This window comes from Nonlabens ponticola (assembly GCF_003966335.1).
GTDB lineage: Bacteria > Bacteroidota > Bacteroidia > Flavobacteriales > Flavobacteriaceae > Nonlabens > Nonlabens ponticola.
In genome coordinates, this window is sequence record NZ_CP034549.1 from 92501 (window position 1) to 323186 (window position 230686).

Sequence of the window (230686 nt, forward strand, 5' to 3'; positions counted from 1 at the left end):
ACCGGGTTTGCATCCTTGCGGATAATATGTCTTCAACATATTGGGTTGCCCCATTCGGAAATCTGCGGATCACATCGTATGTGCCAATCCCCGCAGCTTATCGCAGCTTATCACGTCCTTCATCGCCTCTGAGAGCCTAGGCATCCCCCATACGCCCTTAATTTGCTTATGGTATTCATGTCTCTTCGGCAACGATACCAAAGAGACGCCTTGCTCTTAATTATTTACTATTATATAACAAATACATTTTTACAAATGTACCTATCTGTTTCTCGTTTAATCTTTTCAATATGTCAATGAACGTTTAAGTGATGAAATCACTATAGTGGAGAATATCGGAGTCGAACCGATGACCTCCTGCGTGCAAGGCAGGCGCTCTAGCCAGCTGAGCTAATCCCCCATTTGAAACTCTGAATTAATGAATTCGGAATTACGAATTTAGAATTCTCTCACCTCTAGAATTTCCTTTAATAAATCATGTAATGAACCGCTTGCGATTTTTGCTTTCGCGAAAGCATAATACTAATACTCGTAAAAGTAGTCTCGGGCAGACTCGAACTGCCGACCTCTACATTATCAGTGTAGCGCTCTAACCAGCTGAGCTACGAGACTTGATGGTACATCCATACCGATCTCAAGCCTTCCGACTATATATAAATAAGATTGACAACTATAAAAACATAAATAAACACGCCAACTAAATGGATCCCATATCGAACTAAGGTCTCCCTTGCTTTGGTTCCATTATTTCAGGAACTCCAGAAAGGAGGTGTTCCAGCCGCACCTTCCGGTACGGCTACCTTGTTACGACTTAGCCCCAGTTACCGGTTTTACCCTAGGCAGCTCCTTGCGGTCACCGACTTCAGGTACCCCCAGCTTCCATGGCTTGACGGGCGGTGTGTACAAGGCCCGGGAACGTATTCACCGCATCATGGCTGATATGCGATTACTAGCGATTCCAGCTTCACGTAGTCGAGTTGCAGACTACGATCCGAACTGTGATAGGGTTTATAGATTCGCTCCCTCTCACGAGGTGGCTGCTCTCTGTCCCTACCATTGTAGCACGTGTGTGGCCCAGGACGTAAGGGCCGTGATGATTTGACGTCATCCCCACCTTCCTCACGGTTTGCACCGGCAGTCTCACTAGAGTCCCCGGCATTATCCGCTGGCAACTAGCAATAGGGGTTGCGCTCGTTATAGGACTTAACCTGACACCTCACGGCACGAGCTGACGACAACCATGCAGCACCTTGCAAACTGTCCGAAGAAAAGCCTGTTTCCAAGCCTGTCAGTCTGCATTTAAGCCCTGGTAAGGTTCCTCGCGTATCATCGAATTAAACCACATGCTCCACCGCTTGTGCGGGCCCCCGTCAATTCCTTTGAGTTTCATTCTTGCGAACGTACTCCCCAGGTGGGTTACTTATCACTTTCGCTTGGCCACCCAGTACTCAATCGTACCGGACAGCTAGTAACCATCGTTTACGGCGTGGACTACCAGGGTATCTAATCCTGTTCGCTACCCACGCTTTCGTCCCTCAGCGTCAATATATTGTTAGTGACCTGCCTTCGCAATCGGTATTCTATGTAATATCTAAGCATTTCACCGCTACACTACATATTCTAGCCACTTCACAATAATTCAAGACATCCAGTATCAATGGCAGTGCCGGAGTTGAGCCCCTGCATTTCACCACTGACTTAGATGCCCGCCTACGGACCCTTTAAACCCAATGATTCCGGATAACGCTTGCACCCTCCGTATTACCGCGGCTGCTGGCACGGAGTTAGCCGGTGCTTATTCTTACGGTACCGTCAACTATCCACACGTGGATAGATTTCTTCCCGTACAAAAGCAGTTTACAACCCATAGGGCCGTCTTCCTGCACGCGGCATGGCTGGATCAGGCTCCCGCCCATTGTCCAATATTCCTCACTGCTGCCTCCCGTAGGAGTCTGGTCCGTGTCTCAGTACCAGTGTGGGGGATCTCCCTCTCAGGACCCCTACCTATCGTAGCCATGGTGAGCCGTTACCTCGCCATCTAGCTAATAGGACGCATACTCATCCATTACCGTAACCTTTAACCATTATGCCATGCGACATTATGGTACCATGAGGTCTTAATCCAAATTTCTTCGGGCTATCCCTCAGTAATGGGCAGATTGTATACGCGTTACGCACCCGTGCGCCGGTCGTCAGCAAGTAGCAAGCTACCCCTGTTACCCCTCGACTTGCATGTGTTAGGCCTGCCGCTAGCGTTCATCCTGAGCCAGGATCAAACTCTTCATCGTAGAATCTCTTAAAAAAGATCTCTTGTTGGGAGACCTCGTCCAAAACGAGAACCACTCAATTGGCGTACATGTTTATTTACATCTTAATTATAATCTTACCAGAAAAACAATAAAATTGCTTTCCTAAATCTTTGTGCTGTCAATCAATATCTCAATGAACTACTCCAAAATTAATGACCGGAATCAAACCATATACCCTCAAGGCTATTCGTATGATATTCCAACCCTTTTGAAGAACTTTCGCCCTACTTCAGAACCAACGTCCCTTGCAAAGCGGGTGCAAATATACACAGCCTTTTTCTTTCCAACCAAACTTTTTTACAAATAAAATTGAAAAAAATTACACCACCCTATCAAACCCTTGAAAACCAAACACAAACAAGATGAAAAAAATTGAAAATCTATTGAAAGATGAATCAAAAATTCATTGGGACCTCGATAAATAAAATTCGTGCGCTATGTTTTGTGCTGTATTTAAATCCATTTACGTTGCTTATACCGATAGCATCTCTTTTACCCAAGCTGTTTTCGGCGATGACAGCATCTCCTGATATCACCATAGTATAAACCCCATTTTCTTCTGATTTGAGTTGATAGGTAAATGCTCCTGATTGATTGTCGATATCCGTTATATATAGATATGCATCCTGATGTATCCATGTACCTGCATCATCAGGAGATGGTGATACCAACTGTTGCAACCTATTCTTGCTCTCACCGTCTTTAAGAACTACCTCATCATAACGAGGCTCAACATTCTTAGCGTTTGGAAAAATCCAAATCTGAAATAATTTTAACTCTTCAGTATCGCTAGCATTATACTCAGAATGTGTGACACCTGTACCTGCACTCATAACTTGTACCTCGCCGGTCTTAATCTGAGCAACGTTGCCCATGCTATCCTTGTGTTCTAAAGTACCTGATAATGGAATCGTAATGATTTCCATGTTATCATGAGGATGAGTTGGAAAGCCCGCTCCTGGAGCTATGCGATCGTCGTTGAGAACCCTTAGTGCGCCAAATTGTATGCGCTCTGGATTGAACCAGCTTGCAAAGCTGAAGCTATGATTGGCTTCTAACCATCCATGATTTGCATGCCCTCTAGTGTTCGCTTTGTGAATTATTGTTTTCATAGAATTAAATATAATTGTGTAATATCTATTGCTTGGAAACTTCTCTGTGCTTTACCTGATAAGGATGTCGTGAGTAAGCTTTCGCGAAAGCGTAACCCTGAGCATACCTCATTCTATAAACCAATATTGCCGCAAATCCGCAAACCGCACACACTGCCACCGTCGCTAATAAAGGTATCAAATCATCTACAAGCAATTCTGCCATGAGCCAACTTGCAGCCGAGCCAAATATCATGCTCACAGAACCAACAAGTGCACTTGCACTACCAGCTTGCAGATTAAATGGCTGCAGACTAAGCGCCGTCACATTTGGATTTTGAAAACCAATAAAGAACAACATGATAAACAATCCTGGATACACGACCCAAAAATGAGCCTCGAAGAATATAGAGTAACCGAGGATTCCTGTGGTCAAAATAGCCATCAAAGCGCCAATGGCATATGTGATCTGAAAAGTAGTGTACCTGCGCAGGAACAGTCGATTGATCTGACTGCCTAATATGAGACCTGCCGCATTACCGCCAAATATGTAACCAAACATATCTTCTTCCATTCCATAAAATTCTATGAAAATGAAAGGAGCACTAGCAACATATGCAAGCAACGCTCCTATAGCAAAACCTCTAGCAGTCGAGAACAAAAAGAAGTCCTTATTCCTATAAATACTGGCATATTCTTTAAATACTTTGGTGGGTTTCAAACTAGTATCGGGATCAGGTTGTGCGCTTTCGGGTAAAATGTAAAATACACTTACTAACATAATCGTGGCAAACGCCGCCAGCGAATAAAACACAACTTCCCAGTGAAATGAATTGATCAACCAACTACCAACGGTAGGAGCAATAATCGGTGCTACACCCATGATTAGCATTAATGTGCTCAACACATCTGCGACTTTATCTTTATCAAAATAGTCTCTTACAACAGCCTTACTGGCTACCATTCCCGCACAACCGCCTAAAGCCATGAAAAATCTGAAAAAGGCGAGCGAATTCAAATCCCAGGCCAATCCGCAAAGAACACTGGTAACGATATAGAGTGTAAGTCCAGCGATCAATGGTCTGCGCCTACCGTATCTATCCATGAGCGGCCCATAGGCGAGCTGCCCTAAACCAATACCGATAAAATAGGTTGTTAGTGTTATCCCTATCGCGCTGGTGTCAACCTTAAAATCACTTGCTATTTGCTTGAAAGCTGGCAAGTAGGTATCTATTGAAAAAGGACCAATGGCAATCAAGGTCCCTAACAACAGTATAATCACATTTTTCCTGCCTTTGCTGACTTCTTTTTCTACTTTTATCTTCTGCACGTTGCAAAATTAATTCTACTACACTTTCTGGGCTTGGGAGTTCACAAAGGTTTACGATATTATAATTACCTACTCACTACCTTTACCGCTTTAATCAACCACTATGAAACACTTTTGCATACTCATTTTAGCCATAGCAATAATCTCCTGCAAAAACGAGAAAGAAACTGAAACCTCAACAGAATCTGAAAAGGAGACAAGCCTGGCACAGCAAATAGCCAATGATTCTGGCATTGACCAATGGAACGAGGTCAAGCAGATCAATTTTACTTTCAATGTAGATCGACAAGGCAATCAGGTGGCAAGTAGGGCTTGGCAATGGAATCCACAATCAGATGAAGTTACCTTGATGGCCAAAAACGATACTATTTCTTACAAAAGAACTGCCATTGACAGCACTGCGATCAATACAGACCGAGCATTTGTCAACGACGTCTATTGGCTTTTACCACAGTTCAAACTGGTATGGGATCAAGGAACCGAAATCAGCAATTTTGAAACGAAAAAAGGTACTGGCATCACTTTACAGTACACAGGAAATGGCGGTTATACACCAGGCGATCGTTATGACATGATCATAGCAGATAAAGAAATCCAAGAATGGAGTTATTACCCAGCTGGCAGTACTGAGCCTGCAATGACGACGAGCTTTGAGGATTACCAAAATTACAATGGCATCAAGATCGCAACAGACCATAAGACTCCTGATGGCGCTACCAGAATCTATTTCACAGACGTTTCCGTCACAAAATAATCCTTATGCAATTTGATTCATTAAAAGAGACTGCTATTGCGCTGGATAAGGCAGATGATTTGTCCCGCTTTCGCAAAAGCTTTACCATACCCAAGCATACTGACAATACAGAAAGTGTTTATTTATGCGGCAACTCATTAGGATTGAGGCCAAACAAGGCAGTCACTTATGTCAATGAAGAATTAGAAGACTGGGCGCGACTAGGTGTCAAAGGTCATTTTGATAAAGAATTTGCCTGGACCAGATATCATGAGTTCCTGACAGAATCGATGGCTACCATCGTTGGTGCAAAGCATGAAGAGGTAGTGGTGATGAATACACTCACGCCCAATCTTCATTTTATGATGGTGAGCTTTTATCAACCAGAAGGCAAGAGACGTAAGATTGTCATGGAAGCAGATGCTTTCCCTAGTGATACCTATGCCGTGGCTTCCCAAATTAAATTTCACGGTGGCAATCCCGATGAAGATATTATAAGATGGCAACCTAGGCCTGGAGAGAATACCTTAAATATTGAAGATCTACAGCAGATCTTATCGCAACACGGCGATGAAATAGCACTGATCATGATAGGTGCCGTCAATTATTACACAGGACAGTATTTTGACCTGAAAAAAATTACAGAGATAGGCCATTCACATGGCTGCATGGTAGGATTTGATTGCGCGCATGCGGCTGGTAATGTTCCGCTTAATTTGCACGATACGGGTGCAGATTTTGCCGTATGGTGTACCTATAAATATTTAAACTCTGGACCTGGTAGTATCGCAGGATGTTTTGTACACGAGCGTCATGCGCACAATGAGCGACTTCCTCGTTTTGCAGGTTGGTGGGGCCACGATAAGGAAGAACGCTTTTTGATGAAAGATCAGTTCAAACCTATTCCTGGTGCCGAGGGCTGGCAACAGTCCAACGCTCCTATACTATCCATGGCACCAATAAGAGCAAGTCTTGAATTATTCATGGAAGCTGGGTTTGAAAACCTGCGAGCAAAATCAGAGCATCTTACTTCATACTTAGAATATTTACTGAATGATTTGCCGGGCGATCGCATCAAGATCATCACACCTAGCACGGTAAAAGATCGAGGTTGCCAGTTATCACTGGCTGTTAAAAATGCGGATAAATCCCTATTCGAGCGCATCAGCGATAAAGGCGTGATCGCAGACTGGCGTGAGCCAGATGTGATCAGAGTCGCGCCTGCACCTATCTACAATTCTTACATGGATTGTTGGAATTTTACCCAGATTCTCAAATCATCCCTGTAAATCCTGTTGTATGAAAATTGATAATCAGGATACTTCCATTCTCATTACTGGTGCTGGTTTGTGCGGTGCTCTACTAGGATTGCGACTGGCACAGCGCGGTTATGATGTAAACATTTTAGAAAAAAGACCAGACATGCGTTCCAAGGTAGTGGACGCAGGTCGATCTATAAATCTAGCTCTATCAGATCGTGGTCTGCGAGCGTTGGAATTGGTAGGTTTAGGCGATAAAGTCAAGGAGTTTTGCATACCTATGTATGCTCGCATGATCCACCCAAAAGGTGGTGCATCTTTCTCTTCAAATTACAGCGGTCGCGAGGATGATTTTATCAATTCCATCTCGCGTGAAGACCTCAACAAGCTATTGTTAGATAAGGCCGATGAGTTTGAAAAAGTACAGATCGATTTTAGGAAAGAGATAACCTCTGTTGACTTGAGACAAGGTAGTGTTGATTACAAAGACCTCAAGACCAACCAGCTCAATCATTGGAATCCAGATATTTTACTAGGAACTGATGGAGCTGGATCAAGAGTGCGCGCTGCGATGGCCAGGCAAAGAGATTTTTTCTTCTCTTACACTACAGACTGGTTGCCACACGCCTATAAAGAATTGCGCATGCCACCAGCAGATGATGGCAGCTATCGCATAGAAAAAAATGCCCTACACATCTGGCCGCGCGGTGGTTTTATGCTCATCGCCCTGCCTAATCTGGATGGCAGCTTTACCATGACCTTGTTCATGCAACGCAAGGATGCCAAAATCAGTTTTGAAAACATCGCTACAGCTGATCAGGTGACTCACTTTTTCAAAGAAGAGTTTCCTGATGTTTATGACCACATCCCAGATTTGCTGGAGCAGTATGCAGAAAATCCAGTGCCACCGCTGGGTACCGTAAAATGCTCGCCATGGACGGCACACGGCAAGACGCTCATGATGGGCGACGCCTGCCACGCCATCGTTCCTTTTTACGGTCAGGGCATGAATGCTGGTTTTGAAGACGTTTCTGTTTTTGACCAGATTTTGGACGAATCAGATTCTTGGGCAACTGCCATGGAGCGATTCTCGGTAGAGCGCAAACCAGACACAGATGCTATTGCAGATCTCGCCCTGGATAATTTTATCGAGATGAGAGACAGCGTTTCACATCCCGATTTCCAGATGAAACGTGCTATTGAGATGAAGTTGGAGTCCGCTTTCGCGAAAGCAAAATACGCATCAAAATACTCACTGGTAACATTCCCACCAAAAGGTACGGACTATGAGGAAGCCATGATCAAAGGCCGAGCACAAGATAAAGCTATTATTTGGCTCATAAATAACGCCAATTTACATGTGGACATGCCCGCCGAAGAATTACTAGAAGCCATCAACAAAAAAACCGAAGAGGTTATCTGGCATAGGAGTTAAAATCACTTCAATTATTTGAAACATCGTTAAAAAAACACTCGCTAATAGATGGAAGTTCAGTGCTTGGTAATGACGACATAAATTTTCACTTATTTATTTGATCTAATGAACGAGAAAAAGCAAAGAAAATTGAATAAGTGGCAGAATCATTTAGATATAACCACAGAGTTTATTGACTATTCCCAGAAGCGGATGGACATTTTGATTATTAGCCTTGGTTCGGGAACTTTATATGTGATATTCGAAACTCTTAAAGGATTAAAAGAAATAGAAACTAATTCTGAAAGTATCGAATTCCCAAACATATTATTGAGCTCGGGAATATTTATAGGTCTGAGTATTATTTCCAATTTTATTTCTCAATACACTTCTTTAATCGCGAACAAAAACGAAAAGATCTATGTAGAATGTACAATCTGTGAAATTGAAGACGGATGTTTAGATCAAGATGATGTCAATAGACAAAAAATCGCGGATAAAAAATCAAAGGCTTATAATAAAGCCACTACAATTTTTAACCTTGCTTCAATTATAACGTTATGTGTAGGAATAGCTCTTTTGGGAGTTTTTTACTTCCTTACTTTTTAGGTCTGCCATTAGTGTTGAAACCTTTTTGCCTTTCTGCACCAATATCTTTAGCAGGTACTTTATTAATTTCGCTTCCTAAACCAACGTGCGATTTTCGGCTTGGTGGTATCGAATTTCCTCCTTTTACAATTGTGGTGTCAACTTTTTTAGGAATTGAGGCGTTTGGCCTTTTGCTATTCCCTTTTTGATTTTCTTTATCACTCATAACCTTTTGTTTTCTACAAAGTTAATTAGGAAATTCTTTATTTAATTTCAAAATAAGTTTGAATATTACGAATGTTTTTTACTTACTAAATTAATTGTCAATAACATCTTCTTTCATCTACTTTTTTAAAAGAATTTATTTTAATCAGCATCCATCATTAAAGCAAAAATGCTCAATTGTACGTCTAATTTTGAATATGGAAAGTAATAACCCAAACATTCTCATCATCGGCGGTGGCGCGGCAGGATTCTTTACCGCAATCAATCTTGCTGAGCAGCGTCCAGATCTGTCCATCACGATTTTGGAACGTGGGAAAGATGTATTACAAAAGGTGCGTATTTCTGGCGGTGGCCGTTGCAATGTAACGCATGCAGAATTTGATCCGCGACCGCTGACGACCAATTATCCGCGTGGTGAGAAAGAATTACTAGGACCATTCCATAAATTCATGACAGGCGACACCATTGCCTGGTTTGCAGATCGTGGCGTGGAACTCAAGATTGAAGACGATGGTCGTATGTTTCCAACAACCGATTCCTCACAAACCATCATCGATTGTTTTCTAGGTCTTGCGGATCGATTGAATATCAAAGTCCTGACCAGTCAGAATGTGATCGCGATCAAAAAGGAAGAATCGTGGAACATTGCTACCAAAACTTCAGAATTTACCTGCGATCAACTTGTTGTTACCGCAGGCAGCAGTCCCAAAATCTGGGAAATGATGAAATCTCTGGATCATACCATTGTTGATGCCGTGCCATCTTTATTCACATTTAATCTTGCCGATAAAGCCATCACAGACCTCGCAGGCATTGCCCTTGAAGCTAGAGTAGAAATACCCAGTCTCAAATTAGAATCCCAAGGACCTTTGCTCATCACGCATTGGGGTTTTTCTGGACCTGCCATTTTGAAAATGAGCGCTTGGGGCGCTGTTCAATTGCATGGATCGCAATATAAATTTGACGTGGTAATCAATTGGCTCAATTATCTGAGTTATGAGGATTGTTATGAACTCCTGCTAAAACAACGCGAACAAAGCAAAAAACAACTGAGCAATGACAAGCCGTTTGACTTGCCTAAGCGGCTTTGGTCATATCTCATTGAAAGTCTCGACCTCAGCGATAAAACTTGGGCAGATTGCTCTAATGCCAAACTGCAACAACTTGCCAAAACGCTCACGGCGAGCGTCTTTAAAATTGACGGCAAGAGTACGTTTAAAGAAGAATTCGTTACCGCTGGCGGCATCGATTTGAAAGAAGTAGATTTTAGAACTTTTGGTTCTAAAAAGCAGGACAACCTTTACTTTGCTGGAGAAATTCTTAATATAGATGCCATCACTGGCGGCTTCAATTTCCAAAACGCCTGGACAGGTGGCTGGACTGTAGCGCAAGCAATTGCGATAAAATGATCGGACTTCAGCCATCCTTAAACTTTTAGTTCATGTTTAGAAATCAATTCCAACTACTGTTACTTTTTTCATTACCAAAAAAGTAACCAAAAAGGCTAGGCTGTGGCACACCTATCTAAAAATATCGCTCTCTTCACTAAAGAAAATTAAAACGCTTTCGGTAGGTCAAAGATCACAACCCTAAAAAGTATTGAGCTAGTAACTTTATTAGAAATGGCCGACGAATTTTCTTCTTTACGTTACGGTCGCTTCATTTTTCATGACAGACTTGCCAATGCCGTTTCTAACTCGTATCAAGTTTTACAACTCATGAGTTGAAAATGCCTTAATCTTAAGCCTATTTTATCACTAGGAATTAAGCCAATCATTACCTTTATAGGCTAAAAACCAATCAAGTGAACAAGAAAACCATGCTTATGATCCTCGATGGTTGGGGAATCACGCAGGATCCTAAAGTGAGTGCCATCGCACAGGCAAACACTCCATATATAGATAGCCTTTACGAGAAATATCCTAACGCCACGCTGCGCACTGATGGTGAGCATGTAGGCTTGCCAGATGGGCAAATGGGTAACAGTGAGGTTGGTCACATGAACCTGGGAGCTGGACGTATTGTTTACCAGGATCTCGCCAAGATCAACAAAGCCATTAAGGAAGACACGCTTGAAAATGAGCAGGCAGTGGTTGACGCATTTGCTTTCGCGAAAGCAAAAAACAGAAAAGTACATTTTGCAGGATTACTATCTGATGGTGGTGTCCATGCACACATAGATCACCTGAAAGCTTTGCTGGATGCTGCCTTAAACTACGGCCTGGAAGATTTATACGTACATGCTTTTACCGATGGTCGTGATGTCGATCCCAAATCTGGAGCAGGCTTTTTAAAAGAATTAGAAGATCATATAGCAGGAACGCCAGCACAAATAGCCAGCGTGATAGGTCGTTATTACGCCATGGATCGTGACCAGCGTTGGGAACGTGTGGCAAAGGCTTACCAATTACTCAAGCAAGGAATGGGCGCGCCGTCACATGATGTAGTGGCCAGCGTTGAGCAATCTTATAAAAATGATATTACTGACGAGTTCATCGATCCCATCGTTGCGATGAATGGTCAGGAACCAGTCGCTACAGTTGAAGACGGCGATGTGCTCATATTTTTCAATTACCGTACAGATCGCGGTCGTGAGTTGACTGACATGCTATGCCAGCGTGATTTTCATGAGCAAAATTGCCACAAGCTGGACTTGTATTACGTCACGATGACTAAGTATGATGACAACTTCAAGAACATACATGTCATTTTTGAAAAGCCTAATCTCAAAAACACACTAGGCGAAGTCTTATCCGCAGCTGGCAAAAAACAAATACGTATCGCCGAAACAGAGAAATATCCACATGTGACATTTTTCTTTAATGGTGGTCAGGAAATAGCTTTTGCCGGTGAACAGCGTATCATGTGTAATTCGCCCAAGGTAGCTACCTATGATCTGCAACCAGAAATGTCTATCGACTGTGTGACTAGCAAGATTGTTCCTGAAATCAATAATCAATCAGCAGATTTTATTTGCTTGAATTTTGCCAATCCAGACATGGTAGGCCATACAGGAAGTATGGAAGCAGCAGTCGCAGCCTGCGAGGCGGTAGATAAAGCTGCGGCTCAAGTAATAGATGCAGCTGTGGCAAATGATTATACCGTTTTGGTCATTGCAGATCACGGTAACTGTGAGGTCATGCTCAATGAAGACGGCAGCGTTAATACGGCACACACGACAAATCCAGTACCACTCATTTTAGTAGATAAGGATTTGAAAGAAATTAAATCAGGTGTTCTGGGCGACATCGCTCCTACCATTTTAAAATTAATAGGTGTCGAGCAACCTCCAGAAATGACTCAAGAATCATTAATATAATTATCATGAAAAAAATATTACTAGCCGCAGCAACGGCAACAATCTTAAGCTCTTGCGGCACTCAAAAAGAAGCAGCACAATCTACAGAAGAAGCAACTACGGTTGCCGTAGTCGAGATGGAGACTGAGATGGGTGAGGAAATAGAGGAAGAAACCGAAATCGAGCCTGTAATTTCTACAGTTATTGATGGACATCTAAGAGGACTACATAATAAGGATGCGTTTATGGAGGCACCTTATTCCACTTGGTTTGTACCAGAATATGAAAGCTACACACCTGACGCAACAGTAGTCAATGATCTCAAGACAGCCATGAACGGCGTTGAAGTGCGGGCTTTTATGGGTACGTGGTGTGGTGACAGTAAGAGAGAAACACCTAAGTTCTTTAAGCTCATGGATCAAGTAGGTTTTGATGCTGATAACATCAATCTGATTGCGGTAGATCGCAGTAAGCAAGAGCCAGTTGCGCTAGTAGATGGATTTGATGTCAAACGCGTGCCTACCTTTATCTTTTACCGCGATGGTGAGGAGTTGGGTCGATTTGTGGAATATCCACGTGAGACGCTAGAGAAAGATATTTTTAAAATTGTGAGCGGCGCAGACTACAAACACTCTTATGAGGATTAATTACTTGATAGGCGATTGATTACTAATGAGAAATCTGACAGCGTTACAAAATTGCCACCACCTGTAGTTCCACTACCGTTATTATATGCTACTTTTATTTTGGCACCGTTCTGCTTAAAAGTTGCTAGTTGAAACAATAATATAGTTTCGCTAATCCTATTCAATCGAGCACCGCGTAATAGACGTATGGTTTTTTGAAATATGATAATGGGATTATTTGGATCATTACTAATATCAATAGCTAGAATTAAATAGGCGTTATTTTGCTGCGGTATCGCGTTAAATTGTAAACGCAACATAATAGAGTCACCAGTTTCTATAGCCTTAATTTTGCTAGTGGTACTATCAAAAAAATCTTGACCAGTGAGACCAGTTGGTGCATTAATGTCAATAATATTATCAGCAGCATCATCTTCAAAATTAATTGGTATATCCGCAAAATTGGATGGATCTGTAGCAGCAAGATCACTTATTGCACCTACCGTTCCTGCTAGGTTGGCATCTGTTAGCGATACCCAACCTGTTCTTTTAACACCGCCATTTTTGCTGGGCAACCATGATGTACCTGTCCAGTAATAAAATCCTGGCGCAACATTCAATCCAACGCCGGCTACAGTTGTCGTGGCCGTATTAAAAACCATGAGTCCCGTATGGTCAGTAGTTAAGCTTGGTATAGTAGTGATATCATCAAGACCTGTGAGAGCAACACGATTAATCAGTACTCCTGAATCATTACCATCGATCTGTAATGAGGTGCCATCCATGGGCAAGGCGGTATTGATACCAACCTGCGCTGGCAGCAAATTACAGGTTGCTAGTAAAATCAATAACTTAGTGCAGATTATATAATTTCTCATTTATTCAGGATCTAGAGGGTAAGGATTATTAAATCTAGCTTATTTTACACAATAGTTAATTAAAACAAGGTGTTCGCAGCGCGTGTAATCGACGAAATACATATAATTATCTCAAATGGACAAAATCAACATTAGCAATAAGTTCAAAATGTTTGAAGAAACTTGGACTCCAAAGATCATCACAGAGCTCAACGGCCAACAGGTGAAGCTTGCTAAGCTCAAAGGAGAGTTTGTGTGGCACAACCATGAACATGAGGACGAGTTGTTTTATGTGGTTAAGGGTGAGTTGATATTACGCTTTCGCGAAAGCGGTACAAATGAACAGACTGAGGTTATACTGAAACCTGGCGAGATGATCGTCGTGCCAGCTGGCGTAGATCACAAACCTATCGCGCATGAGGAATGTCACGTCATGCTTATAGAACCTGCAGGTATCAAACACACAGGCGATGTGCAGCATGAGCTTACTAAAGATAAGCTGGACTGGATATAGTTTTATGTTTTGGATAATGGCTAATTAGTTAATCCTATTTTTGCATTTTCTATACAAGCAAATGATAGTTACTAAAACCAAAGAAGAATTAGAAATCATGCGCCGTGCCGCGCTTATGGTAAGTAAGACCCTAGGAATGATCGCAGCAGAGATCAAACCTGGAGTTACTACACTACGACTGGACGAGCTAGCAGAAACGTATATAAGAGACAACGGTGCGATTCCAGGATTTAAAGGGTTGTATGACTGTCCTAGCACACTGCTTATCAGTCCTAATGAAGAGGTGGTTCACGGTATTCCCAAGGATGTACCTATCAAGGAAGGCGATATATTATCAGTAGACTGCGGTGCTATTGTCGATGGATTTTATGGTGATCATGCCTACACCTTTGCCGTTGGTGAGATTCCTAAGGAGACTCAACTACTTCTAGAGCGCACAAAAAATAGCTTATACATAGGTATCGATAAATTTAGACTAGGAAACCGTGTGGGCGATGTAGGTCATGCGATACAGGAATATTGTGAAGGATTTGGTTACGGCGTGGTACGTGAGCTGGTAGGTCATGGCATTGGAGCCGTTATGCATGAGGATCCACAAATGCCTAATTATGGCAAGCGTGGTCGCGGCAAGAAATTTATAGAAGGAATGACCGTCGCTATAGAACCTATGATCAATATGGGTACTAAAAGTATCCAGCATTATCCAGATGGATGGACGATCAAAACCAAAGACAAAAAGCCGAGTGCCCATTTTGAACACGATGTAGCTCTAGTAGATGGTGAACCTAGATTACTGAGCACATTTGATTACATCTATGAAGTGTTAGGAATAACATCTAACGAAGAAGATCCTTATCGCTGGAAAGAGTAAAGCGTCCAATTCAAGACAAAAAATAATCCCAACAAGCCAGCGACCTGTTGGGATTTTCACTTTAAAGCTATTAATTATTACAAATCTCCTCTAAAGATCAAGTCGATACCAAAAAACAATGAGCTGTCAAACTCGCTGTTCAATCTGTTTCTATCATCTCCATTTACCTGGAATGTGAGTACTTGAACACCTATCGTGTCACCCGTATTGTACAAACCATAATCTGTAGTATCAAATCCTACCTTACCTCGTACGATCAGTGTGTTGTCTAGGAAACCATAAGCACCAAATAGTCCAAAACGAATAGACTCTTCTTGCACATATTGATCTGCATTATCCTGAGTCAGGTTATACGCCTTTACCGATGTCAATATGTTAGCACCAACGCTCAATTTATCAGTCAACGAGTAGTTGATATCAGTACGTATAGGTAATGTCGCATTGATGTAGAACTTATCATTGTCACTCTTATACCACAATCCAACTAATGGCGTCAAGGTAGTACCAAACTCCTCTGAAGATACGTAGGTACCAAATTTCAAACTATAGCTGCTAGAATAACGCTTCTCTAACAGGGCTAGACCACCTATCTGAAAATCACGATCACCTAGATTCTCAGCAAAGTCAGAGGCAAATTTAGGCAGCACTACATACGTACCACTCCATCGATTGCCATGTTCTTGCTTTATACCAAAGTTGAGTCGTGTCATGATCAAATTTGTGCGGTCATCATCATTAAACTGCAATCCCAATCGTGTGTTCTCATAGGTGAAACCTCCTATAATGGTGGTAGTACCTGATACTGGAAACGGGAAATAGGCCTCGATGTTGGTATTGCTTACATCAGTCTCATCCTCATTTGCCTCATCAATGTTGCCTAGTGTGGCCTTATTATAGGAATACTTGAGGATATCCAGATAATCTTGACCCTGTGCCACGCTTATCGCGAGAAAGAATACAAAAACAGTAATTACATTTTTCATAAAGTTGGTTTTAAAACGGCAACAAACTACGGCAATAATTCATTATTCAATAATTGTTTTTATTCTTTTTTATCAATACCACACTCAAACATTAGTGAAGCAATGATATTCAAAAAGTTGATTGACGTCTATCAACCTATGTTTTCTCTTATTAGATTCTATCAATATCAAGCTAGTCCTTGTATTTTTGACATTGCTCGACAAGAGTAGCTTATCATATCACCACGTGAAAAAAATCTTCAAGTTTTTCCTTAATAAGATTCCGCGGCCGTTGCTCATTAAGGCCAGCTATGCGGTACGACCGGCCATAGCTTTGTATTATCGCGGTGATTGTTATGAGGATCCTATTGATGGCAGGACTTTTCGCAGTTTTCTTCCTTACGGATATGTCAACGTGCGAGAAAATGTCCTGTCGCCATCTACCTTGTCATTAGAACGTCATCGATTATTATGGCTATACCTGCAAAGAGAACTCAAAATCTTTGACAAGAAAATAGATCTACTTCACTTTGCACCAGAGCAGTGTTTTTATGACCGCTTTCGCGAAAGCGCAAACATCAACTATCTCACAACTGACCTAAATTCACCACTGGCCGATGTTCATGCAGATATCTGTAACCTGCCTTTTGAGGGCGATAGTTATGATTTGATTTTGTGTAATCACGTTCTTGAACATATTCCTGATGACGAGACTGCGATGCGTGAAATCTACAGAGTGCTTAAACCTGGTGGCACAGCAATATTGCAAATACCGCTAGACATGAGCCGCGAGGTCACTTATGAAGATGATAGCATCACAGACCGTGATGAGCGCGAACGTATATTTGGTCAGTACGATCACGTGCGCGTGTATGGCATGGATTACTTTGAGCGCCTGGACTCAATTGGTTTTAAAGTAGATGCGGTTGATTATACAAAAACACTAACCGCAGATCAAATCGATCGTTATAGGCTGGCACCAGGCGAGCTTATTCCTGTGGTCCGCAAACCTATAACTGAGGCTTAAGATTGAATCCTGGTGTGGATTCTAATTGCAGCTCGTCGTTCTCATCCAGATACATGATCAACACGTCAATTTCTGGCAAATTGGGTAATAACTCGCGAGACTTTTCTAACGGCATCGCCATGAAAGCGGTGGCATAACCATCGGCAATCGTACAGTTTTCTGCAATCACGTTCACACCTACTACCTTGCTAGGTCGCGCCAGCCCAGTCAGCGGATTTATCGTGTGCACAAACTGCTCACCATCTTCTGTAATTCTATATTTTCTATAGTTACCGCTACCTGCCATGGCTTTATTCTCAAGGCTTACCGTACCTACAAGCCTGCGATTTTGCAAGTTTTGGGTTGGGTCGTCTATTCCCACTACCCAAGCGTCGTCGCGATTCAGACTTTTGCCTTTGGCGGTGACTTCACCACCTACTTCAATGAGGTAATTGTCCACGCCACGATCTTCTAGCAGTTGTGCCAGATAATCCACCAGCGTTCCTTTACCTATCGCATTAAATTCCAGATACATTCCAGGCTGGCTAGAAATCAAGTTCATGGAATCTTGAGCAGCACTTGCAACAAGATCTAGCTTATGAAAACCGACAAATTGCTTTAAGCTATCGACTTGCTCTTGCGTTGGGATTTTGGTTTGCTCGCCATTTGCACCAAAGCCGTAAGCATTCACCAGATTACCTACTGTTGGATCAAAGTAGCCGTCTGTTTTTCTATAAATATCCTGTGCGGTTTTAAATACCGTTTGAAAGGCTTTACCTACCATCACGCTATCCTGACCATTGTTGAACTTATTGATCTGAGAATCTGCTACCCAAGTGCTCATGGACTCATTGAACATCTTGACGATGCTGTCGATGGGTTGTTCCAGCTCCAGCTCGGTATCGTTGTAATATTTGATGGCATATGTGGTCCCTATGGCGTTACCAGCCACTACATATTCAGGAACGGTATCGCTGCCCAATTGATCACAGCCAACGAACAACAAACTAAAAATGATGAGATAACGCATGGTAATAGATTTTAAGCAAAGGTATTGTGTAGATGTTTGATAAATTAAGAAAGCGACAAGTACGGTCTAACTTTTATTTAAGCACATGGCATTGCAAGAATCACTTTCTTTAAAGAAAAAATGGATTTACAATTATCAGGTAAGACCGCTCTGGTCACTGGATCAACTAAAGGAATAGGAAAAGCCATTGCCAAACAACTACTCAAGGAAGGTGCTAAAGTCATTATTCATGGAAGCTCTCAAAAATCAGTTGATAAAGCAATGTCAGATTTAGGGAGTTTTCCTGGCGCGACCGGCATGCCGTGCGATGTAGGCAATGAAAATGAGATCAATGACTTTATCAAGGACCTACCTGAGATTGATATTCTCGTCAACAATCTTGGAATCTTTGAACAGAAAGACTTTGCAGAGATTAAGGATGATGAATGGATCAAATTTTTTGAAATCAATGTCTTGAGCGGCATCCGCTTCAGTCGCGCGTTGTTCCCTAAAATGTTAGAAAAGAACAACCATGGTCGTGTCATATTTATAAGTAGCGAGAGCGCTTTGAACATTCCAGAAGATATGATTCAATACGGCATGACCAAAACGGCTCAACTAGCCATCTCTCGTGGACTAGCAAACTTGACCAAGGGAACTACCGTTACCGTAAATTCTGTTCTACCAGGTCCAACCTATTCTGATGGGATTGAAGATTTTCTAGACAGTATGAATGGTGGCGATCATGATCGAGATGAGATTCAAAGTGAATTTTTCAATAATGCCAGACCGTCAAGCCTGCTGCAACGATTTATTGAACCTGAAGAGATCGCAAATCTAGTGGCGTTTGTAGCTAGCCCTTTGTCAATTGCAACTAATGGTGCTTCCCTGCGTGCAGAAGGTGGTATCGTAAACTCTATTTAATCTCGATCAAGCCTGCATAATTGACCACATAGTCATCCTCATGGTGTACCGGCATCTCATAATCACGATTATTGGCGATGCCTACACCAGCATAAAATGTACGCGCCTTATACTTGACGGCATGATCGCGCACAGTGGTCATCAATTTTTCATCATAAACCACAGGGTTTTCAGGATATCGCACGGCTCTCACCACCACAAAATGAAGTTTCCCCTTTTTGAGCGCCACATATTGTGGATCCTTTTTAGGTTTTGAATTTATCGCCAAAAACTCAAATCCTTGATCTTCCATTTCCTTGCCCACAATATTCATCGCCAGCTGGTGTAATTCCTGTTCACTTAGTGGTGTCATAGTACAAAGATAGCACCTGTGTGGCTCTTGTAGTGCTGATAATGGATGGGTATTACGCTTTCGCGAAAGCGTAATGCCCAAAAACCAATACCTTATATTTAAAATCTCAATTTCTATTATTCCTATGAACAGACTTCTGTCACTTTTTGTACTCCTATTAATAGTGTCCTGCGATGATCAAGTGGCAGAACCTGAGCCTGCCGTGACGACACGACCTGTAACCGAGTATGTGAATCCATTTATAGGAACTGGTGGTCATGGCCACACATATCCTGGTGCGACCTTGCCGTTTGCCATGATGCAGTTGAGTCCAGACACGCGACTTGATGGTTGGGATGGATGCAGCGGTTATCACTACAGCGACGATAAAATCTACGGATTCTCTCACACGCATTTAAGCGGTACAGGAGTTTCTGATTATGGCGATATTTTACTAATGCCTACAAACACAGCCATACTTAACAACGGTGCCGATGGTGAGCCTAGCTATCGCTCGAGTTTCTCGCATGATAAAGAAAATGCATCGCCAGGATTTTATGAAGTACATCTAGATGATACTAATATTGACGTGGCGTTGACCGTTTCTAGACGCAGCGGTATGCATCGCTACCAGTTTCCTGATTCTACAAATCAATTTGTGATCTTGGATCTAGAACATAGAGATCAATTGCTGGAACACGATGTTCAATTTAACAATGCTAGAGAGCTATCTGGTAAACGATTTTCTAAAGCTTGGGCGTCAAGGCAGATGTTATTCTTCTACATCGAGACCTCGCACGATATTAAAAACTGGGATACCATGTATGAAACTGCGCCCAGCAAACTGGCTCTTGAATTTGACAATCCCAAAAATGAACCAGTCTACATCAAGATAGGAATCAGTCCTGTGGATGCTACTGGAGCAAAACAGAATCTCCATGAAGAAATAGCTGAGAAAACGTTTGAAGAGGTTCAAGAAGAGGCAAACAAAATCTGGCGTGGCGAGCTTGAAAAAATCATTGTTGAAGACGACGATGAGGATAAACTTGCCATTTTTTATACCTCACTCTATCACAGCATGCTTGCTCCTAACATTTATCAAGATGTCGATGGCCGCTATCGCGGTATGGATCTAGAGATCCACGAGACTCAGGATTTTGATTATTATACGGTGTTTTCTTTATGGGATACCTATCGCGCCGCGCATCCACTCTACACCATCATTGACCAGAAACGTACCAACGATTTCATCAACACCTTCAACGCAAAATATGATGAAGGTGGTATCCTACCTATCTGGGATTTGAGTGGTAACTACACAGGTTGCATGATAGGTTATCACGCCGTACCTGTAATCGCAGATGCTTATTTAAAAGGCATACGCGATTATGACACAGACAAGGCGCTGGAAGCCATGCTACATTCTGCCACGCGAGATAAATTAGGGCTTAAGAGTTATAAGGAATATGGATTTATTCCAGTAGAAGAAGAAAGTGAGTCCGTTTCTAAAACACTGGAATATGCATACGACGACTGGACGATTGCGCAAATGGCTACCGCCATGGGTAGAGACTCCATTGCTGGCAATTATTATAAACGCGCGCAGAATTATAAGAACCTATACAATCCGCTTTCAGGATTTTTTCAAGGGCGTTTCCGCAATACTTGGTTTGCACCTTTTGATCCTTACGAGGTGAACTTTAATTATACTGAAGCAAATGCATGGCAATACTCGATGTACGCACCACAAGATATTGCCGGTCATATCAAACTTATGGGCGGTAAGACCAGTTATGAAAACCACCTAGATCATTTATTTGAAGGAAAAACACAAACGTCAGGTCGCGATCAAGCAGACATTACAGGATTGATCGGGCAATACGCACATGGTAATGAACCAAGCCACCACATGGCTTATTTGTATAATTATGTAGGCAAACCTCACAAAACGCAAGAGCGAGTGCATGAAATTCTCACCACTTTATATCAAAATAGTCCTGATGGTATTTCAGGCAATGAGGATTGTGGTCAAATGAGCGCTTGGTACGTGCTTAGTTCGTTAGGATTTTATCCAGTGACGCCTGGTAGTAATGACTATGTAGTAGGTACACCATTATTTAAAAAGGCGACCATACATCTTGAGAATGGCAACCAGCTCACGATAGAGCGTGAAGGTAGCGGCAAATACATTTCAGGCATGTCTATAAGCCGTGATCGTGAAACTTACGGTCGCACTAGAGCAAACAATTATTCCTATATCACCCATGATGATATCATGAAAGGTGGTCACTGGGTTTTTGAAATGCAAGAGGAGCCATCAAAATGGGGTAGCGCGGTTCAATATCGTCCGATGACATCTATTGATGAATCTCTAATAGTAACTGCACCCGTAATAAGTAATGGTGATATATCCTTTGCTAGGTCCACCACAGTTGAGCTGGATAACATCACGGATAATTCTACAATTTATTACGGTATTGATGAGGCGCCTTTTAAACTATACAAGGAAGCTTTTGAGTTGAACAAATCATCTGAGCTAAGAACTTATGCTGTGAAAAAGGGAATTTCAAGCGATACCATTACTACCTCGTTTTACAAGTATGACGATAGTCGCAAGATCAATCTAGATTATACCTATGCAAATGAGTATAGTGCTGGCGGCGATGATGCGCTCATCGATGGTATGCGTGGCTCTACTGATTTTAGATCTGGTTCCTGGCAAGGTATTAAAAACCAAGACCTGAACGCTACAATAGATTTGGGAGCGATGAAAAACGTGAATTCTGTTTCTATCAATTTCTTGAAAGATCAACGCAGCTGGATATTTTATCCCAAAGAACTGAACGTTGACATACTGGACTCAAATCGCAATCTAATCGATAGCGTGACGGTTCAACTACCAGAAACAGGTCACGAAGAAACAAGCGAGATTCATACAGAGACAGTCAATTTTACCAATGCAAAGACTAGATATATTAAAGTGGTAGCTACCAACTATGGCGCACTACCCGATTGGCATCTAGGCTATCCCATGAATGGTACGGCTTGGATATTTGTAGATGAAATAACCATTAATTAGTGGATAGAAGAAACTTCATAAAGAAAAGTTCTTACGGCGGCGTGGCATTAAGCTTAGGGTTACATCTAGCAGCATGTAGATCCATCAATGCTGTTTCGGGAAAAATTAATCCTATATCCATTTGTACATGGGGTTTTGTAGATGCCAATGCGGCGGCTGGTCGTGCCTTAGAAAATGGTAATAATGCACTTGATGCGGCTATTAAAGGTGTCAACGTTGAGGAAAAAGATCTTAAAAACACTACCGTAGGTAATGGCGCCGCTCCAGATCGAGAAGGCAATGTGACATTAGATGCCAGCGTGATGGATCATCAAGGAAATTGTGGCAGTGTAGTCTATGTGCAGGATATTCAAAATGTTGCATCGCTCGCTAGAGAAGTCATGGATCATTCACCACACGTGATGCTAGCAGGCGATGGCGCTTATCAGTTTGCCATCAATCGAGGTTTCAAAAAACAAAATCTACTCACTGACAATTCAAAAAATCAATATCGAGAATGGCTTAAAACCAGCAAATACAAACCTGTCATCAACATTGAAAACCATGATACTATAGGAGTGATTTGTAGGGATATTAACGGCAACTTATCAGGAGCATGCTCCACATCTGGGCTTGCTTACAAGATGCCTGGTCGTGTAGGCGATAGTCCGATTATTGGTGCTGGATTATATGTCGATAATGAGATTGGTGCCGCGGCAGCTACTGGATTGGGTGAGGAAATCATGAAAACCGTAGGCAGCTTCTTGATAGTAGAACTCATGCGCAACGGCAAGTCGCCGCAAGAAGCTTGTGAAGAGGCCGTCAAGCGCACCGCCAAAAGAGCAGCAAACCCTGAAGACTTTCAAGTGGCATATATCGCGATGAATAAAGCTGGTGAGACTGGCTACTACAGTTTACAACAAGGATTTGCCATGATGGAATATTCTAATGGCACAAATCGTCGCAAAGAGTCTGCTTACTATTTAAAAACATAATTTATTGATTAAAAGTGGTTAGCTTAGTCACGCTTTCGCGAAAGCGTAACAATCATCACAACTTTACTGCATAGACACCTAACTGAGATTCATGACAACCAACAAAACCAATTACACCGTACCATTTATCATCATTACCACGCTCTTCTTTTTATGGGGATTTATAACCGTGCTGGTTGATAGTCTCGTTCCTCGATTGAGAGAGGTTTTTGAATTGAGTTATTTCCAGGCAGGATTGGTTCAGTTTGCGTTTTTCCTCGCCTACTTTGTGTTTTCCATTCCAGCTGGATTGTTGCTTTCTAAAGTAGGCTACAAAAAAGGAATCGTGATAGGCCTTTCAACGATGGCATTGGGTTGCTTACTCTTCTACCCAGCATCGTCAGAACGTATTTTTAGCGTATTTCTACTCGCCTACTTCACGCTTGCGGCAGGAATCACCATACTGCAGGTAGCAGCAAATCCATATGTAGCGGTTCTGGGATCAGAACAAGGTGCTGGTAGCCGCTTGAACCTGGCGCAGGCGTTTAACTCGCTGGGAACTGCGATCGCACCTATCGCTGGTGCAGCTTTCTTACTGAGTGACAAGATCCTCAACTCCCAAGAAATAGATATGCTAACGACGGTAGATCGCGAGAATTATTACATCAGCGAGGCCGCTGCAGTGCAGACTCCGTTTTTGTTTTTTGCTGGACTGATTGCTGCATTAGCAGTAGCTTTTATATTTATCAAATTGCCACAGTTACAGGAAACTGCCAAGGGTGGTTACAGCGCACTACTCAAGAAAACATCTGTATGGATGGGCGCAGCAGGAATATTTGTTTATGTAGGTGCCGAGGTTGCGATAGGAAGTTATCTGGTCAACTATTTTATCAATCTAAATCTAGATCAAACCATTGTTGAGAATGAAACAATGAGTGGTATCGCTTCCTTCTTTTTGAACGCAGACTTGAGTGCCATTGACTCAAAAGCCATCGTTGGCGCTTTCTTATTCTTCTATTGGACGGGCGCTATGGTAGGTCGATTTATAGGTAGTGCGTTGATGCGATTTATACCATCGCACAAGGTTCTTATCAGTTTTACGGCGCTGGCAATCGCCATGATCTTTATCAGTATCTCTACAGATGGATTTGTAGCCATGTGGTCCATATTGGCAGTTGGTTTGTTCAACTCCATTATGTTTCCAACCATTTTTACCTTAACGCTTAATGGATTGGGCGAATTAAAACCACAAGCGTCTGGTGTGTTGTGTATGGCGATTGTAGGTGGTGCGATCGTGCCTATCAGTTTTGGAGCCCTAGCCGACTCGCTAGGATTTGCACTTGCATTCCTTCTGCCTATGGCATGTTATGCCTATATCATGTTCTTTGCTTTTTATAAGGGTAGGAAGATTGTGGTGGGATGATGAGGCGGCTAATTGTTTTTATAGCGCTGATCGCCTTTCTTATAAGTTGTAAAGAAACTTCAACAACTCCAGAAAATACGGTGGAAGAAACAAGTACCGTACAAAATTTTAGACCTGTTGAGCAAAACTTTCTGTACCGAGAGTTTCAATTAGATTCTCTGAATCAAAAAAGTCTTGAAAGTTTGTATGATATGAATTTATCAAATAATGTGGTGGCTGAGAATGATCCATATTTAAAACAGAACAGGAAATTCAGTTCCTCAGTGGAATTATTTTATTACCCCTATGACTCTTTACCCAGATATGAATCGATAATCTATTATTTGAAAGGAGAATACGTCAGGTCGTTTGATCTCGTTAATTATAATTATGACGGTGAAATAATTAGCCATTATGAGTTGATAGATTCATATGGAGATGGTGGTTTTTACGTTTATTCAGAATTAGAGACCAAAGACACAGATCGTTATAAGAAGACGATTTACGAAGGAAAGCTTTTAATATACGATAGTATAAATGATCAGTCTTCGTTTTATCATAACGATACAACTCAAGTAATAATTGATTTGAAGAAAAACGGTATTATCAATGCTGACACGATAGTTGCCATGAATAAGAAGTCACTATGATCTTTGATAAAAAACTAAGTTTTGTAAATAAAACTTTCTTCTCTCTTTTACTTTTTCTGTGCACGCTCACGACGCAAGCTCAAGTAGAAAAAGTTCCAGTGAGCGTTTTTTTTGTCAACTGCTATGATAATGAACTATCACTTTATTTTGATAATATAGAAATGATTTCTAAGGAAACAGGTATTGCCGAATCCATTGTCTCCGATTATGGTACATTTAAATTCTCTGCTATTCCTGGAAATTATGTTTTTAAATACAAGAACATTTTCGATCAAGTGATGGAAACTGAGGCTATCATAAGCCAGGAAATGAATACTCAGATTAAACTGTGTGTCGATCATTTGACAAGTAATAATGTCCAGACCTTAGCCTCAAAATTTGATCACGGTGACAAGTTCATTATTGATATAAACTCATCAGGTTGTTTTCATAACGAAAGAGTGACATTCAAGTTTTTCTTTTTAGCAAATGAGATTGTAGGCGAGGTATGGAACGGTGAAAAATTGAAAAAGAGAAAACACTTAGGTACTGATATTAAAGAAATCGTTGACTTCGAGAAAAAGGTGCGCTTGATATCAAGACAAGATGGTGGATGCACTACAACAGATCGTTACACAATCAAATTAAATGATCAAGAGTACAAAGCCATTGACGGCAGTTGCTCATGGAACGGAATGGACGCTCTTTATAAACAATTATTTCTCTAATCATCTTCCATATAAAAAATCCCGATCTAAATAGATCGGGATTTTTTATGAGTAACACTTTCGCGCCTGCCTGCCGATCAGGCAGGAAAGCGGAATAAATAATTATCTATCCACCAAAGTCATCAAAACGTATGTTTTCTGGTGGTACACCAAAGTCCTCGGCCATTTTACCAACGGCGTTGTTCATCAACGGTGGTCCACAGAAGTACACTTCTATATCTTCTGGTGCTTCATGCTTAGTCAAGTACTGATCAATCACTACTTGGTGAATGAAGCCTACAAATCCATCTCCTGACTCGTCATGGATATCTTCTTTCACTTTCCAGTTATCTTCTTCTAGCGGCTCTGAAAGAGCTAGGTAGAATTTGAAGTTAGGGAACTCACGCTCCAGTGAACGGAAGTGCTCAATGTAGAACAACTCACGCTTGCTACGACCACCGTACCAGTAAGTTACCTTGCGGTCGGTTTTCAAGGTCTTAAACAATTCATATAAGTGAGATCTCATAGGTGCCATTCCTGCACCACCACCTACATAAAGCATCTCTGCATCACTGTGATTGATAAAGAATTCACCGTAAGGTCCTGAAATGATTACCTTATCGCCTGGCTTTTGATTAAAGATGTATGAACTAGCAATACCAGGATTTACATCCATCCAATTATTCTTAGCTCTATCCCATGGCGGCGTTGCGATACGAACGTTTAGCATGATCTCACGACCTTCTGCTGGGAAAGACGCCATGGAGTATGCACGTTCTACTGTTTCAGGGTTTTTCATCACCAGTGGCCACAAGTTGAACTTGTCCCATTCTGCTTGAAACTTATCTGCTGTATCGTGCTCTTCAGGGTGCGCTGTGATGTCCATATCTTGGTACTTCACTTCACACTTAGGAATCTCAATCTGGATATAACCACCAGCTTCATAATCCATATCTTCAGGAAGACGTACTACGAACTCTTTAATAAATGAAGCTACATTGTAGTTACGCACAACTTCTGCTTCCCATTTCTTGATACCGAATACCTCTTCTGGTATCTCGATCTTCATGTCCTGCTTCACCTTCACCTGGCAGCCTAGTCTCCATCCTGCAGCAATCTCTTTACGGGTAAAGTGAGGCACCTCGGTTGGTAATATAGAACCACCACCATCAGTTACAACACACTTACATTGCACACAAGTACCACCACCACCACATGCAGATGGCAGGAATAATTTGTTGTCACCTAGAGTCCCTAGAAGCGTACCACCAGATCCTGTAGTAATGTCCTTCTCGCCGTTAACGTTGATCGTAACCGGACCAGAAGGCAATAATTTTGATTTTGCCGTAAGCAACAACGTCACTAGTAGCAATATAAGCACTAGGAATATTGCCGCACTGGCTAATATGGTAATTACGTTAGAATCCATAGCTTGTTCTTTCTTATGATTAAATTTCTATTCCCATAAAACTCATGAAGCCTAAGGCCATAAGTCCTGTGATGATAAATGTGATACCTAGACCTCTTAATGGTGCAGGCACATTTGAATAAGTGATTTTCTCACGAATTGCCGCAATGGCTAGAATGGCTAGGAAAAATCCAAAACCAGAACCTATTCCATAAACAGCTGCCTCGTCAATACCAGAGAAATCCTTTTGCTGCATAAATAATGATCCACCTAGAATCGCACAGTTTACTGCGATAAGTGGTAGGAAAATACCTAGCGCTCCATATAATGCTGGTGCAAATCGTTCCACGATCATTTCTACCAGCTGTACCATGCTCGCGATCACCGCGATAAACATGATAAAACTCAAGAAACTAAGGTCGATACTAGCATACTCTTCACCCAACCATAGGCTCAATGCGCCAGGCTTTAATAAATAAGTGTCCAGCAACCAGTTGATAGGAACCGTGATTCCCAATACAAATACTACAGCGGCACCTAGACCTACAGCGGTCTTAACAGACTTTGAGACGGCCAGATAAGAACACATACCCAAGAAATAGGCAAAGACCATGTTCTCGATAAAAATACTTCTTACAGCGAGATTGATTAAATCCATTTTCTAATTCTTAAGTTGTTTAGTTTTCTTCAATTAATGTACGGTTGCGACTGCGCTGCACCCAGATGATAATACCTACAGTAATAAGAGCCATAGGTGACAAAAGCATCAAACCGTTATCCACATATCCAAAGTCATAAACTGCCTCTGGTATAATTTCAATTCCCAATAATTTTCCTGCACCTAGCAACTCTCTAAAAAATGCTACTAAGATCAAGATGAAAGCGTATCCAGCTGCGTTACCTATACCATCAAGGAATGATTTATAAATACCGTGTCCTAGAGCAAATGCCTCAAGACGACCCATAACGATACAGTTGGTAATAATCAACCCTACAAAAACCGAGAGTTGTTTAGAAACGTCGTATGCATACGCTCTCAAAACCTGGTCAACCAAGATTACAAGAGCTGCAACAACAACTAACTGCACGATAATTCTAATACGCGACGGTATCAAATTACGTAATGCAGATACAATCATGTTACTAAAAGCCATTACAGCCATCACGGCAAGGCTCATCACGATAGCTGGTTTCAATTGAACTGTAATCGCAAGAGCTGAACATATTCCTAGTACCTGAACTGTAATTGGATTGTTGTCTGTCAATGGATCAGATAGAAGCTTGCGATTCTTCTTACCTAGCAAGCCTTCTCTCTCGTCTGTATCAGATAGGAAAAGGATAAGACCTTGCTTTTTTGATTCTTTATTTTGCGCCATAGAGCTTTTATTTATTCCGCTTTCGCGAAAGCGTAATCACATTACCAGCATTACTGCATGGCAACCTTTACGTCAGTTTTTGATTTAAAGTATGGTAGATAATTCTTGAGTCTTTCAGAAATCATGTCGGTCACGCCATCACCGGTGATTGTAGCACCTGCGATAGCATCTACGGCATTGTCATCCTTGTTCTCACCGCCTTGGTAACCCTTTGCAACAGATACCCCTATAAAGTTCCCAGACTCATCCATGATTTTTTCATCATCAAAACGCTTCTTGAACCATCCTTGGGTAATTTCTGCACCTAGACCTGGCGTTTCTCCTTTATGATCAAACACTGCACCCTTGATCGTGTTCACGTCATCCTTTAAAGCTACATAACCCCATATAGCATCCCAAAGACCTTTACCTCTTAATGGCACAATATAGTATTGAGTGCCTTCAACATCAGCTACGTATAGAGGAAATGCCTGCTCTTCAACTGGCTTTTTAAGTTCCTTCTTGAGATCCACAGTAAATGCATCCACATCTGTGCGTACATCGCCGTTGTTATCCAATGCTAGTTGTTCAACGATATATTTATTAAAAAGAGTTGCAGCGCTATCTCTAGTAGTCTCGATACCAACAGTACCCAAGATGTTTTGCATCTTTTCTTCCTTTACATTCTTTGCTTGCGCTGGTTGCAAATTAGTTGCTGCAAAAGCTAACGTACATGCTACCACTGCCACCATTAAAAAGGCAAACAAAAATGTATATGAGTTTGAATTTCTATCCATGATTAAGCTGTTTGAAGTTGTGCTTGAGCTTTTTTCAAGCGTTTTTTGCGCTTACCCACGTTTGCTTGAACAACATAATGATCAATCGTAGGTGCAAATACATTCATTAATAGAATAGCGAGCATGATTCCTTCAGGATATGCTGGATTGAATATGCGTATCATGATACCAAAGAAACCAATCAAGATACCATAGATCCATTTTCCCTTAAAGGTTTGTGCAGCACTCACTGGATCAGTAGCCATAAAGACCACACCAAACAAGATACTACCTACAACCATATGCTGCCAGAATGGGAAGTTGATTAACTGATTTGTTCCTAATTCCATAAGTGTTGCGTCCCATCCAGATAATCCTAGACCTGCAACGGCACCAGCATCATTGTAAACCTGATCCAATGTGATAGCACCACTTTCTACAAGATTGGTGATAAAATCGTTACCCAAATTACCAAAGAAGTTAAATATCGCGCCCATGGCAAGACCACCTATGATACCACCTAAAATGATTCTCCAGCTACCTACTTTGGTCGCTATTAATATAATGGCACCTAGAATAACTAGTAATGCAGAAGTTTCTGCCACGGATCCTGGAATCGTACCATAAAACATATCATCAAAACTAATATTTGAGAGCACTGATGCCTCTTCTACCGGTGCAGCAAATGCTACCGAGTTTGCAGCAGATCCCATCACGCTACCGTCGTATTGACCACTAGCCAATGATCCTAAAATCGTCTCACCTGAAATGGCGTCCGTGCTACCTTCATGTACCCATATCGCATTACCTGACATGTAAAGAGGATATGCAAAGAATGCAAATGCTCTTGCCGTCAATGCTGGGTTCAAAATATTCATTCCCGTACCTCCAAAAGCTTCTTTACCAATGAGTACGGCAAATGCTACAGACAACGCTAGCATCCATAATGGAATATCTACTGGGAAAATCATTGGGATCAACAATCCAGTTACCAGGTAACCTTCATTCACTTCATGACCACGATAAATCGCAAAGATGAATTCAATCGTAAGACCTACAACGTAGGAAACGATGATCAATGGCATTACCAAAATAGCGCCTTCAATAAAAGCGTCCCAAAACGGCACATCCATAACACTAGCAAGACCTCTTTCTTGATATAGGTATTGCGCACCTGTGTTCCACATACCAAATAGTAGCGCTGGAATCAAAGCCAACACCACAGTAATCATGGTGCGCTTCAAGTCCACAACGTCACGTATGTGAGCACCTTTTTTGGTTGTGTGGTTAGGTGTGAAAAGAAATGTATCGAACGCATTGATTGCTGGAGCAAACTTTTCATATTTCTCTCCAGGTTCGAAAGGCTTTCTAGCCTGATCTAATTTAGCTCTTACCCAATTCATAGTTTTATCCTACTTCGGTTATCATTAAGTCTAGACCTAGACGTATAATTTCTTGCGCCTCGATCTTTGATGTGTTCACATAATCTATTAATGCAAAATCTTCTGGTGCCACCTCATAGATACCTAAGTTCTCCATACTCTCGATGTCTCCAGCCATGCAGGCCTTAATCAATTGCATAGGATAAATATTCATAGGCATCACCTCTTCCATCTCGCCAGTCACTACCAGCGCTCTTTCCTCACCATTAAGATTTGTATTCACTTTACTCTTACCACCAGTTAACCATGACAATGAGGTTCCAGAAATTGACGGTACATCATTTCGGGTAAATGGCAACCATCCTAGAAAAGCATATTCATTACCTTCTGGAATGAGTGTTACCGTGTTGTGGTAATAGTTAAGATACTGGTCGTTATTAATCTGGTCGCCTGTCAAAACATCACCAGAAATTATTCTAGTTTCCTGAGTATTTACTTCACCAACCAGATCAGAAACTTTTGCGCCAATTTTGGTCGTATAATAATGTCTCTTTTCCTCAGCAACCTCAGTTCCTGCAAGAGCTACCGTGCGCACTGCATCAAACTTACCTGTTAAGAATAAATTACCGATGGTTGCAACATCTTCTGCGCCAACAGCCCAAACTTTCTCACCAAAATTGATAGGATCCAGTTTGTGGATTTGAACACCTACGTTTCCTGCTGGATGCGGCCCTTTCACTTTATGAACCTCAACATTCTTAATATCGCTAAGGTTTGATTTTTTACCTATACACAAATGAACTTTACCTTCTGTCAATCTAGACAGTGCATTCACACCTGCTTGAAAGGCTTCTTTTCTATCCTTGAGAATAAAATCAACATCACCAGCAAGTGGTGCGCTGGTATAGGCCGAAATAAATATTGCTTTAGGAGTATCTTCTGGACCAGCGACAATATCGTACGGTCTTTGGATGATAAACGGCCAGCAACCGCTTTCTAATAATCTTGTGCGTACTGCAGTAGGATCAGCTTGCAATGGATCCATGGATCCATGCTCGTAAAAAGTGTCACTCGCATCAGCTTGAATACGCACTTCCATTACGCGACGTTTTGCACCTCGCACGATCTCACTAATAGTACCGCTTACTGGTGCTGCAAATTTTACAGCCTCATCATACTTTGAATAGAAGATAATTTCGCCAGCTTTTACAGCTGCTCCTTCTTTCAAAATCAACTTAGGTACAACAGCATGAAAATCGGGTGGTTTCACAGCATAAACACTGGAACGCGGTGCGGTGACAAGCTTATGGCCTGCCTCACCTTTTAGCTTGAGATCAAGCCCTTTTCTTATTCGAATGTCTTTTGACATAGGATCTTTGGATTTAGTCCATTTTGGGACTGCAAATCTAGGTAATTATTGAACGCAAAATTATGAGGTAAAATTATTTAGAACTTATCTAAATAAAGGTTTAAGGTCGCTTTGGCATTGCTTTCGCTTTAAGCTAAACCTATCTAAATTTAAGCTTTAAAACCTACTTTTGCTTCTATGAAGTATTTAATCTTTACTGTTATTTTCTTTTTGACAGTTCCGCCTATTTCTGCACAGGAAATGGATGAATTGGTCAATGATCCCGAATTCATAAAAACCGTTACACTCAATCGCCCTGCGGAAAATATGTTCCCGATCTACAAATTAGGTGAGCGCATAAATCTGTCATTTGATGACATTACAGCGCAGGAAGATGATTACTACTATCAGATTGAGCATTATGATTATAATTGGGAGCCCAGTGCGCTTTACAAGAACGAATTTATGACAGGTGTTGACGATCAGCGCATTATAAATTACCGCAATTCGTTTACCACACTGCAAGCCTACAGTCATTATGAGTTAAGCATTCCCAATCGATGGACTGAGGCATTGACACGATCAGGAAATTACATGATCCACATCTATAATGATGATCGTGAACTATTGTTCTCACGCAAATTTATGATTGTTGAACCTAGAGCCACCGTAGGTGTACAAATACGTAGAGCGCGTGACCTAGAATACGTCAACACACAACAGCGCGTTCAGTTTTTTGTAGACTCAAAAGAGATCAACTTTATCAATCCTGCACAAAATCTTAAGGTTGCTATCATACAAAATCTTGATCTAGAATCGGCGGTTTACGGTCTAGAGCCTCAATTCAATCTAGGTAATAGGCAGGAATACAATTATGATGGACCAGCATCTTTTTGGGCTGGTAATGAGTATTTGAATTTTGAAAGTAGGGATTTTAGGGCGCCTAACAACAATATTGATTTTGTCAAACTAGGCGAGCTTTACAACACCCATCTTTACATCGACCGATCAAGATTTTTGGATGAATACACATACAATCCAGATATCAACGGTGGTTTTCTAGTGAGTACAGTTACTAATGAGGACAACGACATCCAGGCAGAATATACTAAGGTTCATTTTACCATGGATCCAGGCATCGTCCTGCCTGAAGGTACAAGCGTTTTTGTTTCTGGAAACTATAATGGCTATCAATTACAGGAAGAAAATCTCATGGTGCATGATGAAGTAAGAAATCTATACACCACGACAATGCTCATGAAGCAAGGTTTTTACAACTACATTTATAGAGCCTATGATGCAAATGGCGAGGAAATACCAGGATTGATTTCTGGCAATAAATGGCCTACCGAAAATCTTTACACAGTACTCGCCTACTATCGCGAGCCAGGTGGCCGTTATGATCGACTTATAGGAATAGGTGCTGGAAATAGCGCAAACATTACCAATTAATTATATTTGATCGACCCAACCATCGATCATGAAGCATCCAGTAAGATCCTTGCCGCAATACCGCAGCACGCACTGTCTTAATTGCGAGACACCGCTGGAAGATGTGGACAAATATTGCCACCAGTGTGGACAGCTTAATAGTAAGAAGCGACTGGCACTAAGTGATTTTTTCAGTGAATTGTTCGCCAACTTTATCAGCTACGACAACAGGATATGGCGCACGATAAGCGGTATCCTTTTCAAACCAGGTAAGGTCACGCAGGAATACTGCGCAGGCAAGCGCGTTCATTATGCTAATCCATTCCGTTTCTTTTTATCAGTGACGATCGTCTTTTTCTTATTAGGTCAATTGTTTCTTAATTGGGACGATGATTTTACAGAGTTTGTAGAAGGAATGAATGAAGGCATCGAGAAAGGCATGGAACAAGCCCAAAGCGATGCAAATTTATTGGAATTGGTAAGGCGCCGTGATTCGCTAGAGTCTCAAGGCAATCGTATTGCCGCTGGCGTATTGACTGAGGTCATTGACGATATAGAGCTACAACCAGACAGCACTCAAGCGATACCTAAATACGCAACCCAACAGCAGTTAGATGAGAAAAACTATCTCTATAAATACCTCGCTCAAACAGACGATTATAAAACGCATGCAGAACGTAATCCTGCCATGAACATCAATCAGGCACTCATAAGCCTTGATCATGAAGTCACTGATCTTAATCGATCGCGATACAGGAAAGCTCGTCGTTTTAATGCGCTAGAAAAGCAACCCTATCAATTAGTAGAAATGGTGGTACCCAAAATACCATTGTTCCTATTCTTTTTTGCACCAGCCATTAGCCTCTTTTTATGGTTGGTATATATTAGGAGAGACTATAATTATATGGAACACATGGTTTTCACCTTTCACGTGTTTACTTTCTTTTTCCTGAGTCTTTTTATATTGTTAGGTATGGTTAGTCTATCCTTCGGTTGGATCTCTTGGGAATGGATGAGCCTAATCATCTTAGGCGTTCTAGGGCCTTTTTACCTCTACAAAGCCATGCGCAATTTTTACAAACAAGGCAGATTTAAGACCATTGTCAAGTTTGCATTTTTAAATTTTGTATTTTTAGTGCTATTCACAGTAAGCGCCAGCCTATTTGTCGTGGGCAGCGTGTTTATAGGAGTCTGACATGTTACAACAGGTTACCAGAGGCATCAAGATATCGGTGCAAACGAGTTTTCAGGGTACATTTTATAAGAATTATAAGATGCACTTTGCCTTTGGGTACCAGATTACTATTGAGAACCAAAGCAAGGACAGCGTGCAGCTCAACTCACGCCAGTGGAAGATTCAAGACAGTTTGAACAACACACAGGTCGTCACCGGTGAAGGCGTGATAGGCAAGAAACCAGTCCTTAAACCAGGTGAGTCTCACAGTTATGAGAGCGGTTGTTTACTAGCGTCATCCTTTGGCAACATGAGCGGCTTTTACAATATGGTTAACCTCACTTCTACACGGCAATTCACTGTTTTTGTCCCTAGCTTTAAGCTTAGTGCACCGTTTGCGCTTAATTAGACATAGCTTGTAGCGGTCGCACGATAGCTCACATTATAATACCTCACTTTACTTTTAATTTTATTTTTTCTCGGTTCCGCTTTCGCGAAAGCTTATAAGCCCAAAGTCAATCATCAAGCAAAGAACATGGTGGTACTATCTCTCCTGTTGCACGATAGCTTTACTGCTTACCTACCATGATGAAGAAATCAAAATCTTGTGCAACTCCTATCCTAATTGCCAGAGAACTCTAGATAAAGCAGAAGAAACTTATAATTTCTAAATACTTGGAGTAAAAAATCATCAGCCCACTTGCAAGCAGTTGTAAAACGACCGTGATCTCCTTATTATGATGATGTGGTTGAGAATTATGCTTTCGCGAAAGCGTTATTATTCTATTAAAACTATGCGCTCATACGCTTTACCAATAGACAGCTGTAGGCATTGCGTGTATGATTTTGTACTTTCACAGCTGAATAAAATAAGACACATTATCATGGGAAAAGGATTTTTCAATGTACCCGTAGCGGTCAATGAACCTATATTATCATATGCGCCAGGCACTCACGAGCGAGAAGAAGTATTGCGCGCTTATCAAGAATTTTATGCCACACAAACCGCGGTGCCTTTGTACATAGGCGACGAGGAAATCACCACCAAGGACACTGGCGAGATACGACCACCGCACGATCACCAAAACGTTGTTGGAACCTACAGCCGTGCAGGTAAAAAAGAAGTGAAAAAAGCGATTAAGGTTGCGCTGGAAGCTCGTAAGGAATGGTCAAAATTACCATGGGAACAGCGCGCAGGAATCTTCCTAAAAGCTGCAGAACTCATCGCTGGACCTTACCGTGCTCGCATTAATGCCGCAACCATGGTCAACCAGTCAAAAACCGTTTTTCAAGCAGAAATCGACGCGGCCTGTGAGCTGATCGACTTCTTGAGATTTAATGTGGAGTACATGACCGAGATCTATGCAGAGCAGCCAGAATCTACAAGCGGTGCGTGGAACAGACTAGAATACAGACCGCTGGAAGGATTTATCTACTGTATAAGTCCCTTCAACTTTACGGCTATTGCTGGAAACTTGCCAGCGAGTGCAGCTTTGATGGGTAATGTGACCGTATGGAAACCTAGTGACCACCAGATGCTGAGCGCTAATGTGATCATGGAAGTATTTAAAGAAGCTGGCGTGCCAGATGGCGTGATCAATATGGTGAATGCAGATCCAGTGATGATGACCAAAGAAGTTTTGGGTCATGAGGATTTTGCTGGAGTTCACTTTACAGGTTCTACAACTGTTTTTAAAGGTTTGTGGGAACAAATAGGTAAGAATATTCATAAGTACAAAACCTATCCGCGTATTGTAGGTGAGACTGGTGGTAAAGACTTTATCGTAGCGCACAAAACTGCCATACCACAACAAGTTGCCACGGCAATTACACGCGGTGCCTTTGAATTCCAAGGTCAAAAATGTAGTGCCGCATCACGTGCTTATATATCTGAAAGTATATGGGCTGACGTGAAAGAAGCGCTAGGAAAAGATCTAGAAAGCATCACGATGGGATCGCCAGGTGACATGAGCAACTTCATGACTGCCGTGATTCATGAAGGATCGTTTGACAAGCTGGCCAAGTATATCGATGCTGCCAAAAAAAGTAAAAAAGCTGAAGTGATTTTTGGAGGTGGTTATGACAAGAGTGAAGGCTACTTTATAGAGCCTACCGTCATCGTGACTACAGATCCTAATTATGAAACCATGGAGACAGAGCTTTTTGGTCCTGTAATTACCATCTATGTTTATAAAGATAAAAATTGGGAAGAGACGTTAAAGCTAGTCGATGAGACCAGTATCTATGCCTTGACAGGTGCGGTGCTATCACAAGATCGTTATGCGCTATCGCAAGCAACTGATGCCTTGCAAAATTGTGCTGGTAACTTCTACCTTAACGATAAGCCTACTGGTGCCGTGGTAGGACAGCAGCCTTTTGGTGGTGCGAGAGCCTCTGGAACTAACGACAAAGCAGGTTCTAAACTTAATCTTCTACGCTGGGTAAGCCCACGTATGATCAAAGAAACTTTCGTCACACCTACGGATTATAGGTATCCGTTTTTGGGTGAGTAGGTTTTAAGATTAATGCAATAAAAAATGCCTTTCCTGATTGGAAAGGCATTTTTGTTTATTTTAATTATCAATTCATTTACGCAGTATATTTGCCGCAACATAAACATGAGGCTCATTTATCACCTCTCTAAAGAATTGAAATGAAAAAATTATTGCTCCTAGCATTTATTGCGATTACCGCTCAAACCTATGCTCAAGAATCCGTTTTACTGCGTACTAATTATAACGAAGGTGATGTTTATACTGCCAGTGTCGTTCAAAAGCAAATAATAGGAATGGATGGTAGTACCGATATGACGATACTCATGGAAATGGAGGTTACTGATGTTGCTCAAGACACTATAAAAACAGCATCCAAAATCACCTCTATTGATATGAAAATGAATCAAGGTGGAATGGTCATGAATTATAACTCTGACATGGATGAAGAAGACCTTGATCAAACAGGCAAAATGATGAAAACGCAATTTGACCCAATGATGGAAGCGGTCATTTATAGTTCACTTGACAGGTACGGCAACACGTTAAGCACAAAAGCAGATCCTGCACTACCTGGAATGGATCAATTTACCTCTGGACAGAGTTCTATTGATTTCCCTAAAGAAGAAGTAAGCGTAGGTTCTAGCTGGACAACAGAAAACACTAATCAGGGAATGAACGTCAAAACTACCTATACCGTCACCAAAATTGAAGACGGAAAGGTCTATGTTGACTTAAACGGTGTGGTATCTGGCGCAGGAACTGGTGAACTTAAAGGCACAGCCGATATTGACATCGCTACTGGTGCTACAAATAATGATTCTGAAATTGTTGTTACCGCTCAAGGAATGCAGGTAACGGTCATCTCAACAATGGAGATGAGCAAGCAGTAGTTCAAAGAATTTGTTGAAATATGAAAAATGCCTTTCTTGTCTGGAAAGGCATTTTTGGTTAAATGTGGTCATATTAAAGTTTACTTTTCAGATTTTTCTCTGTAAATAAATTCCCGTTTATTTAAAATGAATTTAGTTGTAGAAGGAACCATTTTAAATAATCTTACTTCAGGATATATTTGACGGACAATACTCATTATCTTATCAAAATGTTCGTCACTAACCTTACATCCGAAGTACAGCGCTTTTAAAGATCCTTTGGGATATCGGTATTTCTGATTATTATTATGATGTAAAAGCCTTAATTCTTCTTCATGAGACCATTCAATGGATTTATGGGTAGCAAGTTTCATCAAGGATTGCAAATCACTTTCTTTTGAAAAGAACAAATCAGATATAATATTTGGAATTTCAGATCGATAAGTGACTTCAATTGTTTTTGAAAATGGCAGCACAGTAGAGTCGAATTCTAGACATATACCTTTATGTCCATCGGCATAATACGACCACATTAAAAGATTATCAGAATTCTTAGAAAAACAAGATATTCCCATTTTAGAGAATTTATTGACTCTAATCTCATTCAGAACATTTACAATTACCCCAGTAAGGTGAATCTTCAATTCGTTTAACAAATCAAACACTTCTTCGGAAAATAGTTCTTTACTATTTCCTCCAATCATCGACAAATAATTTAAATAGGCTTTTTTGCTTCGATACTTGACTAGTTTATGTTCACTATCAAATTGAAATATGTAATCTATATGATCCACACAAAATGAATAATACCTATCAAGCGAAATTGATTTGTTCATTATTTCCATCAAATCTCCTTGATCGAAACGTCCTTTCCATAATTTAGTAACTAGCTCTACAAATATCTTATCGCTTAATCGTTCAACTGACGCTGGGTGAAAAGTATCGAACGGATCATTAAAGAAACTAGGTGAGCTAAAGTAAATCTGCTCGTTAGAGAGATTTTCTAATGTGTATTTATTTATAGAACAATATTTAAACATCAGAATACAACCATCAAATTTCTAGTATAGCTTCTCAACAGAACTCAATTATTTTTTTCTCAAAATCAATAGGAATTGCACCTCCAGAACAACCACCAATTTCTTCGTGGTAAATTTCCTTAGGATTGTCTGTGATGATCCAAGTTCCTGAGTGATGTTTGTAAATGAAACTATCTAAAATGGAATCAGGACCGCTAAGACTAGTTTCTTCAGTTTTCATGATTGTTATATGATTTCCATCAATATGAATCTTAACTGGTGTGTTTGGCATTCGGCCATTCCATTCGGCGAAGTACAGGTCATAAATAAAAGTACCTTGAGGAATTGAATCGTTTTGTTTATGAGTATTTCCGATCTCATTCTCAGTCAAAATAGCTGCTTCTTGATCACCGTAATCGTCTGGTGTTGAGCCCATAATATTTACAGCAAACACCAGTGCCACGATTGCTATTGTAGAAAAGATGGCAACTAAAAATAAAATGATTTTAACGCTTGCTTTCATTGCTTACAACGGCAAGTGCACTACTTTTTTAGTCTCAAAGAAAGGATCTTCAAATACTTGGTCTAGATCATAGACATCAGCATATTTGAATGGCTTGAGTTCTTCTCGTAGGTCGCCGCCTTTAAGATACAAGATTCCGTTTTCTATCTCGTGGTAGCTGTCCTTGCGCACCTTATTGCGAGTCCAGCTTACAAAATCGGTCATGTTGGTTACCGCTCTTGAGACGATAAAGTCAAATCTGCCGCGTACTTTTTCGGCTCGACCATGTTCTGTTGTGACGTTTTCAAGGCCTAGTGCTTCTACTATGGCATCCACTACTTTTAGTTTTTTAGCAATGGAATCGACTAGGTGAAATTTTGTTTTTGGAAACATGATCGCCAACGGTATTCCTGGGAAGCCACCACCAGTTCCAACATCTAGTACTCTTGTACCGCCTGGTGTATTGGGTAAGCTTTCGCGAAAGCGGACTACACTTACAATTCCCAGCGAGTGTAAAACATGCCTGGTATATAATTGATCGATGTCTTTTCTAGATATCACATTGATCTGGGCATTCCACTCTTTATAAAGATCACCCAGTTGTGCAAACTGGCGCTCTTGCTTTGCGGTGATATGCGGGAAATGTTTTTTGATGATTTGTGACACGTGTCGATAGTTTGTGCAAAAATACTTGAATATATAGACCTGTTGTGCGTGCTGGACCACAGGCTTATGATATTTTTGTTACAAAGCGCCACATTATGAACCAGCACCTTTCTGACCGCATCAATAATTTACCTACCAGCGCCACGCTTGCCATGGCTGCCAAAGCACGTGAGTTGCGCGAGCAAGGAAAGGACATCATAGGCTTGAGCCTGGGCGAGCCAGATTTCAATACGCCAGATTTTGTCAAGGAGGCTGCTATCCAAGCTATTAAAGATAATTACAACAGCTACACGCCTGTAGATGGTTATGTGGAACTTAAAGATGCGATCATCACAAAATTCAAGCGTGATAATAACTTGACCTATGATCGCAGCCAGATTGTGGTATCGACTGGTGCCAAACAATCCATTGCCAATGTTGCGATGGTGCTGGTTAATAAAGGTGATGAATGTATCCTGCCAGCACCTTACTGGGTAAGTTACAGCGCCATCGTGGAGCTAGCCGAAGGTGTTCCTGTAGAAGTGCGTGCTGGCGTAGAGCAGAATTTTAAAATGACTGCCCAACAATTGCGTGACGCCATCACGCCTAAAACCAAAATGATCCTATTCTCATCGCCCAACAATCCTAGTGGTGCAGTTTTCTCTAGAGAAGAACTAGAATCATTTGCAGAGGTATTGAATGATCATCCAGATATTATTGTGGTGAGTGACGAGATCTATGAGCATATTAATTATCGTGGTGGCCATGCGAGTATGGCAAGCATCGACGGCATGTATGATCGCACGGTAACGATCAATGGTGTGAGCAAGGCTTTTGCCATGACGGGCTGGCGTGTTGGTTACATAGGCGCACCTACCTGGATCGCCAGAGCTTGCAACAAGATGCAAGGACAAATTACTAGTGGTACCAACTGTATCGCACAGCGTGCGGTGATCACAGCGTTAGAAGCACCAGTTTCTAAAATTCAATACATGATAGACGCCTTTACTGAGCGTCGTAGTCTGATCTTAGGATTACTCAACGATATCGGTGGCTTTGTAACCGATGAACCTGACGGTGCTTTCTATGTATTTCCTGACGTGTCAGCGTTTTTTGGACGTGAGATTAAAGGACACAAAATCTACAATGCCACGGACTTCTCTATGTTGTTACTAGAAGAAGCCCTGGTAGCTACTGTCTCTGGAGATGCGTTTGGCGCTCCTAACTGTATACGTATTTCCTATGCTGCGAGTACAGAGCAGATCAAAGAGGCTTTGAAGAGGATTAAGGAGGTACTGAGTTGATCTAATTAATTGAAATTCTACCTGTTTCTCCAGAAGAATGGTGTCAACAATATCAAAACGGTGAATAGTTCAAGTCGCCCTATGAGCATTAAGAATGAACACCACCATTTTCCTATCCATGGTAAGCCAGCAAAATTATCTACTGGTGATAGCTCACCAAAAGCTGGACCTACATTACCTAGACTACTTAGCGCACCACCAATGGCGCTGTCAAAATCAAGTCCCAACGCGGCAAGACCTACTGCTCCAACAATAAAGGACAACATATAAAGAATAAAGAATCCTAGAATATTAAATACTACACCAGACTGTAATGCCTTTTTATTAAATCGTACTGGCAATATTGCATTAGGATGCAACGTACGCTTAAATTCTAGGATACCATTGCGTATCAATATAATATGACGCATCACCTTGATACCACCAGAAGTGGATCCAGAGCTACCACCTAAAAAGAATAAGCCAAAAAACATGATGGTCAAAAATGGCGTCCACATAGTATAATCTGCCGTAACAAATCCAGTTGTAGTGATAATAGCTAGCACTTGAAAGAAAGAATGTCGCACGGCACTCTCAAACTCACCCAGAACCATAGGATGAGCTATGGATGATGAGGTAACATCTGCCTGAAAATATATGAGTCCAGCTGCAATGATTGAAAAACCAAATACAAAACTAGCATACCATTTGAACTCAGTATCCTGAATAATTTTCTTGACTTTGCCCTTGATCGCAAAGTAGCTCAGTACAAAATTCATCCCAGCAATGAACATGAACACAATGATGATCCACTGAATAGCAGGATTATCGTTCCAATAAGCAATACTGGCATTCTTAGTAGAAAAACCACCGGTTGACAGCGTACTCAACGCATGGTTAACTGCATCAAACCAGCCCATACCGGCAATCTTTAGAAGCACCGCTTCAATAGCTGTGAAACCCACATATATCTGCCATAATCTTGTTGCAGTATCTGTGATTCTAGGGTGTAGTTTGTCAGTGTTAGGACCTGGAGATTCTGCAGCAAATAGTTGCATTCCACCTATTCCCAGAAGTGGCAGAATGGCAACAGCAAGAACAATGATTCCCATGCCGCCAATCCAGTGAGTCAAACTGCGCCAGAATAATATTCCTTTAGGCATTGACTCAATGTCATTCATGATACTAGCACCAGTAGTAGTGAAACCACTCATCGTTTCAAAAAAGGCATCGGTATAATTATCGATCGCACCTGTAAACATGTAGGGCATAGTTCCAGCAAAAGCCATGATTAACCAACCCATCGTCACAATTAGATATCCTTCTTTCTTAGAAAGTTCTTTTAAGTGCCTTCTATTGACAAACATCAAAGCACCACCTATACCTGCTGCGGTAAGTGCTGCCAGAAAAATCTCAATCGCCTCTGGCTCTGCATAGATTGCGCTAACGATCGCACTTATCAACATGAAACCACCATTGCACATGAGTAAAACTCCCATGATATAAACGATGATCTTAAAATTGAGTTTAGGCATTATTGGAAGATTTTCTCCACTTTACTGATAGATCTAGGCAGGCAACAAACTACAATGCGGTCACCAGCTTGTATCTGGAAATCTCCTAAGACAATATTTCCTTCTCCATCACGAATAACGCCACCAATGATCGCACTGCGTGGCACGCCGATATTCATAATTTTCTCACCGCACAGCTTGCTATCTTCCTTGACAATAAATTCAAGCAACTCGGCATTCATATTATTAAGTTTAGTCATGGCGACTACCTCACCTTTTCTAATGTATCTAAAGATGTTATTGGCGGCAAGAAGTTTTTTATTGATCAAGGTATCTATTCCAATAGAATGTGATAGTTGGAAGTAATCCATGTTTTCAACCAGTGCAATAGTTTTATTGACACTCTTGCTTTTGGCCATGAGGCACGAGATGATATTAGTCTCGCTATTACCAGTCACGGCTATAAACGCATCCATCTCGTGTATACTTTCCTCTTGTAGCAACTCTACATTGCGACCATCACCACTTAACACGAGTACATCTGGTAGCTTTTCGGCTAGATCAAAAGCCTTTTCAGCATTCACCTCGATAAGTTTCACATTAATTCCTGCGGCAGATAACTTACTCGCACTTTGCTCACCTATGTGGCTACCGCCTAGGATCATGACGTTGCGTATGTTTCGCTTTGTTTTACCAGTAAGTTTGTAAAGTTCGTCCACACCACCTTGAGTGGTTATGAAATATACCTGATCACCTTCTTTAAATTGAGTATCACCGCGCGGTATGAGCGTGTATTGGGTTCCAAATCGTTGTATAGCGATGGGCATAAAATGCACTTCAGGAAAAATCTCACCAGCTTCCTGTACTGATTTTCCTACAAATTGCGCCGTGCGCTGTAAATTCACACCTACCATAGTAAGTGCACCTTCTTCAAATTGATAACTATCGTTAAAGGCGCTTTGATCCAGCAGTAGTTCAATCTCTTTACTAGCAAGCGATTCAGGAGAGATTAGTTCATCGATTCCAAGTTCTGGAAAGTGGATCGTCTCATTTTCCTCGATAAACTCTGTATTAGATATCCTAGCAACGGTGCGTTTTGCGCCCAATTGTTTAGCTAGTACACAAATAGTGATGTTGGTCGTCTCACTGCTCGTCACGGCGATAACGAGATCAGCCTCTTTTACACGCGCATCTCGCAACATGGATATGGAGGTCGCATCACCTCTTAACGTCCTGATGTCAAGATGGTTATCAGCGTACTGTATATTCTCCTTTTCTGGATCAATAAGCACGATATCCTGTGACTCGTAAGAAAGCAGTTTGGCAAGGTGAAATCCCACTTCGCCAGCACCTGCGATAATGATTTTCATAAAATCGTCTCTGTAGAATTCAAATATACAGCTACGGTAATGAATACCTTTAACGCTAGTCGTATTTTATAATGAGGGTTAAAATTTTGCTTTCGCGAAAGCGTAATAACTCAAACATCGCCACTGCATTGTATCTTTGAGAACTAATCCTATAACGTGCCACAAGAAGTTAAACCGTACAACGACGAATCCACTGGAAAGAAGGAACAGGTCACTAAAATGTTTGATACCATAAGCGGTGAATACGACGGCCTAAATCGTCTTATTTCCCTAGGATTAGATCAAAAATGGCGTGATAATGTGGTCAAACTTGTTGCTGCACATAAGCCTGAATCCATCATGGATATCGCCACAGGAACTGGTGATCTTGTAATCAAAATGGCTCAAGAAACCAATGCTAAACTATTGGTAGGTCTTGATATTTCTAGCGGTATGCTGGATGTAGGCAAAGACAAGGTTCTTGATCAAAAGCTAGATGGTCGGGTTGAGATGGTGCTGGGTGACTCTGAAAACCTACAGTTTGAAGACGCAACATTTGACGCTATCACCGTATCATATGGTGTGCGCAATTTTGAGAATTTAGAGAAAGGGCTTTCAGAGATTTTAAGGGTACTTAAATCTGGCGGAATTCTAGTGATCCTCGAGACGAGTGTACCTAAAAAGTTCCCTTTCAAACAAGGTTATTATGTGTACAGTAATTTAGTAGTACCTACTCTAGGTAAATTATTTTCTAAAGACCGTACGGCATATGGTTATCTTTCAAAAAGTGCTTCAAAATTCCCTTATGGCGAGGAATTCAACAATATTTTGAAGAAAGTAGGGTTTAAAGAAGTAGAAAATCAGTTACAATTTCATGGCGCATCAACCATCTACAAAGCAGTCAAGGCTTAACTTTTCATTTCCATTTATTGTTGGCTGTTTGTTGATATCCAGCACGTGCAGTGCTCAGCTTTTTTCTAAAGAACGCATTGCCAATCTTGAAAACTTCGACAACCAATTTTTGACGTGGGGCTTTACACTAGGACTTAATTTGTATGATTACAAATTTGACTATACGGAGATCACACCAGAGGTTGCCGTAGCCAAAAATGTTGGGTTCCATGTAGGACTGATAGGTGACATGCGCATCAACGATTACTTCAATTTGAGGTTTGAACCTAGTGCAGTTTTTACCAGACGTGATTTATTCTTTCAAGATCCTAGCTTCACCACACCAGAACAGCGATTACGTGAGGTAAATTCAACCTACGTGCACTTGCCTTTACTTCTTAAGGTTTCTACCAAGCGCAAAAACAATTGGAAACCTTTTATTGTAGGTGGTGTTTCTTACTCTAGAAACTTGTCCAGCAATGAAGAAAATCCAGATGATAATCTGGCTGGGCAGTTCCGTCAGGCGACTGATGTTTTCAATTATGAACTAGGATTAGGTGTTGATTTGTACCTATTCTTTTTCAAGTTTACACCATCTATACGCGGTGTTTTTGCGATGAGTGATGAGTTGGTGCAAGACAATGATCCCAACAGTCCTTATACTAGCAACATTTCTAGCATGCAGTCAAGAGGTGTGTTTCTCAATTTTTCTTTCCAGTAGTAGATCGTTTCCATTCTGCTAATGTTATAGCCGCTGCGCTGGATACATTTAGGCTTTCAGTAGCGCTGGATGCTGCGCCGTACTGTGGTATGCTTATCGATGTTCCTGTAGCAAATAGTTTTTCTCTTACTCCATGCGACTCGCTGCCCATCACGATAATGGCTTTTTCAGGCAAAGAAGTATTATAAATAGAGTCGCCATTCATTGCCGTTAAAAATACTGGCTGTGATGCCTGCTCTAGAAAGTCCTCTAGATCAACAGATATAACGTTCACTCTAGCGAGCGATCCCATTGAGGCCTGCACGCATTTGGGATTATATAAATCTACCGTATTATGGTCGCAAACTATCGCATCAATGTTAAACCAATCAGCAAGACGGATGATGGTTCCCAGGTTTCCTGGATCCTGTAATTGATCAAGTGCTAGAATGAGTTGCGCTTCTTGAATATCTGGTTCTTCTTTAAATTTAACAACAGCTAGATATCCTGGTGGCGTATTGAGATTAGAGATGCGTTTCATATCCGCAGCTGCAATAACTACAGGATCTAGGTCGTTGAGATAAACAGCATCTTGAGTGGTGAACAAATCGATAATAAAAGCACCTGCATCCTTAAATTCTCTTATTGATTTATAACCTTCTACCACAAACAATTGATGCTGGTCGCGACCCTTTTTACGAGCTAGGCTTTTGATGAGTTTTATCTTGCTTTTGGTGATCATATAATTGTATTTTTGAGCCTCTACCTATGATACACAGACGTCTCCTTGCAAAAATAGGCTTAATTGTCACTCTAGTTTCTATTTGCATAGGTTGCAGCACGATCAAACGTGTTCCTAATGGTCAAAAGCTCCTTATTGAAAACGTCATTAAGGTAGATAGCATGAAGCCTAACGACGATCGTGTAGCCACGCTACCTGTTCAAAAAGCAAATTCAAAATTACTAGGCTATCCATTGAGATTGCATATTTACAATCTTGCTCGACCACATCGTGATTCCATCTACCTCAAGTGGATGCAAAACAACCCCAAAGCACTTAAACGCCGCAACGCCATTTTATCAGAAAAGCAGACAATGCAACTAGGAGAAGGTCTTGTAGCATTCAATCAATGGCTGAAACGTACTGGTGAAGCACCAACTCTAGTTGATGCAGAGCTTGCAGAACGATCTGCAGAGCGATTGCGACAATATTACTGGAATCAAGGATGGTTTAACACAGAGGTGGATCACAAAATTGTTGATGCAAAACGTAAAAAGCGAGCACGTGTCAAATACTTTGTAGAACGTCACCAGCCATACATAGTGGACAGCCTTACTAGAGAAATCGCATCGCCATCGCTAGATTCAGTTTATATGGCAAATAAACGGATGACCTTGCTTGAAGAAGGTGTTCAATACAGGACGGCAGACATCAATGCAGAGCGTAATAGGCTCTATCGACTATTTAGAAACAATGGTGCCTTTTTTATGGAAAAGGAAAATATCAAGTTTGAAGGCGATACCGTAGGAACAGATCAAAAGGCCAATATCAGACTACTAATTGGTGATCAAGAGATAAAAGTTGCAGACTCGATTGTTTCAAAACCGTTTAAGTTACATACCATAAGTAAAGTAAACATCATCCCTGATTATGAAACTAATTTTGAAGATGTAGTTCCAGATACGACCGTGTATAAGAATTACAATATTATACGATATCAACCTAAAAAATATAAAAACAGACCGCTGGCTGACGCCATCTTTTTTGAGCCTGGCAATCTATATCGTGACATAGATCGCGATCGTACCTACAAACGCATAACGGAACTCAACAGCTTTCTCTATCCTGCAATTACTTATGAAATAGATCCTGATGACCCAACAGGTGAGGACCTGATTGCTAACGTCCTTTTGACATCAAAGAAAAAGTATAACCTAGTTTTCGGTACCGAAGGATCACACAGTAACATACAGACTTTTGGTATAGGGCTTAATACATCCTTGCTTATTAGAAATATCTTCCGTGGCAGTGAATTGCTGGATATAAGCTTTAGAGGAAACATAGGAGCCAGTTCTAATAATGCCACTGGCGATTCTAGGTTTTTTGACTTACAAGAGATAGGTGCTGATGCACGATTGATATTCCCTAGATTTTTCTTCCCTCTAGAAACTGATGGCGTGATCCCAAAATTCATGTCACCTAGTACAGAATTGTCTCTAGGTTTCTTTAAGCAAACCAATATTGGACTCGATAGACAAAGTGTCAATGGCGCGCTAAGTTATAGGTGGCAACAAACTCCCATAAAAAGTACACGATTTGATCTAATTAATGCTCAATACGTGCGCAACCTTGATCCGCAAGACTTCTTCAACGTTTATAGAAGTAGTTATAGCAGCCTTAATGATATTGCCAATGATCTTGATCTTATGGATGCAAGATATGTGAACGAGGAAAATGACTTGACGGTACCACTAGGAACTAACAACTTCATTAACGATGCAATCAGCGGCAACCTAGATGTAGATAACAACCAACAGGAAACCATAAGAAACATTAGAGAGCGACGCGATCGATTAGTTCAAAACAACCTCATCATCGCTAGTAGTTATAATTGGATACGCAATAATCGTCAGGGAATTTATGACGAGGATTTCTCACGAATTAGCTTAAGATTAGAGAGTGCTGGTAATCTAATTGCAGGCGTTTCTAGTTTGATAGGTATTGATGAAAATGCTGATGGTCAGCGTCGCGTTTTTGGTGTAGAATTCTCTCAGTATCTCAAACCAGAAGTTGAGTACATAAAACACTGGCAATATACCAATGGACATGTTTTTGCGATCAAAGCTTTTGGTGGCGTGGCGATCCCTTATGGAAATTCTGACAACATACCGTTCATACGCAGCTTTTTTGCTGGTGGACCTAATGATAATCGAGCATGGCAAGCTTATGAATTAGGTCCTGGAAGTACTGGTGGTCTCAATGACTTTAATGTTGCTAACATGAAATTAGCCTTTAATGCCGAATACAGATTCCCATTAGCCGGCGCATTCAAGGGTGCTGTATTTACTGATATAGGGAACATATGGAATGTCCTAGACAGTGAAGAAGATCCAGATGCAGTCTTTAATGAATTTACAGATCTACAATATATCGCGATAGGAACTGGTCTGGGAATACGATACGATTTTGGTTTTTTTGTGCTGCGATTTGATGTAGGATTTAAAACCTACAATCCAGCTCTCGAGCCAGGCAATCGATGGTTCCGTGAGGTTAATTTCTCTGATTCTGTGTTCAATGTGGGTATCAACTATCCGTTTTAATCTGCCGTTCCCGCAATTGTATTTTCCTTACTTTTGTTAGTCCAACATTAGAAAAATATGAGTCACAATATCAAACCAGGTGTTGCCACAGGCGACCAAGTTCAAGAAATATTTAACCATGCCAAAGCCAATGGCTACGCGCTACCGGCAGTTAACGTCGTGGGATCTAATACGATTAATGCGGTATTGGAAACAGCGGCAGAACTTAACTCACCTGTTATAATCCAATTCTCAAATGGCGGCTCACAGTTCAATGCTGGAAAAGGCTTAAGCAATGAGGATCAAAAAGCAGCCATATTAGGCGGCGTTGCTGGTGCAAAACACGTTCATCAACTAGCCGTAGCTTATGGTGCTACCGTGATACTACATACCGATCACTGTGCAAAACCACTACTGCCGTGGATTGATGGTTTATTAGATGCAAGTGAAGCACGCTTTCGCGAAAGCGGAAAACCACTCTATTCTTCACACATGATTGACTTGAGTGAAGAACCGCTAGAAGAGAACATCGAGATATGCAAGAAGTACCTAGAGCGTATGTCCAAAATGGATATGACCCTAGAAATAGAGCTAGGCATCACTGGTGGTGAAGAAGATGGAGTCGATAATAGCGATGTTGATGAGTCAAAATTATATACGCAGCCAGAAGAAGTAGCTTATGCTTATGAAGAGTTAAGCAAGGTGAGTGATAAATTCACGATCGCCGCAGCCTTTGGTAATGTACACGGTGTTTACAAACCAGGTAATGTGAAGTTGACGCCTAAAATCTTGAAAAACTCACAAGAATACGTGACTAAAAAATATGGTGTTGAAGAAAATCATATTGATTTTGTCTTTCACGGTGGTTCCGGTTCTACCCTAGAAGAGATACGTGAAGCCATAGGATACGGTGTCATCAAAATGAACATCGATACAGATCTACAGTGGGCTTTTGCCACCGGTATTAAAGGCTATATGGACAAGAATGATGATTTCCTGCAGTCACAAATAGGAAACAGCACAGGTCCAGATTCACCTAACAAAAAGTATTATGACCCACGCAAGTGGTTGCGTGTAGGAGAAGAATCATTCAAGGCGCGCTTGAAGCAGGCTTTTGAAGATTTGAATAATGTAAATACACTTTAATAATTCTGAATTCCAGATTCAGAATTTTCACAACTCATAACTTACAATATGTCTTGGTTCAAAAGAGAAAAGAAGGGAATAACAACGCCTACAGAGGCAAAGAAAGATACACCTAAAGGACTTTGGTACAAATCTCCAACTGGTAAGATTGTAGATGCAGAGCAGCTCAAGAACAACTTTTATGTGAGCCCAGAAGATGGTTATCATGTACGTATAGGTAGTAAGGAATACTTTGAAATCCTTTTTGATGACAACAAATTGAAGGAGCTCAATCCCAATTTGACATCCAAGGATCCATTAAAATTTGAGGATTCAAAAAAGTATGTGGATCGCCTAGAAGAAGCGCAGAAAAAAACAGGACTTAAAGATGCTGTGCGTACTGCCGTAGGTAAATCAAATGGTAATGACCTCGTTGTTGCCTGTATGGATTTTGCCTTTATCGGTGGTTCTATGGGTAGCGTTGTAGGCGAGAAAATAGCACGTGCTGCAGATTATTCCTTGAAACACAAGATTCCATTCATGATTATCTCAAAATCTGGTGGTGCTCGTATGATGGAAGCAGCCCTATCCCTAATGCAATTAGCAAAAACTAGTGCAAAGCTTGCACAGTTATCAGATGCTGGAATTCCATATATCTCACTTTGTACAGATCCTACAACTGGTGGTACAACCGCATCTTTTGCGATGTTAGGTGACATTAATATCGGTGAGCCAGGCGCTTTGATCGCCTTTGCAGGACCGCGCGTGGTGCGCGACACAACAGGTAAGGAATTACCAGAAGGTTTCCAGACGGCAGAATTCCTTCTTGAAAAAGGATTTTTGGACTTTATCGTTCCTAGACCACAATTGAAGCAAAGAGTCAATCAATATCTTGATTTAATTCTCAATAGAAAAATTGAGGTAGTCGTGTAATGACTTCCAATGCCTGTTCGAGCGTAGTCGAGAATTATTTACGAGCATTGAACATAGAGTATTGAGCATAGTAAATCAGGCGTTTACCATGCCTGTTCGAGCGTAGTCGAGAACTGCATCTTAGACACATAATTGACTGTTTTTTCTCAATTCACAAAATTTTGAAGCAACTATCGTTACATAATGTCGTCTGTTAATAAACAAGTATGAACAAAGTTGTTTACTTCCTTATCCTGATTGTCACAGCGGCAGCCTGCTCCAGCGATGATGATAATCCATCAGTCGCTGCTGATTTAGATGGCAGTTGGAAACTAATAAGATCTTGTGGTGGTTTTACTGGTGGTTGTAGTCCAGCAGATCCAAATAATGAAGAGATTATTTCATTTTTAAACGGAATGGATTATACCGTGACGCGTAATGGTTCAATAGAGATCCAAACCACTTATGAAGTAGTTGGTGATACTAACAATGTGTTTAAAATAAACCTGGGAAATGGAATAAGCTATGATTGCAGGTTCACTGATAGCAAACTCATTTATTTAGACAACATGTCTATGGAGTACAGCAAAGTAGACGACTGAACTCTCTAATATAATTCTCTTTTTCAATTTGTTTTTATTTATAAACTGTATCTTTGCAGCCGCTTAGAGATTGATTCTCAAGGCATCGTCAGAGAGACTGACATACATAATATTCATTATAAAATAATTTTGGCATGTATCTAGCACCAGAAAAAAAAGCTGAAATCTTCGCAAAATATGGGAAGTCAGCAAATGACACAGGTAACACTGACGCGCAAATCGCATTGTTTACCTACCGTATCAACCACTTGACACAACACCTCAAGAACAACCGCCACGACTACAATACCGAGCGTAGCCTTGTAAAATTAGTAGGAAAGCGTCGTTCGCTTCTTGATTACAAGATGAGAAAAGATATTGTTGCTTATCGTGAGTTGATTAAGGAACTAGGAATTAGAAAGTAAAAAAATGGGGACCGCGTGTCCCCTTTTTTAGTTTTAGACAAGTCTTACGACTACTCTTTAGAATATACGCCCCACGAGGTTTATCGTGATTACGCTTTCGCGAAAGCGTAACAAAAACAACTATCGCAACAACAAAAGCTGGTTTCTCACTGAGTAAACGCCTTCTCTACCACACACAACTTGAGATAACGTTTAAATTAAACTATGAAACCACAAGTTTTTAAGCAGGTGATCAAGATGGCTAACGGCCCAGACATCACCATTGAAACTGGAGCGCTTGCAAAACAAGCACATGGATCTGTTGTGATCACATGTGGCAAGGCCATGCTTCTAGGAACTGTAGTGTCCAGCTACAAATCTACTGGACTTGACTTCTTACCACTTACCGTAGATTACCGTGAGAAATTTGCCGCAGCCGGTAAATATCCAGGTGGATTCTTCAAGCGTGAGGCACGTCCTAACGATGGTGAAGTTCTTACCATGCGTCTTGTTGACCGTGTTTTAAGACCACTATTCCCTAAGGATTACCATGCAGAAGTGCAGGTAATGATACAATTGATGTCTCACGATGATGAGGTGATGCCAGATGCTATGGCTGGTCTTGCTGCAAGTGCAGCGATCCAATTGTCTGACCTACCTTTTGAATGCCCGATTTCTGAAGTGCGTGTTGCACGTGTAGATGGTGAGTTTGTCATCAACCCTAGCTACTCACAACTGGAAGCTGCAGACCTTGAAATGATGATAGGTGCCAGCGCCGACAGTGTGATGATGGTAGAAGGTGAGATGGAAGAAGTATCTGAAGAAGATATGATCGCTGCTATCAAAGCGGCTCATGAAGCTATCAAAGATCAATGTGCTGCTCAAGTTGCCCTAGCAGAAGCTGTAGGCAAGAAAGAAGTACGCGAGTATGAAGGCGAGAAAGAAGATGCAGATATTGAAGCTAAAGTTGCTGCACTTGCATACGACAAGGTATATGAGGTAGCCAAAAAAGGAAGCGGTAAGAAAGAGCGCAGCTTAGCTTTTAGCGAAGTGAAAGAAGAAGTGAAGTCCCAATTCTCTGAAGAAGATCAAGAAGAAAACGGTGACTTAATTTCTAAGTACTTCAGCAAGACGCATAAAAAAGCGGTACGTGATGTATTGCTCAATGAAGGTATACGTCTAGATGGTCGCAAGACTACAGACATACGTGATATCTGGTGTGAGGTAGATTACCTACCATCAACGCACGGTAGTGCTATTTTCTCACGTGGTGAGACTCAAGCACTAGCAACGGTAACGCTAGGTACTTCTAGAGATGCTAATATCATTGATATGGCTTCACAAGAAGGTGAAGAGCGTTTTTACCTACACTACAATTTCCCACCATTCTCAACTGGTGAGGCGCGCCCATTACGCGGTACGTCACGTCGTGAGATAGGACACGGTAACCTGGCACAACGTGCATTAAAAAAGATGCTTCCTGAAGATCTTCCATACACCGTACGTGTAGTGAGTGAAGTATTGGAATCTAACGGTTCTTCTTCTATGGCAACTGTTTGTGCAGGAACCATGGCATTGATGGACGCAGGTCTACCTATGAAGAAACCAGTTTCTGGTATCGCCATGGGATTGATTACTGAAGGTGATAAATATGCCGTACTATCTGATATTCTAGGTGATGAAGATCACTTAGGAGATATGGACTTTAAAGTTACTGGTACTGAAGATGGTATCACCGCTTGTCAAATGGACATCAAGGTAAAAGGACTTTCTTATGAAATCCTGACCAACGCACTGATGCAAGCCAAAGAAGGTCGCATGCACATTCTAGGTAAATTGACTGACACGATCGCCACTCCAGCAGCAGATGTGAAGCCACATGCTCCTAAGATGGAATCTATGGAGATTGAAGGTAAGTACATTGGTGCCGTGATAGGACCTGGTGGTAAAGTCATTCAAGAAATGCAAAAAGAGACCGATACCGTTATCAACATCAAGGAAGAAGATGAGATGGGTATCATTGAGATCGCAGGTACAGATCGTGCCAATATTGAGGCAGCTCTTGAGAAAATACGCAATATCATCTTTGAACCAGAAGTAGGCTCTGTCTATGAGGTAAAGGTGGTGAAGATGCTAGACTTTGGTGCCGTGGTAGAATTCAAGCCAGGTAAGGAAACTTTACTACACGTGAGTGAGTTTGATTACAAGCGCATTGAAGATCCATCAACGGTTCTTAAGGTAGGTGATGTACTTGATGTTAAATACATGGGTGTAGATCCACGTACCAAGAAGCAGAAAGTTTCTCGTAAGGCAGTGCTACCAAAACCAGAAGGTTGGGTAGAGCGTCCACCACGTGAGCGCAATGATCGTGGCCGTGGTCGTGATGACCGTCGTGGCGGTGGCCGCCGTGACGACCGTCGTAGAGATGATCGCCCGAGACGTGACAACGATGATAAGAAGTCAGAGGATTAAAAAACTGTCACCCTGAACTGGTTTCAGGGTCTCAAAATTCCTAAACCAAAACCGCCACTAGAAATTCTAGCGGCGGTTTTTTTATGAATGAAATGATTGCTACTCAAATGACATTACTGCCGTATTGATAATTAGGCAATCGTCATCAGTATCAGGGTGCGCTACTCTACTGTTATAAGCATGAATCATTTCATTATACAGTGCCCAGATCTCTAACACCTTGCGATCTGAAGCGTTTAACTTGTTAAGGTTTTCGGTGTTGGGACGATAGATTGTTTTCCGTGCATGGCTATCAGTATCGTAAGATAAAAGCATTTCGTCAGCTTCTACATCAATCAAAAAGTTTTTAAACTCAAGCCATGGCGATTTATACTTGTATTTTCTACCATTCACGGTAATTCGTCTCCCATCATGTTTAAACTCAACTCCATCGACACTCAGGATATCGTTTGTCATGAAATGATTATCATGAGCAACATATAATGGATCAATTTGTAGGCCTACCTTGTAGTCGCCAGTATCATAAATCAAGGTGTCAGATATGATCTCAAACTTGTGTATCGCGTTCTGCGCCAATGAAAAAATTGGTAATAATAGAAGAAGTAAAAGTTTATTCATGATGATTGGTTTCCTAAACCTCATCAAGTTGCATGCCAGCTAAAAATATGTTCAGCAACCTACTACCCTACATTCATCGCAAACTCTTTGGAACTAGTATCCAGGCGATCTTCCAATAATCGAGATGCCATCAAATAGGCAATGATACCTACACCAGCTTTATTTACTACATCAGCTATCGAGAAAGTGATGTGTATCCAACTGTTGTCCATTTCAGGAAAGAGCGCAACAAGAATATACCCAATAGGGTAAACGCCCCATAAAGTCACGACTGTTAGCGACATGTATTTATAGGCACGACGTTCTAAAGTCTTGGCCTCATGGCGGTATTTATTCCATATCTGATACATGCCTACCAGCACCATAGTATAACCTACGGTTGAAATCGCACCCCAAATCATACGTGATTGTACCATAATGGAACCGTCTGCATCCAACTGTTGCTGCCCAATAAACCCAGTGGCAATCATGAAAATATCTCCCAAAACTACCAGCGCAACAATCACAGCGATTCTTGAGTACTTGATGCGCAAGACACTGATCATTTTGATCAATAATAGCGGTGTGGTCACCATCCAGTCCATGTAACGCAACTGACCTATAGCGTTGTAGCCATTGCGCTTAAATTCATTGCGGGTCGTCTCATCTGTGATAGTCTGTAATTCTTGGAGAAAATCTTTATAGTAATCGCTTATAATGAAGTAGCTAATGCCTGCCACCACACAGATAATTGCTGTAAACACACGACTTGTATTATGTTCTGGCGCCACGTGCGTTCTGGTAAACCAGCTGAAAAAAAAGGATGCTACAAAACAAAAGAATGCGACCATCATCACATAATAAGTGGCTACTTCTAGTAACCCTAGGCCATCGCCTACTGCTGGTATAAATGAGTTCGCTAAATCCATAATGAATTGAATGTTGAGCTACAAAGTAGGAAATAGCACACGCAATCAAACGTGCGTTAAGAAAGTTTTGAAGTTATAGACTCCTTTGAGCGTATCAGTTTATAGAATTTACGCTTTCGCGAAAGCGAGGTCTTAAAAAACATATCACCGGAAATACGAAATGTTCAAGCATCAAAATGGTAAGAAATTTAATGCTTATAAATATTATTTTTATTCAACCTATTTGTAATCCTTCCAATTGTTATTAAATCGTAGCATATTATTATTTGTATTTCTATCAATCCCAAGTTCTCTTTTTGCTCAAAAAGAAGGCAATACATGGGTTTTTGGTCAAAATGCGGGTGTCGAATTTGATGGTATCGCTGTGCGCTCCATCGAAGAGGCTCGTTTCAATTCTACCGAGGCCGCAGCATCTATATCTGACAGATTTGGAAATTTTTTATTTGCGACCGACGGTACAAGGGTAATCAACTCTGAATTTCAGACCATGGAAAATGGAGACGATTTAGATGGATCTCAAAGCTCTGCTCAAATCGTCATCTTGCCTGATCCGACTAACGAGCTGAGATACTATATTTTCTATATAAGCAAACAAAATGATAGACTGAATCTCAATTATGCGTTGGTTTCGTTTGTTTCAAATCCCTTGGGTAACGTCATTCTTAAAAATTTAAATTTGAGAAGCAATGTTACTGAACGGCTCACTTGGCTTTACGGTGATTACATAAATAGTTTCTATATAATTGCTAGTAGTTCAGATACTTTTTTTGTGTACTCGCTAGATACCGCAGGATTGAATGAGTCACCTCGCAGCTTTAAGATGAATACCGATGACATCATCGAGATAAGCCAAATCAAATATAACGCAGCGCGGGATTTGATCGCTAACGCCAATCGAGATCAAATTGAGATTATGAATTGGGATCGTGATTCTGGTGCTGTTCAAGATAGTTTTGTTATAGACTTTGAAGACCGAGGTGATTTCAATTCCATTTACAGCATTGAATTTTCAAAATCTGGCAGATACCTTTATGCTAGCACCGTTTTTGACGGTATTTATCAAATTGATTTGCAAGATCTCAATTCCGAAGATGCCCAAAATTCAATTACCCAACTGTTACCTATAAATCCAGTGGTTAGGGATAATGGCGTGCAAGTTCTGGATTGGGCTTTACAAATAGGGCCCAATGATAAAATATATGTTTGCCACGGCGGTTATGATGCATTAGGTGTTCTAGAAAATCCTGAAAATGAAGCAGGCTCAGTAAATTACAATTTTGCTTCAGTACCATTAGATGGTCTTACCGGAATCAGTTTACCGCAGTTGCCACCTTCTTTTAAATTTGGCGATATCATTACAAGAAACAATTGTAGCGGCGAGACTGTCAATATAGAATTGATTACAAACATTCTAGGTACAGTGACTTGGAATTTAGGTGATGGCACTATAATAAGTGGTAATCCCATTGATCATATATATAGCGACTCAGGCACGTATCAAATAACCGCTACTGTCTCTTCACAATCTGGCAATATAACGTTCAGTCAAGAAATAGAAATGTTTCAAAGCCCGCCAGATTTGAACAATCTAGAAATCATTATTTGTAATGATGACGCGATTAGTCCCAATCAAATTTTAGATCAGATTGATGATTTCGATGATAGGGAACTTTATGAAATTGGACTTTATTCATCCGTAAACGATGCAATGGAGATGATCAATGAAATTAGTGATCCTATTACTCTTAACGACAGTACGACTGAACTTTTTCTCAATATCTACAATCCAGATAATCTTGCTTGCTCTAATATCACTACGCTTGAGATCACAAAAGAAAACCTTGACATTGACAATTTTCAAGAATTAGAGATTTGTCCAAATGCTGCAACGACGATCTATGCACCAGAAGGATTTAATAATTATCAATGGTCTGATGGAACGACAGGCCAGCAAATAGATATCACAAACGCTGAAAGTATTAGCGTCTCGTTCAATACCAGAGCTGACGATTCAGGTTGTGAACTAGAAGTACATTACAATTTCATTAATAGATCATTGATTCAAGAAATAGAGGCCCGAGTTGTAGAATCTACTAGCAGTGGCAACACTATTGAAATTTTATCGCCGTTGGGTGATGATTATGAATACGCTATCGACGGTATTTCCTTTCAATCAGAGCCATTATTCGAAAATTTACCAAACGGCATCTATACCATAACTGCACGCGACACCTTGTGTGACCAAGTGTACTCATCAGAAATTGTAATTTCTAGATTGCCAAAATTTTTTACTCCCAATGGCGATGGTTTCAATGACGTATGGAATCCATTCAGCGATACAGAACGAGATATTTTATTAGTCAGGATTTTTGATAGATACGGTAAGTTGCTTACTCAATTATCACCATCTCAGCCTTCATGGGACGGCACGATAGACGGACAGGATTTACCCAGCTCAGATTATTGGTATTCCATAATTGATGAAAGCGATAAAGTTATCAACGGACATTTTACTTTGAAAAGATGAATTCCATGTTCAAAATGCTATCTCGGTCATCATAATTTTAAACGTTTTTTGAATGACTACGCTTTCGCGAAAACCTAATCACCACCATCTACAAAAAATGTAAATACAGCCAGTAGATCAAAAATCCTATAACCATAATAAGTGTCACTATCCTAACAAAGAGTAATCGTCGTTGACCAGATTTGATGACGAGCCTAATGCGCATCACGTCAATGAAAACTAGTATCAAGCCTAGAATTAGATAGATCCACTTTTGAGTTTGAAATTCCAGCGTGCCTTTGAAAAGAAAAAACAATAAAATCAATAGCAGGATGACCATGGACGCGATGTTCCATTTATTGATTTTTGAGCTTGGATTAGGTTTTGACTCCATAAATGATGGTGATGTTTTGTGGCTAATCTCGAGGATAAAGATTAGAGTTTCAAAAGTTCATGCGTTTATGCACAAGCTACTAGCATCTTTAGATCCGAGTATCAATCTAATGATACTTAAGCCTCTTTGGAGTCACTCTGGACTTGAGGTTCCTTTTTGTATGCCACCCAACAAAATACAATCATTCCAACCACCATCGGAACGTATAGTTCAATTTCCAAAAATAAGTCGATCAAAATCGCAATGGACGTGAAGATGATGCTGGCTATTAATATGATTTTAAATAATTTCATAGATAATGGTCGATTTTCTCAAGTATACAAAACGTGATATGCAATTCCTAATTTGATTCAGGATGTAATCTTACCTTTGCCAAAACCTCAACACCATGCCTAAACTTATTGCACCATCAGTACTAGCTGCAGACTTTGCCAACCTTCAACGTGATTGCGAGATGCTCAATCGCAGTGATGCAGACTGGTTCCATATTGACATCATGGATGGTGTATTTGTGCCTAACATTTCGTTTGGGATGCCTGTGCTGCGTGACATTATCAAACATGCTGATAAAACCATTGATACGCATTTGATGATCGTTGATCCAGATCGATATGTCAAGACTTTTGCAGATCTAGGTTGCGATATTCTTACTGTTCATTATGAGGCTTGTACTCACTTGCACCGCACGCTGCAAAACATCAAAGCACATGGTATGAAAGCTGGTGTGGCACTTAATCCGCATACTAATGTTGACCTGCTCAAAGATGTTATTCAAGATATTGATTTGGTGTGTTTAATGAGCGTGAATCCAGGTTTTGGCGGTCAAAGCTTTATTGAAAACACTTATTCAAAAGTGAGCGAACTGAAAGAATTGATCAATAAAAAAGGTACCGGCACACTTATAGAAATTGATGGTGGCGTGACTGATAAAAACGCAAAACAATTAGTGGCCGCTGGAGCTGATGTCCTGGTAGCTGGATCCTACGTTTTTAAATCTAGTGATCAAGAGAAAACAGTCAAAGAACTTAGAGAACTGGCCAATTCATAATTGCATTATGAAAAGCATACTTCAAACATCCCTTTTCTTCATCTTTCTAATCACTAGCTCAATGACTAACGCGCAGAGCATTGAAAAACATGAGTGGAAAGAGCGCGTGCTTCTTATCATGGAAAAAGAATCGGAGTCATCAAACACAGAAAAGCAAATCGACTTGCTTCTGGACAATGCTAATGGACTCAAAGAGCGACAATTGGTTACCTATGTTATATCTGAGAAACAGGCACAGAAACTAGATCGTGCAAATGGTAAATTGGTTAAAACGACCAACTCAGATCATCTATTCTATCGTTACAACAAGGGAAACGCAGATTTCAAAGTCATTCTCATAGGTCTAGACGGCACAGTAAAAAATAAATATCTTGAACCTGTAAGTACTAAAAAACTGTTTACCATCATCGACGGCATGCCCATGAGAAAAGCAGAGATAAAGAAGGGAAATTAGTAGTTAATCCTATTCATTCAATCTCGCAAATAGCTACGACTAGTTTAAGTCAATATTTAAATTTTACTTCCTACCAGCCAGTATCTTTGCTTTATGGCTGTAGATATTTATGACGTTCTCATCATTGGCGCTGGTCCTATAGGGATTGCTTGCGCGCTTGAAGCTAAAAAGGCTGGACTAGATTATCTAGTCATAGAAAAAGGACCGCTGGTCAACTCGCTGTACCACTACCCGACCAACATGAACTTTTTCAGCACTAGTGAGAAACTAGAGATTGATGAGATTCCGTTTATTTCTAAAGAAGCCAAACCTAGCAAACAAGAAGCCTTAGAATATTACCGCAGGATTGCCACCTCTAGCAATTTGAACATCCATCTTTTTGAACTGGTTAAGTCGGTGAACAAGTCTAGTGATTTTGAGATCATCACTGATAAAGCTACCTATCATTCCAAAAGTATCATAGTCGCCACAGGATTCTATGATATACCAAACAAATTGAATGTCCCTGGCGAGAATCTATCTAAGGTCACGCATTACTATGATGACCCGCATTTGTATGCGTTCCAAAAAGTAGCCATCGTAGGCGCCAGCAATAGCGCAGTCGATGCCGCGCTAGAAATCTATCGTAAAGGTGGCGAAGTAAGCATGATCGTGCGTGGCAATTCTATTGGTGATCGCGTAAAGTATTGGGTAAAACCAGATATTGAGAATCGTATTAAAGAAGACTCTATCGCAGCTTATTTCAATGCAGAAATTACTCAGATCAAGGCAAAAAGCATCGTCTTTACCCAAAATGGCGAGACCCATGAGATCGCAAATGACTTTGTGGTAGCACTGACTGGCTACAAGCCCAACTTTAATTTTCTCAAGATGCTGGGCGTAGAATTAGAGGGTGGTCGCAAGATTCCCAACTACGATCCACGCACTATGCAAACCAATGTTTCGGGAATTTATCTAGCAGGTGTAATTTGTGGCGGTCTGGACACGCACAAATGGTTTATAGAGAACAGCCGTGTCCACGCTGAGTTGATCATCAAGAATATCACAAACAGCCAGAATGAACTAGCTGGCGTGGTAGAATAATTTATCTAGCGGTGTAACCACCATCAATGATGTGGTAGGAACCAGTCACAAAACTGGCTTCTTCACTGGCCAACCAGTAAACGATGTTTGCTACCTCATCTGGTTTTCCCAATCTACCTATAGGATGTTGGGCAATCAATTGTTTTTCCTGTTCCTCATCAATTACATCTAGCAGTGGCGTCTCAATATATCCTGGACCTACGGCGTTAATGCGTACACCTTTTTCGGCATACTCAATGGCGGCGGTTTTGGTCAAACCTACCACGGCATGTTTTGCCATGACATAGGCCACAGATTGTGGTGACCCTACGGATCCTAGCATACTCGCCATGTTGACGATCGCGCCACCTGTTTTTAATAATTCTGGTATCTGCGCCTGGCAACCGTAAAAAACACCGTTTTGGTTCACTGCAATCACGTTGTTGTAGCTTTCCTCTGGATAGTCTGCCGTTAGTGCCATCTCACCACTTATCCCAGCATTATTTACGGCAGCGTGTAGCGCACCGTATTTATCTACAGTCTTCTGGACAAGCATTTCGTTTTCAGATTTTTTGGAAACATCTGCTTTAATAAAGTAGGCTGATCCACCTGCATCTTCTATTTCTTTGACAACGCTTTTTGCATCTTCTTCATCCACATCTGAAACGACGACATTATATCCTTCTTTTCCAAATCTATGGGCGATTGCTCTTCCCAATCCACTGGCGGCTCCTGTAACTATGACGGTCTTTTTCATTTTTTCTTTTGAAGATAGCCATCAACAGTCTCAATATGAGTTAATAAAGTCTGAATTGTGTTATAAAGATGATAGGGATTACGCTTTCGCGAAAGCGTAACAGCCACAAGCACACTAACAAGGAAATTTCTCTAGAAAACTGCAAATAGATTATGCAGACTTGTTGCTTTTCAACAACTCCATCAAGTCTGGATCTTGACCTAAAAGCACAGCCTCACTATTGATTCGACCTTCTAGCGGGCCGTTCTCCAATTTAAGAACGCCACGTGGACAAACCGCGCTACAAATACCGCAGCCTACACAGCTGGCACGTATGATGTTTTCGCCCTTTTGAGCATAGCTGCGCACGTCAATTCCCATCTCACAGTAAGTAGAACAGTTACCACATGAAATACACTGACCACCATTAGTCGTTATGCGAAATTTTGAAAACAAACGCTGCTGCAATCCCAAGATCGCCGCCATAGGACAACCAAAACGGCACCAAACGCGATTACCAAAAATGGGATAGAAACCAGTACCAATAACGCCAGAAAATATAGCACCAATCAAAAACCCATACAGACTCTTAACAGCAACATCCAGTGAGTAGATTTTCTCATTAATACCGAATGAAAAGTAAGCAGCATTCACCTGTATCTGCGTGATGTCCACAAAGTAGATCAAAGCAACAGATGCTAATGATATAGCCAGATAAACCGTTGCACCAACAATCGCATCTTTCTTGAGCGTATCACGCTTCCAGATCATCACAGCTGCATACAAAACCACGAGAAGTGCCGCCACCGAAAACAAAAAGGTATCTCTGGATAACCAGTAACCTTCGCCCTCATAACCTAGATAAACGCTTACCACAGTAGTCGTCATCATAACCACAAAAACGAGAACACTGTGTACTACCCAACGTTCTACTTTCCATGCAGCCTGTGACTTGTCAGACAATTGTCTAAAAGAATCTCCAGCAGTCTCGGCCAGGCCACCACAACCACAAACCCAACTACAGTACCAGCGCTTACCATATTTGTATGTCAGTATAGGTGTGATGATAAAAATGGACGCTAGCCCAAAAAACAGCAAGAACATACCAATAGCACCAGAACTGATAAAGTCATTGATGCGGTATTGCTCAAAGTTGTAATAGTTGAGTGGCCAGATGTTTTTAAGATCGTAGTAAGGCAAGTTGAATCCGTCGCCGTTCAATCGTGCCATAAATTCTGGAATCAAGAATGCAAAAGCCGTCTGAAAAAACATGACGCTGCTCGTGCGTATGATTTCATATCTATTGTGTCTATACTTCCAGATAAATTTGACACCAAAAGCTAAAATAGCTACCGTATAGAGCGTACCATAAACAAACCATTGACTGGCAGGATTACCACTCAGCGCACGGCTCAAAGGATCAAATAGCGCCACCACACCAGTATTGGCACCATCTGGATTAAGGCCTAGCAATTCTGCATAGAAGTAGAGCACGATGTAAAATCCAGTAAGCGCAATTCCAGCCATCCAGCCTAAAACACCACGACTGGAAATAGACTTGAACCACACGCCGTCATTTTTAATTCCAGCCTGTTTGTGGGCATAACTAGCAATGGTAAAACCTATAATCCCGACGCTCATTAGCACCAAAGATGCTGTGAGCCACAAAGCAGCATTAGTTATAGATTGATTGAAAAGATGCAAGACGAGGATACCTAATCCTGCCATACCAGCAAAAACCGATGCGCGTTGACCTGCATTAAGTGATTTTGGCGGCTCGCCAGTTAAGGACATACTTTTTTGAACAGTGGACATAATAAATGCTTTTGGTGGTTACAACAACTATGCGGTTTGTGCAGCTTCTTTAAAATCAAAGTCTGCTTTTATGGCTGCAAATGGTTTGGTATAAAACTCTGGATTGAAACAAGACTTCTCAATATTAGAAATCACTTGATCTACCGTGCGCTCGTCAGTGAGCCATTGGTCAAATACCTCATGTCGCATGCGTATCCCAAAAGTGTTGATGCCAATGAACTTACGACTGGCGATATTGTACTCAACCGTGATGGCGCGGTCCTCTTTAAGATCTTTCCAGTGGTAGTGCGCGTGCCCTTCTTTTGGTACAGCCCATACCCAACCATAGGTTTGATATTCGATATCCATGAACTTGGCACTATTGAACCAGTGTCCTGGATTCCATTTTTTAGGATTACCACATAAAGTTTGTGCCAGCGTCTCGCCCATCATGCGACCTGTGTACCAAACTGCTTCTACTGACTTGCGCTCGCCTACTGGCTCACGTTGTTGCGCGCAATCGCCTATGGCATAAACATCAGGATAATTCGTCTGTAAATGACGATCAACTAGAATACCGCGATCGGTTTCTATGCCGCTGCCTGTTAAAAAGCCAATTTGAGGTCGCACTCCAGCGCAAAGTCCGACAAGGTTGCACTCTATGATTTCGCCTTTGGCGGTTTTGACCGCTTTGACTTTTCCGTTTTCGTCTCCTATGATTTCTGCCATTTCTTCTTCATGGCGCAAATCAATATGATGCGACAAGATATGATCTGAAATCATGGTAGCGTCTGGCAACGGCAACACGCCACTCCAGAATGCTTTCTCGCGCACAAGGAATGTCACTGGTATTTTTCTGGTGTGCAGCATTTCGGCAAGCTCGACACCTATCAAGCCACCACCGATGATCACGGCGCGTTTGCAAACTTGATTATTGGGCGCGTTGATTTCCAGCGCATCTAGATCTTGTCGAGACACCAGCCCTTGAACGCCTTGCAAATCCTGGCCAGGCCAGCCAAACTTGTTAGGGATACTACCGGTAGCCAGCACCAGTTTGTCATACTGCATTTGGTCGCCAGTTGCAAAAGTGAGTGTCTTAGAATCTGGCTCAACTTGCTTTACGTATGCGTTCTTGAGCTCGATATTGTTCTTTTCCCAGAACCAATTCTCATACGGTTGCGTGTGCGCAAATTTCATGTGACCCATGTACACATACATCAGCGCCGTGCGCGAGAAAAAGTAATCTGTCTCTGCACTTATGACAGTAATTCTATGATCTGAAAGTTTGCGTATGTGGCGCGCACAGGTGATTCCTGCAATGCCATTTCCTATGATAACAATGTGATCCATACGTGGTTGGTTTGGGTTGGAAAAGCCTTGGCTGACTTTAAAGCTACAACAAATTAACAATTATTAACAGCCTCGACATTATTTAATTCTACCTGTTTACTAGGACAAATTTCCCTGATCGCTCCTTTTTCTATGTATTATCTTTAGGCACAAGCCTTGGCGTGATAATTGAACCTCTTTTTCCATGAAAATTCAATCCTATAAATTTTTACTTGTTGTAGTGTGGATTTTGGTGGGTTCCGCTTTCGCGAAAGCGCAATTATCAACCATCAACACTGCTACCAGAGAGCTATTTGCCAACCATGTTGCAGCTGGACAAGTGGACTATGCAGCCATCAAAAAAGATCCTACAAACCTAAATACCGCAATACAATCCATTAAAAAGATTAACCTGAACTCTTTGACCGCAGCAGAACGTAAAGCCTTGCTGATCAATGCGTACAACTTATTTACCATCAAAGGCGTGGTAGACGCCTACCCTATAAAATCGGTGATGGATGACGCATCATTTTTTGATGCTACCCGATATGAATTAGGCGGTGAAATGGTTTCTTTAAATCAGCTAGAGAAACAAATCTTATTCAAAGAATTTCCTGACCCACGATTGCATTTTGTTCTCGTTTGTGGTGCCGTAAGCTGTCCACCGCTTAACAACAAGCCTTTTACTGCAGAGAATACAGAATTCATGCTCAAGAAACTCACGCGTGCCGCAATCAACAATCCGGCATTGGTAAAGATAGATATGCATGAAAAAGTAGCTTACGTTTCTAAGATTTTTGACTGGTATGCTGCAGACTTCACCAAAAAAGGGACTTTGATAGATTACCTCAACACCTATCGTGAGGACATGATACCAGATGGTTTCAGCGTCAAGTTTATGAGTTATAATTGGTCGCTTAATGATGCAAAATAGTATACTTACCTTATTTCAAGCGCTGCCTAGCTTTAGAAGAATTGCTGTGTGGATTACAGCGATAGCAATGGCAACCTTGACTATTTCCTGTACTGCCCAAACTCCAGAAAGTATAGACGGGATTTCGTTTGTCGCAACTAGAAATCCTATCGATCAAACTGATGTGCAGCCGCTGTTGGACTATAATGCCGATTATGCCGCAGTGATCCCTTATGGTTTTATGCGTGATCTATCAAGTCCAGAAGTGATCTACAACACTGATAGACAATGGTGGGGCGAGACTAAAGAAGGTGTAGAAAAAACGATAGAACTGTTTCACACAGATGGGCTCAAAGTCATGCTCAAACCACAAATCTGGATCTGGCGTGGCGAGTATACAGGTAATATCCAGCTAGAAAATGCGCAGCAATGGAAACAGCTGGAAGACAGTTACAGTCAATATATTCTCGATTATGCGCAAGTGGCCCAAGACCAAAATGTAGAAATGTTATGCATCGCTACGGAGCTGGACAGCTTTGTTGACCAACGTCGTGATTACTGGATGGAACTCATCAAAAAAATCAAGGCGATCTACCAGGGCAAAATTACCTATGCAGGAAATTGGGACAGCTATAAAAACGTGCACTTTTGGGATCAAATGGACTACATAGGTGTAGATGCTTATTTTCCTTTAAGCGATCAAAAAACGCCTGATAGCACTACCATTGCAAATAATTGGAAGAAATGGAAGCTGGAATTGAGCACGCTTTCGCGAAAGCATGACAAACAAATTCTTTTTGCAGAATACGGTTACATAAGCGCCGATTATGCAGGCAAGGAACCATGGAAAAATGCCGATGAAACTCGTGAGGTCAATAACGATGCCCAACAAATATTGCTTCAAGGCATGTATGACAACGTGTGGAATGAGGACTGGTTTGCTGGCGGCTTTTTATGGAAACACCATGCAGAAGAAAGTCGACGTGGCTTTGCAAAACGATTTACACCACAAGGAAAACCAGCGGCACAAACTGTGGCTGAAGCCTACAAGAAATACGAGTAAAAGATTATGAGAATACTATATATCATACTATGCGTAGCACTGGGCACTAACGCTGTAAGCGCACAGTTGCTTCAAAACAAAAAGCAATTTACCCGACAAGATTCTCTGCGTGGATCTATAACACCAGAGCGTGCCTGGTGGGAAATCACTTATTATGATCTTGATGTGAAAGTGCAGCCTGATGATAAGTTCATATCGGGTTCCAACACTATTCATTATCGAGTGCTTGAACCTTATCAAACATTACAGGTAGATCTGCAAGAGCCACTTGAGATTCTCAAGGCTGTTCAAAATGGTCGCGAATTAGAAATTGAACATGATGGTAATGCGCATTTTGTAAAGCTGGAAGATGAGCAAAATGTAGGTGATATTAATAAGGTAGAAATCGTTTATGAAGGCAAGCCGCGCGAGGCACGCAATGCACCGTGGGATGGCGGCTTTTCATGGAAAAAGGATGATCAAGGCAATCACTTCATTGCCACATCAAATCAAGGATTAGGCGCCAGCGTATGGTGGCCCAATAAAGATCACATGTATCAAGAAGTGGACAGTATGTCGATAAGCGTCAACGTGCCTAGTGAACTGATGAATGTGGGCAATGGAAGATTGAAAGGAGTTGAATTGAAAAATGATGGAACGACCACCTATCACTGGAAAGTTGAAAATCCCATCAACAATTATGGTGTGAACATCAATGTTGGGAATTATGTGAATTTCTCTGAGACCTACGATGGTGAAAAAGGTGAGCTGTTCATGGACTATTATGTACTGGAAGAGAACCTCAAAAAAGCCAAAGAACAATTCAAAGACGCACCCAAGATGATGGAGGCTTTTGAGCATTGGTTTGGACCGTATCCGTTTTATGAAGACAGTTTCAAGTTGGTTGAAGTTCCATACTTGGGCATGGAACATCAAAGTAGTGTTACCTATGGCAATCAGTATGTCAATGGTTATCTGGGCAACGATTTATCAGGTACTGGTTGGGGTTTAAAATTTGATTTTATCATCATTCATGAGTCTGGTCATGAGTGGTTTGCAAACAACATCACCTACAAGGACATTGCTGATATGTGGATTCACGAGAGTTTCACCGCTTATTCGGAAAATTTGTTTCTCGATTATCACTATGGCAAGGAAGCAGCAGCAGAATATGTGATCGGCACTAGACGCGGTATTAGAAACGACAGGCCTATCATAGGCCAATATGATGTTAATCATGAGGGTTCTGGCGACATGTATTACAAGGGTGCCAACATGCTACACATGATACGCCAGCTTATCAATGACGATGAAAAATGGCGTCAAATCCTGCGAGGACTGAACAAAGAATTTTACCATCAAACAGTCACCACAGAGCAAATCGAAAATTACATTGCAGCACAAAGCGGAATTGATCTAAGTAAAGTATTTGATCAGTATTTGAGAGATGTGCGTATTCCTGTATTAGAATTCAAAAAAACAAACGATCATATTGAATATCGTTGGACTGACGTCGTAAACGGTTTTGCTATGCCTGTTGAAATCGAGTTGGATGGGAAATTAAGTTGGATTACACCAACCGAAGAATATCAGAAATTAGACCTGACCGATTTGACATCAGGAATTAAAATTGACAACGATTATTACATAGAAGTAGCTTTTTTAAAGTAAATCAGCCAGACACTCTTCTACAGTCTTATAATTAAATTCGAATCTTGCATCTAACAAACGTTGTGGATAAACGTATCTGCTTTTAAGCAGAAGTTCAGTTTCTGTTCCAATGACAGCAGCACCTATTTCTAGCAGCCATTTGGGTTGGTCAATACGCAATGGAACTCTAAGCTTTTGGCTCAACACTTCCATGAAATTATCATTTCGCATCGGGTTTGGAGCAGTGATATTGATCGGACCATCCAAATCAGAATCAATGATGAACTTGACCGCTCGACAAAGATCCTGTATATGAATCCAACTGATAAATTGATTACCTCGACCTTGTTTACCGCCCATTCCTAATCTGGTTATCTTCTTGAGCATGGGAAATGCACCACCATCATTTCCTAGAACTATAGATGTGCGCAATGCAATTTTACGCACGCCATCAAAAGACTTACTGAAAAACTCCTTTTCCCATGACTTAGCGATTCCCATTGAGAAGTCGTCACCTATTATTCCGTTTGCTTCTGTATTTATTTGAGTTTCAGAATGTGCATAAATGGTTGCAGTACTCGCGTTGAGAAATACTTTGGGTTTAGTCACAGCCTTTTCCAACGCTAAGTTTAATACTCTCGTACTATCAATTCTAGAGTTATAAATCGCTTTACGATTAGCGTCCGTATATCTACAATCAACAGATTTTCCTGCTAGATTGATGAGTACATCTGTATCTTCTAAGTGTTTGACCCATTCACCTAAATCTTTTCCATTCCAATGAGTTGTATTTTGAATGCGCTTTCGCGAAAGCGTAATTACTAAAACACCTTGCTTTTCAAAATATTCTTTGAGGGCAATTCCTAAGAAACCTGTGCCGCCTGCGATAATAACCTTTTTCATATTCTTGAATTTTGATTGGAAAATTTTTGTTGTTGGTCAGAAAGGATTATACTAAAAACAAGTGATGATGCGCTTATCACAATAGCTATGTCTAAAAGGACCTGAGATTCCAAATAAGCATAAACCAACGATATTATTCCTACCGAGGCTGCTGCGCAGAAATGGCAGAACGCCAATGTCCGAATCTTACCGTTCGTAGATTTGTATAAGATACATATGGTTAGAAACACTTGTAAAATGCCATACGGTAGAAATCCCATAACCGCGAGAATGGGGTTCCAAACAAAAACCACAAGTAAAATAACGAGTCCAGCGATGTTGATGTTGAATAGAAATTTCACGATGCTATATTTTGATATTTAGGATCTAGACGTTAGGGTTTTCTAGTTTGATTTTACGGTAGTCAGGTCTTTTGCTTTTTCTACGACCCCTAAAAAACAGGATTAAATTGAAGAAAAGCATCACACCTAGATAGATAGAAAAACCGCCAATCTTACCGCTGAATATTTCGATAAGATTTTGATAGGTGTCTTCAAACCCATAAGAGTTGACCTCTAGAATATAGAGCCCAAAACCAAGATTCAACAAGTAGAATCCTACTTCAAATAGCTTGTTGGTAGAATGTGCAATCTCTTCTTGACCATTGAAAATGTCAAGCATAAAGATTTTACCATTCTTAAATAACGTGCGAGATACAAAGAATGTCATACCGATAATGACAGGCACATACACGAGATAACCGACGAGAATTTTTGAAGTTTCCATAATACTAGATTTTAGATTTTGATTTGTAAATAATATTGATAACCATCATGTTGACATAATGTATAAGCGCGAGTATTAAAGTAATTGCAGCTAGATGAGAGATTACCATTGCTAACATTTGAACGGTGTTGTTTACTCGTTCCCAACTAGAGATGCCATAAATTCCATAGCCTAAATTGAGCAAGTAGTATCCAACCAATAAGATGTCGTTGATCCTATCGCTCAACGCAAGATCATCAGGCAGCAAGCGGCTCACATAAATTCTCCCATTCCTATGGCATATATGACCTACTCGCAGTATGATGGTTAAGATCACTGTTACATAAATTATATATGAGATCAGATTATACATTTATTTTAGTTTTAAACTTTCAGTAATTACTGAAAGTTTATTTGAAATAAAAAAGGCTATGAAATCGCCTTGATCATTTTTTTCAAGTAATTATTATTATTAATTTTAGTTGCGAGGTTCATTAGATTTTCCATTTGTGAGACAAAATCAGATAAATCAGATATGATACCTTGAAAATGTTTCACTTCTTCGGCATTGCCTTCAATCTTTGCGTTTTTTAGTTGATTAAGTAACAATCTTACTGGCTCAATCTCACGACGTCTGCGCTCTTCCATAATGTGTTGTGCGATGGAATAAACGTCATGGTCTGCTACAAAAAATTCCTTGCGCTCACCTAAAACTGTTTCCTTGCGCACTAATCGCCAATTGATTAACTCACGCACGTTGGTGTTCACGTTACCTCTTGACAGCTGTACCTGCTCCATGATTTCATCTGCGCTCAAACCAGCTGGTGACGATAATAAAAGCGCATGGATCTGAGCCATGGACTTGGAAATACCCCATTGACTAGCTAGCGATCCCCAAGCTTGGATAAATTGATTTTTACCGTCCTCCAATTTCATACTCCAAATGTACGACATCTTTTATAACTTTCAATATTTTCTGAAAGTTTAATTTATTTTCTAGTAGCTTGTTTGTTATAAGTTTGCTTTCGCGAAAGCGTAATCCGCAATTTTCTTCATGCAACAAACGATCATTACAACTACCATAGACTTCGTCAGACAACAGCTAGCAAATGCCGAAGGTGGTCACGACTGGTTTCATATAGAGCGTGTGTGGAAAAATGCTCAACTGATAGCGAGTAAAGAGACAAATGCAGACCCGATGATCGTTGAATTGGGAGCTTTGCTACACGACATTGCCGACTCTAAATTTCACGATGGTGATGAAACTGTTGGACCACGAGTGGCACGTGAGTTTTTGGAATATCAGCAAGTTGATGATAGGATTATCGATCACGTGATAAAAATCATTGAAAACATTTCTTTTAAAGGTGGTAATGTAGATCAAAGTTTTAAAAGCATAGAATTGGATATAGTTCAAGATGCCGACAGGCTTGATGCCCTAGGTGCTATTGGTATCGCACGCACGTTTAATTACGGCGGTTTTAAAAACAGAACCATCTATGATCCAGCGGTCAAACCTGATCTAAACATGGATAAGGAAACTTACAAGAAAAGTACGGCACCGACGATCAATCATTTTTACGAAAAGCTTTTACTGCTCAAGGATCGCATGAATACAAAAGCTGGTAAGCAACTTGCCCAAAAACGCCATCAGTTCATGGAACATTATCTAGAGCAGTTTTATGCGGAATGGAACGGTGAAGTGTAATATCTAACTACAGACTTACCTAAATCAATCAGCTACTTCTAGCTTTTCCTTAGAAACATCGCACCATTTGAGATAGTACTCATAGATTTCATCTATGCTAGCACCTCGACGCTTTTTCCAATAAATCGTGAGGTAAAACCATTGCAGTTTGAAAACGCCTACATCAGTATAGCGTCTCGCACTTGTGGTAAGCCACTTTGGGATCACATGGAAATGCTCAAGATCATAAAGCTCATGGATGAGCAGGTAATCCTCATAGATAGGAACATCTGTGTTATAGCCGCCCAACTGCTCATATAATCCTCTAGTAATGTATTGGCTTTGATCGCCGCCACGGCTTGCTCTCCAATTGAATCTAGTAAACCAGCCTATGATGACCAGCCACCAGTGCCAACTTCTAAAACGCATACGGAAACAGCCTGCTGGCTCGCCAATTTTGATCGCATTATGAATGTACAAATCATAATTTTTAGGTGGATGAGAGTCTGCATGCAGAAAGTAAAACGTGTCATACTGTGCAGCAAGCGCGCCGTTATGCATTTGTAGACCGCGACCCTTGTCACTCTCTATTACTCTTATCCTTTGATGGCTGTGATCAGTGGCAAAACGTTTTACCTCGCTCAACGTATCATCAACACTACGTCCATCAACAACTATAAATTCTAGCGATTGTGGATCGTGAGCACGTCGCAATAATAGTTTTAATAAAGAATAAATTCCTGTCTCTTCATTAAGTACAGGAATGACAATGCTCATCATACGGTCAAATATACGATGAGCATTGTTTTATGGTTTGTAGGATTTTATTTATTCTTGATCGTTGAGCGACCAGTCATATTCTTTAAAATCTACCTTGGCACCCGTATTGATTTTTTGATCTGCATACTGGTTCACGTAGGCTACTAGACTCTTGCCAGTATCGGTAAAGTCGCTAGTGTAAAACTTGAAGATGCTGCTCAGTTTTGGGTTTGCAGGGTCGCTTAAATCATTCTTATCGCTATTGACAAATTCTCTTGCAGCACGATCCATAAGTTCATCCACGTTAGAACCTGTAAACGCGTCACGCATCAATTTGGGACAAGAATAACTCGCACAATTAATAGCAAAATGGATTCTAGGATCACCCATTTTTTGCAGCACGCCTTTTTCAATCGAGGCAAGCGAATACATCTCACCATTCACATTAATATATTCCTTAAGCCACACTTGACCCAACGGCCCACTAATATCCTTAATACTTGCGGGCATGTCATTGTCCAAAATCAAATCCAGCGTTGCAGCATTATATAAATTGATGTAATAGGCAAATTGCTCACCGTTTTCCCAATCCTTTTTAGGTGGATTTACACTCAAATACGTCAAGTATGATTTAAGTGCCGCATGCTCTTTTTTAAGACCCTCATAGTCCACAAAACCTTCTTCATTGACATATCTCTTGAGCAGCTTGTCATATTCACTGTGGTCTAACTGCGACCTATTGGTAGAAATCTGTTCGTTGGCCTCTAGTGTGTCATAGTATAGACTACCAGCGCCAACACAAGAAGCTGTTATAAAAATGAAGAGTAATAAATATGTTATTTTTTTCATGATGCGTTACGCTTTCGCGAAAGCGGAATCCTTAAACACCACTTTCTTAGTTAAGTCAAAATTAGACACCTACCAGCTTTTACTGCACCACTTAACGCAACAATAACGTTACAGTCGCTCGATCACGCCCTGGAATAGCTGGACCATTTTAGGCTCAGCTTTTCCTGCCACTTCTATAATTTCTGGCACATTTACAGGTGCGAGATCGTCTGGATCGCACTCATCTGTCAAAACGGAAACCGCGCTCACAGGTAAATTCAAATGGTTGGCAACGATAATTTCAGGCACGGTACTCATTCCTACCGCATCAGCACCCATGATTTTGAGCATGCGGTACTCGGCTCTGGTTTCTAGTTGCGGGCCAACGACGCTGGCGTACACACCTGTGTGTAAATTGATGCCGTGATCGCTCGCAACATCCTGTAAATGCTTGTTCATAGTCGCATCATAAGGCGCGCTCATATCTGTAAATCGCTCGCCAAAATCAGACACACCCTTAAAAGCCAGCGGGCTACCACCTTGCAAATTGATGTGATCGTCGATCAACATCAAATCGCCTTTTTTCATATCTAGATTGATGGCACCAGCAGCATTTGAAACCAATAAATTATTGATTCCCAAACCATGCATGACACGTATAGGATATGTGATATCGATAAAATCATAACCTTCATACAAGTGAAAACGACCTTGCATCACGACAACTTTTTTACCACCTAGATCGCCGTAAATCAGTTTACCAGTATGAAACTCTACCGTCGCAAGTGGGAACGATGGTATGTTATTGTAGTGTGCTACTTTCTGGTTCTCGATCTTGTCCACCAGCTGGCCTAGACCTGTACCTAGGACGATACCAACCTCTGGTGCATCAAAGCCTTGATCCTTTAAATAATCTATTGAGTTTTCTAGTTGTTTTCTACTTAGCATGTTTTAATCTAATAATAGTTGAAAGTCTGGATGATCCTTAACATCATCTTCTGTATCGACATCGTTGCGCTCTTCAAGCATTGCATAATCTAGGCCTTCCAGATCTTTAAGAGTTTTCTCTAGGACTGTTGACGTTCCCCAATCCTTGTTCTCAAAGATACCATTAGGAATCTTGTCCCTAAAGCCCAAAAGATAATAACCACCATCCATTGCTGGTCCTATCACAGCGTCCTTTTCATTGAGCTTTTTAAAGGCGTCGTCTATCTCTAGCGCAGTGAGATCATACATGTCAGACCCTATGATAATGACACTCTGGTGTCGTTCTAGTGCTTGTTCAAAAGCAAATCTCATGCGCTCGCCTAGATCATTGCCTTGCTGCTGGTATTTTTCATAGGCCAGATTATCCCAATCATCATCCTTATGGACACGCTCGCTGTACCAGACCTGCTTGACGCCATAGATGTTTTTTGTAATCGATCGTGTGTGGTCGAGTAAAAACTTATAAATCTCCAGCGCTTTTTCATCGCCCAGCGTTGCAGCCAGACGACGTTTACCTTTCCCTAATTCTGGATTGCGAGTGAATATGATGAGGCAGTTGGTCATTTGTGAGTTAAGTTTTGGTTTACGGCCTAGGTAATTTTAATATGCAACAATAGGACAACTCAGTCATTTTAACGATCTTTCCTTATCAAAATTCAATTATGGCAACCGTTGATAATATAAGAAACAGTTTGATTAAAAAGCTCCTAGCAGTAAGCGATAGAGAATTTTTGAAAGCGTTAGACCAGTTAGTCGCGACGACTACCAAAGAAACAGAGGTCATACAATTGACTGATGAGCAACATAAATTACTCATGTTGAGTGAAGATGATATTAGAGAAGGTAACACCATTTCTCAAGAAGCTATGAACAAACGTAATAGAGAGTGGCTGGGCGCAATGTAATATGGACCAAGACTGCTGATATTCAATTTATAGGGATTCTAGAATACTGGGTTAGAAGAAACAATTCCAAATCGTATTCAATAAAGCTAATCGAAAAAGTAGAAGACTACACTAATAAAATTGCAATAGACCCTTTACTTTTTCAAAAGACCAGTTTTCAGAATACGAGAATGGCGGTACTTGGAAACTATAGCATCTTTTATCAATTTACAGATAGTGATGTAATAATCATGGCTTTCTGGGACAATAGACAAGATCCCAAAAAACTATTGGCCGTTCTGAGAACAAAATAGTTGTGAGAAATCAGGAATATTTTTAGGATTTGGAATTTGGAATTTGGAATTTAAACATACCCGACCACTCTTATTTATCCACTCGTTTCTCATTCTGCTTAACATAGGCTGCCCATCCAGAATAGTTTTTACCTATCTCAATCCTACCGCTGTTATAAAAATGGCATACTGCCGCGGCAAGACCATCGGTCATGTCTAGGTTTTTGGGAAGTTCCTTTAAATTAAGGGTACTTTTAAGCATGGCGGCAACTTGTTCCTTGCTCGCGGTTCCTTTTCCTGTGATGGATTGTTTGATTTTTCTGGGTGCATATTCGGTTACAGGGATGTCACGAGACAATCCTGCAGCCATCGCAACGCCTTGTGCGCGGCCCAATTTAAGCATGGATTGCACGTTCTTACCAAAAAACGGTGCTTCCAGCGCAATCTCATCTGGATGATAGGTATCTATAAGCTCAATAGTACGTTCAAAAATGCGACGCAGTTTGATGTATGGATCTTTGATTTTTCTTAAATCAAGCTCATTCATCTGAATAAATGACATGGTGTTGCCCACGACCTTGATCACGCCAAAACCCATGATCGCCGTTCCCGGATCAACTCCTAAAATGATTCTTTCCTTAGCCAATTGTTGTAATTTGAGCCCATGCTAGGCATCTCAAACAAAGCTAAACATTTCTTGTTCCTGACCTTGAAGATCGCGGTAATTCTGTTAATCGTGACATTCCTAGTTCTTAAATGGCAATCGCAACCGTTTTCATTCATTGATCTTAAAATCTATGCCTTGTCATTACCCATTTATCTTTGGGTATTATTACCATTACTAAGCTTGTCAAGCTGGCTGGTAGAAAGTCTCAAATGGCAATTTCTTGTAAGAGATTTTAGAGAATTACGCTTTCGCGAAAGCATCATCCAAAACCTCACATCGCAAGCAACAAGCTTTTTAACACCGCTGCGCGCTGGAGAATTTGCCACCAAACCTTTCTTTTTTCAAGCAGATTACCGCAGGAAAGTGCTGAGAGCCGTGTTTACAGGAAACGTATTGCAAATGGCGATCACGGTAATCCTAGGTGTACCAGCATTGATATTTTTACTTGATGTGCCGATGTTATGGATAAGTGTTTGTGCCGTTGTCGCCATCCTGCTGGTGTTGATAGAACAGCGATGGATGAATTTACTCAGGCTTACTAATGTCGAGTTTGTAAGTATTGTGCTTCTTAGTTTAGGGCGATATCTGCTGTTTGCAAGCGTGTGGTTGATATTGATTTTAAACAGCGATATTTTCACAACCATCATTAGCGTGATGGCAGCAATAAGTGCTATGTATCTCGTGGTGTCCATACTACCGGTATTGCAATGGATGGATATCATCGTGCGATTGGGTGCGGCGCAATTCTTTTTGTCCATGTTAGGTGTTGATAGTGCAGAAATTGTGTTGATGGTTTTTATCGTCTGGTTGACTAATACGCTGTTACCAACGGCAATTGGTTCTCTTATACTCATATCCTTGCGATCTCCTAAAAATCTACTTGCATGATGTTTGTCGTGGTGGTTATCAGCCTTGGGTATGCACTGTTGTTATTATCGCTTGCCATGCCTGCACTTACCTATCAACCACATCCCACGAGTAGGAAAAAAAACGTAGGATCCGCTCCTATCAAGTTTACTATTATCATAACTTATAGAAATGAGGCTGCTGTCCTGCCGCGTTTACTAGGCAGCATCGCACAGGTTGATTACCCAGCAGATTGTTCACAATGGATTTTAGTCAACGACGCGAGTGAGGATAATAGTGCTAAAATAATCTCTGATTTTAAAGAAACTTATAAGCACCTAAATCTTAAAATGCTGGATCGAATACCTCAATCCAATAGTGGCAAAAAAGACGCTATCACTCAAGCACTGGATCAAGCTCTTTACGACAACATCATCACTACTGATGCAGATTGTCAGCTGCCCAACCATTGGCTCAAAGCATACAATCAACACTACCAGCAATATGCCGATGCTCAATTTATCGCAGCACCTGTGATTATTGAAAGTGATGATTTGCTAACTCAATTACAGGCAAGCGAGATGCTTTCACTGCAAGCAATTAGCATAGGTGCTTTTTCATATAGGCAACCCTTCTTGAGTAATGGTGCTAATATGTCTTTCTTAAAAGAGGCTTTTTATCAAGTTGATGGATATGCTGGAAACAATCAAATATCTAGCGGTGATGATATTTTTTTACTCGAGAAACTAGCTGCCGAAGATGTGATACAATGCCACTATCTTAAGAGTGATGATGCTATAGTGACGACCTTACCTAAAAGGTCTTTAAATGGGATAATCAGACAGCGTGTTCGCTGGTCAAAAAAAGGTTCTAAAACCAAAAGCATGCTCAACAAACTAGTTAGCTTTCAAGTTTTGGCGATGTCGTTGTTATGGATTGTTGCACCACTACTCTATCTGGTAGAGGTAATCACGCTAGATCTATGGCTCATTGTTTGGATACTAAAGTTCTTTACTGATGCCATCGTGTTGCTCATTGGCTCAACAGCACTTAACCAGAGTGGGTTGAATTCTTGGTTTTTAATTAATCACTTAGGCTATCCTTTTATTGTTATCGCCATTGCTTTTAAATCAATAACAGCAAAGGTCATCTGGAACGATAGAGTTATTGATCGGCAGATTTCTTAATTTCTTGAGGAACGATGATGATAGGCAATTGATAGCTTGTAGCGACTGGAATTCCTTGTTTGAGGGCACTGTCAATGCTAGGTAAATCTGCCAGAGCAATGTTAAGTAGTGAATCCATAGAAACCTTATTGACGTGATAAGCGCTATCCACAAGTCCTTTATAGGATAATTGTCCTTGAGCATTGACCTCTAATAAAGCAACTATACTGTCACGACTGGATATGGTTTGTTGTAATTGGTTATTGAGCAATCGATTTGAGATGAGTTCCTGCATCGCCTCATAAAAACATTCTTTATTTTGATCCAGCTCGTCACAATTATCAAATCGCGGATAGATATCTACCTCGCTCATATCAACTCGCTCAAAACGTTCCTGTGCCATACGCTGTGCCTCTAGGTTCTTGTCAGCATCTGTTTTACAGGAAGCTACCAATAGTGCTAAGCAGAAAAGGATGATATTTACATAACGCTTGCTCAATCCTGTGGGCTCATAAACTGTTCTTTTTTGAGATCGCTCAATCGCGCCGCTGCTGACTCGCCATAATCAGAATCAGTACCAAATCTCTGGACAAACCGCTCGTAATACTGAATAATGGTTTCTTTGTCCTTAAAATAATTATCGGCTGCTAAAACTAGTTGGTAAGCAATGATCTCATCTTCTGGAGCTTCTTGTGAAGCTAGTTTTATGTAGTTGAACGCTTTTTTAAGATCACCTTTTTGAGCCCAAATGGATGATAATTGTAAATACTCCTGATCTATAGCTGGTCGCTTGTAAAGAATACTATTTTCCATCGCATCTACCGCTTTATCATACTCTTTAAGACGATAGTAAGCTCGAGCAAGCTGAAACCATATAAGTGCATTCCCTTCTTCATATTGATCGATGTAGATTTTGAAACTATCTGCTGCTTGCTGCCATTGAGCATCTCCTAGGTATGATAGACCCAAGGTTTTCCTGTTAAATTCTGTATCGTTGCCTAGTTCAAAAAGCTTGTTGAAGACTTCAATAGCTTTATCATATAGTTTTGCATTATAGTAAGCTTGTCCTAGTAAACTGTTTATTTTAATATCATCTGGATTTTGTTGTAATCCTTCTTGAGCTGTGGCGATCGCCTTAAAAGATTGACGTGTTTTAATAAAATTGCTTATTGATTCTATACGAGCCGCACGATATGCTGGCTGCAACTTTAGCGCTTGTGAATAGTTGATGATTGCAGAATCAGTCTGATTGAGAATGTCTTGAGATTCCGCCAGGTAATAATGATACGTCGCTACTTGAGAATTATTTGCTTGTAAATTCTTAAAAATAGTCAAGGCTTGCAATGGTTGATTGCTGCGCAATAGTAATTTACCTAACTCAAACCTGGTTTGATCGTCTTCTGGAGTAATAAGTAACGCTTTTTCATAACTTGATATAGCGAGATCTGGATTACCCATAGTTGTGTAAACGCGAGCGATTTTTTTATAAGTATCTACATCGTCATGTACCTGATTGTATTGATCTAAAGCTTCACTGTATCTACCTAGAGCGAATAAGCTATCACCTGCGATAATAGTTGATTGTTGCGCTGCGACATGACACAAAATCATACAAGTAAAATAGGTAAGAGTAAGTTGCTTCAAGATTTTGGGCATGCTATTTGTTTTCTCATAATTCTAAAATACTACATTATGAAAAATATACTACTATTAATGGTGCTCGCAGTAGCCACTATCTCATGTGAAGGCGATCCAGGATTTGATGGACGTGATGGAATAGACGGTCGTGATGGAATCGATGGCATTACAGTAGAGGCCTTATCGTTTGAGGAGACTGTTGATTTTAATGAGGATAATGATTATAGAGTCTTTTTACCGTTTGAAGATTATGTCGATCTTAATGATGTAGGTCTAGACGATATGACGTTGGTCTACATTCTATTTGATCAATTTGAAGATGACAATGGTGATGTATTTGATGTATGGAGATTGATACCTCAGGTACTGTATAGCGACAATGGTGAGTATCAGTATAATTTTTCTGCGACAAACTTTGATGTTGAAATCTTTGTAGATACTCCAGATCTAGACGATAGAGGCAACTTGAATGAGGCTGATCTTGAAAACCAAACCTTTAGAGTTGTGATATTGCCTATTGACTTTGCAACAGACCCTAATATTGATGTGTCTGATTATGAAAGTGTTGCAAAACTACTTAAGCTGTAGTCCTAACATTATTATTTGAATAGCCAAGAGAGCAGCCGTAATAGGCTGCTTTTTTATTGTAGTAAGTTGTCCTCAAGCCATAGTGCGACTCCATCTTTCTTGTGATGTAAAGTGACATCGTTTGCAACCGCCTTGACCTCTGGTCGTGCATTCTCAACAGCGACGCCATATCCAGCGTCACGCAACATCTCAATATCATTGTAGTTATCACCAAATGCGGCCACCTCTCTAATACTTATCCGTTTGAAGTTAGTACTTAGCAGCAGTTGTAGCGCACTACTTTTTGATATTCCTGCTGGTGAGATTTCGGTATAAGTATCTTTTGAGCGGTATAAATGTAGTTTTTTGGACAGTGCTTTGTTGGCTTTCGCGAAAGCGGAATCCATATCATCCTTATCGCCCATGTACATAATCTTGTGGGCGCCGCCTGCTCCCTGAGTACGCTCTAATTGAGCAAGGGTCATAGCGAGATCCTGCACAATAGGTTGCACGCGTGTGTTGTTGATCTCGCGCGCCGTCCATTTGTCCACCTGCGTTACAAACCACTCGTCATCGCGGTAGATGCTCACATGTAAATTGTGCGCTACGCCTATTTGTGCCACTTCCTTGATAATTGCAAACGGTATGGTTAGACTATAAAGTTCATGACCTTGATGCTTTATAAGTGCGCCGTTGTAACAAATGATGGGCGCACCAGAACGACCCAAAGCGTCTTGCAAATAATACATGGCACTGGGCATGCGTGCAGAAATTAATATCACGGGAATCTCTAGCTGACTAAATATCGACCTTGTTTTCTGGGAAATGAAGCGATTATCGTCAAGCAGCGTGCCGTCAATATCTGTAGCAATAAGTTTAACCATGTGGCGAAACTATGCATTAGGTAAGCAGCAAAAAAGCTTTTGAATTATTTTTAAAAAAGATGGTCACTCGCTTGCCAGTTTATTAATGATAGGTATATTTGCATCCGCTAACGCAGAAATGCTTTAGTATCGTTCTGAAATTTTTTTGATGTTCCTTTTGACTAATTCATCAGGTTTATCAATGAATATAGATATAGACATCGCTTATAAAGTCTCTAAAATAGTAGCACGGTCTGGTAGTTCAGCTGGTTAGAATGTCGCCCTGTCACGGCGAAGGTCGCGGGTTCGAATCCCGTCCAGACCGCAAATTTTGGTTTGACAACCAATGTAAGATTCAAGTTGTGTGTCCTCTAAAACAATTGAGGATTTGAAGGCGTCGATAAGATGCTTTTTGAGAAGCTTTTCCGAATAGGAGAGGCTTTTTTGTTTTTAAAGCCTCAAAGAAATGTTTTTGGCATCCAAAATTTTAGGTATGTTCTAGTCCCGATCACTGATTGAGATGTCCTCTAATACAATTGAGGATTTGAAGGCGTCGATAAGAGGCTCTTTGATCCTGAAGTTTGAGAAATTAAGGAGAAACTTTTTTAAGGTTGTTACTTTGCTTTTACAAGAACTAGCATAGATCAAAAATTGACACAAAGACTTACCCCAATTACTGCTAAAACTAAATCGATTTCCTGCATAAATGAGCCAGCTTGAAGTACCCATCACTGATGTTGAGACGTTTATCTATTGTCTTGAGGTGGTTCCCGATGTTGATGTTGTTCAAACTACTGAGGTTACTTCAATTCTTGAAGATATTGCGCGCAATCAACACATCACGAGTATTTATAAAGCTTGCGACACCATTGAAGGACTTGAAGAAGCTATCAATCAGCTTATTTATGATGACCATCATTTCAAGGATTATGAGATAATATACTTGGTCTTACCAGGCGATGCCAATAACATTCTTATCAACGGCTACTATTACAGCATTGAAGAAATTGCAGAATTGTTTGAAGGCAAACTGGACGGCAAGATTCTCCATTTTGCTAATAAAAAGGTACTTGATCTGACTGATGAGGAATCACAGTATTTTATGGATATCACAGGTGCTAGAGCGGTTTCTGGATACGGCTTCAAATCAGATAATTTGACAAGCGCGTTTACAATTGATCGAGTGTTTTTTAGCCTGTTTTATGAGGACGATGACATCAAAGCTGTAGTAGAACGCATGTTTAGGAAGCATTACAAATTGTGTACGTTGCTGGATTTTAGATTGTATTATTGATTCTGGTGGGTTACGCTTTCGCGAAAGCGGAATTATCGACTCATTTTAAACAGGTGGTCGCTCCCAATGATTATCTGGATTTTGATTTCGCTGCCATGCGAAGAGCAAAACGTGAGGAATGGTAGTTGCGGCGCTAAGTATGATTACTAGTGATAGCTGGGTAATAGTATCGCCCATAAGCAGGTAGAGCATCACGATACCAGCGATCGACACTAGGTAAAATGGCAAGGCTTTTTTTATGTAAGTCATAAAACCCTCCAATCGCTTCAATTTTAAATCGTCTAGTTGACTTATAATACTAGGAACACTGTGCCAGAATACAAAGTAAAAAGCAAACCCTTGAAGCAAATCAAAGACCGTAAAAAATAGATACAGCACTAACAGACTGAGCTGCAATATCAAGAATTGATACACCTTGATACGCCTTAAAATCATGTTCCCGAAGGAAACGATCGCCTGAATTACCAGAAAAGGGATTAGTGCTAGATAGTTCCATTCAATTAGAGTTGGGTCAAATATGGTAGTAGATAAAACTTGCTGTAGCTCTTGTATATTAGCTATGAATAAAATCGCAAAAACAGAAAGCCCATAGAAAAACGCCAGTAGGTTACCTGACCATCCTTTTACTGGCATCCAGTGATGCAAATGCTCCTCGCCAAAATGATAAGCGCTTACCAAAACAAAAACATTGAGTGCCACCCATGGTAATCCCCAAAAAAGTAATGCAATTGCTGCACCTGCAGCGATGTAAATAGAAATAAAGCTGACTAATTTTATTTGGAACTTCCCAGCAGATCGCAGAATGAAATAATCATTTGCGCCGTGAATCAAACCTAATGTAGCGACTAATATCATCAAAAAAATGGAGAGAAACCGGTCATTAACAAGGCCGACTCTACCAATAAAAAAGCCACCTAGAGTGATGGCTATTAATGTGATATATAAAATAAGAGGCTTAGTCTTTAACATCTTCAAAAATAGGAAAAGGCAAGTCAGTGATATCAATGTCTTCTTGATGTAACCTCAATAATGATTTGCGTAATGACTTGACGAGAATAGGATCTTCTTTCATATAGTTCCACATCTCAACATAACAATAGCGCACTAGATCGACGGTTTTGAGCCATTTGACATAGACGTAATGTTCTCCATCTTCTGAATAGCAATTGTGATCTGGTATTCTTGATCTCAGGATAAATAGCTGTGTGAGGTAGTCAATGGCACCTAGCGCCGTTCCTGGATCATTGATCGCTGGACTACTTGCTTTTACGGCCACTTCTACCAGGTGTTTTATCTCAGTCTCATGCATTTCAAGCGGTACGCGCATACTTACATTGACCTGTTTCCTGATGTTGCTCCACAATTTTTCGATATCACCATCAGTGCGCAGTAGCACGTCCTCTTGCAAGACAAACATACCTGGTTGCGGTTCAATCCATACGTGACATTTATTCTTTTTAGCGATTTTTCCTAACGCGTCTAGGTCAGGTATTTGAAAATATCCGCAGTCATCGCTTTTTTTGACATTCCAGCTATTCAAATCTTCTGGTCTGCCTTTACTTTCAGAGATTTCTGCACGCTTGTGCATGCCTTCAATGCCTTTACTGGATTTAGTAAAACTCTTTTTCAGGATATAATTAATGTGAATAGACTGCGATACACTGTGTATAAAGTAGATAAAAAGTAAAATACAAATGATGCTAAAAACAATACCTATGGTAGCGCCTAGCGGTGGCCGTCTAGATATTTCCTCACTGGCAGCTGGTATTGATAAAACCATTGCATAAATGATCGTACCGCAATTAAAACCTAGTGTTAATTGATGGTGTTTCTCTGATAGGATAAGCGGTATCAATCTAGGTGAGAAGTTATTGATGCTACGATCCATCACATTCATTACCATCGTATAACTAAATATGGTCAGCGTGAAGATCCCACCAATAATAAACATGAGAACAAACTGAATGTTCTCACGATCCTGAATCATAAGATTCTTGAGGAAATGCGGTAAGTTTTCTGCCTCGTATGGCAAAAAAATTAACACCACGGCAAAGACCAAAAAAGATAGCGCTATTCCCGCAGGGACTAGCGCTACACTATCATATACTCTTCTTATAAGTGTGAGCAGCTTCACTATGCTACCGCACTCTTATCCATACCTATTTTATCAAGTGCTTGTTGCGCTGGTACATATCCAGCAGCGGCAGATTGTTTGATGGCAATGTAGGTAATCATGATACCGTAAATCACTTTACTTGATATATCAGCCACCGTAAATAATCCTTGTCTCAATACTACACCATCAGCGCTAGGCATAAATTGCGGTACTAGATAAGCTATAGGATATAGTGTCCATGCAAACATCATTAACCAGAAAACCTTGGTAATAGTAGATTGGGTACCACCAGTCATGGTAGACTTGTTTCTAAAGATTCTTACACCTACAATCCAGTTCATCACTACAAAGAATGCTGTACTAATCGCTCCCCAAACCATGAGTTGTGATAGATCATCTACTTCATACAATTGTCCAATATAACCTGTAACGATCATACCCCATGCAGAGATGATTAACCAGGTCGCTGTTGAAAATATTGATTTACCCTTCAAGTTCAAGACGATCAATAATTGTACAAGCAAACATGGAATGGTAGCCATCCAGTTCACATAACGGTAACCGTTAGAGAATGTTAGATCTTGCAGAGTGTACACCTCACCATTAAATCTAAAGGCGTCAGTCCACATTGCAGCTTGTGAAAACAGGATCATACCTGCCGACAACATTACAATACAAGACAATGCTGTTGCAACTCTATATTTAGGAGCTACAAAACGGGACACCACAATAAAGAATACTAATGCAGCAAAGTGCACACCTACGCCCATGGTAAGCATGTGATCGATAGCTTCAAATTGACCTACCGTGTAATCGTATAAATTTTCAATGTTTCTCATTTCTTAGTCAGTTTAGATGTCAAACATAGCTTTATGGTCGAGCGATGAATGTGAAAGCTTTAAGAATTTAAAAAATATTAACCTTTTTCCTACAATATGAATTTGGATTACGCTTTCGCGAAAGCGGAATAAACAAAACCTATAAACAAGGTAAAAAAAATAAGAATCACCCTAATGATGGATGTTTCCTCAATAATATTATATCCGTTTATGTGAAAGAAAAATATGCTAAGTTTATGCAATTATCACCCATCTAAAAGTGTCTCCTCACGTCAAGTTGCATATAATGCTCAAGTACCTATTCCTTTTCATGTTACTGTCCATGAGCGGTCATTTAGTATCACAGGATCTACATCCTGAAATCACTAATTACTCCTATGGTGGTAGTCAAAACTGGAGTATTGATATTGATGAATCTCAAATTGTTTCCATAGCCAATAATTCTGGGCTAACAAGATTTGATGGGCAATCCTGGTCCTTGCATCCCATTCCCAAGAAAATGATCGTACGTTCTGTACTGTGTGTGGGCAGCAGGACCTACATAGGCTCTTATGAAGAATTTGGTTATTGGGACAAGCAAGAAAATGGCGAGCTCATATATCATTCTCTATCAACAAAGTTTCCTGAAAAAACACCACAACAAAGTGAAGAGTTCTGGCAGATTATTGAGCATGAAGGCATTATCTATTTTAGGTCTTTTGGATCGATTTATAAATATGATGGCACTAGCATCCAACTAGTTGTGAACTCCTTAGATATTTCTAGTCTAGCGGTACTTGATAGTAAATTGCTTTACGGTAGTCTCTCGCAAGGAGTTTTTGAGGTAGTTGGGAATCAGGTTAGACCTTATTCCCATGGAACATCACTAGATGAACTTACCAACGTGAACAACATTGAAGTGTTTGATAACCAATTGTTCATCTATGATCAAACACGTGGTGCATTCCTGTATGATTCTAAGGAGCGTATAGAACTATCTAATTCCTTAGAACAAATGCTTGAAGAGGATGTTCTTAATAAGGTAGAATTTATTGATGATGATAGAATCGCTTTTGGAACTATTAAGAATGGTGTAATAATATATTCTATAGCGAGTCAAAATATTGAGACTATTAATAGAAAGTCGGGATTACGGAATAATACTGTATTGGATCTTACAGCCCACAATGGAAATTTATGGCTGGCCTTAGATAATGGTGTAAGTCGCATCGCAGTAGATAGCGCTATTTCTTTTTATACTGATGACACTGGCACATTAGGGACTGTATATGATATTGAATTACTTAATGGACAACTTTATCTAGCCAGCAATACTGGTGTTTATACTTTCATTGATAACCAATTGACCCTTTTGGAAAATTCTGAAGGTCATTGTTGGGGCATCCATAAATCCAATAGTGAGCTATTCTTTGGCCATAATAAAGGAGCACTGATTCTGGCAAATGGAAAGCTTGAATTAATAGAAGGTTCCTACAGCGGCGTCTACGATTACGTTCCTATCCCGAATTCTCAAGACTTTCTATTATCGACCTATTCTGGAATAGGGTATCTATCTATCGATAACGGCAGCTATGAAGTAACAAAACTCGACGGGCTGGACGTGCCTATTGACAACATCATTTTTGAGAACGAAAAGCTCCTATGGGCGACAGATAATTTCAAAAATCTATTTAAAATAGAGTTTAACACCAACAATAAGACGCTTGAAAGTGTAGTCTTGATGGAAAGCAAGGAGTTAGCAAAGGAGAAAATGGTTGATATCGTCAAAATTGATGATCTACCTTACTTTGTGATAGGTGGATCATGGTTTACCTACTCGCATGGAAAAAGCAGCTTTCAACCTGCTGAAAAATTTGAAGGTAAATTACTGATTGGTCAAGATGATAGCAGTCTTTGGTTTATGAATGAAGATCGTTCTAGCATCGTCAAGATAGACCGGCAGTCAGGTGAAGTAACAACACTTTCTAATCAAGAATTTTTCTCAAAACTCGTAGACGGTTACTCAAAAGTTTTCGCGATTGACGAAAACCGCAGCAGCATCAACCTTAAAGACGGATTTGCAATTATTCACAATGATAAAAGCGGTATCAATGATTATGAAAGCATAATCATCAAGGAAATAACCGCTAGCGATAAGATAATAGAGCGATCTGAGCCGAATGACCTCATATTGAGTTATGAAGAAGCTAGATCTATAAACTTTAAAATTTATTCTCCTGGTAATTATGATCATAATTTCACATACCAGCTTGAAGGAGAAATGAGTCAATCTGATAAAATTATGGATGGTAGTTTCATGCTGCGCAATCTCAAAAGCGGCAATTATATTTTATCTATTGTCGATAGTGGGAACGACCAAATAAGAAAAGAACTGAGCATTGAGGTAATGGCGCCCTGGTATCTAAGTTGGTGGATGAAGCTGGGTTATTTACTGTTACTTATAGCATTATTGTTCCTTGCAGGTAGATATCAAAAGATCAAAGCCAATAAAGCTCATAACAAGGCTCAAAAAGAATTACTACAACAAGCCAAGCAAAAGCTTGAAGCTGTGGAAAAAGAGAACCTAATTAAAGAAGTGGAGTCTCGACAAAAGGAATTGATTAACCGCACCGCGACGATTGTAAGAAAGAATGAGGCGATCATAACTCTAAGAAATGAACTTAGAAAACTTCAGGAAAGCTCGCCTAATAAGATCAGGACAGACAATATTTTAAAAAGAACTGGTGAACAGCTGGACAGTAAAAATGACTGGCATTTATTTGAGTCAAAATTCAATTCATTGAATGAGGACTTCTTTAATAATCTATCCAGAAAGTTTCCAAAATTGACCAGTAAAGATCAAAAGCTATGTGCCTATATCAAAATAGGTCTTACTTCTAAAGAAATTGCTCCGTTGTTGGGAATCACTAAAAGAAGTGTTGAACTACAACGTTATCGATTACGAAAAAAGCTAAATCTAGATACAGATATTACTTTTCCAGAATTTTTGTCCCAGTTATAATACATAATTCGCAATCAAAACCTATAAAACTACCACATCATCCATACATCAAAATGTTAAAACAGATTTTTACGAAAATTATAGTGGATTGATATACAATGTTTTGTGTAATGTATTTTAGTCAGCGAGAATTTCATCTACTACATCTTTAACGATTCTTTTAAATTTGAGTGAGCAGGTCTAACGCCTTAATACTTAAACTTTTATAAGAGTTTCGCATGAGATTTCAGGTCAAATTAACTACCTCAATCCTTTTCTTTTTATTAACTCAGTTTGTTTTTGCACAAAAAACAATCACTGGAGTAGTAGTTGATGAAAGTGATGTTCCAATTTTAGGTGCATCCATTTTCATTAAATCTAAAAATCTAGGGACGCAAACAGGCTTTGATGGCGATTTTTCTATAGAAGCTGAAATAGGTGATTTAGTTTCGGTCAGTTATATAGGGTTTGAAACTCAAGAATTTACAGTAGATAGTCGAGATGAATATCGGATAATTCTTCCAACTAGTATAAACTCTCTCGAAGAAATTGTAATTGTTGGATATGGTAAACAGAAGAAAGCTATTCTTACCAGCTCTGTCTCGATAGTAGATGGCGATGAAGTTGCAAAAGAACCGGTTCTTAATGTGACTCAAGCGCTTCAAGGAAAAGCTGCTGGTGTCAACATCATTGCATCTGATGCTCCAGGACAGGCCTCATCAGTAATTATACGTGGATTGGGAACTGTTCAAGGTGGTAGAGATCCACTTTATGTTGTTGATGGAGTATTGACGGATAACATCAATAATATCAATTCGGCGGACATAGAATCGATCAACGTTTTGAAAGATGCCGCTTCACTCGCCATTTATGGTAATAGAGGTGCCAATGGTGTAATCATAGTTACCACCAAACAAGGAAGGAAAGGTGACATGAAAGTAAGCTTTGATGCATACTCAGGCTTTAGAGATATTCTTACTAGGGTTGAGCTAGCCAACGCATCAGAATATGTCATTTATAGTAATGAGGCATTAAGACGCGATTATCTTACTGATAATGACCCTACAAATGATAATAGCACCGTCGGTTTTATTCCTACCGACCAGCAATTTGATACCGACTGGCTAGACGCCATAACGCAAATTGGACTGGTCAACAATTTTAATCTTTCCGCTTCTGGTGGATCAGATATGATCACAGCTTTCTTCAGCGCTAGTTTTAACGATGAACGAGGTGTTTTGCTTAATGATGAGTTCAATCGATTAACCTTAAGAAGTAATGTAGATTATAAAATCTCTGAAAAACTGAGGTTTTCACATAATGTGAGCTCTCAATTAGCAACCGGCACACCGCAAAATTATGCTTTGTTTACTTCGGCATATAAGCAAGCACCTATAATTCCGGTGCGTGATGAGAATGGCAATTACGGTTCTTCCATCAATATCAATAGCGTGGCAAATCCAGCGGTAGATGCGAGTAATGAATTTAAAGAGGACAAGAATAAGTTTTTCAAGATTCAAGGCGCCTTCAAGATTGATTATGATGTTCTCGATGATTTGACTTTTACATCTAGATTTTCCATTGAGACAGAGTATGGTAGGTTTTATTCATTTAGGGACAGATTAGGTAACTTCCTTGCACAAAATCCATTCAATACACCAAGTAGTTTTGAAGGTGATGCTGAAAATCCAGCAAACACGAGACTGACAGTCACACACACAAATACTTATAGATGGTTTCTTGATAATTACTTTACCTATGACAAAACATTCAATGATGTTCATGGTATCAATGCCACGCTAGGTATTACGTCAGAAGAAAGTGGCAGTGAATTCTTATCTGCAACTAGAAATAATGTTCCCTTAGACACTAACTTAAATTTCAATCTAAATACAGGAGATGAAGACGAGACGCAACTTAATTCGGGTGCGCTTAGTGTTAGGGATCGATTGTATTCGTACATCGCTCGACTCAACTATGACTATGACAACAAGTATCTTTTTGGAGGTTCTTTCAGGAGAGATGGATCAAGCAAATTTCAAAAAGGCCAACAATTTGGAAATTTCTTTGCAGTCAGCGCAGGTTGGGTGATTACAGAAGAGAGTTTCATGGACGATAGTGTATTCGACGTATTAAAGTTGAGAGCTAGTTATGGTGAATTGGGAAATCAAAATGTTCCGCTCAACGTTTTAAACGCAACGACTGGAGCAGGTGGTTTTTACGCCTTTGGACAGAACCAACTGCTACAGCAAGGAATTACCATTACAGGTACAATACAGGAAGATCTCACATGGGAGACTACTGAAGAGTACAATTTCGGAGTAGAATTTACACTGCTAGATTACCGTCTTTCAGGTGAGCTTGATGTATATCAAAGACTCAACACTAATGCCATTTTACAAATAGAGCTGCCCGACATCATCGGGTTCGATCCTTTTAATGCTAGCGTAGGGCAAATTCAAAATCGCGGAATTGAGCTTGCGGTAAATTGGAACGATGACATCACAGATGATTTTAAATACTCAATAGGAATCAATGCTTCCTACAATGAGAACGAAATTACCGAAGTAACAAATCCTTTTTTCTTGGAGCAATTAGGTGGTTTCATCAACAATGGACAGTACACAAAAAGGATTGCGGTAGGCCAGCCGTTGGGTAGTTTCTATTTATATGATGTAGCAGGTATTGATGACAATGGCGACTTGGTTTACAAAGACTTAAACGAGGATGGTGTTATTGACGAGAGTGACAGAGCGTTTTTCGGGTCTTACCTACCAAAGTTTTTCGGCGGAGTGAATCTTGGTACTCAATACAAACAGTTTGATCTAACAGTTGACACTTATTTTAATGTAGGTAATAAGGTTTACAATGGTAAAAAGGCCCAACGCTTCGGTAATGAAAATATTGAAGCTGTAGATTTTAATAGTCGATACACTACTGGTCGACCTAGTAACACAACACCTAGGGCATTTAATAATGTTCCTCTCTCATCTACCTATTATTTGGAGGATGGTGATTTTCTACGAATTAACAATATAACATTAGGCTATACTTTGCCATTAAAAGAAAACTCAATTTTTGATTCTTTCAGGGTTTATGCTACAGCAAAAAACCCATTTATCTTTCAAAAATTCTCAGGATTCACTCCTGAGCTTCCTGGAGCACCGCTAGGTAACGCCGGAATTGAGCTAGACGCATTTCCAACTCTTAGATCATTCTATATAGGCTTAAATACATCTTTTTAAAATAGTCATGCTATGAAAACAACGTTTAAAAAATTAAAAAGGGTCTTTTTATCATTATTAATATGCACCTTCTTACTTCTTTCCTGTTCTGAAGATTTTATTGACGTCGACTCAAATCAGGAAACCGAAGAAGCTCTAACCGCTGAAAGAGCTCCAGAACTGGTCAATGCAGTTTACAACAGCTTTCTTCGATGGGAAGTGAGCTCATTTGCATGGACTGGTATATCAAGTATTGCATCGGATGATGCTGATAAAGGCAGCATACCAAGTGATACTGGTGCAGATAAAAGTTTATTGGATGCGCTTGAAATAACACCTACAATTATATCAGTCGCTGAGGTATGGAGTGGTCACTATGATGGTATTCAAAGAGCAAATCAAGCTATCTCTAGAATCTCGCAATTTGAAATGGATGAAGATCTACAAAACAGGTTGTTAGGTGAGGCTAGATTCCTAAGAGCGCTCCTGTATTTCCGATTGGTTCAGGTTTATGGTGGCGTTCCTTTAATTACTGATATCACATCGGTTGAGGATATCAATTCAGATGTATTATCAAGAAAAACCAAAGAAGAATGCTATGAGTTCATAGAAAGTGATTTGATGTTTGCAATTGATGCGCTTCCTTTAAAAAGTGAATATCCTCCATCAGAGCTCGGTAGGGCGACCAAAGGTGCTGCCCAAACGCTGCTCGCGAAAGTAAGTATGTATCAATCCAAATGGGAAGAGGTAATTACACTGACAGATGACGTAATCAACTCTTCAGAATATGCTCTTACTCCAAACTATGAAGATATATGGAAAGATAGTTTTGAAAACAATGAAGAATCCATATTTGAAATTCAGGCTAGAGGTAATGAACCTGCTGCTGGAATCGATAAGTATAGCACTATCCAGGGCGTTCGTGGTGAAAGTGGTTGGGGTTGGGGCTTCAATACACCATCGCAAGATCTTGCGGACGCCTATGAGGATGATGATCTTAGACAAGATGCAACATTCATACTAGCTGGAGAAACATTGTTTGACGGTAGAGAAATAAGTCCTAACGTACCTAACCCTAGGTACAATCAAAAAGCGTACTCCAGTATTCTAACTGAATCAGAACAGACTGGTAAAAACGTAAGGATACTCAGGTATGCAGAAGTACTTCTGATGAATGCTGAGGCAAAGTCTATAATAGGCGGTGATGTAGCAACACCTCTGAATCTAGTAAGACAGCGTGCTGGTTTAGATGACTCTGATGATCTAAGCACCGAGGCTGTATGGAAAGAGAGACGCCTAGAGCTAGCATTTGAACATGATAGATATTTTGACCTAGTAAGACAAGGTCGCGCAGAAGAAGTTTTGAATTCAAAAGGAATTCGATTCATAGCTGGAAAACACGAGGTATTTCCTATACCGCAAGAGCAAATTGATCTAAGTGGTGGAGCGTTGGTTCAGAATCCTAATTACTAAGAAAGAGAAAATGAGAGAGTACTCAAAAATTATAAAGACAATGAAATTCACAACGCTTGCAGTAGTCATTTTAGTTGTAACAAATTGTACCAATGAAGACTTTACTGCGCCGCCACCGGATGTTGGATTTGTAGAAGAACCTGCGGTAGAAAGAATATCGACTGAAGAATTACTGGATATTACCCAAGAAAGAACATTCAATTACTTCTGGGATTTTGCTGAAGAAAACAGTGGACTTGCACGAGAAACATCAAGAGATGATGCAATAGGTGGCGATGGAAACCGAGTGGTCACCACTGGTGGTTCTGGATTTGGTATTGCAGCCTTTCCTGCAGCCGTAGAACGTGGATGGATCACTAGAGCTGAAGCCATTGAAAGGCTAGACAAAATACTCAACTTCTTAGAAAGCTGTGAAACTTATCATGGAGCATTCTCGCATTGGTATTTAGGCGATACGGGCGTCACGAGAGACTTCAGTGAATTGGACGACGGTGCAGACATCGTGGAGACAGCGTTTCTACTTCAAGGTTTGCTGATTAATAAACAATACTTTGATTCGGATGATGATGCTGAAGCCGACATCAGAAGCAGAATTTCAACCATTTATGATAATGTAGAATGGAGTTGGTTTGAAAGAGGTCAAAATTCAATGACCTGGCACTGGTCACCTGAAAACGAATTTGCTATTGACTTACAAATTCAAGGTTGGAATGAATCGTTGATGGTTTATGTTCTAGCGGCTGGATCCAATACGTTCCCTATAACCAAAGAGACTTATGACAATGGCTGGTCTAGAAATGGACAAATGGTTAATGGAAATACTTATGTAGGAACTAGACTGCCTTTAGGTGTAGACTTTGGAGGTCCACTTTTCTATGCACATTATTCTTTCATAGGTCTGGATCCCAGAAATCTGTCGGATCAGTACGCTAATTATATGGAGCAAAACACAGCTCACTCACTCATAAATTACGAATACTGCCGCAACAATCCCAATGAATATTTAGGATATGGTGGTGATAGTTGGGGCTTGACTGCCAGCAATGATTTTAACGGTTATGCAGTTCATGATCCATTGAACGACATAGGTGTCATAACGCCTACTGCTGCACTTTCTTCTTTCCCATACACACCTGAGGAATCACAAAAAGCGTTGGAATATTTCTATTACAATCTCAACGATAGACTTTGGGGAGAATACGGTTTTTACGATGCTTTTAGCGAAGAGTTCAATTGGTATGATGACAGTTACCTAGCAATTGATCAAGGTCCAATCGTAGGTATGATTGAGAATTACAGAACTCAACTATTGTGGAATTTATTCATGCAAGACGAGCAAGTACAGAATGGACTTGATCTTTTAGGATTCACTTATTAAGAAACGATGAAGAAAACGATTTATATAACAGTTCTTTTAGCTGGGATTTTGCTGGCAAGCAGTTTCACACGCCAACAAGATGCAAGTCCCATTGATCCACCTACGGATGCTGAAATAGAGGCCAAAATCGATTCGCTTCTTGCTATCATGACGCTTGATGAGAAGATAGGTCAGACGGTGCTTTATTCAAGTATCGAAGATCAAACGGGTCCAATAATGGATCCCAACTATGTGGATTATTTAAAAGCAGGCGAAATAGGCGCTATTTTCAACGCAACGGGATCTGCGTTTACTAGAGAATTACAAAAAGTAGCGGTTGAGGAAACACGACTAGGCATACCATTGTTATTCGGTTATGATGTAATACATGGATATAAAACCATCTTTCCAATTCCTATGGGTGAGGCTTCCAGCTGGGATCTAGACCTTATGGAAAAAACTGCTGCCGTCGCTGCTAAAGAAGCTGCTGCCGAAGGTCTGCACTGGACATTTGCTCCAATGGTTGACATTGCCAGAGATCCACGATGGGGACGAATCTCAGAAGGTGCTGGTGAAGACACTTATTTAGGAAGTGAAATTGCTCGAGTACGAGTAAAAGGATTTCAAGGGAATGATTTAGCAGACAGATATTCTATTCTTGCTTGCGCGAAACATTATGCCGCATACGGCGCTGCACAGGCTGGACGTGATTACCATACGGTAGATATGTCCATGAATACCTTATGGGAAACTTATTTACCGCCATTCAAAGCAGCTCTTGATCAAGATGTAGCCACATTCATGACAGCCTTTAATGAATTGAACGGTGTACCAGCGACAGGTAACGATTACTTGTTGAAAGACATCTTGAGAGACGAATGGGGTTTCAATGGATTTGTGGTGACAGACTACACCTCTATCAATGAGATGGTACAACACGGCACCGCTGAGAATTTGGAACACGCTGGTGAGCTAGCCATGAATGCTGGCGTTGATATGGATATGCAAGGTGGTGTGTTTAAAGATCACATGAAGAAATCTGTACAAGATGGAAAAATCACTATTTCTAGACTTGACCAGGCAGTGCGTGATATATTGAGACTTAAATTCAAGCTGGGTCTATTTGATGATCCCTATAAATATTCAAACGAGCAGGCTGAAAAAGAGATAATCCTACACAAAGATCACTTAGAGCTTTCCAGAGATGCGGCCAGAAAATCAATGGTCTTGCTGAAAAATAAGAACAATGTTCTGCCACTGAAGAACTCACAAAAGATAGCACTCATGGGACCGCTAGCAGATGATCAATTTCACATCATAGGAAATTGGGCAGCAAAAGGTGATCGAGATGGTATCGCTGTCAGTGTAAAAGAAGGTTTTGAAGCTCAGAAGAAAAATTTCTCTTACACCATAGGTTGTCAAATAGAAGACACATCTAAACCAGACTTTACCGATGCTATAAAAATTGCTAAGGAAGCTGATGCAGTAGTGATGGTCATGGGAGAATCAGAAAGAATGAGTGGCGAGGCTGCCAGTAGAACCAACTTATTATTACCTGGATACCAACAGAAACTGATTGCAGAAATCAAGAAAACAGGGACGCCAATTGTATTGGTGCTTTACAACGGTAGACCATTGAATTTGACTTATGAAAATCAAGCGGCAGATGCTATTGTAGAAGCATGGTTCCCAGGTACCAGTGGCGGTCATGCAGTAGTTGATGTGTTATATGGTGATTACAATCCTTCTGGCAAACTTACGGTGACGTTCCCTAGAAACGTAGGTCAGGTACCGATTCACTACAATATGAAAAAAACCGGAAGACCAGAAGATATGCCTGGCGCACACGATCGTTATGTTTCAAAATATATAGATGTGGCTAATTCACCGTTGTATCCATTCGGCTATGGTTTGAGCTACACATCGTTCAGCTATGGAAAACCAGTATTGTCTAGCGCCACCTTATCTGAAGATGAAGCCATTACTGTTTCAATCACTGTTACCAATACTGGATCACATGATGGCGAAGAAGTGGTACAGCTATACATAAAAGATCGATTTGCCAGTATCACAAGACCTGTCAAAGAATTAAAAGCCTTTGAAAAAATCTACCTCAAAAAAGGCGAAACAAAAACAGTAGAGTTCACTATAACATCTGAACAATTGAAATTCTACAACAATAAATTAGAATTTATCAATGAGGCTGGTGATTACGATCTATTCCTTGCTGGAACCTCAGACCATGAATTCACCAATTCATTCAAACTCGATTATCAAAAACCAAAATCCTAAATCATTATGAAACAATTTTTACTTTTTGTTTTAATTCTTTCTGTGTTCACGGGCGCAGCGCAATGCGTTGATCCAGACATCACAGATTTTGAATGTGAGAATCCATCACATCCTATCACTGGAGCATTGACCAGCGTGCTCAATCCGTTTCCGCACGATATTAATAGAAGTGAAAACGTAGGTAAGTATATAGATAACGGTCAGGCAGGATTTGACGCATTGGTCGTTGATTATGGGTCACCCATTGACTTGTCGGTAAATCCAGTTTTGAAACTTAAATTCTATTCCACCAATTCAGTTCAGATTTTAGCGAAACTAGAAGGTGGCACGCAACAAGAGCTATTTTCAGACTTCAGTCAGGTAAACACGTGGCAAGAATTTTCTTTTGATTTTAGCGCCTCGCAAGGAAACGGTAACACACGAGTGGTATTTTTTGTCAATCCTGGAGTTGAAAACGGATCACCTGCAGACGTTTATTATTTGGATGACATTCGATTTGACAGCACCGTACTCACGCCTTGTGAAGAACCTTTTATAACCAACTTTGAATGCGCACCATTCTCCAACACTATAAATGGAGCATTGGTAACTGTAGGCAATTCAGTTTCTGGTGGAACGAATACCAGCCCTAACATAGGTCAATATACTGATGACGGTACACAAGGATTTGATGCTCTTGTGATTGATTATGGAGCTCCTATCGATTTATCTGTGAATAGCATTTTTAAGCTCAAATTCTATTCGCCAAGTTCCGTACAAATTTTAGCCAAACTAGAAGGCGGCACGGTACAGGAAATATTCTCAGACTTCAGTCAAGTAAACACTTGGGAAGAATTCACTTTTGATTTTAGCGCATCTGTTGGTCAAGGTAACACTCGTTTAGTATTGTTCTTCAACCCATTTGTTGAATCAGGAACACCCAATGATATTTACTTTATCGATGATCTTCAATTTGGAACCCTTGAAAGAACAGTTTATAGCTATAAGAACGATACCACAGGCTGGACGCCCAACATTCCTAACGATGTAATTGATCCATCAAGTGCCATAGACAACATTGTCATTCAGGCTGGTGCAACGCAAACAACAGGTGATTTACTCGCTGCAAATGTGACTGTAGCGTCAGGTGCAATGTTAGATGCTCAAGGGTTGAATGTAACTTCTACTTTAGATAGTCAAGGTGTGACTAATGTTTTTGGAACGCTAACACCCAACGCTTCACAGATTACTTCAAATGGTACGCTGACCTTAAAAAGTGATGAGAATGGAACTGCAACGGTAGCTGATGCTACCAATGCAACTTTTAACGGCGCGATAGCAGTTGAGCGATACATTCCAGCTTCCAACAGATCTTACAGATTGGTTTCTACCGCTGTTGAAAACGCTGGGCCTATCAGTTCAAATTGGCAATTGAATACGCACATTACAGGAAATGGTGGTGCTAGCAATGGTTTTGATGAAACAGGAACTAACAATCCATCCATGTTTACCGTCAACGAGCAAGCTGCACCAGCAAACTATGAAGCTATCACTACCACGGCGACAAATCTAGAACATGGGACAGGATACCTACTGTTTGTACGTGGCGATCGTTCTGTAGATCTTACAGATAATGAGGCAGCGGCTACAGCAACTACCTTATCAAGTGCAGGAACGTTATTTAGAGGAAATCTAGTACTAGGAAACACACAGCTTAACACAGGCGATTTTGAGGCAGGTGGCAATGGATCATCCTTGATTGCCAACCCTTACCAGGCACCAGTCAATATGGAGCAGGTTTTAAATACAGCTACAGAAATCAATCAGGAATTCATTCATGTTTATGATCCTACCTTGGGAGATCGCGGTGCTTTTGTAACCGTAGGTTTTGGCGCGGCTACAGATGGTACAGATGACATCACCAACTTTTCTCTAGGAGCAAATGCTGGTAATGACGCATCGACTACACAGGCTTCAAGATTCCTACAGCCAGGTAGCGCTGTTTTCATCAATACGCTAGATCCTGGAACTGATGGAACTGCAAATCCATCGCTCACATTCAGCGAGGTAGATAAGGCGATCAACAGCCCAGTTTCCATTCCTTTTGAGACGCCAGATGCTGTAGATGTCAATTCAAGTAATGCATTAGTGAGCATCAATCTCTTTGACACAGCAGCTTTTGCAAACAACGAGAGTCCTAGAGATGCACTTGTTGTGAGATTTTCAGACCAGTATAGCAATGCCCTTGAGACAACAGATGCATTGAAAGCCACCAATCTTGATGAAAACATGGCCAGTATGGCAGATGGCCAACTCTTTAGTATTCAAAGTCGAGCGTTGCCTGTCGATGAGGAAATCATTGATTTGTCCATGACCAATTATACGATGACTGACTATACCATGAAAATCAGCATCAATGGACTGGATGATGTCAATGCCTATCTGGTTGACAACTTTACGAACACCTCAACGCTTCTTGAGAACGACTCGGTTACCCTTGTAGAGTTCTCTGTGGACTCTTCAAATGACTCTAGTAGCAGTGAGGATCGTTTTGATTTAGCTTTCGCGAAAAGCACACTATCAAACACAGATGATCAAGCGACCAGCTTTAAACTATTCCCTAATCCTGTTAACAATGGGGTTGTTAATGTTGAACTGAGCCAGGTTACTGCTGGTCCAGCGCAGGTACACATTTACAACTCGTTAGGTCAAAATGTACAAGAAATCAAGCTAGCCGAAATAGCTGGTGTACAAACTCTAGATGTATCTAACCTAAGTCAAGGAATATACATCATGGAGATTATCCAAGACGGTACATCGACCTCGCAAAAAGTGATCATTCAATAATCAAAAAACTGAACAACATGAATAGCAATAAATATTTACAACGATTTGTACTGGTGGCGGTAATCCTGTTCACCATGACCTTGATTGATGGTGATCTATATGCTCAAATAGGCGTACCAGAAGATGGTGATGTTGAAGACGTGGAAATGGCACCAATAGATAGTCTGATATGGATTGCCATGGGCGCTGGAGCATTCATAGGCTACAAAAAACTCAAAAAAGATAACTGATTGCTAGCAGTATACAACTCAAGCAACCCCAAAACACAAACGATTACCTAAATCTACATATCATGAAAAAAATTCTACTCTTATCCTTATGTGCAATATCCTATTTAGGGTATGGACAATGTAATGAACCACTTATCACAGACTTTGAATGTGGTGAACCATCTAATCCTATCACGGGTGCGCTGGTTACCGTGGCAAATCCATTTCCTGGTGGCATCAACACCAGTGAAAACGTGGGTGAATACACAGATGATGGAACACAAGGTTTTGACAACTTTAGTATTGAATACGGCGAGCCTATTGATCTATCGACAAACAGTGTCTTAACGCTTAAGCTCTACTCGCCTACTTCGGTTCAAATACTGGCAAAGCTTGAAGGTGGTGGTGGACCAGAAATCTTTTCTGACTTCAGTCAAGTCAACGAGTGGCAGGAATTCTCTTTTGACTTCAGCGCTTTTGCAGATGGCGGCAACACAAGAGTTGTGGTTTTTGTAAACCCAGCAGTTTCCAGTGGAACAACAACTGACATCTATTATGTGGATGATATAGGTTTTGAAGAACCAGAAGAAGAAGCAGTGCCATGTGAAGGTCCTGTGATTACAGATTTTGAATGCTCTGCACCATCGCAGCCTATTACAGGTGCAATTGTGACTGTTGAGAATCCATTCCAAGAAGGAATCAACACCAGTGAAAACGTAGGACGATACACTGATGATGGAACCAATGGTTTTGACGCACTAGTCGTAGATTATGGGACAGAAATTGACTTATCTACAAATCCTATTTTCAGTGTGAAGCTTTACTCAACCAGTTCCGTTCAAATTCTTGCAAAACTTGAAGGTGGAACAGCGCAGGAAATCTACTCTGATTTCAGTGAGGTAAACCAGTGGCAGGAGTTCACATTTGACTTCTCAGATTCACAAGGTAATGGAAATACACGCCTAGCTTTATTTGTCAATCCAGCGGTAACTGATGGTACAACTACAGATGTTTACTTTCTAGACGATTTGAGTTTTGAGAGCGCTACTGCTTCCATCGATGAAAATTTCTTGAACAGCATCAAACTATATCCTAACCCAGCTGCTGACATCCTGAATATTTCTTCAGTTGACACTATAGAAAGCTATCAGATACTAGACGTTTCAGGTAAGACCATCATGAGCAAAAATGAGAATATCTCTGCTGCGATTGATGTGAATAATCTGACTACAGGTATCTATTTTATCAGACTTAATTCATCGTCTTCTAAAGCGGTAATCAAGTTTGTAAAACAATAATGATTAAATAAATTGAAGATGAAAACTCCGTTATTCAAATATTCTCTGCTGGTTCTAGTAGTAACCTTACTGCATTCTTGTGAACGGGAATTAGAGAGATATGAATTGTTGACTTTTGAAAGATGTGAAACTGAAGATGTTGTTCCAGACCCGTTTGTGGTAACAGATTTTGAGTGTCAATCAAATGTCAATATCAATGGAGTTGAAGTCATCAGAAATCCCAGTGAGACTGGCGATAACCTATCAAGATTTGTAGGAGAGTATACCGATGGTGCCAGCGCCACAGATGCACTGGTTATCGAGTTTGACGATGACCTGGATTTATCTACCAACGCTACACTCTCGTTTGCCGTAAAAACAGATGTTACAGGAACGCTAGAAATTCAATTATTGGGCGATCCAGATGGAACGGTTTCTTATGAAGTCATCATCGCAGGTAACGAGCGCTGGATTGAGTATGAAGTAGACCTAGTTGATGATCGTGATAAAAGCTTTGATCAAATCAATTTTGTCTTCAATAGCGGTATTGAAAACAACGGTAATGATATTTACTTGATCGATAATATCAAATTTGAACTTACTATCGATCCTTGCGAGGATGTGGTGGCAGATCTATCCATCATCAGCGATTTTGAATGTCAACAGAATTACTTTTTGGGCGCAGACCCAGAACAAACCAGTGTTGAACCAGTCGACAATCCCTTTATTGGTGGTATCAATCAAAGCAGTGATGTAGGTAGATACGTGGACAACGGTACCGAGGCTTTTGACAACTTGCAAATCAATTTTGACGACGCGATTGATCTATCAGAAAAACCATTGTTTACCATGAAGGTTTATGCGCCTACCCCAGGAATACTTACAGTAAAACTGGAAGGCGGTTCAGAAGCTGTGGAGCAATCAGCAACGGTTACTACCGCAAATCAATGGGTAGAATACTCATTCAATTTTGCAGATGCCGTCGACAATGACAACGACACCATGATCATCTTCTTCAATGCAGGCAGCATGGATGGAAATGAGGCTGAAGTCTACTTCATCGACGACCTACAATTTGAAGAATTTGTAGATCCATGTGAGAGCGTTGACGAGGATCTATCCATCATTTCAGATTTTGAATGCCAGCAGAATTATACCTTGGGTGTGAATCCTGCCTTGATCAGCACCATTGAAAACTTTGATCCTGACGACGTGAACATGAGTGATCTTATAGGTCAATATTCAGACGATGGCACACAAGGCTTTGATAATTTACTCATTGACTTTGAGGACGACATCGACCTGTCAGAGCGTCCCGTGTTTTCCATTAAGGTTTATTCTACACAACAGGCGCCACTCGTGGCCAAAGTAGAAGGTGGCGACACACCTCTAGAAATTGCCAGAGAAATTACGGCTGTGAACGAATGGGTAGAATACACCTTTGACTTCTCGCCTGTGGCAGATCAAGGTAATGACCAGCTGATCCTTTTCTTCAACTTCGGTCAGGAAGATGGTACCACCACAGACCTATATTATATTGATGATCTGCGATTTGTGGAAAATCCATGTGGAGTCATTGATGAAGACTGTGAAAATGTCACACCAGACTTGACGATCATCAGCGATTTCAATTGCCAGCAAAACTATCATCTAGGTGCCGTACCTACTGTCGAGGATGCGCCAGTCGTGCCTAATCCTGACGTGAGCTGTGAAAACAGAAGTGCCAATGTAGGCCGATACACTGATAATGGTACAGATCCATTTGACAATCTATTTATAGATCTTGAAGGACCGTTTGATCTTACCAACAACAGCACGCTACGATTAAAGATATTGTCTGATAATCCTGCGCCAGTTCCTGTTCTTGCAAAGCTAGAAGGTGGCACGCCGCTAGAAGTTTTTGCAGACGTTACGGTCACTGGCGAGTGGACAGAGATCAGCTTTGACTTCAGCGCTGCAATAGGTGCTGGAAACGACGCACTTGTCCTATTTGTTAACGCTGGTGAGACCAACACGTCAACCGCAGACATCTACTACCTGGACGACATCAGGTTTGAAGCACCATAAATCAATGAAAAGTCGCCTAGCAATGCTCTAGGCGACTTTTTTTATCCAGTCATTAAATTGAAGGAAGGTGGTTATGATTACGCTTTCGCGAAAGCGTGATTACCACATACCACCTTACATATTGATTAATTTAGTATCTTTTAATTCAATACCAAATAACATTAAAATGAATAAAGTAAGCCGTTGGGCAGCACTTGTTGTGGTTACTTTTTTGTGCGCATGCCAATCAAGTGATGAAGGAGTGGATGATGACTCCAGCATTCCTGTGGATCCTATTGACGATACAGCATACTCGCAATACGGCACTCCGTTTGGTCAAATTCCCGATACGGAGGACGTAGTAATGTATGAAGCTAATTTGAGAGCTATGAGTGCTGGTGGCGATTTACGTGGTGTTATCAATCGATTGGATCATATTGAGGACCTGGGTATCAATGTGATATGGCTCATGCCCATCCATCCACAGGGACAAGAAAGATCTGTCGGGTCGCCTTATGCCATAAGGGATTATAAAGAAGTAAGCAATGAGTATGGAGATCTAGAAGATTTAAGGGAATTAACTGATGCTGCTCACTCTCTTGGGATAGCCGTAATTATGGACTGGGTCGCCAATCATACAGCTTGGGACAACGAGTGGATCGAGAATAAGGACTGGTACACTCAAGATGCAGCTGGTAACATAGTCATTCCATCTGGTACCAATTGGCAGGACGTGGCAGACTTGAATTTTGACAATCAGGAAATGAGGTCAGCGATGATAGATGCTATGAAATACTGGATCCTAGAAGCAAATATCGATGGCTATCGCTGCGACTATGCAGATGGCGTCCCAGCAGACTTCTGGGAAGATGCATGGGATGAGCTTGATGCGATTCCTAATAGAAAACTCGTGAAGCTAGCCGAAGGAAATCGCGAAGATCATCTACAGTCAGGATTTGATTTAAACTTTGGATTTGAATTCTACGGTGCCATGATCAATGCATTTGAAGGTCAACCGGCAACCAGTATCATGGAGAAAAGTGAAGAAGAATATGCTACCGTTCCCGATGGCAAACAAGTGTTGCGTTATACTACAAACCATGATGAGTCAGCATTTGCGGCGACGCCTATAGAATTTTTTGGTGGTAAACAAGGAGCGCTCGCTGCTTCAACCATCACTATTTTTATGAATGGCGTGCCACTAATATATAGTAGCCAGGAAGTAGGGCGATCATCCAACGTGCCATTTTTCTCAAATTCTAGGATCGACTTTGATGCTAATCCAGATATGCTGGAATCTTACCAAAAAATGATTGCGTTTTACAACAGCTCTGCAAGTGCGAGAAAAGGAAGTACACAAGATTTCTCAAATGATGATGTTGTAAGTTTTAGAAAAACACTCAACAATGACGACGTATTAATAATAGCAAACATAAGAAACCGTGAAGTCTCATATGCTATACCTTCTAGCTTACAAAATACTGAGTGGAGTAACATCACTACCTCTAATACGGTGAGCCTGACTGGGTCCATCGATCTACAGCCGTATGAGTTTCTAATACTTGATTAAGTACTGTTATGATTTAATAAAAAAGCCTCTTCAATTGAAGAGGCTTTGTGTGGATGACAGGAACCTGCCTGTCGTGCCTCTGGCAAGCAGGTCGAACATGCACACCTTGCGGCACTAGAACTTTTTATCCCTTAAATTTCTCAGCTGTCGTTTGCCTGTGCCACTTTTCCAATATTTTTCACGGATCCTAGCGGCTTGTCTCTCTATTCCAACTTTCTCCACCATCAGAACATCATATGGAGCGTAAGGAGCTATGGTTTTATTATTACCTGAATTGTGTACGGCAATTCTTTTCTCTACCTCACAAGACATACCTACATAGATATAATTTTTTTCTACACTGGAAATAGCATAAACTGAGTATATCATAATGTAATAATAACAAAAAAAGCCTCTTCAAATGAAGAGGCTTTTGTGCGGATGACAGGAATCGAACCTGCACACCTTGCGGCACTAGATCCTAAGTCTAGCGTGTCTACCAGTTCCACCACATCCGCAGAGTTTTGCTGACTACTTTATGCAAACTAAAACTAGGTTGCTGAGCGTAGCCGAAGCATACTGGTTTTCCCTGTTTGGGACGGCAAATATACACACTTTTGAGATATTACAAATTCTTTGCATAAAGAAAAATGCTGCTTGCTATCTTTACCTCAAACCATATCATTTACATGAATACCAGACCGTATATAGACCAACACAAAGACCGATTTATCAACGAGCTTATTGACTTGCTCAAGATTCCATCCATCAGTGCAGATCCTGCCTACAAGGACGATGTGATCAAGACAGCACAGGTTGTTCACGACCAGCTCAAGAAAGCAGGCTGTGATCATGTTGAGATTTGTGAGACGCCAGGATATCCTATTGTTTATGGAGAGAAAATGATCGATAAGGATCTGCCTACGGTTCTAGTTTATGGTCACTATGATGTGCAACCGCCAGATCCTGTAGAATTATGGGACAGCCCACCATTTGAGCCAGTCATCAAAAAAACCGACCTGCATCCTGATGGCGCCATCTTTGCGCGCGGCGCCTGTGACGATAAGGGCCAGATGTACATGCACGTCAAGGCGATGGAATATATGACAACCAACAACGAGTTGCCCTGTAACGTCAAATTCATGATTGAAGGTGAAGAAGAAGTAGGTAGCGAGTCACTGGAGTGGTTCCTAGAACGCAATCAGGAAAAATTGGCTAATGACGTGATCCTGATTTCAGACACCGGTATGATTTCTAAGGAAACGCCTAGCATCACGACAGGCCTGCGTGGCCTTAGTTATGTAGAGGTAGAAGTTACAGGACCCAATCGTGACCTGCACTCTGGATTGTACGGTGGTGCCGTTGCCAATCCCATTAATATCTTGTGCGATATGATTGGGCAATTGCATGATGAAAACAATCATATTACCATACCTGGTTTTTATGATAAAGTTGAAGAACTAAGCACAGAAGAACGTGCCGAAATGGCCAAAGCACCTTTCTCTCAAGAGGCCTACAATAAGGCGCTGGACATCAACGCAGAGCATGGTGAGAAAGGCTACACCACAAATGAGCGCAACAGCATAAGACCAACACTAGACGTTAATGGTATTTGGGGTGGATACACTGGTGAAGGTGCCAAAACCGTCATAGCCAGCAAGGCGTTTGCCAAAATCTCCATGCGCCTGGTTCCAGATCAGGACTGGAAAGAAATTACAGAGCTTTTCAAGAAACATTTTGAGAGCCTCGCACCAGAAAGTGTCACCGTCAAGGTAATGCCACATCATGGTGGTATAGCCTACGTCACGCCTATCGACTCCATAGAATATCAGGCAGCTAGTGCAGCTTATGAAGATACCTTTGGTAAAAAACCTATTCCACAACGTAGCGGTGGCTCCATTCCTATTGTCGCGCTATTTGAGAAGCAACTTAATAGCAAGTCTATTTTGATGGGCTTTGGGCTGGACAGCGATGCCATTCACTCGCCTAACGAGCACTTTGGCGTCTGGAATTATCTTAAGGGCATCGAGACCATTCCACATTTTTACAAGCACTACACCGCGATGAAGAAGTAGCAGTAAATAATACTCTATCAAAAAGTCCCATGAGTAGTTCATGGGACTTTTTTGTTTACGCTTTCGCGAAAGCGGTATAAAAACCAGACTACCTAGCTTTATGAGTTCTGGTCAACACATAACGTATATCATAGATATCGACTGGCTCTGTGCAGCGTATAAGAACGCGTCCGCCGTTAGCTTCCCAAGTATTTAAGGTGTAGGCATTGAAGGAACTCAAGTAATAGTGCTCGATACCATTACCCTTAGTCAACACAAAATCCCTGGTGTAGATGTTTCCTACCGTACCTCCAATGTTGATGGATAGAGTAACTCGAGTATCCTCATTTGTACGAGGTCTCATTTTAAATTCAATAACCACATTGAGACCATCGCCGTTGCGTCCAGTGATCGTTTGCGAGGCCACATTATAGAATTCAGAAACATCCACGGGCAACTGTGATTCAATCTTACTACCCGCATTGTTAGGTAAGTAGTAGGTAGTATTTGCAGCTACCAGTCCTGGTGATGTGTCGGTAAATTGCGTATCATTATAAACTGCCCAACCCGTATAATCGCTATTGGTCGTTGTCGATGACATCTCTTGCCATGTATTACCATCATAATAATTAAAGGCATCGATATCAGTATCATAGACCAAAAGGCCTTTGGCAGGATTTACAATTGCAGCAATCTGCGCACTAGTCATCCTAGGTGTCAACATACCTTGGGTCGTTGAGCTTACATCCAGCAATGATGATGGATCAGGATCGGTAGTACCTATACCTACTTGTGCCATTGAAGTAAGGGAAAAGCACAAGAGAACGATAACGATGTAGAGTCTCTTCATTTTTATTCACTTATGGTAATTAAAATTAGATTTTTATTAGTCGAGTAGGGTACTTTTTGAAGATTAAAAATAGTAAAAATCGATTAAAAGCATGTTTATACTAAAAACTTGGATTTGGATTGAATTGTTTTGAGGTTTACGCTTTCGCGAAAGCTTAATTTCTTTCCGACCGCATCCATAGCAATCATCTTATAAATATTAGCATCTATCCTGCAAGACGGCATCGTGCTATGGCACCAAGATTGAGAAATACAACAGCTCAGTCACATGATCGTTAATCGTATATCAACTCTTGATCGACAATTTATCGCAACTTGAGCCTGTTTTGCTGAGTTTTGCTCAACATCTATTACCTATGCCTCACTTGGCATATTTTGTAGTTTCATCTATTCCAGCGCGAGATGCGGACCTGCGTCAGCATGACAGTACATCTTAGATTATTGAGCTTGGAATTCGAGATTTTGAACTTGGAACTTGGGTTTTTCCCATTAAAATAGTTCTCGACTTCGCTCGAACAAGCAGTTTGGAACTCGGAACTTGGAGCTTGGAGCTTGGAGCTTGGAGCTTGGAATTTGAAAATTCCACCTTCTACACTTGTAGAATTGCATTTTTATTCTACATTTGTAGATGTGGTTCTAAATACATAGAAATGAAGTTATCAAAGTCAGAAGAAGAATTGATGAACATCATCTGGAAAAAGGAAAAAGCCTTTATGAAAGATTTACTAGAAGCCTACCCTGAACCCAAACCTAAAAGTACGACCATCGCTACCATGCTCAAACGCATGACCGATAAAGGTTTTGTTGGCTACAAATTGTATGGAAATAGCCGTCAGTACCACGCACTTATTGAAAAAAGCGCTTACTTCTCAAAGCATGTCAACGGATTGATCAAGAATTTCTTTAACGACAGCGCCTCGCAGTTTGCTTCATTCTTCACCAAAGAAACCAATCTATCACAAAAAGAACTGAAAGAACTCAAGAAAATTATTGATGACCAAATTAAAGACGCCTAGCAATGGAACAGCATCTTATAAATAGCTCTATTTGTCTGTTCAGCTTATGGCTGACTTATAAATTATTACTGGAAAATACCAGCTGGCATCGTTTCAAAAGATTTTATTTACTGGGTAGCGTGGTAGCTTCTGCGATAGTTCCACTTATTGTGGTGCGCACAATCGTTATACCGGTACAGATATATCAAACACCTGTGATACCAGAGTTTGAGTATGTTGAAACGACAGTAGCAGAAACTGGATTTCAAATAGATTGGATGATGGTCCTGATGGCCATTTACATTATCGGCACCTTGATCATGGCAACAAGGCTAGCGCTCAATCTACGCAATCTTAGAGTCCAACCAACGGACGAGATCACAGAATACAAAAACTATCAGCTTGTTCTTAGATCATTGATAGAAGTTCCGCATTCGTTTTTAAATAAGATTTATGCTTCCAGAAAAAACTATCATGCTGGCAGAATTCCTGAAGTAGTTCTAGATCATGAGAAAGCACATCTGGATCAAAAGCACAGTCTGGATATTCTATTTATAGAAGCCCTTATCGTCCTGATGTGGTTCAATCCGCTGGTGTATTTACTTAAATATTCGGTTAAACTCAATCACGAATTCCTAGCCGATCAAGCCGTGATCGCTGCAGGTGCTAACACACATCAATATCAAGAAACGCTGCTTGCATTTACCGCTGGCAAACAGCAACGAGCACTTGCCAACACCTTTAATTTTCCCATCATCAAGAAAAGATTTACCATTATGAAAACACAGACAAACCATACTGCTGGACTTTTGAGAAGTCTAGCCATTATTCCAGTTCTTGCTCTTCTTGTGATAAGCTGCGGTCAAGAAGAAACTGTCATGGAAACAGATGTCATCGAAGAAGAAAAATCTGAGGAATTAGACGAAAAATTTATTGTTATTGAAGCAAAAGCTAACGAAGGCGTCGTTTATGTAAAAGGTGTTGATTACAAGTATGTACGAGATGATGCCAAAATCAACTTCTATGATTCCGTAGGAAATAAAATTGACTTTGAAAATCAAGGGTATACCTTAATAGAAATAGAAGAAATCGATGAAGAAATCATTTATGAGCAAATTGATATTACAGCGAAAGAAATCAAAGAGTACGACAATCTAGCTCAAAAACACACCGCTGAACTAGAAGAAAAAGGAAATTCCATTTTTCTAGGAAAAGAGACTACGAGAATGCAAGCTCTTTGGCATAATATGAATACCCAACAAAAAGCCAAAGCAGAGCCATGGCCATATGTAGGTGTAGGTGATACCGAAGCCGGTGAAATCGCAGCGCCACCAGTACCTAAGAAAAATGATACTATGTTATCAGGTATGCCATTGTCCAATGGAGCCAAAATTATATATGCGCCAGTATCAATGCCTGCTTATGATTTCAATGCCAATTTTTATAATCAATCCGATTTAGCCAAACTCAGAAAACAATACGGTCAAAATCTTATAGCAATTACTGGTTACACGAACTATGAAGGAAATAGATATGAATATGCCGAAGATTACAAAGGCGGTACGTATTTCAATGAAAATATGGAAATGGTCGATCTTGAAAAAAAAGCTAGAGGCAAAATAATTCGCAAAACCATATTGCCACCACCGCCGCCACCGCCGATGCCATCTAATGCAAGCATCATTAAAGGTCTGAATAACGGTAGCATGAAGTTATTCATTAAAGGAAATCCTGCTAGCACAAGTGAGGCGGCACGCCTTCCAGAATCTTATAAGAATAATGAGATGTACATGAAACGTAAGAATGGCGTCTTAAATATTTATTTTGAAGGTGAATTAAACGATAAGGCCGCCACAGAGAAGATATCACCGCAAATAACTACCGATAAAGACAAGCAAACAGCAAGTATTCAAAACGGCTCATGGAAAGATGTGAAATACTTTCTACAATCAGGAACAGAAAGTACATCAGAGTCGCAAGCCAATGAAGATTACCAAAAAAGAATGGCATTTCTAAATTTAGCCGACAAACAATTAAAGCCAGTTAACTATACTATTGATGGCAGAAAGGTAAACCAAGCTCAAGTGAAGCAATTGATTGCAAGCAATAACTCGGTACCGTTCTCTTTGGTCACTGAAAAAGGTGATCAACATGAGCTAGCTTTCAAAACTTCGAATGAAAGAATATCAGCCACTGAGCTTCAAAAGATGTATTCGCGCTTATTTGAGACCGTAGATCTTAACAAGAATAGAAAACAGTTTGTACTTGTATCGTCAAATGCTACCACAAGACCTCAACAGGATACTCTTTACACGATTACCGATAAAGCCACAAATGAGAAGATGGATGTCAGATTTGTAAGAACAGAAGATCCCTACTCTTTTTATGAGCTTAATGGTGATAGAGGCGATGGTACTTTTATTCATAATGGCGTCAAATACAAATACAACATGCCCACCGACCTGAGCCTAGAACTTTTTGACGAGGATGGAAAAAAACTTACATCTGATCAAATCAAAAAGTTGAAATTAGTACTAACTCCTATCTGGAACAGCAAATCAGAAGAAAAAGTACTTAAAAATGACCCAGTAGTACGACAATATTTTGAAAATGGAAATGCCGTATTTTTCCATAGAGACGGCTATACAAACGATTATGCAGAAATGATCGCCTATGATTTTGGCGACACCTATATTCATAAATTCTTGGAACACGGCAAACTAAGAATTGACCTGATCCCATACAGCTGGAAAAAAACTAATCCAACATTGATTGACTTCTTTAAAAGAGATAATATTTAAACTGAGCGTAAACTCAAGTTCAAGTCTAATACCATTTCGTTTATCCGCACGTTATAGTCTTCTAATCAAGAGACTATGCAATCATTTTTCATCTTCTGCAGCGGCGCAGATGCAGACCTACTGGACCAGTGCAGTGCTGGCGAGCGCAACAAATATGCAGGTATAGGCGCCACGGTATTTTTTACGGCACTTATGGCGTTTTTTGCGGCTAGCTATGCGTTATTCACTGTATTTGATAGCTATTTAATTGCTAGTGCTTTTGGCTTGGTTTGGGGTTTGTTAATCTTCAATCTGGATCGCTATATCGTGAGCACGCTCAAGAAAAGTGACAGGAAAATTAATGAGATCTGGCAGGCGACGCCGCGCATTCTGCTGGCGATTATCATTGCCGTCGTCATTTCAAAACCGTTGGAGCTCAAGATCTTTGAAAAGGAGATCGATCAGGTGCTGCTGGAACAAAAGAATCAGTTGACATTAGCTAATCAGGAACAAGTTGGCTTGCTGTATGCTGGTGACGAGTTAGCTTTCGCGAAAGCTATACAAGAATTAAACAACGAAATTGCGACCAAGGAAGCGCAAGTCGAGCAACTATACAGCACGTACATCGCAGAGGCCGAAGGAACCGCAGGCACCAACCGCATAGGAAAAGGACCAGTTTATCAAGAGAAACGCGACAAACACGACGCCGCACTCGCTGAATTGACATCACTCAAAGCCATCAACGCAGCCAAAATTGCAGACCTTGAATCGCAGCTAGCACAACTGCAAACCCAAGAAGCCGAACAGCTTGCCGCAACGCAGCCCGTAATTGATAATTTTGATGGATTGATGGCGCGTATTGCTGCGCTCAACTCGCTACCGTTCTTGACTTCGTTCTTCATTTTTCTCTTGTTTCTAGCGGTAGAAACCTCACCAATTATTGCCAAACTACTCGCACCGCGCGGTGAGTATGACTACAAGCTAGCCGAGCGTGAGAACCTTGTAAAATCATGGGTGTTGCAGCAACAGTCACAGCAACAAATCCTCATGCAAACCGATCGTGAACTCAACAACCGAGTTTACAGCGACATCGCCGACGAGGACGAACTCTACCAGTACAAAAAGAAAACCGCACGCCAACTCATGCAAAAACAAGCCGATGCTTTCTATGAGAAGCAAAAACGTATTTTGGGGTAGATGGAGGATTAAGAGTGTGGAGTATGGAGTATGGAGTATGGAGTATGGAGTATGGAGTATGGAAACTGAACGATTCTTATGACATCTATGCTTAATTAAAGAACTCGTACTTGTCATGCTGAGTTCAGCTCAGCATCTTGCACAGTTTAAATTATACAATAAGCGTGGATTCATAAGCAACGCACATGTTCTATCACCGCAATGCTCTATCATCTTAGCCGCAAGACGTATCTTGCTACCATGTTTTTTCTACCTAAGGATCTTGATGATTACATAGTGCAGCACTCTCAGGACGAGCCGCAAATTTTGCAGGATTTGACACGCGAGACCTATCGCAAGGTATTGCAACCCATCATGCTTTCTGGCGCTTATCAGGGTCGCGTGTTGAGTATGATCTCACAGTTGCGCGCACCTAAACAAGTTCTAGAAATTGGCACATTCACGGGTTATTCCGCACTGTGTTTGATGGAAGGCATGCCCGATGGCAGTGAACTGCACACTATTGATATCAATGAAGAACTTGAGGATATGGCTGCTGGATACTTTGCACGCTTTCGCGAAAGCGAGAACAAAAACATCACCATCCACCAACATATAGGCGATGCAACTACCATTATACCATCACTGCAAGCTGGCTTTGATTTAGTCTTCATTGATGCAGACAAGCCTAACTACGTCAATTACTACCACCAAGTCATGGAAAAAGTGACATCTGGCGCCTTGATCATTACCGATAATGTCCTGTGGCACGGGAAAGTTGTGAAAGATGTAAAGCCTAAGGATAGCTCAACACCTATCCTATTAGAATACAACAAATTGCTTAAGGAAGATCCTAGATTACAAACTGTTTTGTTAAGCGTGCGTGATGGTTTGACACTAAGTCGAGTGCTGTAATTTCTGGAAAATTGCCACCATCGCTTTATAGAATAAAATCCCTAGAAGTAAGCCAACGAGCATGCCCACGATCACATCAAACGGATAGTGAACACCAACCATGATGCGCGATAAGGCAAACGTCAAGGGCCATAGGTAAAATAACAAATACCATCGTGACCAGCTGTATTTCCTAAGCAACAACACTACAAAAGTGGTCACTGCAAAGCTTACAGCACTATGACCAGACCAGAAGCTAAAGTTCTCTGGCATCTGGAATACATTGATGGCATCTACCAAAGCTGGTTCGTTATTAGGTCGCAGTCGTTGCACCTGATCCTTGACTACATTAGTAAGCCACAACGTGACGCTAGCAACAGTAAATACACCAAGAATGGAGGCTAGACCACGACGCCAACGCAGCTTGTAAATAAGTATAAAAAAGAAGAGCAAATAGAGCGGTATCCAATTCTCGATTTGCGTGACAAATAACCAAAACTCATTAAATCTACTAATAGGCAATCCATTGATAAACCTGAAGATGTCCTGATCGATCTGGACGAGTGATTCCCACATTAGCGCATCTTGCGTTTGATAGATCCAGATTCTTCTATCTGGTCTTTTACTTCCTCGATTTGTTGGGTAATCTTTTTAACGTCTTCATTGAAGCCGTGCTCCTCGGCACTTTTTGTGATCTCATTTTTTAGATCATCGGTAGCGTTACGCACTGTACTCATGGCCTTGGCAATACCACGGGCAATCTCTGGCAACTTGTCAGAGCCAAAGACCAATATAATCACCAGGCCGACGATCATCATCTCTGGCGTGCTTATAAAAAGTGGTAGTGAAAACATATTACAAATATACAATCTTGTATATCGCGGCACTATTTTTAGTCGGTGGACTGCGGTAGATAATTAAAATACTCTATGGTATTTTCAATACCATCAGCATCGTTAGTTTGAACCGTGCGGCTTATAGGGAACATACGATTATCAAGCTCATACTCGTACTCAATCGCTCGCTCCACAAATATGGTGCTTGAGGTGCGTACAACATCAATCCTGCGCGTGGGCAAATAACGTGTGTAAGGAACAAAATCTGGAAAGATCAAGAACCGTAAAACATCATTCATATCCCTAAAAGGATTGTTATTGAACACATAGACAAAATCAGAATATCGTTCTACGGTAAAACCATTTTCCGCTAGCTCATCGATACGTCTCACATTAAAATTCTCACTGTAATTGTATCGCAAATCGCTTACAAACTCTTCCTCATTATCATTCTCGTCTAGCGTTACCGTTCTTGCGCGGTCAATACGGTTTTGTAAATCAATTTCCAAGATCGTGCGTTGTCTATCGCCAGTAGGAAAGGTTTTAAGTACCGTTAGCTCGTTAGCATCATAGGAAATATCTTGGGTGATCGTTCCTTCATCATTTTGCTGCACGATGCGATTAAGTCTATTGTTAGCCGCGTATTCTAATGATACTGTTCTATCGTCCTCACCTCCAAATTCAATACTCTCAATTAAGTCGAGATCATTGTAGGACAAATCATAGGTCTGGAAGCTATTGGATTCTTCATCGTCACTCACGGCAATATCTGACAGGCGCACCAGATCATCTACTGGCTCTTCAATACCTACTTGATCATTTTCAAAATTATCGTCGCTATCGTCACAAGACATAAATATCCCAAGACATAGAACAATCGCTATAACGTGAATTGACTTCATACTTCTATAAACACAAAAAAGCCAGATTCATTGTGAATCTGGCTTCAAATTTATGGTTTAAAGAACGGTTAGTTCTTCATTTCCTCAAACTTATCTACTGTTGCTTCCTGCGGCCATGTGTTATTGGTCACGTCAACATCAGCAGTTTCTAGGTTAGGATCTATAACGATTTTTGTCACCTCTTTCATGGTGGCTTTACTTATAGTTACTTCCTTGTCATTGTATCTCCAGATTTCCGCTGGGTGCGTTACCATCTCTGTAGAGCCATCTGCATAAGTGTACTCAAGGATGATAGGCATCACCAATCCACCTGGCTTCTCAACAGTAACCTGATAGAAGTATTTAGGAGACTTCATCATACCACGTTCTTCTGGTGTGAAGTTGTCCATAAGGTACTCGTTAAGAGCCACAGCTTCTTCTTTAGGATCTTTTCCCTTGAGATTCTCATCAAATTCTTCACTGCCTTCTTTTACCATAAAAACTAACGGTGGTAAACGATCTAGTGGAATTCCTCTTTCTTCAGCGATTTTCTTAGTTTCTGCATTGATCTCATTGGAAACATAAAATCTATCAACCTCACCAATAGCCATATCTGTATATTGAGTTGTATAGAACCAGCCTCTCCAGAACCAGTCTAGATCAACGGCACTTGCATCTTCCATGGTGCGGAAGAAATCCTCAGGCGTTGGGTGCTTGAACATCCATCGCTGTGAATACGTACGGAATGCATAGTCAAATAAATCTCTACCCATGATTGTCTCACGCAAAATGTTCAAACCAGTAGCTGGCTTTGCGTAGGCGTTAGAACCAAATTGGTAGGTATTGATACCCTTTGTCATGATAGGTGCAATAAATCTTTGATCACCGCCCATGTAAGGAACGATGGCAGCTGCTGGGCCACGACGTGATGGATATTTGTCTAGATCTTGATCACCTTTAAGAGCCTCTGGATAGTTCTCTCCAAAATCCTGCTCTGCCACATACTGTACAAAAGTGTTCAAACCTTCATCCATCCATGTCCATTGACGCTCGTCACTATTCACGATCATTGGGAAATAATTATGTCCTACCTCGTGGATAATTACCGATATCATTCCATATTTAGTACGGTCAGAATAAACGCCGTTCTCGTCTGGACGACCATAGTTCCAGCAAATCATAGGATATTCCATCCCTTGATTTTTTGCATGAACTGATATTGCTTTAGGATAAGGATAGTCAAAGGTCATTCTAGAGTAAGACTCTAGTGTTTGCTTTACAGCATACGTTGACCACTGCTCCCATAAAGGATTACCTTCTGGCGGGTAGATAGAAACGGCCATGATGTCCTTTCCTCCTACTTTTACTGCCATCGCATCGGCGATGTATCTTCTTGAAGAAGTCCAACCAAAGTCACGTACATAATCAGCCTTGAGCTTCCATGTTTTAGTCGCTGTTGCATTTCCTTGAGCCATTTTTTCTGCTTCTTCTTGAGTACGCAGGATTACTGGCTTATCATAGCTTTTAGTTGCTTGCTCATAGCGGTTCATTTCCGTTTTTGAATAAACGTCTTTCTTGTTTTGGATAACTCCGGTACCGTCTAACCAGTGATCTGCAGGAACGGTGATGTTTACTTCAAACGTACCAAACGGTAGCGCAAACTCATCACGACCCCAGAACTGACTGTTTTGCCATCCTTCAACATCATTATAAACAGCCATACGTGGATAGAACTGTGCAATTACATAAGCTCTATTACCATCAGGGAACTCTTCATAACCACTACGGCCGCGACCGTCAACGTGGTTGTTTATGTTGTAATCCCATTCAATGTCAAATTCAAATGACTTGCCTGGCTTCAAGGTTTCTGGCAACTCCACTCGCATCATCGTTTGATTGATGGTGTAGGTAAGACCTTTTCCTTTGCTGTCAAGAACTTTGGTAATATTAAACCCACCATCAAAAGGCTCTTTCAAGAACGTGCTGGCAAAGTTTGACGGTGTCGTCGCAGACGGTACACCACTTCCTTCAATCAAAGGTGATTTAGAATCCTTGGCACGTACGTTTTGATCTAGTTGTACCCATAGGTAATCTAGATTGTCTGGTGACTTGTTAGTATAAGTGATCGTCTCATAACCGTTGATGTGATGATTTGCATCATCCAGTTTGATATCCATCTTGTAGTCAGCACGCTGCTGGTAATACATAGGACCTGGCGCTCCACTCGCGCTGCGGTACTGGTTAGGAGTTGAGAATTCCTGATACAGTTGACGGAATTTGTTCTCATTGGCATGTTCCTTAGCAGGCTCTTCTTGCTTCTCTGCTTCCTGTGCAAAGGAACCGTAAGAAACAAGCATCATTCCTAGAAACAGAAATTTAATTGCTTTCATGTAAATATTTAATTTTTGACTAATGGGTGCTAATTTAAGAATAAAGAAATCGTTGTAGGTATCAAACCTAAAACTTTACCTGATCCACAGGCGTATCCTTTGAATTGAGCAAGCTTTTGCGCTTGTCGTGTAATTTAAAATGTACAAGGTTTTTTTGATCTGGAAATAGCTCAAACAGCGCCTTATAACTCAGCTCAACTGTATTCGGCTCTCTAGCTACGGGTAATTCTATGTAGAGTAGTATCTGGTCTGCATCATATTCTGCGCCAATTACCTTGGGATCTATGTCCTTGCCGTCAATGGATGCCGTGAGGCGCTTAGGAATATATTTTTGAAATAGGGCTAGTTGTGACGGCAATGTTTCTGGGTTTCCTAGAATGACTTCCGTTCCAGTTCGAGCTTCCAGCACGTCCTGAAAATCATCAATAAAGAATCTGGATACCATTTGCAGCGCTCCAGCCTTCTCACTGTATGCTACATTAGATACTGATAGATAGTATTTGTGGTCTGTGGTGTTTATGCTTTCGCGAAAGCGTAACTCCAACAAATCAACGTCTTCATGAGTAGAATTGTCAACAGGAATGGCCATACCGACAAGTGCGATCAAACCAAGAAAAAATAATTTCATAGAATATTAATTACTGGCGCAAAATAAGCGCAGTACTGCTAGCTGCAAAAAGGATGCCTTACTCTTTTACTTCTTTTCCAGCGCGATATCTGGATCACGTGATTTGAAGATCGTTGCAGTATCATCAAGAAACTTGAGTAATTCCAGCTCATTTTGAGACTCTAACATATCTCTATCAAGCCCACGTTCCTGTGCAAAAACCATGAATTCATACAAGTGCTTTTCCTTGATTTGTAAATAATCTACCAGATAATCCTTGTCATATTTGTTCTTGAGAAGTACCTCTTTAAACTGTGTTCTCTTTGAGGACAAATCGATATCAGCCGTGGCGGCATCATTATTAGTCAAAGCAGATCCTAGTACGCCCAGCAATAAACCTACGGCATTGAACATATTGAATCTAGGCTGGCTTTGCATAAATGCCTCCTTGCGTATGGTATAATCTTCTGGTTGTCGCACTCTATCTGAAAAGGTGTTCTCTACTCGATCGATACCTGCAATCCTGATGTTGCGCTCGCTTACCTCATCAATACCTAGATCAAGGTCTTCTACACGCACAACATCTACAATCATGGATTGATCCTCGATGATCACCTCATCTAGAACGTTCACACCTTCATTAAGAGTAAGCTCAGTCGTGCCTCGTTTTACAGTAGCCTCACTTATGGTTAGAACAAACGGCTTGAATTGCACCGCTTGAAATGCCAGCTTATCACCAGCACGCACATCGATGTAAAAAACACCTAGCTCGTTGGTGACGGTACCTTCCAGGGTATTGTTATTAAACACGGTTATTCCATCAAGTGGATCCTGCGTATTTGTCAATATGCTGCCTTGCAACTGTGTGCGTTCAACTTGAGCGATAGCTGTCGTAGCAAACAGCACTAGTATTATCCACAGGTATTTCATAATGATGAGCGATTTGTATTAATATAAAGTTATAAAGAGGCGCGTCAGCATTTTGCCTGTTTATTGTTAAATACCTTTGAGCAAAGTCACATTTTATGCGCGACATGATCATAGCCAGCACCTCAACACTGCACGGCGGTAAGTATCTGGAGTATCTGACTAGCGTTCTTGTAAAAAGATTAAAACGCGTGGATGCTAGCCAGTTGCTATTCATACCATTTGCCAGACCTGGCGGCATATCACATGATGATTATACGTCAAGAGTGCGCGAGGTATTATTGCCGCATGACATTGAAGTTGTAGGATTGCATACTCAAAAGGACCTTATCACAGCTGTGCAAAATGCCAAAGCCATTTTTACTGGCGGCGGCAATACATTTCAATTAGTTAAGATGCTACACGAGTATCAACTGCTTGCGCCACTGCGCCAGGCGATTTATTCAGGCACCTTCTATTTGGGAACTAGTGCTGGCAGCAATATTTGCGGGCTTAACATGCGCACAACAAATGATATGCCTGTGGTACAGCCAGCTTCTTTCAAGACAATTGGTGCGATAGGTTACAATATCAACCCGCATTATCTAGATCCTGATAAAAATAGCAAACACATGGGCGAGACGCGAGAGCAGCGTATTGCAGAGTTCCATATCTACAACAACATTCCCGTGGTAGGTTTGCGAGAAGGCAGTTATATCGACGTGCAAGGTGATCAAGAAATACTGCGTGGCGAGCTAGATGCACGCATTTTTGAACAAGAGAAAAACCCATATGAAGTAGCGCCTGGATACGATTTTGCCAGCCTTGCTTAATTCCACTAACTTTAAACGATAACCACACCATCATGAAACTAGACGATATACAACACAAACAAAACGACAGGCGCGGTATCTTCTATTATAAAAAAGAAGATCACACCGTTGCGGAACTTACCTATTCCCTAGAAGATGATGTGATGGTGATTGATCATACTGAGGTGGATACCAAGCTAGAAGGAAAGGGAATGGGTGCCAAAATGGTTGAGAAGAGTTACGCTTTCGCGAAAGCTAACAACTACAAGATTAATCCACTATGTCCATTTGCCGAGGTAGTTTTTGACCGCAATCCAGACTGGAGCAGCGTGCGCGTATGAACCTAGCATATGAGACAGATCGATTGTTGATGCGTCCATACAAATTAAATGATGCGCCTTTCTTGTTTGAGATGAACAACGATGCTGAGGTCATGAAATACACGGGTGATGTTTCATTTGACAACTTGCTAGACGCAGAAGAATATTTGACCGATTACACTGAAAACCCAAAAGGCCAAGTCAAAAAATACGGCATGGGCAGGTTTGCAGCAATAGAAAAAAATACAGGAGATTTTATAGGAATTTCAGGAGTAAAAATTCACGAGGCATCGCAAATATGTGATCTGGGCTACCGATTACTTAAGAGACATTGGGGAAAAGGATTTGCTACTGAGATGGCTGCGGCATCTCTCAAATTTGGTTTTGAAATATGTAAGCAGCAGGAAATTGTTGCTCACGTTCATGAATACAATTTGGGATCACAGCGAGTAGTCGACAAACTGGGATTTACACTAGCCCATAGATTTTTATGGGATGGGCAATTACCTGGACGCTATTATACCATGACAAGAGAACAATATGACAATCAAAGAAATTGAGGCTATAGAAACATATAGCGTGCGACATCCGGTTTTGCGCACTGGACGACCTGTAGAAACATGCAAGATGGATGGTGACGATCTAGAAAGCACCATTCATTTGGGTGCTTATGATGGTGATTTGCTTGTTGGCGTGACCACATTGCTACTCGACTCAATTGCAGAATTAGATTACCTAAACCATTCCAAAGAAAAAACTTACCGCATGCGTGGCATGGGCGTACTTGCCAACCAACAAGGAAATGGTATTGGAAGAAAAATCGTAGAACATGCCGAAAACTTATTACGCGATAATGGGATCAAATTGCTATGGTTCAATGCTCGTATCGTTGCCATACCATTTTACTTGAAATTGGGCTTTATCAAATACGGTAACCAGTTTGATGTGCCCAATGTTGGGCCTCACTATAATATGTATAAAGAATTATGAGATCATTGTTGCTATTACTGTTTTCATGCACGGTTATGACTCAAGCTCAAATGAATGTTGACGATCTGACTGGCCTTGCCGCAAACCCGGCCAATAAATTGGAGCAACTAACGCAGCTCGCACTAGACAAAATCACTGCTGCGGCTGCAAAAGAAGGTATCAAGATCCAGCTGGTATCTGGTTACCGTAGTTTTGCTAGACAGCGTTCTATATGGAATCGCAAATACAAACGCTACCAGTCTCAAGGACTTGAACCTGATGCAATCTTTGATAAGATCGTGGAATATTCGACCGTGCCTGGAACATCAAGACATCATTGGGGTACTGATGTAGATCTTATTGATGGCAATGCGACTTATTCCGGCGATGTTCTAGTTCCCGATAAATTTCACGGCGACGGTCCTTTTTGTGAATTCAAGGACTGGATGGAAGCGCATGCTAGTGATTATGGTTTTGAATTAGTTTATACCAATGCTGGAAATCGCTCAGGTTTCAAATATGAGCCTTGGCATTATAGTTATGCACCCGTATCTAAAGATTATCTAGAGATCTACAATGAGAAAATGGAGTTTGTAACCTTCCTAAGATCACAAGACATCATGGGAATGAATGATATTAGTGACGATAGATTACTGCGATATTTTAAAGAACATATTAATGGTGTAAATCCCAGTTTGAAAACTACAACTACAAAAAGAAAAGAATAATGAAACGAGGCGGCAAAATCAGAATATTCATAGGACTAGCGATAGTCTTATTTGCTCTATATCAATATTACTCTAGTGCGACGACTAATGAATTTACAGGCGAGAAACAGTATGTGGACCTAACTACCGAGGAAGAAATTGCGCTAGGACTTCAGGCAAAACCCAGCATGATGCAACAGCACGGTGGCTTACTTCAAGATATCGAGGCTCAAGCGCTAGTAGATCAAGTAGGTGCTCGACTTATACAAAGTTCTATAGCTAGTGATACCGATTACAATTGGGAATTTCACTTACTGGCAGATAGTCAAACGATTAATGCATTTGCACTACCTGGCGGACAATGTTTTATCACCGCAGCCATGTACAACCAGCTTGAAAATGTGGATCAGCTAGCTGGCGTTATGGGTCATGAAATAGGTCATGTTATCGCTCGCCACAGCGCAGAGCGACTAGAACAACAGAAACTATCACAAGGACTGGTTACAGGCGCATCAGTTGCTGTTGAAGGTGGTGGACAAATGGCAGCTGCCGTGACTCAAATGGTCAATATGAAGTATGGTCGTGAGGACGAATTGCAAAGTGATGATCTAGGTGTGAAAATGATGATGGATGCAGGATTTGATCCATACGAAATGGTAGGTGTGATGGAAATCCTAAAAGCAGCTGGTGGGCCCAACCGCACACCAGAATTTCAAAGCACGCATCCAGATCCTGATAATAGGATTGAAAAGATCAAAGAATCGATAAGGAAATATCAGTAGCTCGCTCGATTAAGTATTAAGTATTAAGTATTAAGTATTAAGTATTAAGTAAAGATGCCTTTTTTAGTGAAGTCCGGAACTATACTTTCATCTCAACCAAGATTTAAATTTAAGTTTCAATTTAATCGTTGAAATAATGATCGCACTTAGAATTGTTTACATTTTAAACATCATCGTGGCAGGACAAATAGCTTATTCAGCTATGTTCAACCCTAAGAATGCTGCGCTTACGACCTTTAGTAATTCCTATCCTGCAACAGATATGATTAGATTAGTAGGTTGTTTGTGGGCAGCGATTACAATTTTATCCATTCTAGGTTTGTGGAAACCCTTTACATTTTCTCCTGTTCTATTACTTCAAGTCATTTATAAAGGATCCTGGCTATTGCTGGTGGCTTTACCGGCCTATCGCAACGACATTCCATTTCCTAAAGCGATGGCGATCTTTTTTATCGTTTGGGTGATTGCTTTGCCCTTTGTTATACCTTGGAAAATTTGGTTTGCATCAAGCTAGTAGAAAAACTGTTCAAGTCTAGTCGAGAACTACCTCTGGAAAGAGATCTCAAATTCCAGGCTCTAAATCTCATTAAGTCAATATCGAGCAACAGTCCACATATGGTTGAACCAAAGAAAATTCTCCGCTTTTCGACTGCACTACGACTTAGCTCAGTGATCATCGCCCTAAGTGGTTGCTGTAATAAAATCATTTTGCCTCACAGCTCATCACTCCTAAGTCATAAGTCATAAGTCATAATTAATTAACTGACTGCTCCACTAAAAGACTTAAAGACAAGCCTTACTCCTCAATCACCACTCTTATTCCTTCGCTATGACTAGAATATTCAGGTGCATACATGCATTCAAGTTGCGTGATACCGTTTGAGAATTGACCAGCGTTGTACGCACGTACATCATATTCAAAAACATAAGTTCCAGGTCTTAATTGATCAAAAAAGAAATTCGTCGCCACATCTTTAGTACTTTGATAGTAACCTAGACCATCATGATATTTGTATTTAGAAAGCACATCTACTGGTTCAAATCCACTGGCGCGCATGTCCTTGAGATGCACAAAATCAAGATCTTTTGTGCTGCGTATTTCTATGCGTACTGTAATCAAATCGCCTATCGTTAACGGATCATTTGCTGTAATAGGGATTAACTTTTGACCAGTATCTGTATTTATTTTTTTGAATAGTTTTTTCTTGACAGACATCGGTAAATCATCATCTATAGTGATTTTGTCTAGATTTTCAAAATATTGCCAGTACAAACCACCGTAACTTGGTACCTCGCTTTTATTCTTAACCTCAACAGTGGCATAATCTGGTGTTACCGCCTTATCATTCAAAGACACTTTAAAGTATCCTGTTCCAGCCTCTTTTTGCACGGCATTCATCAAGGAATCTGGGATTGCTTTTCCTGCCCATTTTATCTGTGTGTTTTCCTTGACGTCTAGCCATTTGTTTCCTTGTAGCAACAGTGCGTATGTCGCATCAGCTGTGGCTTTGGTAGATTTCCAGCGATTGGGACGCTTATTTTGCAGCAACCATACTTTCAACTCTTCTACCTCTTTTTTATCACGATCCAACTCAGTAAATACCTCGATGGCCAGTGCCTGTGTCTCGATATCGCTGCTGTACCAGTTGTAGCCGTTGGTATTCTCTTTCCAGTACATTCCGTTTTCTGGGCTGTTGACGGCTGTTTGAGGCAGTCCTTCCACGATTTTTTGGGCGAGTTGCTGCTGCCCATTACGGTACAAGCTTATCGCCATCAACAGTTGCTGGTAGATGGATTGAGAGCTGTATGAGGATTTTGCTTTCGCGAAAGCTAACTCACGACCATCTTTCAACAAACCAGACAAGCTGTTGTCATTGCCAAAACTGCGAGCGTACTGGTAGTGCCAGTAACTCATCCCAAAGTTGAATTTGTCCAACGTCTTATTGTTTCTCAAGTGGCGTTCAAAGCGATCTTTCCAATCCTTGTCCAGCGCCTTGATGGCATTGTTGTACATACGATCAGTCTGTGGGCGATCGCCATCATTGATGTTGAGTTGGTTCAAATGACCAATGCCGGCGGCGATGTGACGCGTGATGTATTCACTCTTGCTACCACCAGAAAACCATGGGAAATAACCGCTAGATAGCTGTTTTGCCTCAAGTTGGGCAAGAATTTTCTTTTTCTCTCGAGCGGTTTTATCTAGATCAAAAAGTGTGGCGAGTCGCTGCTGTTTTTCAGCCTCTGATTGTGCGTCACGCAACCATGGCGTATGTGCGAGAATGATGGATTTGAGTTCCTCGTTCTTCTCAAGATTACTCTTGAGGCCGTCGTTTGCAGCCCAACTGTCAAAAACATCCTTGACCTTAGGATTGCTATTGAGAACATGCGCGGCTACGGAGTTTGCATAGAATCGCGAAAAAGTCTGCTCTGCACACTCGTGCTCATATTCCATAAGATAAGGAAGCGACTTGATGGCGTACCACGATGGATTTGAGGTGTACTCAAAAGTCAGCTGGTGGTTTGCTCGTGTGCTGGAAGTGGTGTTAGCCAACTTATCCATGGTCACGCTTGCCGTCTCGCCCGAGCGCACCCATAAAGCTCTAGATTCCGTCACCAGCATGCGATTGGTGAGCACCGGTAGCGTGTTTTCCTCACCATCAGAGAAATTTCCAGCCGTTGCTAGAACTCGGTACGTGACTGCTTGTGTGCCGATAGGCACGTGAAACGTCCAGTCAACGCTGGCGTTGCCATTTATAGGTGCGTCAAAATTCTTGACGCTTTTGTTGTTGCCTAGCTTTTCATCAATAGGTTGCATGGTGATGGCATCAAATAACTGCAAGGTTGCTTTACCGTTCATGATTTTGCCGGACAGATTGGCAATTTTGGTACTAAACCTAATTGTGTCAGTTTCCCGTAAAAATCGCGGCGGATTAGGAACTAGACTTAGCTCTTTTTGGGTACGCACCAATCCTTCAAACTGTGCCGTTTGCGCCTGTTTATTATGAGCAAACAATCTAAACTTCCATAAGGTCAAGGCCTCTGGCGATGTAAAACTAAACTTGAGATTTCCGTCTTTATCAGTATATAATTCTGGTAAGAAGAAAGCCGTTTCATTTAGATTTTTGCGGACTTCTATTTGCTGGAATGCGGCAGCTTGATTTGCAAGATCTGCTGCGGTGACACCTTCCTTTGTGCTTATGATAATGACGCCGTTTGATCCACGACTACCGTAGATCGCTGTCGCGCCTGCGTCTTTGAGAACTGCGACTTCTTGGATGTCATTGGGATTTAACGCCTTGAATGTAGCTTCATCAACTATTTTACCGTCGACGATGTATAATGGTTCTGCTGAACCATTTAAACTTGCTGCACCTCTTATTTTGACCATGGAATTAGCACCAGGTTGTCCAGAAGAAGTTATAATTTCCAGCCCAGCTACTTGACCCTGTAAGGCAGACTCGGCCTGAACTTCTTCCATGTCACTCGATATAGTTGTGCTAGCAACGTTTGACATTCGCCTGCTTGTTGTTCTATAGCCAGTGACTACAACAGCTTCTAATGAAGCGCTCAAAACTGCATTTTGTACTAATGAGCCAGCAGTTATCGTTTTTTCATCATAACCGCTAAATGTATATTCTATGGTATCTCCAATATTGGCTTTAATCTTATAATTCCCATCAAAATCTGTGGTAACAGAATCATCATTGCCACTCACGATTACGGTGGCTCCTAATATTGGTTCACCACTAGCATCTGTAACCTTACCAACTATGAAACCAATTTCTGGTTTGAAGTTTATAAATTTTCTCTGAATTCCTCTTTTGTAATTGCCATAATAGTAATCGAAGTTCTCGAAACTTAAACCATGAAGATTAAAGGATTCCCTATCATCGTTAAGTGTAGGCTTAGGATTCTGTAAAAAGTGATAGAAGACATTAATCGATTGTGAAGCCAGCAAGCTTCTAGGCTTTTCAATTTCAAGTACACCTGCATAATTATAAAGACCTATACCTCGCCATGCTTTGGTAGCAAACTCGTCAAGACTCTTATCATACATACTGGCAAGAACCTCAGCTTGCATGCTGGTTTTATCTTGATCTTTTATGGTAAATGACCATTCTTCTGGCTCGCCTGGATAAAGCTTTTGTCTAAAGGTTTGTGTTGCAATGGTAAATTGCTGTCGTGGCGCGACAGGTTTGGTAACTTCAAATTGCTGGCTTGTAAATTGTCCTAGCTTTTGCACACTGTATTGAAACTTCAACGTTCTCCCATTGATGTTTTTCATCGGGAAACTCATCGTGGTCTTACCGTTGTTCAAATAAATCCAACGAGTATCAATTACTTTTTTGAGATCATAGGTTGTCAAATACATGAACACACCATCAGCCGACGTATAAAAATCAACGACAGCTTGATCATCGTTGTAAATAGCACTATGAGTTACAATTGATGGTTGTGCCGGCCGGTCTTTATTTGCCCATATCTCTACGTCTCGTTTTTCATCTACAAAATCTTCTTCTTTTTCCAGACTCAGGTTGTTGTCTGCTTCTACTGCTTTAGCGTATAGAATGTAGGTGCCATTTTTCCATTCTCTAGTGATCGGTAATTCAATCGTTGCTAAGGAATCAGTGGTAGTAGTTTTTTTGAAAAGTATAGGTGCGTCTTTCCAGTCTTCTAGTTGCTCTTCTTTTCTCAATTCTGCATATGGGAACATTTTACGATATTCCTCAACAGATAATTCATGGAATTTTGCATCATTCAATTGATCCTCGATAACGACGTGATCAGCTGCTGATGATCGGCGCACCTGCAATTCAATATTTGCTTTTACAACTTCACCATTGAGGTTTTGTGCTTGAAGTTTTACGGTATTATTTTCTACCGATATAGGTCCTTGCACTAACATTTTAATCTCGATAGGCTTCTCACCTACTCGCACGCCGGTATATGCTTTTCTAGTCTCGCCGTTGACATCAGTTACCGACACGTCAATCGTATAATTGTAGATCAGGTTTCTCAGGTCTACATCATTGGCTATTTTCTCACCTGATTTGAAAGTGATGTCAAATTTTCCAGAGGCATCGGTAGTGATAGTATCAGTTGCAATAATGGGATCTGGCTCATGAGAATAAGTACGTCTCAAGTATGGAATATTATCTGAATCTGGTACATTATGAATCGCTTGAGTGACATTATATATTACTTGAGCGCCAGTAATATTACTACCTAACAGTGCCTTTGCTTTTCCCGTTACCGTAACTGAGTCACCAAAAACATACGTCTGGGTTACCGGTTCAAATTCTGTCTTAAAGCGAGGACGTTTGTATTCCTCAACTTTGAAAGAAACGTAACCAGCGTCAAAATCATCAATGAGATCCCAATAAGAATCCTCATCATCATAATCTATATCTATGGAAAATGAACCCGTCAATCCATCTTCAGGAAGTATAAATGAGCCGTTGACACTACCGAATTCATTGGTTTCAACTGCTGTCTCAAAAACTTCATCACCAGAGGCATTATCAACTGTCACAGTTAATTTTTTGTTTGATACAACTTTGGATTCACCATTCTTGTTTTCTACGAGAATGCTTTTGTAGTAAACTTTTTGCCCTGGTCGGTAAATGGCTCTATCTAGGTAGGTGTAGACTTTTACATTTCGGTAATCACTTTCTCTGTATTTACTAAAATAACCACGACTCAATGAAGTCCTTACCGTGTCACCCTGGTTAATGGCTTCCAGCGAATATTGATAATACCGTCGAGGTAATGTGAAATCTACCTGACCATTTTTATCCGTTTTACCATGGAAGGATGTATAACTCTTATTGCCTCTGTAAATGTTATATGAAACGTTAGTAAGTGGTTTTCCTGTGTTTCTTGAGGTAGCGGTGATGGTAGTTTGATTACTTGTCATACTAGTCGTCAAGGCGATATCAGTTACCTTCAATACAGAACCCGCTTTCATTTTCTTTTGGTCATTGGCATTTAAAAGGACTAAGTATGTTCCCATATCCATTCCAGACAACGCAAACTCATAGGTATGTAAAAACGTATCATCGCCTTGTGGCAAATTCAATTTCTTGATTTGAGCAAAATTATTTTTCTCACGCGCCTTTTGAAAATATGCGTTGTGAATAGAATCTCTATTTCCTTTGATGCGGTCAAAATCGTGTGGTACCCTGATAAAATAGACGGTTGCGTGGGTTACGTTTTGGTAACTAGTTACACCTCTATAAGGTTGATTAGGCAATACGTTTTGTTGCAGCTGTGTACTTAATTTAGGTGCGTAGATGATGGATAGCAGATTAGTGCAATTCACGCTACCCAAGGTTTCTGGATATTTCTCGATTGCGGATTTTGCAAGCTTAATGGCATTGGTACGATAGGCTTTTTGTTCTTCTGTCTCACCATTCTTAGAAACCGTATAATAATATTGTGCTAGGCTATATTGCAACAATGTCACCTCTGGCACCGCAGCGTATTCATAAATGAGGTGTTGAATACCGTTCTCAAATTCTGCAATTTCTTGACTGCTGCTTATTTGTGATCGAGCATAATTGAATCGTTCATTGATAATTGATAAAAATGGTGCCGTTTCCTTACGTTTTTTGTGCAGCTGTTCTAGTTGGGCATATAATCGCAGGACATCATATTTACTGTAAATTGTGTCGTTTACTGGCCTTTTAAGATTCAGTATCTCTTGAGTAGGCAGGAAGGCGTTTGAAACTGTAAGAGTGAACGCGTCCTTAGGCATTGTGATTCCGTAAGCACTGGTTTTGTAAAATTCCAGCGCTTCTTGCGCGAGAATATCCAGCAAACTAGGTCGATACTTGCGTGATAGCGGATTGATATTCATGATCACATCATAATCGCCGGCAGGAACTTTGGCCAGCTTGTCTGATTTTTCAAGTGACGCTTGAAATAAATCAGAAAGTCGAGCATAAAATGTCTTGATATCCCACGTCTTAAAATCATCTCCAGCATCATCCATGGCTGTGCGGTTATTGATGCGATAACGATTTGCCGTCAAGTATTGCTCTAACAATTGTGCCTTGAGCGAGATGTAAATATTGCTTTCTGGAAACGAGCTTCCATCAATTTGCTTATCAAGCTCATTAATGATGTTTACTTGAGCATTTTCTACATTGATCAATTTGAATTTTGATCTAAACAAAAAGACTTTGATCAATTGAGCATCGTCATTTTTGCGGTTGGCTTTCTTGTAGATGTTGTCTAATATCTCACTGGCGTCAGTGATATTATTCTCAACTTCAAGCTTCTCGACTTTACGCCACAACTCGTTATAATCCTGCGCTATTACAGCATTAATTCCACAAAGTAACACAACCAGACCTGCAATAAAATTTCTCATAAACAACACTTAACTTTTAAAAATACTCAATCTCACGATGAACTGTCAATGGATGCTGGCACAATTAGCATACCGCATCTGCTTTGGTATCCTTTTTGATATTTTTGAAACATGAAAATGCTATTCCTATTCACAGCCCTTATTTTTTGTTATTCTGTTAGTGGTCAGTCAGCTTTCGCGAAAGCGGAACAACTATCCCAGCAATCCAACTACAAACAAGCCATACCGCTCTACAAGGAAGCATTGCAAGCGGCACCAAAAGACGCCAAAATCTTGATGGCAACGGGAAAAGCATACGGCGAGCTGAAGCAGTTTGAAGAAGCCAGCGAGGTCTATAAAAAACTACTCGCTATCGATGAATCCATCGCCGACTACCACTTTTACTACGGTGGCTCACTGGGATTGTATGCCAAAAACAGCTCAAAACTCAAAGCGCTGGGCATGCTGGACGATGTAAAATTTCACTTAAAAAAAGCTGCCGAACTTGATGAAAACCATATAGAAACACGCTGGGCATTAGTCCAGATGTACTGCGAGCTACCGGGAATCGTAGGCGGATCTGTTGCAATATCAAGAGAATATGCCGCAGAGCTCGCCAAGATATCGCCAGTCGATGGCTACCTAGCCACAGGCTGGATCGAGATCTATGAAGAGAACTACAAGGAAGCAGAAGTTGCCCTAAAAAAAGCAGTAGAAATAGGCAACTCGCCAACCACATACCTCAAACTGGCCGAACTATACAGCAAGCACATGGATCGCGATGATCTTGCCATAAAAACGCTGCAAAAAGCAGATTCTCAATCTGATGATAAGCGTATTAATGTGGCATTAAAAAGATTAAAAAGTAAAAACTAGCTTCGATCTTAAATTTTAAGGCAGTCTTATGAATATGCTAAAACAAGGTTTTTTGTTCATTTGTTTTCTTTCACTTTCCTACACCGTCGCTTTTTCTCAAGAGTACAAAGAAAAAATAGAATCAGAATTCAACGAATATCTGAATACTATTATAGATAAGCAATTTGAAAAATCTACAGAATATCTCACGCCTGAGTTTTTTAATAGAATACCACGGAAGATCCTCATTCAAGCAATGCAAGAGACTTTCAATAATCCTGATGTGCAATTTGAAATAGTCAATCCAAAAATCCTGTCAATTGACGATTCAATAAAAATTGATGAGAAATATTATTCTCTTCTTATTTACTCAAATGAATTCAAAGTTATATTCAACTATGCGGAAAAGGATGAAACCTCTGAGCGGAAGAACTTGCGAACTAAATTGACACTACTAAGTTTAGAAAATTCATTTGGAGCTGGTAATGTCGCCCATGATCAAAAGAATGATCTCTATACTATACAATCTGAGAAAAAAGTGTACGCTATTTCCCAAGATGGAAAAGATGAATGGAAATTTCTTGTGTTAGAAAGAGATCAAAAAGCAACATTGCAAAAATTACTACCTCAAGAGCTGTTGCAGAATTTGTAAGCCTCGTTAATAAATGTATAAGCTTTTCAAACATCACTTACTGCCGTTCTATTTCATATTAGCTGGCTGCACATCAACTACTAGCACCTCTATAAGGGAGTTTCATGTTTTTGCTTCAGGTAAACCGATACCAGAAACTTTTGAGATGACCGAAAGTACTAAAGAAGATGGTGTCTCATATTATTATCTCAGTTTAAGCGATGATAATAAAGATGTTGAAATTCTATATGATGCAGATAAACTAGGGCTTTACTTTGCTGCGGATCAATATTTAATAAAAAATACTGCGACATTTAAGGAGTCTGGATTGGAAACTTTTGAATTCGGGATCTACTCAAATATTCAAAAATATAATGATGCTACTGGACCAATAATTTTTAATGCAGACTATGGCTTGTTAGCAATACTCAACTCTCACGGACCTGATGTAATCGTGCTACCTAATAATACTAGCAGCAAATCCGCTGAAACAATAAGGAGACAAATAAATAGTATTGTTTACAATCTTAAATAGGCTATGGTATAATCCGTATTTTTAAAGCATAAATTGAACTTATGCGCGTACACTTTATCGCGATAGGCGGCAGCGCCATGCACAATCTTGCTATTGCCCTACACCTTAAAGGCGACCAGGTTACTGGTAGCGATGATGCGATTTTTGAACCTAGTAAATCAAGACTTAAAAAACATGGTCTCCTACCAGATACTATAGGCTGGGATAACTCGCGCATCGACGATTCTATAGATGCCGTGATATTGGGAATGCACGCTAAGGAAGATAATCCAGAATTGCTCAAGGCACAGGAACTGGACTTGAAAATCTACAGCTATCCTGAGTATCTATACGAGCAATCCAAAAATAAAACGCGCGTCGTTATAGGTGGATCGCACGGTAAGACCACTATTACTTCAATGATTCTGCACGTGATGCATTATCACGATAGAGAAGTTGATTATATGGTAGGTGCACAACTAGAAGGTTTTGAAACCATGGTACACCTTACTGATGATAATGAATTCATGGTACTGGAAGGCGATGAGTATCTCTCGAGCCCCATAGATCGCAGACCTAAGTTTCATCTTTATCAACCTAACATCGCTTTAATCTCTGGTATTGCATGGGATCACATCAACGTATTTCCTACCTATGAGAACTATGTAGAGCAGTTTGAGATCTTTGTAGATCTCATGAAACCTGGTAGCATTCTCGTTTATAATGAAGAAGACAAGGCAGTCAAACAAATTGCAGAAGAAGCCAGAAAACCAACCAGAAAACATGCCTACAGTGTTCCAGATCATAGCATTGATAACGGTAAAACCTTTCTAGAAACACCAGAAGGCGATATGCCGCTGGAGATTTTTGGAAAGCACAACCTGAGTAATCTTGCAGGTGCCAAATGGATTTGCCAACACATGGGCATCGACGAAGATGCCTTTTATGAAGCTATCGCGACTTTTAAAGGTGCCTCAAAACGTCTTGAAATGGTTGCTGAAAGCAGTTACAGTGTTATTTATAAAGATTTTGCACACTCGCCTAGTAAGGTAAAGGCAACCACAAACGCCATACACAATCAGTACAGCGAGCGCAAGATCATAGCTTGTCTGGAACTACACACGTTTTCAAGTCTGGATCCTGTGTTTTTACAGGAGTATGCGAATGCGCTGGATTGCGCAGATGTTGCCGTAGTTTTTTACAGTCCAGAAGCGGTTGAGCTCAAACGCCTAGAACCTGTAACTGCGGAACAAATCAAAGAGGCCTTTGATGATGAGAACCTCATCGTCATGACAGATCCTGCGGCATTTAAAAGCTGGCTGTTTTCGCAAAACCTGAATCAAGCAGCCTTGCTACTCATGAGCAGCGGCACTTATGGTGGTTTGGATTTTGACAGATTAGGAAGCCTCGTGGATCCTTTAAGCAAGCGATAATTAAACGATGCCCATTTTCTTAAGCAGGAAACTCGCATTCATATTTTGGGCGACGCCATCTTTAAAGGTGTAGTCAAAAAACAGCTCGTCATTGATGATTTGCGCATCAAAGTAATAATTACTGATCTTCTCATACTCATGGGCAACCTCAGTCAAGCTTAGATCGTGTGTGGCGATGATGCCTGTGGCTTTATTCTGGGTAAGTCGTTCAATGAGTTTTCTTGAGCCGCTGGCTTTATCGACGCTGTTGGTTCCTTTTAAAATTTCATCGAGAACGATCAAGTATTTCTCATCTTCCAGTTTATCAACAATGTATTTAAGACGTTTGAGTTCGCTAAAAAAGTAGGACTCATCATCCTGCAAACTATCGCTGGTGCGCATGCTAGTGATTAATTTGATCGGTGCATATGTTGCCTGTTTTGCACAAAGCGGTAAACCAACATTTGCCATGATGATAGAGATGGAAACGGTTCTCAAAAAGGTGCTCTTACCAGCCATGTTAGCACCTGTGATTATATAAAACTCACCTTGCGAAATATGAATATCATTACCAATAGCTTTCTCTGGATCTAGTAATGGATGTGCAGCATCTTTTGACTTCAGCTCAAAATCGCCTGATTTTATGTCTGGAAATACATAATCAGGATGATTGTAGGCAAAGTTGCCTAGTGAGCTGATAGCATCCAGCTGGGCGACCGTATCCAACCATGGTTTTATGAATTGCTTATTTTCCATGATCCACGATTCGATGGAATGTACTTGCTTGAGATTGTACAGCCCAAATCCATTGACAAAAATCCCTAGCAACATATTGCTGCCTTGATCTAGCCGAGTTACTGCCTTGCTGAACTCCAACAATCTTTTTGAGGCTGGTTTGCCATCGGTCAAGATCTCTTTGCGCAAATTGATCAAAACCTCGCTTTTTACCTCTAGATTCTCGACTAATTGTAACAACTTACCGTACTGAAGGAAGAAACCTTCCAGCTCGGATAAATATTTATCTAGTGATACTATTCTAGCAACGTATTTACCTGTAATACCAAGACCTAGCAACAGCAAGGCTACAATCCAGTATCCACTTATCAAGTCCAACGAATACAAAACAATGGACAAAACAGATAATGCAAACTGCAAATAACCTAACCATGAGAATATTTGAGGAACAAAGGGCTTATAATCCTTAATCCAATCAATTACCGAAACTGGCCTGATCTTATTATCAAGCAATCTTGCCGTGGCCTCAAATTCTTGTCGATAATCCAATTGATCGGCTAACTCTTCTACGGCTTGCTGTCTGGAAACAATATCGTTGGTTTGATTAGCGAGCAGCTTCTCGATTAGAGCCTCACTTCCGTTTTTTAGTGCCGTTCGATTGATGTACTGATAAAAGGATCCAGCACCCAACAAATCAATATCTCTAGAATATTCGTGATCTTCTATTTGATGTTCGGCGCCATCTGGTAAGTCATTGTATTCTCGATTCAGCACTCGTAGTTCTCGCTCATTAATCTCTACAACTTGCTGGTGGTAAGCGCGTTTTTGTTTGAGGTCTTCGTGTCGGGAAACTAAAAACAAAAACAACGCAATTGTTGCAATAAAAACGATCGCCACATAAAGCCATTGCAGCCATAAGAAATACACAACAGCTATCGCAATCACAAAAATCACTAAGCGCACAAGGCTTGATAACCTCAACTGTTTGGTGATGGTACTCACCTCAGCTTCATGTGTATTAATTCTTGATTTGTATGAGTTGATGATATTTTCCAATGAACTTATTTGAAGGTTGCGCGTTGCTTGGCTGTTAAACTAGCAACAACCAATTCATAACTATGATCGATCCATGAGAAAATCTCTGCATCAGGCATGACGTCGTTGATTTTGATCGTGTTCCAATGCTTTTTGCTCATATGATATCCACCGGTGACCACGCCATCATATTGTTCTCTTAATTCGATCGCTTTTTCAGGATCACATTTTACGTTGAGTGTTGGCTGATCTTTTTCCCAATCTGTCAATCGGGTGAGCGCAAACATTTTGCCCATAACTTTAAAGACGAGTGTCGTATTGTCAAATGGCATATCAACCGTTGTGTGCTCTTTTGTAAGACAATAATCTTGCAGCTCATCAATCTGCATTACTGCTCGAGCTTTTTGGTCTCTAGCGACTGGTCAAGTATAAGAGCGGTATAATCAAGTTTCCACCCAATGGTTTGTGCGAGACCTTCCATTAAGTGAATGGTGTTGAGCGCTTCCTTGCGAGCCTGTTCCATGAGGCCACTTTCAGGAATTTTGTCAATGATGTGCTGTTTTGCGTTGCGATTAACTTCATTCATGTCATCGCTAGAAAAGTAGTTGGCCCAGCCTTCACTTTTATCATAGTAATTAAAATCGGTCTCGATGCTCATGACCTGTGGTTGTGGGAATTCGGTAAGGCGTATGGTTTTTGCAGTGACATCGCTTTCCATTCTAATTTTTGTGAGGTCAAAGCCTATGTGTGCCTTGGCGTTTATAAGCACAATGGCCTTTTTTTTACCTAACAGTAGATTGGCAATTTTATCCTTGACGTTGCGATAATGATAGATCTCGGCAAAGTCACCTTCTACGGTAATGAACTTACAGACAGATCTAATTTTTTCCATCAGCACCATGCTTTGCTCCTGTGAGTTGTCGCGGCCGCTACCTTTGAAAAAAGCTCTAAAAACAAAAAATGCAATCACCGCACCTACGGCAAGTCCTATGAATAATAATTCCATCCAGCTAATTTAAAATTTATCCAGATGAGTATGCTTAAATGCATCAGGATATTTGAGACCGTAACCCAGCATCCTGTCAAAGCCTATGTGAGCAAATAGAATCCAGCCAGCCATTTGAACCCATTCTGTATTAAGCAGGTATCCAGCCGCGATACAAAGCGTGGCAATCATCAGGTGATGAAACAAATTATAGGTAATTGCGCCTACTTTGGTGTTCACCACATACCCTAGCATACTTATATCTGGCGCAAGGAAAAAACCTGCAAACCACCACCAGTTAAATCCTGCCAGTCCATAACCAGCAATTCCTGCGAGCATCAACGCCAGCCCTTCTAGTTGTAATTGAATTTTCATAAAATCTTATACAAGATAGGCCTTGAAGGTGCTGCATCATTTTCAATAGGTGCGATTTGTAAATCCAGAACATACATTCCATCGGCGGCGGCATCAGGCACATAGATCAGCTCTGTGATGGTGGCATCTAGCCGTTGCTCGCCATCATAATCCCAGAATTCCTTATGCGCCACTAGTGCACCATTGTCCTTTTCTTTATCGACACTGGGTAAATCGATAAGGACGTGTTTGATTCCGCTTTCGCGAAAGCGTAACATCACACCAGCATCCAGATAAGGTGGATTTGTATTGCTATAATTCTTGCTTTTCTTGCTCGTTGGATTGGGTGTCGTTCTAATGATTACGGCATCAATTTCCTGATCCAAATCCTCAAACATACCTGCGGTAATCACCTGATCATCGCCACGAGACTCAGGATTTACCGTCACTAATTGTGCTACAAAAAAAGTGTTTTTAAGTGCGTCATTGACGCTGTGAAATTCTTCTGTGATGTGCCCGATACATTCCGTATGCGTCCCATGACTATGCGGATTAAAAAACACATCGTTGAAGTTTGTGCTGCCACCTAGCGCGACCTTGCCTACATATCCATCTACCTCTACATGCGTGATCTTGGGCTGGTCGATATACCACGCGCCCACGCCGGCGTCGTGTTGTACGGCGAGACTTATGTCGATGGGTTGCTGTAGATCAATTTGATAATGAGAATTATTGAGGAGTATGTTTGATGTCACAGGATCGTCGTTTGATGGTGAGGTTTTGATCTGGCAGCTTATGAGTAAGCAAAGCGCGCAAACCAGAAATAAAAATTGCTTCATGATGTAAGGTTAAGCATGAATAACTCGCTGGCTATGCCATCACTCAGGAATTTTCCCTTGCGCGTTACCAGTAGCGTCTTATCGTCTAAATATAATAAATGATCCTTGAGATAGGTCGCGGCTTGTTCCAGCAGGTATTCCCTAAAACGCAGACCATATTCTTTCTCAACATGAACCAGCGACACACCATAAACCGTACGCAAACCGGTCATTACATACTCATTGTATCGATCGATGATCGTGAGTTCCTCTACTTCCTGCGGTAGATTTCCTGCCTCGATAGCCTTGATGTATTTGACATTGTTGTTGATATTCCACGCACGTCTATTTCCATCAAAACTGTGCGCGCTAGGCCCAATTCCTAGATAGGATTTGCCAGTCCAGTAAGCTGTATTGTTACGCGAGAAAAAACCTTTTTTACTGAAGTTTGAAAACTCATAGTTCTCATAACCATGCAACTGCATTACATCCAGTAAAATATTAAACTGCCGCTGCGCCTGCTCATCATCAACTGGCTGCATCACGCCTTTATCGATGAACTTCTTGAGTGCTGTGCCGTCCTCTACCGTCAACGCATAGCTGGAGATATGCGGCACATCCAGCTCAATCGCTTGATACAAATTCTCACGCCACTGCTCATCTGTCAAACCAGGAATACCATAAATCAGGTCTATAGATATGTTGGGAAACAGCTTTCGCGAAAGCTGAATACTCTCCATCGCCTCTATTGCATTATGAGCTCGATTCATCAATTTGAGATCCTGCTCGTGAAATGATTGCACTCCTATGCTTAATCTATTGATTTGAGATGCTGCTAGCGACTCAATCTTGGCTGGTGTGAGGTCATCTGGATTAGCTTCTAGGGTGATCTCTAGATTAACGGCGCAATTATATAGGTTAAATACTTCCTTAAGTATTAGGTCGATTTCTTCAACTTCCAACACACTAGGTGTACCACCACCAAAGTAGATGCAACTCACCTCGACATCCTTAAACTCGTGACGACGCAACCTTAACTCCTCGCACAACGCATTGATCATAAATGATTTATTCTTAAGTGAAGTCACAAAATGAAAGTCACAATAATGACAAGCCTGCTTGCAAAAAGGAATGTGAATATAGATACTTGCCATACACAACAAAAGTAGTTTACAAACGTTAGGGTACCGTTAAAGAATCTCTCAAACCCTAAATCGAGGTCAAACATTGTTAAATCCTATATTTTAACTACGTGCATTCCTTATATTGAGTAGGTTCGGCATGGTTTATGAAACTATTAACACGAACCTAAAAAACTGATAAAAACATTATGATATACCGTCTCTTTTTAATCTTATTTCTAGCTGGAACCCTTGCCACTAGCGCAGCCGATAAATTACCAATGGTAGATATGTCTGTTGAGAGTAAAGAGGTTCTAACTTTTCAAAATGCTAAGCTCCAATTGAATCTTAAAAATCAATTGATGGCTAATCCAAAGTGGAGATCGCTTATCAATCAAAAGCGCTTATCGTTAAGTATTGTCGATCTCAATGATCCAGATAACATTAAATACGCGAGCATCAATGGTGCAAACATGATGTATGCAGCTAGCTTGCCGAAAATCGCAGTATTATATGCGGCCATGGACGCCATCGAGAATGGTGAACTAAAAGACACACCTAAAGTGCGTCAAGACATGTGGCTCATGATATCTAAGTCAAATAATGCAGCGTCTACACGTATGATTGACCGAGTAGGTTTTCAGAAAATCGAAGACTTGATGTGCGATCCTACAAATCCATTTTATGATAAAGATGGTGTTGGTGGATTGTGGGTTGGTAAACGATATGCAGCCCAAGGAAAACGCAATCCAGAACCTATCAAAGGTTTAAGTCACGCTGCCACTACAGACGCTGTTGCAAAATTTTACTACCAACTTGCTACTGGTCAATTGATCAATGAGCAACGCAGTAAAGAGATGCTAGACATCATGGAAAATCCTAGCCTGCACCACAAGTTTGTGAATACGCTTGATCGTATTGCACCACAAGCACGCTTGTTTAGAAAAAGTGGATCATGGAGAAACTGGCACAGTGATTCCATTCTGGTTTGGGGCGACAATGGACGCAAGTATATTCTTGTGGCGTTGGTAGAAGATCCTGCAGGTGAAAACATTATTAGAAGTTTAGTAAAGCCAGCGGAATTGGCGATGCGCAAATCTGTTATCTTGCCTACACTACTTGATACAGAAGATGGAGCAACTATCCAACAGGGTACGTAAAATATTTGACATTAGGAGTGGCGAGCTTTCGATCTCGTTGCTCATGCAACTATACATTTTCTTAATCATAAGTGCATTGCTCGTAGTAAAACCTACGGTCAATGCACTTTTTCTTTCTGAGCTAGGAGCGGATGCTCTTGCCGAGGCTTTTATTATAATCGCAGTTGCCGCTGTAGTAGGTTCCTTTCTATATAATAGATCGCTTGAGCGCTTTAAACTCAAGAAACTTATACGTGGTACATTAATCGTTTTTACGGTTATTTTTTCCATCATGGGCGTGCTCGTCATGCTGGGCAATTTCGGGCCTATTCTTGCCTATTTTTTCTATACGACCGTCGCACTATTTGCGTTGCTGGCGACCTCCCAATTTTGGGTGATGGCAAATGTGGTCTTCAACGTACGTGAGGCCAAAAGACTTTTTGGTTTCATAGGAGCTGGTGGTATTGCCGGTGGTATTGTAGGTGGTTACATGACATCATTGCTAGCTGAATCGTTAGGAAATGGAGCCTTATTGATTATTGCTGCTGTTTTGATCGCATCATGTATTTGGGTGATGAATGCCATTTGGCGTACTCGAGTCAATAAGTTGAGTAGTTTTAAGCGCAAGGAACGAGCTACGGTAAGTAGTGAGAATAGCGTCAAGCTTATCCTTAATTCAAAGCATTTGACGGCTCTTGCGGCGGTAATTGGTATAGGTGTTCTTGTCGCAAAGCTTGTTGACTATCAATTTAGCTATATATCATCGCGAGCGATTCCAGATTCACAGGAATTGGCATCCTTTTTTGGTTTCTGGTTCTCGACATTTAATATTGTATCGTTAGCAATACAGCTATTTATAACCAGACATATTTTATCTCGATCAGGTGTTAGCGCAAGTTTAGGAGTGCTGCCGTTGGGATTAGTATTGTGTGGCATTGCCCTACTATTAGTTCCAGAACTCTGGATCGTTGTCGTTATGAAAGGTCTAGATGGTAGCCTTAAACAATCATTGCATAAAAGTGCGGTAGAACTGCTTGCCTTGCCCATCCCTAGCGATGTAAAAAATAAGACCAAAACCTTCATCGATGTAGTTGTAGATAGCCTTGCCACAGGCCTTGCTGGATTGATACTCATATTTATTATACGCGCCTTTGACCTAGCACCAGCATATATAACCGTACTCATCATTCTACTGGTAGTGGCTTGGGTGATCATGATTATTAAAGTGCGCGACGCCTACTTTGGTACATTTAAAGAACAGATCATTACTCGTGAGCAAATTAAGCTAGAGAAACGATCCAATACGCGCATACGTAATAACATGCGCGTCATTTTTGAATCTGGTGGTGTTGAAGATATCATGTACATGCTTGCTCGCGTACCAGAACTAGCCCATAAGTCGCTTAAGAATCCGCTGGTCAAATTACTTGTGCACAAAAACCCAAAAGTTAAAGCAGCTGCGATACGACAACTTAAGCACGTAGATCGTGGTCAGCCTTTAGGTCAAGTTCAAGATTTGATCTATGAAAAAAATGACGAGGTCGTTCTTGCAGCGATGCAATACCTCATGTCTAAGGATACTAAATATCCTGAACAATTCTTTGAAGCCTATCTAGATCACGAGAGTGATTATATCTCAAGTGCCGCGCTGCTATGCCTTGCCCAAGAGACTGAGGATAATCCAAAATTAGCATCAAAATATAATCTTGACCTGCGCATCAATCTCTTTCTAGATGAACTGGATCGCCATGAGGACAACTTCCGTAAAGGTGAGATCATTGAATTAATAAAGGCAATAGGATATGCCAAAGGTGACAACCGCCACAAGTTTATACTGCGCTATCTTAAAAATCCTGATGAGGATCTTCATAAAGCAGCCTTGGTCGCTGCAGGAAACACTTCTCATGAACGATTTCTTCCTATTTTACTCGATGAATTAAAGGAAGCACGCTTTCGCGAAAGCGCAATCAAAGCCATCTCATCCTATGGCAACAGCATTATCAATTATTTAAAAAAGCGTTACACTGACCCTAGCGCAGCGCTGGCTCACAAGAAATACATTCCAGATGTGTTGATAGATCTGGGAACTAACAAATCTCTGCGTGCGGTATTGCAATTGACTCAATCCGGTAGCCCAGAGATACGCACGCGTACCACCGACAAATTATATAATTATAAAAAGGCCAATGGTGATTTAGAAATACCACAAAAAATATATGCCCGATTGATACGTCAGGAATGTGATGAATACATGACATTACAGCAATGCTATTACAGCCAGCGCGTGGTAGAGCGTTCTAAACTACATCCTGAACGTGTTATAGATATAACTGAGACAGGCTCACGTGAAGAGCTGATTAAACTTTTATCTAAACGTATGGATGACGGTATCAAGCGCATCTTTAATATCCTTGCATTGCATTTTAATACAAGGGATGTCTTTATCGCTTTTAAAGGATTGACTAGCGAGAAAAAGGAAACAAGATCTGCGACGCTAGAGTTTATGGAAGGATTGATAACGCGCAACTATAAGTCACTACTCTTTCCAATATTAGAACAAGGTATCAATAATGCAGAGATAGATCCCAACACAGTTGCTGATCGCGTACAACTATTAGAAGAAGATAAATGTTACTTACGAATGCTGGATACGGAAGATCGCAAGCTAGGATTACTTACCATCCAGATTATTGCAGATTCTTCAAATAAAAAGTGGTTGCCCATACTTGTACGAGCAACCACTAATAAGGATTCTAAAATCGCTGCCGCTGCATCGCGTGCCTACCAGCAAATGAGCGGTGTTTCACGCACCGCGTAATTACTATGAATCTTCTCGTATAGCTTTATCGATCGCACTTGCTAGATACATGTGATCGCTTGCACTATTCTTCCCTAATATATTTGACATCAAACAGACGATGTAATTGGTTCCATCTGGATGCTCTACCATGATTACACTGTTCATGTAATTGAAGTTCGTACCCATATACTTGCCGCCACCACCACTGTAGTAACTACCAGACTTAAAATATACCGCTGCATCATTCAATCTTGAGCTGTAGGCATAACGTATCCTACGATCTGTCATATACATTAATCGCTTTAATTCAAGGCTTGTTTGCTTGTCTACAATATTGCCTTTTTCCAGCTCGATGAACCATTTCATAAGACCTTTAGGTGTACCAATACTGCCGCCTTCACGACCCACGTATTTATTAGCACCACTCGTGAAGAATTTACCTAGTCTCCACTCGTCCTCACCTATTCCCATTTCTCTTAACGGGTCATTTACAAGACCTATAGCAATATCAGTAAGCTCACCGCGATCTGCGTTGTCAAAAAACTCGTCTGCTTCTTCTTGTGTGAGGTCAAAGTATTGATCCCCAAAAATATTCATCAACAATGCTTCTCTCCATACAATACTAGCAGCGCCGTTATTACTAACACTTAGCATGTGATCAACCCATTCATATAGGCTAAATTCATCACTTGCTACTACTTTTCTCTTTACAAAACGATCTTTTTCTGGATCGTAAACAGGAACCGTGTGATGGTCATACAAACCCCAATTTCCAGCGCGCACTACTTTGTTTTTCATAAGTCGCGTACGCACCCCAAAATCTTCTGGGCACAATTTGCCCAGCTGAGTAAAAAAGGCTGTTGCCACGGCTAGTTTACCAACGCTTCCTGGTTGAAAACCTTGGTTCTCGTTCATCTCTGCATAGCGCGTATTATCAGGATCTGTAATATCTAATACGGTAATCGCATAACCGCTACGTCGAGGAAACAATCGCGTCATTTTATCTTGAAAAGTCTCATCGACCGTCATGAATTTCTCTGTTGCTGTAGAATCCATGGTGGTAGAATCTTCACATAACCATAGATTGAATTGATCGTGTAGCTTGAAAGAGCCTGGTCTTAGGTAATACTCGGTAATCGTACTATCTAGCGTTTTTTCGAGACGCTTTAACCGTTTTATACCAGTCTTTTCATATCCATCGATTGGATAAAAAGCCATGGTAATTACGGCTATGAGTAATACTGCTGGTATTGTTATTTTGTTTCTCAAGATTTTATCTTTTTATGTAAGTATAATTCGGTATTCAAATTGACATCTTCATCAATGGATGATAGGTACTCAGAATTAGTGGCTTGATCATTCTCTACAAATGGTCTTATCTGGAATAAATAGAGCTTATCATCCTTGAAGCCCAATTCAATATCCCACGCTCCTTTATAAGAACCATTCTTTGATCCAGGCATGGTGGCGTGAGCTTCCTTGGCAAATTCTCTGATCGTTTTAAGGTCCTTTTTTGTCAGGATACTGTTGTCAAAATCCACATGCTCCATAACAGATCCACCAGTGTCTGGCAATCGTCTACGCTTATTCTCACGTGCTGGTGAGATTAATAGACCATCGCCATCTTGATTGACTAAATATGTTTCTGCAGCTTGACCATCAACCGCACCACCAGCGCCACGACTCATGGCAACGGTTACACTATTCTCGTCGTTGTTGATAAAGTCTTTAGTAATCAAAACACCGCTGTAATCCACATCTACTGTAGGAATAATTAAGATCGATGGATAAACATTTTCAGGATTTTCAAGATATGCCTGTCTCCATTTAAAGCTGCGCTCCGTGTAAGGTGATGCCCATACATCCTTGATTCCTTTAATGATTTTCTCGCGCTCAACTGCGTTAAAAACAGTTAGATTCAGTCCAGCGCCGGTAAACTCTTCTAGGTCTTCCATATTGGTATCACTACGCAAAAACACAGGTACATCACCCATGGAACCACCCAATACGTTTTTAAAATCACTTTCCAGCTGACCTAAAAATGCTGGTTTCAATTCCATCTTATTGATGGCATCTCTCAACTTAGAAAATTCTGCTAGCTGGTATTTGATGACCTCTGATTCGTCGAGATCATTGCCTCGCATGGTTTCTGCGGTTTTGAAAATCTCAGTTAGATATTCCCAATACGTTTGACCACGATCAGGCATTTGTTGATTCATGTGATCTTTGAATACACCAAAGGGTATTACAATCCCATTAACTACGTGTTGCGGGAACAGTTGCTTCAGCTGCCCTAGATTGGCGGCTTTTGGACCACTTAAAATTCCACTGTCCGCGCTGCTCACCTCACTCATATTAAGCGGCATAGTGCCGTTTAATTTTAATTTGCCTTCTGGAATGCGTATAGTTTTCTTTTCTTTTCTTTCAGAGCCAAAAAGATCGCGTTCCTCGCCACTCATCTCATCGACCTCTTTGAGAACCACAGTTCCTCGCGGACTCACCGCATAGAATACTTGCTTACCATCTAGCGACTTTAAATCATCGAGATTGTCAGTAGAGATGGCCGCATTAGGTATTCCTAGATTACGAGCCAGCAATTGAACGTGAGACACTAAGTTACCTTCACTAACAGTTGCGATACCGGCTACAGGTTTCAAATCACTCGGTGGTCTGTCAAAAAGGTAGATCTTGTTAGGATCAACGGTCATGCCTTCGGCATTTCCTTCCACTACGACTAATTCGCCTTTAGCATATCCAGCATTCAGTCCTCTTATGGTACTAGCGTTATCTACAGCCTGTACTTGGCTTGTCAATCCTATTTGTCTTGAAACTAGCGCGCCAAGGTTGCCAATGGCATCACCCAGCGGCAATAACAAAGAACTACGTATGCGATCGTCGAGGAAACCATAAGCTTTAGGTTCAAATTCCATATAACGCTCCACATCATCACCGTAAATAGCATTTACCATTCCTGTACCCCATTCTACCTGACTGCGTGCAGCGCTGATAAATTTGAGTAACTCGCTAGCCTTGATTGTCTCACCTTCTGCTTTGAATAATTGATTTTCAATAGCATTCCATTCCCATTGCTCTACATATCCAGCTGCTGCCAGCGCTTCACTCAAGGAATGAACTTTATCCAGGTGATCTTGCAATGTCTCTGGTTCCCATTGTGCGGTTTTTTGAAAAATTAGTTCTTCCAGTCTCAAGCTCAATTCTAGAGCAGATGTTCTGCGAGTTCCGCGTTTATCATCCTTTATATTCGTGCGTATATCGCACATCAAGTTTGCCGTAGCAGGTATCAATACAGATGGATTTGTCTCATTAGAGTAGGATTGAGAAAACTGTTCAGCTTGCTTTCTAATATATGAATCCTGTGGCCAATCGCTCACCATTTTTTGAAGCTCAGAGACTGCAACAGGTTCAAAAAATTCCTGCATAATGTCAACGAGCTTGTCAAATTCTTCTCGTTGCTTAAAGCTTAACTTCTCATTGTTTTCCTTTACCCATTCCTGTACAGCGATGATATCTTTAGCCTCTGGATTACCATGTATTTTGATACGTATGTCCATGAACTTAGGGTGACGCTCTGCAAGTGTTTTACTCAAACTGCGCACTTCTTGTGCGAGGTTTGTATCACCATCATGCGGTAGATCTCTTAAGCTTTCACGCACTAGAAAGAAGTCGCGATCAATAATCTCATCGCTGCCTAAAACGGTATAATAAAACTTGCGACCCCATTCCTCTTCATCCTCAATTTGTTTGGCACCTCGATAAAACCTACTGCGCTCTTGTATCCAGCCATTGTCGGCAGCAACCAGGAAATTATTAAGTTGGTATTGCTTTAAACGGCTGTGGTTATTCGGGCCGTCCCAGAATTCCCATAAATCTGCAGATGCCAGTATCTCACCAAAGAAGATGTGCTCTTTGTCTGCAAGACGCTTGACCTCATCCTTATAACTTGCATGCTGGATGCCACCACCTATGGCATCTGGACATGGATCCTTAGAGCCACGGCGCGATCCATCGGCACAGAACCATTCTATACGCTTGTACGGTCCACGATCCAGTTGCCTGTAATCGTCGATCATCGCCTCAATACGGTCGTTTGTAAATTCTTGAGCAGTTGATTCCAGACAGCAGCACGCCATCAATAAAATCAGTGGTAGTAACAATTTATTCATTGTCTCAAAAATATGTTTATCCACAGCACGAGCACCGCTGTTTAAGAGCAGTTTAACTCGCTGTAGTGCTCCATAGTTGCGATGATGATGGTGGTTATTTTGCTTTCGCGAAAGCGTAACTTTCCTACAAAAATTTAAAAACGAATAACCCGTGATCAAAGTCAATATTACCCTTTAATTAACATGGCATGTTTGACAAGCGATTTACCTTAAACCAAAAATTTAACCATGTCCATATTTTCCAAGATTAAAGGAACACTCAACCTGATGAAAAAGGTTGATCTAGATAAACTTGCAGCTCTTAATGAAAAGGTTGATTTGAGTAAAGTGATGGATACCGTAGGCAATCTAGACGATAGACAGCTGGCAGGATTGATGAAGATGTTATCGACCAAAAAGAAAAAGGGACAAAGCAAACTACCTCCTATTGATGGTGATTTTTATGATTTGAGTCTCAAATTGACACCTGAACAACGCGAGGTGCAACTCAAGGTGCGCAATTTTATGGAAGATGAGGTGCAGCCTATCGCAAATGACTACTGGAATCGTGCTGAGTTCCCACACGATCTAATCCCAAAAATGGCAGAATTAAACATAGCAGGAATTGCTTATCAAGGTTATGGATGTCCAGGAATGGATTTTGTAACTGAAGGCATAATTGCTGAGGAAATTGCGCGTGTTGATGTATCGATAAGCACCTTTTTTGGTGTGCACAGTGGTCTTGCCATGGGATCTATTTATCTATGTGGCAGTGAAGAGCAAAAACAAGAATGGTTACCGCAAATGGCACGCATGGAAAAAATTGGTGCTTTTGGCCTGACGGAGCCTGATACAGGAAGCGGCATCGCTGGTGGCATGGACACTACCTGTCGTCGTGATGGTGACAACTGGATCTTAAATGGTCAAAAAAAGTGGATAGGCAACGCCACATTTGCGGATGTGATCATAATCTGGGCGCGTGATGAAGAATCCAATCAAGTAAAAGGATTTATCGTACGCAAGGGTAATCCCAACTTTCACGCAGAGAAAATGGAGGATAAAATGGCCTTGCGTATCGTACAAAACGCTATTATAACCATGACCAATTGTGTAGTACCAGAAAGTGATAGACTGCAAGAAGCGCATAACTTTAAAAGCACTGCCGAAGTGCTGCGTATGACGCGCGCTGGCGTGGCGTGGCAGGCCGTAGGTTGCGCTCGTGGTGCTTATGAGAATGCACTTAAGTACACAAAGAAGCGAGAGCAATTCGGTAGGCCTATTGCCAGTTTCCAGCTGGTACAAAATCATCTTGTGGAAATGCTATCAAACCTTACCAGCATGCAAACGCTATGCTTTAGATTATCCGAAATGCAGGATCAAGAAATTTTAAAAGACGAGCACGCATCACTCGCTAAGGTTATATGTTCCATGCGTACTCGAGACATCGTGTCCAGAGCACGCGAAGTTATGGGCGGTAATGGTATCCTATTAGAACACAATGTCGCCCGATTTGTTGCCGATGCTGAAGCCATTTACAGCTATGAAGGAACTAAGGAAATCAATAGCCTTATCGTGGGTCGTGCAATTACTGGTTATAGTGCGTTTGTGAGTTAGAGTGTGTAAGTGTTATTGATTATGACATCGTTTATAATCATAAAAAGGGGTAGAATTCATTCTGCCCCTTTTAATTTGTATCAAATCAATTTCCTTATTACTAACGTTATGACAATTATGACTTAAGGACGACTTAATCATAAGTGAAGTGACCTAGATAAATCATAGCTTTAAAACAAAAAGCTATGAGCGATACAATTGTAACTACTAATCCAGCTACTGGAAAAGTCATTAAGGAATATAAGCAGCACACTGACGATCAAGTGACTGATACGATACGCAACTGTCATGAGGCTTTTCTGGAGTGGCGCTTTAAATCATTTGATGAGCGCGGCGCTGTACTCAAGAAAATTGGAGAAAAATTACGCGAGCGTAAATCAGAGCTTGCGCAATTGATGACCCAGGAAATGGGTAAACTCATCAAGCAAAGTCATCAAGAGGTAAAGCTGTGCGCAGGTATTTGTGATTATACAGCGTCCAGCGCACCAGAATATCTACAAGACGAGCAACGAGAACTACCTAACGGTGGCCGTGGATTAATTACGTATTCACCAATTGGTGTAGTTTACGGTATACAACCTTGGAATTATCCAGCTTATCAGGTGATACGATACGCTATTGCAAATCTTATGGCTGGAAATGGCGTGCTACTCAAACATGCCGAGAACGTGACCGGTTGCGGTGAGAAAATCAAAGAAATTTTTGAAGAGGCTGGATTGCCTAAACACCTTTTTTCTACATTATTGATAAGCCATGATCAATCTGATGCAGTGATTAAGAATGATCTGGTGCGTGGCGTTACTTTAACGGGAAGCCCAAAAGCAGGTGAGCATGTAGGCAAACTTGCTGCAGAACAACTTAAGAAAACCGTTTTGGAATTAGGTTCTAACGATGCCTACATCGTGCTAGCAGATGCAGATCTAGATATTGCCGTGGACGCTTGTGTAAAGGGCCGCATCTACAATAATGGCGAGACATGTATCGCTGCCAAAAGATTTATCGTGGTAGAAGAAGTTTATGACGACTTCAAAGAAGCATTTGTAAAAGCCATGAAAAACATCAAGCATGGTGATCCTACCAGCGATGGAGTCGATATAGGTCCTATGGCCAGAGAAGACCTACGTGATGGGCTGCATGAGCAAGTGATAAACAGTGTTGCTAATGGTGCCGTCATTTTATGCGGTGGCACAAAGCCTACCGGCGATGGATATTTCTATCCAGCAACGGTGCTCGAGAATGTGACGCCAGGTCAACCAGCCTATGATGATGAGCTATTTGGTCCAGTAGCGTCGCTGATCAAGGCAAAAGATGCAGATGATGCCATGCTTATTGCCAATGATAGCCGTTTCGGTTTAGGTGGTGGGATTTTCAGTAAAAATGAGGATGCAGCGTTTGAACTAGCCTCAAAACACTTTGATACGGGAATGGTATTTATCAACTCCTTTGGTTTGGCGCAACCTAATATGCCATTTGGTGGTGTGAAGCGATCTGGTTATGGTCGTGAGCATGGTGGTTTTGGAGTACGAGAATTTGTTAACGCAAAAGCCATCATGCGTTTACAGAATTAAACCTTGTGAATCAAAATTATTAGGGGCAGAATTAATTCTGCTCCTTTTCTTTGTTGTAATTAATCCAACGGCTTCAACTCCAGCAGTGGATCCCAAAAGATTTTTTGGAAATCTTGAACCTGGTCTTTCTGGACAACCACACCTTCATTTTCCAGCAGCTGTTGCATGAGATTGGTGCCTTGGAAGTGATGCTTACCCGTAAGCAAGCCGTTGCGGTTGACCACACGCTGTGCAGGAACTTCTGGGCGGTTATGTGCTGCGTTCATAGCATAACCTACCGCACGACTGCTGCGTGGTGTGCCTAAATATTTTGCAATAGCACCGTAACTGGTCACGCGACCAGCTGGTATTTGCCTGACGACTTTGTACACTTTTTCAAAAAAGTCTCCATCGCTCATCCGTAGATTTTTATGGAAGTAAAGATAGCAATCGCCATGGTTAGCGCTGCCAGCGTGTAATGAATTTTCTTGGCAAAAGTGGCACTGTCAAAACCCCATTTCTTCACATAAATCGCGTACAATGTAAGCATGGAGAATGTACCAATAGTTGCTCCTGCGATGAATAAATGCGCCATGGGAAATTTGAATTCAAACATTCCACGACCTGCTAGAAAAGAGCTAAAACCTATGTAAAAAGGAATAGGAAAAATATTAAGTGCGCTGAGCATCACACCTTGGCCAAATAACTTGTAATCTGATTTATCAACCGGCTTGACTTCTGGACCGCTGTCTAACCTTGCTCTGATAAAAAAGAATATAGAAAGAGCTACAAAAACGATTACCGCAAACTTCTCTAACGTGGTGGAGACCTCGGGACTTTCACTAATTAATCGCGAAAAAAAGACACCAATATAAACTTGAGCGATAACTACAAGAGATGCGCCTGCCGCAAAAATCATGGCCGCACGCCTGCCTTGATTCACGCTTACCTTAGCTGCTGTGAGATTAAGCAAACCTGGTGGTATTACACCAACGAGCCCGATCCCAATCCCAAAAAGAAGATGCAGCAAGCTACTCATGGACGCAATTTGAACTTCATGTAGGTAATAGCCTTAGATTGTTCAAGATACTGTTTTTCATAAAATGTTTGCGTCTCGACCACATCGCCTGATGCCTCAGTATTAGTGTAGATATCATGGTGAGCGTACAATATTTCCTCGCCTAATCCTTCTAGTAATCCCAGCGTGTAGCCATGCATGTATTCTGAGTCTGTCTTGAGGTGCACGATGCCACCAGGTTTGAGGATCTTGCGGTATTTGTCTAGAAATGATGGGTTGGTCATGCGGTGTTTAGTACGCTTATATTTGATCTGTGGATCTGGAAAAGTGATCCATATTTCTGATATTTCAGCTTTCGCGAAAGCGTAATCCACCAACTCAATCTGCGTTCTCAAGAAAGCTGCGTTGTCCAGTTCCTGCTCTACTGCAGTCTTTGCACCACGCCAGAAGCGTGCACCCTTAATATCAATCCCGATAAAATTGCGATCCGGATATTTTTGAGCCAGCGCAACCGTGTACTCGCCTTTACCGCAACCCAACTCTAACGTGATGGGCTTATCGTTACCGAAGAACTCATTCCACTTACCGCGATGCTTAAAATCTGCTATGATTTCCTCGCGTGTAGGCTGTACTACATTTTGAAAAGTCTCATTCTCACGGAATCTCTTCATTTTATTTTTACTTCCCAAAACAATTATTTAATAGTTACTTAATGTGTTGTAAAATAGGCAGGTTCACAGCCTGACTATCTTTGCGCATGCAAATATCCAAAAACATTTTGGTTGCACCACTTAATTGGGGTCTAGGACACGCGACACGCTGTATTCCTATCATACGCGCTATTATTTCTAATGGCGATAATCCAATCATAGCTAGCGATGGCCAGGCATTGCAATTGCTTGAGAAAGAATTTCCACATCTCAAGACGATTGGATTACCTAGTTATGACATTGAATACGCCGGCAAAGGTGAGAATCTCAAGCTCAAGCTACTCAAAGAAACACCCAAAATCTGGAATGCTATACGTGCAGAACATAAGGCATTATCTCACATTATCCATGAATATGAAATTGATGGTGTAATAAGCGATAATAGATTGGGAATGTACACAAATATGATTCCCTGTGTAATTATATCGCACCAGTTACAGGTATTATCGGGAAACACGACCTGGTTGAGCACACAACTACATTTGCATTACATTAAAAAATTCAAAGAGTGCTGGATACCGGATAGCGATACCAGACCTAATATAACAGGTCGATTATCACACAACGATGATGATTCAATTACTAAAAGATATTTAGGTACATTGTCAAGATTTGAATACCGTGGCAATTGTGAGGTCAAGTATGATGTACTGGCATTAATTTCAGGTCCAGAACCGCAACGAGAAATTTTTGAAAAACAATTACTTAACCAATTAAAGGATTATCCTGGCAAAGTATTGTTCATTGCAGGTAAAGTCGAGGATGTACAGACCGTCCACAAAAAAGGAAATATTACATATCATAATTACCTATCAAGTGTCGGGTTACAAAAAGCTATTGAACGTTCAAGGATAGTTTTATGCCGCAGCGGTTACACGAGCATTATGGATTTGATCAAAATGCGCAAAAAGGCCTTTTTCATCCCAACGCCTGGGCAATTTGAACAAGAATATCTAGCAAGTAATCTAGAGAGTCAAGGTATTGCACCGTTTGCAAATCAGGAAGATTTTGCTTTGCAGATGCTGGATAAAATAGGAGATTATGCTGGTTTAGGATCGCTAATCGATCCAGGTATTTCGCTATCTAATCTACTGGAAGAAACTTTCTCGAGCGTAAACGAGAATTCAGAACCTATACCTAGCTCGCTATCTACATAGATGCGCTCGTCATGAGCCTCAATGATGTGTTTAACTATTGCCAGACCTAGACCACTGCCGCCTTCTTTTCTGGATCCTGTGCGATCTACCCTAAAGAAACGCTCAAACAATCGTGGTATGTGAGTCTTATCAATTCCTTCGCCATTGTCGGTAACTCGCACGATGACTTTGTTATTGATAAGGTCTTCTATCGCAACCTCAGTCGTGCCGTTTGTTTTACCGTACTTAATAGAATTAACTAGTAGGTTTGCTAATACTTGCTGGATACGCTCCTCATCAGCGTGAACCATGATAGGTTCTGTATAAACCATGTCAAATAGTAGTGATATCTTCTTTTTGGCAGCTTTCATCTCAAACTGATCAAAAACGTGACGCACGAGATCAATGATATCAAAATCGGTTTTATCAAGGTTTAAATCACCCAATTCCAACTTGGTAATCATATCCATGTCATTGACGATGTAGGTCAATCGGTCTACTCCTTTTTGCGCACGAGCTAGGTATTTTTTACGGATAGCCTTGTCTTTATGAGCGCCTTCTATTAGTGTGTCGATATATCCTTGTACCGTAAAAAGTGGTGTCTTGAGCTCGTGAGATATATTTCCTAAAAATTCTTTACGATAGGCCTCTCGCACTTTGAGCGTTTCAATCTCAATCTTTTTATTACGGGCAAATTCTTCTACCTGCCTGGTGAGTGTGCGCATGTCTGTAGCGATCTCGCGGTCGGCAAAATTGGTGTTCTCCAGCAGCGACACGTCTTCATAAATCTTCTTGATCCTTCGGTAGATAAACTTTTGCGCACGGTATTGAATGACAAGAAAGCAAATAATAAAAATGATGACCGTACTGATTCCTACAAGCCACCATGCATCACTCGTTTGAAAGATAAAAGCCACAATAGCTAGAACCATTGCATTGATAAGCGTGATAAACACACTGGAGCGCAAGGCAAAACGGTAGCTGCGTCTAGGTGCCGTTGTTCTAGATGACATATTTATAGCCTACACCCTTTACGGTCTTGAATTTTTTATCGCCTAGCTTTTCACGCAGTTTACGTATGTGCACATCGATGGTTCTACCACCTACAACTACCTCATTACCCCAAACTACATCGAGGATTTCCTCGCGCTTAAAAACCTTGCCAGGCTGGCTGGTTAATAAGGAGAGTAATTCAAATTCCTTTCTAGGCAGTATGAGCTCCTTTTTCTTCCAGAAAATCTTGTATTGATCACGGTCAATGATCAAATCACCTAGATTCTTGACATTACCACTCTCATCTGTTTCTACCACGTTGCGGCGCAATAGAGATTTCACTTTTGACACGAGCAGTCTTGGTTTTACAGGTTTGGTTATGTAATCATCTGCACCAGCATCAAACCCGGCGATCATACTGTAGTCCTCACCACGAGCTGTAAGAAATGTGATGATTGTTTTATCAAGTTCTGGCAATTTGCGCATTTTTTCACAGGCCTCGATGCCGTCCATAACGGGCATCATGACATCCAATATCACGAGATCTGGAATCTTCTTCTTAGCTTTTTTGACTGCTTCCTCGCCATTCTCGGCAGTGTACACCTGATAGCCTTCATTTTTAAGATTATAGCTTACGATCTCAAGAATATCTGGCTCGTCATCAACTAATAGGATTTTGGCTTTCTGCTCTTTCATGGGTGTAAAAATTAGTCATGCTAAGTTACTTATTCTGCCAGTAACAAGGCAAACATGTAGGTTAGCTTATAGTTAACTACTGGTTTTAATCTAGTGGGTAGATGTTCGTTCTGATTATGCTTTCGCGAAAGCTGACACGTCAAAATGACTGTTGATAAAACGCAATATTATCTTAATATTAAATCGTCCTGCAAGGCTATTATTCAACGCTTTAAACCAATATATTTGCACAAAATTCACACAATGAAACAAATTTACTCAATGATTGCCATGTTGCTTTTTACAGCTGTGGCATTTGCACAACAACCTATTATCACGACCGTCTTGGATGGCGATTGTAGTGGTGGAACGCCTAAAATGATCGAAATCTACGCCAACGGTACGGTAGATTTTTCTCAGTACACCTTGCAGACTGAAAAAAATACTAACACTGAGTTTGGTGCTGACCTTTCTCTTGCCGATGCTGGAGTGGTAACTGATGGTTTTATCTATGTTACAACAACAAACAGTCTTGCCGCTGATGAAGGCGAGACGTCTGCATTTGCATCTGAATTCCCTTCATTGTCTGACGCGATTGTTCTTACAGGCGGTGCTGCAGATGGTAATGGTGATGACCGTTTTAGAATCATCGACGCACAAATGACCGTAATAGATCAATATGGTGAGAGCGGTGTCAACGGTGATAATGAAATTTGGGATTATACTGACTCATATGCTACTCGTATCAACGGTACTGGACCTGATGGTGGATTTAATCCTGGTAACTGGAACTATGCAGGTAGAGCTGCACTTAATAACTTAGGTGTTTGTCAAGGTCAAGCTGAAACTTTTGAAAGCATCATAGGAACTATAGGCCAATTTTCTACCACTGGTAGCACTGAGCCTAGCCTTTCTATCCTATCTCCAGCTAATGGCGCTACACTTACTGATGGCGCTCTAGAATCAACGATCTCTGTATCTAACTTTACACTTTCTTCTAGCGCAACTGCTGGTGATGGTGATGGTTACATCGTTTACCAACTGGACACAGAAGATGCTGTAAACAAATTTGACACAGATCCTATCACCATAAGCGGTATCGCTCCAGGTGAACACACGCTAGTTGTGAGACTTGTTGATAATAGCGGTGCAGACGTATCTGAAGCAACAACTCAATCTGTAACTTTTACAGTACCATCACAGCAAGCCATCAATAGCATTGCAGACCTGAGAAGCCAAGATGTAGGTGGTGACACTGTCTTTACATTGAATAGTGAGGCGATCGTTACTCGCACAGAAGGTTTTAGAAACCAGAAGTACATTGAAGACGAGACTGGTGCCATCTTGATTGATGACCCACAAAATGTAATTCCTGACGGTGTATATGAAGAAGGTGATGGTATCACTGGATTGTCTGGTACGCTAGGTGAATTCCGTGGGTTGCTACAATTTACTCCAACTGAGGATCCAGGTGCGCCATCTTCTAGTGATAATGTAATTACTCCACAAGAAGTTAGCCTTGCTGAGCTTGCTCAAAATTCTGAAGAATATGAGTCTGAACTCGTTACCATCATTGAAGAGGTAGAGTTTACTGATGCAGATGGTGAACGTACTTTTACAAATAATGATAACCTTACAATTTCTGACGGTACAACTAACTTCCTAGTACGCAATTTCTTTGGAGAAGATTTCACTGATGAGGTTGTTCCTGATGGATTTGGTTCAATTACAGGTATCGTGAGACAAGACGACAATGTACAAGCTGGTGCCTATGCGATTTCTCCTAGAAACGCAGATGACATCGAGACACTTACCTTAAGTAACGGTTCTGTAGAAGCAGGTTTGTTTACTGTCTATCCTAATCCTGCAAATGATGTGTTGAACATTACTGCAGCAAACGGCAACGCGGTAGATGTGATTATCTATTCTGCTTTAGGTCAAGAAGTGATCTCGCAAAAAGCAGTTTCTAGCTCTATCAACGTCAATAACTTGAGATCAGGTTTGTATGTAGTTAAAATTACTCAAGACAATGCTTCACAAACAAGAAAGCTAGTTATCAAGTAATAAGACATACTTTATACTTTACTAGAAGCGTCGCAGGAAACTGCGGCGCTTTTTATTTTACTTTTGCTGTAAATATTTCTATTTGGATTTTCCTGTATTTGATATCGAATCGACTGCTGCTTTTGAAGCAATGGCGCTGGAGGTATTTAGATTTCAATTCCAGAATAATCAAGTTTATTCTAGGTATTGCTCTCTATTAGGCAAAGAGCTGGTAGATAGAATTGAAGACATACCTTATTTACCCATTTCTTTTTTCAAAACGCATCAAATACTCTCTAAGCCTAGTAATAACAAAGATGTGATTTTTACCAGCAGCGGCACCACAGAAAGTGTTGTATCAAAGCATCGAGTAACTGATCCATTGATTTATGAAAACAGCCTGGATCATAGCTTCAAATTTCAATATGGCAATTATGAAGATTATGTAATTCTTGCTTTATTACCTCATTATCTGGAGCGTAAAGGATCTTCGCTTGTTTACATGGTGCAACGATGGATTGAAAAATCTAACGATGAACGCAGTGGTTTTTACCTTCATAACATAAGTGAGCTAGCACAAATTCTCAAATCATTACAACAGGACGATAAAAAAGTGATTTTGATAGGTGTCACTTTTGCCTTATTACAACTAGCAGAACAATTCCCAATGTCATTACCCAGTACGACCATTATTGAAACTGGCGGTATGAAGGGCATGCGCAAGGAAATTATCAAGCCAGAATTACATCGTATTTTAAAATCAGCTTTTAACCAGGTAGAAATCCACAGCGAGTACGGCATGACAGAGCTTTTATCTCAAGCTTATGCAAATGATGGACTGCATTTTGAAACGCCTGAATGGATGCATGTTAGCGCAAGAGATACTAATGACCCATTAAGTACGGTACCAAATGGCAAAACTGGCGGACTCAATATTATCGATCTTGCCAATTATAATTCGTGCTCATTCATTGCCACGCAGGATCTAGGCAAAGTTTATGAAAATGGTTCTTTTGAAGTTTTGGGTAGGTTTGACCACAGCGATATCAGAGGTTGTAATCTTATGGCGATCAATTAGAAACGGCTCGTGCTCTTGTAAACGATAAAAGTAAAAACAAACATAATGACCACACCCAATATAGCGGCATAAAACTGCCACTTACCTGTCTCCATATAGGCCAGTGTCAAACCACTAACGACTAGCATGAGCGTGACAACAGTACGAGATAGGTATTTATTGGACTTCCTCATTAATTTACCAAGACTAGAAAATAATTCTTTTTACCGCGCTGCAATAGTATCATACTATCTGCAATGATATCGCTGGTATTCACAACCTTATCTTCACTAAATTTCTCCTTGTTGATGGCGAGGCTATTTTCTTTTAATGCGCGTCGTGCCTCACTGTTAGACTTCAAGAATCCTGTGGTATCAGTTAAAAAGGATACGATCTCTATTCCGTTTTCAACATCGTATCTTGAAATAGTGGTTTGCGGCACACCCTCAAAAATTTCTAACAAGGTATCTTGATCAAACTTGCTCCATTGCTCTGGAGTCACTTTCTTACTGAAGAGGATTTTACTAGCCTCAACAGCCGTTTCATAAGCATCTTGACCGTGAACCATGACGGTAACTTCTTCTGCCAGTCGTTTTTGTAACACCCTAAATCCTGGATCTTTTGCGTGCTCTTCTATGAGATCGTTACAGGTTTGCTCATCAAGAAAGGTGAATATTTTGATCCAGTTAATAGCGTCCTCGTCTGTTGCCGTAATCCAGAATTGATAGAATTTGTAAACACTAGTTTTATCTGCATCAAGCCAGATGTTACCAGATTCCGTTTTACCAAATTTGGTTCCGTCTGCTTTGGTAACAAGTGGTGTAGTCAAAGCATACGCCTTACCACCAGCCTTGCGGCGCACCAGCTCAGTTCCTGTAGTAATATTTCCCCATTGATCGCTTCCACCTATCTGCAATTTACAATTCATGTTCTCGTACAAATACAGGAAATCATAGCCTTGAAACAGCTGGTAAGTAAACTCAGTAAAACTCATACCGTCGCCATCGCCAGACACGCGTTTCTTAACACTGTCCTTTGCCATCATGTAATTTACCGTGATATGTTTACCTATGTCTCTAGCAAAATCTATCAAGCTAAAGTCCTTCATCCAGTCATAGTTGTTGACCAGCAGAGCGCGTGTTTCTGGCTCACCACCTTCAAAATCAATAAATCTCGATATGACAGACCGGACGCCTGCTATGTTTTTATCAAGGATTTCCTGCGTGAGTAAATTACGCTCTGCACTTTTACCTGATGGATCACCTATCATTCCTGTAGCTCCACCAACTAGTGCGATAGGCCTGTGACCTGCACGCTGCAGGTGCATCAACAAAATGATTTGCACGAGGCTACCTATATGTAAGGAGTCTGCCGTTGGGTCAAAGCCTATATAACCACTCACCACTTCATCCTCTAACAATTTATCAGTATCGGGCATGATATCGTGAATCATACCGCGCCATTGTAGCTCATTTACAAAATTATAGGCCATCTTATCAATTTAAAGGCGCAAAGATATAGGCTTTAGCCGTCTTACCCATTCTTGTCGTCCACGTTTGTGTATTTTTACTGCATGATTCTAGTCACAGGAGCCACTGGTATGGTAGGCGGCCATTTATTGTACCGCTTTCGCGAAAGCGCAACCCAAATCAAAGCGATCTACAGGAATCCAGCATCTATAGATAAAACACGCACCATCTTTAATTCTTATCGCAAGGGTGATGCAGCGCTGGTTGATAATTTTAAGTGGGTTCCTGGCGATTTACTGGACTTGCCTAGCCTGGAAGATGCGATGGAAGGTATTGATCAAGTTTATCATTGTGCGGCTATATTGGGCGATGCTAGTTTTGACAAGATGAAACAGGTAAACGTGACTGGCACAAAGTATCTTGTGGATATCGCGATTGCTCGTGGCATCTCTAAATTTTGCTATGTAAGTAGCATTGCTACTCTTGCTAATCCTGTTGCAGGTAAGTCCATTACCGAAGATGATTTTTTCAATCCAGATGCACTTAATACAGATTATGCTATATCAAAGTATGGCGGTGAGATGGAAGTATGGCGTGCCTCTCAAGAAGATCTTGATGTGGTAATCGTCAATCCTGGAGTGATATTAGGAGAAGGTGATTATAACAATGGTAGTGGCAAATTATGGAGCGCAAGTGCAGCGACACAGCCTTTTTACACGAGTGGCAGCAGTGGTTTTGTAGATGTGAGAGATGTTGCGGAGATTATGCAGCTATTGATGAATAGCGATATTAAAAATGAACGATTCACGCTGGTGGCAGATAATGTTGAATTCAAGAAAATACTAGAAAACATATCCATCGCCATCCATAGTAAAAAGCCATCCATCTTACTTACCAAATGGATGTTGTACACAGCTTGGATTCTAGGTAAGATTCCTAGCTGGTTAGGGATCATGAAAGGCCTTTCTAGAGCTGAAATAATAACCTACACATCCAACTCTAAGTACGATAATGAAAAGGTAGAAGAACAGCTATCCTATAAGTTTACTGCTTTAAAAAATAGTATTGAACGAGTTTCAAGTCATTTTCTTGAGAACAAAGAGTAATTATTACTGATTGTCTGGATCTTTGATTATCTCGGTAGGTTCCGCAGGTGTAGTGATTCTTTTATTAACTCGTTGCTGTCTGGCCTCAACGCTGTCCTTAACCACTTCTAGGTTTTGCTCTACTATTTCAAGAACCTGTTGATATTCTTCAACGCGATCAGCATAGTATAAAAAATTCTCTCTGTAGGTAACACTATCTGTATTGTATTTATCATAGATATAATCAGTAGGCAGCGTTTTGAGCTTTGTGAAAGCAGATCGATTGTTGCTCATAGATCCGTCTATCAAATAAAGATCAGTAAGAATATCTGCCATTTTTTGATCACCGTAAAAATCATCTGGCTTTTCAGCAGTTTGGATATCGGTACAGCTTGTGGTTAAAAAAATAAATAGAATTACTACAAGGTTTCTCATCGATCAAAAGTTATAGCTTGAGCAAACTTATTCTCATTGACTTTAAAATTCTTATAAGCAACATTACCATTAAGTATGGTATGCGTGATCCTGCTTTTAAATGTGACACCTTCAAACGGTGACCAGCCACATTTTGCGATGACATTGTCGCGAGTGACTGTCCATGGGTTATTAGTATCAACAACTACAAGATCTGCCTTGTAACCTTCTTTAATAAAGCCACGTTTTTCTACATCAAATAGAATGGCTGGATTGTGACACATCTTTTGCACAACCTTCTCTATACTTATTTTATCCTGATGTACAAACTCTAACATTGCTGGTAAAGCATGTTGTACAAGCGGACCACCACTGGGACAACTCAAATAACTATTTGATTTTTCTTGTAAGGTGTGTGGTGCATGGTCAGTAGCGATAACATCAATACGATCATCCAGCAAGGCTTCCCACAACTTTTCTCTATCTGCAGCACTTTTTACCGCTGGATTCCATTTGATATGAGAACCCTTGCGCTTGTAATCTTCATCGCAAAACCACAAGTGGTGTATGCAAACCTCAGAAGTAATTTGTTTTTTACGTAGGTCCTTGTTGTTGCTAAATAATGCAGTCTCCTTACCAGTAGATAAGTGAAATACGTGAATACGCGCACCTGTTTTTTTAGCTAACTCAACCGCTTTTGAGCTAGACAAATAACAAGCTTCAACATTTCTAATTACTGGATGTTGATCCATAGGGATTTCCTCGCCATACTCATCGATGGCAGCTTGTAGGTTTTTTTTGATGGTATCCTCGTCCTCGCAGTGTAAAGCGATGCGCAGTTTTACCTTAGAAAAAATACGTTCTAAAACTTCAAGATCATCGACCAGCATATTACCTGTTGAAGAACCTAGAAATAGCTTGAGGGCAGGAATTTGAGAAGTATCCGCATTTAATATTTCTTCAAGGTTGTCATTAGTACCACCTAACATAAAACCATAGTTGGCATAACTATCGCTTGCCGCGATATCCATCTTATTTTTCCATTCCTTGTAGTTGGTAGTTTGCGGTTTTGTATTGGGCATTTCAAAATAACTTGTAATACCACCAGCGATAGCTGCCGCACTCTCGCTACCTATAGTGCCCTTATGAATCAAGCCCGGTTCTCTAAAGTGTACTTGATCGTCGATAATACCTGGAAGAACGTGTTTGCCCTCAACATCAATGATGGTAGTGTCGCTACTCTTAGCGCTAATACTATCAGCAATCTCGACAATCGTATCATCTTCTACATAAATATCACCTTGAACAGTCTTGAGTTCGTTGACAATACGAGCATTTTTAATAAGCAATCTCTTCATATCTCTAATTTGCCCAGCAAGCTTTTAAATTTCATTCTTAAAATCCCGGTCACTGCTTCATGAATAATGCCAGTACTCATTTTTGAAACGCCTCTAGATCTATCAGTAAAAATTACCGGCACCTCAACAATCTTTGCCTCAAGCAAATAAGACTTGAATTTCATCTCGATCTGGAACGCGTAACCTACAAATTTAATTTTGTCCAGATCAAAACGTTTCAATAAACTCGCCCGATAGCATTTAAATCCAGCCGTTGTGTCATGTATCTCCATTCTCGTGATGAGACGTACATATTTTGACGCCACATAGGACAAAAGAACGCGCGACATCGGCCAATTAACAACGTTTACACCTTGCACATAACGGCTACCTATTGATAAATCAGCACCCAAATCATGGCATGCCTCGTGAAGCAATTCTAGATCTGCAGGGTCGTGAGAGAAATCTGCATCCATCTCAAATATATATTCATACGATCGCTGCAGCGCCCACTTAAACCCATGAATGTATGCGGTACCCAAGCCATCCTTTTTGGCCCTTTTTTCTAGGTGCAATCTAGCTTCATAATCGACTTGAAGCCCTTCAACAATTTGAGCAGTACCATCAGGAGAATTATCATCTACAATAAGTACGTGTGCCTCAAGATAGGTGTCTAGCACAGCACGTACAATGAGCTCGACATTCTCGCGCTCATTATAGGTAGGTATGATAACTAGAGTATCCTTCATAGCAGGCGACAAAAGTAAGTAATTATACTAGCTACATGCATCAAGTCATGAGCATACCTCTTAATTTTACCACCATGGAAACCTTGAGTCGTTATGCCTTAAATCTTGATTGGGTTGCAGTAGTATTGATGCTATGCCTAACTGCTTTAGGCGTTGTGAGACAAGTGAGCAATATTGCCTTGTCCGACTTTTTAGGCGTTTACACCAGCAGTAAATTTATCAAGATTACTAGCGACGATCGTATGGACAATTACAAATTGTTGCTGTTTACGGGACTCATTACCTACCCTATTTTGATCTCACTTGTTCTATATAAACTTCATGTTGATTTTTATGGTGGTGATTCAGGCATTCTTACTTATGGTATCATTCTCACCGTGGTAAGTGCGTTTTTACTATTCAAGCACTATTTAGGTAGGTTGATAGGTACGGTTGCAAATTTTGAATTTCTACTCGATCAGGCAGACCATAGTCGCAATATTTATAGAGTAGCGCTTTGTTTTCTACTCATTCTTCTCAACCTCTTTATTTATTATGTATTCCCAACGTATGAGCAAGTTGTTTTAATCGCTTGCACCACCGTACTATTTGTATTCTTATTATACCATTTTATCATTATAGGCTCACTGTTGAAATCGATAGGCGGCTCTATTCTCTATTTTATTTTATATCTTTGCACGCTCGAAATCGCACCGTATCTGCTTTTGTACAAGTATTTTACGAGCTGATGCAGCGCCAATAAAGAAATGCATTTATGAAAGTGAAAACAATTTTAGTTTCCCAGCCTGAACCTAAAATGGAAAATTCACCTTATCAAAGTCTCGTTGATCGGACTAAGGTGAAAATAGATTTCCGCTCTTTTATCCATGTAGAAGGCGTTCCTTCTAAGGAAGTGCGCGAGCAAAAAGTAGATCTTTCTAAGTTTAGTGCGATCATCCTTACCAGCCGTAATAGCGTTGACCACTTCTTCCGTGTGGCAGAAGAAATGCGTTTCAAAATCCCAGATTCACTCAAGTACTTTTGTCAAAGTGAAGCCGTTGCCTATTATCTGCAGAAATATGTAGTGTATAGAAAACGTAAAATTTATGTAGGTAAGAGAACTTTTGCAGAGCTTTTACCACTCATCAAGAAACACAAAAACGAGACATTCCTACTACCTAGCTCCGACAAGTTAAAGGATCAGGTACCAGAATTACTCGATGGCCTCACTATTAAGTGGAAGGCAGCTACATTTTTCAGAACGGTCATTAGCGACCTTTCTGACCTTGCAGATGTTAAGTACGATGTGTTAGTATTCTTTAGCCCTAGCGGTATTGAGAGTCTATTTCAAAACTTTCCAGAATTTACTCAGGATGAGACTCGTATTGCCGTATTTGGTAACACAACAAGCCAAGCTGCTAAGGATAAAGGACTGCGCATTGATATACAAGCGCCTACTCCTAAGTCACCATCAATGACCATGGCGATAGAGAATTATATTAAAGAATTGAGTTAAAAGGTTTGTCGTTGTTACTCTTTCGCGAAAGCGTAATCCTTCAAATTCACCAGAATAAAAAAGGTCTCTATCGCTAGAGACCTTTTTCAGTTTATAATTGATTTTCTTATTTGAGTGGGCCGCCGTTGATGATTTCATCACTTGCCTGTGATTCAAATTTCTTGAAATTCTCACGGAAAAACGTTGTCAGCTTTGCCGCCGTCTCATAATAACCAGTATCATTATTCCACGATTTTCTTGGACTCAACACCTCGGTAGGTACATTAGGACAAGTACGTGGTTGTGCCAGTCCAAACATTGAGTGTACATGGTAGTTATCCTTGTTAGCCGCTTCAAGGGAACCATCAAGCGCTGCAGCAATCATCGCGCGAGTGTATTTAAGTTTCATACGGTGACCAACACCATATGGGCCGCCAGTCCAGCCTGTGTTTACTAACCATACTGTCACATCATTCTCCTTCATTTTCTCGCTCAACATCTCAGCATACTTAGTAGGATGCAGTGGCATAAATGGTGCTCCAAAACATGCTGAAAAACTAGGAACCGGCTCATTAACGCCAGCCTCGGTACCAGCGACCTTGGCTGTATAACCACTTATAAAATGGTAGGCGGCTTGACCTGGAGTTAATTTTGAAATAGGAGGCAATACACCAAAGGCATCTGCCGTCAAGAAAAATATATTCTTGGGATTCTTGCCTATACTAGGTTGTCTAATATTATCGATATGGTGAATCGGGTAACTGACTCTTGTGTTTTGAGTGATGCTGGTATCAGCAAAATCAACTTTACCATCATCTTTTAACTTGACGTTTTCTAATATCGCGCCTGGTTTGATGGCATTGAAAATTTCTGGCTCGTGCTCCTGGCTTAGATTAATAACCTTTGCATAACAACCTCCTTCAAAATTGAATACCTCGTTAGTTGAAGTCCAGCCGTGTTCATCATCACCTATCAATTCCCGATCAGGATCAGTTGATAGTGTTGTTTTACCGGTACCACTCAAACCAAAGAAGATAGCGGTGTTGCCGTCCTTACCAACGTTTGCACTGCAATGCATAGGCAAGGTATTTTTCTCAGTTGGTAAAATGAAATTGAGCGCGCTAAAAATTCCTTTCTTGATCTCGCCCGTGTAACCTGTACCACCTATTAGGGCAATCTTATCAGTAAAATTGAGAATGGCAAAATTATGCTGGCGAGTGCGATCCCTTACAGGATCTGCCATGAAACCTGGTGCATTGATAACCGTCCACTCTGGAGAGAAGTTCTCTAATTGTTGATCGTCTGGTCTTAAAAACATATTATAAGCAAACATGTTTGACCATGGATACTCATTAATAACTCTCAAATTGAGCTTGTAATCCTCGTGCGCACATGCATAAGCATCACGAACAAATATTTCCTTGCCATCGAGGTATTCAATCACTCGTTTATGAAGATTGTCAAAGTCTTTCTTGTTAAAAGGCAAGTTGATATTTCCCCACCAAATATGATCTTGAGTAAGGTTATCCTTGACAATGAATCGATCCATAGGTGATCGACCTGTAAACTCTCCAGTATTAACCGCGAGCGTGCCATTGGCAGTTTCTTTACCGTTGTAGGAATCTACGGTAATTTGCTGCAACGCATCAGGTGATAATTGATAATTAATTTTTGATTTAGTAATCCCGTATTTTTCCAACGAAATCGATTGCGTACTTAAGGCGTGTGAACCCATAATTATTTAATAATTCAAGTTGTGACTGCAAAAATAGAAATCTTAAATGGCCTCTAGGTATTATTAACGCCTTTATGTGAAATTAATTTGAACAAAAGGTAAATCCAGCCCGATATCAGCAATAGCCCACCAATCGGCGTTATTGGCCCTAAAAATTCTACCGATATTTCATGAATAGGTCGGGTCGCCAGCAAATAAATACTCAATGAAAACAGTAAACTTCCAATGGTAAAAAGATATAACACGACTTGTTTTTGTGAGTTTTTGATCAAACTTATCTGGCTTATTATCAACAACGCTAACCCATGATAGATTTGATACCTCACGCCCGTTTCAAAACTATCCAATTGATCAATTGAGAGATAATTCTCTAAAGCGTGAGCACCCAGCGCTCCTAAAATAACTCCTGTCACCATAAACAGAACTCCTACTATCAATAACTTTTTCATATTTATAAGGTTTCCTGTACGCGAGAATTATAAATTGAGACAAAAATAAAGACTGCATGCGACACATTTTGATAATAGGTGCTGGAAAATCAACAGGAGTACTGGTAGATTATTTGGTTAGCAAATCGGTTGAGTATGATCTACATCTTACCATTGCTGATAAACAACTGTCCAGCGCACAAAACCTAGCAGGAAACAACGAGCGCACCACAGCCATTGAACTTGACATCTTCAAACCAGAACCGCGTCGCAGGCAGGTAAAAGAAGCAGATATAGTTATATCAATGCTACCAGCTCGATACCATATAGAGGTTGCCCGTGATTGTATTGAGTTTGAAAAAAACATGGTGACTGCTAGCTATGTAAGTAAAGAGATGCAAGAACTGGATCAACAGGCACGAGATAACAATCTCATATTTATGAATGAGATAGGTGTTGATCCAGGCATTGATCACATGAGCGCCATGCAAGTCATTGATCGCATTAGGGATCAAGGTGGTCGCATGCTATTGTTTGAATCTTTCACTGGTGGATTAGTCGCACCACAGGATGACAATAATTTGTGGAATTACAAATTCACGTGGAATCCACGCAACGTCGTGACTGCTGGTCAAGGTGGTGCGGCAAAGTTTATTCAAGAAGGTAAGTACAAGTACATACCTTATCACAGGCTATTCCGTCGTACGGAGTTTCTTGATGTTGAAGGTTATGGTAGGTTTGAGGCCTATGCTAATAGGAACAGTCTCAAATACCGTGAAGTCTACGGCCTAGAAGATATTGAGACCCTTTATCGCGGTACCATGCGTCGAGTAGGTTACAGCAAGGCTTGGAATATGTTTGTGCAGCTAGGAATGACTGATGACACATACACGATGGATGGATCAGACCAGATGAGCTACAGGGATTTCATCAATAGCTTTTTACCGTACTCGCCTACTGACAGTGTGGAGCTGAAGCTAAGGCATGAATTGCGTATCGATCAGGATGATATCATGTGGGAAAAATTACTTGAACTAGATATTTTTAATCCTAATAAAATCGTTGGTATTACAGATGCGACACCAGCTCAAATACTTCAAAAAATTCTAGAAGATAAATGGACGCTTCAGTCAAGAGAAAAAGACATGATCGTGATGTATCACAAGTTTGGTTATGAGATTAACGGACAAACACATCAAATAGACAGTACCATGGTTTGCAAAGGTGATGGTAATCGACAAACGGCAATGGCAAAAACAGTAGGCCTACCGGTAGCTATAGCAGCTCTTAGAATTCTTAACGGCGAGATTAAAGAATACGGTGTACAAATACCTATAAAATCAAGTATCTATAAACCTATTCTTGAAGAACTAGAAGAATATGGGATACGCTTCCGCGAAAGCGAAACTAAATATCTAGGCTACAACGATCTCAATCTTTAACGACGACGCATGTACATCGAGATGAAGTACAGCAAGGTTGCCAATGATCCTATGGCAGCAACCAGATACGTGCGTGCTGCCCATTTAAGAGCATCTGCGGCGCCATCATGTTCTTGTTGTGTAAGCATATTCTCGTTTTCCAGCCATGCTAGTGCTCGATTACTCGCATCGTACTCTACTGGCAAGGTGATAAACGCAAACAGCGTTCCTGTACCGTACATAATGATTCCTAGTAAAAACAGATAATCACCCATGGCGCTTGTCGCTGCAAGCGCAATACCACCTATGAGAACCCATTGGGAATATTTGGAAGCGATACTTACCACAGGTACCAATTTTGAACGCATACCCAACCATGAATATGCAGTTGCATGTTGTACCGCATGTCCTACCTCGTGAGCAGCTACGGCCGCTGCGGCCGCATTTTGCATGCTGTAAACTGGCTCACTTAAATTGACGGTCTTTTTGGCTGGATTGTAGTGATCTGTTAATTGTCCTTTAACTGATATCACATCGACATCCGTTATGCCATGGTCATCTAGCATTTTTTGGGCAATTTGAGCACCGGTAAGCCCATTTTGCAAATGGATTTTAGAGTACTTCTTAAATTTTGACTTGAGCTTATTGCTTACAAAGGCACTGATTAAAAAAACTAATCCGCCTATTATGTAGTAACCTATTAACATGTAGCTTGAATGAATTTAAAATTAATCAATTCTCAACTCATGCAGATTTAATAGAATGCCAAAACTACCAACCTTCTTTTATCGATCAAAGCTCCAGTTCATGATATCAGTCCTTAGACCAATGTTGAACCACGTAGTAGTTGCCTGCTGCACCTGTGCATTGTCCACTTGCGGATTCATATCACGATAAATAAATTGACCATAGATTTTGAGGTTGCTCGCTGGATTTATCAAATAACCAGCCTCTAGCCTACCGTACATGATTGAAGCTGTATTTCCTTGTGCTAGCTCATTACCATCGTCGGCGATTCTATCATCTTCGGTACGGTAGATATTACCACCGTAATAAGCATTATCGCCGCCTTGTAAAAAATCATAGCCGCGCTCACCATATATAAATTGACCGATGCCATACCAGCGATCTAGTGTGTATCGACCTATGAGCATCGCTTCATAAAAATTAGCACCCCAAGGATGTGCTAGTGCTTGATTGGTATTACCATAATTAAGCACAATGGTATTGTGGCTATAGGTATATGGACGCACTCGATTATATTCTGCCTGCAGGAATAGGTTGGGAATATTAAAGGCATTTTGATATTTTACACCTAGCTGGTAACCACTCTTATTCTGGTAGCTACCTTCACCACGTATTACAGATCCTGTGGCGAGCTCGTCTAGTACCAGTTGACCATAACCTGTTACCCAATCACTGAATTTATATTTGGCAGTAGCGCCAATAAGTGCATTACCGCCACGAGATCCTGTCTCAAGTTCTACCGTTTGATAAAAAATAACTGGATTAAGGTAGTTAAAGTCAAAGCCGCGACCGTTGTCGTCCTGCCACAAGACACTCTCAAAAACGCCCAGGGTCAATCTTTTGGTCGCGTTCCAGCTCAAGTAATGGTGCGTCATATACTTTGTTCTAAAGCTATCGTCTGCGGTGACTTCTGGTCGTACATCGCGCAAGGAAGTGTAAAGCACCGTGTAATCAATTTTCCAGAACTTGGCATTTACTTTAAAATACGGGAACGGTTGTGAGTTATCACTTAGCACCAATGATCTGTATCCATCGCCTATAAAATGTTGTCCATGACCCAATTGTAGATTAAAATATTTACTGGGTTTGTAGTTTATATAACCGGTGGCAACTGGGTAGTCATAAATGTTCTCACCGCCATCTTCTGCAATGCCGCGACCTGGCACTACGCCTGGATTACCACCATCGGGCGCCCTGCGAGTGATTTCTCTATTAAAGTACTGTGCAAATCGCCCTTGAGACTCTTGGATGGTAGCTCCAAAAGTTAGCTGTGAGCCCACGCCACCATTTAAATATACCAATCGAGTATTATTGAAGGTAGTCACGCCTTCACCACCGTCACGACCCAATTGCAAATCGACACCAGGATCTAGAACAAACCAATAATCCTTGCCGGCTACTTCAAAAAAATGCTCATTCCATAGCTTTTTTCCTAGCCAGCTATCTGACTCTTTGAGTAGGCTCTCACGCTCTGACTCAAGGTCAAAGTAATCGCTTACATATTCAAATGTATAAGGTTTCACCGCTGTGTGAGCATTGTTTCCCACCTTGTTCATCGCTGCTTCATATCGATGGTATCTTTGGTAGGACATCGGGATCAACGCGTTAGAACGCAATTCTTGACCGTCATATTGATCTGATTGTATAGAGGTGTATTCATTGTTAGCTTTCGCGAAAGCTAACTCATCACCATCATCCTGCACTCTAGTAATTTTATCATTATCCTCTATCCTGCTGAACGAGCCCGCAGCCGTCATAGGAACCTGCATGTTGACGGCAAATTGCATATAAGTGGGCTCACCGTTGTAGCTGGGTGGCGTGATAGCCGGTAAATTACCCATGGCATTTTCCAGCGCCGTCTTAACCTGTGCGTCGCGTGCGTCGATCAAAATAACATCAAAATCACCCTCACGATTCACCTCAAATCGTACGCTAGCATTTTGTTGACCCACAACATTATTGGGATGCTGGTAGGCTTTTGATAAGGTTTGATAGAATTGCTTGTAGAAACAGTCTTCTAAAGATTCTCCAGTACGATTCTCGCAATCAGGAAATATCGGGTAGCTCTCAATGGTTGATTGTGCATAGGTCGTTGTCGCGATGAACATGCAAAACACTAAAGCCTTAAAATTCATGGGTGCTTCTTTGAAAGCCCTAAATATACTTGAATTAGCCTGTAAATGATGATGCCCGTGAGATTATCACGGGCATTCATTTATCGTATCTGGAATTTTATAGGTAGCACGTACCGCACGTCAATGGGGACGCCGTCTAGTTTGCCAGGAACCATCTGCGGCAATTGCTCAATGAGTTTACGAGCCTCTGCTTCTAGTTTTTTACTGGGCGCCTTGATTTGTAAGTCTTTGGGCAACCCATCAACTCCTATGGTAAACAATACGGTAATATTAATGGTTTGATCACCACTCGCACCTTGTGCGAGTCCAGTATCGAAACGTTTCTGGATGTATCGCGCCATCTTTTTATTGAGACAATCGATGCGATCGTTGCGGTCTAGTCTTGAGCTGCAACCAGGATAAAGCGGCACCTCACTAACAGCTACCATAGGTCTTGCTGCGTTGCTTGTAGGCTGTTTGTTATCACTTTCACCGGGCGATTCAGTTGGAGTATCATTCTTTGGCTCTGGTGTTGGCTCGCTAGACGTTGGTTCATCGATAACCGGCTCATCATCTGGAACTACCTCTGGTGGCGCTTCCTTGGTTACCGGCTTTTCTACCGTTGGCTTTTTGGTAACCTTGGCGACTACTTTTTGTTTAGGTGGCTCGTTAGGAATCATTTCAAATTCACCCAAAGCGTCCGGTTCAGGAATGATGCTGGCCTGACTAGGTCGATACTTAGATTCCCGTATTGGCGAGCTTAGTTCTACCACGAGATAGGCACAAAGTAATGCCGCGATAAGCCCTAATTGAAAATTGATAATTGGATTTGTTCGGGTACGGATGGCGTCCTTGCCATCTCGATCCCTAGAAGTAGATGTTGCAGCATCTACCTTTAAGTTGAGATTACTCATAACTAATGGTTTTAAGATTATTAAAACCAAGTCACAAAGATAATACCATAAAAAAATCCTGATCTTTCAATCAGGATTTTAAAATATTGCGAAAACTATAATCTAGTCTTGAACATCAAATATAATAGGCATTGCATAAAGTACACCTACGGCCTTACCTCGTTGCTTACCTGGAATCATTTTAGGTAACTTGTTAATTACACGAGCTGCTTCTTCTTGTAATTTAGGATCTTTTGCTCTTGATTGAATTTGAGTTACCTCACCTTTTTGATCGATCTTGAACTGTAGTCTTATCGTTTGTCTACCGCTCAACCCTAGCTCATTTGCTAGACCTGTATCAAAGTTCTTATTCACAAAACGGTCGATCTTTTCTTGCATACACTTTTTACGATCTGCATTATTGGTCATTTTTTCGCAGCCAGGATAAACAGGTACATTTTCAATAACCGCAAACGGTACGTCTGCAATTACTTCTTCTACACCTACTTCTTCGGCAACGTCTTCTACCTCAACAATCTCTTCTTCTTCGTCTGTCTCCGTATCCTCGATGATTGTCTCCTCAATTTCTACCTCATCCTCAACAATCTCGATGACTTCAGGTGCTGGTGGCGGTGGTGGCGGTGGCGGTGGCGTGTTAAGCATTTGAGTAATGGGAACATCTTCTTCTTCCATCATTACCATAGGCTCTTCATACTCCTCGACAATCTCAACTTCTTTGGACTCGTATTCCAGTCCTTGCCATGACAGTAATAGCATAAAGGCTAGTCCCATCAATGCGTAAATCGTAATGTTCTTACGCAAATCGGCATTTTGTGATTTTTTTACTTCCATGAGTAGTGTATTAAGTAGTGCTAAAAATATATAAATAGCGCTTGATAAAAAAGCACCGCATTGATTATCTAGTATAAATAAATCTAGAGATTAAATGCATGACTAGAGCTGCAATAACAATGCCAGCAAGATTTGCTACGGCATCTAGCGGATCCATTTGTCTATTATTAGACCATAAAGCCTGAGCAAATTCAATCAAAGCCCCAATTACAAAAGAAAAAACAATGGCGGCTATTGCTATAACTCTAGACCAATCGCTCAATATAGTATGTAGATCATATTTATAGTCTGGTTGTCGTTCTAAAAATCTATGATAGAAAAATAGATACCAGCATACAAACATGATAGCATAAGCTGTAAAATGAAGCACCTTATCAAAATGTTGAAATGGAGCTTCCTTTATCGGCGCACTATCGCTGAGCGATCCATAGCATACCAACAGAGTATAAAATGGAGCAACCCAGTATAAAATTTTCATGATTACCCTACTAGCTCCTTGTAAGCCGCTGCGTCCATAAGGCCAGCAATTTGTGCCGTATCACTCATGGTCATCTTGATCATCCAGCCCATACCGTAAGGATCAGTATTCACCAGCTCAGGCTCATCTTCTAGCTCATCATTAAACTCAGTAATGGTTCCTGATAATGGTAAAAACAAATCAGATACTGTTTTAACAGCCTCAACGGTCCCAAAAACTTCTTCTTGATCTAGAGTTTCGTCCAGCGTTTCTACCTCGACATATACGATGTCGCCTAGTTCACCTTGAGCAAAATCTGTGATACCTACAATTGCGGTATCGCCTTCAATCTTAATCCACTCGTGATCTTTGGTATATTTTAATTCTGCTGGAATGTTCATAGTGTTGATTTATGCTCGCAAATTTAATTAACTATTGCGATTTGTAAGAAGCTAATTAAGTTAATTACCAAACGTATATCGCAACCTTATACCACTGCGTATAGTAGTTTGCGGGAAGGCTGTTGAGATCGCAAATTCAGAGAATGAATGGTCATAATAGAATATCGCTGTAAAGGCGCGGCTCAAGGCATATTCTGCAGTGAACTTTGCTCCATAAATAGTTTGTCCTGCAGTTGCCTGACTGTTCTCCAGATCTAAATATCTTATAATGGTTATGTTGTCTCTTATCGAGCCATCAAGTCTTAAATTAAGGTCACTCTTGATAACTTGACTACGACCACCGATTTTTGTTTTGAACGGTACATCCTTGATGCGGTAACCTACACCTAAAATTAATTGGTTACTATTGATCTCAGTCAATAGATTGTTGTCAAAACTCAATGAAATGGCGCGATCCCGTCTTAGCTCTGCGGCGATGGACATAGAATTCCTCATCTCAAAGTCCACTTTTAATAAAGGTGAGAATGACTCTACTAGATTAACGTTAAAGAACAAATCTTCTGGCTTGAAATCACCATTTTGATTCAATGCTTGCTGATTTTGATCCTCATAAGCCAGACCACCGTTACCAGGCGAGAAATCAAGATTAGTCTGGAATCTATTGATCGTATATCCTGCTTGATATCCATGCTGTAAGGAGAAACGTTTGAATCGTTTCTTGAACCATTTAAGGTTCATCAAGCCTGTGTACTTAATTTGCCAGTTAGGTAGAGGAATGTCACGCAATGCGTCGGTATCTTGATCATCTGCATCACGACCTTCATAAGCCGATAAGAATGATGGTAACAGTACCTTTTGACTATTGCGACTAAAGCCCAATGGGAAACCTTGATCGTCCCGACCAAAATTATCATTGCCGTAAAACTCACGCGCCAAACGATTTGCTACATCAATCCTATTCTCTCTAAACTGATTAAACGTCGTTGAATTATCGATGCTGTTATTACCAAAGGATGTACCTATCATGATGGTAGAAATCTGGAAATTTCCAGAGGTCTGTGGCGTTAGTGATTGATAGGTTAGATCATCTGGATCTACCCGATAGTTCTCTTGGAAAAACTCTGTGTATTGTCGGTTTGCATTAAGATCAATCTTCAAATCTGGTAGCAGGTCAACATTAAATGTCAAGCCTAGTGTCCTGGATTCAGTCTCAGTATATTGCTCGTTGAAATCCTCATAGAGCGTCAACCAGCCATTGCGAGCTGCTAGGTCTCGCACCTCTGCCTGGCTACCAAAGGTAAAACCGGTGGTAGGCTTGAGTGTCCCTATAAATCCTACATCAGGCAAATAACCTGGTAAGAATATACCGTTTGCCTCTTCATAGTTAATGGTAGCACGCTTGACTGCGGTTAGTATCCCTACAAAGGTATTGTACGTTTTGTTAGCAAAATTCTCTTTAGGAATCTCTGGAACTTTAGCCTCTTCGCCTTCTTTACCTTCGGCGTCATCTTTTTTAGTAGGTAAGGTGTTTCTGGATCTTCCTCGTTGTTTTTGCTGCTTCTTTTGGAGCTCTCTTCTAGCCTCGGCACCAAATTTCTTTTTCTCGAGACCTACATATGTGTAGAGTTTGCCCAGATCCAACGTTCCGTTCCAGCGATGTGAATTATTATTGGATACGCTATTCCCTAGATTTGGGATGCCATCTAGTTGAGCAAATTGTTGTGAGTTACGCTGCCATAAAAAGTCTGCAGTGTATGTGTAGGTAGCTTTCGCGAAAGCTAAAAAAGGAATCTTATCAAGAGGCAGCTGATACGTCGCGGCCAGGCGCTGAGTGTGTCGATCGGGTATACCTTCATCAAAAAAGTTGGTAAACAACGTATAATCCTCATCAATAGAGCCGTCATCGTCGTTAATGTAACTGCGCACCACACGATTGTTATTTGCAGCAAAGTTTATATTGAGTGAATTGGTCAAATCCCAATTGACTGCATATTGATTAGCTAAGGTGAAATTGCGATTTGTCAGCGGGTCAATCGCGATATTTTGCGCATCAGGAATACCATCACCGTTTAAATCTACTGGATTAGTATCCAGCTGTAAATCACGGAATGTCTGTGTGTTAAATTGACGTATGACGGAAGCACCAGCCGTAAAATTGTTAGGAAGCAGGTTGACGTTGAAATCCCTGACAAACTTGAGATAATCGCCGGCAAGCGTTGTGTCTGCATTCTTGAATGGCTCAACTACCAACTCTGGAAAAGCATAGTTATAGGTCGTATTGACATTTACCGATTGTGCCTTGAATTCTTCTATCTCAAAGTCTCGCTGATCGGTCTGATTATACGAACCTGAGAAGACAAAATTCTCAATATCATAAGGCATAGGTTTCTTATCTCCAGTGCGCTGTTTAGTCACTCCTATAAGGTTGACGCTTTGTCTTCTGGTGTATTCTTCTGATTGTTCTTCGATGGCATCGCGCTCTTCATCGCTTTGAGCATTTGCTAATCTCGTGTCCAATTCAATATCCTCAAATTGTGGATCAAATTGCGGTGTTACCGTTTCTTCACCTATGCTATAAGAAAATGGAACTCTAAGACCCCATTTTTCTGGGAACAGCATTCCTAAGCTCATACTAGTGGTCACGTCATATTGCGTAACATTCTCACGATTGCGCTCGTTAGGGCCTTGCTCAATACTACCAAAACCTATGGTGCTTCTTCTACCAGTGGCGCTGACGGTTGCAAAGTCTGCCATGTTTGCATCCATGTTTAGAATAGCTGCGTATCCACCTTCATTTTTCAATCCTGATAACCTCAACTCATTGTACCAAACTTCACCACATAAATCTTCTTTTTTTGAATTGCGTATTCCCAACATCACCGTACGCACATCACCAAAATTAGGATTACCCTTGATCCCGTAAATCTGCTGGTTAGGTCTGTTTGCTGCTGACTCATCAAGTTCAATCTCATTGAAGAAATTTTCTTCACTAGGATTGAGTGTGGGATCTCCTAGCACTCTCGACTTAATTTCTTGAAGTAGAGAAAGGTCTATCTGGAACTCATTGGCCTCTGGCCATATTTCTTGCGGAGATGTAGTATTAAATGGCGTTAATTGTAATGGCAACCTTATTTCATAGTAGTTTTCAGTAAAGTCAACTCCTATTCTTATAAAAGCCTGCATGTCGCCATCGTTAAGAGGATCCTCATTTACAAGACTTTCTGCATGGACAAACATGCGCAGCTCTTCATACTGTCGCATATCGATGCGTATATTCTTAAATACAGCACGACTATCTTCACCTTCTAGACCACAAACTCTCAAGGCGAGTGATTGCTCGTTTTGACGTATGTTTTGATTTTGTGTTCTCAATTCCTCACGCACAACACCTGGTGGTAATCTATAAGGAATAGGCGATCGTGCATCGTTGTTCTCGATGTTTACTGCCTCAACCTCAAAGGACGTATTGTCGTTATCTTGATTAGGATCATCCTCATCAAGTGATGCGGTAAACCTGCGGTAATCACCTCTTACAAGATCCAGTGAACCGAAACGCAAGAATGTATCCTCTTCAAAATCTGTCATGTACATTCTCAAGAAACGTATCGCTCTAAAGTCATCAATACCGCCGATGCTCTCTCTTTCTGGATCGTTCAATGGAATACGGAATTGCACCCAGCGTGTTTCTAATGTTGAACCGTTAGGCAAGGTGGTACTTACCGTACGAGAATCATTGATATACCTATTATTGCCAACGTCCATTCCAGGGAAAATATCGACATCGTATTGGAAATAGCTGTCAATCGTATTCATGGTATTATCACGATTGATATCCTCGACATCTGGCTGCGTGGTAGAACCGCGATTGGTTTGGGTCACCTCGACAGGTGAATTACCTTGAGTATTATTATAACGTTTATATCGTTGCAAAATATCACCGCTTGCGGCTAGGAAATACTCATAGTTATCGTTTGCCGGATCTTCTGGGCCAAATTCTGGGAACGCTGCAGTTTCTTCTTCATCATTGAAACCATCAAGACCTATATCTTGATTGGCACGCTCTGCACCTTCAGTATCAAAAGCGTAAATCAAGGAATTATTTAATGGTACTTTACCATAAGCGGTAGGAATCGTCAAACGATCGCCGCCTTCTTCTGGTAAACCATTCTCATATTGCTTACGATTGTCCTTGAGAATATCTTCACTAATACTACCCAGGTTGAAAGAAATAGTACCTCCATCATTTGTAGGCTCGTACATGAAAGGATCCATCATCCAGAATTGGATATATTCAACATTAGTTTGCTCAAAGTCAGTGCTTAAAAACTGTCTTGTGATTCCACCCCAATTGTCTCCTGGATCTGGTAATGTGTTGGTTCCTGCAGCTTCAGGATTATAGTTGTAGGTTCCACGCTCATCTGGATAGAAAGCTAGGTCAAGCGTATTTATTACCTGCTGTTGCCCTTGTTGTAAGTCTACCTGCGGGAAAATCTCGTCAATAAATACACGTCTAGTTCTATATTCAGAAAGGTCTGCATCTGTGATTTCTCCTGGTCGCTGGCTACCGTAAAATATTGGATCAATGGTGTACCATGCTAATCTCGCGCGACGGTAGTTAAATTCCAACGGATCTGATGAATTATTCAACCCATCCTGAAACTCTACTGGTGTACTTGACAAATTCCAACTAAGTGGTGATAGGATGTCAATAGTTGTTTGAGATCCTTCAAAATCATCGACATAGGCTGCTGCACGACCTTCAAAATCATCAGCATCTGGTGATCCTGGAAATAGATAGGCAAACTCACCACGCAACGATAGATTAGATTGTACGTCAGTATCTACGTTAGGTAACTTATTTACCAGTCTGGTTAAGAAAGGCACCTCTGTATTGTAAAGAAAGTTGGCTCCTACTATGGTATTGTTGATTGGCTCCAGACCATACGTACTCTTTTGAGTAATAGGACGCTCTTTCAAGTTCAAGAATGTACCACCAACGATGAAGTCCTCGCTAAATTGATGCTCAACATTAATTCCTGTAAACCTTTTTGTTTGTTGATTGAACAACGAGTTACTTTCAGTAGAAACCTGAATAGGTGTGTTGGAATTTAACAATGCTTGATCTAGTATGATTACTCGACCAGCGGCATAATCTACTGTGTAGTCAATTCCTTCTTGCAGCGTTCTACCACCAGCAGTAACTGTTACCGATCCACGAGGTAAATTGAATCCACCAACGGGTATTCCTTGCTGTCCAGTTGCTTTGTATTCTCCTTTAATCAGGTATTTGTTACGCTCACTATTTTGTAGGGCTTGAGCCTTTGTCGTACGATACATGTCTCGATATACATAACGCGCCTGGTTAGCATTATAAGACGAGCGATCATTGTAGTCCTCAATTCCTGATCCTGGTGTATTATCCAGTTCATCAAAAATGTGCTCACCAAATGGCTCAACGGTTGTAAAAATGATACGTCCTTGATCTGGATCAATGGTTATACCAGGGACGTAATCAAAGAAACCATCACCTGCTGGCTGTGGATCTAGCTGCTGGTTCAATCTATCGAGATTGAATACACGTATGAGAGTTGTCTCACTCACATCATCTGGCAATGGCACGGCTGGTCGATCTATAGTTCCTTCAGCTGGTGTGAGGTAGTTTAATTCTGGTGGATATTGATAGAAAATATTCAGCCTAAAATCTTCTGGAGATAATCTAGAGCCACCTAAGTTGTAGATGTTCTTCATCATCAAATCCCAAATAGGCTCGGTAACGTTTGTCAAATTACTCTTCAATAACTTCACTACCAGATTTTGGCCTACCGCTGTAGGTTGGGCGTTTGATGCGTCGTCAACACCGTCGTTAGCATTGACACCATCATTAGCAAATTCACCTACTTGAAATACTTGACCGCCAACGGTGTATTGAAAGGCGACCGCAAGTACCTCATCGTTGCTCAATCGTTGGTTCAATGAGATGTAACCTAGTTGAGTATTTAGTTTATACTCATTGACGTTGAGCTTACGAGCATTTTCTAGAATCGCATAATCAAAGCCTTCATTAACCTGTGCGCTCCCAAATCCTTGCTGTACCGTTGCGATATCCCTAATTGCACTATTCAATATAGTCTCACCACCATTAGTGATAGCTACTGGATTAAAGTCATTATTACGGTTGCTAGGAAAAGAACCCGCAGGAGAATTGATAAATCCAGGTGGTTGATCATCCAACCCGATATTATCCTCGTCAGATTCACCTATATCCTGTATAGCTACCAGATTTCTTACATCTTCCGTACGGTTGCTGCGGTTTGTTACCCATACTTCAGCTCTTGTAATCTGGATATTAGTATTCAAGAAAGGATAGTTCTCTAGCGTCTCATCATAGTTATCCCTAAAGTAATGGGACAAGAAATAATGCCTATTCTCGTCATAATCCAGCGAGAAAAAGTCAAATTCATTGATAGTCGCACCACCAGCGGCGTTTACTGTTCGAGCCTCCGATTGTTGCTCAGAAAATACAGCGGTCACTCGTGTTTTACCAAACTGAAGCTCTGCCTTGACACCAAAGAGACTTTGCGCACCACGTATCAATTGAGAATTGAGCGGCATGGCAACGTTACCTACTTCAATGCTTTGCAGGATGTCATCTTCAGTTGGTGTGTAATCTAGTTTTATCTGGTTTTGAAAGTTAAAATTACTTTCCGTATCATAGTTCGCATTTATGTTAAGTCGCGTACCTACCGTACCTACAAGACTTAAATTAATTTGCTGGTTGAAGTCAAAGGTGAAATTCTCACGATTACGCGGTGAGAAACTAGGGTTGTCTGTCTTATTGTAAAGCAATCCTAAATCTACTTGTACGGATCCTTGTGGGTCAAATGAGATCTCATTACTACCAAAAATGCTGGTAAACAACTCAGAATCTACATAGAAATTAGGCAGCAATCTTTTTTGCGCTTCTTTATCTTCCTCACTTTTTCCTGCAACAGCAGCCGCTTTTTCCCTAAAGTAATCACGTATTTGCTCCTTGATCACGATTTCCTGATACTCCTCACGATTCAATACGTAGGGATATACCAGACTATATTCCTTGAATTTACTAGAGAATATATACCTGTCCAGTACTGGATCATATATGTACAATGTCTTGACACTAGGTGGATCTGGCAATGTTATCTTACCTAATTTAAAACCCGTATCAGTAGAATCTTGTGGAGTGGATTGTGGGTCTTGCGCTTTCGCGAAAGCAAAAACAGCCACACACATAACAACATATAAATACTTGCGTACTTGCTTTAAAGTAAACTGCGTCAAATCCTATAGTTGTTTAAGTGCTTCTTTGATAAGTTGTTCGGTAGTGGCGTCTGACTGAGCCTGAAGGATCTTATCCACGACTTTTTGCGCCTGTTTGCGCTGGTAACCCAACGTCTCTAAGGCAGATAACGCCTCATCCTTGCCTCTATTGCTTGGCAATACAGAAATTTGTGGATCCTCGAGCACTTGTAGAATTTTATCCTTGAGATCCAGAATTACTCGTTGAGCAGTTTTGGCACCTATTCCCTTGACGCTTTGTATTGTGCGCACATCACCATTTGCGATTGCCTGTGCGATCTGCGACGGGTCCAGGCTTGACAACATGGTACGCGCGGTGTTGGCACCAATGCCAGAAACAGAAATTAAAAGCTTGAAAACCTCACGTTCACTTTTTTCTGCAAAACCGAATAATCGCTGCGCATCCTCACGCACCATAAAATAGGTGTACAATTTGATCATCTCACCATCAGGAATCAAACCATAAGTGTGTAGGGAAATTTCTACAAAGTAACCAACGCCATGGCAGTCTATGACTACATCGGTCAGGTTCTTCTCAATCAGCTGGCCTTGAATCTGGGCTATCATTTAACAGGAAATTCTGAATCGCTCAAAAGTAACGAAATATCTACAACAACAGCGTATGCCTTTAAAGATGGGCTGTTAAAAAACAACGGCGATTTTTTAAATCACCGTTTTATCATTTTTTTGAGCATTTTGAGCTGCTTTCTTCTCCTTTTGCTGTGCATCGATAACGGCAACGGCAGCCATATTCACAATCTCGTCCACACTAGCACCCAATTGTAATATGTGTACCGGCTTTTGCATACCCATCATGATAGGACCTATGGAGTCGATGCCGCGCAATTCCTTAAGTAATTTATACGTAGAGTTACCGCTCTCAAGATTAGGGAATACCAGCACGTTCACTTTCTTACCAGCAAGCTTTGAGAAAGGGAATTTAGTTTCTAACAGTTTTGAATTCAAGGCAAAATCTGTCTGGATCTCACCATCAACAACGATACTAGGATAATACTGGTGTAGGTATTTGACTGCATCTGTCACCTTGCTAGCGTTGGGATGCTTGCTGGAACCGAAGTTGGCGTAAGAAATCATCGCAATGTTGGGATCAATACCAAACATTTGTGCCGTTCTTCCTGTCATTTGAGCAATTTTGGCCAGAGCCATAGCGTCTGGATCAATATTGATCGAGGTATCAGATATAAATAGTGGACCACGATCAGTCACCATTAAATTGGTTGTTGCTATTTTCTCGACACCTGGCGCCATGCCTATAATCTCCATCATGGGACGTACAGATCTTGGGTAGGATTGTGCCACACCAGTAATCAAACAGTCTGCATCACCTACCTTGACCATCATGGCGGCAAAATAGTTACGTTGTCTCAACGTCTTGCCTGCATCAAACTCAGTCACTCCTTTACGACTGCGCAACTTCCAGAACTCGTCTGCATAACGATCGCGACGCGCTTTCTCATCATCAGACTTTGGATCGATGATCAAGCAAGGCTGGTCAAATTCCAGCTCCTGCATTAATTCCTCGATGACATCTTTTCTACCTAGAAGTATAGGAGTTCCTATACCTTCTTCCAGCACAATTTGTGCTGCCTTAAGAACGTCAAGGTTATCAGCCTCTGCAAACACAATGCGTTTAGGGTTGATACGAGCACGATTCAAGATCAATCGCACCAGTTTGTTATCAGATCCCATGCGAGAAAGCAGTTGCTCCTCATATTTTTCCCAATCTGTGATTGGGTCCTGCGCTACGCCACTTTCCATCGCAGCTCGAGCTACTGCTGGTGGTATGGTTGCGATCAATCTAGGATCAAATGGTTTAGGGATGATATAATCTCTACCAAAGGTGAGCTTCAATTCACCGTAAGCTATGTTTACTTGTTCTGGTACAGGTTCTTTGGCAAGTTGGGCAATAGCTTTGGTTGCCGCCATCTTCATCTCTTCATTGATCTTGGTCGCGCGCACATCCATCGCACCTCTAAAGATGAATGGGAAGCCCAACACATTATTTACCTGATTAGGATGATCACTACGACCCGTTGCCATGATGATATCCTCACGTGCTGCCATGGCGAGATCATAATCAATCTCTGGCGTTGGATTTGCCATTGCAAAAACGATAGGATTATCATTCATGCTCTTAATCATTTCCTGCGAGACGATGTTACCAGCTGATAGTCCCAGGAACACATCGCTGCCCTTCATGGCGTCTGCCATACTCATAGCAGAATTTGTAGATGCAAATTGCATTTGCATCTCGCCTAGATCCGTTCGTGATGTAGTGATCAATCCATCGATGTCATACATCATGATGTTTTCCCTGCGCGCACCTAACTTTACATACAAAGAAGTACAGGAAATCGCGGCACTACCAGCGCCAGATATCACGATACGTACATCTTCTATTTTCTTTTCTGCTAGCTCTAACGCATTGAGCAACGCCGCACTGGAAATAATCGCGGTACCGTGCTGGTCATCGTGCATCACTGGAATATCAAGCTCTTCTTTAAGCCTGCGCTCAATTTCAAAAGCTTCTGGCGCCTTGATGTCCTCAAGATTAATCCCGCCAAAAGTTGGAGCAATATTCTTGACCGTGGCAATGAACTCCTCTACATCCTTAGTATCTACCTCAATGTCAAAACAATCAAGATCTGCAAAAATCTTGAAGAGCAAGCCTTTTCCTTCCATTACTGGCTTGCTTGCTTCTGGGCCTATATCTCCTAATCCTAGAACAGCTGTACCGTTAGAAATTACGGCAACAAGATTTCCTTTGGTTGTGTACTTGTAAACGTTTGACTTATCCTTGGCTATTTCCAGGCAAGGTTCTGCAACGCCTGGACTGTAGGCTAGCGAAAGGTCTCGCTGGCTGCTATATTTTTTGGTAGGGACAACTTTTATCTTTCCTGGAGTCGGTTTTGCGTGGTAAACTAAGGCTTCCCGACGTTTGCTAGGTTTGCTCATAAAGTGCTTTTTTAGGGCAGCATCAAAGGTAAGTTTTTATGATGTAGTCAGCGAGTGGTGAATATGAACTTGAATTTGAAACTGAAAGTGAATGTTCCTTATATCAGGTAGCTGACTTTACATTCTGCAGTTCTACTCTATTTGATCTTGTAAGAATGAACATTATGATTACGCTTTCGCGCCTGCCTGCCGGTCAGGCAGGAAAGCGTGATAGTTCAAAATTTACTGCAACTATCTAGACTTAAAGACGACTTGAGCATTTTTAGGTCGCAGTGTGATTAGCGGATGGTATTCGATCGTATCTCCTACTGGTTCCAGCTTGTATTTAATTAAGATATTCTTGATGACGAGCATCATTTCAAACATGGCAAAATTATTCCCGATGCACATTCTGGGTCCAGCGCCAAATGGAAAGTATTGATCGCTGTAACTTTTACGTTTATCAGCATCAAAGCGTTGCGGCACAAAATCATCCGGGCTGTCCCATAAATCTTTCCTGCGATGCATTTCATAAAATGAAATGAGCCAGATGCTATCTTTCTTAAGTTCAATATCGCCACAGACATCATCGTCAACAGCCACACGATCAGTCACGTAGGCTGGTGGATATAAGCGCATGGTTTCTTCCAGTACTCGTTTTATGTGATCAAGTTCTTTCATTTGCGTCATCAAGTCCGGCGTGCTTACCTGTGATGCCTGGTCACGCGCTAATGCAGCTTCATCGGGATGATGAGCGAGCAGTTGCGTGGCAAATGTGAGGACATTTGCTGTGGTCTCATGACCAGCAATGAACAGCACTAGTATCTCGTCAATAAGCTGGCGATCACTCATGTGTGTACCGTCCTCATAGGTAGATTGCAACAGCATATCCAATAGATCGCCGTACTCTTTTTGCTCTTTCCTGCGCTGGTCAATAATATCTTGTAAGATCTCGCGTGCCTCATCAATCAATTTGAGATGATAAGCGACGCTGCTGTTTCCAGATAACCACTGGCGATCATAGTACCACATAAGAAATGGCAACCGCAGTTCTTTAATGAGCATTTTTTGAGCTTGCTCTGTAATGTGCTGCAAGCGATTGATGCGCTCATCCATATCTTCAAGATAAAACAGACTTTTTGCCACAACCTTAAATGCTAAATCGCTGAATATCTCATGAATATCTACCTCTATGTCAGGCTTGATGCGATCTAATTCTTTTAGGATTACTTTATTCATGGAATCCATGAGCGTGGCAAGCTGCTTTTTGTAAAAGGCTGGCTGGACGAGCTTTCTATTCTTACGCCAGTTCTCGCCATTTGCCGTGAGCAATCCATGACCTATGTATTTACCTAGATCGTCTGTTTGTAAACTGGATTTATGGTAATTACGCTGGTTTTTCTGCAGGATATGCTGTGTCAGTGTAGTATCACAGGTAAAGTGAATTACCAATCCTGGCTTAGGACTTATTTTAAATGTGTGACCGTATCGTTGGAAATTCTCTCGATGAAACGGCAATGGATCCTTGTATATCTGTGCTGACTTTGAGAGAAAACGAAAAGCAGAAACTTTGTCAATCTTGCGCATATCTAACTTTGGTCGAAAAGTCCACCAGTTCTTGCACTAGGCACGCGATCTAGATGTTTGTAGGCAAGCTCTGTTACCTCACGACCACGTGGTGTTCTTATGATAAATCCTTGTTGGATCAAGAATGGCTCGTAAACCTCTTCAATAGTCTCCGCACTTTCTGACACGGCGGTCGACAAGGTGGTTATTCCTACAGGGCCGCCTTTAAATTTATCAATGATAGTGGTGAGGATTTTGTTATCCATCTCGTCCAGACCATGAGCGTCCACATTAAGCGCTTTGAGAGAAAATTGTGATATATCCAGATCGATGGTTCCGTTTCCTTTAATCTGCGCAAAATCTCGCACACGGCGTAATAAAGCATTTGCGATACGCGGTGTACCGCGACTGCGTCCAGCGATCTCAATGGCGGCATTTGATTCTATGTCGACATTCAGAATTTCAGAACTGCGCGTGACAATCGTTGATAATAACTCTGTAGTGTAATACTGCAATCGTGATGAAATTCCAAATCTTGCTCGCATAGGCGCAGTAAGCAAACCGCTTCTCGTCGTAGCACCTATCAGCGTGAATGGTGCTAAATTAATTTGTACGGTGCGCGCATTGGGACCAGTCTCGATCATGATATCGATCTTATAATCTTCCATCGCGCTGTACAGATATTCTTCTACTATTGGACTCAATCTATGAATCTCGTCAATGAACAATACATCACGCTCGTCTAGATTTGTAAGTAACCCAGCGAGATCACCCGGTTTGTCAAGTACAGGACCGCTGGTAACTTTGATACCTACACCTAGCTCTGCCGCCAGGATGTGAGCCAGTGTGGTTTTACCTAGTCCTGGTGGACCATGGAAGAGTGTGTGATCTAAGGCTTCACCGCGCTGGTTTGCGGCCTGAACAAAGATTTTTAAGTTCTCTAATATCTGATCTTGACCTGCAAAATCATCAAATGATAAGGGACGCAATGCTCTTTCAATGTCTTGATCTTCGGGTGTAAATTGATCTCCTGTCGCATCCAGATTTTCATTCATGTTTCAAAGATAATCGATAGGTTGATGTTATTAAATAGGTTGATGTTTTTGACTAGTTAGCTTTCGCGAAAGCAAAATTACCGCCTTCATCACTGCAAATTATAGAGATTTTAAGTAAAACCTAAACGGTGTCGTTTATCTTAAAACAAAAACATGAAACCTACACAACAAGTACCTAGCTTGCATCTTGATTTGATCAATGACACGCAGTGGTCGATGGAAAAGCAAGATCCCGAAAAATACAGTTTACTCGTTTTCTACCGTGGATATCACTGTCCAGTATGTAAAAAACAGTTGGAATCTCTCAAGGATCACCTGCAGGAATTCATTGATCGCGGCGTGAACGTTATAGGAATATCGATGGACACTGAAGAACGGGCTAAGAAAACAGGAGACGAATGGGCTATTGAAAGTATACCCATAGGATTTGAGCTGAGCGAGGAAAAAGCACGAGAATGGGGTCTGTATTTGTCTAAAGGCATCAGCGATAAGGAACCTGATCTGTTCTCTGAGCCTGCGATGTTCCTGATCAAGAAGGATGGTACGTTATTCTTCTCGTCCGTACAGAGTATGCCTTTTGCAAGGCCTGCATTTAAAGATCTGTTGAACGCAATTGACTACGTTGAGAAAAATGATTATCCTGCACGTGGTGAAGCGTAGCGGTTGACAGTTGACAGTTGACAGTTGACTAAGCTTTGTCATTGATATAACACGTTCTATTTTAGAAGTACTTACTTCTGAACAAAGAGCATGAGAAGCTTAATTAACGGGATTCAAGGTCAACCAATTTTTACGAATAAAAAATGCAGCCAGTTGGCTGCATTTTTTTGGGTAGTAATATTAAGTCTTAATGATTCATTTCCTCTTCATCTTCCTGCAGAGGAATGTGTTGCGGTACATAATCCTGTCCTGCGATTACGTACTCTTCATTTTCATTGAGCTTACTGTAATCATAAGGCCATCTGTGAACAGTAGGTATGGCGCCAGCCCAGTTACCGTGAATGTGCTTATCGCCTGTAGTCCACTCTAGTGTATTAGACTTCCATGGATTAGCTGGAGCTTTCTTACCGTAAAATATACTCTTTACAAAATTGTACGCGAATAATAACTGCGCACCAGCGGTAAAGATTGCAAAGTAAGTAATCAAGCTATTAGTATCTGCTAGATCATCAAAGTATGGGAAGTTGGTGTTAGTATAGTAACGTCTAGGTAAACCAGCCATACCAACGAAGTGCATCGGGAAGAATACACCGTAAGCTCCAATTGCTGTCAACCAGAAGTGAGCGTACCCCAAGTTCTTATTCATCATGCGGTTAAACATCTTAGGGAACCAGTGGTAGACTCCAGCAAACAGACCGTAGAGCGCCGATATACCCATCACTAGGTGAAAGTGGGCAACTACAAAATAAGTATCGTGAACATTGATATCAAGAGTACTATCACCCAGAATGATACCTGTCAAACCACCGGTGATGAATGTAGATACCAATCCAATGGAAAACAGCATCGCGGGATTCATTTGTAGATTACCTTTCCATAAGGTAGTAATGTAATTGAACGCTTTTACACCAGAAGGTATCGCAATCAGTAGCGTTGTAAAGGTAAATACAGATCCCAGAAATGGATTCATACCAGAGATAAACATGTGGTGACCCCATACAATCGTTGACAAGAAAGCAATTGCTAAAATGGAAGCTACCATTGCACGATAACCAAAAATAGGCTTACGTGAATTTGTTGCAATAATCTCTGAAGTGATACCGAGTGCTGGTAATAAAACGATATAAACCTCTGGGTGACCTAGGAACCAGAATAAGTGTTCAAATAATACGGGAGAACCACCTTGATTAGCTAGTACTTCACCACTAATGTAGATGTCTGACAAGAAGAATGAAGTACCAAAACTTCTATCCATGATCAACAGAAGTGCTGCTGCAAATAATACAGGGAACGACACAATACCGATAATAGCGGTTACAAAGAAGGCCCATATCGTCAATGGCAATCTGGTCATGGACATACCACGTGTTCTCAAATTAATCACTGTTACTACATAGTTCAAAGAACCTAGTAGTGATGATGCGATAAAAATCGCCATCGAGACTAACCATAATGTCATACCCATTCCAGAACCACCAATGGCTTCTGGCAAGGCACTCAATGGTGGATAAATCGTCCAACCTGCCGATGCCGGCCCTAGTTCCACAAATAATGAACTAATCATTATTACAGATGAAATAAAGAATAACCAATAAGAAACCATGTTCAAAAATCCTGATGCCATATCTCTTGCACCAATTTGAAGCGGAATCAAAAAGTTTGAGAACGTACCACTCAATCCTGCGGTAAGAACGAAAAATACCATAATAGTACCGTGGATAGTAACCAAAGCTAAATAAATAGCTGGATCCATAACACCATCTGGCGCCCATTTACCTAATAAGGCTTCAAAGATCACACTTGGCTCTTCTGGGTTTGCCAACTGCATTCTCATAAGTAACGACATTGCGATACCAATCACACCCATGATAAGACCAGTAATAAGGTATTGCTTAGCAATCATCTTATGGTCTTGAGAAAACAGATATTTAGTTACCCAAGTCTCTTTGTGGTGGTGATGTCCATCTTCATGTCCATGATCATCAGTATGTGCAACTGCGACAGCTTGTCCCATAATATTAATTTTCGTTACTAGCCATTGTGGCTAATGTTTCTTCAAATCTAGTTTGAGTAGCAGACCACTCATTAAATTCCTCTTCAGTCTCTACAATCATTACCGCTTGCATATTGTAGTGTGTAGCACCACATATCTTATTACAAAGCAGGTAATATTCAAAATCATAAGGATCTAATGGTACGTCGCCGTTTGCCAATGCTTCCTTACTTTTTTCAGTACGAATTTTATTTATTTTCTTGACCTTTTCAGTCATGAACTCAGTGTTCTTATAATCCTCAGAAGTTACCGTTGGTGTAAACTTAAATTGAGTCACCATTCCGGGAACTACATTCATTTGAGCTCTAAAGTGTGGCATGTAAGCCGAGTGCAATACATCTTGACTTCTAAATTTGAATAATACTGGTCGATCTACTGGTAAGTGAAGCTCGTTAGTCACAAAATCATCCATACCATCAGCGTCTGTAGGATCAATACCCAATTCATTTACACCTTCTTTAAAACGGACGTTAGCGTCACCTAATGTATTATCATCACCGCTGTACCTAAATCTCCAGTCAAACTGATAGGCATACACCTCGATAATCAAGGGATCATCATCTGTACTAGCGTCCATGATGTCATTCCATGAGAAAAGACCCCAAAGGATAAGACCAGACAGTACAACAACTGGTATAGCGGTCCATATGAATTCAAGGCGATCGTTGTCTGCATAGAAAAGTGCTCTAGCACCTTTTTTACCGTGGTACTTATAAGAGAACCAGTGTAATAATCCTTGAGTAAACACTTGAGTTACCATGATCACTACTGTGGTTAATAGTAATAGATTATCATATTCGGCACCATGATCAGATGCTGCATCTGGCAAAAAGTAATCTTGATAAGCAACGAAACATGCGATCATCATGATATACATAGCGATCACAAATATGAGCATGGCTTGACCATTCCACTTGTTATCAGTGTCGTTTGCGACTTCACTTAATTCTGTATCAGGCTCAGGTGCTTTACCTAGCTTGATAATTTTAGAGATCTGCCACGCAGAAATTGCAAGAAGGGCTGCAACTAGTATGATTAGAAATGCTGTCATTACAGTGTTTTTCTATATAATTTTAATAATGAAAATGCTTACTCTCGTCTAGGTATGGATCACCTTTGGCTAATAGTGGAGCCTTTGAAATAGTATGGAAAACATATAGCAAGAACACTCCAGCAAAGAACATAAATGCACCTATTTCTGGGAAACCAATAAACCATGACTCACCTACGGTTGCTGGACTCACCATAACGAATATATCTAGGTAGTGTCCTATGACGATAAATAATCCAGCGGTAACTACAAACCAATTAACACGCTTGAAATCTGAATTCATAAGAATTAGCAATGGGAATAAGAAGTTGATCGCTACCATACCAAAGAACAGTAAGTTGTAATCTTCAATTCTTGTCACAAAATAAGTTACTTCTTCCGGGATATTTGAATACCAAATCAACATGAATTGCGAGAACCATAAGTAGGTCCAGAAAATACTGATACCAAACATGAATTTTGCTAAATCATGTATATGTGAATCGTTCACAAACTCTAAATAACCTTTTGATTTCAAGAAAATCGTTACTAAAGCTATAGTCGTAATTCCTGTCACAAACATACTAGCAAAAACGTACCATCCAAATAAAGTTGAGAACCAGTGTGGATCAAAACTCATGATCCAGTCCCATGCCATGATAGACTCAGTCACGATAAAGAATACTAGGAACATAGCACTGTGCTTGAATCCTTTCTTATACCATTTGATGTCACCTTTTTCAGCATCATCTTGTTTGAGTCCGAACTTTCTAATGTTCCATCTATAGATATTCCAACCTACTAGAAAGATACCAGCACGAATTAACCAAAACGGCACATTCAAGAAACCAGTCTTACCAGCGATGATAGCATCATAGGCTTCACTTGATGGATCATCAACACCAGCTTCCATCCAAGTGAATAGGTGATTTAAATGCAATCCCGAACACAATAAAATGATGAACATTAAGATACCACCAGGAAGTATATAACTGCTGATACCTTCCATGACTCTAAATAGTACCGGAGACCAACCTGCTTGAGCTACTTTTTGAATCGCGTAAAAAGCAAGTACACCTAATCCGATCATGAAGAAAAAGAAGCCAGCAATATAAATTGCCGCCCATGGTCTGTTTTGTAATTGATGATATACATGCTCTGCATGTGATCCTGAATGATCCTCAGCTTCGTGGGGTGTAGTGGTATGCGCGTCCTCAGGATGATCAACACTATTATCTGTAACGTATCCAGTCTCCTTGTGAACATTCTCGTCGCTTGTAGCACTATGATCATCATCGACATGAGAACTTCCATGTGCATCATGATCTGCAAGCATTTGCTCAACCTCTTGTTCTGATCCAGGAACGTTGAGGAAACCTATGACGGTAAAAGCAGCACCTACCAGCATCAGAATGACGGCAAATACTTTTAGTTTGGTAGTAAGAGTGTACATATATTCTTCTATATCTGTCTAGCGCGAGGCGCTATTCTATAATCTCTAATTATTGTCAATGTTAGCGTCAGATTCTACATCTGCTGGCTCGTCATCCTGTAAGGCTGGCGATAGCTCAGTGGCACCACCATCTACAGCATCATCATCGTCAGAAGCATCATCACCATTTACTGCTGGAGTCAATGTTTCCATTAATGTATCCTGCTGCACTGGTTTTCTTTCTTCTTTAAGAAGATCTGCTCTTAAGGCTTCTACATAGTGTGTGATTTCCCATCGCTCTTCAATACTTGTTTGACTTGCATAAGATCCCATGGTATTGATACCATAGTACAACACGTGATAGATGGAACCTTCAGTCAAAGGACGTGCATCATAACTAGGCACGCCTAGGATTTTCTCAGTTTCTACCAGATGACCTACTCCATTACCATTTTTACCGTGACAAATTGCACAATATAAATTGTAAAGAACCTGACCGTTAGTCAAATGCTCTTCAGTTAATGGTACTGGGTTCTTTAAGTTCGCTTTCGCGGAAGCGTAGCCCTCATTATCATCATTATAATCATACGGCATCCATCCTCGAGAGACGGTTCCCTCAACAGGTTTTTGAGCTTCTACATTGCCAGGAAAAACGTCACCTTCCGAATAAGTCGAGTAGCCAACATCTTCATACATATTAGGAAAGTACTGCGAGCTGCGGTTAGATTTTGCGTTTACCGACTTTTCTGCCTCTCTACCACCACAAGAAGCGATGATGAAACTAGCACAAGCCAATAATGCGATTTTAAAATATGTCCTCATTAGTGATCTTCGTTATCGATTAATACTAGTTCTACTGCGCCAGTATCGTACAAAAATTTGGTGATGGATTCAATGTCCTCGCCGTGAGCATCAACTTCCATAAGAAAGTGATCGTCAGTTGTTCTTACATCAGGATTTTCAGCTTCCTTAAAAGGCCATAATCTACTGCGTAAGTAAAAGGTAATTACCATTAAGTGAGCTGCAAAAAATACCGTAAGCTCAAACATGATAGGCACAAATGCAGGCATATTCTCTAAGTAAGAAAAACTAGGCTTACCACCTATATTCTGCGGCCAGTCCTCAATCATGATATAGTTCATCATGACGGTTGCTACAGCTAGACCAACAATACCATATAAAAAAGCGTTGATGGCTAGTCGTGTATCTGCAAGACCCATTGCCTTTTCTAGTCCGTGAACAGGAAATGGGCAAAAAATCTCTTCAATGTGATAATGCTGTTCTCTAATTTGCTTTACAGCTCTTAAGAGAATATCATCGTCATTGTATAATGCGTGTATCTTTTGTGTCGCCATAATAATTATTCGCTTGGGTGCGCCATAGGGTCACCGCTGGCTGCGTTTTTGTTAGACGTCATTTTATTTTCTCTCAATTCCTTGTACTTGTTACCACTCGACTTGAGAATGGACTTCACCTCTGCTTGAGCAATTACTGGGAATGTTCTAGAGTATAATAGGAACAATACAAAGAAGAATCCTATCGTCCCAATAAAAATACCTATATCAACAAATGTAGGTGAGAACATGGTCCATGATGATGGTAGGTAGTCACGGTGCAATGAAGTCACGATGATTACAAAACGCTCAAACCACATACCGATGTTTACAACGATCGAGATGGCAAAGGAGAAAAGAATGCTTGTTCTTAATTTCTTGAACCACATAAACTGTGGAGAGAACACATTACATGTCATCATCGCCCAATACGCCCATGCATAAGGTCCTGTAGCCCTGTTTAAGAATGCGTACTGTTCGTACTCTACTCCTGAATACCATGCAACGAACAACTCTGTTATGTATGCCACACCAACGATGGAACCAGTAATCATGATAACCAGATTCATTAATTCAATATGTTGGATAGTGATATAATTCTCAAGGTGACAAACTTTACGCATCACGATAAGAAGTGTGTTCACCATAGCAAAGCCTGAGAATACCGCACCAGCAACAAAGTATGGTGGGAAAATTGTCGTGTGCCATCCTGGAATAACCGATGTTGCAAAGTCAAAGGATACGATCGTGTGTACGGAAAGTACCAGTGGCGTTGCCAAACCTGCAAGTACAAGAGAAACTTCTTCAAAACGTTGCCAGTCCTTAGCACGACCCGACCATCCAAAAGATAATAGTCCGTAAATTTTCTTATTAAAAGGAGTGATAGCTCTATCGCGTATCATCGCGAAATCAGGAAGCAATCCAGTCCACCAAAACACTAAAGAAACCGATAGGTACGTGGAGATTGCGAATACATCCCAAAGTAGCGGCGAGTTAAAGTTCACCCATAAAGAACCAAATTGATTAGGGATAGGTAGTACCCAATAAGCCAACCATGGACGACCCATGTGTATGATAGGGAACAATCCTGCCTGAATTACCGAGAAAATGGTCATTGCCTCAGCAGATCTGTTGATCGCCATTCTCCATTTTTGACGGAATAACAATAGTACTGCTGATATAAGAGTACCAGCGTGACCAATTCCTACCCACCATACAAAATTGGTAATATCCCATGCCCAACCGATGGTTTTATTCAAACCCCATACACCGATACCTGTAGATATGGTGTAAGTGATACATCCTATTCCATAAAGAAAGGCTACCAGTGCAATGGTAAATACAATCCACCACTGTTTATTAGCAACGCCTTCTACTGGCGCGGCAATATCCTTAGTCACATCAGAGAATGTTTTGTCTCCTGTAATTAAGGGTCTTCTTATGGACGCTTCATAATGAGCCATAGTGTCTGATTAGTTTCTTAATTAATTATGCGTTATTTCTAACCTTAACTTGATACATCACATTAGGCTCTGTACCTACTTCTTCAAGTAAGTGGTACATACGGTCCTGTTGCTTCACCTTATATATTTCTGATTCCTTATCGTTGATATCACCAAAAGTAATCGCACCGTTAGAACAAGCATTGGAACATGCCGTTGCAAATTCACCATCCTTGATCATACGACCATCCTTCTTGGCTTCGAGGATTGTCATTTGAGTCATTTGAATACACAAAGAACATTTCTCCATTACACCACGTGATCTCACAGTTACATCTGGGTTGATGACCATACGACCTAGATCATTGTTCATGTGGTAATCAAACTCGTCATTACCATTATACAAGAACCAGTTGAAACGACGTACTTTATAAGGACAGTTGTTAGCACAATAACGTGTACCTACACAACGGTTATAAATCATGTGATTTTGACCTTGGCGACCGTGTGATGATGCAGCTACTGGACAAACCGTCTCACATGGAGCATGGTTACAGTGCTGACACATTACTGGCTGGAATGCTACCTGTGGATTATCTGCAGGTATTTCCAACTCACCAAATCCACCTAAAGATCCATTATCACCAAACAATCCTGTAAATCCATCTTTCTTAGACTCATCATCCTCAAAACTATCTGTAGAAGAATAATATCTATCGATACGCAACCAGTGCATATCTCTTGATTTTCTTACCTCGCTCTTTCCTACGACTGGCACGTTGTTTTCTGCGTGACAAGCTACTACACACGCTCCACATCCAGTACAGGCATTAAGATCAAGTGACATGTTAAAGTGATGCCCTACGGATCTGTCAAAACTTTCCCATAAATCAACATCTGGTGATGTTACGGGTGTCTCAATGTGATTGAGTGATACCTCTGGCATAGGATTGAATTGATCCTTATCACCGGTTCTATATGTTTCAAGATCGGTCTCACGAATAATATCGCGACCCATCATAGTGTTTTGTAATTGCGTACATGCAAATTCATGTACTCCAGAAGCAACGCTCATGCTTACTGGCTGCACGCTCATTCCATCCTTGTAGAACGGAAATGCATTTACACCAGTTTGCATTTCTTCTTGAATACCATCCTTTTGACCGTATCCTAAAGCAATACCAATGGTGCCTGGTGCTTGACCTGGCTGTATCAATGCTGGCAAAGTGATTTCCTTACCGTCCATTTTTACAGTAACGTTGCTACCATTGAGGGCACCGTTTGCCACGTTCTCATTTTCTATACCTAGCCTTTCAGCATCCTGCATAGAAACGGTAGCATAATTATCCCAAGTAGTACGAGTAATAGGATCCGGTAATTCCTGCAACCATGGGTTGTTAGCTTGTGTACCGTCACCTAGCGCAGTTTTAGTATAAAGGACTAATTCAAAATCAGAGGACTTGCTACTGCTATTAAGTTGACTTAGTGCAGCACTTGCAGTCATAGATGTTCCAGCATCGCTGGACGCATTCTCAGATGTTGCATTTGAACTGTAAAAACCATCTTGTAATGCCTGATTCCAGCTCGCGCCATTCCCAGTTGATGTTTCTTTTAAATAATCCTTGTATGAGGTGTCGCTACCGGACCAGACTAGCAAGGAATCCTGCATCTGGCGCGTGTTGAATAATGGCTTGATAGTAGGCTGCATCAAAGATACCTGACCGGACTTGATTTCTGCGTCACCCCAAGCTTCTAGGTAGTGTGGTGTAGTTGCTACAACATCACTTTGCTGTGCAGTTGCATCAAGACGTGATGCAAATGACACCTTTAATGGTACATTTTTGTAAGCTTTCGCGAAAGCGTCACTATCATCATAGCTATAAACAGGATCAACACCAGCGACCATTACGGCACCAACGCGACCTGCTTGCATATCTTCAACTAGTTGCTGTACTTGCTTGCGGTTTCCTTGACGTGATAGAATAGGTGCATCGATAATAACGATTGTGCTACCTAAACGCTCATTGATTTCTAGTGTCAATTGCTGTGCAGCCTGATCTGGCAAACCACATAAAACGACACCTTTACTACCAGCGCGTCTCAATGATTGAGCGGCTTGCTCAACAGCTTTGGCAACTTTATCAGAAAGATTAGTTGATGATCCACCACCAACTACTTTGCTATATAGAGCTGCAATAATTTGTTTTTGCTCCGTTGGAGTTACAGGGTAACGCTTATCGGCGTTAGCACCAGACAATGTCATATTTGCCTCAAACTGTACGTGGTGAGACATCTTGCCATTCTTAGGAATGCGTGATTGGGAATAATTCTTGTCAAAGTTTCCACCTTGCCAGTCTCCTACAAAGTCTGCACCTACACCAACGATACATTCTGCATCCTCAAAATCGTAATCTGCAAGACCACGCGTGCCATACTTTGCCTCAAATGCATTGAGAGCAGCATCTTCACCTACTGTATCAAGAATTACTTGACGAGCGTTAGGATAAGCAGCAGCAAAATCTGCGACCAATCTCTTGATAGAAGGACTCGCATAGGTCTGGGTTAACAGAACTACATCTTTACCAGCCTGTGCGTTTAACTCTTGTTTTACTTTTTTATCTACTTGCTCCCATGTAGCTTCCTTACCGTCAACTAATGGAGATTGCAACCTGTTATTATCATAAAGACCAAGAACTGATGCGTGAACACGCGCATTTGCATGACCGCGATGCTCTGTATCTCTATTGCTTTCAATCTTTATCGGGCGACCTTCTCGAGTTTTAACTAGAATGCTGGCAAAGTCATAACCGTCTGCAATGGTAGTTGCGTAGTAGTTTGACATACCAGGAATGATGCGGTCTGGTTGCACCACATAAGGCACTGAGTGAATCACAGGTCCTTCACAAGCTGCTAGTGAAGCAGCTGCGGTACTAAATCCTACATACTTCAAGAAGTCACGACGCGTTGTCGCAGAATCTTCCATAACAGCATCATCGCCTAGAAACTCCTCAGTAGGCACGGCAGTGGCAAACTCATTTTGCTCGAGATTCTTGATCATCTCGTTGCTCTCGTCTAGTTGCGCAGTGCTCTTCCAGTATTTTTTTGTAGTAGCCATAAAATTCTTAAGCTATAATATTAATAGTGGCACTTACCACATTCAAGTCCTCCTAAATCTGCGATGGTCAATTGGCGACCGCCACGCTTTTCAGATAGTTCCTTGTGAATTTCCTCGTAATAACCGTTTCCTTGCAGATCAACATTTGTCTCTCTGTGACAGTTGATACACCAGCCCATCGTGAGTGGTGAATACTGATACATGATTTCCATTTCCTGCACCTGACCGTGACAAGTTTGACAGGCGATATTTCCAGCCTGCACGTGTTGTGCGTGGTTAAAGTAGGCAAGATCTGGTAAGTTATGAATACGCACCCAACGAACTGGTTCTTCTTCACCAGAATAAGATTGGGTTTCTTCATCCCAACCTACGGCTGCGTATAATTTTTGTATCTCTTTGTTATAATCAACGCCGTATTCATTGATACCTTCTTGATAGGTCTCGTTAGCCACCTCAGCAATTTGTTTGTGACAGTTCATACACACATTGAGTGATGGGATACCAGCGTGCTTAGACTCACGTACACTTGAGTGACAGTACTTACACTCGATCTGACTTACACCAGCGTGAATTCTATGCGAGTAATGGATTGGCTGTACCGGCGCATAACCTTGATCAACACCAACTGCCATTAAAGCACCGTAAGCAAAATATGCACTTGCCAACAATAAGAATACAGCAGACACTAGTACTAAAAATTGATTCTGAATAAACGCTTGCCAGATTGGAGTTCTAGTTTCAGCTTCTTCATCTTCAAACTCTGTTTGAATACCGTTAGCCTCAGCAAAACGCTTCAGCGTTTTATTAACCGCAAACAGCACGACAATAAGCACCACAAGTACTAGAGCGAGAGCACCTAGAACGATATTATTAGTCATGGTCGTATCGACCGGAGCTAATTCCGCTTGAGCTTCTGGCCCCAAAACCTGAGCTACTGGCTTAGGTGTGTTGGTATAGGCAAGGATATTATCAATATCCGTGTTTGTTAAATTGGGAAAGGCATTCATGTTAGACTGCCCGTACTCATTGTAGATCTCATTTGCCTGCGCATCACCACTCGCGATAAGTGCAGCACTATTCTTAATCCACTTGTACAACCACTCGCGCTCACGACGCTTAGTTACTTCAAATAGAGCTGGTCCTGTCGCACGTTTGTACAACTTGTGACAAGAGGCACAATTGGATTTGAATAATTTCTCGCCTGCAGCGGCGTCACCTATAGTGTCTTCTTCAGGAGCAGCTTCTGCCTCAACCGGCATTGCAGGCTCACCGTCAGAGGTGTCAAGATCCTGAGCAGCTGATTGTAACATAGAAAAAGTTACAAAAACAGATGCTAGAACAAACTGCCAGACAGAAAGATGTAATTTCTTATTTATCATCTCGTTTAATGATTATTGCGATAACTTTGGCACGATAATCACAGTGTTTTACTGTGTTATTAATGCTTTGCAAAAATAGGTCATAATTGCCATAAAGTTTGTAGGTCAGTATCAAGAAATTAATTTATAAACGTTCTAAATAGAATTTTGCTTTCGCGAAAGCAAACTCGTCAAAAACCTTACTATGATTACAAAAACCCTAAAAAACCTCTTACTAGTTGGTTGCGTGCTTTTTACAGTACAAGCCACCTTTTCCCAAGCTACCAAAAAGTTAAATGAGGCCACCATCGAGAAGCTCGTAGCGACTAAAATCGACATGGATAAGGCTGGACAGTTTAACGATCGATACACCATATATATTTATCAAGGTGATGTGCAAAAAGCCAATTCTACCAAGTCTAGATATGACAACCTAGGCCTGCCGTGGAAATCTGAATTGAAATATGAAGAGCCTAATATGAAAGTGTATGTAGGAAAATATCGCAGCCGTCTTGAGGCAGAAAGAGCACTGCTAGAAGTAAGAAAAGTATTCCCAAATGCCCGAGTATTGAAGCCATAGTAAAAACATCACAATATAAAAAAGCCCTACTGATTGATTCAGCAGGGCTTTTTACTTTTTAACTTCTCTTGTAATTATAAGGTTTTTCTTACCTCAACCTCACGGAAGCTTTCTATTACATCGTTCTCTTGAACGTCGTTGTAATTCTTGATCTGGATACCACATTCATAACCTTTGGCTACTTCCTTGACATCATCCTTGAATCGTTTAAGTGCTGCCAGCGTACCTGTGTAAACTACCACGCCGTCACGTATCAATCTCACACCGCTATTGCGATAGATCTTGCCGTCTTGAACCATACAACCTGCGATAGTACCGATTTTGGATATCTTAAACGTTGCTCTAACCTCAGCAGATCCTGTGATCTCTTCTTTTAGCTCTGGAGACAACATGCCTTCCATCGCATCTTTAAGATCATTGATCGCATCATAAATGATCGAGTACATACGGATGTCCACTTCTTCCTGCTCTGCAACCGCACGGGCATTACCTTGTGGTCTCACGTTAAATCCTATGATGATCGCATCAGAAGCGCTTGCCAATAGGACATCACTTTCAGTAATCGCACCAACTGCCTTGTGTATGATATTCACTTGAATTTCCTCAGTTGACAGTTTCTGGAACGAGTCAGTCAATGCCTCGACAGATCCATCCACATCACCTTTAAGGATCAAGTTCAATTCTTTAAAGTCTCCGAGAGCGATACGACGTCCTATCTCATCAAGAGATAGTGTCTTTTGCGTTCTAACAGATTGCTCACGCTGTAGTTGAGTACGTCTTGCAGCAATAGATTTTGCCTCACGCTCATCCTCAAATACATGGAACTTATCACCTGCTTGCGGTGCACCGTCCAGACCTAATATAGATACTGGCGTTGCTGGACCTGCTGCCTCAACATCATGTCCACGCTCATCTTGCATGGCTTTAACTTTACCATGTGTACGTCCAGCAAGAACGTAATCACCAACCTTAAGAGTACCAGCCTGTACAAGAATTGTACTTACATAACCACGACCTTTATCAAGGAAGGCTTCAACAACTGTACCTGTAGCAGGTTTGTCTGGGTTAGCTTTGAGATCAAGAAGTTCTGCTTCTAGCAATACTTTCTCTAACAATTCAGGCACACCTTGACCAGTTTTTGCAGATAGGTCTTGAGATTGGATTTTTCCACCCCAATCTTCTACCAGCAAATTCATATTTGCCAATGATTCTTTAATCTTCTCAGGATTTGCTACTTCACGATCCACCTTGTTGATCGCAAAAACGATAGGCACGCCAGCTGCCTGTGCGTGACTTATTGCCTCTTTAGTCTGTGGCATAACATCATCATCTGCAGCAATCACAATGATTGCAAGGTCAGTCACCTGTGCACCACGCGCACGCATGGCGGTAAAGGCCTCGTGACCAGGTGTATCGAGGAAAGTGATTTTTTGACCATCTTTCAATTGTACACCATATGCACCAATGTGCTGTGTAATACCACCGCTTTCTCCAGCTATTACATTTTCTTCACGTATATAATCAAGTAACGACGTCTTACCGTGGTCAACGTGACCCATTACGGTTACAATTGGTGCTCTAGGCTCTAATTGATCCTCGCTATCCTCAACCTCTGCAATGCTTTCTTCTATGTCTGCGTTTACAAAGTCCATCTCAAATCCGAACTCCTCTGCAACAATAGTCATGGTCTCTGCGTCAAGACGCTGATTCATGGTCACCATCATTCCTAATGACATACAAGCACCAATTACTTGGTTCACAGGTACGTCCATCATGGTGGACAAATCGCTTACCGTTACAAACTCTGTAACCTTGAGTTCTTTGTTTTCCGCTTGTTCAAGCTCTTGAGCTTCCACTTTTTCACGGTGAATATCTCGCTTGTCACGTCGGTATCTCGCCGCCTTAGATTTAGAAGATTTCCCTTGAAGTTTTTCAAGAGTTTCTCTAACCTGCTTTTGGATTTCTTCCTCAGTAGGCTCTGCCTTGACAATATTTTTTCTTCCTGTATTCGGTCCACGACGTGAACCGCCACCAGCTCCTGGTTTAGAAATACGCTTACGCTTACGCTTGTCGTCCTTCTTTTTAGGCTTTGCAAACTTAGAGAGGTCAATCTTCTTTCCAGTCACTTTAAGACCACCTAGTTTTTGATACTCGGTTTTGATCTTTTCTGGTTCGTCTTCAGTACTTGGAGCTACAATACCAGCTGGAGTGCTTGTTGCTTTTTCCTCTTCCTTTTCTGGAGCTTTCTCTGCTTTTACAGGTGCTGCTTCTTCTTTTTTAGCAACCGCTTTTTTACTAGCCGCTTTCTTAGGAGCATCTAGATCAATTTTACCCTTGACAACCGTCTCCGTTTTTTTAGAAGGTCTGTTGGATACCGTTTCTGGTTCAGCAACCGCTTCTTTAACAGCTTCAGCCTTTTTCTCTTCAGGCTGCTTGTTTTCAGGAACGTTGTCAACTGCTTTTTCCTTACCAGTAGTTTTGGTTGCATCGAGATCGATACTACCTACGGTTTTAGGACCAGACAAGGTCTTTTTAGCTTTGATGACTTCTTGGCGCTTCTGCTTTTCTTCCTGTTCCTTCTCACGTTGTATGCGCAGTTCTTCTTGCTCCTTGCGTCGCTCTGCACCTACTTCCTTAGAAGCTACCTTTTTAGTCTTATCGGTTTGAAACTCGTCTGCGAGTGCTTGATAGACGCTACTATCAATCTTTGTCGTGGGACGCGCCTCGATTTCAATTCCTTGGTCCTTGAGGTAGTCCACGGCACGATCTAGAGAAATATTAAATTCTCTAAGCACCTTGTTGAGTCTCATGTTCTTTACTTCGGCCATAAATACCTATGGGTTGTTTTTTTACTAATCTTCAAATTCTGACTTAAGGATATCTACAACTGCTTGCACAGTTTCTTCCTCAAGATCGGTACGCTTTACAAGATCATCCACATCTTGCTCTAATACACTCTTGGCAGTATCCAGCCCAATTTTACTAAACTCTTCAATCACCCAACCTTCAATCTCATCAGAGAATTCAGTTAGCTCGACATCTTCTTCTACACCTTCACGTATTACATCGATGTCATAGCCTGTCAATTTTCCTGCCAGTCTAATGTTGTGTCCTCGACGACCTATGGCTTTTGAAACCTCTTCTGGATTCAAACGCACCTCTGCCTTCTTAGTTTCCTCATTAAGTTCCATGGAGACAATTTTTGCGGGACTTAATGCTCTTGATATATATAACTGAGTATTTGAGGTCCAATTGATAACATCAATGTTCTCATTACCCAATTCACGCACGATACCATGAATACGACTACCCTTGACACCTACACAGGCACCTACTGGATCAATTCTATCATCATAGCTATCGACAGCAACTTTAGCTTTCTCACCTGGCTCTCTTACTACAGCCTTGACCGTTATCACACCATCAAAGACCTCAGGAATTTCATGCTCAAACAATTTCTCCAAGAACTTAGGTGACGTTCTAGACAATATAATGTTAGGCTTATTACCTCTCAATTCTACGCTTTCAATGATTCCACGCACGCTTTCTCCCTTGCGGAAAAAATCTGAAGGTATCTGACGATCCTTAGGCATAATAATCTCGTTGCCTTCATCATCTAGCAAGATAATGGCACGATGACGTATGTGGTGCACCTCTGCATTATACAACTCACCTTCCAGCTCTTTGAAGTGCTTGAAGATGTTAGTATTATCGTGTTCGTGAATTTTTGAAATCAAATTTTGTCTCAATGCAAGAATTGCACGACGACCCAACTGGATCAACTTCACCTCTTCTGCAACGTCTTCACCGATTTCATAATCAGGTTCAATCTTTTGAGCCTCAGTCAATGAAATTTCAGAATTATCGTCCTCTACTTCACCATCTGCCACTACCACGCGATTGCGCCATATCTCTAAATCACCTTTATCTGGATTGATAATAATGTCAAAGTTATCGTCCTCACCGTACTTACGCTTCAACGCACTTCTGAAAACATCTTCTAGGATCGCCATCAACGTGACGCGATCGATCATTTTATCATCTTTAAACTCAGAAAAGGACTCGATTAATGCGAGATTTTCCATATTCACTTTTAATTAAATGTTATAACAACTTTTGCTTGCTTAATATCCTTGTAGTCAATTGACCACTCTTTATCAACGGTAACTTTACCTTTTCCTATAGGTTTAGGCTCTCGCGCCTTCCAGGTAATGGTTACTTGTTTATCATCAGCTTTTTCAAGAGTGCCGGTCTCTTTTCTCTTATCGCGATCCACTATCTCTAGCTTGCGACCTACATTCTTTATGTATTGCCTATGGTGAGTAAGTGGCTTGCCTACACCAGCGCTAGTAACCTCAAGAGAGAAATCCATTTCTTCTCTATCTAATTGATGTTCAACCGCTCTAGATACAAAAATACAATCTGCTACCTTAACATCCTGATCACCATCAATCACCACTTTAATAATATTGCCAGAAGCAATGTCCAGACTAATTAAAAATAAATCTGGTCTCTCTTCAAATGCTGCATCCAGCAGCTCTCTTACGCGTTTTTCCACTCTATCTTATAAAAAGAGGGGACTTTATGTCCCCTCATATTTTTCAAATACGCTGCAAATATAGTATTTTTTTAAGGTTCTGCAATAGATGTTGTTATGCTGGTTTGTTGGCATAAATTGCTTTGAGTGGAAAAGAGTTTTAGGGATTACGCTTTCGCGAAAGCGTAATTATTACAAACGTCCTGCAATAAAAAACCCAACTCCTTTGAGAAGTTGGGCTTTACTAGTTGTCCCACAAGGACTCGAACCTTGAATGACGGTACCAAAAACCGTAGTGTTACCATTACACCATGGGACAATAGCGGCTGCAAATTTAAAACTTTTCTGTTTTCTTGCAACAGTTTTTGATTTTTAATTTTGCAGCGGTCGTGTTCCTTACATCTCAAATAAAGGCGCGGCCTGTGATAATATTAGTATTTTAGCCGTCGTTAAATATGAGCATGAATTTTTCTTATAAGAACCTCAATATAATATTAGGCTGGACGGCCTTTAGTGCATCACTTATCATCTACTGGCTCACGATTGAACCAACGGTAAGCTTCTGGGATGCAGGCGAGTATATCACTACTGCTACTAATCTTGAGGTAGGGCATCCACCTGGAGCACCACTGTACCAAATGATAGGTGCAGCACTTAGTATTTTTACTACAGACGCCTCGCAAATCGCACTAATGGTTAACATGATGGCGGCTTTTGCCAGTGCGTTTACCATACTGTTTATGTTCTGGTCGATTACATTGTTACTCAAGCGACATATATTAAAGGACGATCGCGATGATTTGATGATCTTAGGATCTGCTTTTATTGGTGCCATGGCGTTTGCAGTTTCTGACAGTTTCTGGTTCAATGCCGTCGAGGCCGAGGTTTATGCGCCAGCCGCACTCATCATGGCTGGAATGTTTTATCTAGGACTTTTATGGGAACGGGACATGCATGAACCGCGTGGTAACAGATGGCTCATATTGATATCCTTTATAATAGGACTGTCCTTTGGGGTTCACTTTTTGGGAATACTCACCATTCCTGCGATTGGATTATTGTGGTACTTCAAACACTATAAAAAAATTACTGTCAAGAATTTTATTATCGCCAACATTGCCGTGATAGCGGTTTTATTATTTGTCTTCAAGTTACTGCTTCCTACGACGCTATCTGTTTTTGGTTATCTAGAAGTATTCTTTGTCAACTCAATCGGGCTACCGTTTAACTCTGGAACGATCATCGCACTGTTACTGGTTGTTGGGATTTTTGTTGGGATCATTACGCTTTCGCGAAAGCATAACAAACCTATTATTAACACTGCTGCATTATGTATTCTATTTGTACTTATAGGATTCTCTAGCTGGACGATGCTACCTATAAGAGCCAATGCAGGAACACCTATAAATGAAAATAATCCCAATGATGCGCGTGCACTTCTAGCCTACTACAATCGTGAGCAATACCCATCACCAGCATTGTTCTATGGTGAATCCTTTACTGATATCTACGCAGGCCTAGATCCTGATGAGCCTTATGTGGATGAAAAACCAAAATATGAGAAGGATCTAGAGCAAGGCAAGTATGTGATTGTCAATAATTACAAGGACGCCTTGCAAAACACGCATGACGACCACAAGGGATTTTTCCCGCGCATGACTGATGCCAGCCGTGCCAGTAACTATGTTGATTTTATGGGTGGCCTGGAGTATTCCATCAAGCCAGGCTATCAAGGCAATCCAGACTTACTAGGCGCACTCGACGAGTACCAACGGCAGTTTGATCGTGGCCGCATGACTTCAAGTGAGTACATCAATACATTGACGCAGTTGCGAGAATTCATTGATATTAAGAAACCTAGCTTTGGCGATAATTTGAGGTATGCGCTGCAATATCAAGTTAATTACATGTACCTGCGCTACTTCATGTGGAACTTCGTAGGTCGTCAAAACGACGTGCAAGGCATGTGGAATCGCTATGACGGTAACTGGCTGAGTGGTATTAAATTCATTGACGAACTACACCTAGGAACGCAAGATGAGCTAAGTGAAGACATGCTAAATAATAAAGGGCGCAACCTTTACTTTTTTCTACCATTGATTCTCGGGATCATTGGAGCCGTCTTTCATGCTAAAAAAGATCTCAAATCCTTTTATGTGACCTTGATTCTATTCTTGTTTACAGGACTGGCCATTATAGTTTATTTGAACCAGAGCATGTTCCAGGTGCGAGAACGTGATTATGCCTATGTGGGTTCGTTCCTAGTATTTGGTATGTGGATAGGCATGGGCGTTTATGCTTTGTACGATGCTTTGAGAGAATACAGTAAGCATCCAGCTGTCAAAGTACTCACGCTGGTGACTTGTTTTGCCGCCGTACCGCTGCTCATGGGATTTCAGAATTGGGATGATCACGATCGATCAGAAAAATATACAGCGCTTGCCAGTGCCAAAAAGTATCTGGACAGCTGCTTACCCAATGCCCTCATTTTTACCATAGGTGATAATGATACATTCCCTTTATGGTACGCTCAAGAAGTAGAAGGCTATCGCACTGATGTGCGTGTAGTTTGTACGTCCTTATTGAGTACCGATTGGTACATGGATGATATGAAGAAACAGGCTTATGAAAGTGAGCCAATACCTAGCACGCTTACTCATGACAAATATAGCTATGGTACTCGTGATGCTTTGTGGTATGCGGATAAGGAGCGTATTCAAGAACGCTTTAGACAAGCACAAAACAACCCTAACTACATCTTTCCAGATACCATGCAACTTGCGGACTGGATGGAATGGGTAGCTAGCGAAAGTAAAATCACTCAAGAGGCCATGCAAAATGGGCACATGGAATACACATTCCCTACAAAAAATGTAGTGATTCCTGTCAATAAGCAAAATGTCATAGAAAGCGGCGTTGTTAAACCTGAAGATGCCGACTTGATCGTTGATGAGATCGTAATTAATATTGAGAGCAATTTGGTGTACAAGAACCGCATGTTCATGCTTGATATTATCAATGCAAACGACTGGAAACGTCCTATTTACTTTTCTGGTGGTGCCTTTGGTGATGAAGATTATATCTGGATGAAAGATTACCTGCAGTTGGATGGTAATGCGTATCGTCTAGTACCTATCTACACGCCACCGCAGGATGCTCGCAATCCATTTGATATGGGCCGTGTGGATCCAGACTATGCCTATGAAGTAATTAAAGGATGGGATTGGGGAAATAGCGGCAGCAGTGAGATCTATCACGATGTGGAAACAAGACGCAACAGTGTAGGTTACCGTAGCAATATCACCAGAGCCGCGCAAGCACTCATTGCAGACGGTCAACTTAAAAGAGCAGAGGAAATTCTTGACCTGGGAATGGATAAAATGCCGTTGGATTATTATGGCCATTACTCGATGATTGAACCCTTTGTGTCTTCTTATTATGAAATAGGTAGTACAGAAAAGGCTTGCGAGCTATTAAGTCGCACGATTTATAAATATCAAGATGAGATCGATCATTATGCTGCCCTTAAGCTTGAAGAGCAAGTAGGAACGGCTCAGGAAATCATCACTGCTGTTGAACGCTACAGAGCGCTGGTGCAAACCTCAATTACCTATAATGACGATGTCATGATCCAGGAACACCTGGATAGATTCAATGAGTATGTACTGATGTTCCCTAGGTTTTATGACCGCAGTGAAATGTTGACCCTAGAGTCAAGCGACGTTCAAGATTCTGCAAGTGATGCTTTGTTACAATTGCTGGAAAATGATATCGATAATGCCGATGCACAGCGAGTTATTGAACCTGTGACAACTGATACGGCACAATAATGCGTTGGTATCCAGATCGCATACCTGACTGGATATCATCGTTATTTCCTAATTACACTTGGCACAAAAACAGGTCAACTAAAACAATTTATTTGACCTTTGACGACGGGCCAACGCCTATAGCCACTAGTTATGTGCTAGAATTGCTAGACAAGTTTAATTTCAAGGCTACATTCTTTCTTATAGGTGATCGAGCACAGCGATATCCTGAATTAAAACAGCAATTAATAGATCATGGACACTCCATTGGGAATCATACTCACAATCACCTGAACGCTTGGAAAACTTCAAATAACGAGTATCTAGATAATGTAGCTTTCGCGAAAGCTAACACCAGTAATAAATTATTCAGACCGCCGTATGGTCGGGTCAGACCAGGCATCACTAACGCCTTGATTAAGGAAGACTATGAGATTGTTTTGTGGGATGTATTGTCAGGCGATTTTGATGTTTCAAGAACAGCAGAAAGCTGTCTGAAAAATTTAATGAATGCCACTCGCAATGGTAGTATTATCGTTTTTCATGATAGTGATAAAAGCTATGAGAAATTGCAAAAAATCTTACCTAATTACTTCCGTTGGCTGAGAAATCGAGGATATAAAAGCGCTAGGCTTTAATCTAGCGTGCAAACTGATTGAGCAAGGAAATAAGTGAACTACCATCTTGTAAACCGCTTTGACGCCATTTCATCTCACCATTTTTATAGATGATGATGGTAGGAAGGCCTTTGATACGCAATGCTTCAGACAACTGCGGGTTTTTATCTACATTAATCTTTATGATACGTGCCTTATCACCTACAGCGGCTGCCACATCTCTAAGCACTGGATGCATGCTAGTAGAATCGTCGTTCCAGTCTGTAAAAAAGTTGAATAATACAGGTACGTTTGTACTTATCAATTCACCAAATTTTGACATAATCGCCTTTTATTAGTAAAGTAAATGTAAGCAATATCATCGATTTCGGTAATTCACATTATTGAATGCGCCGTTGATTGATCATTATTGATTAACCTCGCTTTTTAAGTTTTATAACTGTAATTTCTGGCCAGATACCAGCACGTCCAGAATAACCCAAAAAACCAAAACCACGATTCACATTCAAGAACCTGCCATATTCTTTATAGATACCAGCCCACTTTTTATACACAAACCAGGCAGGACTTAGTTTGATCCAGCCAGGAATCTCGATGCCCATTTGCATACCGTGCGTGTGACCGCTTAGGGTCAAGTGAAAATTAGTATCGTTTTCTTTGACCTGCGCATCCCAATGCGTTGGATCATGAGAAAGTAACACCTTGAAATCTTCATTTTGCAGTCCTTGTGATGCTTTTTCTAGATCACCATATTTTGGGAAACGGCCACCACCCCAATTTTGTACACCAACGATCTTTAAAGAATCTGCACCTCTATCGATGGATACATTCTCATCAAGCAATAATCGCCAGCCCATGTTCTTTTGAATGTCAAAAAGCTCTTGCAGGTTAGCTTGTTTTGCCTCTGGTGTTTCCCAGCTTGCATAATCGCCATAATCATGATTACCCAGTACAGAAAAGACACCATCGCTGGCAGTAAGCCTTGAGAAAATATCTTCCCAGCCGTACAACTCACTACTCACATTATTTACTAGATCACCTGTAAACAAAATGACGTCTGAAGCTTGTTTGTTGACTAGGTCGATCGCATATTTCACTTCTTCCTTATCATCAAAGGAACCCACATGAATATCACTAATCTGCGTGATTGTATAACCATCAAATTGCTCAGGTAAATCATCAAAGCTAAGCTCATAATTGCGCACTTGATAATCATATTTCCCCTTAAATGCACCGTAAAAAATCGCTCCAAAAGGCAGTGCGGCAACACCCAATCCTAACATGGATAGAAACTTGCGCCTGCTAGGTAAAAAGCTACTGTTGCTAGCTGCATCTAAAGTCACGCGATTCCAGATTCCCGCAATCAGCCTATAAATGTCCTCACCTAGCATGAACAGGACAAAAACAACTTGTGCGACAAATACAGCGAGGAATAAAGTAATAGCAAAATCACGCGCACTAGACGCTTGCGATCTATCTGGATTCAGGTAAAATTGCAATACGATATTCAGGATCACGAGAATGGTTGCCGCTAGATAAATCCATTTTGCCCAGTGACCACGTGATAGCGTACGCACCAATTGAAATGCATAAAACTGAAAGCCAATAACGATTAGTAAGGTGATTATCCATCTCATGCTGCGAAACTACTATCTACAAGCATGTTAACACACCAGCTGGTTCTTAAGGTTGTCTTAAATACAACTGGCATACTTGTTATAGACGATCAAGTGTGGTACGCCATTTGAATGACCATTAGAAAAAGATATATGCGTTTTTTCAGCACCATAATAGGTATCCTAGCCTTAACTATCACCTCATGCACTGCCGCAGACGATGCCGTATCAACAGCACCTATCACCAACTTACCAGCCGCTATTGAGAAAAATGCAAGCTATGGTAATCATACACAACAAACCTATGATTTGTACCTACCTGCAAACCGTAAAGCAAATACCACACAAACTATCGTACTTCTGCATGGTGGTAGTTGGGTAAGCGGTGATAAATCAAGCATGGACTTTATGGTACAGCGCATTCAATCCAGCTTACCCAATCATGCCATCATTAATATGAACTATCGACTCGCAAATGGCAGTACGGTAAAGGCATTCCCTAATCAGTTAGAAGATATTGAATTGATGCTTGACACACTCCAGGAGCAAAGTGGCAGCTGGCAAATAAGTGATAAGACCACCTTGTTGGGTGTGAGCGCTGGCGCCCATCTATCGTTATTATATGCTGCAGCTTATGATGAGAGTGATCAGGTAAATAAGGTGATAAACATCGTAGGTCCTACAGATTTTACCGATGATTTCTATGCTGGTAATCCCAGTTTTCAATTTATGTTCAATGCGTTGGTCGATGTGCCTGCTTTAAACACTAATGATCCAGTGACTGCGGTAAGCCCAGCGCAACGTATCACCACCAGCATGCCTGCCGTGTTTAATTTCTACGGTAATCAAGATCGTCTTGTCGCCTTGAGCCAGCTAGAATCTCTGGAAAAAGCTCTTGACCAGTTTGCAATTCCCTATGAAAGCACCATTTATGATGGTGGTCATGCTAACTGGAACGAGAGCCAGTTGCAGGATCTTGAGGACAAGATTAAAAGCTTTTTAGGTGGTTAGAGGATTGATAATGATTACGCTTTCGCGAAAGCTGACTCACCACAAACCTCTTAACAACTTCACCTGATTTTACCCAACCGCATTGGGTAGTAATACGGCAGTAAATTATCTTTAACGTTCATCAAAAATTACTGCTTTGACAAACGACGGCACTGACGATAAACGACTGTTTTTACTGGATGCATATGCACTTATTTTTAGAGGATATTATGCGCTGATCAAGAATCCACGCATCAATTCGCAAGGCATGGATACCAGCGCAATTATGGGTTTTACCAATTCGCTGTTTGACGTTATACGCCGTGAAAAGCCAGAATATCTGGCAGTAGCTTTTGACAAGGAAGGCAGCGCAGAGCGTACGGAGCTTTATGAAGATTATAAGGCCAATCGCGACGAGACACCTGAAGCCATACGCATCGCGATTCCTTACATTCAACGCATTCTCAAGGCGATGCACATTCCTTATATCATGGAAGCCGGTATCGAGGCAGATGACCTGATAGGAACGCTGTCAAAACAAGCCGAAAAGGAAGGCTTTACCGTTTATATGGTGACACCAGACAAGGATTATGCTCAGCTGGTTTCAGAAAATATCTTTATGTATCGTCCAGCGCGCATGGGTAATGGTATTGAGATATGGGGCATTCCTGAAGTACAGAAACGCTTTGAAGTCGAGCGACCAGAGCAAGTCATTGATTATCTAGGTATGATGGGCGACGCTAGCGACAATATTCCTGGACTGCCTGGCGTAGGCGATAAAACAGCCAAAAAATATCTCAAGGAATACGGCAGTATGGAAGCTTTGCTAGAAAACGCCGTAAATATTAAAGGAAAAATAGGTGAGAAAATCCGCGACAATGCAGATCTGGGCAGGCTTTCAAAACAACTCGCGACCATCAAGCTGGATTGCGACGTGACCTTCAATGCCAAAAACTACACTCTGGACGATCCAGATGTCGAGGCCGTCCACGAGATCTTTGACGAGCTGGAATTCCGCAGGGCGAAGGAAACGCTGGCCAAGATTTTTTCAAAAGAATTAGTTACTGCTGGCTCAAGCGGTGTTGGTAGCTCTTCATCGAGTTCAGATACGGCTGGTACTGGACAATTTTCACTATTTGACGCTCCAGGATCAGGAACCAAGGCAGAGGCTCAAGCTACCGGCCGCCAGACTCTTGCCACGACAGATCACCTATATCAAGTCGTTCAAGAAGGCATGGGAACCAAGCTATTCTTGCAAAAACTGATGCAACAAACAAGTGTCTGTTTTGATACCGAGACTACTGGTCTGGATCCACTGGCTGCACAACTTGTTGGGATTGCCTTTTGTTGGGAGAAAGGCAAAGGATATTATCTGCCTTTTCCAGAAGATCGTGATGCTGCGCAAGCCATTGTTGACCAGCTTAAATCGTTCTTTGAGAGTACCGACATTGAGAAGATTGGGCAAAATTTAAAATACGACATCAAGGTGCTGGACAAGTATGGCGTTGATGTAAAGGGACCGCTTTTTGATACAATGCTAGCCCATTATTTGATCAATCCAGACATGCGTCACAACATGGACATTCTGGCCGAAACCTACCTGAACTACACGCCACAATCCATCACAGAGTTGATTGGTAAAAAAGGCAAAAACCAGAAATCCATGCGCGATGTAGACATCGAGCAGGTCAAGGAATATGCTGTCGAGGATGCCGACATCACTTACCAACTCAAACAACACTTTGCACCGGAGCTAAAGGCGGCTGGTACCGATAAACTTTTTGCAGATATCGAGATACCACTCTTGCAGGTACTGGCAGATATGGAGATCGAGGGCATAAACCTAGATGAGGATTATTTGGGCACGCTTTCGCGAAAGCTAACTGAAGACATCGCATCATTACAGGAAAACATCTATAAGGAAGCAGGCGAAGAGTTTAACATCGGGTCGCCAAAACAACTGGGCGAGATTTTATTTGGGAAGATGAAGCTGGTAGATAAGCCTAAAAAGACCAAAACAGGACAATATTCTACCGCTGAAGATGTGCTGAGCTACCTAGCAAAAGACCATCAAATCATTGCTGACGTCCTCGAATACCGCGGACTTACTAAGCTACAGAGTACTTATGTAGACGCCTTGCCTAATCAGGTAAATCCTGAAACGCAGCGCATCCATACCAATTACATGCAAACGGTTGCCGCTACAGGTCGTTTGAGTTCCACAGATCCCAACCTGCAAAATATCCCGATCAGAACCGAGCGTGGTCGCCAGGTACGCAAGGCATTTATACCTCGTGATGAAAATTACACGCTACTCGCTGCCGACTACTCGCAGATTGAATTACGCATTATCGCTGCCTTGAGTGAAGAAGATAACATGATGGAAGCCTTTAAAAGCGGTGCAGACATTCACGCATCTACCGCTGCCAAAGTTTTTGACGTGGCGATAGAAGATGTGACGCGCGAGCAGCGCAGTAATGCCAAAACGGTCAACTTTGGGATTATCTATGGCGTATCGGCTTTTGGGTTGAGTAATCAAACAGATCTCGACCGCACAGAGGCCAAAGAACTCATCGATACATACTATAAAACATATCCAAAGCTGCGTGCCTACATGGATGATCAAGTAGCTTTTGCACGCGAGAATGGTTATGTAGAAACCGTGCTGGGTCGTCGTCGCTACCTAAAAGACATCAATAGTTCCAATGGTGTAGTGCGAGGCGCAGCCGAGCGTAATGCTGTCAACGCGCCTATCCAAGGAAGCGCGGCAGACATTATCAAAATTGCCATGATCAACATTCACAATAAGTTTGAGGAGCTCAACTGCAAGTCAAAAATGCTACTGCAGGTGCATGATGAACTCGTTTTTGACATTCACAACGATGAGCTGGATGACATGAGAAAACTCATCCAGGAAGAAATGGAAAACGCCTATAAAATGAGCGTACCGTTAGATGTTGAAGTAGGAATGGGCGAGAATTGGTTGGAGGCTCATTGATTGCCGCGGTGCGGCAATCAATCTCCGCGTAGGCAGAGATCTATTTATCAATTATCCACGAATTTTTCATGAAGATCGAATACAATCTGATCTCGAGAAGTTGCTTTCTAAGCAATCAATAATTCCGAAAGTGATCACTCCACGATAAGCTCCAATACTTGAGATCCTTGTTGTGAAACAACTCTTATAAAGTAAAGTCCAGATGATAAATTGCTTACATCGATGCTACTATTCTCAATGGTAGTGTTAATTCTGGATCCTGCGATATTATATAACTCAATCGTGGTGAGTTCTGCATTTGCTTTTACCTGTACGCTGTTGCTCGCTGGATTAGGATACAGTTTAACGGTCATCACATCTAGATCATCAATACTTGCTGTTGATTCTTGGTAAACACGCACGTAGTCTATCATCATCTCGCCACGAGAAAAACTAGGCTCTACCGCTCCAGAGATTCCGCCTAAAGCAACATTAAGCAATAAATACTGATCTGCATCAAACGGCCAGGTTCCCGCATCTTTTACTGTTGGATTATAAGTATAGAAAGGATCGCCATCGATCATAAAAACAATTTTTTCTGGCGACCAATTAACCGAATACACATGAAAATTCTCTGACACATCACTTAATACGGTCGACTTAAAGTTCTTAGTGTTTCCTGAACATTGATCACAAGGTGTATGCAGCGCACTAGATACGTGATTGGTCTGTCCTAAGCCATGTTCCATGATATCAATTTCACCGCATGCCGGCCAGTTGGCAGTCCCATATTGCTCATCCCAAAAACCGCCATCTTCATTTATATTCTTACCCAATGTCCATATGGCGGGCCAGGTGCCTTCACCAGATGGTAATTTGGCACGAACATCTACTCTTCCATAGGTGAAAGCAAATTTTGAATTGAGCCTTGCCGATGTGAAATCTTTTGTTTGATTTTGATCTGTGAATCTTTCTCGTTGCGCCACTATGTGTAAAAATCCATTTTCAACATAGGAATTTTCTATCCTATCTGTATAATGCTGTATCTCGCCATTGTACCAACTACCACCAGCAGGCAGCTGAGTTTGATGAAACCATTTATTACTGTCAATAGCATCCTTGCTGGTAGAATCAAATTCATCGCTCCAAACCAATCTATCATAAACTACATCTACTGGATCTGGATCCGGATCTGACACTGTGGAACCATCAATAATATCATCTAGGTAATACGTACCTGCTGTGTTCTCGCCTATATTGATGAATAAAGTGATGCGATTGTAAGAACCATTGGCGTTCACTACACCGCTACCATTACTGTATTGTGCGTTTGAAAAGTCAACCGATAGCTCTTGCCATGAATTAGCTGCAGCGCTTGTTGTAGTTTGCACCTCTACATCTGGGGCATTGCCTCGTTCTAGTTTTACCAAAACTGTATGACTATTATTATCGATGGAATAGAATTGGAAGTCTATTCTTTGATTAGTAGAAAGATCTATGGGCCGATTCAAGTCGAGGAAAAAACCTTGCGCAATCTCGCCGTTATTTTCAAAACGACCTACATCATTGTCAGCATCGTCAGGATCAGTAATTACCGAAAAAGTGGATCCGGAGAATCCAATGAATTGATCCCTTTGATCATCAAAATCTAACGGCATTTCTTGCGCCGTTGAAAATATAGAACTTAGGAATAATACAGATAGTGGCAGGAAGCGCATCATTATTGTAGCTATTTGCTCAAAGTTAGATCGAGTGGCGACCTATTACAAACAAATCACCTATACAAAACCACTACAGGCACGATATTAATTGTTTTCGCTTTAACCCTGGCAATGCAATTACCGGAGAGCGCTAATATTTGTATGCTTTATAGATCACAACAATTTGATTAGTTCGATTGCTAGTACTTGACCCAGCCAAAAAATTATCGACATTAATTGTAAATCCATCACTGTCAAAGGTGGTAAGCGATGCACTTATCAGTCCACTATTATCTTCTACGCCACTATTGTGTCCGTTATCGTGAATAGCCTCACCATTGTTGTTGGTAAACAAGGCAGCGAAACAATGTGATTCTGATGCATAAGTTCCTATACCATTAATACTAGAACCACTTATACCAGTTGCAATTGCTTGCTGATCGATAGCGCCAGAATTATTTTGAGCGTATCCAACAGTGAGTCCACCAGAAACCCTGATATCATTTGTGTTTGTAGCCAGCGTTCCATCAAGATTTTCTGCTGTCTTAAAACCAGCATTTACATTTTGTACTCTATTAATAGCGGTGAATTCTATAGAACTAGGTCTAAAGCCTACTCCTGTAATGACCTTGTTACCCGATGCATCAATCAACATTTTTCCAAAATGAACCTGTTTTTCATTGGCCGTCACCAATGGCACAGCGTCATTCACCAATTGGTTCCATTGAGTACCTGTCCAAAAATAAAAACCTGGGCTACCTACTGTATCACCAGTATTCCATACCATAGTACCAGCAGGAAGCGGCGTTGCAATAGCTGCTGTAGGATCTACTACAACTGGTGCTGCTGTTACAAGACTTGTAAGCTCTACTCTAGGAAGCAACACTCCTTGATTGGTAGAATTAATATCAAGTGCAGCTTGAGGAGTTATTGTGTTAATACCTACTTGTGCGTATGCTGTAGATACTAGAAGTAATAAGATAAAGATGGTAGGAAATCCTCTTTTCATTGTTAACTATTTGTTGATAACAAAGTTAAGAGACAACGCTATTCATCTGAATATTTGATTATTTAACTTTACGAAAACGATAATAATTAGACTAAGTGACTGTTTTCATAGATATAGTGCGTATCTATTTTAAACACTTATTGATAAATGTTATTTGTTTACATGCTGTAAACAAGCTTTATTTGAGTTGAAACACATGAAAAACGGGCTGAAAAGATCAATCGACACGTTAAATAGGTTGATCAGTCAATTTTGAATAGATAAAATTCTAAGTAGTTTACTTACATCATCGATGGTATTAAAATGAGCAAAACTCACTCTAATACCTTCGCCACGCAGTGAACACAAAATGTTGTTTGACCTAAGGCGCTGCATCAACTCTACGTCACCCTTTATATTAATTATGGATGAGTGCGTTTTTCTTTTCGCTAGCTGTGAATTGATCATTCCTGTATCCAATAGATGTTGCCTTGCATGTGAAGCTAGCTTTGCCTGTTGCAATTCAATATTTCTCAAGCCGTAATCAGTCGCAAACTGAATGGCGTGTTGCAACCCACCATAAGCGAGCAAATCTTGATGACCTGGCTCAAAATGTCCTATAAAACTACCGCGATCCTTACTGCCTTGGACACTATTAAAACCAATATGTGCTGGCTTGATGCGCTCTATCGCGTCCTCCTTAAAAATCATGTAAGCATTCCCATCGCCTGCATGTAACCATTTATAGCAACTTGCCGCTAGGATATCTATTTTGCTTTCGCGAAAGCTAAATTCAAAAGCGCCCGTAAACTGCGTACCGTCTGCAATCACAATCATATCAGGATATTGCACCTTGAGCTCGTCGATAAAATCAAGATCAATCTTGATACCAGTAATGTATTGAACCAGCGACAAAGCCAGCACATCTGGACGATGCTTGCGACAGGCGTCTGCAATGTGATCTTCTACCTTATGATCTAGCGTCGCATAAACGCAATCGAAACCTCGCGCCTGCACTGGCCAATTGATCGATGGATAATCACCGTCAACGAGCAGGAATTTCAACGATTTATCCATGCCGTCCAGTAACGTATTGAATCCTATGGAAAAGTTGGGAATCAGCGCGGTCAAATGCTCGTCTGCATCCAGGAACTGGGCTACTGTGGATCGCACATTGTCCATAAACCCAGCTGGATCGCTCCAGACTTCGCTACCTTCTATCGTCATGCGATGCAATAAATCGTTTTTGTACGCCTTTAAACCCGTACTCACCAGGCCGTGCGCCGCAGTATTGAGGTAAGTGTAGTTGTCCAGGACTGGATATAGCTCTTTTAATTTATGCATTTGATAAGGTAAATAATCTGTGGCGTTGGGTACATTTGATTATAAAAGTAACTCAAATGTTTAGCAACAAAAAAAAGCAAACACCTGGTATAGATCCAGATCAAAAAGAGATGATTGACAATGCCCGATTGCGTATCAAGCAAAAACGTGGGCTATTCTCTCATTTTATAGTATTCCTGGTAGGGTCTGTAGGGTTGATAGTGGTAAGCCAATTTTTCATAAAAAGTGAGATACCGCAATTACTGGGTATTGATTGGTGGATCTGGATCATTTTTGCATGGGCGCTTATTTTGCTGTATCACTTATTTAAAGTTTACGTGACCCAAAAACTTCTAGGACCAGACTGGGAAAAACGACAGTATGACAAACTAGTAAGCAAGCAACAGGATCGCATCAATAAATTACAAGGCAAAGTAGAGAAAGATTATCCACTGCCTGATGCCAAGGTCGTCATCACACCCACAAAAAACTACCGAGAAGTCACCATGATTGCCGCGGCAGGCAACGATGACGGTTTGGGAAAAGATGGGCAGCTTGTATGGCATTTACCTGATGATTTTAAACGCTTCAAGAGACTTACTACCGGGCATCATATTATCATGGGTCGCAAGACCTTTGACAGCTTTGATAAGCCGTTGCCTAATCGCACGCACATCGTACTTACCAGAGATAAAAGCTACACCAGTGATCATGCCATCATTTGCCATGACATGGATACCGCGCTGGCAGCAGCTAGTGATGATCCACAACCATTTATCATAGGCGGCGGCGAGATCTACAAATTGGGCTTGCCCTATGCAGACAAGATCGAACTCACCAGAGTACACGGCTCTTTCACTACCGACGCTCATTTTCCCGAAATTGATGAGTCCAAATGGAAACTGGTCAATAGCCTACACCACCCAGCAGACGATAAGCACAAGTACAGCTTTGACTATGAGACTTGGGTAAGGAAGTAGGTGACAGTTGACAGTTGACAGTTGACAGTTGAATGATAAATTAAAAATTCGGATTAGCTTAAATTCGCACTTACAAACAAATCACATGAAAGCATACGTATTTCCAGGTCAAGGCGCTCAATTTACAGGAATGGGTAAAGACCTATATGATAATTATGAGCAGGCGCGTACTTTATTTCACAAGGCAAACGAAGTTCTAGGTTTTGATATTTCAAAAATCATGTTTGAAGGAACTGCCGAGGAACTTAAAGAAACCAAGGTAACCCAACCAGCGGTGTTCTTGCACAGTGTTATTTTGGCAAGAGTCATGGGAACCAGCTTTAAACCGGATATGGTTGCTGGTCATAGTTTAGGTGAACTTAGCGCACTTACTGCAGTCGGTGCCTTGAGTTTTACCGACGGTTTAAAACTAGTTTCAGAACGTGCACTTGCTATGCAGGAAGCCTGTGAAATGCAGCGCAGCACCATGGCGGCTATTTTAGGATTACCAGATGACACGGTAGAAAACGTTTGTAAGGAAATTGAAGGAACCGTGGTAGCAGCCAACTATAATTGTCCAGGCCAATTGGTGATTTCGGGAGACGTACCAGCCGTAGAAATGGCCTGCGAAATCCTTAATGAAAAAGGTGCAAAACGTGCCTTGATATTACCCGTTGGTGGCGCGTTTCATAGTCCATTGATGGAACCAGCACGTGAGCGACTGGCGAAAGCCATCGATGCTACTGAGTTTGAGAAACCTATGTGTCCGATTTATCAGAATGTGACAACATTACCAGTAACCGCAACAGACGATATCATTACCAACTTAATATACCAACTCACAGCACCAGTAAAATGGACCCAATCCATTCAAGAGATGATCAAAGATGGCGCTACTGAGTTTATTGAAGTAGGTCCAGGAAGAGCTTTACAAGGAATGATCAAGAAGATTGATCGTGAGATTGAGGTGAGTCAGGCTGCGGTGTAAAAGTTGCCTAAAGAGATCCGAGATGGTAAAAGATTTATTTCATGGTCTAACTTATTGCCTTACAAAATTTAGACCTGTATTTACTGGAAAATAAGGCTCTATTGCGCCATTAGAACATTCATCACCCGTTATCCACAGACTTTCTAAAAGCATAAGCTCTAGATAAAGTGTTTTTCTATTGGTAAGCTGTTCGGTTTCAAGAAGAATTCCCCATTCATAATTTGCTTCGCACTCACGCCGATTATAAAAAAAAGAATAAGAACCATCTGGAAATAAGCTGTAGCCTATTCCAGAAAGAACTGCATTACCAGTTTGTCGTGTATCAATTATCAGATTATCATTTTCATCTCTAATCCTATAATCTAAAATCAGTGCATCAATTTCGTCAAAGATTCCATTATTGATTGTGTTTTTTGAAATAAAAACGTCAAATTTTTTCCGGCTATGCACAGCAGACCAATGACCTACAAAAACATCGAGGCTGTTATTACTATCCACGATTTTTTGAATATTCGCAGGAACAAGTCGATTTGAATCTGATAATATTTCACCGTAATCTTCGACAGTTAGCGTTTGAGAAAAACTAATTGTAATAACAATAAACAAAAAAGCGAATGCTAACGTCATCTTCATGCCTATGAAGATACCAAAAACATATATGGGCCGAAAAAGCTATTTAATTCAAAATAAGCTTTTAATTTTCTTTAAAGACCCTTAAATCTGTGTATCGACAAATCTAATTACTGCCTTACAAAAAGATAATCCTCTTGCCAAGGTAAATCTATCTCAGGAAGAGACTCGCCAATTTGAAGATGGCCTAAAAACTCAAATACCATCTCGCCTATCAACAGCTCTTGTCCTAAACTTCTATTGACAGCTGGCTTATGTAAGCTAATAGTACCCAAAGGACGGTCAACGTTTGGTATGTCTATTCTAAGCACGAATCTTGGTTCACCATCTCTGCAATTTTTAGCATTTAAATACCAACAATTATAAACTATGGAATTACCATGAATCAAATGAGCTCTACCCGATCTAGTGTCTAGTAAGTTCAAGCTGTTTACTTTTTCTATTCCATTTTGAACAAAGCGGTACTCACCTACCAACATATCTTTAAAACTTCCATTGAAAGGTACTCTTTCCTCTTTCTTGATAAATAATGTGAATTGATTATCACCATCATCATGGATCCAAGTACCTAAAAAATAATCCATCTCATTATCTAAATCCTTATAATAATTGCCAGAAACGCCGATATTATAAAAGTTGTCTTCCGATAAAGGTTCTGTTGTCTGAGAATAACATTCTACCATTGAGAATGTAAACAAAAACATAGTCAGTCTAACGATGTTCATACGATGAAGGTAATCAAATAGTATTCAATTACTTCACCTTAAGAAACGAGCAGAAAGTGGATGGTTTCGACACAATAAAAAAAGCGACCTCATCGAGATCGCTTTTCTTCTTACTTAAATATTCTAACGTTCTAACATAGTTTTCGACTATGCTCGAATAAGTATTGAAATCTATAATTCCAGCGCCTTCTTCACATCATTATCCATCAACAGTTCGATTGGGTTTTCTAACGCTTCCTTGATGGCAACTAAGAAGCCTACGGACTCTTTACCATCGATGATTCTGTGATCATAAGAAACGGCTAGATACATCATAGGCCGTGCAACAATCTCTCCATCGATTACTACTGGTCGCTCGATGATGTTATGCATTCCCAAAATCGCACTTTGCGGTGGATTGATGATAGGTGTGCTCATCATACTTCCAAAAACGCCACCATTAGTAATGGTAAACGTTCCACCTGTCATTTCGTCCACGGTGATGTTTCCATCACGCGCTCTTAATGCAAGACGTTTTACTTCTTGCTCTACACCTCTAAAGGATAGATTTTCAGCATTTCTAATTACGGGCACCATCAATCCCTTAGGACCTGATACGGCGATGGAAATATCTGCAAAATCATAAGAAATCATTTCTTTGCCATCAATCATACTGTTGACTGCTGGATACATCTCTAGTGCTCTTACTACTGCTTTAGTGAAGAAAGACATGAAGCCTAGCGACACGCCGTGTTTTGCTTTAAAGGAATCCTTATACTCCGTACGCAATGCATAAATCGCATGCATGTCTGCCTCGTTAAAGGTCGTAAGCATAGCCGTTTCATTTTTGGCACTTACCAGACGCTCTGCGACCTTGCGGCGCAGCATGGATAGTTTCTTGCGAGACTCGCCTCGTGATCCAGATCCTGGCGTTCCCATAGATGGTTTGCCGTCAGCTTTTACAGCATCGTCCTTAGTGATGCGACCATCACGGCCTGTACCTTGTACGCTCTTACTGTCAACGCCTTTCTCATCAAGGATTTTCTTGGCCGCAGGACTTGCGGTACCGCTGGCATAAGTTTCCTTAGCCTGCTTGGGCTGTGGTGCTTTCTCGCTGTTCTTCTTGTTTTTGGTATCCTCAAAGTCTTCTTTAAGATCTTCCTCGGCACTCTCGTCGCCGCCTTCATCACCACCTTCATAAGTTTCAGGAGCGTCCTCGACATCTTGAGAACCACCATTAGGATTAGGCGCTTCTGTATCAATCAGGCAAACAACCTCACCTACGGCAACGGCATCGCCTTCTTCTGCCTTAAGCGTGATAATACCGCTAGCCTCAGCTGGTAATTCCAGTGTTGCCTTGTCGCTATCAACCTCTGCAATGGCCTGATCTTTCTCGACCCAATCGCCATCTGCAACCAGCCATTCTGCTATTTCTACTTCTGTAATCGACTCGCCTGGTGAAGGCACTTTCATTTCTAGAGCCATAATATTATTTGTTGGTATTAAATACGTCTTCAATTATTCTTGCCTGTCTTGCCTTTGATCTGGTTGCACTACCAGATGCTGGCGCGGCGTACATGTTTCTGGAGCATACGCGCCAGTTTCTTGTTTCTTCCATGTGCAACAATAGGTGTGCATAAGCTCCCATATTGCGCGGCTCTTCTTGAGCCCATACGATATCCTTGCTACCGTATTTCTTGATGGTCTTCTTGATATCTGCCACTGGTAGCGGGAACAATTGTTCTACTCTTACTAGAGCAACGTCGTTACGATCATGTTCTTCTCTATATTCCAGTAGGTCATAGTAGAATTTTCCACTGGTGAATACTAGGGTTTTAGCTTTCGCGAAAGCGTCACCATCAACATCAATCACCTCTTTAAAACTACCTTTTGTAAACTCCTCAATCGGGCTCACTGCACGTGGCGACCTCAATAACGATTTAGGGGTAAACACGACTAGTGGCTTGCGGTAATTGACCAACATCTGGCGTCTCAACAGGTGAAACATGTTGGCTGGCGTGGTACAATTTGCCATAAACATATTGTCGCGTGCACACAGTTGTAAGTAACGCTCCATGCGGGCACTACTATGTTCTGCGCCTTGACCTTCATAACCGTGTGGCAACAGCATCACGAGACCATTCTGGTTTTTCCATTTGTCCTCACCAGCACTGATGTACTGGTCAATCATGATTTGCGCACCGTTTGAGAAATCACCAAATTGTGCTTCCCATATCGTGAGCGTTTCTGGCTGTGCCATCGCATAACCGTACTCAAAACCTACCACCGCATATTCTGACAGGTGTGAGTTATAAATCTCCATCTTTCCATCTGCATCCAGGTGGTTGTGTAGGATAAACTCGTTCTCGTGATTCTCTGACTTGACCACCGCATGACGGTGAGAGAACGTTCCGCGCTCTACATCTTGTCCACTCATGCGCACATTGTAGCCATCCTGCATCAAGCTACCGTAGGCAAGATGCTCGCCCATGGCCCAATCCATCTTGTTGTCATCAAACATTTGCTGTCTAGACTCCACAATTTTCTTGATCTTGCGTATGAAGTTTTGATCTTCTGGCAGTTGGGAAATTACCTTAGTAATCTCCTGTAATTTTTTCTTTTCAACGCCCGTTTTGACTTTTTTCATCATGGCGTCCTCGGTAGCGGTCTCATAACCATCCCATTCATCCTGCATGAACGGTGTGATGATGGTATTTTCCATCTGTCGTGAGGTAGCTAGCTCGTCTTCAAGACGGTCTTTGTAGACTTTCTCAAGCTCTTTTACCTTGCCTTTATCAATGACATTTTCCTTGAGCAACTTGTCGGCATAAATATCACGCGAGTTTTTATGCTTGCTAATTGCTTTATACAATTGTGGTTGGGTAAATCTAGGCTCATCACCTTCATTATGACCGTACTTTCTATATCCTAATAGGTCAATAAACACATCCTTGCCAAATTCCATACGGTAATCCAGCGCAAAGTTCATCGCGTGTACTACAGCCTCGGCATCGTCTGCATTGACGTGAAGTACTGGCGATAACGTAACCTTAGCAATATCTGTGGAATAAGTAGATGATCGACCATCCAGATAGTTGGTAGTAAAACCTACCTGGTTATTCACTACTAGGTGAATGGTACCAGCAGTTTTGTAGGCCTCGAGTTGTTCCATTTGAATCACCTCATAAACGATACCTTGACCTGCAATAGCAGCATCACCGTGCAATACGATAGGCAAGACCTTGCTGGCATCATCTGGTGTGTGCATGTCTTGTTTGGCTCTGGTAATACCTTCAACAACAGCACCTACTGTTTCTAGGTGCGATGGATTGGGAACAATATTAATATTAATGTTGTTGCCGTTATCTGTCTTGCGCTTACTAGTATAACCCAAGTGATATTTTACATCACCATCAAAAATGTCCTGCTCATAATCCTTACCATCAAACTCTGAAAAAATGTCTTTTACTGGCTTACCAAAAATATTAGTCAATACATTCAATCGGCCACGGTGAGCCATTCCTAACACAAACTGGTCAACACCTTTATCGGCAGCATTCTCGATGAGAGAATCCAGTGCTGGAATAAGTGACTCATTACCTTCTAGTGAGAAACGCTTTTGACCTACATATTTGGTATGCAGGAATGATTCAAAAGAAACGGCCTCGTTAAGCTTCTTGAGAATCTGTACTTTTTGATCTTTATTAAAGTCTGGATGATTATTGTTGCGGTGCAACCAACTCTGGATCCACTTTACCTGTTCTGGTGAGCGCACATACATGTACTCTACACCTATACTCTCACAATACACCTGCTTGAGGTGCGATATAATATTTTTAAGGCTGGTTTTACCGAGTCCTACCAGCTCGCCGCTTTCAAACTCTGTCGATAGATCTGCATCGCTCAATCCAAAATTTTCCAGATCCAACGTAGGCTGATATTGACGACGCTTGCGCACTGGATTGGTTTGTGTGAACAAATGGCCGCGTGTGCGGTAGCCATCGATCAATTGTACTACTTGAAACTCCTTACGCATCTGGTCTGGCACGCCTACAGATTGCTGGTCGCCAGCATTATCTCGATAAACTACCTGCGTCTCGCCATCGCCAGCAGACTCCATCCCAAAATCAAAGCCTTGAAAAAAGGCACGCCACGACGGCTCGACCTGATCTGGATTTATTAAATATTCATCGTAAAGTTGTGCAAAGTAGGCAGTGTGTGCTGCGTTCAGAAAAGAAAATCTATCCATAAAGTATTCGGGAATTTTCCCGCTTTCAATAGTTATTGCAAAAATAAAGAATTGCTCGTGCCCTAGGCAACCTTTTGTATATTTATAACGATTGCCCTAATATAGCACGCTATGAAGAATATTTCGACTTATGTCTCACTACTATTTGTGTTTTGCTTTTTTGCCGGATGCCATTTCACCTCTGCTCAAAATATACAACAAGATGGCAGTGATTTCTGGCAGCGTGTACGGTATGGTGGTAATATAGGGCTCAATTTTAGCAATGGATACAAGGCCGTGCAGTTGGCACCTCAGGCGATTTATCAAGTGAATCCACAAGTTGGCGTTGGTGTAGGTTTGAATGGTAGTTATGTAAAACGCAATTTTAATGGCGACAATCGGGATTTTTCCAGCACCATTCTAGGTGGAAGTTTAATAAGTATCTACCAACCTATTGAATTCATCCAAGTAAGTACAGACTTCGAACTACTACACGTCAATCAAAATTTTGAAGATGATGTATTTAGGGATGAGAATTATTGGGTGCCTGCCCTTTTTCTAGGAGCAGGTTATGCGACTGGAAACGTTGTTTTTGGCGCTAGGTATGATTTGCTGTACAATGAAGGCCGCAGTATTTATAGAAATGGACTGCAGCCATTTGTTAGGGTATTGTTTTAGGTAATTAATTAGACAATGCAAATGAATAGAATATTAATCTTCCTCGTGATAGGAATCACTTTTGCTTCTTGTAAACAAGGTAATGAAGAAAAAGCAGGACAAACCACACGAGAGACTGAATTCAAAAAAGTTGTTCGCGATGATTATCAGCTTTACAAACCAGCCAGTGAAATCAAGGCTGTTTTAATCCTTTTTGGCGGCTACCCAGAAGATGCAGAAGGCATTAAAAGAGAATTCCCGATTCTTGAGGATGCCAGAAATAACAGCATCGCAGTGATAATGTCCAACTACAACCAAAAGTTGTGGCTAGAGGAAAATGAAAAACGTCAACTCGCAACCAGTCTGCAGGATATTTTTGAAGAACATCATTTACCTAGTGAAAATGTAGTTGTTGGAGGTTATTCTAGCGGCGGCGTGGTGAGCCTATTGATCAGTGATTTTATTATAGGACACAAACAATTTTATATCGACCCAAAAGGAGTGTTCATCGTTGACTCGCCTATTGATCTAGAGGTATTATATAGAACTGCCGAGAAGAATATTGAAAGAGACTTCTCTGAACCTTCCATTCAAGAAAGCACCTGGCTATTAAAAGAACTAGGAAGCGGATTAGGTAATCCAGATGAACATATTGAAAATTATGAGCAAAGTTCTATTTACACCTATAGCACTGGTAATATTTCTAATTTGAAGAAATTAAAAAAGACCAAAATCAGACTTTATACGGAGCCAGATACCCTTTGGTGGCAAGAAAATAGAATGGCCTCTTACGATGAGACCAATGCATTTTATATCCAGGATCTGCACAGGATTCTCACCCAACAAGGCTATAACAAAGTAGAATACATTCCAACTGTCGATAAAGGATATAGAGCAAATGGAATGAGGCATCCACATAGCTGGTCTATTGTCGATAAGGCCGACTTGATAGACTGGATTCTAAATTGAACATATAATGTGTGGCCTGTGGATAGGATGGCTATGTAACTAGTTAGCCTTACGCCTGTACAAATCATATCCTGTATTGAAGTTCTGGACCGTACTTCAACGTGTTTCTTGCAATGGGTTTTTAATGATTACGCTTTCGCGAAAGCGTAACCCAAAAAAACTTAATTCTTACATAAACTCTTAAAGCCTTTACAACGGCATCATAAATAATGATTGCAATTAACAGTTTTTAAGCCAGATGAACTTATGTTAATACAGTATTAGTAAACCTAAGTATCTATCATCATAGATTGTCATCAAAATCAAAATAACAACTATGAAAAAGATATTTTTAAGCATGCTTGCCCTTTCAATGGCGATCACAGCATGTAATGACAGTAAGAAAAAAGACAACGCGTCAAATGATACCGAGTATAATGAAGACGCTACTGGCGATTCAACATCTGAAGATATGGATACTCAAGAAATGAGTCGTGAGGATGCAGAGCGTATGAGTAAAGATATGCGTGATAATGTCGAGGTAGATGACGAGGACAATGTGACGATAAAAAGTTTTGCCGAGTATGGTGAATTGCAAACGCAGGTAAGAAACTTATCTACTAAGCCTGATTTGCGCGAGGACATGGTAGGTATGGAAGCATATAATGCCTTTGAAAAATTTGTGGCTAATATGCCTGCATATTTAAAGACAAATGCTGTCATGAAAGAGGTACAAGACACACGTGTAGCCATGGATCGCTTTAAGGCAGATCTTGAGGATGAAAGCGTGTCAAAAGAAACGATGAAGAGACACCTCATGAAAGTAGAGACTGCAGTTGAAGATCTTAATGACGAGATTGCTAGTGTACGTCAAGGTCTTGACGCGAGTGATATTGATTATACGGCGTATAATGATTTTGCAACCAATGTAAATTATGGTGATAACGGCCTAATCTACATCACAGGATTTGATGCTTTTAATCAAGCACAAAGAGATTACATCTTGATGAGAGATGGTGATATGGATGAGAAGATGAAGTATGAGACGTCACTTAAAAAAGATTTCAAAGCACTAGCGCAAAACATTCCATCTTACCTACTAGTAGATGATGTAGAAGATGAAATTGAAGATGTACAGGAAGAAATTGCATACTATGAGAAGTACAAAAATGACAAATCAGTAGATGCAGAGCAACAATTAGAAAACCTTGAAGAAATCGAGGAAGCTATGTATGATCTTAACAGAGAGCTTGTGAAAGCAAGAAAAAAATATGTAGATAACCGCAAGGATGCCATTGAGGAATTCATGGAAGAATTTAATGACGATGATGGCCGCAGCATGGAAGCACGCTTAAAAGATGCTACCGAAGAATATAATGAGGAGATTGAGGACTAATCGTTCTCTTTAAAAATTAGGATACCGCTTGGACTATTGGTTCAAGCGGTATTTTATTTTAATCCATTCACGAGATAAGAAACCTAGAACGATACCATGTTCTAGGTTTTTTTCTTGGACGTCTGCGAGATAATAGAGTTGCTGCAATTTAGGATCATTATCCTCAATCGCCTCGCTAAGTAATTCTATTAATTCATTAAGAAACTCATCAGGACTTGCGGCTTGGACAGCCTCAAATCCAGATCGTTCTAGATCCTTATTGACTTGTGCGCGGTAAATGGCAAAGACTTGATGTTTCTGTTCAAGTTTAGATTGAATGGTGATGAGATTCATGGCTAGCTTATACGAGACATCAAATCCTTAGAAAATGCAGCCAGCATCTTTTTATGATCTTGGCTTATGTCAAGCGTCTCGATAATTTCTAATGCATGAGCCGTATGCTTTTTGATAGCATCCAACGTTGCCTGTTTGCCACCGCTGGCATCAAATAGCTGTTTTGCTTTTTCTTTTTTGGCGTCAATTTGCTCGTCTGTTTGTGTAGCATGATCAACGCTGAACAAGGCTCGCAGCTCATTGGTATAAGTCGCATTTGCCTCACTCATCAAGTATAAATAGGTCTTTTTATTCTCGCGTATATCGCCACCTACTTCTTTGCCAAAGGTCTCTGGATCGCCATAAGCATCCAGATAATCATCCATTAATTGAAAAGCCAGACCCAATTCAATACCATACTGATACACACGCTGTTGCTCATTTCTATCCTTGCCTGCGATAATGGCACCCATTTGCAAGGCACAAGCCACGAGAACTGACGTCTTGAGCTTGATCATGAGCAGGTACTCGTCTACCGTGACATCATCTCGCGTTTCAAAATCCACATCATACTGCTGCCCTTCACAAACCTCAAGCGCTGTTTTTGAGAAAAGTGTCATGAGCGATTTATAGGTCGCATCCTGATAAGCATTAAAGGATTGATAGGCCAGTATCATCATGGCATCGCCACTTAATATGCCTGTATTCTCATCCCATTTTTTATGTACGGTAGGCATACCCCGACGCAGCGGTGCGGCATCCATGATGTCGTCATGCAACAAGGTAAAATTGTGAAACACCTCAACGGCAACGGCAGCATCAAGCGCCTTGGTATAATCTTCTCCATACACATCTGCTGCGAGTAAAGTCATTACCGGTCGCAGTCGCTTACCGCCTAGATCAAGGATATAGTGTACTGGATCGTACAATCCTACTGGCTTTGTTTGGGTAATTGATTTCTTGAGATAGGCTAGAAAAACCTCACGATAGTCATGGATGCTGGTCATGATTCAAAAATAAGTCGTGGCAACCAACCAGCCATCATAAGTCTCATTCTCAATGTTAAAAGATTGTAAAACTTAGGAAACTTTGATCGTTTCTAAAGTTTCCTATACGTATTTTTGCCGCTCAATTAAGCAATGGAAGTCAAAGAACGCATACTAGAAGAATCCATGGATCTGTTTCTCACGCTGGGATTCAAGAGTGTTACCATGGACGAGATTGCCTCGCGATTGGGTATGAGCAAGAAGACCTTGTACACCCATTATCGTACTAAGGGTTCTCTGGTGGATGCAGCATCCGTTAATTTTTGTGAGCATGTATGCAACG

195 protein-coding genes, 5 tRNA genes and 2 rRNA genes (2 of these 202 cut by a window edge) are annotated in these 230686 nt (G+C 41.0%); 94 read left to right on the forward strand and 108 right to left on the reverse strand.

Annotated elements, in window-relative coordinates:
- The 6 genes from EJ995_RS00325 to EJ995_RS00350 all read right to left on the reverse strand — a co-directional run.
- Nucleotides 1-172, reverse strand: a 23S ribosomal RNA gene (locus EJ995_RS00325); it reaches 2647 nt to the left of the window's first position.
- A 154-nt stretch (nucleotides 173-326) separates the two neighbouring features.
- Nucleotides 327-400, reverse strand: a tRNA-Ala gene (locus EJ995_RS00330).
- Nucleotides 401-538: 138 nt separating this feature from the next.
- Nucleotides 539-612 (reverse strand) — tRNA-Ile (locus tag EJ995_RS00335).
- A 150-nt stretch (nucleotides 613-762) separates the two neighbouring features.
- Nucleotides 763-2288: ribosomal RNA gene (locus EJ995_RS00340) — 16S ribosomal RNA — on the reverse strand.
- The 16S and 23S rRNA genes sit together here with 2 tRNA genes alongside, the layout of an rRNA operon.
- Nucleotides 2289-2704: 416 nt before the next feature.
- Entirely contained in the window at nucleotides 2705-3421 is a 717-nt protein-coding gene (locus EJ995_RS00345; RefSeq protein WP_126444502.1) for a pirin family protein, read from the reverse strand.
- Nucleotides 3422-3446: 25 nt separating this feature from the next.
- Nucleotides 3447-4730: a multidrug effflux MFS transporter gene (locus EJ995_RS00350; RefSeq protein WP_126444504.1), complete on the reverse strand. Its 1284-nt coding sequence runs from the start codon at nucleotides 4728-4730 to the stop codon at nucleotides 3447-3449.
- A gap of 103 nt (nucleotides 4731-4833) precedes the next feature.
- Here EJ995_RS00350 and EJ995_RS00355 point away from each other — a divergent pair, with 103 nt between their 5' ends.
- The 4 genes from EJ995_RS00355 (at nucleotide 4834) to EJ995_RS00370 (ending at nucleotide 8745) form a co-directional block, all read left to right on the forward strand.
- Nucleotides 4834-5484: a hypothetical protein gene (locus EJ995_RS00355; protein ID WP_126444506.1), complete on the forward strand. Its 651-nt coding sequence runs from the start codon at nucleotides 4834-4836 to the stop codon at nucleotides 5482-5484.
- Nucleotides 5485-5489: 5 nt separating this feature from the next.
- A complete protein-coding gene (gene kynU / locus EJ995_RS00360; protein ID WP_126444508.1) occupies nucleotides 5490-6752 on the forward strand; it encodes a kynureninase in 1263 nt (420 codons plus the stop codon).
- Between the two features lie 10 nt (nucleotides 6753-6762).
- Nucleotides 6763-8157 (forward strand): FAD-dependent oxidoreductase, encoded by a 1395-nt coding sequence (locus tag EJ995_RS00365; RefSeq protein ID WP_126444510.1) that lies wholly within the window; start codon nucleotides 6763-6765, stop codon nucleotides 8155-8157.
- Between the two features lie 105 nt (nucleotides 8158-8262).
- Entirely contained in the window at nucleotides 8263-8745 is a 483-nt protein-coding gene (locus tag EJ995_RS00370; RefSeq protein WP_126444512.1) for a hypothetical protein, read from the forward strand.
- On the opposite strand, the gene EJ995_RS00375 is transcribed toward EJ995_RS00370, so the two are convergent.
- Entirely contained in the window at nucleotides 8735-8950 is a 216-nt protein-coding gene (locus EJ995_RS00375; protein WP_126444514.1) for a hypothetical protein, read from the reverse strand. The two genes, EJ995_RS00370 and EJ995_RS00375, sit on opposite strands and share 11 nt — an antisense overlap.
- Nucleotides 8951-9146: 196 nt before the next feature.
- Between EJ995_RS00375 and EJ995_RS00380 the strand changes: the two genes are divergently transcribed.
- From EJ995_RS00380 to EJ995_RS00390, 3 genes are all read left to right on the forward strand, one after another.
- Nucleotides 9147-10358 carry a BaiN/RdsA family NAD(P)/FAD-dependent oxidoreductase gene (locus tag EJ995_RS00380; protein ID WP_126444516.1) on the forward strand — a complete coding sequence of 404 codons (1212 nt, stop codon included), beginning with the start codon at nucleotides 9147-9149 and terminating at the stop codon, nucleotides 10356-10358.
- A gap of 395 nt (nucleotides 10359-10753) precedes the next feature.
- The gene (gpmI, locus tag EJ995_RS00385) at nucleotides 10754-12268 is read left to right on the forward strand and encodes a 2,3-bisphosphoglycerate-independent phosphoglycerate mutase (protein ID WP_126444518.1); all 1515 of its coding nucleotides are present in this window, start codon (nucleotides 10754-10756) and stop codon (nucleotides 12266-12268) included.
- Nucleotides 12269-12273: 5 nt separating this feature from the next.
- Nucleotides 12274-12894, forward strand: a complete 621-nt coding sequence (locus EJ995_RS00390; protein ID WP_126444520.1) for a thioredoxin family protein — start codon at nucleotides 12274-12276, stop codon at nucleotides 12892-12894.
- Here the strand turns inward: EJ995_RS00390 and EJ995_RS00395 are convergent.
- Nucleotides 12891-13751 (reverse strand): hypothetical protein, encoded by an 861-nt coding sequence (locus EJ995_RS00395; protein WP_126444522.1) that lies wholly within the window; start codon nucleotides 13749-13751, stop codon nucleotides 12891-12893. The two genes, EJ995_RS00390 and EJ995_RS00395, sit on opposite strands and share 4 nt — an antisense overlap.
- Before the next feature lie 115 nt (nucleotides 13752-13866).
- On the opposite strand from EJ995_RS00395, the gene EJ995_RS00400 reads away from it, so the two are divergent.
- Both EJ995_RS00400 and map read left to right on the forward strand, forming a co-directional pair.
- On the forward strand, nucleotides 13867-14244 hold the full coding sequence (locus tag EJ995_RS00400; protein WP_126444524.1) for a cupin domain-containing protein: 378 nt from the start codon (nucleotides 13867-13869) through the stop codon (nucleotides 14242-14244).
- A gap of 61 nt (nucleotides 14245-14305) precedes the next feature.
- Nucleotides 14306-15115 (forward strand): type I methionyl aminopeptidase, encoded by an 810-nt coding sequence (gene map / locus EJ995_RS00405; RefSeq protein WP_126444526.1) that lies wholly within the window; start codon nucleotides 14306-14308, stop codon nucleotides 15113-15115.
- A 77-nt stretch (nucleotides 15116-15192) separates the two neighbouring features.
- Here the strand turns inward: map and EJ995_RS00410 are convergent, their stop codons facing one another.
- Complete coding sequence (locus tag EJ995_RS00410) at nucleotides 15193-16098, reverse strand: DUF6268 family outer membrane beta-barrel protein (RefSeq protein ID WP_126444528.1); 906 nt, start codon at nucleotides 16096-16098, stop codon at nucleotides 15193-15195.
- Nucleotides 16099-16324: 226 nt separating this feature from the next.
- Between EJ995_RS00410 and EJ995_RS00415 the strand changes: the two genes are divergently transcribed.
- Nucleotides 16325-17104, forward strand: coding sequence for a class I SAM-dependent methyltransferase (locus EJ995_RS00415; RefSeq protein WP_126444530.1), 780 nt, complete (start codon nucleotides 16325-16327; stop codon nucleotides 17102-17104).
- Here the strand turns inward: EJ995_RS00415 and EJ995_RS00420 are convergent.
- Nucleotides 17088-18113 carry an FAD:protein FMN transferase gene (locus tag EJ995_RS00420; protein ID WP_126444532.1) on the reverse strand — a complete coding sequence of 342 codons (1026 nt, stop codon included), beginning with the start codon at nucleotides 18111-18113 and terminating at the stop codon, nucleotides 17088-17090. The genes EJ995_RS00415 and EJ995_RS00420 overlap by 17 nt on opposite strands.
- A 120-nt stretch (nucleotides 18114-18233) precedes the next feature.
- Between EJ995_RS00420 and EJ995_RS00425 the strand changes: the two genes are divergently transcribed.
- Nucleotides 18234-19016 (forward strand): SDR family NAD(P)-dependent oxidoreductase, encoded by a 783-nt coding sequence (locus tag EJ995_RS00425; protein ID WP_126444534.1) that lies wholly within the window; start codon nucleotides 18234-18236, stop codon nucleotides 19014-19016.
- On the opposite strand, the gene EJ995_RS00430 is transcribed toward EJ995_RS00425, so the two are convergent.
- The gene (locus EJ995_RS00430; RefSeq protein ID WP_126444536.1) at nucleotides 19009-19368 is read right to left on the reverse strand and encodes a Na(+)-translocating NADH-quinone reductase subunit F; all 360 of its coding nucleotides are present in this window, start codon (nucleotides 19366-19368) and stop codon (nucleotides 19009-19011) included. The genes EJ995_RS00425 and EJ995_RS00430 overlap by 8 nt on opposite strands.
- A 124-nt stretch (nucleotides 19369-19492) precedes the next feature.
- Between EJ995_RS00430 and EJ995_RS00435 the strand changes: the two genes are divergently transcribed.
- The 5 genes from EJ995_RS00435 to EJ995_RS00455 all read left to right on the forward strand — a co-directional run bounded on the left by EJ995_RS00435 (nucleotide 19493) and on the right by EJ995_RS00455 (nucleotide 26138).
- Nucleotides 19493-22426, forward strand: coding sequence for a GH92 family glycosyl hydrolase (locus EJ995_RS00435; protein ID WP_126444538.1), 2934 nt, complete (start codon nucleotides 19493-19495; stop codon nucleotides 22424-22426).
- On the forward strand, nucleotides 22426-23400 hold the full coding sequence (locus tag EJ995_RS00440; protein WP_126444540.1) for a N(4)-(beta-N-acetylglucosaminyl)-L-asparaginase: 975 nt from the start codon (nucleotides 22426-22428) through the stop codon (nucleotides 23398-23400). The genes EJ995_RS00435 and EJ995_RS00440 overlap by 1 nt, the downstream gene beginning before the upstream one ends.
- A gap of 91 nt (nucleotides 23401-23491) precedes the next feature.
- On the forward strand, nucleotides 23492-24802 hold the full coding sequence (locus tag EJ995_RS00445) for a sugar MFS transporter (RefSeq protein WP_126444542.1): 1311 nt from the start codon (nucleotides 23492-23494) through the stop codon (nucleotides 24800-24802).
- Nucleotides 24799-25431, forward strand: coding sequence for a hypothetical protein (locus EJ995_RS00450; protein ID WP_126444544.1), 633 nt, complete (start codon nucleotides 24799-24801; stop codon nucleotides 25429-25431). The genes EJ995_RS00445 and EJ995_RS00450 overlap by 4 nt, the downstream gene beginning before the upstream one ends.
- A complete protein-coding gene (locus tag EJ995_RS00455; RefSeq protein WP_126444546.1) occupies nucleotides 25428-26138 on the forward strand; it encodes a hypothetical protein in 711 nt (236 codons plus the stop codon). Before EJ995_RS00450 ends, EJ995_RS00455 begins: the two co-directional genes overlap by 4 nt.
- A gap of 106 nt (nucleotides 26139-26244) precedes the next feature.
- On the opposite strand, the gene nqrF is transcribed toward EJ995_RS00455, so the two are convergent.
- The 6 genes from nqrF to EJ995_RS00485 are packed head-to-tail and all read right to left on the reverse strand — an operon-like array spanning nucleotide 26245 to nucleotide 32407.
- Nucleotides 26245-27546 (reverse strand): NADH:ubiquinone reductase (Na(+)-transporting) subunit F, encoded by a 1302-nt coding sequence (gene nqrF / locus EJ995_RS00460; protein WP_126444548.1) that lies wholly within the window; start codon nucleotides 27544-27546, stop codon nucleotides 26245-26247.
- A 19-nt stretch (nucleotides 27547-27565) separates the two neighbouring features.
- Nucleotides 27566-28183, reverse strand: a complete 618-nt coding sequence (gene nqrE / locus EJ995_RS00465) for an NADH:ubiquinone reductase (Na(+)-transporting) subunit E (RefSeq protein ID WP_126444550.1) — start codon at nucleotides 28181-28183, stop codon at nucleotides 27566-27568.
- A 19-nt stretch (nucleotides 28184-28202) separates the two neighbouring features.
- A complete protein-coding gene (locus EJ995_RS00470; protein ID WP_126444552.1) occupies nucleotides 28203-28901 on the reverse strand; it encodes an NADH:ubiquinone reductase (Na(+)-transporting) subunit D in 699 nt (232 codons plus the stop codon).
- Between the two features lie 50 nt (nucleotides 28902-28951).
- Nucleotides 28952-29677, reverse strand: a complete 726-nt coding sequence (locus EJ995_RS00475) for a Na(+)-translocating NADH-quinone reductase subunit C (RefSeq protein ID WP_126444554.1) — start codon at nucleotides 29675-29677, stop codon at nucleotides 28952-28954.
- Nucleotides 29678-29679: 2 nt separating this feature from the next.
- Nucleotides 29680-31059, reverse strand: coding sequence for an NADH:ubiquinone reductase (Na(+)-transporting) subunit B (gene nqrB / locus EJ995_RS00480; RefSeq protein ID WP_126444556.1), 1380 nt, complete (start codon nucleotides 31057-31059; stop codon nucleotides 29680-29682).
- Between the two features lie 4 nt (nucleotides 31060-31063).
- Nucleotides 31064-32407 carry a Na(+)-translocating NADH-quinone reductase subunit A gene (locus tag EJ995_RS00485; protein ID WP_126444558.1) on the reverse strand — a complete coding sequence of 448 codons (1344 nt, stop codon included), beginning with the start codon at nucleotides 32405-32407 and terminating at the stop codon, nucleotides 31064-31066.
- A 177-nt stretch (nucleotides 32408-32584) separates the two neighbouring features.
- Between EJ995_RS00485 and EJ995_RS00490 the strand changes: the two genes are divergently transcribed.
- The 5 genes from EJ995_RS00490 to EJ995_RS00510 all read left to right on the forward strand — a co-directional run bounded on the left by EJ995_RS00490 (nucleotide 32585) and on the right by EJ995_RS00510 (nucleotide 38376).
- The gene (locus EJ995_RS00490; RefSeq protein WP_241234659.1) at nucleotides 32585-33838 is read left to right on the forward strand and encodes a type IX secretion system plug protein; all 1254 of its coding nucleotides are present in this window, start codon (nucleotides 32585-32587) and stop codon (nucleotides 33836-33838) included.
- Between the two features lie 28 nt (nucleotides 33839-33866).
- A complete protein-coding gene (locus EJ995_RS00495) occupies nucleotides 33867-35012 on the forward strand; it encodes a DUF3667 domain-containing protein (protein WP_126444560.1) in 1146 nt (381 codons plus the stop codon).
- Between the two features lies 1 nt (nucleotide 35013).
- The gene (gene apaG / locus EJ995_RS00500) at nucleotides 35014-35400 is read left to right on the forward strand and encodes a Co2+/Mg2+ efflux protein ApaG (RefSeq protein WP_126444562.1); all 387 of its coding nucleotides are present in this window, start codon (nucleotides 35014-35016) and stop codon (nucleotides 35398-35400) included.
- A gap of 475 nt (nucleotides 35401-35875) precedes the next feature.
- Entirely contained in the window at nucleotides 35876-37504 is a 1629-nt protein-coding gene (pruA, locus tag EJ995_RS00505; RefSeq protein WP_126444564.1) for an L-glutamate gamma-semialdehyde dehydrogenase, read from the forward strand.
- A 140-nt stretch (nucleotides 37505-37644) separates the two neighbouring features.
- The gene (locus EJ995_RS00510; RefSeq protein WP_126444566.1) at nucleotides 37645-38376 is read left to right on the forward strand and encodes a DUF6263 family protein; all 732 of its coding nucleotides are present in this window, start codon (nucleotides 37645-37647) and stop codon (nucleotides 38374-38376) included.
- 80 nt (nucleotides 38377-38456) lie between these two features.
- Here the strand turns inward: EJ995_RS00510 and EJ995_RS00515 are convergent, their stop codons facing one another.
- Genes EJ995_RS00515 through rsmG form a run of 3 tightly spaced genes read right to left on the reverse strand, consistent with a single transcriptional unit; the run spans nucleotide 38457 to nucleotide 40542 of the window.
- Nucleotides 38457-39395, reverse strand: coding sequence for a DUF2971 domain-containing protein (locus EJ995_RS00515; protein WP_126444568.1), 939 nt, complete (start codon nucleotides 39393-39395; stop codon nucleotides 38457-38459).
- Between the two features lie 34 nt (nucleotides 39396-39429).
- Complete coding sequence (locus EJ995_RS00520; protein WP_126444570.1) at nucleotides 39430-39897, reverse strand: hypothetical protein; 468 nt, start codon at nucleotides 39895-39897, stop codon at nucleotides 39430-39432.
- Between the two features lie 3 nt (nucleotides 39898-39900).
- Nucleotides 39901-40542: a 16S rRNA (guanine(527)-N(7))-methyltransferase RsmG gene (gene rsmG / locus EJ995_RS00525; RefSeq protein WP_126444572.1), complete on the reverse strand. Its 642-nt coding sequence runs from the start codon at nucleotides 40540-40542 to the stop codon at nucleotides 39901-39903.
- Nucleotides 40543-40637: 95 nt separating this feature from the next.
- Between rsmG and EJ995_RS00530 the strand changes: the two genes are divergently transcribed.
- Nucleotides 40638-41825, forward strand: coding sequence for a pyridoxal phosphate-dependent aminotransferase (locus EJ995_RS00530; protein WP_126444574.1), 1188 nt, complete (start codon nucleotides 40638-40640; stop codon nucleotides 41823-41825).
- A 17-nt stretch (nucleotides 41826-41842) separates the two neighbouring features.
- On the opposite strand, the gene EJ995_RS00535 is transcribed toward EJ995_RS00530, so the two are convergent.
- Entirely contained in the window at nucleotides 41843-43339 is a 1497-nt protein-coding gene (locus EJ995_RS00535; protein ID WP_126444576.1) for a TrkH family potassium uptake protein, read from the reverse strand.
- Entirely contained in the window at nucleotides 43339-44688 is a 1350-nt protein-coding gene (trkA, locus tag EJ995_RS00540) for a Trk system potassium transporter TrkA (protein WP_126444578.1), read from the reverse strand. Before trkA ends, EJ995_RS00535 begins: the two co-directional genes overlap by 1 nt.
- Before the next feature lie 156 nt (nucleotides 44689-44844).
- Between trkA and ubiE the strand changes: the two genes are divergently transcribed.
- Both ubiE and porT read left to right on the forward strand, forming a co-directional pair.
- The gene (ubiE, locus tag EJ995_RS00545) at nucleotides 44845-45579 is read left to right on the forward strand and encodes a bifunctional demethylmenaquinone methyltransferase/2-methoxy-6-polyprenyl-1,4-benzoquinol methylase UbiE (protein WP_126444580.1); all 735 of its coding nucleotides are present in this window, start codon (nucleotides 44845-44847) and stop codon (nucleotides 45577-45579) included.
- Nucleotides 45542-46279 carry a type IX secretion/gliding motility protein PorT/SprT gene (porT, locus tag EJ995_RS00550; RefSeq protein ID WP_126444582.1) on the forward strand — a complete coding sequence of 246 codons (738 nt, stop codon included), beginning with the start codon at nucleotides 45542-45544 and terminating at the stop codon, nucleotides 46277-46279. Before ubiE ends, porT begins: the two co-directional genes overlap by 38 nt.
- Here porT and EJ995_RS00555 read toward each other — a convergent pair.
- Nucleotides 46260-47000, reverse strand: a complete 741-nt coding sequence (locus tag EJ995_RS00555; protein WP_126444584.1) for a TrmH family RNA methyltransferase — start codon at nucleotides 46998-47000, stop codon at nucleotides 46260-46262. The two genes, porT and EJ995_RS00555, sit on opposite strands and share 20 nt — an antisense overlap.
- Before the next feature lie 26 nt (nucleotides 47001-47026).
- On the opposite strand from EJ995_RS00555, the gene tamL reads away from it, so the two are divergent.
- From tamL to EJ995_RS00585, 6 genes are all read left to right on the forward strand, one after another.
- Nucleotides 47027-49579, forward strand: coding sequence for a translocation and assembly module lipoprotein TamL (gene tamL, locus EJ995_RS00560; RefSeq protein WP_126444586.1), 2553 nt, complete (start codon nucleotides 47027-47029; stop codon nucleotides 49577-49579).
- A 57-nt stretch (nucleotides 49580-49636) separates the two neighbouring features.
- Nucleotides 49637-50704 (forward strand): class II fructose-bisphosphate aldolase, encoded by a 1068-nt coding sequence (gene fbaA / locus EJ995_RS00565; RefSeq protein WP_126444588.1) that lies wholly within the window; start codon nucleotides 49637-49639, stop codon nucleotides 50702-50704.
- Nucleotides 50705-50752: 48 nt separating this feature from the next.
- The gene (gene accD, locus EJ995_RS00570; protein WP_126444590.1) at nucleotides 50753-51616 is read left to right on the forward strand and encodes an acetyl-CoA carboxylase, carboxyltransferase subunit beta; all 864 of its coding nucleotides are present in this window, start codon (nucleotides 50753-50755) and stop codon (nucleotides 51614-51616) included.
- 206 nt (nucleotides 51617-51822) lie between these two features.
- Nucleotides 51823-52197, forward strand: coding sequence for a hypothetical protein (locus EJ995_RS00575; RefSeq protein ID WP_126444592.1), 375 nt, complete (start codon nucleotides 51823-51825; stop codon nucleotides 52195-52197).
- Nucleotides 52198-52331: 134 nt separating this feature from the next.
- Nucleotides 52332-52601: a 30S ribosomal protein S15 gene (rpsO, locus tag EJ995_RS00580; protein ID WP_126444594.1), complete on the forward strand. Its 270-nt coding sequence runs from the start codon at nucleotides 52332-52334 to the stop codon at nucleotides 52599-52601.
- Between the two features lie 204 nt (nucleotides 52602-52805).
- On the forward strand, nucleotides 52806-55052 hold the full coding sequence (locus EJ995_RS00585) for a polyribonucleotide nucleotidyltransferase (protein WP_126444596.1): 2247 nt from the start codon (nucleotides 52806-52808) through the stop codon (nucleotides 55050-55052).
- A 99-nt stretch (nucleotides 55053-55151) separates the two neighbouring features.
- Here the strand turns inward: EJ995_RS00585 and EJ995_RS00590 are convergent, their stop codons facing one another.
- Nucleotides 55152-55670, reverse strand: coding sequence for a hypothetical protein (locus EJ995_RS00590; protein ID WP_126444598.1), 519 nt, complete (start codon nucleotides 55668-55670; stop codon nucleotides 55152-55154).
- Between the two features lie 62 nt (nucleotides 55671-55732).
- A complete protein-coding gene (locus EJ995_RS00595) occupies nucleotides 55733-56578 on the reverse strand; it encodes a bacteriorhodopsin (RefSeq protein WP_126444600.1) in 846 nt (281 codons plus the stop codon).
- 238 nt (nucleotides 56579-56816) lie between these two features.
- Here EJ995_RS00595 and EJ995_RS00600 point away from each other — a divergent pair, with 238 nt between their 5' ends.
- Entirely contained in the window at nucleotides 56817-59105 is a 2289-nt protein-coding gene (locus EJ995_RS00600) for a T9SS type B sorting domain-containing protein (protein WP_126444602.1), read from the forward strand.
- 88 nt (nucleotides 59106-59193) lie between these two features.
- On the opposite strand, the gene EJ995_RS00605 is transcribed toward EJ995_RS00600, so the two are convergent.
- A complete protein-coding gene (locus EJ995_RS00605) occupies nucleotides 59194-59478 on the reverse strand; it encodes a hypothetical protein (RefSeq protein WP_126444604.1) in 285 nt (94 codons plus the stop codon).
- A 388-nt stretch (nucleotides 59479-59866) separates the two neighbouring features.
- Here EJ995_RS00605 and rpe point away from each other — a divergent pair, with 388 nt between their 5' ends.
- The 3 genes from rpe to EJ995_RS00620 all read left to right on the forward strand — a co-directional run bounded on the left by rpe (nucleotide 59867) and on the right by EJ995_RS00620 (nucleotide 62063).
- A complete protein-coding gene (gene rpe, locus EJ995_RS00610) occupies nucleotides 59867-60526 on the forward strand; it encodes a ribulose-phosphate 3-epimerase (RefSeq protein WP_126444606.1) in 660 nt (219 codons plus the stop codon).
- A 61-nt stretch (nucleotides 60527-60587) separates the two neighbouring features.
- Nucleotides 60588-60980, forward strand: coding sequence for a DUF4174 domain-containing protein (locus tag EJ995_RS00615; RefSeq protein WP_164549851.1), 393 nt, complete (start codon nucleotides 60588-60590; stop codon nucleotides 60978-60980).
- A gap of 93 nt (nucleotides 60981-61073) precedes the next feature.
- The gene (locus EJ995_RS00620) at nucleotides 61074-62063 is read left to right on the forward strand and encodes a YpdA family putative bacillithiol disulfide reductase (protein WP_126444610.1); all 990 of its coding nucleotides are present in this window, start codon (nucleotides 61074-61076) and stop codon (nucleotides 62061-62063) included.
- Nucleotide 62064: 1 nt separating this feature from the next.
- On the opposite strand, the gene EJ995_RS00625 is transcribed toward EJ995_RS00620, so the two are convergent.
- The 3 genes from EJ995_RS00625 to EJ995_RS00635 all read right to left on the reverse strand — a co-directional run bounded on the left by EJ995_RS00625 (nucleotide 62065) and on the right by EJ995_RS00635 (nucleotide 65922).
- The gene (locus tag EJ995_RS00625) at nucleotides 62065-62799 is read right to left on the reverse strand and encodes an SDR family NAD(P)-dependent oxidoreductase (protein ID WP_126444612.1); all 735 of its coding nucleotides are present in this window, start codon (nucleotides 62797-62799) and stop codon (nucleotides 62065-62067) included.
- Between the two features lie 150 nt (nucleotides 62800-62949).
- Nucleotides 62950-64593, reverse strand: coding sequence for a 4Fe-4S binding protein (locus EJ995_RS00630; RefSeq protein WP_126444614.1), 1644 nt, complete (start codon nucleotides 64591-64593; stop codon nucleotides 62950-62952).
- A 27-nt stretch (nucleotides 64594-64620) separates the two neighbouring features.
- Nucleotides 64621-65922 (reverse strand): NAD(P)/FAD-dependent oxidoreductase, encoded by a 1302-nt coding sequence (locus EJ995_RS00635; RefSeq protein ID WP_126444616.1) that lies wholly within the window; start codon nucleotides 65920-65922, stop codon nucleotides 64621-64623.
- A 184-nt stretch (nucleotides 65923-66106) separates the two neighbouring features.
- Between EJ995_RS00635 and EJ995_RS00640 the strand changes: the two genes are divergently transcribed.
- The 3 genes from EJ995_RS00640 to EJ995_RS00650 are packed head-to-tail and all read left to right on the forward strand — an operon-like array spanning nucleotide 66107 to nucleotide 69527.
- Nucleotides 66107-66835, forward strand: coding sequence for a DUF547 domain-containing protein (locus tag EJ995_RS00640; protein ID WP_126444618.1), 729 nt, complete (start codon nucleotides 66107-66109; stop codon nucleotides 66833-66835).
- On the forward strand, nucleotides 66822-67877 hold the full coding sequence (locus EJ995_RS00645; protein ID WP_241234660.1) for a glycoside hydrolase family 113: 1056 nt from the start codon (nucleotides 66822-66824) through the stop codon (nucleotides 67875-67877). The genes EJ995_RS00640 and EJ995_RS00645 overlap by 14 nt, the downstream gene beginning before the upstream one ends.
- Nucleotides 67878-67883: 6 nt before the next feature.
- On the forward strand, nucleotides 67884-69527 hold the full coding sequence (locus EJ995_RS00650) for a M1 family metallopeptidase (RefSeq protein ID WP_126444620.1): 1644 nt from the start codon (nucleotides 67884-67886) through the stop codon (nucleotides 69525-69527).
- On the opposite strand, the gene EJ995_RS00655 is transcribed toward EJ995_RS00650, so the two are convergent.
- The 4 genes from EJ995_RS00655 to EJ995_RS00670 all read right to left on the reverse strand — a co-directional run bounded on the left by EJ995_RS00655 (nucleotide 69519) and on the right by EJ995_RS00670 (nucleotide 72089).
- Entirely contained in the window at nucleotides 69519-70409 is an 891-nt protein-coding gene (locus EJ995_RS00655) for a TIGR01777 family oxidoreductase (protein ID WP_126444622.1), read from the reverse strand. The two genes, EJ995_RS00650 and EJ995_RS00655, sit on opposite strands and share 9 nt — an antisense overlap.
- 366 nt (nucleotides 70410-70775) lie before the next feature.
- The gene (locus EJ995_RS00660; protein WP_126444624.1) at nucleotides 70776-71174 is read right to left on the reverse strand and encodes a hypothetical protein; all 399 of its coding nucleotides are present in this window, start codon (nucleotides 71172-71174) and stop codon (nucleotides 70776-70778) included.
- Nucleotides 71175-71178: 4 nt separating this feature from the next.
- A complete protein-coding gene (locus EJ995_RS00665; protein ID WP_126444626.1) occupies nucleotides 71179-71526 on the reverse strand; it encodes a hypothetical protein in 348 nt (115 codons plus the stop codon).
- A gap of 56 nt (nucleotides 71527-71582) precedes the next feature.
- Nucleotides 71583-72089 carry a GbsR/MarR family transcriptional regulator gene (locus EJ995_RS00670; protein WP_126444628.1) on the reverse strand — a complete coding sequence of 169 codons (507 nt, stop codon included), beginning with the start codon at nucleotides 72087-72089 and terminating at the stop codon, nucleotides 71583-71585.
- A 118-nt stretch (nucleotides 72090-72207) separates the two neighbouring features.
- Here EJ995_RS00670 and EJ995_RS00675 point away from each other — a divergent pair, with 118 nt between their 5' ends.
- Entirely contained in the window at nucleotides 72208-72861 is a 654-nt protein-coding gene (locus EJ995_RS00675) for an HD domain-containing protein (RefSeq protein WP_126444630.1), read from the forward strand.
- A 24-nt stretch (nucleotides 72862-72885) separates the two neighbouring features.
- Here EJ995_RS00675 and EJ995_RS00680 read toward each other — a convergent pair whose 3' ends face one another.
- The 4 genes from EJ995_RS00680 to EJ995_RS00695 form a co-directional block, all read right to left on the reverse strand.
- Entirely contained in the window at nucleotides 72886-73620 is a 735-nt protein-coding gene (locus EJ995_RS00680; protein WP_126444632.1) for a TIGR04283 family arsenosugar biosynthesis glycosyltransferase, read from the reverse strand.
- Between the two features lie 48 nt (nucleotides 73621-73668).
- Nucleotides 73669-74448 carry a DUF547 domain-containing protein gene (locus EJ995_RS00685; RefSeq protein ID WP_126444633.1) on the reverse strand — a complete coding sequence of 260 codons (780 nt, stop codon included), beginning with the start codon at nucleotides 74446-74448 and terminating at the stop codon, nucleotides 73669-73671.
- Nucleotides 74449-74556: 108 nt separating this feature from the next.
- Nucleotides 74557-75375 carry a purine-nucleoside phosphorylase gene (locus EJ995_RS00690; RefSeq protein WP_126444634.1) on the reverse strand — a complete coding sequence of 273 codons (819 nt, stop codon included), beginning with the start codon at nucleotides 75373-75375 and terminating at the stop codon, nucleotides 74557-74559.
- 3 nt (nucleotides 75376-75378) lie between these two features.
- Nucleotides 75379-75978 carry a TIGR04282 family arsenosugar biosynthesis glycosyltransferase gene (locus EJ995_RS00695; RefSeq protein WP_126444635.1) on the reverse strand — a complete coding sequence of 200 codons (600 nt, stop codon included), beginning with the start codon at nucleotides 75976-75978 and terminating at the stop codon, nucleotides 75379-75381.
- 98 nt (nucleotides 75979-76076) lie between these two features.
- Between EJ995_RS00695 and EJ995_RS00700 the strand changes: the two genes are divergently transcribed.
- Together EJ995_RS00700 and EJ995_RS00705 are read left to right on the forward strand one after the other, a co-directional pair.
- Nucleotides 76077-76319, forward strand: coding sequence for a hypothetical protein (locus EJ995_RS00700; protein ID WP_126444636.1), 243 nt, complete (start codon nucleotides 76077-76079; stop codon nucleotides 76317-76319).
- Nucleotides 76301-76612: a type II toxin-antitoxin system RelE/ParE family toxin gene (locus tag EJ995_RS00705; RefSeq protein ID WP_126444638.1), complete on the forward strand. Its 312-nt coding sequence runs from the start codon at nucleotides 76301-76303 to the stop codon at nucleotides 76610-76612. The genes EJ995_RS00700 and EJ995_RS00705 overlap by 19 nt, the downstream gene beginning before the upstream one ends.
- A gap of 70 nt (nucleotides 76613-76682) precedes the next feature.
- Here EJ995_RS00705 and ruvC read toward each other — a convergent pair whose 3' ends face one another.
- The gene (gene ruvC / locus EJ995_RS00710; RefSeq protein WP_126444640.1) at nucleotides 76683-77237 is read right to left on the reverse strand and encodes a crossover junction endodeoxyribonuclease RuvC; all 555 of its coding nucleotides are present in this window, start codon (nucleotides 77235-77237) and stop codon (nucleotides 76683-76685) included.
- A gap of 18 nt (nucleotides 77238-77255) precedes the next feature.
- Here ruvC and EJ995_RS00715 point away from each other — a divergent pair, with 18 nt between their 5' ends.
- Nucleotides 77256-78146, forward strand: a complete 891-nt coding sequence (locus tag EJ995_RS00715) for a lysylphosphatidylglycerol synthase domain-containing protein (protein ID WP_126444642.1) — start codon at nucleotides 77256-77258, stop codon at nucleotides 78144-78146.
- The gene (locus EJ995_RS00720; protein ID WP_126444644.1) at nucleotides 78143-79291 is read left to right on the forward strand and encodes a glycosyltransferase; all 1149 of its coding nucleotides are present in this window, start codon (nucleotides 78143-78145) and stop codon (nucleotides 79289-79291) included. The genes EJ995_RS00715 and EJ995_RS00720 overlap by 4 nt, the downstream gene beginning before the upstream one ends.
- Here the strand turns inward: EJ995_RS00720 and EJ995_RS00725 are convergent.
- A complete protein-coding gene (locus EJ995_RS00725) occupies nucleotides 79269-79769 on the reverse strand; it encodes a hypothetical protein (protein WP_126444646.1) in 501 nt (166 codons plus the stop codon). The two genes, EJ995_RS00720 and EJ995_RS00725, sit on opposite strands and share 23 nt — an antisense overlap.
- Complete coding sequence (locus EJ995_RS00730; RefSeq protein WP_126444648.1) at nucleotides 79766-80926, reverse strand: tetratricopeptide repeat protein; 1161 nt, start codon at nucleotides 80924-80926, stop codon at nucleotides 79766-79768. Before EJ995_RS00730 ends, EJ995_RS00725 begins: the two co-directional genes overlap by 4 nt.
- A gap of 36 nt (nucleotides 80927-80962) precedes the next feature.
- Here EJ995_RS00730 and EJ995_RS00735 point away from each other — a divergent pair, with 36 nt between their 5' ends.
- Complete coding sequence (locus tag EJ995_RS00735; RefSeq protein ID WP_126444651.1) at nucleotides 80963-81496, forward strand: dihydrolipoamide dehydrogenase; 534 nt, start codon at nucleotides 80963-80965, stop codon at nucleotides 81494-81496.
- A 53-nt stretch (nucleotides 81497-81549) separates the two neighbouring features.
- On the opposite strand, the gene EJ995_RS00740 is transcribed toward EJ995_RS00735, so the two are convergent.
- A complete protein-coding gene (locus EJ995_RS00740; RefSeq protein ID WP_126444653.1) occupies nucleotides 81550-82359 on the reverse strand; it encodes a Cof-type HAD-IIB family hydrolase in 810 nt (269 codons plus the stop codon).
- A 230-nt stretch (nucleotides 82360-82589) separates the two neighbouring features.
- Here EJ995_RS00740 and EJ995_RS00745 point away from each other — a divergent pair.
- Nucleotides 82590-82663 (forward strand) — tRNA-Asp (locus EJ995_RS00745).
- 381 nt (nucleotides 82664-83044) lie between these two features.
- Nucleotides 83045-83632 carry a DUF6642 family protein gene (locus tag EJ995_RS00750; protein ID WP_126444655.1) on the forward strand — a complete coding sequence of 196 codons (588 nt, stop codon included), beginning with the start codon at nucleotides 83045-83047 and terminating at the stop codon, nucleotides 83630-83632.
- A gap of 45 nt (nucleotides 83633-83677) precedes the next feature.
- On the opposite strand, the gene EJ995_RS00755 is transcribed toward EJ995_RS00750, so the two are convergent.
- The 3 genes from EJ995_RS00755 to EJ995_RS00765 all read right to left on the reverse strand — a co-directional run bounded on the left by EJ995_RS00755 (nucleotide 83678) and on the right by EJ995_RS00765 (nucleotide 86587).
- On the reverse strand, nucleotides 83678-84487 hold the full coding sequence (locus tag EJ995_RS00755; protein WP_164549852.1) for a Brp/Blh family beta-carotene 15,15'-dioxygenase: 810 nt from the start codon (nucleotides 84485-84487) through the stop codon (nucleotides 83678-83680).
- Between the two features lie 100 nt (nucleotides 84488-84587).
- Nucleotides 84588-85679 carry a DUF2254 domain-containing protein gene (locus EJ995_RS00760; RefSeq protein ID WP_241234661.1) on the reverse strand — a complete coding sequence of 364 codons (1092 nt, stop codon included), beginning with the start codon at nucleotides 85677-85679 and terminating at the stop codon, nucleotides 84588-84590.
- An 86-nt stretch (nucleotides 85680-85765) separates the two neighbouring features.
- Nucleotides 85766-86587 carry a bacteriorhodopsin gene (locus EJ995_RS00765; RefSeq protein ID WP_126444661.1) on the reverse strand — a complete coding sequence of 274 codons (822 nt, stop codon included), beginning with the start codon at nucleotides 86585-86587 and terminating at the stop codon, nucleotides 85766-85768.
- 286 nt (nucleotides 86588-86873) lie between these two features.
- Between EJ995_RS00765 and EJ995_RS00770 the strand changes: the two genes are divergently transcribed.
- The 10 genes from EJ995_RS00770 to EJ995_RS00815 all read left to right on the forward strand — a co-directional run bounded on the left by EJ995_RS00770 (nucleotide 86874) and on the right by EJ995_RS00815 (nucleotide 105841).
- Nucleotides 86874-89588, forward strand: coding sequence for a helix-turn-helix and ligand-binding sensor domain-containing protein (locus EJ995_RS00770; protein WP_126444663.1), 2715 nt, complete (start codon nucleotides 86874-86876; stop codon nucleotides 89586-89588).
- Between the two features lie 218 nt (nucleotides 89589-89806).
- Nucleotides 89807-92812, forward strand: a complete 3006-nt coding sequence (locus tag EJ995_RS00775) for a SusC/RagA family TonB-linked outer membrane protein (RefSeq protein WP_126444665.1) — start codon at nucleotides 89807-89809, stop codon at nucleotides 92810-92812.
- Nucleotides 92813-92824: 12 nt separating this feature from the next.
- Nucleotides 92825-94264: a RagB/SusD family nutrient uptake outer membrane protein gene (locus EJ995_RS00780; RefSeq protein WP_126444667.1), complete on the forward strand. Its 1440-nt coding sequence runs from the start codon at nucleotides 92825-92827 to the stop codon at nucleotides 94262-94264.
- A 40-nt stretch (nucleotides 94265-94304) separates the two neighbouring features.
- A complete protein-coding gene (locus EJ995_RS00785) occupies nucleotides 94305-95642 on the forward strand; it encodes a glucoamylase family protein (RefSeq protein ID WP_126444669.1) in 1338 nt (445 codons plus the stop codon).
- A 6-nt stretch (nucleotides 95643-95648) separates the two neighbouring features.
- A complete protein-coding gene (locus tag EJ995_RS00790) occupies nucleotides 95649-97913 on the forward strand; it encodes a glycoside hydrolase family 3 N-terminal domain-containing protein (protein ID WP_126444671.1) in 2265 nt (754 codons plus the stop codon).
- Between the two features lie 6 nt (nucleotides 97914-97919).
- Entirely contained in the window at nucleotides 97920-100739 is a 2820-nt protein-coding gene (locus EJ995_RS00795; RefSeq protein WP_126444673.1) for a T9SS type A sorting domain-containing protein, read from the forward strand.
- A 17-nt stretch (nucleotides 100740-100756) separates the two neighbouring features.
- Complete coding sequence (locus EJ995_RS00800) at nucleotides 100757-100969, forward strand: hypothetical protein (protein WP_126444675.1); 213 nt, start codon at nucleotides 100757-100759, stop codon at nucleotides 100967-100969.
- 62 nt (nucleotides 100970-101031) lie between these two features.
- Nucleotides 101032-102246, forward strand: a complete 1215-nt coding sequence (locus EJ995_RS00805; protein ID WP_126444677.1) for a T9SS type A sorting domain-containing protein — start codon at nucleotides 101032-101034, stop codon at nucleotides 102244-102246.
- A gap of 18 nt (nucleotides 102247-102264) precedes the next feature.
- Nucleotides 102265-104292 (forward strand): carbohydrate binding domain-containing protein, encoded by a 2028-nt coding sequence (locus EJ995_RS00810; RefSeq protein ID WP_126444679.1) that lies wholly within the window; start codon nucleotides 102265-102267, stop codon nucleotides 104290-104292.
- Nucleotides 104293-104458: 166 nt separating this feature from the next.
- On the forward strand, nucleotides 104459-105841 hold the full coding sequence (locus EJ995_RS00815) for an alpha-amylase family glycosyl hydrolase (RefSeq protein ID WP_164549854.1): 1383 nt from the start codon (nucleotides 104459-104461) through the stop codon (nucleotides 105839-105841).
- Between the two features lie 114 nt (nucleotides 105842-105955).
- On the opposite strand, the gene EJ995_RS00820 is transcribed toward EJ995_RS00815, so the two are convergent.
- Both EJ995_RS00820 and EJ995_RS00825 read right to left on the reverse strand, forming a co-directional pair.
- Nucleotides 105956-106210, reverse strand: a complete 255-nt coding sequence (locus EJ995_RS00820; RefSeq protein WP_241234662.1) for a GIY-YIG nuclease family protein — start codon at nucleotides 106208-106210, stop codon at nucleotides 105956-105958.
- A gap of 46 nt (nucleotides 106211-106256) precedes the next feature.
- A tRNA-Leu gene (locus EJ995_RS00825) sits at nucleotides 106257-106338 on the reverse strand.
- A 171-nt stretch (nucleotides 106339-106509) separates the two neighbouring features.
- Here EJ995_RS00825 and EJ995_RS00830 point away from each other — a divergent pair.
- A complete protein-coding gene (locus tag EJ995_RS00830; RefSeq protein ID WP_126444683.1) occupies nucleotides 106510-107895 on the forward strand; it encodes a dipeptidase in 1386 nt (461 codons plus the stop codon).
- 88 nt (nucleotides 107896-107983) lie between these two features.
- Here EJ995_RS00830 and EJ995_RS00835 read toward each other — a convergent pair whose 3' ends face one another.
- Nucleotides 107984-108724 (reverse strand): hypothetical protein, encoded by a 741-nt coding sequence (locus EJ995_RS00835; RefSeq protein ID WP_126444685.1) that lies wholly within the window; start codon nucleotides 108722-108724, stop codon nucleotides 107984-107986.
- 649 nt (nucleotides 108725-109373) lie between these two features.
- Between EJ995_RS00835 and EJ995_RS00840 the strand changes: the two genes are divergently transcribed.
- From EJ995_RS00840 to EJ995_RS00855, 4 genes are all read left to right on the forward strand, one after another.
- Nucleotides 109374-109739, forward strand: a complete 366-nt coding sequence (locus EJ995_RS00840; protein WP_126444687.1) for a BlaI/MecI/CopY family transcriptional regulator — start codon at nucleotides 109374-109376, stop codon at nucleotides 109737-109739.
- 2 nt (nucleotides 109740-109741) lie between these two features.
- Nucleotides 109742-112519 (forward strand): M56 family metallopeptidase, encoded by a 2778-nt coding sequence (locus EJ995_RS00845; RefSeq protein WP_126444689.1) that lies wholly within the window; start codon nucleotides 109742-109744, stop codon nucleotides 112517-112519.
- Nucleotides 112520-112594: 75 nt separating this feature from the next.
- Nucleotides 112595-113695, forward strand: a complete 1101-nt coding sequence (locus EJ995_RS00850; protein ID WP_126444691.1) for a DUF4407 domain-containing protein — start codon at nucleotides 112595-112597, stop codon at nucleotides 113693-113695.
- A 240-nt stretch (nucleotides 113696-113935) separates the two neighbouring features.
- Entirely contained in the window at nucleotides 113936-114589 is a 654-nt protein-coding gene (locus tag EJ995_RS00855) for an O-methyltransferase (RefSeq protein WP_126444693.1), read from the forward strand.
- Here the strand turns inward: EJ995_RS00855 and EJ995_RS00860 are convergent.
- The 6 genes from EJ995_RS00860 to EJ995_RS00885 form a co-directional block, all read right to left on the reverse strand.
- The gene (locus tag EJ995_RS00860) at nucleotides 114572-115144 is read right to left on the reverse strand and encodes a phosphatase PAP2 family protein (protein ID WP_126444695.1); all 573 of its coding nucleotides are present in this window, start codon (nucleotides 115142-115144) and stop codon (nucleotides 114572-114574) included. The genes EJ995_RS00855 and EJ995_RS00860 overlap by 18 nt on opposite strands.
- Nucleotides 115144-115422: a Sec-independent protein translocase subunit TatA/TatB gene (locus EJ995_RS00865; protein ID WP_126444697.1), complete on the reverse strand. Its 279-nt coding sequence runs from the start codon at nucleotides 115420-115422 to the stop codon at nucleotides 115144-115146. The genes EJ995_RS00860 and EJ995_RS00865 overlap by 1 nt, the downstream gene beginning before the upstream one ends.
- A 38-nt stretch (nucleotides 115423-115460) precedes the next feature.
- Complete coding sequence (locus EJ995_RS00870) at nucleotides 115461-116306, reverse strand: hypothetical protein (protein ID WP_126444700.1); 846 nt, start codon at nucleotides 116304-116306, stop codon at nucleotides 115461-115463.
- 68 nt (nucleotides 116307-116374) lie between these two features.
- Nucleotides 116375-118675, reverse strand: coding sequence for a M1 family metallopeptidase (locus EJ995_RS00875; protein WP_126444702.1), 2301 nt, complete (start codon nucleotides 118673-118675; stop codon nucleotides 116375-116377).
- A gap of 67 nt (nucleotides 118676-118742) precedes the next feature.
- Nucleotides 118743-119303 (reverse strand): DUF6702 family protein, encoded by a 561-nt coding sequence (locus EJ995_RS00880; RefSeq protein WP_126444704.1) that lies wholly within the window; start codon nucleotides 119301-119303, stop codon nucleotides 118743-118745.
- 66 nt (nucleotides 119304-119369) lie between these two features.
- Complete coding sequence (locus EJ995_RS00885; RefSeq protein WP_126444706.1) at nucleotides 119370-120212, reverse strand: carboxypeptidase-like regulatory domain-containing protein; 843 nt, start codon at nucleotides 120210-120212, stop codon at nucleotides 119370-119372.
- A 95-nt stretch (nucleotides 120213-120307) separates the two neighbouring features.
- Between EJ995_RS00885 and pepE the strand changes: the two genes are divergently transcribed.
- From pepE to EJ995_RS00920, 7 genes are all read left to right on the forward strand, one after another.
- Nucleotides 120308-121021 (forward strand): dipeptidase PepE, encoded by a 714-nt coding sequence (gene pepE, locus EJ995_RS00890; protein WP_126444708.1) that lies wholly within the window; start codon nucleotides 120308-120310, stop codon nucleotides 121019-121021.
- A 32-nt stretch (nucleotides 121022-121053) separates the two neighbouring features.
- Nucleotides 121054-121341 (forward strand): GNAT family N-acetyltransferase, encoded by a 288-nt coding sequence (locus EJ995_RS00895; protein WP_126444710.1) that lies wholly within the window; start codon nucleotides 121054-121056, stop codon nucleotides 121339-121341.
- Nucleotides 121338-121880 carry a GNAT family N-acetyltransferase gene (locus EJ995_RS00900; protein WP_126444712.1) on the forward strand — a complete coding sequence of 181 codons (543 nt, stop codon included), beginning with the start codon at nucleotides 121338-121340 and terminating at the stop codon, nucleotides 121878-121880. Before EJ995_RS00895 ends, EJ995_RS00900 begins: the two co-directional genes overlap by 4 nt.
- Nucleotides 121861-122310 (forward strand): GNAT family N-acetyltransferase, encoded by a 450-nt coding sequence (locus EJ995_RS00905; RefSeq protein WP_126444714.1) that lies wholly within the window; start codon nucleotides 121861-121863, stop codon nucleotides 122308-122310. The genes EJ995_RS00900 and EJ995_RS00905 overlap by 20 nt, the downstream gene beginning before the upstream one ends.
- Nucleotides 122307-123017, forward strand: a complete 711-nt coding sequence (locus tag EJ995_RS00910) for a M15 family metallopeptidase (protein ID WP_126444716.1) — start codon at nucleotides 122307-122309, stop codon at nucleotides 123015-123017. Before EJ995_RS00905 ends, EJ995_RS00910 begins: the two co-directional genes overlap by 4 nt.
- Complete coding sequence (locus tag EJ995_RS00915) at nucleotides 123017-123778, forward strand: M48 family metallopeptidase (protein WP_126444718.1); 762 nt, start codon at nucleotides 123017-123019, stop codon at nucleotides 123776-123778. The genes EJ995_RS00910 and EJ995_RS00915 overlap by 1 nt, the downstream gene beginning before the upstream one ends.
- Nucleotides 123779-123914: 136 nt before the next feature.
- Entirely contained in the window at nucleotides 123915-124292 is a 378-nt protein-coding gene (locus tag EJ995_RS00920; protein WP_126444720.1) for a hypothetical protein, read from the forward strand.
- Nucleotides 124293-124574: 282 nt separating this feature from the next.
- Here EJ995_RS00920 and EJ995_RS00925 read toward each other — a convergent pair whose 3' ends face one another.
- On the reverse strand, nucleotides 124575-131153 hold the full coding sequence (locus tag EJ995_RS00925) for an alpha-2-macroglobulin family protein (RefSeq protein WP_126444722.1): 6579 nt from the start codon (nucleotides 131151-131153) through the stop codon (nucleotides 124575-124577).
- A gap of 111 nt (nucleotides 131154-131264) precedes the next feature.
- On the opposite strand from EJ995_RS00925, the gene EJ995_RS00930 reads away from it, so the two are divergent.
- The 4 genes from EJ995_RS00930 to EJ995_RS00945 are packed head-to-tail and all read left to right on the forward strand — an operon-like array spanning nucleotide 131265 to nucleotide 134565.
- The gene (locus EJ995_RS00930; RefSeq protein WP_126444724.1) at nucleotides 131265-132008 is read left to right on the forward strand and encodes a tetratricopeptide repeat protein; all 744 of its coding nucleotides are present in this window, start codon (nucleotides 131265-131267) and stop codon (nucleotides 132006-132008) included.
- Between the two features lie 28 nt (nucleotides 132009-132036).
- Nucleotides 132037-132639 (forward strand): hypothetical protein, encoded by a 603-nt coding sequence (locus EJ995_RS00935; RefSeq protein ID WP_126444726.1) that lies wholly within the window; start codon nucleotides 132037-132039, stop codon nucleotides 132637-132639.
- Nucleotides 132640-132652: 13 nt separating this feature from the next.
- Complete coding sequence (locus EJ995_RS00940; RefSeq protein ID WP_126444727.1) at nucleotides 132653-133153, forward strand: hypothetical protein; 501 nt, start codon at nucleotides 132653-132655, stop codon at nucleotides 133151-133153.
- Between the two features lie 41 nt (nucleotides 133154-133194).
- Nucleotides 133195-134565 carry a UDP-N-acetylmuramate--L-alanine ligase gene (locus EJ995_RS00945; protein WP_126444729.1) on the forward strand — a complete coding sequence of 457 codons (1371 nt, stop codon included), beginning with the start codon at nucleotides 133195-133197 and terminating at the stop codon, nucleotides 134563-134565.
- Here EJ995_RS00945 and EJ995_RS00950 read toward each other — a convergent pair whose 3' ends face one another.
- The 6 genes from EJ995_RS00950 to hemW are packed head-to-tail and all read right to left on the reverse strand — an operon-like array spanning nucleotide 134566 to nucleotide 139625.
- The gene (locus EJ995_RS00950) at nucleotides 134566-136335 is read right to left on the reverse strand and encodes a MutS-related protein (RefSeq protein WP_126444731.1); all 1770 of its coding nucleotides are present in this window, start codon (nucleotides 136333-136335) and stop codon (nucleotides 134566-134568) included.
- A gap of 5 nt (nucleotides 136336-136340) precedes the next feature.
- Nucleotides 136341-136703 carry an MmcQ/YjbR family DNA-binding protein gene (locus EJ995_RS00955; RefSeq protein WP_126444733.1) on the reverse strand — a complete coding sequence of 121 codons (363 nt, stop codon included), beginning with the start codon at nucleotides 136701-136703 and terminating at the stop codon, nucleotides 136341-136343.
- Nucleotides 136703-137320: a DUF4230 domain-containing protein gene (locus tag EJ995_RS00960; protein WP_126444735.1), complete on the reverse strand. Its 618-nt coding sequence runs from the start codon at nucleotides 137318-137320 to the stop codon at nucleotides 136703-136705. Before EJ995_RS00960 ends, EJ995_RS00955 begins: the two co-directional genes overlap by 1 nt.
- A gap of 9 nt (nucleotides 137321-137329) precedes the next feature.
- Nucleotides 137330-137674 carry a DUF4260 domain-containing protein gene (locus tag EJ995_RS00965; protein ID WP_126444737.1) on the reverse strand — a complete coding sequence of 115 codons (345 nt, stop codon included), beginning with the start codon at nucleotides 137672-137674 and terminating at the stop codon, nucleotides 137330-137332.
- Nucleotides 137671-138492, reverse strand: a complete 822-nt coding sequence (locus tag EJ995_RS00970) for a cyclase family protein (protein WP_126444739.1) — start codon at nucleotides 138490-138492, stop codon at nucleotides 137671-137673. The genes EJ995_RS00965 and EJ995_RS00970 overlap by 4 nt, the downstream gene beginning before the upstream one ends.
- On the reverse strand, nucleotides 138489-139625 hold the full coding sequence (gene hemW, locus EJ995_RS00975) for a radical SAM family heme chaperone HemW (RefSeq protein WP_126444741.1): 1137 nt from the start codon (nucleotides 139623-139625) through the stop codon (nucleotides 138489-138491). The genes EJ995_RS00970 and hemW overlap by 4 nt, the downstream gene beginning before the upstream one ends.
- A gap of 176 nt (nucleotides 139626-139801) precedes the next feature.
- Between hemW and EJ995_RS00980 the strand changes: the two genes are divergently transcribed.
- Together EJ995_RS00980 and EJ995_RS00985 are read left to right on the forward strand one after the other, a co-directional pair.
- Nucleotides 139802-140752 (forward strand): serine hydrolase, encoded by a 951-nt coding sequence (locus tag EJ995_RS00980; protein WP_126444743.1) that lies wholly within the window; start codon nucleotides 139802-139804, stop codon nucleotides 140750-140752.
- Nucleotides 140724-143549 carry an Npt1/Npt2 family nucleotide transporter gene (locus tag EJ995_RS00985; RefSeq protein WP_126444745.1) on the forward strand — a complete coding sequence of 942 codons (2826 nt, stop codon included), beginning with the start codon at nucleotides 140724-140726 and terminating at the stop codon, nucleotides 143547-143549. Before EJ995_RS00980 ends, EJ995_RS00985 begins: the two co-directional genes overlap by 29 nt.
- Nucleotides 143550-143552: 3 nt before the next feature.
- Here the strand turns inward: EJ995_RS00985 and EJ995_RS00990 are convergent, their stop codons facing one another.
- Entirely contained in the window at nucleotides 143553-144800 is a 1248-nt protein-coding gene (locus EJ995_RS00990) for a serine hydrolase (RefSeq protein WP_241234663.1), read from the reverse strand.
- A complete protein-coding gene (locus EJ995_RS00995) occupies nucleotides 144797-147715 on the reverse strand; it encodes a PEP/pyruvate-binding domain-containing protein (RefSeq protein ID WP_126444747.1) in 2919 nt (972 codons plus the stop codon). The genes EJ995_RS00990 and EJ995_RS00995 overlap by 4 nt, the downstream gene beginning before the upstream one ends.
- A gap of 228 nt (nucleotides 147716-147943) precedes the next feature.
- On the opposite strand from EJ995_RS00995, the gene EJ995_RS01000 reads away from it, so the two are divergent.
- Together EJ995_RS01000 and EJ995_RS01005 are read left to right on the forward strand one after the other, a co-directional pair.
- Nucleotides 147944-149308 carry an acyl-CoA dehydrogenase family protein gene (locus tag EJ995_RS01000; protein WP_126444749.1) on the forward strand — a complete coding sequence of 455 codons (1365 nt, stop codon included), beginning with the start codon at nucleotides 147944-147946 and terminating at the stop codon, nucleotides 149306-149308.
- A 185-nt stretch (nucleotides 149309-149493) separates the two neighbouring features.
- On the forward strand, nucleotides 149494-150876 hold the full coding sequence (locus EJ995_RS01005; RefSeq protein WP_126444751.1) for an NAD-dependent succinate-semialdehyde dehydrogenase: 1383 nt from the start codon (nucleotides 149494-149496) through the stop codon (nucleotides 150874-150876).
- Nucleotides 150877-150935: 59 nt separating this feature from the next.
- On the opposite strand, the gene EJ995_RS01010 is transcribed toward EJ995_RS01005, so the two are convergent.
- From EJ995_RS01010 to trmB, 3 genes are read right to left on the reverse strand one after another with little or no spacing between them, the layout of a single operon-like run.
- A complete protein-coding gene (locus EJ995_RS01010; RefSeq protein WP_126444752.1) occupies nucleotides 150936-151274 on the reverse strand; it encodes an MGMT family protein in 339 nt (112 codons plus the stop codon).
- The gene (locus EJ995_RS01015; protein WP_126444754.1) at nucleotides 151271-151894 is read right to left on the reverse strand and encodes a LysE family translocator; all 624 of its coding nucleotides are present in this window, start codon (nucleotides 151892-151894) and stop codon (nucleotides 151271-151273) included. Before EJ995_RS01015 ends, EJ995_RS01010 begins: the two co-directional genes overlap by 4 nt.
- Nucleotides 151891-152562, reverse strand: a complete 672-nt coding sequence (gene trmB / locus EJ995_RS01020; protein ID WP_126444756.1) for a tRNA (guanosine(46)-N7)-methyltransferase TrmB — start codon at nucleotides 152560-152562, stop codon at nucleotides 151891-151893. Before trmB ends, EJ995_RS01015 begins: the two co-directional genes overlap by 4 nt.
- A gap of 68 nt (nucleotides 152563-152630) precedes the next feature.
- Here trmB and EJ995_RS01025 point away from each other — a divergent pair, with 68 nt between their 5' ends.
- The gene (locus EJ995_RS01025; RefSeq protein ID WP_126444758.1) at nucleotides 152631-153740 is read left to right on the forward strand and encodes a glycosyltransferase family protein; all 1110 of its coding nucleotides are present in this window, start codon (nucleotides 152631-152633) and stop codon (nucleotides 153738-153740) included.
- Here the strand turns inward: EJ995_RS01025 and EJ995_RS01030 are convergent.
- Nucleotides 153623-154732 (reverse strand): sensor histidine kinase, encoded by a 1110-nt coding sequence (locus EJ995_RS01030; RefSeq protein WP_126444760.1) that lies wholly within the window; start codon nucleotides 154730-154732, stop codon nucleotides 153623-153625. The genes EJ995_RS01025 and EJ995_RS01030 overlap by 118 nt on opposite strands.
- Nucleotides 154722-155408, reverse strand: coding sequence for a response regulator transcription factor (locus EJ995_RS01035; RefSeq protein WP_126444762.1), 687 nt, complete (start codon nucleotides 155406-155408; stop codon nucleotides 154722-154724). Before EJ995_RS01035 ends, EJ995_RS01030 begins: the two co-directional genes overlap by 11 nt.
- Before the next feature lie 243 nt (nucleotides 155409-155651).
- Here EJ995_RS01035 and EJ995_RS01040 point away from each other — a divergent pair, with 243 nt between their 5' ends.
- On the forward strand, nucleotides 155652-157451 hold the full coding sequence (locus EJ995_RS01040; RefSeq protein ID WP_164549855.1) for a T9SS type A sorting domain-containing protein: 1800 nt from the start codon (nucleotides 155652-155654) through the stop codon (nucleotides 157449-157451).
- Nucleotides 157452-157533: 82 nt separating this feature from the next.
- Entirely contained in the window at nucleotides 157534-158508 is a 975-nt protein-coding gene (locus EJ995_RS01045; protein ID WP_241234664.1) for a LuxE/PaaK family acyltransferase, read from the forward strand.
- Here the strand turns inward: EJ995_RS01045 and EJ995_RS13115 are convergent.
- Together EJ995_RS13115 and tyrS are read right to left on the reverse strand one after the other, a co-directional pair.
- Entirely contained in the window at nucleotides 158505-158681 is a 177-nt protein-coding gene (locus EJ995_RS13115; protein WP_164549856.1) for a hypothetical protein, read from the reverse strand. The two genes, EJ995_RS01045 and EJ995_RS13115, sit on opposite strands and share 4 nt — an antisense overlap.
- Complete coding sequence (gene tyrS / locus EJ995_RS01050; RefSeq protein ID WP_126444766.1) at nucleotides 158681-159979, reverse strand: tyrosine--tRNA ligase; 1299 nt, start codon at nucleotides 159977-159979, stop codon at nucleotides 158681-158683. Before tyrS ends, EJ995_RS13115 begins: the two co-directional genes overlap by 1 nt.
- 81 nt (nucleotides 159980-160060) lie before the next feature.
- Between tyrS and EJ995_RS01055 the strand changes: the two genes are divergently transcribed.
- Nucleotides 160061-161062 carry an NAD-dependent epimerase/dehydratase family protein gene (locus EJ995_RS01055; RefSeq protein WP_126444768.1) on the forward strand — a complete coding sequence of 334 codons (1002 nt, stop codon included), beginning with the start codon at nucleotides 160061-160063 and terminating at the stop codon, nucleotides 161060-161062.
- A gap of 3 nt (nucleotides 161063-161065) precedes the next feature.
- Here EJ995_RS01055 and EJ995_RS01060 read toward each other — a convergent pair whose 3' ends face one another.
- From EJ995_RS01060 to EJ995_RS01070, 3 genes are read right to left on the reverse strand one after another with little or no spacing between them, the layout of a single operon-like run.
- Nucleotides 161066-161476 (reverse strand): DUF4296 domain-containing protein, encoded by a 411-nt coding sequence (locus EJ995_RS01060; protein WP_126444770.1) that lies wholly within the window; start codon nucleotides 161474-161476, stop codon nucleotides 161066-161068.
- Complete coding sequence (locus tag EJ995_RS01065) at nucleotides 161473-162813, reverse strand: dihydroorotase (protein ID WP_126444772.1); 1341 nt, start codon at nucleotides 162811-162813, stop codon at nucleotides 161473-161475. The genes EJ995_RS01060 and EJ995_RS01065 overlap by 4 nt, the downstream gene beginning before the upstream one ends.
- A complete protein-coding gene (locus EJ995_RS01070; RefSeq protein WP_126444773.1) occupies nucleotides 162810-163541 on the reverse strand; it encodes a polyprenol monophosphomannose synthase in 732 nt (243 codons plus the stop codon). The genes EJ995_RS01065 and EJ995_RS01070 overlap by 4 nt, the downstream gene beginning before the upstream one ends.
- A gap of 35 nt (nucleotides 163542-163576) precedes the next feature.
- Here EJ995_RS01070 and EJ995_RS01075 point away from each other — a divergent pair, with 35 nt between their 5' ends.
- Together EJ995_RS01075 and EJ995_RS01080 are read left to right on the forward strand one after the other, a co-directional pair.
- Entirely contained in the window at nucleotides 163577-164269 is a 693-nt protein-coding gene (locus EJ995_RS01075; protein ID WP_126444775.1) for a DUF4271 domain-containing protein, read from the forward strand.
- A gap of 26 nt (nucleotides 164270-164295) precedes the next feature.
- Nucleotides 164296-165036, forward strand: coding sequence for a uroporphyrinogen-III synthase (locus EJ995_RS01080; RefSeq protein ID WP_126444777.1), 741 nt, complete (start codon nucleotides 164296-164298; stop codon nucleotides 165034-165036).
- 106 nt (nucleotides 165037-165142) lie between these two features.
- Here the strand turns inward: EJ995_RS01080 and pckA are convergent, their stop codons facing one another.
- The gene (gene pckA, locus EJ995_RS01085; protein WP_126444779.1) at nucleotides 165143-166750 is read right to left on the reverse strand and encodes a phosphoenolpyruvate carboxykinase (ATP); all 1608 of its coding nucleotides are present in this window, start codon (nucleotides 166748-166750) and stop codon (nucleotides 165143-165145) included.
- A gap of 53 nt (nucleotides 166751-166803) precedes the next feature.
- Nucleotides 166804-167199 (reverse strand): DUF423 domain-containing protein, encoded by a 396-nt coding sequence (locus tag EJ995_RS01090; RefSeq protein ID WP_126444781.1) that lies wholly within the window; start codon nucleotides 167197-167199, stop codon nucleotides 166804-166806.
- 56 nt (nucleotides 167200-167255) lie between these two features.
- Between EJ995_RS01090 and EJ995_RS01095 the strand changes: the two genes are divergently transcribed.
- Nucleotides 167256-168620: a saccharopine dehydrogenase family protein gene (locus EJ995_RS01095; protein WP_126444783.1), complete on the forward strand. Its 1365-nt coding sequence runs from the start codon at nucleotides 167256-167258 to the stop codon at nucleotides 168618-168620.
- Here EJ995_RS01095 and EJ995_RS01100 read toward each other — a convergent pair.
- The 11 genes from EJ995_RS01100 to ruvB all read right to left on the reverse strand — a co-directional run bounded on the left by EJ995_RS01100 (nucleotide 168617) and on the right by ruvB (nucleotide 186974).
- Nucleotides 168617-169306 carry a zinc metallopeptidase gene (locus EJ995_RS01100; RefSeq protein WP_126444785.1) on the reverse strand — a complete coding sequence of 230 codons (690 nt, stop codon included), beginning with the start codon at nucleotides 169304-169306 and terminating at the stop codon, nucleotides 168617-168619. The genes EJ995_RS01095 and EJ995_RS01100 overlap by 4 nt on opposite strands.
- A gap of 78 nt (nucleotides 169307-169384) precedes the next feature.
- On the reverse strand, nucleotides 169385-171481 hold the full coding sequence (locus EJ995_RS01105) for a capsule assembly Wzi family protein (RefSeq protein ID WP_241234665.1): 2097 nt from the start codon (nucleotides 171479-171481) through the stop codon (nucleotides 169385-169387).
- 80 nt (nucleotides 171482-171561) lie between these two features.
- Nucleotides 171562-172374 carry an energy transducer TonB gene (locus tag EJ995_RS01110; RefSeq protein ID WP_126444787.1) on the reverse strand — a complete coding sequence of 271 codons (813 nt, stop codon included), beginning with the start codon at nucleotides 172372-172374 and terminating at the stop codon, nucleotides 171562-171564.
- Between the two features lie 102 nt (nucleotides 172375-172476).
- Nucleotides 172477-173205, reverse strand: coding sequence for an energy transducer TonB (locus EJ995_RS01115; protein ID WP_126444789.1), 729 nt, complete (start codon nucleotides 173203-173205; stop codon nucleotides 172477-172479).
- Between the two features lie 64 nt (nucleotides 173206-173269).
- Entirely contained in the window at nucleotides 173270-173683 is a 414-nt protein-coding gene (locus EJ995_RS01120) for a VanZ family protein (protein ID WP_126444791.1), read from the reverse strand.
- 2 nt (nucleotides 173684-173685) lie between these two features.
- Nucleotides 173686-174063: a glycine cleavage system protein GcvH gene (gene gcvH, locus EJ995_RS01125; protein WP_126444793.1), complete on the reverse strand. Its 378-nt coding sequence runs from the start codon at nucleotides 174061-174063 to the stop codon at nucleotides 173686-173688.
- Nucleotides 174064-174123: 60 nt separating this feature from the next.
- Complete coding sequence (sov, locus tag EJ995_RS01130) at nucleotides 174124-181332, reverse strand: T9SS outer membrane translocon Sov/SprA (protein WP_126448829.1); 7209 nt, start codon at nucleotides 181330-181332, stop codon at nucleotides 174124-174126.
- Nucleotides 181333-181383: 51 nt separating this feature from the next.
- On the reverse strand, nucleotides 181384-181965 hold the full coding sequence (gene ruvA / locus EJ995_RS01135; protein ID WP_126444795.1) for a Holliday junction branch migration protein RuvA: 582 nt from the start codon (nucleotides 181963-181965) through the stop codon (nucleotides 181384-181386).
- A 96-nt stretch (nucleotides 181966-182061) separates the two neighbouring features.
- Nucleotides 182062-184374: an NADP-dependent malic enzyme gene (locus tag EJ995_RS01140; RefSeq protein ID WP_126444797.1), complete on the reverse strand. Its 2313-nt coding sequence runs from the start codon at nucleotides 184372-184374 to the stop codon at nucleotides 182062-182064.
- A gap of 231 nt (nucleotides 184375-184605) precedes the next feature.
- Nucleotides 184606-185940, reverse strand: coding sequence for a cytochrome P450 (locus EJ995_RS01145; protein ID WP_126444799.1), 1335 nt, complete (start codon nucleotides 185938-185940; stop codon nucleotides 184606-184608).
- A 2-nt stretch (nucleotides 185941-185942) separates the two neighbouring features.
- Nucleotides 185943-186974: a Holliday junction branch migration DNA helicase RuvB gene (ruvB, locus tag EJ995_RS01150; protein WP_126444801.1), complete on the reverse strand. Its 1032-nt coding sequence runs from the start codon at nucleotides 186972-186974 to the stop codon at nucleotides 185943-185945.
- 153 nt (nucleotides 186975-187127) lie between these two features.
- On the opposite strand from ruvB, the gene EJ995_RS01155 reads away from it, so the two are divergent.
- Complete coding sequence (locus tag EJ995_RS01155) at nucleotides 187128-187634, forward strand: peroxiredoxin-like family protein (RefSeq protein WP_126444803.1); 507 nt, start codon at nucleotides 187128-187130, stop codon at nucleotides 187632-187634.
- A gap of 187 nt (nucleotides 187635-187821) precedes the next feature.
- Here the strand turns inward: EJ995_RS01155 and EJ995_RS01160 are convergent, their stop codons facing one another.
- Genes EJ995_RS01160 through EJ995_RS01195 form a run of 8 tightly spaced genes read right to left on the reverse strand, consistent with a single transcriptional unit; the run spans nucleotide 187822 to nucleotide 199419 of the window.
- Entirely contained in the window at nucleotides 187822-189648 is a 1827-nt protein-coding gene (locus EJ995_RS01160; protein WP_126444805.1) for a cytochrome c oxidase subunit I, read from the reverse strand.
- 4 nt (nucleotides 189649-189652) lie between these two features.
- On the reverse strand, nucleotides 189653-190738 hold the full coding sequence (locus EJ995_RS01165) for a cytochrome c oxidase subunit II (protein ID WP_126444807.1): 1086 nt from the start codon (nucleotides 190736-190738) through the stop codon (nucleotides 189653-189655).
- 22 nt (nucleotides 190739-190760) lie between these two features.
- Entirely contained in the window at nucleotides 190761-192170 is a 1410-nt protein-coding gene (locus tag EJ995_RS01170) for a quinol:cytochrome C oxidoreductase (RefSeq protein WP_126444809.1), read from the reverse strand.
- 45 nt (nucleotides 192171-192215) lie between these two features.
- Nucleotides 192216-192971, reverse strand: a complete 756-nt coding sequence (locus EJ995_RS01175; protein ID WP_126444811.1) for a c-type cytochrome — start codon at nucleotides 192969-192971, stop codon at nucleotides 192216-192218.
- A complete protein-coding gene (locus EJ995_RS01180; protein ID WP_126444813.1) occupies nucleotides 192971-193504 on the reverse strand; it encodes a DUF3341 domain-containing protein in 534 nt (177 codons plus the stop codon). Before EJ995_RS01180 ends, EJ995_RS01175 begins: the two co-directional genes overlap by 1 nt.
- Nucleotides 193505-193509: 5 nt before the next feature.
- Nucleotides 193510-194946, reverse strand: coding sequence for an NrfD/PsrC family molybdoenzyme membrane anchor subunit (gene nrfD, locus EJ995_RS01185; protein WP_126444815.1), 1437 nt, complete (start codon nucleotides 194944-194946; stop codon nucleotides 193510-193512).
- A gap of 25 nt (nucleotides 194947-194971) precedes the next feature.
- On the reverse strand, nucleotides 194972-198040 hold the full coding sequence (locus EJ995_RS01190; RefSeq protein ID WP_126444817.1) for a TAT-variant-translocated molybdopterin oxidoreductase: 3069 nt from the start codon (nucleotides 198038-198040) through the stop codon (nucleotides 194972-194974).
- 20 nt (nucleotides 198041-198060) lie between these two features.
- Nucleotides 198061-199419 carry a c-type cytochrome gene (locus tag EJ995_RS01195; RefSeq protein WP_126444819.1) on the reverse strand — a complete coding sequence of 453 codons (1359 nt, stop codon included), beginning with the start codon at nucleotides 199417-199419 and terminating at the stop codon, nucleotides 198061-198063.
- A gap of 184 nt (nucleotides 199420-199603) precedes the next feature.
- Here EJ995_RS01195 and EJ995_RS01200 point away from each other — a divergent pair, with 184 nt between their 5' ends.
- Nucleotides 199604-199978, forward strand: coding sequence for a translation initiation factor IF-2 (locus EJ995_RS01200; RefSeq protein ID WP_241234667.1), 375 nt, complete (start codon nucleotides 199604-199606; stop codon nucleotides 199976-199978).
- Nucleotides 199979-200052: 74 nt separating this feature from the next.
- Here EJ995_RS01200 and infB read toward each other — a convergent pair whose 3' ends face one another.
- The 4 genes from infB to EJ995_RS01220 form a co-directional block, all read right to left on the reverse strand.
- Entirely contained in the window at nucleotides 200053-202806 is a 2754-nt protein-coding gene (infB, locus tag EJ995_RS01205) for a translation initiation factor IF-2 (protein ID WP_126444821.1), read from the reverse strand.
- A gap of 24 nt (nucleotides 202807-202830) precedes the next feature.
- On the reverse strand, nucleotides 202831-204063 hold the full coding sequence (nusA, locus tag EJ995_RS01210; RefSeq protein WP_126444823.1) for a transcription termination factor NusA: 1233 nt from the start codon (nucleotides 204061-204063) through the stop codon (nucleotides 202831-202833).
- An 8-nt stretch (nucleotides 204064-204071) separates the two neighbouring features.
- Nucleotides 204072-204536, reverse strand: a complete 465-nt coding sequence (gene rimP / locus EJ995_RS01215; RefSeq protein ID WP_126444825.1) for a ribosome assembly cofactor RimP — start codon at nucleotides 204534-204536, stop codon at nucleotides 204072-204074.
- A gap of 227 nt (nucleotides 204537-204763) precedes the next feature.
- Nucleotides 204764-204834, reverse strand: a tRNA-Gln gene (locus EJ995_RS01220).
- Nucleotides 204835-204976: 142 nt separating this feature from the next.
- Here EJ995_RS01220 and EJ995_RS01225 point away from each other — a divergent pair.
- Nucleotides 204977-208345: a glycosyltransferase family 117 protein gene (locus EJ995_RS01225; protein ID WP_126444827.1), complete on the forward strand. Its 3369-nt coding sequence runs from the start codon at nucleotides 204977-204979 to the stop codon at nucleotides 208343-208345.
- A complete protein-coding gene (locus tag EJ995_RS01230) occupies nucleotides 208345-208962 on the forward strand; it encodes a polysaccharide deacetylase family protein (protein WP_126444829.1) in 618 nt (205 codons plus the stop codon). Before EJ995_RS01225 ends, EJ995_RS01230 begins: the two co-directional genes overlap by 1 nt.
- A 1-nt stretch (nucleotide 208963) precedes the next feature.
- Here the strand turns inward: EJ995_RS01230 and EJ995_RS01235 are convergent, their stop codons facing one another.
- Nucleotides 208964-209263, reverse strand: a complete 300-nt coding sequence (locus EJ995_RS01235; RefSeq protein WP_126444831.1) for a thioredoxin family protein — start codon at nucleotides 209261-209263, stop codon at nucleotides 208964-208966.
- Nucleotides 209264-209354: 91 nt separating this feature from the next.
- Nucleotides 209355-210578 carry a metallophosphoesterase gene (locus EJ995_RS01240; protein WP_126444833.1) on the reverse strand — a complete coding sequence of 408 codons (1224 nt, stop codon included), beginning with the start codon at nucleotides 210576-210578 and terminating at the stop codon, nucleotides 209355-209357.
- 132 nt (nucleotides 210579-210710) lie between these two features.
- Here EJ995_RS01240 and EJ995_RS01245 point away from each other — a divergent pair, with 132 nt between their 5' ends.
- Nucleotides 210711-211568: an alpha/beta hydrolase gene (locus EJ995_RS01245; protein ID WP_206482254.1), complete on the forward strand. Its 858-nt coding sequence runs from the start codon at nucleotides 210711-210713 to the stop codon at nucleotides 211566-211568.
- Nucleotides 211569-211704: 136 nt separating this feature from the next.
- Nucleotides 211705-214545, forward strand: a complete 2841-nt coding sequence (polA, locus tag EJ995_RS01250) for a DNA polymerase I (protein ID WP_126444837.1) — start codon at nucleotides 211705-211707, stop codon at nucleotides 214543-214545.
- A gap of 134 nt (nucleotides 214546-214679) precedes the next feature.
- Here the strand turns inward: polA and EJ995_RS01255 are convergent, their stop codons facing one another.
- The 3 genes from EJ995_RS01255 to EJ995_RS01265 form a co-directional block, all read right to left on the reverse strand.
- Nucleotides 214680-216245, reverse strand: coding sequence for a family 16 glycosylhydrolase (locus EJ995_RS01255; protein ID WP_241234668.1), 1566 nt, complete (start codon nucleotides 216243-216245; stop codon nucleotides 214680-214682).
- A 130-nt stretch (nucleotides 216246-216375) separates the two neighbouring features.
- The gene (locus EJ995_RS01260; protein ID WP_126444839.1) at nucleotides 216376-217233 is read right to left on the reverse strand and encodes a hypothetical protein; all 858 of its coding nucleotides are present in this window, start codon (nucleotides 217231-217233) and stop codon (nucleotides 216376-216378) included.
- 246 nt (nucleotides 217234-217479) lie between these two features.
- Nucleotides 217480-218556, reverse strand: coding sequence for an aminotransferase class V-fold PLP-dependent enzyme (locus tag EJ995_RS01265; RefSeq protein ID WP_126444841.1), 1077 nt, complete (start codon nucleotides 218554-218556; stop codon nucleotides 217480-217482).
- 56 nt (nucleotides 218557-218612) lie between these two features.
- On the opposite strand from EJ995_RS01265, the gene EJ995_RS01270 reads away from it, so the two are divergent.
- Nucleotides 218613-219515 carry a dihydrofolate reductase gene (locus tag EJ995_RS01270; protein ID WP_126444843.1) on the forward strand — a complete coding sequence of 301 codons (903 nt, stop codon included), beginning with the start codon at nucleotides 218613-218615 and terminating at the stop codon, nucleotides 219513-219515.
- Nucleotides 219516-219600: 85 nt separating this feature from the next.
- Nucleotides 219601-220482, forward strand: a complete 882-nt coding sequence (gene fabD, locus EJ995_RS01275; protein WP_126444845.1) for an ACP S-malonyltransferase — start codon at nucleotides 219601-219603, stop codon at nucleotides 220480-220482.
- 51 nt (nucleotides 220483-220533) lie between these two features.
- Here fabD and EJ995_RS01280 read toward each other — a convergent pair whose 3' ends face one another.
- The 4 genes from EJ995_RS01280 to EJ995_RS01295 form a co-directional block, all read right to left on the reverse strand.
- On the reverse strand, nucleotides 220534-221115 hold the full coding sequence (locus EJ995_RS01280) for a hypothetical protein (protein ID WP_126444847.1): 582 nt from the start codon (nucleotides 221113-221115) through the stop codon (nucleotides 220534-220536).
- A 107-nt stretch (nucleotides 221116-221222) separates the two neighbouring features.
- Entirely contained in the window at nucleotides 221223-221837 is a 615-nt protein-coding gene (locus EJ995_RS01285) for a DUF6705 family protein (protein WP_126444849.1), read from the reverse strand.
- 171 nt (nucleotides 221838-222008) lie between these two features.
- Entirely contained in the window at nucleotides 222009-223301 is a 1293-nt protein-coding gene (odhB, locus tag EJ995_RS01290) for a 2-oxoglutarate dehydrogenase complex dihydrolipoyllysine-residue succinyltransferase (protein WP_126444851.1), read from the reverse strand.
- 4 nt (nucleotides 223302-223305) lie between these two features.
- A complete protein-coding gene (locus tag EJ995_RS01295; RefSeq protein ID WP_126444853.1) occupies nucleotides 223306-226065 on the reverse strand; it encodes a 2-oxoglutarate dehydrogenase E1 component in 2760 nt (919 codons plus the stop codon).
- 111 nt (nucleotides 226066-226176) lie between these two features.
- Between EJ995_RS01295 and EJ995_RS01300 the strand changes: the two genes are divergently transcribed.
- The 3 genes from EJ995_RS01300 (at nucleotide 226177) to EJ995_RS01310 (ending at nucleotide 229045) form a co-directional block, all read left to right on the forward strand.
- Entirely contained in the window at nucleotides 226177-226722 is a 546-nt protein-coding gene (locus EJ995_RS01300) for an alpha-ketoglutarate decarboxylase (protein WP_126444855.1), read from the forward strand.
- Between the two features lie 21 nt (nucleotides 226723-226743).
- A complete protein-coding gene (locus tag EJ995_RS01305; RefSeq protein ID WP_126444857.1) occupies nucleotides 226744-227670 on the forward strand; it encodes a hypothetical protein in 927 nt (308 codons plus the stop codon).
- 316 nt (nucleotides 227671-227986) lie between these two features.
- Complete coding sequence (locus tag EJ995_RS01310; protein ID WP_126444859.1) at nucleotides 227987-229045, forward strand: DNA gyrase subunit A family protein; 1059 nt, start codon at nucleotides 227987-227989, stop codon at nucleotides 229043-229045.
- Nucleotides 229046-229078: 33 nt separating this feature from the next.
- On the opposite strand, the gene EJ995_RS01315 is transcribed toward EJ995_RS01310, so the two are convergent.
- Complete coding sequence (locus EJ995_RS01315) at nucleotides 229079-229378, reverse strand: hypothetical protein (protein WP_126444861.1); 300 nt, start codon at nucleotides 229376-229378, stop codon at nucleotides 229079-229081.
- 2 nt (nucleotides 229379-229380) lie between these two features.
- Nucleotides 229381-230364: a polyprenyl synthetase family protein gene (locus tag EJ995_RS01320; protein ID WP_126444863.1), complete on the reverse strand. Its 984-nt coding sequence runs from the start codon at nucleotides 230362-230364 to the stop codon at nucleotides 229381-229383.
- A 132-nt stretch (nucleotides 230365-230496) separates the two neighbouring features.
- Here EJ995_RS01320 and EJ995_RS01325 point away from each other — a divergent pair, with 132 nt between their 5' ends.
- Nucleotides 230497-230686 carry the 5' portion of a TetR/AcrR family transcriptional regulator gene (locus tag EJ995_RS01325; protein WP_126444865.1) on the forward strand. 425 nt of this gene lie beyond the right edge of the window, so 190 of the gene's 615 nt are visible here — the first part of the coding sequence; its start codon is at nucleotides 230497-230499; the stop codon falls past the right edge of the window.

Excerpts from the sequence above, each read along its gene's own strand:
- nrfD (WP_126444815.1), bottom strand. The coding sequence starts at position 194,946 with ATGGCTCATTATGAAGCGTCCATAAGAAGACCCTTAATTACAGGAGAC.
- EJ995_RS00820 (WP_241234662.1), bottom strand. The coding sequence starts at position 106,210 with ATGATATACTCAGTTTATGCTATTTCCAGTGTAGAAAAAAATTATATC.
- EJ995_RS00695 (WP_126444635.1), bottom strand. The coding sequence starts at position 75,978 with ATGACCAACTGCCTCATCATATTCACTCGCAATCCAGAATTAGGGAAA.
- pckA (WP_126444779.1), bottom strand. The coding sequence starts at position 166,750 with ATGGGTTCACACGCCTTAAGTACGCAATCGATTTCGTTGGAAAAATAC.
- EJ995_RS00800 (WP_126444675.1), top strand. The coding sequence starts at position 100,757 with ATGAATAGCAATAAATATTTACAACGATTTGTACTGGTGGCGGTAATC.
- EJ995_RS01060 (WP_126444770.1), bottom strand. The coding sequence starts at position 161,476 with ATGAGAAACCTTGTAGTAATTCTATTTATTTTTTTAACCACAAGCTGT.
- trkA (WP_126444578.1), bottom strand. The coding sequence starts at position 44,688 with ATGAAAATCATTATCGCAGGTGCTGGCGAAGTGGGATTTCACCTTGCC.
- EJ995_RS00955 (WP_126444733.1), bottom strand. The coding sequence starts at position 136,703 with ATGCAGATTGATGAGCTGCAAGATTATTGTCTTACAAAAGAGCACACA.
- EJ995_RS00840 (WP_126444687.1), top strand. The coding sequence starts at position 109,374 with ATGAAGTTATCAAAGTCAGAAGAAGAATTGATGAACATCATCTGGAAA.
- EJ995_RS01160 (WP_126444805.1), bottom strand. The coding sequence starts at position 189,648 with ATGGGACAAGCTGTCGCAGTTGCACATACTGATGATCATGGACATGAA.
- EJ995_RS00945 (WP_126444729.1), top strand. The coding sequence starts at position 133,195 with ATGCGCGTACACTTTATCGCGATAGGCGGCAGCGCCATGCACAATCTT.
- EJ995_RS01265 (WP_126444841.1), bottom strand. The coding sequence starts at position 218,556 with ATGCATAAATTAAAAGAGCTATATCCAGTCCTGGACAACTACACTTAC.
- EJ995_RS00605 (WP_126444604.1), bottom strand. The coding sequence starts at position 59,478 with ATGGAGTCAAAACCTAATCCAAGCTCAAAAATCAATAAATGGAACATC.
- EJ995_RS00795 (WP_126444673.1), top strand. The coding sequence starts at position 97,920 with ATGAAACAATTTTTACTTTTTGTTTTAATTCTTTCTGTGTTCACGGGC.
- EJ995_RS01095 (WP_126444783.1), top strand. The coding sequence starts at position 167,256 with ATGCGACACATTTTGATAATAGGTGCTGGAAAATCAACAGGAGTACTG.
- rpe (WP_126444606.1), top strand. The coding sequence starts at position 59,867 with ATGCCTAAACTTATTGCACCATCAGTACTAGCTGCAGACTTTGCCAAC.
- EJ995_RS01175 (WP_126444811.1), bottom strand. The coding sequence starts at position 192,971 with ATGAGGACATATTTTAAAATCGCATTATTGGCTTGTGCTAGTTTCATC.
- EJ995_RS01065 (WP_126444772.1), bottom strand. The coding sequence starts at position 162,813 with ATGAAGAGATTGCTTATTAAAAATGCTCGTATTGTCAACGAACTCAAG.
- EJ995_RS00370 (WP_126444512.1), top strand. The coding sequence starts at position 8,263 with ATGAACGAGAAAAAGCAAAGAAAATTGAATAAGTGGCAGAATCATTTA.
- EJ995_RS00425 (WP_126444534.1), top strand. The coding sequence starts at position 18,234 with ATGGATTTACAATTATCAGGTAAGACCGCTCTGGTCACTGGATCAACT.
- EJ995_RS01200 (WP_241234667.1), top strand. The coding sequence starts at position 199,604 with ATGATTACAAAAACCCTAAAAAACCTCTTACTAGTTGGTTGCGTGCTT.
- EJ995_RS00365 (WP_126444510.1), top strand. The coding sequence starts at position 6,763 with ATGAAAATTGATAATCAGGATACTTCCATTCTCATTACTGGTGCTGGT.
- pruA (WP_126444564.1), top strand. The coding sequence starts at position 35,876 with ATGGGAAAAGGATTTTTCAATGTACCCGTAGCGGTCAATGAACCTATA.
- EJ995_RS00690 (WP_126444634.1), bottom strand. The coding sequence starts at position 75,375 with ATGCTAAGTAGAAAACAACTAGAAAACTCAATAGATTATTTAAAGGAT.
- EJ995_RS00875 (WP_126444702.1), bottom strand. The coding sequence starts at position 118,675 with ATGAAAGCAATTAAATTTCTGTTTCTAGGAATGATGCTTGTTTCTTAC.
- EJ995_RS00470 (WP_126444552.1), bottom strand. The coding sequence starts at position 28,901 with ATGGCGCAAAATAAAGAATCAAAAAAGCAAGGTCTTATCCTTTTCCTA.
- EJ995_RS00670 (WP_126444628.1), bottom strand. The coding sequence starts at position 72,089 with ATGAAATTGGAGGACGGTAAAAATCAATTTATCCAAGCTTGGGGATCG.
- EJ995_RS00620 (WP_126444610.1), top strand. The coding sequence starts at position 61,074 with ATGGCTGTAGATATTTATGACGTTCTCATCATTGGCGCTGGTCCTATA.
- apaG (WP_126444562.1), top strand. The coding sequence starts at position 35,014 with ATGTTACAACAGGTTACCAGAGGCATCAAGATATCGGTGCAAACGAGT.
- EJ995_RS01225 (WP_126444827.1), top strand. The coding sequence starts at position 204,977 with ATGAATTTTTCTTATAAGAACCTCAATATAATATTAGGCTGGACGGCC.
- EJ995_RS01255 (WP_241234668.1), bottom strand. The coding sequence starts at position 216,245 with ATGATGCGCTTCCTGCCACTATCTGTATTATTCCTAAGTTCTATATTT.
- EJ995_RS00490 (WP_241234659.1), top strand. The coding sequence starts at position 32,585 with ATGAAGTATTTAATCTTTACTGTTATTTTCTTTTTGACAGTTCCGCCT.
- EJ995_RS00730 (WP_126444648.1), bottom strand. The coding sequence starts at position 80,926 with ATGCCCAAAATCTTGAAGCAACTTACTCTTACCTATTTTACTTGTATG.
- EJ995_RS00865 (WP_126444697.1), bottom strand. The coding sequence starts at position 115,422 with ATGTTTTCACTACCACTTTTTATAAGCACGCCAGAGATGATGATCGTC.
- EJ995_RS00445 (WP_126444542.1), top strand. The coding sequence starts at position 23,492 with ATGACAACCAACAAAACCAATTACACCGTACCATTTATCATCATTACC.
- EJ995_RS00715 (WP_126444642.1), top strand. The coding sequence starts at position 77,256 with ATGCTAGGCATCTCAAACAAAGCTAAACATTTCTTGTTCCTGACCTTG.
- EJ995_RS00645 (WP_241234660.1), top strand. The coding sequence starts at position 66,822 with ATGATGCAAAATAGTATACTTACCTTATTTCAAGCGCTGCCTAGCTTT.
- EJ995_RS00410 (WP_126444528.1), bottom strand. The coding sequence starts at position 16,098 with ATGAAAAATGTAATTACTGTTTTTGTATTCTTTCTCGCGATAAGCGTG.
- EJ995_RS00860 (WP_126444695.1), bottom strand. The coding sequence starts at position 115,144 with ATGTGGGAATCACTCGTCCAGATCGATCAGGACATCTTCAGGTTTATC.
- EJ995_RS00380 (WP_126444516.1), top strand. The coding sequence starts at position 9,147 with ATGGAAAGTAATAACCCAAACATTCTCATCATCGGCGGTGGCGCGGCA.
- EJ995_RS01300 (WP_126444855.1), top strand. The coding sequence starts at position 226,177 with ATGAAGAATATTTCGACTTATGTCTCACTACTATTTGTGTTTTGCTTT.
- tamL (WP_126444586.1), top strand. The coding sequence starts at position 47,027 with ATGATACACAGACGTCTCCTTGCAAAAATAGGCTTAATTGTCACTCTA.
- EJ995_RS00895 (WP_126444710.1), top strand. The coding sequence starts at position 121,054 with ATGAAACTAGACGATATACAACACAAACAAAACGACAGGCGCGGTATC.
- EJ995_RS01165 (WP_126444807.1), bottom strand. The coding sequence starts at position 190,738 with ATGACAGCATTTCTAATCATACTAGTTGCAGCCCTTCTTGCAATTTCT.
- EJ995_RS00555 (WP_126444584.1), bottom strand. The coding sequence starts at position 47,000 with ATGATCACCAAAAGCAAGATAAAACTCATCAAAAGCCTAGCTCGTAAA.
- infB (WP_126444821.1), bottom strand. The coding sequence starts at position 202,806 with ATGGCCGAAGTAAAGAACATGAGACTCAACAAGGTGCTTAGAGAATTT.
- EJ995_RS00930 (WP_126444724.1), top strand. The coding sequence starts at position 131,265 with ATGAAAATGCTATTCCTATTCACAGCCCTTATTTTTTGTTATTCTGTT.
- odhB (WP_126444851.1), bottom strand. The coding sequence starts at position 223,301 with ATGGCTCTAGAAATGAAAGTGCCTTCACCAGGCGAGTCGATTACAGAA.
- EJ995_RS01000 (WP_126444749.1), top strand. The coding sequence starts at position 147,944 with ATGTCCATATTTTCCAAGATTAAAGGAACACTCAACCTGATGAAAAAG.
- EJ995_RS01280 (WP_126444847.1), bottom strand. The coding sequence starts at position 221,115 with ATGAAGATGACGTTAGCATTCGCTTTTTTGTTTATTGTTATTACAATT.
- EJ995_RS00595 (WP_126444600.1), bottom strand. The coding sequence starts at position 56,578 with ATGGATTTAGCGAACTCATTTATACCAGCAGTAGGCGATGGCCTAGGG.
- EJ995_RS00880 (WP_126444704.1), bottom strand. The coding sequence starts at position 119,303 with ATGAAATTATTTTTTCTTGGTTTGATCGCACTTGTCGGTATGGCCATT.
- EJ995_RS01070 (WP_126444773.1), bottom strand. The coding sequence starts at position 163,541 with ATGAAGGATACTCTAGTTATCATACCTACCTATAATGAGCGCGAGAAT.
- EJ995_RS00835 (WP_126444685.1), bottom strand. The coding sequence starts at position 108,724 with ATGAAGAGACTCTACATCGTTATCGTTCTCTTGTGCTTTTCCCTTACT.
- EJ995_RS00735 (WP_126444651.1), top strand. The coding sequence starts at position 80,963 with ATGAAAAATATACTACTATTAATGGTGCTCGCAGTAGCCACTATCTCA.
- nusA (WP_126444823.1), bottom strand. The coding sequence starts at position 204,063 with ATGGAAAATCTCGCATTAATCGAGTCCTTTTCTGAGTTTAAAGATGAT.
- EJ995_RS00885 (WP_126444706.1), bottom strand. The coding sequence starts at position 120,212 with ATGAAATACCTGTGGATAATACTAGTGCTGTTTGCTACGACAGCTATC.
- EJ995_RS00935 (WP_126444726.1), top strand. The coding sequence starts at position 132,037 with ATGAATATGCTAAAACAAGGTTTTTTGTTCATTTGTTTTCTTTCACTT.
- EJ995_RS00455 (WP_126444546.1), top strand. The coding sequence starts at position 25,428 with ATGATCTTTGATAAAAAACTAAGTTTTGTAAATAAAACTTTCTTCTCT.
- EJ995_RS01295 (WP_126444853.1), bottom strand. The coding sequence starts at position 226,065 with ATGGATAGATTTTCTTTTCTGAACGCAGCACACACTGCCTACTTTGCA.
- EJ995_RS01115 (WP_126444789.1), bottom strand. The coding sequence starts at position 173,205 with ATGGAAGTAAAAAAATCACAAAATGCCGATTTGCGTAAGAACATTACG.
- fbaA (WP_126444588.1), top strand. The coding sequence starts at position 49,637 with ATGAGTCACAATATCAAACCAGGTGTTGCCACAGGCGACCAAGTTCAA.
- EJ995_RS00430 (WP_126444536.1), bottom strand. The coding sequence starts at position 19,368 with ATGACACCACTAAGTGAACAGGAATTACACCAGCTGGCGATGAATATT.
- EJ995_RS01120 (WP_126444791.1), bottom strand. The coding sequence starts at position 173,683 with ATGAAAATTTTATACTGGGTTGCTCCATTTTATACTCTGTTGGTATGC.
- EJ995_RS00625 (WP_126444612.1), bottom strand. The coding sequence starts at position 62,799 with ATGAAAAAGACCGTCATAGTTACAGGAGCCGCCAGTGGATTGGGAAGA.
- EJ995_RS00650 (WP_126444620.1), top strand. The coding sequence starts at position 67,884 with ATGAGAATACTATATATCATACTATGCGTAGCACTGGGCACTAACGCT.
- rpsO (WP_126444594.1), top strand. The coding sequence starts at position 52,332 with ATGTATCTAGCACCAGAAAAAAAAGCTGAAATCTTCGCAAAATATGGG.
- EJ995_RS01080 (WP_126444777.1), top strand. The coding sequence starts at position 164,296 with ATGAAAGTGAAAACAATTTTAGTTTCCCAGCCTGAACCTAAAATGGAA.
- EJ995_RS00700 (WP_126444636.1), top strand. The coding sequence starts at position 76,077 with ATGGCAACCGTTGATAATATAAGAAACAGTTTGATTAAAAAGCTCCTA.
- EJ995_RS00615 (WP_164549851.1), top strand. The coding sequence starts at position 60,588 with ATGACTAACGCGCAGAGCATTGAAAAACATGAGTGGAAAGAGCGCGTG.
- EJ995_RS01190 (WP_126444817.1), bottom strand. The coding sequence starts at position 198,040 with ATGGCTACTACAAAAAAATACTGGAAGAGCACTGCGCAACTAGACGAG.
- EJ995_RS00845 (WP_126444689.1), top strand. The coding sequence starts at position 109,742 with ATGGAACAGCATCTTATAAATAGCTCTATTTGTCTGTTCAGCTTATGG.
- accD (WP_126444590.1), top strand. The coding sequence starts at position 50,753 with ATGTCTTGGTTCAAAAGAGAAAAGAAGGGAATAACAACGCCTACAGAG.
- EJ995_RS01240 (WP_126444833.1), bottom strand. The coding sequence starts at position 210,578 with ATGAGATGGATAATCACCTTACTAATCGTTATTGGCTTTCAGTTTTAT.
- EJ995_RS00985 (WP_126444745.1), top strand. The coding sequence starts at position 140,724 with ATGGAGCAACTATCCAACAGGGTACGTAAAATATTTGACATTAGGAGT.
- EJ995_RS01315 (WP_126444861.1), bottom strand. The coding sequence starts at position 229,378 with ATGAATCTCATCACCATTCAATCTAAACTTGAACAGAAACATCAAGTC.
- map (WP_126444526.1), top strand. The coding sequence starts at position 14,306 with ATGATAGTTACTAAAACCAAAGAAGAATTAGAAATCATGCGCCGTGCC.
- EJ995_RS01180 (WP_126444813.1), bottom strand. The coding sequence starts at position 193,504 with ATGGCGACACAAAAGATACACGCATTATACAATGACGATGATATTCTC.
- EJ995_RS00755 (WP_164549852.1), bottom strand. The coding sequence starts at position 84,487 with ATGATATTAGTCGCTACATTAGGTTTGATTCACGGCGCAAATGATTAT.
- EJ995_RS00390 (WP_126444520.1), top strand. The coding sequence starts at position 12,274 with ATGAAAAAAATATTACTAGCCGCAGCAACGGCAACAATCTTAAGCTCT.
- EJ995_RS00920 (WP_126444720.1), top strand. The coding sequence starts at position 123,915 with ATGATCGCACTTAGAATTGTTTACATTTTAAACATCATCGTGGCAGGA.
- EJ995_RS01170 (WP_126444809.1), bottom strand. The coding sequence starts at position 192,170 with ATGTACACTCTTACTACCAAACTAAAAGTATTTGCCGTCATTCTGATG.
- pepE (WP_126444708.1), top strand. The coding sequence starts at position 120,308 with ATGCGCGACATGATCATAGCCAGCACCTCAACACTGCACGGCGGTAAG.
- nqrF (WP_126444548.1), bottom strand. The coding sequence starts at position 27,546 with ATGGATTCTAACGTAATTACCATATTAGCCAGTGCGGCAATATTCCTA.
- EJ995_RS00640 (WP_126444618.1), top strand. The coding sequence starts at position 66,107 with ATGAAAATTCAATCCTATAAATTTTTACTTGTTGTAGTGTGGATTTTG.
- EJ995_RS00770 (WP_126444663.1), top strand. The coding sequence starts at position 86,874 with ATGCTCAAGTACCTATTCCTTTTCATGTTACTGTCCATGAGCGGTCAT.
- EJ995_RS01100 (WP_126444785.1), bottom strand. The coding sequence starts at position 169,306 with ATGTTAATAGGTTACTACATAATAGGCGGATTAGTTTTTTTAATCAGT.
- EJ995_RS00960 (WP_126444735.1), bottom strand. The coding sequence starts at position 137,320 with ATGGAATTATTATTCATAGGACTTGCCGTAGGTGCGGTGATTGCATTT.
- EJ995_RS00775 (WP_126444665.1), top strand. The coding sequence starts at position 89,807 with ATGAGATTTCAGGTCAAATTAACTACCTCAATCCTTTTCTTTTTATTA.
- EJ995_RS01110 (WP_126444787.1), bottom strand. The coding sequence starts at position 172,374 with ATGAGTAATCTCAACTTAAAGGTAGATGCTGCAACATCTACTTCTAGG.
- EJ995_RS00830 (WP_126444683.1), top strand. The coding sequence starts at position 106,510 with ATGAATACCAGACCGTATATAGACCAACACAAAGACCGATTTATCAAC.
- EJ995_RS00905 (WP_126444714.1), top strand. The coding sequence starts at position 121,861 with ATGACAATCAAAGAAATTGAGGCTATAGAAACATATAGCGTGCGACAT.
- EJ995_RS00925 (WP_126444722.1), bottom strand. The coding sequence starts at position 131,153 with ATGAGAAATTTTATTGCAGGTCTGGTTGTGTTACTTTGTGGAATTAAT.
- EJ995_RS00485 (WP_126444558.1), bottom strand. The coding sequence starts at position 32,407 with ATGTCAAAAGACATTCGAATAAGAAAAGGGCTTGATCTCAAGCTAAAA.
- EJ995_RS01025 (WP_126444758.1), top strand. The coding sequence starts at position 152,631 with ATGCAAATATCCAAAAACATTTTGGTTGCACCACTTAATTGGGGTCTA.
- EJ995_RS00810 (WP_126444679.1), top strand. The coding sequence starts at position 102,265 with ATGAAAACTCCGTTATTCAAATATTCTCTGCTGGTTCTAGTAGTAACC.
- EJ995_RS00515 (WP_126444568.1), bottom strand. The coding sequence starts at position 39,395 with ATGTTTAAATATTGTTCTATAAATAAATACACATTAGAAAATCTCTCT.
- EJ995_RS01030 (WP_126444760.1), bottom strand. The coding sequence starts at position 154,732 with ATGTCATCTAGAACAACGGCACCTAGACGCAGCTACCGTTTTGCCTTG.
- EJ995_RS00915 (WP_126444718.1), top strand. The coding sequence starts at position 123,017 with ATGAAACGAGGCGGCAAAATCAGAATATTCATAGGACTAGCGATAGTC.
- EJ995_RS01005 (WP_126444751.1), top strand. The coding sequence starts at position 149,494 with ATGAGCGATACAATTGTAACTACTAATCCAGCTACTGGAAAAGTCATT.
- EJ995_RS00635 (WP_126444616.1), bottom strand. The coding sequence starts at position 65,922 with ATGGATCACATTGTTATCATAGGAAATGGCATTGCAGGAATCACCTGT.
- EJ995_RS00720 (WP_126444644.1), top strand. The coding sequence starts at position 78,143 with ATGATGTTTGTCGTGGTGGTTATCAGCCTTGGGTATGCACTGTTGTTA.
- EJ995_RS00790 (WP_126444671.1), top strand. The coding sequence starts at position 95,649 with ATGAAGAAAACGATTTATATAACAGTTCTTTTAGCTGGGATTTTGCTG.
- porT (WP_126444582.1), top strand. The coding sequence starts at position 45,542 with ATGGCGCATCAACCATCTACAAAGCAGTCAAGGCTTAACTTTTCATTT.
- EJ995_RS00395 (WP_126444522.1), bottom strand. The coding sequence starts at position 13,751 with ATGAGAAATTATATAATCTGCACTAAGTTATTGATTTTACTAGCAACC.
- EJ995_RS00665 (WP_126444626.1), bottom strand. The coding sequence starts at position 71,526 with ATGTATAATCTGATCTCATATATAATTTATGTAACAGTGATCTTAACC.
- EJ995_RS00995 (WP_126444747.1), bottom strand. The coding sequence starts at position 147,715 with ATGAATAAATTGTTACTACCACTGATTTTATTGATGGCGTGCTGCTGT.
- EJ995_RS00535 (WP_126444576.1), bottom strand. The coding sequence starts at position 43,339 with ATGCCTAAACTCAATTTTAAGATCATCGTTTATATCATGGGAGTTTTA.
- EJ995_RS00510 (WP_126444566.1), top strand. The coding sequence starts at position 37,645 with ATGAAAAAATTATTGCTCCTAGCATTTATTGCGATTACCGCTCAAACC.
- EJ995_RS00655 (WP_126444622.1), bottom strand. The coding sequence starts at position 70,409 with ATGAAAAAGGTTATTATCGCAGGCGGCACAGGTTTCTTAGGAATTGCC.
- EJ995_RS01090 (WP_126444781.1), bottom strand. The coding sequence starts at position 167,199 with ATGAAAAAGTTATTGATAGTAGGAGTTCTGTTTATGGTGACAGGAGTT.
- nqrB (WP_126444556.1), bottom strand. The coding sequence starts at position 31,059 with ATGAATTGGGTAAGAGCTAAATTAGATCAGGCTAGAAAGCCTTTCGAA.
- EJ995_RS00750 (WP_126444655.1), top strand. The coding sequence starts at position 83,045 with ATGAGCCAGCTTGAAGTACCCATCACTGATGTTGAGACGTTTATCTAT.
- EJ995_RS01145 (WP_126444799.1), bottom strand. The coding sequence starts at position 185,940 with ATGCGCAAGATTGACAAAGTTTCTGCTTTTCGTTTTCTCTCAAAGTCA.
- EJ995_RS01260 (WP_126444839.1), bottom strand. The coding sequence starts at position 217,233 with ATGAAAAGAGGATTTCCTACCATCTTTATCTTATTACTTCTAGTATCT.
- EJ995_RS00740 (WP_126444653.1), bottom strand. The coding sequence starts at position 82,359 with ATGGTTAAACTTATTGCTACAGATATTGACGGCACGCTGCTTGACGAT.
- EJ995_RS00680 (WP_126444632.1), bottom strand. The coding sequence starts at position 73,620 with ATGATGAGCATTGTCATTCCTGTACTTAATGAAGAGACAGGAATTTAT.
- EJ995_RS01105 (WP_241234665.1), bottom strand. The coding sequence starts at position 171,481 with ATGAATTTTAAGGCTTTAGTGTTTTGCATGTTCATCGCGACAACGACC.
- EJ995_RS01195 (WP_126444819.1), bottom strand. The coding sequence starts at position 199,419 with ATGATAAATAAGAAATTACATCTTTCTGTCTGGCAGTTTGTTCTAGCA.
- EJ995_RS00585 (WP_126444596.1), top strand. The coding sequence starts at position 52,806 with ATGAAACCACAAGTTTTTAAGCAGGTGATCAAGATGGCTAACGGCCCA.
- EJ995_RS01140 (WP_126444797.1), bottom strand. The coding sequence starts at position 184,374 with ATGAGCAAACCTAGCAAACGTCGGGAAGCCTTAGTTTACCACGCAAAA.
- EJ995_RS01155 (WP_126444803.1), top strand. The coding sequence starts at position 187,128 with ATGAAACCTACACAACAAGTACCTAGCTTGCATCTTGATTTGATCAAT.
- EJ995_RS00530 (WP_126444574.1), top strand. The coding sequence starts at position 40,638 with ATGAACCAGCACCTTTCTGACCGCATCAATAATTTACCTACCAGCGCC.
- EJ995_RS01230 (WP_126444829.1), top strand. The coding sequence starts at position 208,345 with ATGCGTTGGTATCCAGATCGCATACCTGACTGGATATCATCGTTATTT.
- EJ995_RS01310 (WP_126444859.1), top strand. The coding sequence starts at position 227,987 with ATGAAAAAGATATTTTTAAGCATGCTTGCCCTTTCAATGGCGATCACA.
- EJ995_RS00805 (WP_126444677.1), top strand. The coding sequence starts at position 101,032 with ATGAAAAAAATTCTACTCTTATCCTTATGTGCAATATCCTATTTAGGG.
- hemW (WP_126444741.1), bottom strand. The coding sequence starts at position 139,625 with ATGGCAAGTATCTATATTCACATTCCTTTTTGCAAGCAGGCTTGTCAT.
- EJ995_RS00780 (WP_126444667.1), top strand. The coding sequence starts at position 92,825 with ATGAAAACAACGTTTAAAAAATTAAAAAGGGTCTTTTTATCATTATTA.
- gcvH (WP_126444793.1), bottom strand. The coding sequence starts at position 174,063 with ATGAACATTCCAGCAGAATTAAAATATACCAAAGATCACGAGTGGATT.
- kynU (WP_126444508.1), top strand. The coding sequence starts at position 5,490 with ATGCAATTTGATTCATTAAAAGAGACTGCTATTGCGCTGGATAAGGCA.
- EJ995_RS01015 (WP_126444754.1), bottom strand. The coding sequence starts at position 151,894 with ATGAGTAGCTTGCTGCATCTTCTTTTTGGGATTGGGATCGGGCTCGTT.
- EJ995_RS13115 (WP_164549856.1), bottom strand. The coding sequence starts at position 158,681 with ATGAGGAAGTCCAATAAATACCTATCTCGTACTGTTGTCACGCTCATG.
- nqrE (WP_126444550.1), bottom strand. The coding sequence starts at position 28,183 with ATGGATTTAATCAATCTCGCTGTAAGAAGTATTTTTATCGAGAACATG.
- EJ995_RS00940 (WP_126444727.1), top strand. The coding sequence starts at position 132,653 with ATGTATAAGCTTTTCAAACATCACTTACTGCCGTTCTATTTCATATTA.
- fabD (WP_126444845.1), top strand. The coding sequence starts at position 219,601 with ATGAAAGCATACGTATTTCCAGGTCAAGGCGCTCAATTTACAGGAATG.
- EJ995_RS00660 (WP_126444624.1), bottom strand. The coding sequence starts at position 71,174 with ATGGAAACTTCAAAAATTCTCGTCGGTTATCTCGTGTATGTGCCTGTC.
- EJ995_RS00590 (WP_126444598.1), bottom strand. The coding sequence starts at position 55,670 with ATGAATAAACTTTTACTTCTTCTATTATTACCAATTTTTTCATTGGCG.
- EJ995_RS00420 (WP_126444532.1), bottom strand. The coding sequence starts at position 18,113 with ATGCGTTATCTCATCATTTTTAGTTTGTTGTTCGTTGGCTGTGATCAA.
- EJ995_RS01305 (WP_126444857.1), top strand. The coding sequence starts at position 226,744 with ATGAATAGAATATTAATCTTCCTCGTGATAGGAATCACTTTTGCTTCT.
- EJ995_RS01040 (WP_164549855.1), top strand. The coding sequence starts at position 155,652 with ATGAAACAAATTTACTCAATGATTGCCATGTTGCTTTTTACAGCTGTG.
- EJ995_RS01245 (WP_206482254.1), top strand. The coding sequence starts at position 210,711 with ATGCGTTTTTTCAGCACCATAATAGGTATCCTAGCCTTAACTATCACC.
- EJ995_RS00870 (WP_126444700.1), bottom strand. The coding sequence starts at position 116,306 with ATGAAGTCAATTCACGTTATAGCGATTGTTCTATGTCTTGGGATATTT.
- EJ995_RS00355 (WP_126444506.1), top strand. The coding sequence starts at position 4,834 with ATGAAACACTTTTGCATACTCATTTTAGCCATAGCAATAATCTCCTGC.
- EJ995_RS01270 (WP_126444843.1), top strand. The coding sequence starts at position 218,613 with ATGTTTAGCAACAAAAAAAAGCAAACACCTGGTATAGATCCAGATCAA.
- EJ995_RS00375 (WP_126444514.1), bottom strand. The coding sequence starts at position 8,950 with ATGAGTGATAAAGAAAATCAAAAAGGGAATAGCAAAAGGCCAAACGCC.
- EJ995_RS01320 (WP_126444863.1), bottom strand. The coding sequence starts at position 230,364 with ATGACCAGCATCCATGACTATCGTGAGGTTTTTCTAGCCTATCTCAAG.
- EJ995_RS00435 (WP_126444538.1), top strand. The coding sequence starts at position 19,493 with ATGAACAGACTTCTGTCACTTTTTGTACTCCTATTAATAGTGTCCTGC.
- EJ995_RS01010 (WP_126444752.1), bottom strand. The coding sequence starts at position 151,274 with ATGAGCGATGGAGACTTTTTTGAAAAAGTGTACAAAGTCGTCAGGCAA.
- EJ995_RS00400 (WP_126444524.1), top strand. The coding sequence starts at position 13,867 with ATGGACAAAATCAACATTAGCAATAAGTTCAAAATGTTTGAAGAAACT.
- EJ995_RS00785 (WP_126444669.1), top strand. The coding sequence starts at position 94,305 with ATGAAATTCACAACGCTTGCAGTAGTCATTTTAGTTGTAACAAATTGT.
- EJ995_RS01035 (WP_126444762.1), bottom strand. The coding sequence starts at position 155,408 with ATGAAAGAGCAGAAAGCCAAAATCCTATTAGTTGATGACGAGCCAGAT.
- EJ995_RS01235 (WP_126444831.1), bottom strand. The coding sequence starts at position 209,263 with ATGTCAAAATTTGGTGAATTGATAAGTACAAACGTACCTGTATTATTC.
- EJ995_RS00630 (WP_126444614.1), bottom strand. The coding sequence starts at position 64,593 with ATGTCCACTGTTCAAAAAAGTATGTCCTTAACTGGCGAGCCGCCAAAA.
- EJ995_RS00970 (WP_126444739.1), bottom strand. The coding sequence starts at position 138,492 with ATGAAGCAATTTTTATTTCTGGTTTGCGCGCTTTGCTTACTCATAAGC.
- EJ995_RS00345 (WP_126444502.1), bottom strand. The coding sequence starts at position 3,421 with ATGAAAACAATAATTCACAAAGCGAACACTAGAGGGCATGCAAATCAT.
- EJ995_RS00900 (WP_126444712.1), top strand. The coding sequence starts at position 121,338 with ATGAACCTAGCATATGAGACAGATCGATTGTTGATGCGTCCATACAAA.
- EJ995_RS00910 (WP_126444716.1), top strand. The coding sequence starts at position 122,307 with ATGAGATCATTGTTGCTATTACTGTTTTCATGCACGGTTATGACTCAA.
- EJ995_RS00475 (WP_126444554.1), bottom strand. The coding sequence starts at position 29,677 with ATGGATAGAAATTCAAACTCATATACATTTTTGTTTGCCTTTTTAATG.
- EJ995_RS01075 (WP_126444775.1), top strand. The coding sequence starts at position 163,577 with ATGCATCAAGTCATGAGCATACCTCTTAATTTTACCACCATGGAAACC.
- EJ995_RS00495 (WP_126444560.1), top strand. The coding sequence starts at position 33,867 with ATGAAGCATCCAGTAAGATCCTTGCCGCAATACCGCAGCACGCACTGT.
- EJ995_RS00850 (WP_126444691.1), top strand. The coding sequence starts at position 112,595 with ATGCAATCATTTTTCATCTTCTGCAGCGGCGCAGATGCAGACCTACTG.
- EJ995_RS00520 (WP_126444570.1), bottom strand. The coding sequence starts at position 39,897 with ATGAAAGCAAGCGTTAAAATCATTTTATTTTTAGTTGCCATCTTTTCT.
- EJ995_RS00675 (WP_126444630.1), top strand. The coding sequence starts at position 72,208 with ATGCAACAAACGATCATTACAACTACCATAGACTTCGTCAGACAACAG.
- EJ995_RS01285 (WP_126444849.1), bottom strand. The coding sequence starts at position 221,837 with ATGAACATCGTTAGACTGACTATGTTTTTGTTTACATTCTCAATGGTA.
- EJ995_RS00965 (WP_126444737.1), bottom strand. The coding sequence starts at position 137,674 with ATGAAAATTCAATTACAACTAGAAGGGCTGGCGTTGATGCTCGCAGGA.
- EJ995_RS00980 (WP_126444743.1), top strand. The coding sequence starts at position 139,802 with ATGATATACCGTCTCTTTTTAATCTTATTTCTAGCTGGAACCCTTGCC.
- EJ995_RS00450 (WP_126444544.1), top strand. The coding sequence starts at position 24,799 with ATGATGAGGCGGCTAATTGTTTTTATAGCGCTGATCGCCTTTCTTATA.
- ruvB (WP_126444801.1), bottom strand. The coding sequence starts at position 186,974 with ATGAATGAAAATCTGGATGCGACAGGAGATCAATTTACACCCGAAGAT.
- EJ995_RS00765 (WP_126444661.1), bottom strand. The coding sequence starts at position 86,587 with ATGAGAAACATTGAAAATTTATACGATTACACGGTAGGTCAATTTGAA.
- EJ995_RS00575 (WP_126444592.1), top strand. The coding sequence starts at position 51,823 with ATGAACAAAGTTGTTTACTTCCTTATCCTGATTGTCACAGCGGCAGCC.
- EJ995_RS01055 (WP_126444768.1), top strand. The coding sequence starts at position 160,061 with ATGATTCTAGTCACAGGAGCCACTGGTATGGTAGGCGGCCATTTATTG.
- sov (WP_126448829.1), bottom strand. The coding sequence starts at position 181,332 with ATGTGTGTGGCTGTTTTTGCTTTCGCGAAAGCGCAAGACCCACAATCC.
- tyrS (WP_126444766.1), bottom strand. The coding sequence starts at position 159,979 with ATGGCCTATAATTTTGTAAATGAGCTACAATGGCGCGGTATGATTCAC.
- EJ995_RS00685 (WP_126444633.1), bottom strand. The coding sequence starts at position 74,448 with ATGAAAAAAATAACATATTTATTACTCTTCATTTTTATAACAGCTTCT.
- EJ995_RS00855 (WP_126444693.1), top strand. The coding sequence starts at position 113,936 with ATGTTTTTTCTACCTAAGGATCTTGATGATTACATAGTGCAGCACTCT.
- ruvA (WP_126444795.1), bottom strand. The coding sequence starts at position 181,965 with ATGATAGCCCAGATTCAAGGCCAGCTGATTGAGAAGAACCTGACCGAT.
- EJ995_RS00815 (WP_164549854.1), top strand. The coding sequence starts at position 104,459 with ATGAATAAAGTAAGCCGTTGGGCAGCACTTGTTGTGGTTACTTTTTTG.